We start from the raw sequence: 225,739 nt of genomic DNA, 5'->3' as shown, positions 1-225,739 counted from the left end.
AGACATGATTAAATACATAGCTGCAAAACTACTTGGTTGGCCTTAATAGCCAGCCGAATAATCAGGCTGGACTTGGCTTGGGAGAGATTACACATCACGATTTCCAGGACAGATTACCCATGAATACGGGAGAGATTCCACGTGAGCAACTTTCGAAGATATGCCTGAAACCTGCACCTATATTGACTTTTATGCGGCGGGACAGATTGCACATGGATAACTCATCTTACCCACAGGATTTCAACAGATTTATCAACAACACTTCCTGAAGTCGTTCACTTTTTTTCAGTGGGAAGAACATGTGGCCGACAGGGTGTCAGTGCGAGGTGCTTCCCGTTATCAGAGACATGACCTTGTGCCTCGGTATAAAAAAGCAGGACCTCCCGTAATCGACGTAAAAAGGCCTTCTTAAAGTCACGTAGTCCTTGCTCATCATCAGAGTAACCGGAGGCAAACTGCGCTTTTAAGTATTCCCACGGAATTAGCACTCGCGACTTGCGTGACACTTGGAGCAGAAACATGCGGTACGTCAGCCAACAATATATGTCCATGGCCAAAGGAGATTTCTTTAGAGCAAAATAGACTCTAAGGTCTAATGGAACTGAAGAAGAAGCGATAGCTGAGTAAAAATCTTCAGTAAGGGTAATAGTGTTTTCCCAGAGAGATGTTGTTGCTTCTATGTCTTTCTCCCAGAAGATTAGGCCTGATCGCACAATTTTTATGTCTTCAAATCTAAGCGATTTTTCCACTTCATGATCAATGGAGATTAATGCCCGTGAAAGAGCTAGGCATTGCTTCTTGAGCCTACTCAAATCATGACCGTTATAGTGAAGAGAAAGCTTTTTAGAAAATTCAGCCGCACTTCTTCCAAGGAAAAGCTCAGGGCTTTTTGTTCGAACTGCCTCAGAGGAAATCCAGGCCAATATCACTCGTGGGATTGTTCCAAATGGCAACCCATAGCTCTTATGGCCACGTATAGCTAGCGTCAATTTCCCGTTAGTCCTTTCGTAATAAAGTGACTCTCCTTGGCTTTTATGTGGAAGCGTCACCTGTGCAAGTGCTGGAGCCATGTATCCGATGGAATCAGCCTTGTACGCATCCTCCCGCTCTACCTGAATTGCTTCATCAATTAATGCTGCAATGCGCAGTCGTCTAGTTGGCTTCTTACACATTTGTGGTGGAGTACGATTGATGATGGAAGCTAGTGTCCTACCCCTCTGATGAGTCGTCGATCCCCCCAATTCTGCCAAATTTCAATGTGCCATTGATATTTATGGCAATCGATACATGGCGCCATTATCGATACGTGTTATGTATCCACTTACTGTTTTTGCTGTCGTTAACCGCAGAAATGGGGGGATGGCCTGCATTTCGAACTTGATGGAACATGGCTTTACCTAAACCACGGAGAGCAACTATGGAAAGCTCCACAAGACATGAGAACTCACTAGTTATTCAAATGCTTCAACAGGTAGGCTTCCTGCGGCTTAGCAGTGTTGAACTGCTAGTTGGCTTGAAAAAATCAGCCATTTACAAAAGATGTGCTGAGGGAACATTTCCAAAGCCGATCAAGCTTTCTCCGCGTCTCAACGTATGGAAAGCCGCAGATGTGCTCGCTTGGATCGAAAAGCAATCACAACTATCACGCTAATTTTTGGAGAGGGGCGATTATGCATAGCAATGACTTTGTTCCATTTTTTACGCCTATTGCTTCATTGCAGTCTCTGCAAAGTGAAAATGACCAACTTGATCTGGAATGGGTTCAAAGGCGAGAGCTGTTAATAAATCAAAATGAAATGGCTACTTTGCTTCGTTTGTTGAGAGTTGCAAGGGAGGTGGTCACTAACCCCGGCAACCCTGATTCGCTATGCGGGCTAGCTGAGGAAATTGAGTCCCTCGCGGAATTGGAGTCTGAACTTCTAGATTCGGTGGAGTTTTTCTAATGAACATTCCTCGATGCAACTTAAGGCCACTCAAGAAAATTCCCGAGCATAGGCTGGCAAGCGCGATGGCTCAGAGAGTGATTGTCTTCTCGTTACTTGCCAGCACAATCGGTCTTTCTTCTACCGCAAGTGCTGGGCTACAGGATGCTTTGGATGGAATGTTTGCATCCAATGTAACGGCCCCTTCCAGCTTTACGAACCAATCACGAGGTGGTCTTGTAGGTGGCGGAGCTTCGATCAGGATGCCAATCCGCAATATCAATTTGGTGGCATTTGACCCGCCACGAATCTCTGCTGGTTGTGGTGGCATTGACCTATTTGGTGGCGCCTTCTCGTTCATCAACGCTGATCAACTCGTGGCATTGTTCCGACAAATTGCCGCAAACGCAGTCGGCGTAGCTTTTAAGGCCGCGATCGATGCAATTAACCCGGCACTTGGGAAATTGATGCAAGATTTTCAGAACAAAATTGCTGCATTGAATTCCATGATGAAAAACACGTGCTCGCTGGCCACGACTATCATGGATAAAACCGGTGTGAGCGATGCAATTCGTAGTTTTGCAATGCAGGAAACCACGCCAGAGGTTAATACAGCACAAGGCATCATCAGTGATTTCTTCAAAGGAACAGATAATTTTCTGTCTCAGCCAAATCAGGGGGCAAGGGATGCTGCAAACACAGGGAAAGCCCCAGAGCTTGGCAATCTGACTTGGAAGGCGCTTAAAGCAAGTCGTGCTGGTGAGATGCTGGGTGACCCAACGAGCACTGAATCTAACCCCAATGGTGCAAATGAAATTGTAATGAGCCTAATTGGTTCAGTAGTGGTTGGCCCAGAAAATGATAGTGATCAACAGAATGCGGATGGGAGCATTCAAGTAGATAACGGCCGCTACTGGGCACCGACAATCCACCTTCCGGATCTCCGCGATGGAAATCTGGAGGGGAAGAAACCTGTTTATGTTTTGCGTTGCCAGGATGGTTATGACGAAGGTCAGTGCCGAAAAATTGAACGCCTTACCCTCGAATTCGGTGGGGTTCATGGCTATGTAAATGCTATGTTGTTTGGCTCAGCTAGCGGTGCAAGTACTTCAGTGGATTCTATTGTCGGTAAGCTGGTCTCTTGCACTGGGAATGCCTGCAACTTTACCACTCAGCAAAAAACATTCATCGGTTCTATCAGCGCCCCGGTGCTGGGCATGATGAAAAAAGTGCAGTCGATGCCTGGTGCGTCTGACTATATAGCGCGCAAGATGGCTCCGGTAGTGGTTGATGAGTTGACAATAAAGTTTGCAGAGTCTGCTCTTGTCGCGGCCCAAGCAACCTTCGGGGGAACAAAATTTACTGCTGATAATTTAGTTATCAATGCTCAGAGGGATTTATTAAAGGAGGTCATTCAATTACGAGCATCCGTCTCACAACAGATGTCCGCTATTAATGATGCAATTTCCTACACAAAGGCCATTAATCAGGATAACCCTGCAGTGTTTGTAAAGCCTGAGATGCGCTAAAGGGGATGGTTGATGTTTGATTTCAATATTTATGTACTTGGGGATGTAAGCTCTTTCCAATCGGCGCTCAATGCAGTTGCCATGACCTTTAATCAAAAGGGGTTCCTTAATAGTGCCTTCATGGTTGGCGGTCTTGTCATGCTCATGTCGGCTATCTTGTTCATGATCGGCAAACAAAGCGATGGCTCGGTGCCTGGTGTGATGGGGCCTGTCAGCGGAATGTTTGGCTTGTTTGCTGTCGTATGGACTTCTACAATCCCAACTTCTGTAATCGTAAATGACATCTATACAGGTAATGTTGCGAAGATTGATAATGTGCCGTTGATCGTCTCACTTCCAGCAGGTGCATTTACCACCGCAGGCTACAAAATATTCGATTTGGCCAATACCACGTATCAGAGCGTTAACGGTAGCTACATGGGTGTTAGTCAAAACGGATTCGTAATGCCTCTGAAGTTACTTTTTTCCTTACGTAGGGGCATTGAACGGGCTGACGTAAATATTGCGGCTAGCCTTAAGTCATTTATTCTTGACTGTACAGCTAATTCAAGCTCTTTCTCCATGAAAGATCTTCAGCGGAGTGCCGATGCCATTAACTATGTTTTGACTCATGCTAGAGATAGTGGGTTGACCAACTACTTCAGCAAAGCCTATCCAAATGGTACGCCAGTCTCTTGCAATGAGGCTGCTGCTAGTATTTATCAGGACATTAATGTTAGTTTTCTGTCAGGGACAAACCCTGATTTTACAGAAATGCTTAATACAAGCATGAGGGAGAAAAATCCACTTGGTGCAAAATTTCAACAGAGTGACGTTGAGAACGTTTTGGACACGATGTTGCCGGGAACTTGGAAAGCGGCTATTGATGCGAATGGAGTTGCGCAAGATACGCGAGGCTTCATGCTGAATGCGCTTGCATTCAATACGTTGACTAACACATTCAATTGCATGGGTAGCAATACGGATATTGCGTCTTTCAATGCGTGCAATATTCAACTTACTCAAGCGTTTGAGCAGAGCCGGAATGATGCAGCAGCAGCGGGGAGTTTTTTTACAAAGATGCTGATGCCAGCCATGGTCTTCATGCAGATCATGTTCTTCAGCTTTGCACCCTTGATTGTGATCTACGGGGTCATGAAAGGGGGCGGCGCGCTCGGAATGTATGTCAAATATCTACTGTTCGGTGTATGGACTTCGAGTTGGCTCCCTTTTTCAGCCGTTATCCAGATGTATATCCAGAACGATGTTTCGGACAAGCTTGAGCAAATTCCCGCCAGTATGTTGACGCTGGGAAACTTTGCTCAGATTTACTATGACGTATTGGCATCTCGGCTGTCGGTAGCTTCCGATATGTTGGCCGCCACCCCCTTGGTATCGCTTGCCATGCTTACGGGGTCTGCGATGGCTGTCACCTCCCTGGCTGGTCGTTGGTCTGGACGTGACCATGTGGATGAGAAGCAAACTAGTCCAGACATCATGAGGACCGGACCGATTACCGATATTGGTTCCGCAGCACAGTTAGGCCCGTCAATCACAGGGAATCAATTGCTCGGTATGGTGCAGGCCGGAGCCTCATTGCGGTCCCACAGCACGGCCAGCACGATTGACAACGCCATTACGAGTGCAAGTTCTCAAGTCTCGTCAGCTCGAGCTGAGGTGGCATCTAGTTTTGAAAAGTCACTCAACTGGATGAAAAGCCAAGGGAGCGGCTGGCGTTCTGCAGATTCCAATGCGGCTGGTATTTCCCGGGATTACTCTGAGCGCACGAGCAAGGTCCGTCAGGCGGCCGAGGTTGCGGCAAAGGAAGCCAATTTCTCCGAGAGGGAAATGCACGATTTCAAAATGGCTCTTAATGGTAGTGCGGGCATCAAATCTCCCTTCGGTGGTGTTGAGGCTTCCGTCAGCACTGCAAGAGGTGTCACGACTGACAAAGCAAAGCTGGAGCGTTTTGCGAACAGCCTTTCAACGTTGGTTGGCAGTGATCAGGCATGGGCAAAAACCATTACAACACGCGCGCAGCATGCATTCGAGACGTATACCGGGACAGACAAAAAAACTGCGCAAGGGCTGGCAACGGCTTTACGCCAATCAACCGCCCGGATGCAATCCTCGGAACAGCGTCTGCAGGAAACTGTCGGGCTGTCTCAATCGGCAAATACCAGCTTCACCACACGAGATGATCAAATGGGTGCGCAGCTTCTTACTAATCCGGCAGCAAGGTTTGAGCTTGAGAGGAGGCACCAGGAGTTGGAACAGGCCAATAACCAGAATTACCTCGCGCGCTTGGGAACTGAGCGCACACGCCTCGCCCGAGCGGGTGACATCCGAAACGGTGAGGATGTTGCCAGGTTCAATGCGCTTGAGGGCATGGGGGAGTGGCAAACCACTGCTTCTGTGCTCTCCATGCTGTCAGGTATTAACGGGCCGTCTAAGTTTGACGCCGAGGCCAACCGGGGAGTGGCTCCAGCAGCAAACACGGTGGCTACGGACCCATCTCAGTCGCCCTTAACGTTGCGAGATCCACATGTGATCGCTGAGAAACCTGTCGCCCCGCCTGCTCCTGGCGCTGGCCATCATATGCCACCTTCGCATGGCAGTAAGAAAGCTATCCCTGCTGTTGGGGGGCAGAATGTGCCATCAACGACTGGTGATCAGCAACGTCAGGATGCTCATGTACCAAACAAGGGGAGCCTTGAGGCACGCTCGCGTCAGCTTTCCAATAAGGTGATGCCTGGCTTCGATGGGGAGATGGCCGCGGTCCAAGGCCAACTGTCAAATGCCGATGAGAAGATCAGGGCTGCACAAGAGCGAGTCCAAGACCATGATGCGATTCTCAAGCCGGAGCAGATACGAGACAGCATTAGTCTCAAGCCGTTTACTAATGCTGTAGCTGGGCTGGGAATGAAATGGCAACAATTCGAACAGGAGCACCCAATAATTGCCGGGGGAATCGAGACGGCATTGACAGTGATTCCCGCTGTCCGTGCCGGTGGTGCGCTGCTAAAACTGGGGCGAGCAGGCAGCGCCGCATGGGCCAGTGTCGAAGCATCTAAGGAGGGGGTACGAATGGCTGGTAAAGAGGTGGTTCGGCTAAGTGGTGCAATTCGAACAGAGGGATCTGCGTTGACCGGCATGCGCCAGGCTGTCGACCCTCGTCGTGTCGCGGAGCTTGGGTTCCGAAGCGAGGGTGAGTTCCTGAAGGCATATGAATCGGCCCAAAGTACCTTGATGGCTGCAGAGAAAGGGGTTTTAACTAAAGCGCAGGCATTTGCGAAGGAGTACGGAGCGAAACTTGGTAATGACAATTTACCTCCTGACGCAAGCCTGCAATTCATCGCCGGGAAAACGTCGCGCCAAGCAGTCGGAGTCGCAAGGTCGAGTGCTCCAGGAGCGGTGCTGCAATTGGCGCAGTATGAATCGCAACTACGGCGCCAAGATAGACAGGTAGCACAAAATACAGTGCAGCTGCATCGGTCTTTGTCTACAGCGGACCACTAACGTAGACGGATCAGGCGACGCGCGTAACTCCACACCGCGCGTCGCCGCCTACATTTGATGTTAGACCGTCACCAAGAACCAGGGGCCTTGCAGGCCTCTGGTTTATGCACATCAGTTTTCTGTGAGCTTACCTGTGGCGGTTTTGCATATATCTGCTAGAGTTTCTGCAAAATCTATTAGTTGCTCTTGAATACGCTTGCCTCGCCTTTCTTCTTCTGCAAAAGGCTTGCCAAGCATTAGGCTAACCATTTCCTTGATCCGTTCTTCCCGTTGCGGATCGCCACCTTTAAAACCTGAATGAATATGGAAGACGTGACGTTGCGATAAGGCATCTGCCAAGTCCCGATCAAGAGTTTGACCTGATAGAACATAGCCGGGTGCTTCACTGAATTGACGGCTGATGTCACAGATCTGTAGCATGTCAATATCGCCAAGACCTTTAAGTAAGCCATTACGGCTGAACGTATTCAGATCTGCTAGCGTGGTTGCGAGACGACCACTCCCAATTGGTTTAATCTCAGCATCGCGACATTGAGCTATAATATGTCGTTCGATTCTGGCTGATAGTACGAAGTGGACGTACCAATCATCAAAATAACGTAAAGGCAACTGCTCAGGAAGCGCTCTCCATGCAACGCTCATCGGAATTTTTACGCCTAGCGGCGCACTTAAATCTACTTCCCAGTTTGATTTATCGATATCTTTTACAAGTTGAGTTAAGTATTGTTCATCTTCAGCAATATTTTTTAATTTATTAAATAAATCTTTGGATGTTTCGAATCCTAGCATGGCCACCCGCAAACACGTTCCGTGCAACAAGTGCTGTAAATCAATCAGTGTGTCATTAACTTCTCTTTCAGATTTTGGAATTCGGCGGCCAAGATGCTCATAAACGGCCATTGGCGAAATAGCTAGATGGCTTTCCCTATCGCTCCAGTTCTGTACAAAACGGCAAAATACTGTATAAGCTAGGGCATGTGTAGCCCTCTTTGCATTGGATGCCCGATGCTTGAATGCCTGAATTAGGCTATTATCAAGAACAAGATAAATGGTGCCATCCATTTCGTATGTCGCAGCGTAACGCCTGGCAAACCACAGTGTAAAATTAAAAAATGTGTCGATTTCTTTTAAGTCAGATTTCTGTAAAATTGGGGTAAGTTCTTTAGCTAATTCCCTGTGGCGACTAGTCATTCTCATCATTAATCCGTCTGTTAACATTGACGCCATATGGAATGGTGGGGCCGTATGTTCCGCTCCGTGCGTTTACTGTTGCTCGCATTGTTTGCTTAGGTATTTTATAAGAGCCATTCAATTCAATACCATTGGCAGCAGCTTGCAAACGAATAAAGCCTCTGAGCATGTTTTCTCTGAATCCATACCATCCTTTTCTTCCAATTAAAGGAATGAGTATGGCACCAAATTTTTCATTTTTTAGGTTCCTAATGCACTGACTATATGTGGTGGCGTTTATGGAACTAGACTTTCTTCGCTTCAAAATTATGGCTTCGTATGACTTTCTCATTTCAGAAAGTGGTCGTAATAAATCATCAGTGTCTGCCGTTGACCAAACCACATCCTCATACTCTTCTGATCGATGAATCACGGCAATTTCATATGGTTTTCGAAGCTCAGCGGTTACACTTCTGACGGCTGAATTCAGTCCTCTGCCATAGTGGTCGAGACTGACCTGATCTACAAGCTCAGCATCCGAAAATACTTCCCAGAGTATCTTCTCAGCAATTAGGTGAATGTAATATGGGTAGCCGGCACATATCATAGCAATTCGCCAGTTTATGTCGTCAGGCATGGTGATATTGAAGTGACTCATTGCATTCTTCACTAATTCATATCTTGCATCCCAAGATAAATTTGCCAATTCAATTGTTTCAAGCTGCCTGTACGCGGATTGATGAGCTCCAAGAAGCTCGTCAATTGATTTGGCAATTCCAGTAAATATAAATCTAATATTTATATCTTGGTCGCCAAGTTGCTTTAGTAAGAACGCAAATTTATTTCTATCGTCTAGATCAGGAATGGCATCAAATTCATCAATAACAATTACGGTTTTTTGGGGCAGGACTTTCGATATTTGATCGAGCAGATCCGCAGCATCTCCCACCCCTTGAATTTGACTGGCAATATCTTTAGAGTTTGTTTCTATGCCGGAGTTAAATTTTACGCCCTTCCATTCAAAGCCAAAATTGGATGTTTTCTTTGTGTTTACAAACCGACTAATTGACATTGCTTTGTTTGCAATGTTGGCAATAATAGATTTAAAGGTTTCATCGCAAGAGCCGCCTACAAATATTGGGGAGGTCTCGCTATTGTGATATTGATAGGCTGCGGTTGCAGCTAAAGAGCTTTTCCCAATTCCCCGGTCTCCATAAATGAAGACATGCCTTCCAGGTTGATATAAAGATCTCTCAATTGTTTCGAGCTCTATTTCGCGTCCATAGAGTTTTTCAATGCTAGATATTGGACGGGCGGGAGATAGTACCCTGGCCAGTTCCTCACCAAATTCCGACTTACTATATCCTTGGATTGCCATTTTTCCTGCCCATGGTGACATGCTGTAGGCATTTTATCATGTCATGCGCCACTCAAACAGTTGACCTATCATCTGACGCCAACTCTTTTTAGATACTGGCTCTCGCAACTAAAATTTGGTGTCGAGCTTTCCTGACACCAAGCAAGTAATGTCACAGACTGCGACTGAGCGTACCACCGCATAGGCAGGGAGCCTGGGCGGCCGTTTGGCTTGCTGCGCAATCAAGTTAGGCATGCGTGCTGTCTTCGCCTTCAATGAGGCGGGTATAGACCTCCGTTGGGAACGTTGTCGTCGCCCTTGCCGTTGGGGGTGACATTGTATGACGGTGACCTATAAGGACGTATTGGATGTTGCGGACCCATGAAACTTCAAGATGAGGTCCAGCGCAAGACTGAAGCCTTCTTCAGCATATTTCTCAATTTCAGCATGCCCATGAAGGTCGATGCTCAGGCGTGAAGAATTGCCATGCACGAGTTCAGATCTTACATCATAGAGCTTATAAAACTCTTTAGCTCTGGCCCCGCCGAGGATCTGCCTAACCAAGCGCTTTCCTGCCTTCGATATGGTCTCTATCTTCGCCCCTTCCAACACATTGGTGAGCCGATCTTTTATCTCAGGTGTGGCTTTAATTTCAGAGACTTTCTCCTTCAAATCATCAAGCGCATCCATAACTTCCTTTTCCACACGTCCTCTATCACTAAGGATTTCAACTGCGGTCATCGCAAGAATCAGTTTAGATTTCGCATGCGGATCAGCCAAAGCTAGTCCCAATACATTCAAAGCCTCTAGAGTGCGAGCAGTTCCGAAATTGAATTCATCTTCGGGAAGAGCGATATCACTGAGTATTTCAAGGTTGAATGGGGCTCCAGCGGGTGTTGCGCCAGGCCAGTGCTGAAATCGTTTTGTTTCATAAACTTGTGGCTTATAGCTGACCGCAACAATATTACGTTCCTCAAAGAGACTGCCAATGGCTTCCGTAGCAAACCTTTGACTGGTATTGAATAACAGCCAGTCCTGGTGGGGGACCCTGAGTTTAAGCAACGTAATTTTAGCCTTCATAAGCATAGCGGCCAGTTGCTTCAGCGCATCTTCCTTGCAGGAGTATCCATCTGATGAAATCAAGAGGATGTCATCCTCCTTTCTCTCGACCTTAATATCTCCGCCATCACTCTGGAACGATGCTATAGAAGGCTTCTTATCAATGTTGCGATCAGTTAGTTTTACCGCAAATGAGTAGGAAAACACTCTCGATTCCTCAGCGTTAATGTAGGCTCAACTTGATTAAACCCGGTGTTTCATAAATAAAATTGAGGCAAAAATAAAAACTACAGAACAATAGCACAGCATTAGCAGAGGCATGCTTGACTAGATTGGGGATTTGAAGATTGCCAAGCCCCGCAGAACCTACCGGTATATTGCACCAGCAGGCCTGATAGTTCTTGTGACCACAAACTAACCGGACATTAGGGCCATGTCCGCAACATGGCGTAAAGCAGCCTTTACGCTTCATGAAGCATGACTGACCGCTTTGGCCGACCAACTGACGATGCTGCACCCTGGCTGACAGCAGTTCGGCCTAAGGGGCCTTCCACGCTATCGGCCCTGAGTGGCCGTTCAGTGTTACATTCCGGCCATTTCCGTTACACCGGAGCCGAAAGGCTGCTTTCATACTTTGGGAACGATCACTTTCTACCCAAAATGGTAGTTCGTTACTTTAAAAAGCTGATGTTCAACGTTCGAATTTACCGGCCTGCGCAGCTTTTCGCGCAGGTCCACTTGAATGATAGGTTAGCACCCTCGGGGGCACCTTAGATCTTCGAACACCAATAGTCATAGGTTCTTTTCGCAACGTCAGGGTCCGACAGTCGGGGCTTTGATTTCAGTGAGAGTACCTTGATGGCCAACTTTTCTAGTTCTTCAGCTGCCTTTGGGTGCCAGCCGTTCTTGACCGCCCACGACCGAAGATTCTCAGGTTTTTCCACGTGACCATTTGCGCGAAGGATTCGTAAAGTTCTGTTGGAATGTTCCTTATCGCGAGGATTCAGCAGGCTGTGCGACAAATTAATGCCATGGGTCAGTGACACGAGAGCTTGTTCAACCACAGGGTCGCCAATTAATTTCTGTGCGGACTGCTTTGGTGCTCCATGAACGGTGGGAGACCACGTTTTTTGCCATCTCTCTAGAGCTTCAGGAATGTACGGAACCGCAACAATTCCGAATAGATTTTTCGTCGAATCTACTTGATCAAGCATCTTCTGGTCGGAATAGATAGATATAAGCACGCTGGGTTTAGTAACCCATCTCAGTGTTCGAATGGTCTCCAAACGCATAGGCATCCCGGATGGCAGGGCGACGATGCCTCCATCGTGGAGTTTCTTCGCATTCCTTTCTCCCAAAGCCGACGTAAGAGTGGTGAATATGACGCTGTCTTTCCCCGGGACAAACAGGATTGCCTCTTGAACCGTTCCTTGGCTTAACTTGCAAATTTCGTCCGCGTAACCAAAGGCTAGAGAAATGGCCTCTTCACTTTGGTCATCGCCCGGAACCAGTACTCTGATGGTGCTCATGTTTCTGTTCTCCCTATGCAATGCAAGGAACTACGGTTGTTTTTCGAGTGCTTACGTCTGACATAACTGGCGCTGCGCGGCTTCATCGCGCAGCGTTCGTGTTGATGATGGATGGGTTAAGGAAGGGCTACTTTCAGGAGAATTCTGGCCAAGTCACCATCCAAGAGAGAGTCGCTTAAAACACGAGGCTCCGATGTGGCGGGGGGCTAGAAAGTTCTCCCAGGGCGAGTGCTTACGGCCCTATCGATGCTCTCCACAAAGTCTCTGATCAGATCGGCTGTGTCCTGAACGAACTTTTTCGTGAAGACCTGGAGTTCGTTTCCATCCTTGTCGAATCCGTTTCGATGAACGCAGTCATGGCGCAACGTCACCGCCTTGAATAGGCTTGCTTTGTCCTTGGTCTCATTCAATATCCGGATGCCAAGAGCGATGTTGTAGAGCACGTCTACTTTAGCAAGGTTGTGGTACAGGATCGAACGCAGGTGCTCTCGGACCTTGCGCTCGACCAGGGTAGGCTCCTTGGATATTTCGACAAGCGTGAATTTCTCCTTCACCAGTTCCTCATCTTGCTCAATCAGACGCTGCATGGCAGCTATATCGTCCATCACCTCATTTATCAGCGTGTCGCCGAGGTATGCTTCCAACGCTGTAACCTGATGAGAGAACACCATTCGATTTAGGAGAAACCCGCCATGGTCCTTGCCATGATCAGCGAGCAGGTCACCGGTATGGCGATACGAGTCCATGAAGATCGTGAATGGGTCATCAGGAACCGAGTAGTCGAGCCATTCGTCGGGCTCAGGCTCTTCGTGCTCCAGACCAAAACTGAAATCATCGACAACCTCATGACCTCCTACATCCGTGTTCTGGCAGTTCTCGATGCCTTCCGGATACTCCCAGAGACCCCATGTCAATATTCCCAACTCGGGGTGATCGACAAAAGCTTCATAGTGAGTCTCCGGCCCCATCTCGCGCTCGTCGCCATCGACCACCTCCCAATCCAGTTCTCCGCTCTCAATTTCGTGGATTTGTCCGGTCTCGCGATGTCGGATGCGAGCTTTGCCTCGGCAATAGATTCCCATATTTTCTGTCCATTCGACCAAACGAGCACTTTAGCACCTGGTCCGAATGACTGCTCGCAGCTCTTGAGCTGACACTCCTGCCAGATGGGGTGAACGGCTGCTACGGCCGACGTCCTGCCGGAATGCTCGCATGACTGGCGGGAGGTCGGCCAAAGCGGTCGTTGGCAAGTCGCGGCGAATCAAGCCGCAATGCGCCACTTACGGTCGGTGGGTGTAAATTAACCCCGAAATCAGACTCCTGGCCTGGCGAACTCACAGTCCCGACTCAAAGCGGTAGTTCAGGCATAATTGAACTAGTTGTACTACGATTCAGATTTAATCAGCATCATTTAGTGAGGCAATCCTCATCGGATATGCTGATGACAGCACAAACTGCTCGAGTGACATTTTCGAGTCACGAAAATCGTCGCCTTGTCGATTCGAACGCCCAAGCGACAATTCCGGAAGGGGAAAAACAAGGTGCTCTCGCGGATGCCAAGAAGCACGGTGATTTGTAGTAATGAGAAGCCCGCATTGACTGGTTTCTGGAATAACTATGATTCGAGGATAGGCACCTTGGTTATCTAAATTACCCAGAAAAAGCCCGATACGAGTGAGCAATTCCATCGATACGACAAATGTTGACGACAGCCTAGGCATCTTTGCGTCACCATATTCAATGTGGCTAATAACCGTGGAGTCTCCCGTTAGATGTGGGCCTTGTAAAGCACAGAATTGGATCGCAACAAACTCCGAATTGGATCGATAAAACCAGTAGTTCTCACCGTTTACATTACGAACGAACGTAGCCCCTGGACGGGTATCTACTGGTTTTCTGCTCATGTACCAAACCGGAAAGCCACCTAAAACGCGTCCCGCAATCTTATGGTTATGGCTAGGATATTCATCCATTTGATGGGCATACAAGTAAAAAGCATAGGCGCTTGCTAAGTTCTTATTAAACCACTCGCTAGGTATGTCTTGCAGCCCTCGTGAAACAGGAAAGTTAGAGATATTCATCTTCCAATCACCCAGCTTCTCTGCCACCCACCCCAGTCCCCAATCTTCAAACTGGAGATTAGTACCGGTTTATCTTTCAATGGATCAGAAATTACAAGCATATCGTCCATCTCGTCATTTTTTTCAGCTCCAATGATCAGCACTACATGTGCTGATCGTGCGTTGTAATGCTGAAAATAAGCTTGGACGGGCTTACCCTCTTTCAGCCAGTCACGTATTCCAGCGAAGCTTAGTACCCCTTTAATTTCAACTGTATTGCTGTAATTGAAGTGTTTCCAATCCGTCTTTATATAGTCGGGAAGTCGAGGTGCATCACAGCTCTTTCCTTTACAACGTTGGTCGCAGTCTCCACATTGAGGAGATTGGCGTTGAACATAATCGCAGAATTTTACCCCATCATTGTTCCACGCTCCCACCATCGCCATGCAAGTGGCCCAGCAAACAGAATCTCCAGGCTGTTGAATGTGTGGTATAGGAAGAGTCTTGCTGTGTAAGCTCTTCAATATAGCCAACGCAGCAGTCATATCGACTTCGTGCATCGTGGGCATCAAAAACTCCTGTGCTGTGTTATACCGTTCTCACCATGAATATATCATAATTATGATCCGCTCATTTTTGCAACAGACTTCTTTTGTCGGGCATTGCTGCGGGAGTGCGAAGGTATGGAGGTATGGTTACGTAGCTCGCGCAGCCTGTTGCCTATGGCTTGGTGAGCACGTCTGTTCCTTAGCTGTTAGCAGCCACTTTAGCACAAGAGCATTACCGTCTGCTTTGGCCGGTGGCTGTGTGAAAACGTCCCCGTGTCTATGACGTTCCTAATGGCATGCCGAGGGATGTGCAATGACACGGTTTGTTCAAGGAGAGGACAGGTCGCAAGCCGCACTTTTACCAGCGCTGCTTGATGACTATGTCTGTGAAGACAACCCGGCGCGCATTGTGGATGCCTTTGTCGAGCAACTTGATCTGCGCGGGCTTGGCTTTGCCGGCGTCGATCCCAAAGCCACCGGGCGGCCGTCTTACCACCCAGCCATCTTGCTCAAGCTGTACATCTACGGTTATCTCAACCGGATTCCATCCAGTCGCCGTCTAGAACGAGAAGCACAGCGCAACATCGAACTGATGTGGCTGCTGGGGCGGCTTGCCCCCGACTTCAAAATGATTGCCGACTTCCGACGAGACAATGGCACCGGTATCCGCAATGTCTGCCGGCAATTCGTTGTCCTGTACCGGGAGCTGAATCTGTTCGTGCACGCTGCCGTCGCCATTGATGGCAGCAAGTTCAAAGCGGTGAATGCCCATGACCGCAACTTCACGCGTGGCAAACTGGAGAAGCGGATGCAGGAAATCGATCACTGCATTGAACGTTATCTCACCGCACTGGAAACCGCAGATCGGCAGCCAGCAGAGATAGAGGAAGCGCGGACCTCGCGAATTCAGCAGAAGATGGCCACCCTGAAAAAGAGCATGGAAAAACTGCAGCAGATCCAGGCTCAGTTAGAACAAGAGCCATCTGCGCAGATCTCCTTGACCGATCCTGACGCCCGCGCCATGGCGACCAGTACGAGCCGTGGGCTGGTGGGATATAACGTGCAGACCGCTGTCGATACCCGGTACCATCTCATCGTTACCCATGAAGTGACCAATAGTGGCAGTGATCGCAGCCAGTTGGCCAAGATGGCCATACAAGCGCAGTCGGCCCTGGATGCCACGGACCTGCAAGTCATTGCAGATCGTGGGTACTTTAAAGGCGAAGAAATTCAAAAGTGTGAAGAGGCCGGCATTACTGCGCTGGTCTCAAAACCGATGACCTCTGGCGCGAAGGCCGATGGGCGCTTCGACAAAGAGGACTTCGTGTTTGATTTGGTAGCTGGTGAGTACGTCTGCCCGGCAGGTAGCCGCTTGAAATGGCGATTTGCCCGGATTGAGTCTGGCCTGCTCATCAATCGTTACTGGAGCTCAGACTGCCCACGTTGCCTGATCAAAGAAAAGTGCACGCCAAGTGATTATCGACGCGTCAGCCGTTGGGAGCACGAAGCCACATTGGAAGCGATGCAAAGGCGACTGGATATCCAGCCTGGTGCGATGAAACGACGGCGGCAGACGGTGGAGCATCCCTTCGGGACATTGAAAGACTGGATGGGAGCGACGCACTTTCTGACACGCACCCTGGAACATGTCAGCACCGAGATGAGCTTGCACGTGCTCGCGTTCAACTTGAAGCGCGTCATGAAGATCATCGGAATTGCAGGGTTAATGGCGGCAGTAACGGCCTGAAGGGGCCTTTTACCCATCTACATAGTCTCGTTTGCACCGGAACCGAACTGGATAACCCGGCAAGAGGCTGTGCCAATCCTATTGGCATCAATCAATGGCTGCATTTCCACACAGCCTCGCCAAACTGCCGCCGGCCAGGCTGACACATCGTCAGTGGTCGGCCAAAGCAGCTATTCACATGCTTAATGAAAAATGATTGCATTAATTTTGAAGCAGCCATAAAAGTGGTAGGTAAATGAGGGTCTATTAAAACACAGTTATCAAGCTGATTAATAATATCTGTTCATATCAAAATTACAGCCCCCTACCTGCCCAAAAGGGGTAGACACAAACAGGTCTAAAACAAATTTAAAAATCAAGTTTTATATACTGGAAAGTAATAACTATTGATTCCCTATTTTTATTGCCATAGCCATTTCAGCATCTGGAATCGACATGAAATAATCTTCATACCCAGAAAAAGCCGAATCCCCCGGAATGGTGCCGTCATTTAAATAAATTGGTGGCTTTTTTAGCATTAGCAAAAATGGATTAAGGCTTTTTTGTCCCATAAGGCTCTGCGCATTACTCTGTAGTGCATTGGCAATGCTTTCAAAATATCCACCAAATTCAGCTGCCATAGTTTTAAGTTTGTTGCAATATCCTGCGTATGCCAAATCAAAATAATTATCACGTACCGACCACCAAAAAGGAAGCAATGAAAATATTTCATTAACGTCGTCATAGTTATTAATTTTGTGCAACTTTGTCACAATGAAATAGTAGAGAAACTCGCGCGGCCATTCACGATTTAGCCTGATGACATCGCTGTATCGCGCATCTTTTTGTAGCTCGAAAACACATTTCTCTACAGATTTATACAAGAAATCGTCAGGCATCATCAGGATAAAGGTCGATATTGCAGAGGCCAGTCTATAGGTAGTAAGTATATCAGGCTCTCCTTTCTGCAAGGCTACAAAATGCGCCAATGAATGATACTCTGGCAATCTCGAGTCATATACGAACCTAGAAAATTCTTCAGCTAGGAATTTTTTTTCGACTACCCAAGTTTCATCGTTTCTACTCAGAGCGGTTCCTTCATATAGCTCTTGCCACACTGCATTAACCTCTAGCATGCTGCCTAAGTAAAGAGGGGATTTGCAAAAGTGACGGCTATTTTCTTTTTTGAAAAAACAAAGGGAGAGATGTTCAATTTTTTCAAAAAATACAGGAACGCTTCTGGTGGCATTTATACCCCATGGTAGTTCTGGGATATTTGATATCTTATCCTTAAATACTTCTAGACTAATGTTTTTCTTAACTTCCCAGATAGCTTTTTTGTCATCACGACTTTTTGCCAGTCTGAATATGTAGTTCAAGACAGACAACTCCGCAGGAGTGCAGTGCATGTCAACCCAGTGTCGAAATTCATGTACAACAGGTCTAATAAAGTCCCTAACGACACTGTTTACATCTTTTTTGCACTTCCATTTTTCCAGTAAAATTACAAGTGACGATTGGTTAATGTTAAGTTGAACTATCTGATTTAAATGCCCATAGTAAGCCACAGAGGATTTAAGGCATGTAAAGTCAGGATTGGAAGGTGAAATATTAGAGGGGATGGGTTCAGACTTAAAAAAAGGCATAGGATAATTCAATTGCTAATTGACCAAGTACGTATTGATTAAAAGCCAGGAGGCTACTTTTTAGGTCACTAAAAAATAGAGTATACGGGAGGTTACAGAGCTAACCGGTCACTCTAATGATTGCTATACAGCAAGGTCGATGGCAGTTCTAGCCGATACGGTCATTTTAGCACAAATGCATGAATGACTGCTTACGTCGAGCGCTGATCTAGATTGACCGCGCAGAAGAACGTCCCTACAGCTGTTACCTGCTGGTGCCTCTGCCAGCTCAACTAGCAGTAATGAGGAGCGGAAGCGGCCATCGTGGCCTTTGCTTGTGACTGTCTGCTTTGGCCGCCGATCTGCAGCCAGCCCATCGAGGCACGGGCCGGTCGTTGAAGCGCAGCGCGAAAATTGAGCGCCATTTTGCGCGATAAATAGTGTCCGTTCATTTTCCAGCATTCGCAACAGAATTTCACCTTCACTGACGAAGGGGCCATGTGCCCCTTCGTCGTTTCCATCAGTGGAAAGCAACCTCCGGCTGTCCCGGAAGCATGTAAAGGTGCTACGGTTTCACACGGCGTAGGCACTTGGCACCGAACAATGCTTCTCCAGCCTGCAGGAATGCCCAAGCCACCAATTCCGAACAGAACCAGGCATCGTCCTCTTGCAAGTCACGATGCAAGCCCAGCCCGAGAATCGCAGTGTAGTCATAGGGCTTGCCGAGTTGCTCGGCTGCAGCTGCAATGATCAGTGCCTGGCCGGCAGGCTCACCAGGGCATGACAGCTGGCGCGGCGGATCGCGCTGCAGACCGGCACGCGGCGCACTCCGTGGCCCATCACCGGTTCAATCACCTGGTTGCCGTCGACCAGTGCGACGTGACTCCAGGCTGACCAGGTGCTGGCGCGGATCGGCCAGGAGGCTGGCCAGTGGGTCGTGGTGAACAGCAGCTGCAGCTTATCCACACCAGGTGCGGAGTGACGCGATTCTGCGGCCAATCGACGTAGCGGTGGCAGTCGCTGCCGACAGGAACCCTTGGGGGGGCCCCAGGATCAGGCGAATGCACTGGTCGAGGTCATCGATGCCGGCGACGATGTCGTCGGTGCCCGACTCAGGCTGCCAGTCTTGATGGGGGGGGCGGTCTGCGCGGTTCATGCCGAGAGGATGCCAAGCGATACGCCGACGTGATATTAAAGGGATTTAAAGCTAGGGTGCTTTGACGAGGCGGTGTCGTGATGCCCCAATTGGAGGCTCTTTCACCTAAACAATAGGAGTTCTCATGGACAACTCGAGCATCATTCGCAGCGCAGAGAACCTACTGTCCCAACCCTACCAAGCAGGAGGGGTCAATGCTACCTATCACGATGGTCTTCTCGAGACCATTACAGCGGCTATCACCGACCAGAGCGCCTCGAGCTTAGAGAGACGGCAGTTGAACGAGATGCGCGACCGTATGCTAACGCACAAGGCCGAGGGGAAGCGCCCCGCTGTGTGGTTTGGTTCTTCGGGGCAGAACCTGTAGAGCGGAGAGGAAAAGTAGATGAGTTCTGTATGTGAAGTAGTGCTGGGAGCTGCCGTGGCCGCCCTAGATATCGTGAAAGCGAACGGAGGTACCGTTGTTGCCATCCTGGCGATGATCGCAACTGGCTGGCAAGCTTGGCTCACAAGACGCCATAACAAGCTATCGGTTAGACCCGCCTTGGCTGGCTGGGAGGAACTCGAGGAAGAAGAATTATGCTATGCCTTTTCCCTGTCAAACAACGGAATTGGCCCGGCATTCATCAAAAGCTTCCTCATTTTCGTTGATGGAAAGCAGGTGGAAGGCACGGGAAGTACTCTTGTCCAAAAGGTAAGCCAATTGCTGTTTCAAGGCATGTCCCCTCGCTTAGGGCCTTGGTCTGTTTTGGTTCCTGGCTACTACATGCGAGCGGATGAGAAGATGCCCATCGTTACTGTGACGTTCCGTACAGAACATAGCTCTGTGTTCCATGAGGTTCTGCGGTCAGCTAGGCAACGAGTGCGGATCATCATCAAGTACGAAAGTATGTATGGCGAAAGTTTTACCTATGATTCAAACGATTTCCTGAACCTCTGATTGATCATTTAACCGGTCCAACATCCCCACCTTCCGGGTTCGAATGGGTATGGCTTTCGTCGATGCACTTGCCGTTGGCCGACACCTGTCCTCTGAACTCGGTATTGCACACCGCACAGCGTGCTGTAGATTTGTGTCTGGTAATCGGTTCGTGGTGCTACGAATCTGCTCTTTAGGTACGCTTCGTCTCCGACTCTCTTGGTAAGAGCATTACCGGTGCGGATTTTTATTTGTGGGCTATTTTGTGGGTTGAAAAAGAAATAAGCCATTGAATCCTTTTAAATTCAATGGCTTATCTAATGTTTTGGCGGAAGCGGTGAGATTCGAACTCACGGTGGGCTCGCACCCACGACGGTTTTCAAGACCGTTGCATTAAACCACTCTGCCACGCTTCCCGAATCGGTAAGAGGGCGCAATTCTAGCGGGTCTTGCCGGGTTTGCCTAGGGTCTGATGACGCTTATTTTGCGGCTGCGTTCGTTCTCAGCCGAATGCTAGGCGCGAAGGCCGCCTCGCCGCAGTGCCTTCACTGCCAGAGGCGGCCGACAAAGCGAAGCGTCGGCTGAGGGCGAACCCGGAGGGTTGAGCGGGGAAAGCCCTTTGCTGCGCTGCCAGGAGGGCTGTGTGGGCTTTTCTCGGTCAGCGCAGCTGCAAAATAAGCGTTAACAGACCCTATAGGGCCGGCGCATTTGACGCCAGCATTTCCGCCGCGTGCTCGCGCGTGGTCTGGGTCAGCTCCACGCCGCCCAGCATGCGGGCGATTTCCAGTACCCGCTGCTCGCTGTTCAGCGGCTCGATGCGGCTCTTGACCCGGCCCTTGTGCTCGCTCTTGCTGACTTGCCAGTGATGGCTGCCGCAGGAGGCCACTTGGGGCAGGTGGGTGATGCACAGCACCTGGTAGCGCTGGCCCAGCTGGCGCAGCATGTGGCCGATGACTTCGGCGACGCGGCCGCCGATGCCGACGTCCACTTCGTCGAAGATCAGCGTGGGCACGCTGGCCACCTGGCTGATCACCACTTGCATGGCCAGGCTGATGCGGGACAGTTCGCCGCCGGAGGCCACTTTGGCCAGCGGGCGCAGGCTGGTGCCGGCGTTGGCGGCCACCAGGTATTCGATGGACTCCAGGCCGTGGGCGCCGGGTTCGGACAGGGCGGCCAGTTCGATGGCGAAGCGCGCGCCGCTCATCGCCAGGTGCTGCATTTCCGCGCCGATGCGGGCGGACAGCTCGCTGGCGGCCTGGCGGCGTTTGCCGGACAGGGCCTCGGCCTGCGCGCGGTAGCGCGCCAGCGCGGAGGCTTCGGCGAGCGCCAGCGCTTCGATGTCGGCGGAGGCTTCCAGCGCTTGCAGCTGTTGCTGCCAGTCGTCCAGTTTTTCCTGCAGGTCTTGCGGCTGCGCCCGGTATTTGCGCGCGGTGCTCATCAGCGCTTCCAGCCGGCCTTCCACTTCGGCCAGCTGGCCGGGGTTTTCGTCGATGTCGCTGGCGTAGTCGCGCAGGCTGTAGACCACTTCGCGCAACTCAGCGTCCACGGAATCGAGCAGCGACAGGGTGTCCGCCAGCCGCGGGTCCAGATTGGCCAGCTTGCTGAGCCGGGTTTGCACCTGGGACAGCATGGTCAGGCAGCTATTGTCCATCTCGGACAGGGTGTCCACCGCCAGCTGGGCGCTTTGCGCCAGTTCGGCGGCGTTGGCCAGCCGGGAGTGGCTCTGGTTCAGCGCGCTCCATTCGTCCGGCTGCAGCTTGAGCTCGCTCAGTTCGTTGATCTGCCAGTTCAGCCGTTCGCGCTCGACTTCGGATTCGCGCGACAGCCGTTCGGCGTCGGCGCGGGCGCGGCGGGCGGTCTGCCAGTCTTGCCAGGCCTTGTTCACGTCGCGGGCCAGCGCGACGGAGCCGGCGTAGGCGTCCAGCAGCTGGCGCTGGGCGTCCGCCTTCATCAGCGATTGGTGGGCGTGCTGGCCGTGGATGTCGACCAGGAATTCGCCCAGCTGCTTGAGCTGGCTGAGGGTGGCGGCCTGGCCGTTGACGAAGCTGCGCGAGCGGCCGGATTTGTCCAGCAGCCGGCGCAGCAGGAGCACGTCGTCGTCGCCGTTGAGGCCGTTTTCGTCCAGCCAGGCGTCGATTTCAGGGCGGCCGCGGGTGTCGAATTCGGCGGTGATCTCGGCGCGCTCCGCGCCTTCGCGCACTTGCGCGCCTTCGGCGCGGTCGCCCAGCAGCAGGCTCAGGGCGTCCAGCAGAATGGATTTGCCGGCGCCGGTTTCGCCGGTGAGCACGGTGAAGCCGGCTTGGAAGTCCAGCGAGATGCTGTCGACGATGACGAAGTCTTTAACGGTCAGCGATAGGAGCATGAGGTGTTCGCGTCAGGTGTCAGAGCAGGCGCTCGCCCCAGTGGAGCTTGTGGCGCAGCATGTCGTAGTAGTTGTAACCCACCGGGTGCAGGATGCGCAGCGGGTTGCGGTAGCGGCGGATCAGCACGCGGTCCATTTCCATCAGGTCGCAATGGGATTGGCCGTCGAAGTGCACGCGCGCGTCCAGGCCGCGGGTGAGCATGAATTCCACTTCGCAGGAGTCGTTGACCGCGATGGGGCGGTTGCTCAGCGATTGCGGGCAGATGGGCACCAGGGCGATGGCCTGCAGCGTGGGGTGCAGGATGGGGCCGCCGGAGGCCAGCGAGTAGGCGGTGGAGCCGGTGGGGGTGGAGACGATCAGGCCGTCCGAACGCTGGCTGTAGACGAACTGGTTATCGATGAAGACTTCGAACTCTATCATCGAGCCCATGGCGCCGCGGCTGAACACCACGTCGTTGAAGGCCAGTGCGTTGGCCACTTCGGCGTCTTCGCGTATCACCGCGGCCTGCAGCAGGATGCGGTCTTCCGGCACGAAGTCGCCGCGCAGGATGGCGTCCACGGAGTCCAGCATCTCGTGCAGCGGGATGTCGGTCATGAAGCCCAGCCGGCCCTGGTTGATGCCGATCAGCGGCACGCGGTAGGGGGCCAGCAGCCGGGCGATGGACAGCATGGTGCCGTCGCCGCCCAGCACGATGACGATGTCGGCCAGCTTGCCCATGTCGTTGCGGTCTATCAGCGCGTGCGGGCCGGCTTCCTGCTGGGTGGCGCTGTCCTTGTCGATCAGCACGGTGGCGCCGGAGGCGGACAGGTGGTCGGCCAGCTGGCGCAGGGATTCAACGATGGCGGGCTTGCTGTGCCGCGCCACCAGGCAGACGTGTTTGAACAGTCGTTCCATGGCGTTGTTTCAGTAAGGGGTGGGCGTATCGTTCAAAAAACTGTCGTCGTTGGGTTTCTTGCCGGTGGCTTCCAGCGCTTTCAGGTAGAAGCGCACCAGGTCCGCCAGAGAGTCTACACCGAGTTTGTTGAACAGGTTGGCCCTATGTACTTCTATGGTGCGCGGGGACAGGTCCAGCACCCGGGCGATTTCCTTGCTGGACATGCCGTCCGCCACCAGTTCCAGCACTTCGCGCTCGCGGCCGCTGATGCGGGCGAGCAGGCCCATCACTTCCTGGGTTTCCTCTTCCTTGCGGTGTTGCAGAATGCTCAGCCGTATGCCTTTGCGCAGGCTTTCTATCAGCCGCGCCTGGTCTATGGGCTTGGTCAGAAAGTCGATGGCGCCGGTCTGGAAGGCGCGGCGGCATTGTTCGATGTCGCCGTGGCCGGTGATGAAGACGATGGGCAGGGTCACGTTTTTGTCGATCAGCTGTTCTTGCAGCGCCAGGCCGGTGATTTGCGGCATGCGGATGTCCAGCACCAGGCAGGCGATGTCGTTGCCGCCGTAGTGGGCGAGAAACTCCATCGCGTTGGGAAAGGTGACGGTGCGCATGCCTTGCGCGGCGATCAGCATGGCCAGCGAGTCCAGCACGGCTGGGTCGTCGTCGACGATGTAGACGGTTGGCGTGGTGTTTTGCATTGTGTTTTTGACTCCTGCCGGTTACCCCGTTGACGGCGGCGCGTCCCGTTGCGGCAGTTCAATGATGAATTCCGCGCCGCCGGTTGATTTATTGCGCGCGCTCAGCTTGCCGCCGAACGCTTCTATGGCGGTCTGGCAGATGGCCAGGCCCAATCCCATGCCGCTGGCCTTGGTGCTGAAGAAGGGCGCGAAGATGCGGTCCAGCAATTCCGGCGCGATGCCGGCGCCGTTGTCGCCTATGCTCAGCCGGATCCAGCGGCCGTTCAGGCTGGTGGCGATGCTGAGCCGCCCCCAGGGGGCGACGGTTTCCATGGCGTCCAGCGCGTTGCGCATCAGGTTCAGCACCACTTGTTCCAGTTGTATGTTGTCAGCGTAGACCAATGGCAGGTCGTGGCAAATATTCTGCTCAATATGAATATCGTGGGTTTTCAGTTCGTATTCCAGCAGGTTGAGCGCATTGCCCACCACCTGGTTCAGGTCTATGGGGTTGAATTGCTGTGTTTTCTTGATCACGAACTCGCGCAGGCGCTGGATGATCTGGCCGGCGCGGCTGGCCTGGGTGACGGAGGAGTCCAGCGCGCGGCGCAGCATGGCCATGTCCGGTTCTTCGTCTTCCAGCAGGCTGAGCCCGGCCTGGCAGTAACTCATGATGGCGGACAGCGGCTGATTGATCTCGTGGGCGATGCCGGAGGCCATCTCGCCCATGGTGTTGATGCGGGCGACGCGGGCCAGCTCCATTTCGTGCTGGCGCAGCCGGGTTTCGCTGGCTTCCAGCGCCGCCAGCATGCGGCGGCGGATGGGGGCGGTGTCGCGGAAGGTCAGCACCGCGCCCATCAGCCGGCCGTCGCGGCCGGGCAGCGGGGACACCGAGCCTTCGATCAGCAGTTTTTCGCCGTCGCTGCGTATCAGGTAGCAGTTTTGCGCCAGCAGCACGGTTTCGCGGCGCTGGATGGCCTTGTGCACCGGGTCTTCCTCCACCTGGCGCGCAAATTCGTAGTTGAGCCTCACCACTTGGTGCAGCTTGCGTTGCGCGGCGTCGAGCGCCTTCAGGCCGAGCAGGGTTTCCGCCGCCGGGTTGAGGTAGCGGATGCTCAGGTCGATGTCGATGCTGATCACCGCGTCGCTGATGCCGCTGAGCGCCACCATCGCGTATTCGCGCTCGCGGTGCAGCCGGTCTTGCGCCTGTTCCTGCGCCTGGCGGTTTTGCGCCAGCAGCGCCAGGATGATCAGCAGCAGGTAGGCCGGCACCATGGAGAAGAGGGCGCTGAGCAAGAGCTCCAGCGGCGCGGTGCGGTCGAAGCTGAGCTGGCGGCGCACCGTCAGCTCGTAGGGCAGATAGGGGGTGTCCAGGCTTTTGCGGATTTCCAGCGCCGGCAGCAGCCATTGCGCCAGCCAGCCGGGCCGGTCCTGCTGTTGGTGGCGGTAGATCAGCGGGTCGTAGCCGCTGGGCGCGCTATCTTTGCGTTGCAGCGCCACGCTGTAGCGCGTCGCCATATTGGGGGTCAGGCTGACCAGTCTGTCCAGGGATAGCACTTGCACCACCATGCCGGCGGTCTGTTCGCTGCGCACCAGCGGCACCGGGGACGGCGCTTCGGTGTTGTAGACGGCGGAGAAGAAGGCCAGGCCCTGTTTGCCGTTGTTGAGGCGCAGCACCGGGGACACCGCCTCGCCCTGGCCCATCGCGCGGTGGACGGTGGGCGCCAGCACGCTGTCGGCCAGCAGGTCCAGGCCCATTTCGCGCCAGTCGTCCGAGGCGAGGCCGGGTTCGGCCATGCTCAGCGGCAGGTAGCGCGGCCGTTTGGCCGCCAGCCTCCAGGCTTGCTGCTGGTCCCAGGCGTTGTCCTGCTGGTGCTGGTAGTCGCGGATGCGGTAGGGCTGGCCTTGCAGCTGGCTGCGCATGCGCTCGAACTCGCGGCGGTAGGCGTGGCTGACCAGCGGCTGGTAGCCGATGAAGTAGAGCTGCGGCTGTTCGCGCGCCAGCGATTCCACCAAGAGGCGGATGCGCGCCTCGCGCAGGCTGTTTTCCTGATCGACGATGTCGACCACGCTTTGTTGCAGCATCTCGCTTTCCTGCAGCCGGGTTTGCAGGCTGGAGAGAATCAGGCCGTGCACCTGCTGGTGCTCCTGATGCTGCTGGTTGAGGTCCAGCGCCACCGATTGGCCCAGCAAGAGGGCGAAGGTGAGCAGCCACAACACGGCGCAGGCCAGGCGTCCGCGCGGGGAGGCGGTGCGCAACAGGTCCAGGTGACGGGTGAGGGCGGTGCGGAATGCAGTGATGATGCTGTGCTTGTCTGCCATGGGGAGATTGGGTTCGTCCGGCGCGCAGCCAATCTGGGCATCGCCGCTACTGAGCCGGATTATAGCGGCGATGCCCGGGGCGCGCGAACCAAGCCGGGAGCTGGGCTCGCCCCTGGCAGGGTGTGGCTTATTTCTTCAAGTAAACAGAAAAATATTGCTGAAACTTGGCCAATTTTGGCGCAACCACCATTTGACAATAGGGTTCGTGGCCATGTTGATCAAAGTATTGCTGGTGATAGTCTTCGGCCGGATAAAAGGGCGCGGCGGCCTCCAGCCGGGTGACGATGGGGGCCGGGTAATCGCCGGCCCGCTCCGCCATCATGCGCTCCGCCGCCTGGCGTTGTTCCTCGTCGTGATAGAACAGCACCGACGCGTATTGCGGGCCGACGTCGTTGCCCTGGCGGTTGAGGGTAGTGGGGTCGTGCAGGGCGAAGAAGGCGCGCAGCAGGGTGTCGTAGTCTATCTGGGCGGGATCGTAGCGGATTTGCACGGCTTCCACGTGGCCGCTGCGGCCGGCGCAGACTTCCTTGTAACTGGGGTGGGCGCCGGGGCCGCCGGTATAGCCGGATACGGCGCTGTGGACGCCGGCCAGGCGATTGTAGGCGCTTTCTATGCACCAGAAGCAGCCGCCGGCGAAGGTTGCGGTTTTCATGTCGGACTCCATTGACGGGGTGGGTGTGTATGAGTCGCGCCGGGGCGGGCGATCTGTCCCTCGGCGCCGAAGATTTGCCAGGCCAGGCGCACGGTTTCGGTCTGGATCGCCACGGTGTCTTCTATGGGCACCGCGTAGCCGCCGCCCATGACCACGGCGACGGCGGCCTTGGACTGGCGACAGGCTTCCAGCACCATGCGGTCGCGCGCGGCCAGGCCGTCCCGGCTCAGCGCCAGTTTGCCCAGGCGGTCGCCGGCGTAGGGATCGGCGCCGGCCAGGTAGAAGACCAGATCCGGATCGGCGGCGAACAGGCGCGGCAGGTGTTCGGCCAGGGCGGCGAGATAGGTCTGGTCGCCGGTTCCGTCCGGCAGTTCGATGTCCAGATCGCCGGCTTCGCGGCGGAAGGGGAAATTGCCGGCGCCGTGCATGGAGAAGGTGAAGATGCGCGCGTCGCCGCGGGTGATGGCCGCGGTGCCGTCGCCCTGATGCACGTCCAGATCCAGCACCAGCGCGCGGCGGGCCAGGCCTTCGTCCAGCATCAGCCGCGCGGCCACGGCGATATCGTTGAACACGCAAAACCCGCTGCCCATCGCGCGGCCGGCGTGGTGGGTGCCGCCGGCCAGGTTGACGCCGCAGCCGCGCGTCAGCGCCCAGCGGGCGGCGGCGATGGTGGCGCCCACCGAGCGGCGGCTGCGTTCCAGCAGCTGCGGGCTCCAGGGCAGGCCGATCTCGCGCTGCTCGGCGGCGCTGAGCGCGCCGTTGAACACCTTGTCCAGGTAGGCGTCGTCGTGGGCCAGCGCCAGCTCGTAGCGGCTGGCCGCCGGCGCGGCGTCCATCGCCTCGGCGGCGAAGCCGGCCACGGCCTGCGCCAGCAAGGCGTACTTCTGCGCCGGGAAACGGTGTCCGGGCGGCAGCGGCAGCGGGAACTGATCGGTGCGGAAAATGCGCATCGCGGCGCTCAGAAGGCCTTGACCAGGGCGAAGCGCGGCAGGGTCTGGCCCTCGTGCGCGACGCTTTCCTCGAACATGCCGGCCGGGCGCGCCCACAGGCCGAACTCGCCGTAGAGCGCGCGGTACATCACCAGCAGTTCGCCGGTTTCGGAGTGGGTGGCGGTGCCCAGCACTTCATAGAGCGGGCCTTTGTAATGGCGATAAATGCCGGGAGCGATTTTCATGGGGCCTCCTTGGGTTTACGGCAGATGGGAGAGGGCGTCGGCCATCAGCTGGAACAGGCCGTCGGCGTCCACCTCGGTCAGGTAGAGCGCGTTGGGCGCGCGGCCGGATTCGCCGTGCCAGTCCACCACGGTGGCGCCGGTGGTGTAGTGGCCGGCCAGTTCCACCACCACGTTGACTTCGCGGCCGCGGAACAGCTCGGGGCGCAGCAGATAGGCGATCACGCAGGGGTCGTGCACCGGCGCGCCGTCCTGGCCCAGCTTTTGCACATCGTAGCGCTCCAGCGAAGTCAGCAGCGCGGCCGCCAGCGGGCCGCAGCGATTGGGCAGGCCGCGCAGCCATTCCACGCGCGCCGGCGTGGTCGTGGCCTGGTGGGTGACGTCCAGCGGCAAGATCACGATGGGCGCGCCGCAGCGCAGCACGATGTCGGCCGCGTGCGGGTCGGTGTGGATGTTGAACTCCGCCGCCGGAGTCATATTGCCACCGGCGAAATAGCCGCCGCCCATCAGCACGATGCGGCCGATGCGCGCGGCGATGTCCGGCGCGCGGCGCAAGGCCAGCGCGATATTGCTCAGCGGGCCCACCGGGCACAGGGTGACGCTGCCGGCCGGTTCGCGGCGCAGGGTGTCCACGATGAAGTCCACTGCGTGTTCGGCGCGCACCGGCATGGCGGGCTCGTGCAGCGGCGCGCCGTCCAGGCCGCTGGCGCCGTGCACGTGTTCGGCGCCCTGATAGGGCTGGACCAGCGGCCGGTCGGCGCCGGCGTAGACCGGCACGTCGCCGCGGCCGGCCCATTCGCAGACGATGCGGGCGTTGCGGGTGGTCAGTTCCACGCCCACGTTGCCGGCCACCGTGGTCAGGCCGAGCAGCTCGATGTCGGCGCTCGCGCCCAGCAGGAACAGGATGGCGACCGCGTCGTCGAGGCCAGGGTCCGTGTCGAAGATGACGCGATGCTGTTTCATGTCGGCTCCATTGGGCAATGTCATCAAGGGGGCGAAGGATGCCGCAGCGCTTGGCGGCGCGTCAAGGCGAGCTCCGGCGCGCCCGGCTTATCCGGGGCTCCATTCATAGACCCGGAATTCGCTATCCAGTTTAAATCCGGATTGTTCGTACAGCCGCTGCGCGTTCAGATTGCCGTGCGCGGTTTGCAGCGTGAGGCCGCCGCCCAGCGCGGCGACATGGGCCTGGCAACGCTCCAGCAATACGCGGCCGACGCCGCCGCCGCGGCAGGCCGGTGATACGAACAAGTCGTGCAGCAGCCAGTGCGGGCGCAGGGAGAGCGAGGAGAAGCCGGGATAGAGCAGGGCGAAGCCTTGGACGCCGGCGGCGTCTTCCGCCAGGAAGACCACCGCTTCGCCCGTGCTCAGCCGCTGTTCCAGGAAGGCGGCGCAGGCTTCCGCCGGCTGCGCGACCAGATAGAAATCGAGATAAGCCAGAAACAAGGGCAGCCAGCAGCGGACGGATTCCGCGCCGGCCTGGCGGATGGCGATTTGCATTGAATGCCTTTCCCCGCTTTGCGGTACAATATTCGCCTTTTTTCCGGCGATGTTTGCAATGAAATTGGTTCTTGCCCCGATGGAGGGCCTGGTGGACGAGGCGATGCGCGATGTGCTGACCCGGGTGGGCGGCATTGATCTGTGCGTGACCGAGTTCGTCCGCGTCACCTCGGCGCTCCTGCCCACCCGCACTTTCATGCGGCTGGCCCCGGAGCTGGCGCGCGGCGGCAAGACCCGCGCCGGCGTCACGGTGCGGGTGCAATTGCTGGGTTCAGACCCGGCCTGTCTGGCCGAGAACGCCGCCAAGGCCGCCAGCCTGGGCGCGCCGGGGATAGACCTGAATTTCGGCTGTCCGGCGCCCACTGTCAACCGCCATCGCGGCGGCGCCGTCCTGCTCAACGATCCCGAGCTGTTGTTCCAGATCGTCCAGGCGGTGCGCGCGGCGGTGCCGGCCGAAATACCGGTCACCGCCAAAATGCGGCTGGGCTATGAAGACAAAAGCCGGGCCTTGGAATGCGCGCGGGCGCTGGAAGCCGGCGGCGCGCAGGAACTGGCGGTGCACGGCCGCACCAAGGTGGAGGGCTACCGGCCGCCGGCGCATTGGGACTGGATCGCCCGCATCCGCGAGAGCGTGGCGGTGCCGGTGGTGGCCAACGGCGAGGTGTGGACGCTGGACGATTACCGCGCCATCCGTGAGCAAAGCGGCTGCGACACGGTGATGATAGGCCGCGGCCTGGTGGCCTGCCCGGACCTGGCGCTGCGCATCAAGCGCGGGGACGGCGCCGAAGCCATGCCCTGGAGCGAGATGCAGCCCTGGGTGCTGGACCTGTTTCTGCAGTGCCGCGTCCAGTCCGAGGACGGACGCTACCCGGTGGCGCGCACCAAGCAATGGCTGGGGCAGCTCAAGCGCACCTGGCCCGAGGCCGGCGCCTTGTTCGAGCGCATCCGCAGGCTGACCACGCCGGACGATGTGGAACCTGTACTGCGAGACATGCTTGCTAAGTAAATGTACTCATATCTAAATGCTATGGGAATGTGTAGCATTCAATTGCGCGCTGCACTGGTATAGCAGGGCGCTGTGATTCCGGCGGCTCCCCAGCTCCGGCGATTACACTTCCCCGATACCTTGCAGCCCTCCCTACACGGGAGGGATTTTTTTTATCCGCCGCGATGGACTATCAATGAAAAGCGGCCGGCCTGTTGTTTCCCCCTCTTCCCTGCCGCAGCGGCGCCGCCATCGGCGGTTTCCCATCAAAGATTTCATCGCGGAGGCGGCATGGATACGGCCCCGACGGTTAGCTGGCTGGAAAAGCTGATCCCTCAGGCGTGGCACGACAGTCTGACGCTGTTCGTGGCGCTGACGGCCGCCTGCGCCGCCTTGCTCTATCTGCTGCGGCCGGAAGCCCGCAAGTCGACGCTGCGTTCGCTGCTGGCCGCCGCCGTTGCGCTGGTGGTGATCAATCTGGGCCCGCAGGGCGATCAGGCGGTGGCGGAGTGGATCAAGCAGGTGGCCATCATCGTGCTGGGCCTGGCGCTGATCCGGCTGTGGGCGATGATGTTGATGCGCTTGTTCCTGCCCTTGCTGCGCCTGCATCCGCCGCGCATTCTGGAAGACATCCTGCTGGTGCTGGGCTGCGTGGGCTGGGGCCTGGTGCTCTTGCGCCTGGCCGGCCTGGACCTGAGCCACATCGTCACCACCTCGGCGGTGATCACCGGCGTGCTGGCGTTTTCCATGCAGGACACGCTGGGCAATATCCTGGCCGGTCTGTCGCTGCAACTGGACAATTCGGTGGAGGTGGGGGACTGGATCAAGTCCGGCGAGCTGTCCGGCCGGGTGGTGGAAATCAATTGGCGCGCCACCCTGGTGGAAACCCGCAACTGGGAAACCGTGGTGATTCCCAACAGCCAGCTGATGAAGGGGCAGTTCGCCATCCTGGGCAAGCACCAGGGCGGCCCGCTGCAATGGCGGCGTTGGGTGTGGTTCAACATCAACTGGGACACGCTGCCCAATCAGATCATCACCGTGGTGGAGCGCTCCTTGCGCGAGGCGCAACTGCCCGGCGTGGCCTTGTCGCCGGAGCCCAACTGTATCCTGATGGGCTTCGAGAACGGCTACAGCAAGTACGCGGTGCGTTACTGGCTGACGGATCTCGCCGCCGACGATCTGACCGATTCCGTAGTGCGCACCCATATCGACGCCGCCTTGCGCCGCCATAATCTGAAAATGTCCTCGCCGCACTACAATGTGCTGACCATCAAGGACAATGAAAAGTATATGGAAGCGCGGATGAAGAAGCACCTGGAGGAGAGGGTGCAGGCGCTGCGCAAGGTGGAGCTGCTGACCAGCCTCAACGACGAGGAGATGGTGGTGTTGGCCGATCAGCTCAAGTTCACGCCCTTCGTCACCGGCGACATCATCATGCATCAGGGCGCGGTCGCGCATTGGCTCTACATCATGCTCAGCGGCGAGGTGGAGGTGTGGGTGAACCTGCCGGACGGCAGCCGCAAGCTGGTGGACGTGCTGGAGGGCGGCAACTTCTTCGGCGAAATGGGCTTGATGACCGGCGAGGCGCGCAGCGGCACCGTGATCGCGCGTTCCAATGTGGAGTGCCTGCGGCTGGACAAGGAGTCCTTCCAGTCCATTCTGAGTTCGCGCAAGGAGTTGGCCGAGGCGATCTCGTCGATTCTGGCGGAACGCCTGGCCGAGCGCACCCGCAAGCTGCCGCAGGATTGGCAGGAGGGCCACGGCTCGCCGCAGCGGGCGGAGTTGGTGGACAAGATCCGGCGTTTCTTCGGCCTGGCCAAGCACTGATCCATTACGGCCTTGGGCCAGGTTTTCCTCAAAACCTGTTTACGATCTGCTGCGCGTCGTGGGACGTCACACGGTGAGTACGGCTTCGAAATGCTCATGTAGCACTTGTACACTCCGCTTTCTCAGCCGCAACGCCTTGTCTCGCCTTAGCTCGCGAGATCGTAAACACGTTCTGACTCAATCCAGCGGGTGGAAGTGCTTGAGGATGCTGGAGAAGTCCAGTTTGCCGAAGCCGGCCTGCGCGTGTTCCTCGTACAGATTGCGGGCCAGCGATCCCAGCGGATTGGCCGCGTGGCTGTGCAGCGCGGTTTCCTCGGCCAGGCCCAGGTCTTTCAGCATCAGTTCGGTCATGAAGCCGCCGCTGTAGCCGCGGCTGGCCGGCGCGTTCTCCATCACGCCGGGCCAGGGGTTGTACAGCTCGGTGGCCCAGTTGCGGCCGGAGCTCTGGCTGATGATGTCGGACAGCACCTTGGGGTCCAGCCCGTTCTTCACGCCCAGCGCCAGCGCCTCCGCGGTGCCGGCCATCAGGATGCCCAGCAGCATATTGTTGCAGATCTTGGCGGTCTGGCCGGCGCCGGCGGCGCCGGCGTGGAAAATGTTCTTGCCCATGGCTTGCAGCAGAGGCCGCGCCCGTTCCAGCTCGGCGGCGGCGCCGCCGACGATGAAGGTCAAGGTGCCGGCGGCGGCGCCGGCGGTGCCGCCGGACACCGGCGCGTCCAGCATCTTGAGGCCGGCGGCGTCGGCCGCGGCGGCCACCTTGCGCGCGGTGGCGGCGTCTATGGTGCTGCAATCGATGACCAGGGCGCCGGCCGGCAGTTGCGCGAACAGGCCGGACTCGCCCAGGTACAGGCCTTCCACGTGGCGGCCGGCCGGCAGCATGGAAATCACCGCGTCGGCGCCGCGGACGGCGTCGGCGGCGCTGGCGGCCGCGCGCGCGCCGGCGGCGACCAGCTTGGCCAGCGCGTCGGCGGACAGGTCGAACACGTTCAGCTGATAACCCTGCTTCAGCAGGTTGGCGGCCATGGGGCCGCCCATATTGCCCAGGCCGATGAAGGCGATGGTTTGCATCTTCTCTCTCCTCGATTGTTATTGGAGCGCGGCCAGCGGGTGGTCGGCCTCCGTCCACGGCGAATCGAAATGGCTGTCCACCCAGCCCGGCGGAATATCGCCCAGCTCGCGGCAATGCCATTGCGGCGCGCGATCCTTGTCCACCAGCAGCGCGCGCACGCCTTCGCGGAAGTCCGGCTTGGCGCAGAAGTTGACCGACAGCGCCAGCTCCATGCGCAGGACCTCGGCCAGGGACAGGTGTTTGGCGCGCTGGAAGATTTCCCAGCAGACGGCGGCGGACGTCGGGCAGCCGTGAGCGAAGCTCTTGGCGGCGGCGGCCAGCCACGGGTCTTCAAAGGCGGTGTCGCGCAGCGCGGCGGCCACCGCTTCCAGGCTGCCGCGGTTCATCAACTGATGCACCGCCAGCAGATTGCGGCCGGCGTTGGCCTCCGGCAGCGCCACGTCGCGCTCCATCTCGTTGAGCAGGGCGCTGACCAGGCCGTGGTGGCGTTCCGCCGGCTGCTCCCAGGCCAGATCGCGCAGCGCGGTCAGCAGCGGGGTCTGGCCGTCGGCCGGCAGCACATGGTCGGCCAGATTGCACAGCAAGGCGTCGCCGGCGTTCAGCGGCGCGCCGGTCAGGCCCAGGAACAGGCCGAGCTTGGCCGGCATCCGTTGCAGGAACCAGCTGCCGGCCACGTCCGGGTACAGGCCTATGGTGATTTCCGGCATCGCGATGCGGGTGGCCGGGGTGGCCACGCGGTGGCTGGCGCCGGCCATCAGGCCCAGGCCGCCGCCCATGACGATGCCGCCGCCCCATACGATCAGCGGCTTGCGGTAGCGGTGGATGCGGTAGTCGAGCCGGTATTCCTCGCTGAAGAAGGCGACGGCGTGCGGGTTGGGATAGACCTCGCCGTCTTCCAGCAGCGCGGCGCGCAGCGAGCGCACGTCGCCGCCGGCGCAGAAGGCCTTGTCGCCGGCGCCGCGCAGCAGCACGGCCACCACGGCGTCGTCGTTCTCCCAGGCGCTCAAGCGCGCGTCCAGCAGCCGTATCATGTCCAGCGTCAGCGCGTTCAGCGATTTTTCCGCGTTCAGCGTGGCGATGGCGATGCGCTGGCCGCCGCGGACCGGCAGTTCTTCAAACAGTACCAGGTTGGACATGGCGGATTCGTCCTTGGGTGAGGGTCAGGCGTTCTTCCATTGCGGCGCGCGTTTTTCCAGGAAGGCGCGGGTGCCTTCGCCCTGGTCCTGGGTGTCGAACAGCTTGATGAAGCCTTCGCGCTCGTGGATCAGATTGTGCGCCGGCGGCTGCAGCCGCGCGCGCTGCACCAGCTGCTTGCACACCGCCACCGAGGACGGCGACTGGCGCGCGGCTTGTTCCGCCAGCTTGAGCGCGGCGTCCAGCGCCTGGCCCTTGGCCACCACTTCTTCCACCAGGCCGATGCGCTCGGCGGTGCGCGCGTCGATGCGCTCGCCGCACAGAATCATGCGCTTGGCCCAGCCTTCGCCCACCAGCCAGGGCAGGTTCTGGGTGCCGCCGGCGCAGGGCAGCAGGCCGACGCCGGCTTCCGGCAACGCCATTTGCGCCTGTTCTTCGGCGATGCGGATGTCGCAGGCCAGCGCGCACTCCAGGCCGCCGCCCATCGCATAGCCGTTGACGGCGGCGATGCTGACGCCGCGGAAGGCGGACAGCGCCTCGAAGGCCTCGCCGAACAGCATGGTCATCTCGGTGGCCACCTTTTTGTCGCCGTCGGCGAACAGCTTGAGGTCGGCGCCGGCGGAGAAGAACTTTTCTCCCTGGCCGGTGATCACCAGCGCATAGATGTCGCGGTCGGCGTTCAGGTCCGCCACCAGCCGCTTCAGCGCGCTCAGGCTGTCGCGGTTCCAGGTGTTGGCGGGCGGATTGTCTATGGTGATCACGGCGGTGTGGCCGCGTTTTTCCACGTTCAGGTGGGCGTAGTGGTTCATAGCGTATGCCTTTATGGATTCGGTGTGGATGAGAGAGGCCGGAAAACCCCGATGCAAGCCGGCGCAACGCAGCATCGGGGATATTCCCGGCTTCGCTCAGCGCAGGGTTTCCAGCGCGCCGTCCTGCAACAGCTTGCGCGCCACGATCATCCGCATCACTTCATTGGTGCCTTCCAGAATCTGGTGCACGCGCAGGTCGCGCACATGGCGTTCCAGCGGGAAGTCTTTCAGATAGCCGTAGCCGCCGAACAGTTGCAGCGCGTTGTTGGCCACATTGAAACTCAAATCGGTGGCCAGCCGCTTTGCCATGGCGCAATAAGCGCCTGCGTCCGGGCTGGCCTGGTCCAGTTTCCACGCCGCCAGCCGCACCATCTGCCGCGCGGCCACCAGCTCGGTCAGCATGTCCGCCAGCCGGAACTGCACGCTTTGCAGCTCAGCCAGCGGCTGGCCGAATTGCTGGCGTTCCTGCACATAGCGCTGGGCGGCGGCCAGCGCGGCCTGGGCGGTGCCCACCGCGCAGGTGGCGATATTGATGCGGCCGCCGTCCAGGCCCTTCATCGCGAAGGCGAAGCCCTGGCCTTCCTCGCCCAGCCGGTTGGCGGCCGGGATTTCCACATTGTCGAAGGTGATGGCGCGGGTGGGCTGGCTGTTCCAGCCCATTTTTTTCTCTTTCTTGCCGTATTGCACGCCGGGCGCGTCCGCCGGCACCACGAAGGCGGACACGCCCTTGGGGCCGGGGCCGCCGGTGCGCGCCATTACCACCAGCACCTGGGTGCTGCCGGCGCCGGAGATGAACATCTTGGAGCCGTTGAGCACGTAGTGCTCGCCCTTGCGCTCGGCGCGGGTCTTCAGCGAGGCGGCGTCGGAGCCGGCGCCGGGCTCGGTCAGGCAGTAGCTGCCCAGCAACTCGCCGCTGACCATGCGCGGCACCCAGCGCTCGGCCAGTTCCGGGCTGCCGAAGCTGGCTATCATCCAGGCCACCATATTGTGGATGGTCAGATAGGCGGCGGTGGAGGTGCAGCCGGCGGCCAGCTCTTCGAAGACGATGGCGGAGTCCTGCCGCGACAGGCCCAGGCCGCCGTAGGCTTCCGGCGTGTACAGGCCGAGAAAACCCATCTCGCCGCTGCGGCGGATCACTTCCAGCGGGAAGGTTTCCTCTTCATCCCATTCCGCGGCGCGCGGCGCGAGCTCGCTGGCGGCGAAGTCGCGGGCGCTGTCCTGAAAGGCGATTTGTTCTTCGGTCAGTGCGAAATCCATGGCGGGCTCCCGGTCAGCGCAGCGAAATGGTGGTGTTGACCTTGCCGCCGCTGGCGGCGTCGTCGAACCAGCGGCTGGTGACGGTCTTGGTCTGGGTGTAGAACAGCACCACCTGCTTGCCGTAAGGGCCGAGGTCGCCCAGCTTGGAGCCGCGCGAGCCGGTGAAGCTGAACAGCGGCACCGGCACCGGGATGGGCACGTTGATGCCCACCTGGCCGACGTCGATCTCTTCCTGGAATTTGCGCGCCGCCGCGCCGCTCTGGGTGAACACCGCAGTGCCGTTGCCGTTGGGGTTGGCGTTGACGATGGCGATGGCGTCGTCCAGCGAATCCGCCGCCATCAGACACAGCACCGGGCCGAAGACTTCCTGGTGGTAGACGCTCATTTCCGGTTTGACGCCGGAGAAGATGGTGGGGCCGACGAAGTTGCCGCGCTCGTAGCCGGCCACCTGGATGTCGCGGCCGTCCAGTTCCAGGCGCGCGCCTTCTTCCACGCCGCGGCCGATCAGGCCGGCCACGCGTTCGCGGGCGGCGCAGGAGATCAGCGGGCCCAGGTCCGGGTTGTCCTTGCCGGCGCCCACGCTCAGGCCGCGCGCCTTGGCCACCAGCTCCGGTATCCACTGCTGGGCCTCGCCCACCAGCACCGCCACCGATAGCGCCATGCAGCGCTGGCCGGCGGCGCCGAAAGCGGCTCCGGCCAGTTGGTTCAGCGCCTGTTCCTTATTGGCGTCCGGCAGCACGATGGCGTGATTCTTGGCGCCCATCATGCACTGGGTGCGCTTGCCGTTGAGGCTGGCGCGCTGGTGCACATGGGTGCCCACCTTGGTGGAGCCGACGAAGGACACCGCCTTGATGTCGCGGTGGTCGCACAGCGCGTTGACCACCTGTTCGCCGCCGTGCACCACATTGAGCACGCCGGGCGGGATGCCGGCTTCCAGCGCCAGCTCCACCAGGCGCATGGTCACCATTGGGTCTTGTTCCGACGGTTTGAGCACAAAGGTGTTGCCGGTGGCGATGGCCATCGGAAACATCCACAGCGGAATCATCGCCGGGAAGTTGAACGGGGTGATGCCGGCGCAGACGCCCAGCGGCTGCAGCACGGTGTAAGTGTCGACGCCGCCGGCGACGTTCTCCGCGTATTCGCCCAGTTGCAGATTGCCGATGGCGGACGCGTGCTCCACCACTTCCAGGCCGCGGAAGATGTCGCCCTCGGCGTCGGCCAGGGTCTTGCCTTGCTCGGCGGTCAGCAGCGCCGCCAGTTCCTTCATGTGCTCGCGGATCAACTGCTGGTATTTCAGGAAAATGCGCGCGCGCGCGCCGATGGCGGTTTTCTTCCAGCCGGCGAAGGCGGTCTTGGCGGCGCTGACGGCGGCGTCGACTTCGTCCTGAGTGGCCATCGGCACCCGCGCCAGCACCTCCTGGGTGGCCGGATTGACGATGTCGCGCCATTCGGCGCTGCGGGATTCGACGAATTCGCCGCCTATCAGCAATTTGATGGTGGGGACTGCCTGGGTCATGGTGCTGCCTCCGTCTGATCTTGAGTAAAGCCCGTTGCCGGCGGCGCCGGCTCAGGCGTAGCTGTAAAAACCCTTGCCGCTCTTGCGGCCCAAGTGGCCGGCCTGCACCAGTTGGGCCAGCAGCGGGCAGGCGCGGTATTTGCTGTCGCGGAATTCGGTGTAGAGGATGTCCATGATGGATAAGCAGGTGTCCAGGCCGATCAGGTCCGCCAAGGCCAGCGGGCCGATGGGATGGTTCATGCCCAGCTTCATCACGGTGTCGATGTCCTCGGCGCTGGCCAGGTTTTCGTGCAGCGTGAAGGCGGCCTCGTTGATCATCGGCATCAGCACCCGGTTGGAAACGAAGCCGGCGGCGTCCTTGACCGTGACCGGGGTTTTGCCCAGCGCCTGGCTCAATTCGTAGACCAGCCGGTAGGCGGCGTCGCCGGTTTGCAGCGCGCGGATGATTTCCACCAGCTGCATCACCGGCACCGGGTTCATGAAGTGCATGCCCACCACGCGCTCCGGCTGGCTGACCCAGCTGGCGATGCGGGTCAGCGAAATCGACGAGGTGTTGGACGCCAGCACCGCGTCCGGGCGCACCACGGCGGCCAGTTCGCGGAAGATGCTTTCCTTGACCGCGGCGTTCTCGGTGGCGGCTTCCACCACCAGGTCGCGGTCGGCCAGCTCGGCCAGGCGGGTGGTGGTCTGGATGCGGGCGAGAATGGCGGGGACATCGGTTTCGGCCAACTGGCCTTTCTTCACCAGCCGCGCCAGGCTGGAGGCGACGGCGGCCAAGCCTTTGTCCAGCGCGGTCTGGCTGACGTCGGCCAGGCGCACGTCGTAACCATGGGCGGCGAAGACCTGGGCGATGCCGTTGCCCATGGTGCCGGCGCCCACCACTGCGATTTTGGCTTGCATGTTGTTTCCTCGACTATTTGCTCTATGCTGTATTCAAGATAGCTTGACGTTTACGTTAACGTCAATCAACAATGACGACGGCAAGCACGAATGTTGCGCGAATGGTCCGGCGGGGCCGGGGAGGCGGGAGAGGAAGATGGCGGAGCAGACCTACAGCATTACCGAATTGGCGCAGGAGTTCGACGTGACCACGCGCACCATCCGCTTTTACGAAGACCAGCAATTGCTGGAGCCGCTGCGGGCGGGGCAGCGCCGCATCTACAGCCGGCGCGACCGGGTGCGGCTGATGCTGATTCTGCGCGGCAAGCGCATCGGCCTGTCCCTGCAGGAAATCCGCGAGCTGTTCGCGCTCTACGACGCGGCCAGCGACGACGCGCCGCAGCTGCACGAATTCATCCGCATCCTGCAACGCAAGGAACAGCAGCTGCTGGAGCAGATGGAAGACATCAAGGTGGTATTGAGCGAAATTTCCCAATTGCGGCATCAGTGCGAGAAAACGCTGGACAAGCGCGGCGCGGATGCCCGGCAATCGACTTGAGGAGTGAGCAATGCAACAGCAAGACATCGTGATCGTGGGCATGGCGCGCACCGCCATGGGCGGCTTCCAGGGCGCTTTGGCGGCCAAGACGGCGGCGGAGCTGGGCGCGGCGGCGATCCAGGCCGCGGTGGAGCGCGCCGGCGTGCCGGCGGCGGACATCGACGAAGCCATCGTCGGCTGCGTGCTGCCGGCCGGTCAGGGCCAGGCGCCGGCGCGTCAGGCGGCGCTGGGCGCGGGCCTGCCGCTGGCGGTGAACTGCACCACGGTCAACAAGATGTGCGGCTCCGGCATGAAGGCGGCGATGCTGGCCCATGATCTCTTGCGCGCCGGCAGCGCGCGGGTGATGGTGGCCGGCGGCATGGAGAGCATGAGCAACGCGCCCTATCTGATGACCAAGGCGCGGGCCGGCCTGCGCCTGGGCCATGGCGAAATCAAGGACCATATGTTCCTGGACGGCCTGGAGGACGCTTACGACAAGGGCAAGCTGATGGGGGTGTTCGCCGAATGGTGCGCGGAGAAGTACGGCTTCAGCCGCGAGGCCCAGGACGCTTTCGCCATCGCCTCGCTGAACCGCGCCCAGGCGGCCATCCGCGACGGCCTGTTCCGCGACGAGATCGCGCCGGTGACGGTCAGCGGCCGCGGCGGCGAGCAGGTGGTGGACACCGATGAGCAGCCCTTGAAGGCTAACGTCGACAAGATTCCGACGTTGAAACCGGCGTTCAAGAAGGACGGCACGGTGACGCCGGCCAACGCCAGTTCCATTTCCGACGGCGCCGCCGCGCTGGTGTTGATGACGGCGGAGGAGGCGGCGCGCCGCGGCCTGCGCCCGCTGGCCCGCATCGTCGGCCACGCTACCCACGCTCAGGAACCGGGCTGGTTCACCACCGCGCCGGTGGAGGCGATCCGCAAGCTGCTGGCCCAGGCGGGCTGGAGCGCCGGCGACGTCGATCTCTACGAGATCAACGAAGCCTTCGCCGTGGTGACCATGGCGGCGATGCAGGACTTGGGCCTGCCGCACGACAAGGTCAATGTGCATGGCGGCGCCTGCGCGCTGGGCCACCCCATCGGCGCCTCCGGCGCGCGCATCATCATCACCTTGCTGTCGGCGCTGCGTCAGCGCGGCGGCAAGCGCGGCGTGGCCAGCCTGTGCATAGGCGGCGGTGAGGCGACGGCGATGGCGCTGGAGTTGCTGTAAGCGCTTTTCAGGCGGCGAAGCTTGGTTGGGCCTAGCCCTCGGCCCACCAGCCTGGCCGACCGCCGCGCAGCACGCCGCGCACCGGCTTGCGGCGGGCGATCAGCTCGGCGGAGCAACAGGCGTCCACCAGGGTCAGATCGGCGGCGTCGCCGACTTGCGGCCACACGCGGCGGCCGGCGTCGTCCAGCGGCGTCAGGCCGCGGCTGATGTGGCGCAAGGCGCGGCTCAGCGAGTATTCATCGTTCCAGCCGTGGCGCTCGCCCAGACGGCTGGCGCGCTCGACGATGCTGCCGCTGTTGTAGGGCGTCCAGTGGTCGTTGATATTGTCGTTGCCCAGGCTCAGCGGAATGCCGTGCGCGGCCAGGACGCGCGGCGGCGGCATCGGCACGTCGATGGGCGCCGCCGATACGATGGCGATGCCGCTGGCGGCCAGCGCCGCGCACACCTGGTCCAGCCGGGCCGGTTCCAGTTCCCCCAGACAGTAAGCGTGGCTGACGCTGACCCGGCCGGCCAGGCCGGCCGATTCGCTCAGCCGCGCCAGCCGTTCCAGCGTGTAGGCGCCCAGCTCGCCGCGCTCGTGCAGATGCAGGTCCACCGGCGCGCCGTGCTTAACCGCCAGCTCCAGCGTGGCGTGGAGCGAGCGTTCGATGTCGCCGTCCACGCTGGCCGGGTCCAGCCCGCCCACCACATTGAAACCGGAGGTCAGCGCCTGGTCCATCAGCTTGAGGGTGCCGCCGGACAGCAGACCGTGCTGAGGGAAGGCGACCAGCTCGTAATCCAGCCAATGCTTGCGGCTGTCCAGCGCCAGGCGCACTTGCTCCATGGTGGCGAGACCGGCCACCGGGTCCACATTGCAATGCACGCGGGCGAAGGCGACGCCGTCGGCGGCGATCAGGTCCAGCAGCGTTTCGGCGCGGCGCCGGGTGTCCGGTAGGAAATCCAGCAGGAAACCTTGTTCCTCGCGGATGCGCTCCGCCACGCTGACGAAGGGCGTGGCGGCGGGCCAAGGCCCGCCGTAATGGCCTTTGTCCAGGTGGATGTGCATGTCGGCGAAGGCCGGCAGCGCCAGCCAGCCGCGCGCGTCCCGGCGCGGCCGCCCGTCTTCCGGGACGGCGTCGAAGCGCAGTTCGGCGATGCGGCCGTCGGCGATCAGCAAATGGGCGCGGCGGGTGGCGGTGGCGAGCATCTGGCCGGCGGCGTCGCGTTCGAAGCCGTCTTCCAGCAATAAGGGGCCAAGCCAGTAGGCGGGTAGGGCGGTCATGCGCGGTGTCCTTGCGGCGGGAGTGGCGGCGTCGCGCGGCGCGCGCGCGACAATGGATTTTTTATCGCTAAGCACAGAAGGGATTGCACTTTATTACGTTCGAATAATTGCGTTAGCATGGTTCGACAAACCAACTCTAAGAGAATTCTGCGATGAAGCTTACCTTGATCTCGCTGGCTTTTGTCGCCGCCAGCCTGGCCTTGCCGGCGCAGGCGGCCTCCGCGCCGGTTGACGGCCACGCCTTGCCGCCCGGCATCGCCTGGTTGCAGGGCGATGTGCCGGCGGCCTTCGCCAAGGCCAAATCGGAAAACAAGCCGCTGTTCCTGTACTGGGGCGCGGTATGGTGCCCGCCGTGCAACCAGGTCAAGGCCACCATTTTCAACCGCCAGGACTTCATCGCCCGCACCCGCCAGTTCGTGCCGGTCTACCTGGACGGGGACAGCCCGGACGCGCAAAAACTGGGCAGCGAATTCAAAGTGCGCGGCTACCCGACCATGATTCTGTTCCGGCCGGACGGCGCCGAGATCACTCGCCTGCCGGGTGAGGTGGACCCGGAGCGCTATCTGCGCACGCTGGAACTGGGGCTGGCGGCGGCGCGGCCGGTGAAGGCGCTGCTGCAGGCGGCCTTGGCCGGGGACAAGCTGGCGGACGGCGATTGGCAATTGCTGGCGGATTATTCCTGGGACACCGATCAGGCGCAGATCGTGCCGGAGAAACAGGTGGCGGCGACGCTGGCGGGTTTGGCGGACAAGGCGCCGGTGCAGCCGGCGGCCACCGCGCTGCGGCTGAAGCTGAAAGCGCTGGCCGCGGCTGCCGGCGAGGACGCTCCGGTGGCGGACCGCGCGCAAGGCTTGAGCGTCGCGCGCGCCGCCTTGGCGCAGCCGCGCGCCAACGCCGACATCCTGATCAATAGCGCCGCCGACATCGTCAAGGCGCTGAGCGCGGACGGGGCGGAGCGCCAGGCCTTGGCGGCGCAGTGGAACGCCGCGCTGGAAAAACTGGCCGCGGACGCGGGTTTGTCCACCGCGGACCGCCTGGGCGCCTTGTCGTCGCGGCTGGCGCTGGCGCGTCTGAACCAGCCCAAGGGCGAGCTGCCGCGATCCTTGCGCGAGGAAGTCAAACAGCGGGTGGCGGCCGTAGACAAGGCCACCGCCAATCCTTACGAACGCCAGGCGGTGATCACCGCCGGCGCCGACCTGCTGACGCAAGCCGGCTGGCTGGACGAATCCGACGCGCTGCTGAAGGCGGAACTGAGCCGTTCCCACGCGCCGTACTACCACATGCTGATCCTGGCCTCCAACGCCAAGCAGCGCGGCGACAAGGCCGCGGCGCTGGACTGGTATCGGCAGGCTTACGAAGCGGCCAACGGCCCGGCCACGCGGCTGCAATGGGGCGTCAGCTATCTGAGCGGGGCGATTGAGCTGGCGCCGGCGGACGAGAAGCGGATCGAGAGTACCGCCAGCGCCATTTTCAAGGAGGCGGGCGGCACGCCCAGCGCCTTCTACGAGCGCAACCGGCGCTCGCTGGAAAAAGCGGTGAACCGGCTTAAAGCCTGGGGCCGGCAGCAACAGCAGGCGGCGGCGCTGGCGCGGCTGGCCGGGCAGCTGGACGAGGTGTGCGGCAAGCTGCCGGCCGGCGATCCGCAAAAGCCGGTGTGCGAGGGCCTGGCGCAGTCCGCTCGCTCTTGAGTCAACCGGCGGCGGGCAGCGCCGACAGCATCACCTTGTCGCGGCCGTGATGCTTGGCCTGGTAGAGCATGGCGTCGGCCTCGCAGAACAGGCTTTCCAGCGAGGCGTGGCTGCTGTTCAGACAGGCCACGCCCAGGCTGGCGGTGAAACGCAGCCGCGCGCCGGCGTCCGGCAGCAGAATGCAAAACTCCTCGCCGCCGTGGCGGCCGATCAGATCGGTCTGCCGCGCCTGCCGGCGCAGACAGTCCGCCAGCGCGGTCAGCGCCTGGTCGCCGGCCAGGTGGCCGTGGCGGTCGTTGATGCTTTTGAAATGGTCCAGATCCAGCACGATCAGCGACAAGGCGCGCCGCTCGCGCTGAGCCAGGCGGAAGGCCGTCACAGCCTCCTCGTCGAAGCTGCGCCGGTTCAGCAAGCGGGTCAGGCTGTCGCTGCGCGATTGCTGCAACAACTGATCCATCGCCCGTTCGTACACTAGGTAGAGCTGGCACACCACCACGCCGTAGCCGGACCACTGCGTCATCAGCAGCAAGAGATTCTGTCTTTGGCTGGCCACTTCCATTTCCGGCTGTCCGGAAGACAGGGCCAGCGCCAACTGCGTCAGCTCCAGCAGCAGGGTCAGCACCGCCAGCGCCGAGGCCAGGGATTTGCCGGCGCGCGGGCTGTCTTGTTCCGCCTGCCACAGCCGCCAGGCAATCAGCCCCCACAGCAGGCAGCCGCCCAGCGAGAAGATGGCGTGGCGGGCCAGCGCCGAATGCGCCAGTCCGTCGTGGGCGAACAGCAGCAGCGGAATGAAGATCAAGGCCAGTCCCAAGGGCAGGCTGTATTGGCTGGAATGATTGTAAAAACGCTCGATGCTGATCAGCACCTGCAAGGCGGCCAGCTGGATCAACAGCTTGGCGCCGATGGAGATCAAGGCGGGGTCCAGATCCAGCGGGGCCAGGTAGAGCAGGCCGGCCGCCGCGTCCAGCAGGCCGCCGATGGCGAGCGCCAATACGGCGGGCTGGCGCTGGCTGCGTCGCCAGAACAGGAAGGTGACCAGGGAGATGACCAGGCTGTAGCCGGCGGTGCAAGCCAGCGTTGTCCGTGGGTCGAGGAAAAATGACATCGTGTTCTATGGGCAAGGAGCGTCTGGCAGGGTATCGGCCAGGCAAGCGCACGACAATAGCAGTCTATTGATATTCATACAATTTCACTCTGAAATAAAACGCCGCCCCATGCCATGGGATGCGGCGGGTGCGCTACAATTATCTCTTTTGATTGTTGGTCTGCATCATGGACAAGCCGCGGTATCCGATCAGCGAGCGCGAAGTGGAATTCAGCGCGATGCGCGCGCAAGGCGCGGGCGGGCAAAACGTCAACAAAGTGTCGTCGGCGGTGCACCTGCGCTTCGACGTGCGCGCCTCCTCCTTGCCGGAATGGCTGCGCGAGCGGCTGCTGGCCCAGCCGGACCAACGCTTGAACAAGGACGGGGTGCTGGTGATCAAGGCGCAGCAGCACCGCACTCAGGAATTGAACCGCGCCGACGCGCTGCAGCGCCTGCAGGCCTGGGTCGACGCCGCCAGCCACATCCCCAAGGCGCGCCGCGCCACCAAACCCACTTACGGCTCCAAGCAGCGGCGGCTGGCCGGCAAGACGCGGCGCGGCGAGGTCAAGTCCCTGCGCGGCAAAGTGGATCTATAGCCGGCCCAATTGCTTCGGCGGAATCGCGGGAATGTATTAGTGTTAATGCTGTGGGCATTAATATTGAGGCAAAGGGGCCGCGATGAAAGGCTTGACGATTAGGGCGCAGCTGCAGCTGCTGGCTTTCGGCATAGTGGTGTCCTGCCTGCTGATCGGCGCGGTCGGCTACCAAAGCACGGCGCACCTGGCGCGCAGCATCAATGAATTGTTGGACAGCCAGGGCGCGGTGCGCCGGCAGATGGACGCCGACATGATGCACGACGCGGTGCACGGCGACGTTCTGGCGCTGATGCTGGCGCAGAAGAACGGCGATCGCGCCGCGCTGACGGAAATCCGCAAGGACGTGGACGAGCACCGCAAGCGCTTTCTCGGCGCGATGAAGGAAAACCAGGACAAGATCAACGATCCCGACGCCCGCGCCTTGCTGCAGCAGATCCTGCCGGTGGTGGAGCGCTACACCGCGGCCGCCGCCGCCATCGTCGCGGTCGGCTTCGACCAGCCGGAACAGGCGACGGCCAAGCTGAAGGATTTCCAGCAGGACTTCGCGCTGCTGGAAGACAAGATGGAAAAACTGGCCGACGCCATCGACAACGGTTCGCGGCGGCAGAACGACAGCACGGTGGCGCAGGTGGGCGTGGCCGCCGTGCTCATCATCGTCGCGGCGCTGGCCGCGGCCTTGCTGATGGCCTTGCTGTGCTGGTGGGTGGCGCGTTCGGTGCTGCCGCCGATCGAGCGTTTCAAGGACGCGGCGCAACGCATAGAGCGCAGCGGCGATCTGTCCATCCGCGCGCAGGCGGGGCGGCGCGACGAGCTGGGCGCCGCCATCGGCGAATTCAACACCTTGATGGACACCTTGCAAGGCATTGTCGGCAAGGTGGGCCAGACTTCCGGCGCGCTGGGAGACTCCGTCGACGAGATTTCCCAGCTCACCCAGAGCGTGGAGCAGGCCAGCCGGCTGCAAACCGATTCGGCGCAGTCCATGGCCGGCGCCATCCAGCAATTGGCGGACCACCTGGCCAGCGTGGCCGAGCACGCCGACAGCACTTTGCGGATCGCCGGCGAAGTGGGTCAATGCTCGAGCGAGGGCAGCAAGGCGGTGCAGCAGACCGTGGGCAATATCGGCAACCTGGCCCAGACCATTCATCACAGCGCCAACAGCGTGCAATTGCTGGAGGGCGACATCCGCAAGATAGGCGGCATGGTGGATTCGATCCGCGGCATTGCCGAGCAAACCAATCTCCTGGCCTTGAACGCCGCCATCGAAGCCGCGCGCGCCGGCGAATCCGGCCGCGGTTTCGCCGTGGTGGCCGACGAGGTGCGCGCGCTGGCGGAGCGCACTTCGCAGGCGACGGCGGACATCGTCAACGTCATTTCCCAGCTGCAAGCCACCTCGGAGCAAGTGGTCAGCGGCATGGAAAACGGCGTGGGCCAGGTGGAGCAGGGCGTGGAGCTGGTGAAGCAGCTGGGCGGCATGGTGGACCAGATCGGCCGTCAGGCCGGGGTGGCGGAGGAGCGCATCCGCAACATTTCCCGGCTGCTGGACAATCAAAAAGAGGCCGGCGCGCAAATCCTGGTCAACGTCGACGCGGTGACCCAGCATGCCGGGACCACCAGCCGTTCGGTGGAGCAGGTGCAGGACGAATTGCTGCAGCTGCGCGGCCATTTTGGCGAACTGAGCGAGTCCATCCGCCATATGCGGGTCTGATCCGGTTTGGCCGTCACGGCCGGCGCGGGTAGAATGCACGGTTTTTCGACACGCGAAAGCGATGTGAGGATTCGGCCATGGCCAAGAAACAAAAACAAGACGAGTTGGACGAGGAAACCCGCGCATTGCTGGAATGGTGCGCCGAGGTGGAAACCCATCTGGTGGCGGCCGGCGCCACGGTGGCGGAGGCGCAGGAGCATATCGAGGAACAGGCGGAGTGGTACACCGACCAGTACTACGACGGCCTGAGCCCGGAAGAGGCGGCGCGGGCGGCGCTGAAATGAGTCGACGCATCGCCGTCATCGATTTCGAAACCAACGGCGCGTCCCCGGGACGCGACTGTCGCGCCACCGAAATCGGCGTGGCGCTGCTGGAGGACGGCCGCATCGTCGGCCGTTACCAAAGCCTGATCAACGCCGGGGTGTGGATTCCGCCGATGATTGAGCGGCTGACCGGCATCAGCAACGCGATGCTGCGCGACGCGCCGCCGCCAGCGGTGGCGATGGCCGAAGCGGCGCGCTTCGTCGGCGACACGCCGCTGGCCGCTCACAACGCCAGCTTCGACCGCAAGTTCTGGGACTACGAGCTGGCCCAGCTGGGCCTGTCGCGCAGCCAGGACTTCGCCTGCACCCTGCTGCTGTCGCGCCGGGTGCTGCCGCAGGCGCCGGACCACAAGCTGGGCACTTTGGCGCGCTGGCTGAGCCTGCCGGACACCGGCCGCGCCCACCGCGCGCTGGCCGACGCGGAAATGGCCGCGCATTTGCTATCGCATTTACAGGGCGAACTGAGCAGCCGCTATGGCGCGCATCTGTGTGAGCACGGCCAGCTGTGCGGCATGCAGAAGATCAGCGCGGCCAAGATAGGCCAGTATCTGCAAGCCCAGGCCGGCTGAACCGCGGTCCGCGTCGTGATGAGGCGGCGCAAATCTCAGCCGCCTTCGTCTGGCGTGCCGACGCCAAACTCCGGTCTGGCCGCGAACCAGGCCAGCGCCCGTTCGCGCAAGGCGGAGACGGCCGGCGTCTCCGCGCGCTCCCGCAGGCAGGCCAGCACGATGCGTTGCGCCGGCAGCGGATCGGCGATGGGCCGCAGCGCCAGCGGCCGGCCGTCATAGCTGTGGTCGCCGCTGGGCCGGGTGTAGGCGATGGCCACGCCCAGGCCGTGAGCCACCATGCCGCGTTGCAGCTCAAGGCTGCGGACCGATTCCAGCCGGGCCGGCCGCAGGCCGTGCATGCGCAGCAAGTCCAGAAAATGCGGGCCGCTGTGCGCCTGCTCGGTCAGCAAGAGCGGCCATTCGCATAATTCCCTCAAGTACACTTGCTCGCTTCGCGCCAGCGGATGATCGGCCGCCAGCAGCGCGTGGGGCGCCAGCGTGCGCAGTTCGGTCAGCGCCAGCGCGGGCGGCAGCGCCAGATCGTAGCTGATGGCGACGTCCAGCCCGCCTTGCAGCAATTGCGGGCCGATCAGGTCGAAGCCGCACTCCCGCGGCTCCACGCGCAAGGACGGATGCCGCTCGCGCAGCGCGCGCAGCAAGGGCGGCAGACAGTAGGGCGCCAGATCCTCGAAGCAAGCCAAGGCCAATTCCCCGGCCAAGGCGTCCGCGCCGTCGGCCAGCCCCTCCAACGCCATCGCGGCTTCCACGGTCCGCCGCGCCTGCGCCAGCGCTTGCCGGCCAAACGGCGTCGTCGCCATGCCGGAGCCGCGGGTGCGCACGAACAAGGCCTGTCCCAGGATGCCTTCCAGCTCTCCGACGGCGGCGGATACCGCCGGCTGGGAGACGTTCAGCCGTTCGGCCGCGGCGCTGATGCCGCCGTGACGGGCCACGGCCAGCGCGTAGCGCAATTGACGCAAGGTCAGCTTCATCGCTTTTTCCGAGGAGAATGATCAAAACATATTATTTTATTTTGGCATGGACTTGCGCTGATAGTGAGGGCAGTCGCCCGCAGTGGCGGTGTGTATCCATACAAGAGGAGGAGAAGCCCATGTCAGCCTGTCCCGAAATGTCTATCGCCGACATCGCCGCCTTTCAGCGCGACGGCGCCGTCTGCCTGCGCGGCCTGTTCCGCGATTGGGTGGATGTCATCGCCGCCGGCATCGAGCGTAATCTGCATGCGCCAGGCCCCTATGCCGGCAATGTGGTCGCTGCCGGCGAGCCGGGCTCCTTCTTCGAGGATTATTGCAACTGGCGGCGTATTCCCGAGTTCGAGGCGGTGGTGACGGAGTCGCCGGCCGCGGCGGCCGCGGCTACCCTGATGTGCTCGACCCGCGCGCAATTCTTCCACGAGCATGTGCTGGTCAAGGAGCCCGGCACCCACAAGCCCACGCCCTGGCATCAGGACATCCCGTATTACTTCGTCGACGGCGAACAGACCGCCAGTTTCTGGATTCCGGTGGACCCGGTGCGTGAAGCCACTTTGCGGCTGGTCGCCGGTTCGCATCGCTGGGAGGAATGGGTGCGGCCGGTGCGCTGGAAAGACGATTCCGGCTTCTACGAGGGCGACGCGCGCCGCTACCGCGATGCGCCGGATCCGGACAGCGAGCCGGGCATGCGGGTGCTGGAGTGGGCTTTGGAGCCGGGCGACGCGGTGCTGTTCGATTTCCGCACCGTGCACGGCGCGCGCGGCAATCCCGGCGGCGGACGGCGGCGGGCGCTGTCCTTGCGCTGGCTGGGCGACGACGCGCGTTACGCCGAGCGTCCGGGACGCACCTCGCCGCCGTATCCGGAGCACGGCATGAGGCCGGGTCAGCGCCTGCGCGAGGATTGGTTTCCGGTGCTGTGGCCGGCGGCCTGAGGTCTGTCAGGCGGTCCAGCGCATCAGGAATTCGCCGTCGGCGTATTGGATATCGACAAAGCCTAGGCGCAGGTAGAGCCGTCGCGCCGGATTACGCTCCAGCACGCTGAGTTCCAAGGCGGCTCCGGCGTGTTCGGCCTCGCGTTGCAGACTGCGGATCAGCTTGCCGCCCAGGCCGCGGCCATGGCAGTCCGGCAGCAGTTGCAACTGGATCAACCGCCAAGCGGGGAGCCGGCGCGCGACTTTGAGCAGACCGATGTCCCGTTCGCCTTCGAGGATGATGGAGGCGTGTTCGAAACCATCGTGGACTCGGCTCAGGAGTGCATCTTCATCACAGGGGCGGCCCGCCGTTTGCAGATGGGGGCCCATGCTGGCGCGGCGCAGCGCCAGTAGGAAGGCGAGGTCGCCGCGGACGGCCGGGCGCAAGGCGATGGGTTGGCTCAGCGTTTTTCTCCTGACGTCGAGCTTGGAGACGCGGTGTTTTGCACCATAAGAGAACGGCCCGCCAAGGCGGGCCGTTTGTTCGGATCAGGCGTCCAGTCCTTGCTGGGCCAGCGCCGCGGCGCGCAGAACGGCGCGCGCCTTGTTCTGGGTTTCCTGCCATTCCATGTCCGGCGAGGAGTCGGCGACGATGCCGGCGCCGGCCTGCACATAGAGCATGCGGTTCTTCAATACCGCGGTGCGGATGGCGATGCACAGGTCCATATCGCCGTTGAAGCCCAGATAGCCGACCGCGCCGCCGTAGATGCCGCGCTTGCTGGGTTCGAACTGGTCGATGATCTCCATCGCCCGCACCTTGGGCGCGCCGGACAGGGTGCCGGCCGGAAAAGTGGCCTTGAGCACATCGATGTTCGACACCTCGGGGCCGACCTTGCCTTCCACGCTGGACACGATGTGCATCACATGGGAATAGCGCTCGATCGCCATATTGTCGGTGACGCGCACGCTGCCGGTGGCGGCGACGCGGCCTACGTCGTTGCGGCCCAGATCCATCAGCATCACGTGTTCGGCGATTTCCTTGGGGTCGGCCAGCAATTCGGCCGCCAGCGCCTCGTCCTGCTCGCGGGTCTGGCCGCGCGGGCGGGTGCCGGCGATGGGGCGCACGGTGACAGTGTCCTGTTCGCGGCGCACCAGGATTTCCGGCGAGGCGCCCACCACGTGGAAGTCGTCGAAGTGATAGAGGAACATATAGGGCGACGGGTTCAGGCTGCGCAGCGCGCGGTAGAGGCTGAGCGGGGACTCCGCGAACGGCATCTGCATGCGCTGCGACAGCACCACCTGCATGATGTCGCCGTCGTGGATGTAGCGCTTGCAGGCGGACACCGCGTCCTTGAACGCCTGTTCGCCGTATTCCGACGCCGATTGCGTGCCTTGGGCCGGCAAGGACAAGGGCGCTTCCAGCGGTTCGCGCAGGCGGGCGCGCAGTTGCGCCAGTCGCGCCTCGGCTTTCAGCAAGGCGTTGGGCACTTCCGGATCGGCGTAGACGATCAGATAAAGCTTGCCGGACAGATTGTCCACCACGGCCAATTCCTCGGACACCATCAGCAGCATGTCCGGCGTGCCTATGGTGTCGGGCTTGCTGGTTTCGGACAGCCGCTTTTCGATGTGGCGTATGGTGTCGTAGCCGAAATAGCCGACCAGACCGCCGGCGAAGCGCGGCAGGCCGGGTTGCGGCGGGGTGCGGAAGCGCTGTTGGAAGGCTTCGATGAAGGCCAGCGGATCGCCGCTGTGACGCTCGATCACCTTGTCGCCGTATTCCACCTGCACCTGCTGGCCGTTGACCCGCAAGCGGGTGGTGGACGGCAGGCCGATGAAGGAGTAGCGGCCAAAGCGCTCGCCGCCGACGACGGACTCCAAAAGATAGGAATAGGGCTGGTTGGCCAGCTTCAGGTAGACCGACATCGGAGTGTCGAGATCGGCGAACAATTCCAGGCTGACCGGAATGCGGTTGTAGCCGGCGGCGGCCAGGCGGTTGAATTCTTCATGGGTCATGGCGGGTCCTGCGCTCTTGTGGTCGTGGTGAGGTCGAATGCAGCTTGTCAAACAGGCATTGAGCGGCGCCATCGGCATCCAAGCCGGTATCCTTGCTTCGTCATGAAGTCGTCATCCGTAAAAGAAGTTATCAGCTGATCAGCTATTCTTCATCAAATCGTATAGTTCGGCAATATTGGACACCGTGAGATCGGCGCCCAGCGCGGCGGCGTCGGCATAGCCGTAGCTGACGGCCACGGCGGCGCAGCCGGCATTGCGGGCGGCCAGCACGTCGTTGGCGGAGTCGCCGACCATGGCCATCTGTTCAGGTTGTATGCCCAAAACCTGGCAAACGTGCAGCAAGGGCAGCGCCGACGGTTTCTTTTCCGCCAGGGTGTCGCCGCCGATGACCAGGCTGAAGCAATCGCGCAGCCCCAGTTGTTCCAGCAGCGGCAGCGCCAGCCGTTCGGATTTATTGGTGATCACCGCCAGCGGCAGCTGCAGCGCGCGCAGCAGGCCCAGGCCGTCGGTCACGCCCGGATAGATGGTGGTGTTGTCGCTCAGGTGCTCGCGGTAGTACTGGATGAAGAAGACGTAGCCGCGTTCCCACAGCGCCGGATCGGCCTGGCCGTCGCGCTCATTGGTCAGCGCGCGGTGCACCAGGCTGGCGATGCCGTCGCCGACGTGTTCTTGAATGCGCAGCGCCGGCAGCGGCGGCAGGTCCAGATGTTCGCGCATGGCGTTGGCGGCGGCGGCCAGATCCGGGATGGAATCGACCAGGGTGCCGTCCAGATCGAAGGCGACGGCTTTGATGTGTTTCAGGTTCATAAGCGTTTCAGCGCGGCGGCCTTGGCCGCCGCTTGTGACGTGTCGCGCGCGTCCGCGCGCGACAGATTTCGTAAACAGGCGTCAGCCCAGGTTGCGGATGTCCACCACGGTTTGCAGGCCAAAAGCCGGCGACAGCAGATGGTCGACGATGCGGCGCGCGGCGGCGGCCGGGGTGCTCAGTTCGCCGTCCGCCTTCAGCGCGTCGAAACGGGCTTTCTGCGGGAACTGCTCGGCGTCGCTGCCGCGGATGCTTGCCTGCATGTCGGTGTCCACCACGCCGGGGTAGAGCGCGACGATGTGCGCGGCGTTGTCCTGGCCGGCCTGTTCCGCGGCCACGCTGCGGCTGAAGTGGTCCAGCCCGGCCTTGGTGGTGCAATACACGCTCCAGCCCGGGTAGGGTTTGGCCGCGGCGCCTGAGGAAATGTTCAGGATGCGGCGGCGGGCCTTGAGGCCGGCGCTGGCGCGCAGCAGCGCGTCCGTGGCCAGCATCGGCGCCGCCAGATTGATCGCCAGCGCGCGGACCAGGTCTTCGGCCGGGTAATGGCCGGCCTGGGCGATGGGCGTCACCACGCCAGCGTTGTTGATCAGGTTGAGGCTGGCGCAGTCGGCCGGCTTCAGCTGTTCCAGCGCGGCGGCGATGGCCGGCGCCACCGCGGCGGCGTCGGAGAGGTCGGCGTCTATGGCGCTCAGGCGTTCCGGGTAACGGCGCGTCAGCGCGGCCAGCGCGTCCACGGCGCCGCGCGCCAGGCCGGCGACGCGGTAGCCGTCGGCGAGCAGGGCTTCGGTCAGCGCCAGGCCAAGGCCGCGGGAGGCGCCGGTCACGATGAAGGCGTGCATATTCTGTGCTCCTGGGGTGAGGGCCGGTTTCAGCGGAGTTGGGCCAGCTCGGCGCGCATCTCGTCGATCACGGTCTTGTAATCGGCCTGGCCGTAGATGGCGGAACCGGCGACGAAGGTGTCGGCGCCGGCTTCGGCCACCGCGCGGATATTGTCGGTCTTGATGCCGCCGTCCACTTCCAGCCAGATTTCGCCGCCGTGCCTGGCGGTGTATTCATCGATGCGGCGGCGCGCCTCGCGCACCTTGTCCAGCGCGTGCGGGATGAACTTCTGGCCGCCGAAGCCCGGGTTCACCGACATGATCAGCACTATGTCTATCTTGTCCATCACATGGTCCAGATAGGACAAGGAGGTAGCCGGGTTGAACACCAGGCCGGCCTTGCAGCCGGCGTCCTTGATCAGGCCCAGCGTGCGGTCGACGTGCTCGGAGGCTTCCGGATGGAAGGTGATGATGTCCGCGCCGGCCTTGGCGAAGGCGGCGGCCAGGCTGTCCACCGGTTTCACCATCAGATGCACGTCGATGGGCGTGCCCTCGCAGTGCGGGAGGATGGCTTCGCACACCATAGGCCCTATGGTCAGGTTGGGCACGTAGTGATTGTCCATCACGTCGAAATGGATGATGTCGGCGCCGGCGGAGATCACGTCGCGAACCTCTTGGCCAAGACAGGAAAAATCGGCGGAAAGAATGCTGGGAGCGATACGGAAAGTGCGCATAGGGCGTTGCTTTGGGCAAGGATGAACACGGGATGGCCACATTCTACCGCGCCAAAAGCGTTCCGGCGGGATAAAATGAAGCACAAACAACAAAAGGAGCGCTGAACATGGCGGAAAAAACCTACCGTGTCGAAGTGGAAGCCGAACCGCATTACATCGAAGAACAATCCAATATGGCCAACGACATTTATGTGTTCGGCTATCGCATCCGCATCACCAATACCGGCAGCGAGCCGGCGCAACTGGTCAGCCGCCACTGGATCATCGCCGACGCCAACGAGCAGGTTCAGGAAGTGCGCGGCATGGGGGTGGTGGGCGAGCAGCCGCGCATCGAGCCGGGCCAGTCTTTCGACTATTCCAGCGCCACCCATCTGAAAACGCCTTACGGCTCAATGAAGGGCAGCTATCAGTTTCTGGCCGACGACGGCAAGCGTTTCGAGGCGGAAATCCCCGAGATGAATCTGGTGGCGCCGCGCGTGCTGCATTGAGAACCCGTTCAAAGTCCGCCGAGCCCTGGCGATACGGCGTTGAAACCGGCTTAGGAATGCTCATGCGCCGCTTGGCCATTGCGCATTTTCGGCCGCAACGCCTTGTCTCGCCCCCGCTCGCTGGACTTTGAACAGGCTCTGAGACTTCGCAAAGCCGGCGGCGCTATTTTTCCCTGGGCCAGGTCCACCACACGATGAAGGTGGCCAATCCGCCGGCAATCGCCGCTTCCAGCAATAATATCCACATGTCCGCGCCCCCTGGCGAGCGTTGATGATGTTCGCAAGACAACTCAACTCTCACTTTGGAACAGCTTGACGCAACAGGCAATCCCAAATATGCGTTTTACCCATTCCGGCCCGGCTCCGGACCGCCGCAACGATATCGCCACCCTCAAGACGCTTGTGCCCTATTTATGGGTGTTCAAGTGGCGGGTGCTGCTGGCGCTGTCCTGTATGATTTTGGCCAAGGTGGCCGCGGTCAGCACGCCCTTGTACCTGAAAGACATCGTCGATCAACTCTCGGTGCCGGCCACCCTGTTGGCCTTGCCGGTGCTGGCGCTGGCCGGCTACGGCTGCGCCCGCCTGCTGTCCAGCGTGCTGGGCGAGCTGCGCGACGCGGTGTTCGCGCGGGTGATACAGGGCGCGGTGCGCAGCGTGGCCGGCGGCGTGTTCCAGCATCTACTGCGGCTGTCGCTGCGCTTTCACCTGGAGCGTCAGACCGGGGGCATGAGCCGCGACATCGAGCGCGGCACCAAGGGCATAGGCTTTTTGCTGAACTTCACCGTGTTCAACATCCTGCCCACCTTGCTGGAAATCGGCATGGTCACCGCCATTCTGCTGCACCGCTACGCCTGGCCGTTCGCGCTGGTGACCTTCGGCACCATCGCCGTCTACATCGCCTTCACCCTGGTGGTGACCGAGTGGCGCACCGTCTACCGCCGCAGCATGAACGATCTGGACTCCAAGGCCAACGCCAAGGCGATAGACGCGCTGCTCAATTACGAGACGGTCAAATATTTCAACAACGAAGGCTACGAGGCGGCGCGCTACGACAAGAATCTGGCGGCCTGGGAAGCGTCGGCGATCAAGAACCAGGTGTCGCTGTCCATGCTCAACGCCGGCCAGGGCCTGATCATCGCCAGCGGCGTCACCCTGATCATGGTTTTGTCCGCGCGCGAGGTGGTGGCCGGGCGGATGACGGTGGGCGACGTGGTGCTGGTGGCCACCTTCATCACCCAGTTGTACGCGCCCTTGAACTTCCTCGGCTTCGTCTACCGCGAGATCAAGCATTCGCTGGCCGACATCGAGCGCATGTTCGCGCTGCTGGGCGCCAACGAGGAGGTGGCGGACGCGCCGGGAGCGGCGGTGCTGGCCGCGCCGGCGGCCGCGGTGCGCTTTGAACAGGTGGGCTTCGCTTACGAGAGCAAGCGGCGGATTCTGAACGAGGTCAGCTTCGACATCCCGGCCGGCAAGACGCTGGCGGTGGTCGGCGCCAGCGGCGCGGGAAAATCCACGCTGTCGCGGCTGCTGTTTCGCTATTACGACGTCGGCGAGGGCCGCATCCTGGTCAACGGCCGCGATATCCGCGAACTGAGCCAGGACAGCCTGCGCGCCCATATCGGCATCGTGCCGCAGGACACGGTGCTGTTCAACGACACGGTGTATTACAACATCGCCTACGGCCGGCCCGGCGCCAGCCGCGAGGAAGTGATGGAAGCGGCCAAGTCCGCGCACATCCACGATTTCGTCAGCAGTCTGCCGGACGGTTACGACACGATGGTGGGCGAGCGCGGCCTCAAGCTGTCCGGCGGGGAAAAACAGCGGGTAGCGATTGCGCGCACCATTCTGAAGAATCCGCCCATCCTGATCTTCGACGAGGCCACCAGCGCGCTGGATTCGCGCACCGAGAAGGCGATCCAGCGCGAATTGGCCGAGATCTCAGCCAACCGCACCACGCTGATCATCGCCCACCGGCTGTCCACCATCGTCGACGCCGACCAGATCCTGGTGATGGAGGCCGGGCGCGTGCTGGAGCAGGGCAGCCACCGCGAGCTGTTGGAGCGCGGCGGCCGCTACGCCGAGATGTGGCGTTTGCAGCAGACGGAGCAGCCGGTGGCCGACGACGTCTGAGAACCTGTTCCAAGTCTGCCGAGCTGGAGCGCCGCGGTCTTGAACCGGCTCAGGGCTGGCGTCGGCCGGCGGCCTTGAGTTCGCTCATCGCCGCCAGTACGGCGTCGGCCAGCGTCAGCATGCGCTGGCAGTCCGCGCTTTGAGGGTGGCCGGCGAAGTCCAGCGCGGGGGACAGCGCCTGTAAGGCGCGGCGGGCGCTGGCGGCCACGTCGGCGGCCAGATTGAAATCGCCGGGCGACAGCACCCGGCCGTTGCGGATTTTTTTGTAGTACACGGCCGCCATCTGCGCGTACTGCTCCGAGGTTTGCTGAGCGGCCAGGCTGGGCTGCAAAGCCTCCAGCAAGCTCATGATTTCGCGGCAGGCCTGCTCCGCGGCGTTCCAGCGCTTGTCCTGTTGCTGGCGTTGCTGCGCCTGGGGCTTGGTCGCGCCTTTCTTGCTCGCCATCTTGGGCTCCTGGGAAAAAGTCAGAGCGCCGCATTCTAGCCATCCCGGCCGCGGCGCGCCACCGTCGCGCTAATCGTGCAGGTGGAAACCGAGCAGAGCGTCGTCTTCGCTGGGCAGCGACAGTTCGACGAAGTCGTTCAGGCAGAACAGGGTCAGTTTGCCGCCGTAGACGGCGCCGGTGTCCAGGTTCAACACATTGTCGAAGCGGGTGGCGCTGGTTTGCGGGGTATGGCCCACCAGCAGCAGGTCCACGCCGCGCACAACGCCGCCGCGGCCGTGGCGCGCGCGTTCCCGCGACCACAGCGCGACGTTGCGGCCGCTTTCCGGCAGCGTGCCGTTGGCGAGGCCGGCGGCCAGCGCGTCCCAGTCGTTGCCGGGGCAATCCGCGTGCACCACGCCGATCTTGCCGCCGTCCGCGTCGCTGACTTCTATCGCGTAGGGCAGGCGCTGAAAAGCGGCCAGGCAGGCTTGTCGCTGAGGCGCGGGCAGGGTCAGCAACCAGGAGCCGCCGTTGTTGACGTGTCGGATTTCGGCTTGCTTGTCGCCCAGTATCGAATCGATCGCCAATTGTTCGTGATTGCCGCGCACCGCGTAGAACCACGGTTGCGCCAGCCACTCCAGCACCGCCGCGCTGTCGGCGCCGCGGTCTATCATGTCGCCGACCGACAACAGACGGTCGCACTCGGGATTGAAGGCGGCCATTTTCAGCAAACGCGACAATTGGCGGAAGCAGCCGTGAATGTCGCCGACCGCCCAATCGCGGCCTTGGGTATTGCGTTGCAGCTTCAGAATCATGCTCGAACTCGGGGGTGGGGTGCGGCTATTTTGCGCCATGCCAATGGTTTTGTCATTGTGTTGATAGTTTCACAATTAGAATTGTTTTGATTTGACTATCAAAGGCTTACCGAGTTCGATGTCATCCGGGGCTAGGCGGTTCGCCATTCCTGGCAGAATTGCCGGCGGAAGTCCCGCAGCCACTGCAGCCGTTGCTCCGCCATCTTTCGGCCGGCCTCGGTTTGCATCATGGCCGGCAATTTGGCGAGCTTGACCTCGATGTGGTCCAGCGCCCAGCGGCGGTCGTCCAGCTGGCGGGCCTCGCCCAGCGGATCTTGCGGATGGGCCAGCGCCGAGTCCATGCGCCCGGCGGTGTAGAACAGCCGCGCCAGGCCGACGGCGCCCAGCGCGTCCATGCGGTCGGCGTCCTGCACGATGCGGGCTTCCAGGCTTTGCGGCGGGATGGCCGCGCTGAAACTGTGCGCCTCGATGGCGTGGGCCACGCCGTCCAGCCGTTCCGCCGGAAAATCGCCGGCGGCCAGCAGCGCGCGGGCGCGGGCGGCGGCCTGGCGCGAGGCCAGATGGCGTTCCGGATGGTTTTTCGGCAGGTTGACCAGGTCGTGCAGATAACAGGCGGCCAGCACGGTCAATGCGTCGGCGTCGGGATGGGCGTCCAGCAACTGCCGGGCGCAGGCCCAGACGCGATGGAAATGGTTGAGATCGTGGGCGCCGTCGTCGTCGCCCGGCTGTTGTTGCAGCAGGCCGATCAGGCGGACGCGCCAGTCGTCTAGCGTCGCGTCGGAAAGAATGGAGCTCATGGCGGCGGCAAGGATTGGGGCAGGGGATTACAGCCCCAATCCGCGTCGCCGTCAAGCCGGCGATTTAACAGTTCTCAGCCTGCGTTCAGCTCGCAGTAGCGCGCCGCGATCGCCGAGGCCAGGCGGGCGTTGTTCAGCACCAGCTGGATGTTGGCGGCCAGGCTATTGCCGCCGGTCAGCTCGCAGACGCGAGCCAGCAGGAAGGGCGTGGATTCCTTGCCGGCCACGCCTTGCGCTTCGGCCTCGCCCAGCGCCTGCTCGATGGCGGCGTCGATCTTGTCGCGCGGCATCGCGTATTGCTCCGGAATCGGATTGGCCACCACCACGCCGCCGCGCAGTTGCAGGTTCCACTTGGCCTGCATCGTGGCGGCGATGTCGACGGCCTCGTCCAGACGGTGGTCCAGCTTGAAGGCGCTGTCGCGGGTGAAGAAGGCCGGCAGGTGATCGCAGCGGTGGCCGATGACCGGCACGCCGTGGGTTTCCAGGTATTCCAGCGTCAGGCCCAGGTCCAGGATGGACTTGGCGCCGGCGCAGACCACGGCCACCGGGGTTTGCGCCAGTTCCTGCAGGTCGGCGGACACGTCGAAGCTGCGCTCGGCGCCGCGGTGCACGCCGCCGATGCCGCCGGTGGCGAACACGCGGATGCCCGCCATCGCGGCGATGATCATGGTGGTGGCCACGGTGGTGGCGCCGCTGCGTTTGCCGGCGACGATGAAGGGCAGGTCGCGGCGGCTGACCTTGGCGATGTCGCGGCCGCCCTTGCCCAGGTATTCGATCTCGTCCGCGCTCAGACCGGCCTTCAGACGTCCGTCTATGATGGCGATGGTGGCCGGCACCGCGCCGTGGGCGCGGATTTCCGCTTCCACCTGCAGCGCGGTTTCCACGTTCTGCGGATACGGCATGCCGTGGGAAATGATGGTGGATTCCAACGCCACCACCGGGCGGTTGGCGGCCAGGGCGGCGGCGACTTCGGGATGGATGTCGAGATGGGCGTTGTGCATTGCGTGCTCCTTAGTTGATGACGAGATCAGGCGTTCAGATAGGCTTCCACCGCCGCGCGGGACAGTGAAGGGTTGTTGGTGGCGGCGGAGGACAGCGTCAGCGCGGCGCAGCCGCGAGCAAAGCGCACGCTGTCCGCCAGCGACAGCTCATTGAGCCAACCCCAGGTCAGGCCGGCCATCAGCGCGTCGCCGGAGCCGGTGGTGTTGACGATGGCGCAGTCCGGCGCGTCCAGCCAGCCGTCGCCGGCTTCGCCGCTGTAATAGATGCCGGCGCCGGCCATGCTCAGCACTACGCGGCGCACGCCCTGGCCATGGAACCAGCGCGCCGCTTCCGGCGCGTGCTCCGCTCGTTCCAACGGCAGGCCGGACAAGGCGGCGGCTTCCAGGCGGTTGGGTTTCAGCGTGTGGATGCGCGACAGCCAGGGGCGGACGCGCTCGGCCTTGAACGCGGATACCGGATCGACGAACAGCGGCTTGTCGCCGCTTTCGGCGATCAGCCAGGCCAGCGCGTCGGCGCTCAGATTGGTGTCGGCCACCACCGCGCCGGCGTGGCGCACCAGCTCGCTCTGCGCTTGCAGGCGCTCAGGCGTCAACCGGTTGAGGATGTCCATGTCGTTGATGGCCAGCGCCATGTCGCCGTCGGCCTGCTGGATGGACAGATAGGTGGAGGTGGCGGCGTCCGGCAGCGTCAGACAGCCGCGCACGTCGACGCCGGCGCGCTGGGTGGCTTCCAGCAGCGAGCGGCCGTGGATGTCGTCGCCCACCACCGAGACCAGCCGGCAGTCGGCGCCCAGCCGCGCCAGGTTTTCCGCGACGTTGCGCGCCACGCCGCCGGGCGAGCAGCGCACCTGGCCGGGATTGGAGTCGCCGTGGCGCAGCGCGGCGGCGGCGCTGCCGACGATGTCCATATTGGCGCCGCCGACGGCGGCGACATAGCGCTGTTCGGCCAGGATGTAGCCTTTGCCGCGGATATGCCCCTTTTGCACCAGATTCATGATGTGCCCGGCCACCGCCGAGCGGCTGATGCCCAGTTGATCCGCCAGCTCCTGCTGCGGGATCAGCGGATCCAGGCGCAGCAGAGAGAGGATTTGTTGTTCCCGCTCAGTCATCAAACATTTGTCCGTTTTGCAAACATTTGTTTGATATTACGGCATTGGCATGCAGGAGGTCAAGGGCGGCGCATTTCCCATTGCGACAGCCACAGACGAGCGCCGCAAGACCGCAGCAGGCCGGCGCCGGCTTCGTCGTCGGCGTCTAGATTGCTGATGGCCAGCGCGGGCGCGGCGGTGTCCCGCTGAACGGCGGCCAGCAGCGAGCGGGCGACGCCGCGGCGCCGATGCGGCGGCGCAACCGCCAGTTCCGCGACGTCGCCGGCGGCGGAATAAAGCGCGTAGCCCAGCAAATCGCCGTTCTGTTTCGCCGTCATCAAGAGCAGCGGTGGCCGCGCGCGCTCCAGGCTGTCGCGGCTATTGGGCACGGCGGGCTCGCTGTGTAAGGGCCAACGCGGCCATTGCGAGCGGTCAGCGGCTTCGCAGCGCCAGCCGGGCGCGGCGTCCACGGCCAGCGCGTGTTCAATGCGGTAACAGTCCAGCCGGCGGCGAGGGCGGAAGCCCAGCTTCAGATAGGCGGCCATGGCCGCGGCGTTGTCGCTGATCACCTCCAGCTGTTGACGCTGTATGCCCCGGCTGGCCAGCCGTCGGCTGACCGCGGCGGCCATCGCTTGCAGCAGGCCTTGGCGGCGCGCGTCGGGCGTGACGCCGGTGGCGACGCAATAGCCGATCGGGCCGGCCTCGTCGCAGTGCACGCCGGCCAGCCACAGACCGACGAGCGCGCCGTCGCGCCAGGCGCCGATGCTCAACTCCGGGCGCCAGCCGCGCCGATGCAGCATGGCGGCCAGCTGTTCTTCGTCCATTTGCATGGGCAGCAGGTAGTCGCTGAATGCCAGCCTGAAGGCTTGATGGATGAGGGGGAAATCGATCAGGGACAGGCTGTGCAGGCGCATGGACGGGCTCGGGTCAATAGGGATGGGCTGATTATGCGCGGCGACGGCGCGGCGCGGTCGGCGCTGTCGTGAATTGGATACAAAAGACTAAATTCAGCGATGACAGCCGACGACGATGCGTCTAGACTATAGCCATGCGCATTGTGCGTGTTTCAGAGGGAGGCGAAGTATGGATGGATTGAGTCAGATCAGCGGGCAGGGCGTGTCCAACAGCATCCAGATCTACGCATTGAAAAAAGCCATGTCGGCGCAGTCGCAGTCGGCTTTGAGCTTGGTGCAAGGCGCGTCCGACAATATGGCGCAGGCCCAGGCCAGCAATCCGGCCCATCTGGGGCAGAATATCGATACCCGCGCCTGAGACGGCGGGGTGACTGGAAAAGCGGCCTAGGCCGCTTTTTTTATTGCCGGGTTCAGAACCTGTTCACGATGCGCATATGAGCATTTCGAAGCGGTGCTCACCGCGCCACGTCTCATGACGCGCAGCAGATCGTAAACAGGTTATCAGGCGCTGAGCGCCTGATCCCAGTCTTCCGGAAATTGCCGTTCCAGCCAGTTCGCCAGCCATTCCGCCGCGCTCTCCCAGCGCGTGTCCAGCATCATCATATGGCCAAGATGGGGCAGGATGTCCGCCGCCACGTCCAGACGCCGCGCGGTGGCCACCACATCTTCCGGCCCCACCAGTTGGTCTTCGGCCGCGCCCAGCACCAGCGCCGGCAGCCGCGCCAGCGGCCGGTTGGCCAGCGGGTTGACCAGGGTCATGTCCATTAGCGCTCGCTGGCTTTCCTGCTGGCAACGGCTGATCAGCAGTTCCACCGCCGATTCCGGCGCGTCCGGCGACAGCAGCATGTCCTTCAGTTCGATGAACTCCGGATCGTACAGGCCGTGCTGGTACATATTGAGCTTGAGAAACAGGGCCGGCGCCTGCGTCAGCAAGCGCAGACTGGACGAGGCGAGCCCCCCGGGCGGGACCGAGGCTAGCAAGGCCGCGCCGGGCAGCTTGTGGCGGCTCAGGTATTGCTGCACCACGTAGCCGCCCATGGAGTGGCCCACCATCACCGGCGCGGCCGGCAATTGCTTGAGCGCCGCGTCGAGATTGCGCACATAGTCGTCGACGCCGATCGCGGCCAGGTAGTCCCGGCCCTCGCTGCCGCCGTGTCCCTCCAGGCTCAGCGCCCAGCAATCGTAGCCCTGCCGGGCGAACCAGGGCATGAAGTATTCCCGCCAGCACCAGGCGCCGCAAAAGGCGCCGTGCACGAACAACAACGGCGGCGCGAGACGCGCCGCCGTTGGCGCCGGGGCTTGATGCAGCAGCTCCAGGCGCGGGGACATCACAGCACTTCGGCGGCGTGGTCCGCCAGCCGCGAGCGCTCGCCGCGCTGCAGCGTGATGTGGCCGGAATGGCCCCAGCCCTTGAAGCGGTCCACCACATAGGTCAGGCCGGAGCTGCCCTCGGTCAGGTAGGGGGTGTCGATCTGCGAGATATTGCCCAGGCAGACCACCTTGGTGCCGGGGCCGGCGCGGGTGATCAGGGTCTTCATCTGCTTGGGCGTCAGGTTTTGCGCCTCGTCGATGATCAGGTATTTGTTGAGGAAGGTGCGGCCGCGCATGAAGTTCAGCGATTTGACCTTGATGCGGGAGCGGATCAGGTCGCGGGTGGCGGCGCGGCCCCAGTCGCCGCCGTCGTCGTCGCTCTTGTTGAGCACGTCCAGATTATCCTCCAGCGCGCCCATCCACGGCGCCATCTTTTCCTCTTCGGTGCCGGGCAGGAAGCCGATGTCCTCGCCCACCGGCACAGTGACCCGGGTCATGATGATTTCGGAGTACAGCTTCTGTTCCAGCGTCATCGCCAGGCCGGCGGCCAGCGTCAGCAGCGTCTTGCCGGTGCCGGCTTGGCCCAGCAGGGTGATGAAGTCCACCTCCGGGTCCATCAGCAGATTGAGGGCGAAGTTCTGCTCGCGGTTGCGCGCGGTGATGCCCCAGACATTGTTTTTGTGGTGGCTGTAGTCCTTCAGCGTCTGCAGCACCGCGGTCTTGCCCTCCACCTGGGTCACGCGCGCCTGCAGCGGCTGGGCGCCTTCCTGCCACAGCATCTGGTTGACGTAGAGGTTCTGGCCGTCCGGGCCCTTGACCTGGTAGTAGCTGCGGCCCTGTTCCTGCCAGGACTTCATGTCCTTGCCGTTGCGCTCCCAGAAGCTTTCGTCGATTTCCCGGGTGCCGGTGTAGAGCAGGTCGGTGTCTTCCAGCACCTTGTCGTTGAAATAATCTTCCGCGTCCAGGCCCAGCGCGCGGGCCTTGATGCGCATATTGATGTCTTTGGACACCAGGATCACCGAGCGGCCTTGCTGCAACTCCTTCAAGGCCATCACGATGCCGAGGATCTGGTTGTCGGCCTTGCCCACCGGCAGAGACGGCGGCAGCACGCTGTGTATCGCCTGGGTCTGCAGAATCAGCTTGCCGGCGGCGGCGTCGCGGCTGGCGCTCTTCAGCGGAATGCCGGATTCGATCTTGGCTTCGGCCCCGCTGACGATCTCATCTAGAAAACGGCTGGCCTGGCGCGCGTTGCGCGCCACTTCGGACATCCCCTTCTTGTGGGTGTCCAGTTCTTCCAGCGTGATGATGGGGATGAACACATCGTGTTCTTCGAAGCGATACAAGCAGGTGGGGTCGTGCAGCAGCACGTTGGTGTCGAGAACAAACAGCTTGCTGGCGCTGATTTTTTTGCGGCTGGCCATGATGATCCCCTGGTTTTATCGCGGGGCGGGCCGGGAATCGGCCGACCCCGTCGCGGTTTTTAGAGCGTCTTGACGAAGTCCAGCACCGCCGCGGCGTGGCCTGGCACTTTGACGCCGCGCCATTCGCGCGCGATGTCGCCGTTCCGGCCAATCACGAAGGTGCTGCGTTCAATCCCTCTGACCTGTTTGCCATACATATTCTTCATCTTGATGACGCCAAACAGATTGCAAACAACCTCCTCTGCATCGGACAACAATTCGAATGGCAGCTCCAGCTTGGCTTTGAAGTTCTCGTGAGACTTCAGGCTGTCGCGGGAAATGCCGACAACGGCGGCGCCGGCGGCGGCGAATTCGGCGTGCAGATCGCGGAAATCCATGGTTTCGTTGGTGCAGCCGGGGGTGTTGTCTTTGGGGTAGAAGTAGATCACCAGCGGCTTGGGGCTGCTGGACAGCTGAAACGAGACGCCGGCGGTGCCGGGCAGGGTGAAGTCGGGGCAAGCAATGCCGGACATGCAGTAACTCCTGTGGTGGAACTGGGTTGGTGCGTCCGCCTTGTTTTGAGATTAGCGGATTCCCGCCCGGTTAGACAATGGGAATGGGTAACGAAATTTTCACGGCGCGTGTTCCCGCCGCAGCAGCACCAAGAGCGCGCCGGCGCCGCCCATGGATTCGCCGGCCTCGCAAAAGGCCAGCACATCGGGGTGGTGCTTGAGCCAGGCGCGCACCATGCGCTTGAGCACGGGCTGGCCGTTGGAGCCGAAGCCCTTGCCGTGTATCACCCGCACGCAGGGGCCGTGGCGCCGCGCCTGGTGCAGGAACAGCGCCAAGGCGTCTTGGGCCTGGTAGCGGTCGCAACCGTGCAGGTCGAGCTGGCGGCAGACCGGCCAGAAGCCTGCGCGCAGCTTTTTCAGCGTGGCGGAGGGCATGCCGGGCCGGGCGAAATGGGCGTCGATCTCGGCCGGCTCGAACCAGCCCACCATCTGCCGCAGCAAGGCCTGTTGCACCGCTTCCGACGTCTGGCCGTGCTGATGGCGGCGGCGCGGATGCGGGCTGGGCTTGGGGCGAGGGCTGGCGTGGCGGTTGTCCGGCTTCAGCGGCTTGACGTCGCGGAACAGCTGGCGGAAATCCGGTTCCGGTGCGGCCGGCGGCGCGGCGGAAACGGAAACGCCAGCCGGCGCGCGGGAGTCGCGCACCTGCTGGCGCAGGCCTTGCAAGGCTTTCTTGAAGGCTTTCAAGCGTTTACTTCAGGCTGTCCAGGTAACGTTCCGCGTCCAGGGCGGCCTGGCAGCCGGAGGCCGCGCTGGTCACCGCCTGGCGGTAGATGTGGTCCTGCACGTCGCCGGCGGCGAACACGCCCGCCGCGCTGGTGGCGGTGGCGTTGCCCTCGCGGCCGCTCTTGGTGATCAGGTAGCCGGTGCCGTCCATTTCCAGCTGGCCTTTGAAGGTCTCGGTGTTCGGCTGGTGGCCGATGGCGACGAAGAGGCCCATCACCTTGATTTCTTCGGTGGAGGCGTCCTGCATGGACTTCAGGCGCAGGCCGGTGACGCCGGAAGCGTCGCCCAGCACTTCGTCCAGGGTGGCGTTCAGCTTCAGGCTGATCTTGCCTTCCTTGACGCGGTCCATCAGCTTGTCGATCAGAATCTTCTCGGCGCGGAAGGTTTCACGGCGGTGGATCAGGGTCACGTGCTTGGCGATGTTGGCCAGGTACAGCGCTTCTTCCACCGCGGTGTTGCCGCCGCCGATCACCGCCACGTCCTGGTTGCGGTAGAAGAAGCCGTCGCAGGTGGCGCAGGCGGACACGCCCTTGCCCTTGAACGCTTCTTCGGAGGCCAGGCCCAGGTATTTGGCCGAGGCGCCGGTGGCGATGATCAGCGCGTCGCAGGTGTATTCGCCGGCGTCGCCCACCAGGCGGATCGGTTTTTCATGCAGATGGGTGGTGTGGATGTGGTCGAACAGGATTTCGGTGCCGAAGCGCTCGGCGTGCTGTTGAAAGCGCTGCATCAGTTCCGGGCCCATCACGCCGGCGGCGTCCGCGGGCCAGTTGTCCACGTCGGTGGTGGTCATCAACTGGCCGCCTTGCGCCAGGCCGGTGACCAGCACCGGCTTCAGGTTGGCGCGCGCCGCGTAAACGGCGGCGGTGTAGCCGGCGGGGCCGGAGCCAAGAATCAGCAGGGGGCTGTGGCGAGTCGTGGTCATGATGTTTTCCTGTGTGAGAAGCGGGTAATGAAACCGATTGCGTCAAACCGGGGCGGCCGGTTGGGCGCCGAGGTCGAGTCGTTCAGTTCTGAAGTATGGTGTCTGTCCGTCGGAATCCAAGAGCAAGAGCGGACTATTCAACCAGCGGGCCCGCGCGCGGGCGCCAGCGTTTCGGCTGACAATATACAAGAGCGGCGGGGCAAGGTTAAGCGTTGGCTTGATTGGAATATTCAACATTGCTGATTGAATTCCTTTATCGCCGTTCCCGGCCGTCCTATCGGCCGGGCTTGGTTCTGGCTGAAATCATTTGCGCATTCACGCGTCGATTCAAAAGCTTGCCGTTTTTCGGGGCGCCGTCATGCCGGAATCCGCGGCGGGGCCAGGCCCGCTTGGCCCGCCGCGGCCGCGCGGCGGCTACTTGCCAGCACCGGCCGCGTGCTATACTGTCCGTTTTCGCGTTGGGTGCGTGGTGTAACTCCGCGCAGCGCCACTTCTGAGGTGAGGCAATGTCCTTCGTGTCTGCCGATCCGTGGCGTCGTACCGTCCCAGATGACTAAACCTGTCACACACTTAAGGATTTAACATGCAAGTACAGCTGGAAACATTGAGCAATCTTGAGCGCCGCATGAATATCGCCCTGCCGATGGCGGCCATCGACACGCAAGTGGCCGAGCGCCTGAAGCGCGTGGCCCGCAACGCCAAGATTCAAGGTTTCCGCCCGGGCAAGGCTCCGCTGAAGATCGTGGAAATGAACTACGGCGCCCAGGTGCGTGAAGAAGTGATGGGTGAACAGGTTCAACAGGGTTTCTACTCCGCCGTGAGCGAGCAGAAGCTGCGCGTTGCCGGCTACCCGCGCTTCGAGCCGGTAGCCGCCGGCGACGACAAGGAAAACTTCAAGTTCGCCGCCACTTTCGAGGTTTACCCGGAAGTGAAGGTTGGCGAGCTGGCCGGCAAGGAAGTGGAAAAGCCGCTGACCCCGGTGACCGACGCCGAAATCGAGAAAACCATCGATATCCTGCGCAAGCAGCGCACCCGCTACAACCGCGTTGAGCGCGAAGCCGCCACCGGCGACCGCGTGATCATCGACTTCAAAGGCGCCATCGACGGCGTGCTCTTCGAAGGCGGTTCTTCCGAGAACTTCCCCTTCGTGCTGGGCCAAGGCCAGATGCTGGCCGAGTTTGAAGCGGGCGTCGCCGGCATGAAGGAAGGCGACATCAAGAGCGTGGAAGTGAGCTTCCCCGAGGATTACCACGGCAAGGACGTGGCCGGCAAAACCGCCGTGTTCGAAATCCTGCTGAAGAACGTGGCTGAAGCCGTGCTGCCGGAAGTGAACGAAGAGTTCGCCAAGCTGCTGGGCATCGCCGACGGCGACGTTGAGAAAATGCGCGCTGAAATCCGCAAGAACGTGGAACGCGAAGTGAAGCGCCGTTTGCAGGCCCGCACCAAGGAAAACGTGATGCAGGCGCTGTTGGACGCCACCGAGATCGAACTGCCGAAAGCCCTGGTCAGCCTGGAAATCGGCCGTCTGGTCGAGCAAGCCCGTCGCGACATGCAGCAACGCGGCATGAACGTCAAAGACATGCCGTTCCCGCCGGAACTGTTCGCTCAGCAAGCCGAGCGCCGCGTGGCTCTGGGTCTGATCCTGTCCGAAGTGGTGGAATCCAACAAGCTGGAAGCCAAGCAAGACCAAGTCAAGGCCATGATCACCGAGTTCGCCGACAGCTACGAAGATCCGGCTGAAGTGCTGACCTGGTATTACGCCAGCCCGGACCGCCTGGAAGGTCCGACTTCCATGGTACTGGAAGACAATGTGGTTGAATTTGTGCTGTCCAAGGCCAATGTTGTAGAGAAAGAACTGTCCTTCGACGCCCTGATGGGCAACAACGCCTGATAACAGCTGGAGTGGCCGATGAAATCGATGATGGAACCTCAAGGTCTGGGCCTGGTGCCCATGGTGGTGGAACAGAGCGGCCGCGGCGAGCGCGCGTATGACATCTACTCGCGTCTGCTGAAGGAACGCATCGTGTTCCTGGTGGGCCCTGTCACGGATGAGTCGGCCAACCTGGTTGTGGCGCAGATGTTGTTCCTTGAATCGGAAAATCCGGACAAGGACATCCACTTCTACATCAACTCGCCGGGTGGGTCGATTACCGCGGGCATGTCCATTTACGACACGATGAACTTCATCAAGCCGGATGTTTCCACCTTGTGCATTGGCCAGGCCGCCAGCATGGGCGCCTTCCTGCTCGCCGCCGGCGCGCAGGGCAAGCGCTTCGCGCTGGCCAATAGCCGGGTGATGATTCACCAGCCGCTGCTGTACGGCGGCGGCCTGTCCGGCCAGGTCACCGATATCGAGATCCATGCTCGCGAACTGGTCAAAGTCAAGGCCAAGATGAACGAGCTGCTGGCCAAACATAGCGGCCAGCAACTGGAGCGGGTGATCGCCGACACCGAGCGCGACAACTTCATGTCCGCCGACGAGGCACAGGCCTACGGCTTGATCGACAAAGTGCTGACGTCCCACAAGGACGTGAAAGCTTAAGGAGCGATGGAATCCGCCAATGGCTGATAAGAACAGCAATGAAAAGCTTCTCTACTGCTCTTTCTGCGGCAAGAGCCAGCATGAAGTCCAACGCCTGATCGCCGGGCCGCAGGTCTTCATCTGCAACGAATGCGTCGAGCTGTGCAACGACATCATTCGCGAGGAGCTGGAGAAGGGCGTCGGCGACGCCGCGTCCTCCTCCGAAGACAGTCCGCTGCCTACGCCTCAGGAAATCCGCGCGGATCTCGACCAATACATCATTGGTCAGGATTTCGCCAAGAAGACCCTGTCGGTGGCGGTGTACAACCACTACAAGCGTCTGAGCAGCCCGGCAAGCAAGAGCGAGGTCGAGCTGGCCAAGAGCAATATCCTGCTGATCGGTCCGACCGGTTCCGGCAAGACCTTGCTCGCCCAGTCTCTGGCCCGCCTGCTGGACGTGCCCTTCGTCATCGCCGACGCCACCACGCTGACTGAAGCGGGTTACGTGGGCGAGGATGTCGAGCACATCATCCAGAAGCTGCTGCAAAAATGCGACTACGACGTGGACAAGGCCCAGCGCGGCATCGTCTACATCGACGAGATCGACAAGATCTCGCGAAAGTCGGAAAACCCGTCCATCACCCGCGACGTATCGGGCGAGGGCGTGCAGCAGGCTTTGCTGAAGCTGATCGAGGGCACCGTGGCCTCGATTCCGCCGCAGGGCGGCCGCAAGCATCCGAATCAGGAATTCATCCAGGTGGACACCACCAACATCCTGTTCATTTGCGGCGGCGCTTTCGACGGGCTGGAGAAGATCATTCGCCAGCGCTCGGAAAAGGGCGGCATCGGCTTCGGCGCCGACATCAGCTCCAAGGACGACGGCAAGAGCTTGTCCATGTTGTTCCAGGAAGTGGAGCCGCAGGATCTGATCCGTTTCGGTCTGATTCCCGAGCTGATCGGCCGGTTGCCGGTGGCGGCCACGCTGGAGGAGCTGGACGAAGAGGCGCTGGTCACCATCCTGACCCAGCCGAAGAACGCGCTGATCAAGCAGTATCAGAAGCTGTTCTCGATGGAGTCGGTGGAGCTGGAAGTGCGTCCGTCCGCCTTGCGGGTGATCGCCAAGCAGGCGCTGAGCCGCAAGACCGGCGCGCGTGGTTTGCGCTCCATCCTGGAACGGGCGCTGCTCGACACCATGTACGAGCTGCCGTCCATGGCCGACGTGGAAAAAGTCGTGGTGGATGAAAAGGTTATCGACAAGGGCGACAAACCGCTGTTCATTTATCGCGACAAGGACGACAAGGCGCAATCGGCCTGATTGTCCGCCGCGACTCCGGAGACCGCCCAAACCGGGCGGTTTTTTATTTGTAGAGCCGGAAATCTGATTTAGTATGGGGGTGTTGAATTTTACTGTCCGCCCCCCATCTCCCAAGCATTGTTTCATAAGCAAGGTTAGGTGATATGCCGCAACCCGCAGAACTCAAAGAAGAAGCCACGCTGCCATTGCTGCCGCTGCGCGACGTGGTGGTCTTCCCGCATATGGTGATCCCGTTGTTCGTCGGCCGCGCCAAGTCCATCCGCGCGCTGGAGCTGGCGATGGACGAGGGCAAGCAAATCCTCTTGGTGGCGCAGCGTTCCGCCTCCAAGGACGAACCGTCCGCCGACGACCTGTATCAAGTCGGCACCATCGCTTCGGTATTGCAGATGCTCAAGCTGCCGGACGGCACCGTCAAGGTGCTGGTCGAAGGCCGTCAGCGCGCGATGATCGAATCGGTGGGCGAAGAAAACGAATGCTTCGTCGGAGCCTTCAAGCCGCTGAGCCCGGAGGCCGAGGAATCGACCGAGACCGAGGCGATGCGCCGAGCGCTGCTCGCGCAGTTCGAGCAGTACGTCAAACTGAACAAGAAGATTCCGCCGGAAGTGCTGAACTCGCTGGCCGGCATTGACCGCGCCGGCCGCATGGCCGACACCATCATCGCCCACCTGCCGCTGAAGCTGGAACAGAAGCAGGAAGTGCTGGAGATGTTCGACGTACAGCAGCGTCTCGAGCACCTGATGTCGCAGCTGGAAGGCGAAATCGACATCCTGCAGGTGGAAAAACGCATCCGCGGCCGCGTCAAGCGGCAGATGGAAAAGAGCCAGCGCGAGTACTATCTGAACGAGCAGGTCAAGGCGATTCAGAAAGAGCTGGGCGAGATGGACGAGGTCAGCGACCTCGACGAACTGGAAAACAAGATCAAGGTCGCCGGCATGAGCAAGGAGGGTCGCGAGAAGGCGATGTCCGAGCTCAAGAAGCTGCGCATGATGTCGCCGATGTCGGCGGAAGCCACCGTGGTGCGCAACTACATCGACACCTTGCTCGAACTGCCGTGGAAGAAGAAGACCAAGATCAGCAAGGACGTGGCCAAGGCCGAGGAAGTGCTGGACGAGGATCACTTCGGCCTGGAGAAGGTCAAGGAGCGGATTCTGGAGTACCTGGCGGTGCAACAGCGCGTCGACAAGCTCAAGGCGCCGATTCTGTGCCTGGTGGGGCCGCCGGGCGTGGGCAAGACCTCGCTGGGCCAGTCCCTGGCGCGCGCCACCAACCGCAAGTTCGTGCGCATGGCGCTGGGCGGGGTGCGCGACGAGTCCGAGATCCGCGGCCATCGCCGCACCTATATCGGCTCCATGCCGGGCAAGGTGCTGCAGAACATGAGCAAGGCGGCGGTGAAGAACCCGCTGTTCCTGCTGGACGAAGTGGACAAGATGGGCGCGGATTTCCGCGGCGATCCGTCGTCGGCCTTGCTGGAGGTCTTGGACCCGGAGCAGAACCACTCCTTCATCGATCATTACGCCGAAGTCGAATTCGACTTGTCCGACGTGATGTTCGTGGCCACCGCCAACTCGCTGAACATTCCGCCGGCGCTGCTGGACCGGATGGAAATCATTCGTCTCGCCGGCTACACCGAGGACGAAAAGGTCAATATCGCCACCAAATACCTGCTGCCCAAGCAAATGAAGGCCAACGGCGTGCAGGAGGGCGAGCTGGCGGTGCAGGAGACCGCGCTGCGCGACATCGTGCGCTACTACACCCGTGAAGCCGGCGTGCGCAGCCTGGACCGCGAAATCGCCAAGATCTGCCGCAAGGTGGTGACCAGCGCCTCGCTGAAGGCCGGCAAGGCGAGCAAGGTGACCGTCAGCGGCCGCAACCTGGACAAATTCCTGGGCGTGCGCCGTTTCGATTACGGCATCGCCGAGGACGAGAACCGCATCGGCCAGGTCACCGGCCTGGCCTGGACCGAGGTGGGCGGCGAACTGCTGACCATCGAGGCGGTGTCGCTGCCGGGCAAGGGCAACATCATCCGCACCGGCCAGCTGGGCGAGGTGATGCAGGAGTCCATCACCGCGGCGATGAGCGTGGTGCGCAGCCGCGCGCGTTCGCTGGGCATCAAGCCGGACTTCTACGAGAAGAGCGATATGCACATCCACGTGCCGGAAGGCGCGACGCCCAAAGACGGGCCCAGCGCCGGCATCGCGATGACCACGGCCCTGGTGTCCATCCTGACAGGCATTCCGGTGCGCGCCGACGTGGCGATGACCGGCGAGATCACGCTGCGCGGCGAGGTATTGCCCATCGGCGGCCTGAAAGAGAAGCTGCTGGCGGCACATCGCGGCGGGATCAAGCACGTGTTGATCCCCAAAGGCAACGAAAAAGATTTGGTTGAAATTCCCGCCAATATCAAGCATAAAATCGAAATCCATGCCGTTAAGTGGATAGACGAAGTCTTGGCTTTGGCCTTGGAGCGGCAACCGGAGCCTTTGTCGGAAGAAGAAAAGCCGGCGGAGGAGTTGCGAGGGACGCAGGAGGCAGCGCAAGGCGTGTCCGTGATGAAGCATTAAGAATCATGGCCTTAGCCGAACGCTGAATAACTTGTGTTCAAGCGGCTTTCCAGTGTGTTTGCGAAATGGCAAAATGCCCGTCAAAGCCGCTTGACACAAGGATTTCGCCCTTGCTATAAAGCAAGCGGTTTTTATCCGAATTACGTAGACCGAGAACGACGAAAGGGGACTTACGTGAACAAGTCTGAACTGATTGACGCTATTGCCGCTGAGGCCGATATCTCCAAAGCCGCCGCCGCCAAGGCGCTGGACGGCATGGTGGCCGCTGTAACCGACGCTCTGAAAAAGGGCGACACCGTGACCCTGGTGGGCTTCGGCACCTTCTACGTTGGCGAACGCGCTGAACGCAGCGGCCGCAACCCGAAGACCGGCGCCACCATCAAGATCCCGGCAGCTCGTTCGCCGAAGTTCCGTGCTGGCAAGGCACTGAAAGACGCGCTATAATTAGCGGCCTTGGCAGCCCCTAGCGGCTGGCAAGGTGTTTCGAGGGGCGTTTAGCTCAGTTGGTAGAGCGTCTGCCTTACAAGCAGAATGTCGGCGGTTCGACTCCGTCAACGCCCACCACAGTCCGGAGCGGTAGTTCAGTTGGTTAGAATACCGGCCTGTCACGCCGGGGGTCGCGGGTTCGAGTCCCGTCCGCTCCGCCAGAACTCACAAAAAGGTGAACGAAATACAGCGTTCACCTTTTTTTTTGACAAGGGTGGCTCAAGCCAATCGCCATGTTCGAGTTTGTCCAGAACAATAAAGTCTTCATTCAGGTTGTATTGGGAGCTGTTGCGTTGACCTTCGTGGGCTTCGGCGTGGGCAGCTATGAAGCAGCTTCCGACGACCCTTATCTCGCCAAGGTAGGTTCCGCCAAGATTTACAAGCGCGATCTGGATCGAGCCTTGGAGGGCCAGCCCACCGATCCGGCCAGCCGCCAGGCCGCGCTGGAAAACCTGATCCGCCAGGAACTGCTGCTGTCCGACGCGCATGACCGCGGCGTCACCGTCAGCCCCGAGCAGCTGCGCAAAGTCATCGCCTCCATTCCCGCCTTCCAGGACAACGGCAAGTTCAGCCCGGAGCGCTATCGCGAATTCCTGCAAAACCGCTACCCGTCTCCGGAAGCCTTCGAAACCCAGGTCAAGCGCGACATTGTGCTGCAAAGCCAGCTGACCGGCATCGCCGGCACCGAGTTCGTCGCCGGCACCGTGGTCAACCGTCTGGCCGGCCTGTTGGGCGAGGGCCGCGAAGTGCGCTCTTTGCTGTTGAAGCCGGCGGATTTCGCCGCCGAGGTCAAGACCGACGACGCCGCGCTCAAGGCTTTCTACGACGCCAACCTGAAGCGTTTCCGCGTACCGGAGCGAGTCAAGCTCGACTACGTGCTGCTGTCCCAGGACGCCTTGGCTCAAGGCCTTAAGCCCAGCGACGCCGAGCTGCAGAAATACTACGAAGAACACAAGGCCGAGTTCAGCAACGAACAGCGCCGCGCCTCCCATATCTTGCTGACGGTGGCCAAGGACGCCAAGCCGGAGCAGAAGGCCAAGATCAAGGCCGAAGCCGAGGCCTTGCTGAAGGACGTGCGCGCCAACCCGGCCCGTTTCGCCGAACTGGCCAAGGCCAAGTCGCAAGATCCGGGCTCCGCGGCCAATGGCGGCGATCTGGGTTTCTTCGGTCACGGCATGATGGTCAAGCCTTTCGACGACGCGGTGTTCCGCATGAAGCCGGGCCAGATCAGTGAAGTGATCGAAACCGAGTTCGGTTATCACATCATCAAGCTGGACGAAGTGAAGGCTCAGGACTTCGCCGAAGTGAAAGCGGCTATTGCCGAGAAGCTGCAGCGTCAGCAGGCGGGCAGCCTGTTCCGCAGCCAGGCCGATAAGCTGACCGAACTGGCCTACCAGCAGGGCGATTCGCTGAAGGCGCTGCAAGAGCAGCTGAAGCTGCAGCCGCAGCATTCCGATTGGCTGAGCCGCGGCAAGCCGGCGGCGGACCCGCTGCTCAACAGCCCCAAAGTGCTTGAGGCGGCGTTCAGCGAAGACGTGCTGAAGAAGAAGCACAATAGCGAGCCGGTGGACATCGGCAACAGCCGCCTGTTGGTGGTGCGCGTGGCCGAACATCAGCCGGAGCGTCAGCAGACGATGGACGAGGTGCGCGAGGTGATCAAGGCCGAGCTGGTGGCCAAAGAAGGCGCCAAGCTGGCCGAGAAGAAGGGCCAGGCGCTGTTGGCCGAGCTGAAGGCGGGCAAGGGCGAGGGCAAGGCTTGGAGCGAAGCCAAGACCCTGCTGCGCCGCGATCCGGCCGGTCTGCCCATCGCCGACGCGCGGGCGGTGTTCGCCGCTCAGGCGGGCAAGCTGCCTGCCTTCGCCGGCGCCAAGCGCGACAACGGCGAATACGCGCTCTATCGCATCGACAAGGTGATTCCGGCGCCGGCGGCCAGCGAGGCCGAACGCGGCCAGCTGAGCGCGATCCTGGGCGAGATGAACGCCAACGCCCAGCTGTCCAGCTATCTGGACACCTTGCGTCAGAAGTACAGCGTGACGATGGGCAAGCAGGGTTTGTCCGACGCGCAATAAGTCCGGTTTGAACGATGTCCGATCGCCGCCGTCAGCGTTTGCTGGCGGCGGTTTTTCATATGCCGCGCGCTGATTTTCTTATAAGTTTGAGCGCTAAGCGGACGATTTTTTTTGAGCTGGATGAGATAATTTCAATCTTTTTTAGTCGGAACTATTGACTGGAAACGAAAATAGATGTTCAATCATAAACAAATTTAGTCGCCGATTTGAACACAGCTTGCGGGCGTAAAACAGCTAAAGCGTGGGTAAGCAGCCCCAGGACGTGATCCAGCATCTGCTTACAGTAATCTCGATTCCGTAGTGATTCCGAAGATTCCCATGCAAGGCCCGCCAAGTTCATTGGCGGGCCTTGTGTTTTTGGAGTATTTGGAATGATTCATCTGCAAAATGTTCGTAAGCGTTTCCGTCACCCCGAGGGGGGCTGGTTCGATGCGGTCACGGACACCTCTCTCACGATTCGTCCGGGCGAAGTCTTCGGACTGATCGGCTTTTCCGGCGCCGGCAAATCCACCTTGCTGCGCCTGATCAATCTGCTGGAGCGTCCGGACCACGGCGCCGTCATCGTCGACGGCGAAGACCTGACCAGCCTGTCCGCCAAGGCCTTGCGCCGCGCGCGCCAGAATATCGGCATGGTGTTCCAGCAATTCAATTTGATGGCCAACCGCACTGTGGCCGGCAACGTCGCCTTCCCGCTGGAAGTGGCGGGCTGGGCCAAGGCGGATATCGACAAGCGAGTCCATGAATGCCTGGAAGTGGTGGGCCTCTTGGACCGCGCCAATCACTATCCGGCGCAATTGTCCGGCGGCCAGAAGCAGCGCGTCGGCATCGCCCGCGCGCTGGCGCCCAATCCCAAAGTGATCCTGGCCGACGAGCCCACCTCGGCGCTGGACCCGAAAACCACTCAAGCCGTGCTGGATTGTCTGAAGGACATCAATCAACGCTTTGGCGTCACCATCGTCATCGTCACCCACGAGATGGGCGTGGTGAGGGCGATCTGCCATCGCGCGGCGGCCCTGGACGCCGGCCGGGTGGTGGAAGTGGTGGATGTGTCGAATAACGAGGTGGCGGCGGATTCCGATCTGGCGCGCTCGCTGCTGGAGGCCGCGTAATGGATGCCGCAACCCTGAACGAAGCATTGCAAAACCTGGTGAGCATGGGGCCGGAAATCTGGCAGGCCTTCCAGGAAACGCTGGTGATGCTGGGCATAGGCCTGAGCGCGGCCGTCTTGCTGGGCGGTCCGCTCGGCATCGTGCTCTACCTGACCCAGCCGGGCCAGCAGTTCGCCAACCGCGCGCTGAACGGCGTGCTGGGCTGGGTGGTGAACCTGGTGCGTTCCTTCCCCTTCATCATCCTGATGGTGTCGCTGGTGCCGCTGACGCGAGCGCTGGTGGGCAGCACCATCGGTCCGGTGGCGGCTTCGGTGCCGCTGGCCTTTGCCGCGATTCCGTATTTCGGCCGTCTGGTCGAGCAGACGCTGCGCGAGATTCCGCGCGGCGTGGTGGAGGCGGCCGAGGCGATGGGCGCCAGCCCGCTGCAGATCATCTGCAAGGTCTTGCTCAACGAGGCGCGCTCCGGCCTGATTTCCAGTCTGACCATTCTGACCATCAGCTTCCTGAGCTATACCGCGGTGGCGGGGGTGGTGGGCGGCGGCGGCATCGGCGATTTGGCCATCCGTTACGGCTACTACCGTTATCAGACCGATGTGATGGTGGCCATGGTGCTGATGCTGGTGGCGCTGGTGCAAGTCATCCAGCTGCTGGGCAACCGGCTGGCCGCCAAGCTGGACAAACGTTGACATCCGCCGGCGTCAGGCGCCGGCAGGGCTAAGCTTTTACCTATCAATGGACAAGCAGGAGAAAAAAATGCGTAGATTCGTGATCAAGGCAGTGGCGGCGTCGGTATTGGGTTTGGCGACGGCGGGCGCGGCGCTGGCGGCGGACCCGGCCAAGAAGGACATCGTGATCGGCACCACCGTTGGCGATTTCGGCGACATGGTCAAGCAATCGATCAAGCCCATCCTGGAAAAGCAGGGTTACAAGGTCAAGCTGGTGGAGTTCACCGATTACGTGCGTCCTAACCTGGCCTTGCAGGAAGGCGCGCTGGACGTGAATGTGTTCCAGCACAAGCCCTATCTGGACAACTTCGTCAAAGAGCACAAGCTGAACCTGAAAGAAGCGTTCCAGGTGCCGACCGCGCCGCTGGGCATCTACGCCGGCAAGATCAAGGCGCTGAAAGACGTCAAGGTGGGTTCCACCGTAGCCGCCCCCAACGATCCGTCCAATTTCGCCCGCGCGCTGGTGATGCTGGCCGATCTGGGCTGGGTCAAGCTGAAGCCGGGCATCAACCCGCTGACCGCTTCCGAGCGCGACATCGCCGTCAATGTGAAGAAGATCAAGATCATTCCGCTGGAAGCCGCGCAACTGCCGCGTTCGCGCAGCGATGTGGACTTCTCGGTGATCAACGGCAATTACGCCACCAGCTCCGGCATCAAGCTGACCGAGGCGATCTATCAGGAAAAGAGCTACGCCTACGTCAACTGGGGCGCGGTGCGCACGGCGGACCTGGCCAAGCCCTGGGCCAAGGACGTGGTGGCGGCTTACAACTCGCCGGCGTTCAAGGCTTTCGCCAAGCAGAAGTACGCGGGCTACAAGCTGCCGCAGAACTGGAACTAAGCGAGATCGCTTATTCGCGCGCCGGCAGACGGCCGGCGGCGCAGGATTTCTTGTAACACTCCTGGCTACAAGACTTGATGGGAGGGCTTAGCCCTCCCAATTTTTTTGCGCGCTTAAAACGTGTTTACGATCTCGCAAGCGAAGGTGAGACAAGGCGAAAACAGCTGAGAAAGCGGAGTGTACACACGGTACATGAGCATTTCGAAGGGGCACTCACCGTGTGAGGTCTCACAACGCGCAGCAGATCGTAAACAGGTTTCTCAGGCCCGTTAACAAAACCCCTGATCCTGCGTTGCGCCTCCTTGTCGTACTACTGGTGCTGTCTGCGTCGGCGCGCCTTGGCTCAGGTGCGCTGCGCGGTTTTGTTAGGGCTCTTATTTCAGATAGGAGCGCAAGACGCCCACCACCTGTTCCAGGTCCCGGCTGCGCTGCAGCGGGTCGTCGGCCTCAGGGCCCAGATGTTCGCGCAGATGGCCCTCCATCACTTCCATCATCAGCCCATTGACGGCGCCGCGCACCGCGGCGATCTGTTGCAGCACGGCCGAGCAATCGACTTCCTGTTCCAGCGCGCGTTCCAGCGCTTCCGCCTGGCCCTTGATGCGGCGGACGCGGGTCAATAATTTCTTCTTGTCTTTCACGGTATGCGGCATGCGCGCGGCTTCCTTCTATTGATAATATACTGGGGTATAGTATATTGACGCCAATCCGCCACTGGACGCGTTGATTCCAATCGTCCACGGCGGCCAAACGGAACTCATTGTAAAGAAGGTCAAAGATGCCGCCAATCGCCGAGCTGATCCAACAGGGCAACATCAATCTCTGGCTGTTCATTCCGTCCGCCATCCTGTTGGGCGCGCTGCACGGGCTGGAGCCCGGGCACTCCAAGACCATGATGGCGTCTTTCATCATCGCCATCCGCGGCAGCATAGGCCAGGCGGTGTTGCTGGGCTTGTGCGCGGCCTTGTCGCATTCGCTGATCGTCTGGCTGCTGGCGGCGCTGGCGCTCCAATACGGCAATCAGTTGATCGCCGAACAGGCGGAGCCGTATCTGATGCTGTTTTCCGCCGTAGTGGTTTTGGCGGTGGCGGCCTGGATGTTGTGGCGCACCCGGCGGGACAATCTGGCGGCGCGGGCCATGCGGCGGCCGCCAAACGGCGGCAGCATGATAGACACCGGCCATGGTCTGGTCGAGGCCTTGCTTCTGCGCGAGGACGGTCTGCGCGTGGCCTTGTACCAGTACGGCGCCGGCCTGCGACGGCTGAAACCCGATGGGCGCGGCTTGGCGCTGGCGTGGCAAGGCGAGGAGGAGGCCGGGGAACTGGCTTTTGAAACTGAGGGGGAGTATCTGCTCAGCCCGCGCTTGCCGGCCGGGGCGATGGCGAAGGCCTTGCTCCTAAGCCATGGCGGCCACATTCATCGCTATCCCGTGCGTTTCGCGCCGGCGGCGGCCGGCGTCGAGGGGGCGGGGACGTATCGCCGGGCGGTGAGCGCGGGGCCGGCCAAGCCGGCGCGAAGAGCGACGGCGACGCTGCCCGCCTATCAGGACGCGCATGAACGCGCGCACGCCGAGCACATCCAGCGGCGCTTCGCCGGCAGGAAGGTGGGTAATGCGCAGATCGCCTTGTTCGGCCTGACCGGCGGGCTGATACCGTGTCCGGCCTCGGTGACCATTTTGCTGCTATGCCTGCATCTGAAGCGCTTTTCACTGGGCGCCACCATGGTGGCTTCGTTCAGTCTGGGGCTGGCCTTGGCGCTGGTCAGCGTCGGCGTGCTGGCGGCCTGGGGCGTGCGCCAGGCGGGCGCCCGTTTCGGCGGCCTGGGCGAGTGGGCGCGGCGCGCGCCCTATCTGTCCGCCGGCCTGATGTTCCTGGTGGGCTTGGCGATGGCCGCGCAGGCCGCGCGCGGCCTCGCCGCTTAGCGCTTGTTCAAGGTCTGCCGCGCTTCGTGGGGCGCGGCGAGTACGGCTTCGAAATGCCCATGCAGCGCTTGCACGCTCCGCTTTCTCCGCCGCAAGGCCTTGTCCCGCTCTTGCTCGCGCGACTCTGAACGGTTTCCTAGGACGGCTGCCGCGCGGCGCCGGAGCGGCCCAGGTAACGTCCCAGCCAGCGGTCTTGTTCCCACAGCATGTGCAATATCGATTCGCGAGCGCGGTAGCCGTGGCTTTCCGCCGGCAGGGTCACTAGCCGCGCAACCGCGCCCAGGCCTTGCAGCGCCTGGTATAGACGCTCGCTTTGCAGCGGGAAGGTGCCTGGGTTGTTGTCCATTTCGCCGTGGATCAGCAAGAGCGGGTCCTTGATCTGATTGGCGTAGTTGAACGGCGACATGGCTTGATAAACCTCTTTGGCCTGCCAGAAATTGCGTTCCTCCGATTGGAAGCCGAAGGGCGTCAGCGTGCGGTTGTAGGCGCCGGAGCGGGCGATGCCGGCATGGAACAGCCGGGTGTGCGCCAGCAGATTGGCGCTCATGAAGGCGCCGTAGGAATGGCCGCCGACGGCGATGCGGGCGGGGTCGGCCACGCCCAGGCGCACCACTTCGTCCACCGCGGCCTGGGCGTTCATTTTCAGCTGCGGCAGATAGCTGTCGTTCGGCTCTTTCTCGCCTTCGCCGACGATGGGCATGCCCGGATCGTCCAGCACCGCGTAGCCGCGCGCCAGCATGGCCAGCGGTCCCCAATAGCTGATCCGATTGAAGCGGTAGGGCGATTCCGTCACCTGGCTCGCCGCGGCGGCGGTTTTGAACTCGGTGGGATAGGCCCACATCAGCAGCGGCAGCGGGCCGTCGCGCTTAGCCTCGTAGCCGGGCGGCAAATAGAGGGTGGCGGTCAGCGCCACGCCGTCGGCGCGCCGGTAGCGCAGCAGTGTCTTGGCGACGTCCTTCAATTGCGGCGTCGGGTGCGGCACATGGGTCAGCGCCAGCGGTCCGGACGCTTGCCCCAGCGCCAGACGGTAGAGATTGGGCGGCTGGCTGACGGATTCGCGGCTGAGCAGCAGGTCCCGGCCTGCGTCGTCCAGCAGCGCGGCCGGCCGTTCGAACCCGGGCGCTTGCGATTGCCACAGCCGCGTGGCGCGTTTGTCGTCCAGCGCGTAGCGGTCGACGAAGGGGCGGTCGCCTTCGGGGCCGGCGCCTTCGCCCAGCAGATAGATGGCCTTGCCGTCCGGCGTGGTTTGCAGTACGGATTGTCCGTTGGCGTTGCTGATCATGGCCGCCTCGCCGGGGTCGCTGTAGCGGTCTTCCGATTTGCGGCTGCTCAGCAGTTCCGGCGGGCGGTCCTGGTCGGGGCGCGCGCGCCAGACTTTCAGTTCACGGCTTTTCCACCAGTGTTCGCGCACCAGGGCCAGGTCGCCGCGGCCCCAGCGGACGTCGGCGAAACGGCTGGCCAGCCGCTGCAGCTGCCGCGGCGCTTGCTGGAAGGGCGCGGCTTGCAGATAGAGCGCGTCGCGTTCGGCGGCGTTTTGTCCGGGGTCGCCGCCGTCCAGCGCTTCGACCCAAAACAGGCTGGCCGGCGCGTCGGCGCGCCAGGCGATTTCGCGCGGGCCGGTCTCCACCGCGTCGTTGCCGGAAGGCATGCGTTCCAGCAGCGGCCGCTGGGTCACGGTATGCGCGATGCGGCCTTGCCGGTCCAATACGTCGACGCGCTTGGGGAAGCGGGAGATCGGCACCAGGCCGGAGTAGGGGCGTTGCAGGCGGGTGGCCAGCAGGTATTGGCGATTGGGCGAAGCGCTGACGCCGAGATAGCGGTCGGGCTGGCCGATGGGGCTGAGCTTGCCGTCCAGGCTGAGCAAGGCCAATTGGCTTTGCAGCTGGTAGTCCAGCAGGTCGGCGTCGTAGGGGGTCTTGAGCAGGTCGGGATAGGTCCGGGTCTGGGACAGCGCGCCGCCTTCGCTTTGCTGGATATTGGGGCCGCTCGGAGCCTGGGGCGGCCGCGGCGCCGGGCCTTGCTTCGCCGGCACGCGCTTGATCAGCAGCTGTTCGCCGAACCAGGCGAAGCCGGGGCCGGTGGCGGCGTTGAGGTGGACCTCGCCCAGCCGGCGCGCGCGGGCGTCGGCCACGTCCAACAGCCACAGCTCCACGCCCTTGGCGCCCCATAGGCTGAAAGCCACGCGGCTTTCGTCGGCGGACCTGGCGCTGTCGGCGATGCGGGCCCCGGCGGGCAGGCCGCGCACCGCGCGGCTGTGGCCCTGTTTCACGTCCAGCAGGCTTAGCGCGTTGCCGAAGTCGAAACGGCTGGCGGCGCGCATGGCGGGATTCAGGCGCAAGCCGGCCAGCTTGAGTTCGGGCTGGGCGACGTCGGCGATGCCGGGCAGACCGGGGCGATGGATTTGCAGCAGGGTCCGGCGCTTGGGGCCCAGGCTTTGCAAGGGCGGGCGCGGCGCGTCCACCAGGGCGCGCAATTCGGCGGGCGGGGTCTGATAGCCCTGTTCGGCGGCGCTTGACGGCGCAGCGGCCAGCAGGCCGGCGATCAGCGGCGCGCCGGCCAGCAGCGGAATACGAGGGGGCATGCGGGGCTCCTGTGAGGGATGGCGGGCAAGCGGAAAAACTTGCCCTAGTCTCGCAGGAGCGTCAAGGCGCGCCGCGCGCGGGCGGCGGGAGGCGCGAGCGCCTTAGAGCGGCGCGGAAACGCTAAGTAGTTCTTTTTGTTGCGGATTGGCCGGCGTCACCGGGTAGTCGAAGAACTGCAGCGTCAGGCCGCCGCCGTCCGCGCTGAAGCGGGCCGGGAAGCCCATCGGCAGCGTGGTCTTGTCGTGGACATGACCAAAAGGAATGCCTGTCAGCACCGGAACGCCGGTCAGACGGCGGATTTCCGCCAGCACCGCGTCCAGGGTGTAGCCGGGGTCGTAGAGGTCGACCTGGCGGCTCATATTGAAATCGCCGATGAAAATGGCGCGCTGTTTGGCCAGCACGCCGGCCAGATGCAGCTGCTGCAGCATGCGTTCGATGCGGTAGGGCTGTTCGGCGACGTCCTCCAGGAACAGCAGGCCGCCCTTGATGTCCGGCAGATAGGGCGTGCCGACCAGGCTGCTGAGCACGCTGAGGTTGCCGCCCCAGAACACGCCTTCGCCGCTGGCGTTGTGGCGCTGCGGCGCGTCGACGCGCAGCTGGCGGTTGGCCGTGGTGGTGGTGGTCAGGAATTCATTGAGGGTGAAGGCGCTGGGTTGTTTGGCGCCGAAGTCGCTGACCATGGGGCCGGCGAAGCTGCCCAGCCCGCCCTTGGCCAGCAAGGCCAGCTGAATGGCGGTGAAGTCGCTGTAGCCGATCAGCTGGCTGCCGGATTCGCGCAGCAGCGGGCAGAGCCGGCCGTAGTCGATGTGGGGCAGCAGCCGCGTGGCGCCGTAGCCGCCGCGGCCGGCCACCAGCAGCTGCGGCGCGCTGCGGCGCGAGATCAGCTGATTGAGGTCGGCCAGCCTTTGCGCGTCGCTGCCGGCGAAACGCTGATGGCGGCGGTCCAGCGCCTGGACGTTTTCCAGCTGATAGCCGGCCAGGCGCAGCCGCTCCACGGCTTGCTGCTTTTGGCGCGCGTCCGGCAAGGGGCCGGAGCAGGCGGTGAAATAGAGGCTGCTGCCGACGGCTGCCGGCGCGGGAAGGGATTGGTCAACCATGGTGCGACATCCTTGCAAGAGGCCAAGGCCGGCGCTGAGCGCGCCCATCTGGAGTAGTTGGCGACGAGAGTATTGAATGCGGGCAGTCATTGAATCCGGGGCCGAAGGGCCGGTGCAAACGGGGTTCGACAGCGCGAGGCTGCGTGAGTTGCGTCAGTATACGGCAAACGCCGCGACGGCGCAGAGCGCCGCCGCCGGCGTCGCCGCGCTCAAGCCAGCAGATTGGCCAGGCTGGAGGTGGATTGCTGCATGGCCGACAGCTCGCTGTTGAGCGCGGTGTATTCGTTCAGCAGCGAGCTTTTCTCGTTGGCCAACTGGTTGTTGAGCTGAGCCTGCAGATTGGTTTCGTCGTTGATCTTGACGTTGATGTCGCCCTGATCGGCGGTGATCATGCCGTTGGGGCCCAGCAGATTGTTGATGGCGGTGTTGAAGGCGTTGGCGTAGCCGTTGTTCTGGGCGTTGCCGAACAGATTGGCCACCGCGCCGGGATCGGCGTTCAGCGCGGTGGTGAAGGCGCTGGAATCCAGTTTCAGCGTGCCGTCCGCCTGCTGGGTGATGCCGACCTGGGCCAGATAGGCGTAAGAGGAGGAGGCGTTGACGCCCGGCACCGGCGTGCTGAGCAGGCCGGACAGCTGCTCTTGCAGGCCGATGACGTCGCTATTGTTCTTCATGCTGCCGTTGAGGGCGGCGTTGCTGGCGCTGATCACCTGGTTGTAGGCGCTGACGAAGGTTTGCAGCGTGGAGGTGACGTTGGCGGTGTTCTGGCTCATGTTCAGCGTCACCTGGCCCAGCTTGTTGAGGTTGACGGTGGCGCCGTTGATCACATTGCTCAGGGTGTTGCTGCTGCTGGACACATTGACGCCGTTGACGGTGAGCAAGGCGTCCTGGGCCGCCGCGGATTCGCCGGCGGCCGCGCTGCTCTGGCTCAGGCCGGCCAGGGTGTTGCCGGACGCGGCGCCGCTGTCGCTGCCGCCGGCGGCGATGCTGAAGGCGTTGGCGGGGCCGGATTGCGCGGAGGCCAGCACCAGCGAGAACTTGCTGTTGTACTCCACCACCGAGGCGTTGACGCCGATGCCGGCGCTATTGATGCTGTCGGCGATGGAGGACAGCGAGACGGCGGAGCCGTTCTGGCCCAGTTGCACGGTGCTGGTGGTCCCGTTGACGGTGAAGCTCAGCGCGCCGGGCGCGCCGGCCAGCGCGGCGTTCTGGTCGGTGATGGCTTGCCCGCCCGAGGTTTGGTCGAACACCAGTTGTCTCGGCTGAGCCAACTGGGTGACGTTGAGCGCGTAGTTGCCGGCCACGCCGCCGCTGGTGGCGCTGGCGCTGGCGATGGTGTTGTCGGTGGAGGCGATCTGGAATTGCTGCAGAAAGCTGCCGGAGGCCATGGCGGTGGAGGCGGTCTGCAGGCTGGACAGCGCGGAGCTGATCTGGCCGATGGAGCTGAGCTGGGACTGATAATTGCTGACCCGGCTCTGGCTTTGGGTCAGCGGTTGCGAGTCCACTGCGATCAGCTGGCTGACAATGCTTTGCACGTCCAGCGGCCCTACGCTGGTGGTGATGGATGCCATGACGACGCCTCCCTGGCGCGCCGCTGCCGCTGGCGCGCTTGTCTTGCGAGAAAATCAAGCGTTGTGGTCGTTGCGTGTTCCATCACGGGGCCGCCGGCTGCCAGCCGGCGGGGGAATACTGTCATGTTATCGGCCGTTTGGCCGTCAACTTTAATCCCCGGCCCGACACTCGCAATAACGCGGGCCGGGCTGGGCGGTTGACGGCCCTGCGGCGGTTCAAGAGTGGTTTTTGAGCTCGGCGGCGGGGTCCGCGGCGGCGTCTTCCTGCGCGACGGTCTTGGGCGGCAGGAAGAAGGACAGCGGCGCGCTGAGGAAGCGCTTGAGCAGCATCGGCACCAGCGGCCACAGCAGGCTGCCGGACAGCTTGCGCGAGCGCAAGGCCACCCACAAAGCCAGCGAGAAGCTGACCGCCAGATTGGTCAGGCCGATCAGCGCCACGCCGGCGCAGCCGAGCAGCACGGTGGCCAGGGGCAGCTGGAAGTCCTGCGCCACGGTGGCGAAGGCCAGATTGGCGGCGGAGAAGGTGATGTGGCGGATATCGATGGGCAGGCCGAGGATGAAGCCTATGGTGCCGGTCAGGCCCAGGAACATGCCGAAGTAGAAGTTGCCGGCCAGCGCCCCCAGATTGTGTTCGATATAGTTGCCCAGTCTCCAGGCGCGGTTTTCGCCCAATAGCCGCTTCAGCCCGGCGTGGGAGGCGATGCGCTCAGGGATGCGGCGGTAGATCGCCTTGTTGTCGTAATAACCGGCGATCAGGCCGGACAGGAACAGAAACACCCCGGCGATGGCGGCGTGAGGCAGCGCCAGGCTGTGGATGGGGTCGATGTCGTGCAGCAGACTTTGCGCCTTGGCCACGTCCACCACCGGCGCGCCGAAGGCGGCCTGCCAGGCGAAGGCGATCAGGCCGGCGGTGGGGATGGCCAGCAGCACATTGCCGAGGATGGCGACGAACTGGGTGCGCATCACTTTGACCACCAGGTCGGCCAGGTCCTCCAGCTGTTTCTTTTGTCCGTTGTTTTCGTGCAGCACCGCGGCGATGCGCGCGGCGGTCATCGCCGGCTGCTTGGTGGCGATGGTCAGGTGCAGGATTTGCACGATGATGAAGCCGATCGCGTAGTTGAGGCCGAAGGCGATGCCTTCCCACAGCGGCGGCAGGTGGCCGCGGCTGAGCATCAGCTTGATCAGCGCCATGAAGCCGACGATGAGGCCGGCGCCCATCGCCGCCTTGGCCATGGCGGACCACTCCTTGCGGCTTTCCGCGATGTAGTGCTCGCCGTGGCGGCCGGCGTGCTCGGTGACTTGCAGCGCCAGCAGCTCCACATTGGATTTGAACAGATCGCGCAGGCTGTATTTGCGGTTTTCCGCGCGCGCGAAGGTGACGATGAGCTGGAACAAGTGCGGTTCCGCGGCCGGGTCGTGTTCCGGGTCCAGGATGGCCAGCAAGGCGCGGATGCGGGCGATGCTCTGCGCCAGCCGCAGACCGTGGTAGGTGAGGTTGACCGAGATGCCGAAGCGGCGCGCGTTCTTGCGCACCTTGTTGAGTATGCTTTCGCACTGGTCCAGCAGCACCAGCACGTGCTTGTCGTCCTCGGCGCGCGGCAGGCCCTCGATCAGATCGCGGCGGTAGCCGTCGACGTAGCGCTGCACTTCGGCGTTCAGATTGAGAAACGGCGATTCGAAGCGTTCGATGTCCGGATTGATGCGCACCAGCTCCGGCTCCAGGCCGATGGCGGTGATCTGGGCCGACAGCACTTGCACCGATTCCAGCAACTGCAGCCGAGTCTGCTGCCAGCCGTCGGCGTTGTCGTTCTCCTGCCAGGCCATCGCCCGCCACAACGCGTGCCAGGTGGCGTCGGGGATGGCCGCCAGCCAGATGTAGTCCTGCTTCCAGCTGAACAGCCGGCTGAAGCGGTCCTGCAGCGAATCCGCCTTATAAGGCATGGGCAGAATGCGTTCGCCGACGCGTCGCAGCAAGGTGGAGCCGAAGCCTTCGTTGGCCAGGATGCCGCATTCGGTGTACAGCGGAATCTGCCGGGTTTCGGTCAGCAATTGCAGCAGCGCCTTGCGCAGGGCCTCGCGGTATTCGGCATGGTGTTCCAGCAGATAGGACAGCGCCTGCAGATTGACGACGGCTTGTTGCGGCTTGCCGGCGTCGTCGGGGCGCAGGCACTGCAGCAGCGCGGACAGGGCGTCGAGCTGGGCCGGCGCTTGGCTGATCTGGCGCAAGGCCTGCTCCAGGCTGGGGGACTGATTGTTTTCGCTCATCTAGGGTGCTGGTTAGGGGGCTAGTGGGTGATGGGGGCGCGATTCCGGCCCATGACCTTAATGGTAGGCGCAAGCGGGCTGATTTTCCGACGCGGCGCGGATGGCCGGCGGCGCGTGGAATCGGCATCGGGGTTTAGAGATGGGGACGATTGATTCAGTTTCCAGCTTTGCTTGCAAAATCGCGCAATTGACACCTTACTGACCAGTAAGTAGAGTGCTTCGCATGACTCAAGGCCCAGATCCCAAGACCGACACCCGCAAGCGCATCCTGGACATCGCCGAGCAATTGCTGCTCAGCCGGGGCTTCAACGCTTTCAGCTACCAGCACATCAGCTCGGAGCTGGGCGTGCGCAACGCCGCCATTCATTATCACTTCCCCAAGAAAAGCGATCTGGGCGTGGCCTTGATCCAGCGTTACCGCCGGCGTTTCCAGCGCTTCATCGATCAGCAGGCGGCGCTGGATCCCCAGGCGCAGCTGGAGGCGTATTTCGGTCTGAGCGACAGCTATTACCGGCAGCACCGGCAGATCTGTCCCAGCGGCATTCTCAGTACCGAATTCCTGACGCTGCCGGAGGAAATGCAGCGGGAAGCGGCGGCCTTCATCGACGAGATGCGGCTGTGGGCGGTGGACATCACTAGGCGCGGCGCGGCCAGCGGCCAGATGCGTTACGCCGGCACGCCGGAGGCCATCGGCATGATGCTGTTCTCCGCCTTGCAAGGGGCGCTGCAGCTGGCGCGCATAGATCAGCATGCGCTGGAGACCATCAAGCAGCAAGTGCGCGCGGTGCTGGGCCTGGGCGGGCATTGAGTGCCGGAATCACGACAACAACAGAGGGGCGCTACATGGAGTACAAGAAAAACAGCATGAGCCGCATTGCCGACAAAGTGGGCAAGCTGCCGGCGGGAATGCGCAGCACGGTATTGAGCATGATGTTCGGCAAGATCGTGCCGTTTCTGTCCACCGCGGGCCTGCGTTTCGAGGAGGTGGGCCATCAGCGTTTGACGGTGTCCATCCGCAACCGCAAGAAGGTGCAGAACCACATCCGCGGCGTGCACGCCGCGGCGATGGCCCTGCTGGCGGAGACCTCGACCGGCTTCGTCGTCGGCATGAATATGCCGGACGACAAGCTGATGCTGCTCAAATCGATGAAGGTCAACTACGTGCGCCGCTCGCAAGGCGATATGCGCGCGGTGGCCAGCCTGAACGCGGAGCAGATCCAGCTGATGCACGACACGGAAAAGGGCGAGGTGCTGGTGCCGGTGCTGGTCACCGACGAATCCGGCGAATCGCCGATCGAATGCGAAATGCTGTGGGCGTGGATTCCCAAGAAACGTCCGGAACAAGGAGCGGCGGCATGATCAATCTGGAAACGATACGGATCGAGCTGAACGAACACGTGGCCTTGATCCGCCTCAATCGCGCGGACAAGGCCAATGCGCTGAACCAGCGGATGTGGCAGGACTTGCGGGCCGCCTTCGAGTGGCTGGACGACACCCCGGCCGCGCGCGTGGGCGTGCTGGCCGGCGAGGGCCGTCATTTCTGTTCCGGCATCGACCTGGGCATGCTGATGGGCGTCCAGGCGGAGATCGCCGACGATTGCGAGGCGCGCAAGCGCGAGAAATTGCGTCGTCTGATCCTGGATCTGCAGGGCTGCGTCAACAGCCTGGAGCGTTGCCGCAAGCCGGTGATCGCCGCGGTGCACGGCGCCTGCGTCGGCGGCGGCCTCGACATCGCCCTGGCGGCGGATTTCCGCTTTGCGGCCGCGGACGCGGTGTTTTCGGTGCGTGAGATCGACGTCGGCATGGTGGCGGACGTGGGCTCGCTGCAACGGCTGCCGCGGGTGGTGGGCGAAGGCCTGGCGCGCGAGCTGGCCTTGACCGGCCGCGACGCGACGGCGGAAGAAGCGTTGGCCATCCGCCTGGTCAACCGCGTGCTGCCGGATGCGGACGCGGTGCTGGCGGCGGCGCTGGAATCGGCGCGGCTGATCGCCGGCAAGTCGCCGCTGGCGATGCGCGGCTGCAAGGAGGTGCTCAATTACAGCCGAGACCACTCGGTGGCGGATGGCCTTGAATATGTGGCGAACTGGAACGCGGCGATGCTGATCTCCGAAGACATCCAGAAGGCCGGCATGGCCATCCTGACCGGGCACGCGGCGCAGTTCCGCGACTGAGCGAGGCTTGTCTCGCGGGTTTCCAATGGCGCCTTAGGGTGCCATTGTTCGTTCTTGGCCCCGTTCACCCGCCGCCGCGCTTCGTGAGCGGCGGGGCGAAAAAAAGAGGCGCGGAGCGCCTCTTCGGTTCAAGCGGTAGGACTGGGCTTACTGGGCGGCGCTGGCGGCCGGCGCGGCGGCGGCTTCGCCGCCGACGGTGGACACCACTTCCCACTTGCCGCCCTTGACCTGGTACACGGTCACCGCGCCGTTCTTGATGTCGCCCTTGTCGTCAAAGGCGATCTTGCCGGTCACGCCGGTGTAGCCGGTCTTGCCCACTTCGGCCAGATAGGTTTTGGGGTCGGTGGATTTGGCGCGTTTCATCGCGTCCACCAGCACCATCACCGCGTCGTACTCATACGGCGCGTAGATCTGCACCTCGGTGTTGAACTGCTTCTTGAACTTGTCGTTGAACGCCGCGAAGCCCGGCATCTTGTCGCGCGGCACGCCGCAGCTGGACGCGTACTGGCCGTCGGAAGCCTCGCCGGCCAGCTTGATGAATTCCGGCGTCTGCCAGCCGTCGCCGCCCATCAGCTTGGCCTTGAGGCCCAGGCGCTGCATCTGCTTGGCCAGCGGGCCGGCTTGCGCGTCCATGCCGCCGTAGAAGATCAGGTCCGGCTTGCTGGCCTTGATCGAGGTCAGAATGGCGTTGAAGTCGGTGGCGGTGTTGGTGGTGAACTCGCGTTTCACCACTTCGGCGCCCTTGCCCTTGACCGCGGCCTCGAACTGATCGGCCAGGCCCTGGCCGTAGGCGGTGCGGTCGTCGATGATGGCGATCTTCTTGGCTTTCAGACCGGTGGCGGCGAATTCGCCCAGCGCGCGGCCTTGCTGCACGTCGTTGGCGATCACGCGGAAAGTGGTCTTGAAGCCTTGCTTGGTGTAGTCCGGGTTGGTGGCGGACGGAGAGATCTGCGGAATGCCGGCGTCGGAGTAAATCTTGGACGCGGGGATGGTGGTGCCGGAGTTCAGGTGGCCCACCACGCCGGCCACGCCGGCGTCAACCAGGCGCTGCGCCACTTGGGTGCCGATCTTCGGGTCGCCCTGGTCGTCTTCCGACACCAGTTCGAATTTGAGCTTCTTGCCGCCGATCTCCACGCCGGCGGCGTTCAGGTCGGCGATGGCCAGCTTGGCGCCGTATTCATTGTCCTTGCCCAGATGGGAAATCGGACCGGACATCGGCGATACCTGGCCGATCTTGACGACGGCGCCGTCGCCTGCGGCTTGAGCCGGGGCCGAAGCCGCCTGATTGGCGGCCGGTTGCTCTTGCTTGCCGCAGGCGGCCAGGGTCATGGCGGCAGCGGCAATGACGCTGAGGCGGACATATTTGTTCATGTGATGTATCCCCTGATTCTCTATTCTGTAGACTCTAGTCATCTCTTTGTGGCCAACGGTATTTGGTGAAAATGACCATTGGTTGCGTTTGATTATGGGTAGCTGTTTGCGCGAGTGTCAATGTCAAAACCGGGGAGGGGTGCAACTATTTGTAAACTTCTTGGGTAATGGTGTGTCTAAAGCGCAAACGCCACCTGGAATAACTGACAGGTGGCGTTTCTTGTTTTTCAAGTTTTTGAATTTAAACGACTTGTTCGGATTTTTGCCGGCAGTCCGGTTTCAGGTTTTGGCGCCCAAGGCCTTGGCCCGTTCCTGGCGCAGCGGGGCGTTTTCCTCCGGGGCCTCGCACCATCCCGCCAGATTCTGTTTGATCATAGTCGAGATTGCGTGAATCCATTGCGGGTTTTCATTCAAACACGAAATGTATCGATATTCGCCGCCGCCATGGCTGAGAAAGGTCTCCTTGCCTTCCATCGCGATTTCTTCCAGCGTTTCCAGGCAATCGGCGATAAAGCCGGGACAGAGAATATCCAGCTTGCCGGTCTTGTCTTTGCCCAACTGAGCCAATACTTCGCTGGTATAAGGCTGCAGCCATTCCGCGCGGCCGAAACGGCTTTGGAAACAGACTTGGTACTCCTGTTGCGTCAAGCCCAGCGCTTCCGCCAATAAGCGTCCGGTTTTCTGGCATTCGCAGTGATAGGGGTCGCCCTTGTCGCGGGTGAAGCGAGGCACGCCGTGGAAGCTCATCACCAATTTGTCGCCGCGGCCGTGCTCGCGCCAATGCGCGCGCACTTGTTCCGCCAGCGCGCGGATATAGCCGGGGTCGTCGTGGAAATGGCGAACGGTGCGCAGCTCCGGCATATTGCGCAGCTTCATCAGCGCGCGGAAGACCTGGTCCAAGGCGGTGGCGCTGGAGGAGGCCGCGTATTGCGGATACAAGGGCAGCACCAGCAACCGTTCCACGCCTTGTTCGCGCATGCGGGCGATCACATTTTCCACCGAAGGCTCGCCGTAGCGCATGGCGAAGTCCACCACCAGATTGCGCAAGCCCATCTCGCCCAGCTGGCCCTTGATCAGCGCCGCCTGTTTGCGGGTGTGGGTGTAGAGCGGCGAACCGTCCTTTTCCCAGATCGCCGCGTATTTCTTGGCGGATTGGGCCGGGCGGGTGTTCAGGATCACGCCGTTGAGGATCAGCCACCAGAGCGCGCGCGGGATTTCGATCACGCGGCGGTCGGACAGGAATTCTTTCAGGTAGGGGCGCAGCGCCTTGGCGGTGGGCGCTTGCGGCGTGCCCAGATTCATCAGCAGCACGCCGGTCTTGGGCGCGTAGTCGTGACGAAACGGGGGTTCGGGCTTGAAATCCGCCATGCGGGACCTCTTGGTTGAGGCCGGGCGGCATGGCGCCCGGCCGGGTTTGGTGGCTTGTCTTAGTCTTCGCGGGACGGCGCCAGCACTGCGCGGTTGCCGTTGCTTTCCATCGCCGAAACCAGGCCGGCGGACTCCATTTGCTCGATCAGCCGCGCGGCGCGGTTGTAGCCTATGCGCAGATGACGCTGCACCGAGGAGATGGACGCCTTGCGCGTCTTGAGCACGATGGCGACGGCTTCATCGTAAAGCGGGTCGGCTTCGCCGTCGGATTCGCCGTCGAGGCCGGAGGACGCGCCGTCGTCGCCCTCGCTTTGGCCGGTGAGAATGCCTTCCACGTAATCCGGTCCGCCGGTGCTTTTCAGGAACTCCACCACATGGTGGACTTCCTCGTCGGCGACGAAGGCGCCGTGCACCCGCACCGGGTAGCCGGTGCCCGGCGGCAGATAGAGCATGTCGCCCTGGCCCAGCAGGGTTTCCGCGCCCATCTGGTCCAGAATGGTGCGGCTGTCTATCTTGCTGGACACCTGGAAGGCGATCCGCGTCGGGATATTGGCCTTGATCAGGCCGGTGATCACGTCCACCGACGGCCGCTGGGTGGCCAGGATCAGATGGATGCCGGCGGCGCGCGCCTTCTGCGCCAGCCGCGCGATCAATTCCTCGATCTTCTTGCCGGCCACCATCATCAGGTCGGCCAGCTCGTCGATCACCACCACGATCAGCGGCAGGGTGTCCAGCGGTTCAGGCGTTTCCGGCGACAGGCTGAAGGGGTTGGGGATCTTCTCGCCGGCCTTGTCCGCGTCCTTGATCTTCTGATTGAAGCCGGCCAGATTGCGCACGCCCAGCTTGGACATCAGCTTGTAGCGGCGCTCCATTTCCGCCACGCACCAGTTCAGCGCGTTGGCGGCCTGTTTCATATCGGTGACCACCGGGGCCAGCAGATGCGGAATGCCTTCGTAGATCGACAATTCCAGCATCTTGGGGTCGACCATGATCAGCCGCACTTCCTTGGGCGTGGACTTGTAGAGCAGGGACAAGATCATCGCGTTGATGGCCACGGATTTGCCGGAGCCGGTGGTGCCGGCCACCAGCACGTGCGGCATCTTGGCGAGGTCGGCGGACACGGGCTGGCCGGCGATGTCCTTGCCCAGCGCCATGGTCAGCCGGGAGGCCATGTTCTGGTAGCCGTCGGAGCCGACGATTTCCGACAGACGCACGATCTGGCGTTTAGGATTGGGCAGCTCCAGGCCCATATAGGTTTTGCCGGGAATGGTCTCCACCACGCGGATGGACACCAGGGACAGCGCGCGCGCCAGGTCCTTCATCAGGTTGACCACCTGAGCGCCCTTGACGCCCACCGCGGGCTCCACCTCGTAGCGGGTGATCACCGGGCCGGGATAGGCGGCCACCACTTTGACGTCGACGCCGAAGTCGGCCAGCTTGCGTTCGATCAGCCGCGAGGTGTATTCCACCGTGTCCTGCGATACCGGCTCCTGCTGCTCCTTGGGCGCTTCCAGCAGCGTCAGGCCGGGCAGCGCGCTGTCCTTGGGATCGGCGAACAAGGAGTGCTGCACCGGCTTTTGCGCCTTGGTGGACAGCGGCACGTCCAGCACCGGCGGTTCGATGCGCAGAGGGATTTTCTCTTCGTTCTTCTTTTTCTCGGTGGTGATCTTGGCTTCGCGCTTCTGCGCGGTTTCCTTGCCGATTTCCCTGTCCTTGCGCGCCTGCCAGCTGTGCCACAGCTTCAGGGCGCCGTCTTCCAGCGCGCCGCCCAGGCGTTCCATGATGTCCAGCCAGGACAGGCCGGTGAACAGGGAGAAGCCGATGGCGGCCAGCACGCTGAGCAAGAGATAGGCGCCGGACAGGCCCAGGCCGTGGGCGATGCCTAGGCCGATGAAATGCCCCAGCATGCCGCCGGCGGACAGCGGCAGGTTCAGCGCTTTTTCGGCCAGGATGATGGCTTCAATGCTGGCGCTGGAAAACAGCAGCAGCAGAAAGCCGCCGATGGCGGCGACGGTGATGGGATTGAGCTTGAAGCCCAGGGTTTCCATCCGCTGATAGCCCCAGGCGATGGCCACCAGGCAGAACACCACCAGCCACCAGGCGGACAGGCCGAACACATAGAGCAGCATATCGGACAGCCAGGCGCCGAAAGCGCCGCCGTAGTTGCGCACCGTGGGGTCGGAAGAGCTGTGGGACCAGGAGGGGTCGAGCGGGGAGTAGCTGGCCAGCACCAGCACCAGATAGACGGCCAGCACGGCCATCAGCAGCCACCACGCCTCGCGCAGCAGCGAGGCCAGCTGCGGCGGCAGCGGCGTCTGGCTGTTTTTGACTACGGCTTTGCGCTTGAAAAGTCGCATTTTTCTCTTGTTCGGCTATGACTGTCGCTGATTATAGCCTGACACGCCCGGTTTAAGCGTGTCGGAATGTATTCAGTTCCGCTGACAAGACTTGATGGCGTTCCCTATTGAAACGCTTAGCGGGGATACAGCGCGCCGAGTACGCGTCCGCCGGCGGCGCCGGTCACTTCCGGCAGGTTGCCGGCCAGGCGGCGCAAGAAGCGCCAGCCCAGCCAGGCGAAGGCGGCGGCTTCCACTTGGTGCTCGGGCAGGCCCAGCGCGGCGGTGCCGGCGATGGCTTGCTCCGGCAGCAGCGCGGCCAGCCGGCGCATCAGCGCGCCGTTGCGCGCGCCGCCGCCGCAGACGAAGACCGTCTGATTGCCGGGGCAGTGCAGGGCGATGGCTTGGGCGATGCCGCGCGCGCTCAGTTCCAGCAGCGTGGCTTGCACGTCCGCGGCGGGCACATGGCGGCCCAGCAGCTTTTGCTCCAGCCAGGGCAGGTCGAACAGATCGCGTCCGGTGCTCTTGGGTGGCGGCAGACGGAAGAAGGGTTCGTCCAGCAAGGCCTGCAGCAGCGAGTTCTCCACCGCGCCCTGGGCCGCCCACTGGCCGTCGGCGTCGTAGGGCCGGCCCTGATGACGCAGGCACCAGGCGTCCATCAGCATATTGCCGGGGCCGCAGTCGAAGCCGACCACCGCCTGGCCCGGATGCAGCCGGGTCAGATTGCTGATGCCGCCGATGTTCAGGATCACGCGGTTTTGTTCCGGCGCGCCGAACACCGCCTGGTGGAAGGCCGGCACCAAGGGCGCGCCTTGGCCGCCGGCGGCCAGGTCGCGGCTGCGGAAGTCGGCGATCACGTCGATGCCGCTCAGTTCGGCGAGGCGGGCCATATTGCCGATTTGCCAGGTGTAGCCGGCGTCCGGCGCGTGACGTATGGTCTGGCCGTGGCTGGCGACGGCGGCGATGTCGGCCGGCTTCAGTCCCTCGGCCGCCAGCAGGCCGTTGACGGCCTGAGCGTAGAGTTCGGCCAGTTCATTGGCCAGCCGGGCGGCGCGGTCCAGTTCGTTGTCGCCGATCGCCTGCAGCGCCAGCGCCTGTTCGCGCAGCCGCGGCGGGTAGGCGACGAAGTGGTCGGCTTCCACGCTGGGCGCGCCCTGTTCGTCGAAGCGCACCAGCACGGCGTCGACGCCGTCCAGGCTGGTGCCGGACATCAGTCCGATCAAGCGTTCATTCATCAGTCTAGCAATGCGATATTGGTGGGCAGTTCGCGCAGCAGTTTCAGGTGCGCGGTCAGCGATTGGTTGCCGGATTTGAACTCGGCCAGCTGGGTGGCGCTCAGGCCCGGGGTCGGCAGCGCGTTGGTGGCCGGGTCCACCGCCTGGCCGTTGATCCGCACTTCAAAGTGCAGATGCGGGCCGGTGGAGCGGCCGGTGCTGCCGACATAGCCTATCACCTCGCCGGCCTTGACGCTCTTGCCGGAGCGGGCGCCTTGGGCGAAGCGGCTCATGTGCGCGTACAGCGTGGTCATTTTCTGATTGTGGCGGATTTCCACCATATTGCCATAGCCGTTTTGACGCTCCACCTTGACCATGGTGCCGTCTGCCGGGGCGATGATGGGGGTGCCGGTGACGGCGGCGTAATCCACGCCGGAATGCAGGCGCAGCGAGCGCAGGATCGGGTGTTTGCGGAAGCCGAAGCCGGAGCTGATGCGGGCGTTGGCCACCGGCTGGTGGCTGAAGCCCTGTTTGATCGGCTTGCCTTGCGCGTCGTAATAGGCGCCGGATTCGCTGTCGTGGGCGAAGTAGAACGCCTGGTGCAGCTTGCCGGAGCGCTGGATTTCCACCGCCAGCAGGTTGCCGGCGGCGATGGGCGCGCCGTTGTAGAGCAGGGTTTCGTACACCAGATTGATGCGGTCGCCCTTGCCCAGGGAATTGATGTTGAACTGATCGGCGAAGATTTCCGTCAGCTGGGCGCGGATGTCGCGCGGCACCTGGGCCTTGGCCAGCGCGGCGCCGACCGAGCGGGTGATCAGCAGCGAGCGCACCGTCTGCACCGCCTCGGTGGCGATCGGGTCGGCGCTGGCCTGCCATTCGCCTTTGACCTTTTCGATGGCCACCAGCACCTGTTCGCCGTTCTCGTCGTCATTGAGGAAGCGCAGGCCGAAGAGTTCGCCCAGATCGTTGGTTTGCACCGACAGCGTGGCGCCGGTCTTCAACTTGAGCAGGTCCTTGGACAAGGGGCTGGAGTGCAGGAAGCGGTTGGCTTCGCTGTCGCGGATGCCCAGCCGGTTCAACACGCGGGCGATGGTGTCGCCTCGCTGTATCGCCTCGTCCCGCCAATAACGGGTGCCGCTCTCGCTGAAGCTGAAGGCGGGCAGGCTGAGTTGTTCGGTCACTTCTTTTTGCTGGATGTCCGCGGCGGCGGGTTGGGCGCCGTTCTGAGCCACGGCGAAAGCGGTGGCCATGCCGAACAAGGGCAGGGAGGCGGCCGCGCCGATCAAGCTCAGATGGTGGTTCATCAGCTTGTGGAAGCATTTTTGCGGGATATGTAGCAGTTTGCGATAATCCATCGTTCACTATAAAAGGCTGGCCATGAGCCAACCTTATGTAAATTCCGTATTTGCCAATCACAGGCCTTGCGGCCGCGTCTCAACATTTGGGGAGCTTGCGCGGCATAAGTTCCTGTGCAAACTGTAAATTATAGCCGCGATTCTGGATGCTATCCGCCTGATTTCGCCGGGCGCCCATGCCAGGGCGTTTTTGCAAGGCTTTGATATTACTTCGATCTTGTCATCCATGTGTAGCGATAAATGAAATTGACATTGTTGTTGCCCGGTCTGCTCTGGCTGGACGGCCACGACGGCGCCGATGTGTGCAAGGGCCTGGATTTGCCCGCCTTGCAGCGTCTGCTGGGCCAGGGCGAACGCGCCGCCAGGCCGGCGGCGCTGAGCGAACTGTTGACCGCGCCGTGGCGCGGCTCCGCGGCGGGTCTGGCGCGGCTGCGGGCGCGCGGCGCCGGCCTGCCGGCGGAGCGGGGGGACTGGCTGCTGGCCGATCCGGTGCATGTGCGCGTGGACCGCGACCGCGCCTTGCTGGCCGATATCGGCGTGATGAGCTTGAGCCAGGCCGAGGCTGAAATCCTGGCCGACGCGGCGAACCGTCATTTCGCCGACGACGGCTGGCGCATCCACCCGCTGGAGCCGGGCCGCTGGCTGCTGCAGCTGGACGCGCCGGCCGCCGCGAGCTTCAGTCCGCTGCCGGACGTGGTGGGCGAGGACATCAACGCGCATTTGCCGCAGGGCGAGCGCGGCCTGGACTGGAGCCGGCTGCTGAATGAATTGCAGATGCTGTTGTACGCCCATCCATTGAACGACGAGCGCGAGGCGCGCGGCGAACTCGGCGTCAACAGCCTGTGGCTGTGGGGCGGCGGCGCGGAGCCGGGCTGGCGCGCGCCGGCCGAGCAGGTGTTCGCCGACGAGGACTGGCTGGGCTGGATCGCCGCCGAGGCCGGCGAGCCCTGCTTGCCGGCGCCTTACGATTTTTCCGGCTTCGTCGATCAGGCCGGCGGCCGCGACAGCCTGCTGGTGCTGGACGGGCTGCAGGCGGCGGCGCAGTACCGCGACGCCTGGGGCTGGCGCGAGGCGCTGCAGCGCCTGGAGCGCGACTGGTTCGCGCCCTTGCTGCAGGCGCTGCGCCAGGGTCGGATCGACAGCCTGGTCTTGCGCGCGCACGGCCCCGAGGGGCTGGAGCTGAGGGCGCGCCGCAACGACCTGTGGAAATTCTGGAAGCGGCCGCTGCCGCTGTCCGCCTTGTATTGAGAAAATATGTCCCAAATCGTTTCCCGAACCATTCCCGCCGACACGCATGAGCAATTGCTGCGCCAGGGCCTGAGCCCACTGATGGCGCGGCTGTACGCCGCGCGCGGCATCTGCGACTGCGCCGAGCTGGATTACGGCCTCAAGGCCTTGCTGCCCTATCAGAGCCTGAAAAACATCTTGCCGATGGCGCGCCGCCTGGCCGACGCCATCGCCGGCCGGCAACGGCTGCTGGTGGTGGCCGATTACGACGCCGACGGCGCCACCGCCTGCGCGGTGGCGGTCAAGGGCCTGTCCATGCTGGGCGCGCGCGTCGACTTCATCGTGCCCAACCGCTTCGAATACGGCTACGGCCTGACGCCGGAGATCGTTGAGCTGGCCGCGCGCCAAAGCCCGGACATCATCGTCACCGTGGACAACGGCATCGCCAGCGTGGACGGCGTGCTCGCCGCCAAGGCGCGAGGCATCGAGGTGCTGGTCACCGATCACCACCTGCCGGGCGACACCTTGCCGGAGGCGCTGATCGTCAATCCCAATCAGCCGGGCTGCGAATTCCCGTCCAAGAACCTGGCCGGCGTCGGCGTGATGTTCTACGTGCTGATGGCCTTGCGCGCCGAAATGCGCCAGCGCGGCGTCTTCGACGAGCGCGGTCAGCCCAATCTGGGCGAACTGCTGGATTACGTGGCGCTGGGCACGGTGGCCGACGTGGTGCGGCTGGACCAGAACAACCGCACCCTGGTGGAAAACGGCCTCAAGCGCATGCGCGCCGGCCGCATGGCGCCGGGCATCGCCGCCTTGTTCCGCGTCGCCGGCCGCGCCCATTACAAGGCCAACACCTTCGATTTGGGGTTCACGCTGGGCCCGCGCTTGAACGCCGCCGGCCGTTTGGACGACATGAGCCTGGGCATCGCCTGCCTGCTGTCCGGCAACGAGGAGCAGGCGCAGCGGTTGGCGCAGCAGCTGGATCAGCTCAACCGCGAGCGGCGCAGCATAGAACACGGCATGCAGGACGAGGCGCTGGCGGCGCTGTCCGGCATCGACGCCGACAACCGCTATACGCTGACCCTGTTCCGCGACGACTGGCATCAGGGCGTGGTGGGCATCGTCGCCTCCCGGCTCAAGGAACGCTTCCACCGGCCGGCCATCGTGTTCGCGCCCGGCGACAACGGCGAGATCAAGGGCTCGGGCCGCTCGATTCCCGGCTTCCATCTGCGCGACGCGCTGGACCTGGTGTTCAAGCGCCATCCCGGCCTGATCCTCAAGTTCGGCGGCCATGCGATGGCGGCCGGCCTTAGCCTGCGTCAATCGCGCTTTGACGAATTCCAGCGCGCCTTCGAGGCGGTGGCGCGCGAACTGCTGGAAGAGCGTCACCTGACCCGCACCATAGAAACCGACGGCAGCCTGGCGCCGCGCGAATTGAACCTGGCGTTCGCCGAGCAATTGGCGGCCGAAGTGTGGGGCCAGGGCTTCCCGGTGCCGTATTTCCACGACCGCTTCGCGGTGATGAGCCAGCGCGTGGTCGGCGACAAGCACCTGAAGCTGCGGCTGGCGCGCGACGGCGAGGAGTTCGACGCCATGCTGTTCAATCAGGTGGAGTGGCTGCCGGACAATGTCGACGCGGTCTACCAGTTGATCGCCAACGAGTGGCAGGGCCGCAAGGAACTGCAAGTGTATTTGCAGCACTGGGCGGCGACGGATCTGGAGCGGAAGATCCCTGGTGTTTAACGATCTTGCGCTCTGGAAGTTGGCGTGGCTGCTGGCCCTGCTTGCTTGGCCGCTGGTGCTGGGCATCCTGCTCTTGCTGATGGCCTGGGGCTTGCTGAGCCGGGGGCGGTTCGGCGCGGCGCTCAAATGGGGAGGCGGCGTCCTTGCCGTGGTTTTCAGCGTTTGCGTGTGGCTCGCCCCGGCCGAAGCCGTCTGGCGTGAGCCTTTGCAACTATTCGGTGTGTTTCTCGCGCTGGCCTTGTTGTTCTGGAGCGCCGCTTTAATTCATTTATGGAGAGCCCGGCAATGAGCATGCCGTTGGTCGCGATACTGGCTGCGCTGGTCGCGGGTTTGGGAGGCTGGGCCGCAGCCGGAATCATGGGCGCGCGCCGGCGCGAGTCGGAGTTGCAGGATTGGACGCAGCGCCTGGCCACGCAGACGGCGCAGTTGGAAAGCGCCAGGGAGTTGTTGCAGGAGGCGCGGCATAAGGAAGGCAAACTGGCGGAGGCCCAGCAGCAGGCCGCGGCCTATTGGTCGGCGATGCAGGAGCACTCCAAGCAACTGGAGGATATGCGTCAGCAGCGCGGCAAGCAGGCGGAGCGCTTGGAGCAACTGAGCGCTGAGCTGACCCGGCTCACCGCGCGCGAGCAGGAGCTGGCGACCTTGCTGGAGCAGGAGCGTGGCCAGAACGCCGAAAAGCTGGCCTTGTTGACCGAGGCGCGCGAAAGCATGGCGGGGCAGTTCAAGGCCTTGGCCGGCGACATCCTGGAAGAGAAGGCCAAGCGCTTCACCGAGCAGAACCAGCAGAACCTCGGCCATCTGCTCGGGCCTTTGCAGCAGCGGCTGCAGGATTTCGGCAAGCTGGTGCAGGACAGTTATGAAAAAGACAGCCAGGGGCGCTTGTCGCTGGAGGCGGAGCTCAAGCGCCTGCAAGAACTCAACAGCCGGCTGGGCGACGACGCCATCGCGCTGACCAGGGCCTTGACCGGCGCCAGCAGCAAGGCGCAGGGCTCCTGGGGCGAGATGGTGCTGGAGCGGGTGCTGGAAACCTCCGGCCTGCACAAGGACCGCGAATACCGGGTGCAAGTGTCCGACGTGGTGGCAGGCGAGGACGGCAACCGCCGCTACCAGCCCGACGTGGTGATAGACCTGCCGGAAGGCAAGCAGCTGGTGGTGGATTCCAAGGTGTCCTTGAACGCCTATGTGCGCTACACCGCCGCCGAGGACGAGGCCGAGCGCGCGGCGGAAATGAAGGCGCATGTCGCGGCCATCCGCAACCACATCCGCACCTTGTCGGAGAAGCGCTACCAGGACCTGTACCGCTTGAACACCCTGGACTTCGTGTTCATGTTCATCCCGGTGGAGCCGGCCTATCTGCTGGCGGTGCAGCAGGACATGAGCTTGTTCAACGAGGCCTTCGAGCGCCGCATCATGATCGTCGGCCCCAGCACCCTGCTGGCGACGCTGCGCACCGTGGCCAGCATCTGGCGCTACGAATACCAGAACCAGAACGCCCAGGAGATCGCGCGCCAGGGCGGGGCGATGTACGACAAATTCGTCGGCTTCGCCGCCAATCTGGAAAAGCTGGGCAAGCAGCTGGACGTGGCGCGGGACAGCTTCGGCGACGCGATGAAGCAGCTGTCCAGCGGCCGCGGCAACCTGGTCGCCAGCGCCGAGCGCCTGCGCAAGCTGGGGGTGCGCAATAACAAGCAATTACAGCAGCATCTTAAACTGGGCGCGGCGGAAGACGAGGGCGCGGAAGGGGCGGAAGAGCCCGGTCCGGACTGACGGAAGTCCGTTGGAGATGACCGTTTCGTGATAGAATACGAGCTGTCATTACCTATGCTGGCCGCCCTGCGGCGGGCGCGTGAATGCACCCGCAATCGCAGCGCGGCCTGTTCATCCTTACGAATCAAGAAACTATGACCGATAACCAGTTCGCCAAGGAAACCATCCCCATCAGCCTCGAAGAGGAGATGCGCCGCTCTTATCTGGATTACGCGATGAGCGTGATCGTGGGCCGCGCCTTGCCTGATGTGCGCGATGGCCTGAAGCCGGTGCACCGTCGGGTGCTGTACGCCATGCACGAGCTGTCCAACGACTGGAACCGCGCGTACAAGAAATCGGCGCGTATCGTTGGCGACGTGATCGGTAAATACCACCCGCACGGCGATAGCGCGGTATACGACACCATCGTGCGTCTGGCGCAGGATTTTTCGCTGCGCTACCCCTTGGTGGATGGTCAGGGCAACTTCGGTTCGGTGGACGGCGACAACGCCGCCGCGATGCGGTACACCGAGATCCGCATGGCGCGCATCGCCCACGAGCTGCTGGCCGACATCGAGAAGGAAACCGTGGACTTCGGTCCCAACTACGACGGTTCCGAGCACGAGCCGCTGATTCTGCCGGCCAAGATCCCCAATCTGCTGATCAACGGTTCCTCCGGCATCGCCGTGGGCATGGCCACCAATATTCCGCCTCACAATCTGAACGAGGTGGTGGACGCCTGCCTGGCCTTGCTGGCCAACAGCGAGCTGACCATTGACGAGCTGATCGACATCATTCCGGCGCCGGACTTCCCCACCGCGGGCATCATCTACGGCACCGCCGGCGTCAAGGAAGGCTACCGCACCGGCCGCGGCCGCGTGATCATGCGCGCGCGCGTCCATTTCGAAGACATCGGCAAGGGCGACCGCCAGGCCATCATCGTCGACGAGATCCCGTACCAGGTGAACAAGGCGCGGCTGCTGGAACGCATCGGCGAGCTGGTGCGCGACAAGCAGATTGAAGGCATTTCCGACCTGCGCGACGAATCCGACAAGTCCGGCATGCGCGTGGTGATCGAGCTCAAGCGCGGCGAAATGCCGGAAGTGGTGCTCAACCACCTGTACAAGCTGACCCAGCTGCAAGACAGCTTCGGCATCAATATGGTGGCGCTGGTGGACGGCCAGCCGCGCTTGCTGAACCTGAAGCAGATTCTGGTGGAGTTCCTGCGTCACCGCCGCGAAGTGGTGACCCGCCGCACCATCTTCGAACTGCGCAAGGCGCGCGAACGCGGCCACATCCTGGAAGGCCTGGCCGTCGCGCTGTCCAACGTCGACGAAATCATCGCGCTGATCAAGGCGTCTGAAACCCCGCCGCAAGCCAAGATCGCGCTGATGGAGCGCGAATGGCGTTCGCCGTTGGTGGAGGAAATGCTGTCCCGCGTGGATCAGGACAAGGCGCGCCCGGACGGGCTGGCGGAAGAGTTCGGCCTCAAGGCCAGCGGCTACCGCCTGTCCGACGCCCAGGCCCAGGCCATCCTGGAGATGCGCCTGCAACGCCTGACCGGTCTGGAACAGGACAAGATCGTCGCCGAATACCGCGACATCATGGCGGTGATCCTGGACCTCCTGGACATCCTGGCCAAGCCGGAGCGCATCAACCAGATCATCAGCGAAGAACTGACCGCCATCCGCGCCCAGTTCGGCGACGCGCGCCGTTCCGAGATCGAGCCTTTCGGCGGCGACATCAATATCGAGGACCTGATCACCCCGCAGGACATGGTGGTGACCATTTCCCATACCGGCTACATCAAGGCCCAGCCGATCGACGACTACAGCGCCCAACGGCGCGGCGGCCGCGGCAAGCAGGCGGCGGCCACCAAGGACGACGATTTCATCGACACCTTGTTCGTGGCCAATACCCACGACTTCGTGCTGTGCTTCTCCAGCCGCGGCCGTTGCTACTGGCGCAAGGTTTACGATCTGCCGCAGGGCGGCCGTCAGAGCCGCGGCAAACCCATGGTCAACGTGCTGCCGCTGGAAGAGGGCGAGAAGATCAACGCGCTGCTGCCGGTCAAGGAATTCCGCGACGACCAGTACGTGTTCATGGCCACCGCCGACGGCACCGTGAAGAAGACGCCGCTGCGCGCCTTCTCCAAGCCGCGCGCGGCCGGCATCATCGCCATCAATCTGGACGAGGGCAATTATCTGATCGGCGTGGCGCTGACCTGCGGCAAGAGTGTGGCCGGCCAGGGCGACGAGGATGACGAGGTCATCGTAGAAGAAGACATCGCGGTTGAAGGCGAGCTGATCGAGGACGGCCTGCCGGTCGAGGGCGATCAGGTGATGCTGTTCTCCGACGCCGGCAAATCGGTGCGCTTCAGCGAAAGCCAGGTGCGGCCGATGGGACGCACTTCCAGAGGCGTGCGCGGCATGAAGCTGGGCGAAGGCCAGAAGCTGATCTCCCTGCTGGTGACCAACTCCGAAGACCAGATGGTGCTGACCGCCAGCAACGGCGGCTACGGCAAACGCACCCGTACCGGCGACTTCCGCCTGACCAGCCGCGGCACCCAGGGCGTGATCGCCATGGACCTGACCGACAAGACCGGCTTCAAGCTGGTGGCCGCCAGCCTGGTGGAGGAAACCGACGACGTGATGCTGATCACCACCGGCGGCGTGCTGATCCGCACCAAGGTGGCCGAAGTGCGCGAAACCGGGCGTTCCGCCCAGGGCGTGCGCCTGATCAATCTGGACGAAGGCGAGCAGCTGATCGGCCTGGAGAAAGTGGCCGAGGGCGATAGCGACGACGAGGCGGACGCGCTGGAAGGCGAAGACGGCGTCGAAGCCGCCGACGAGGGCGGCGAGGCATGATTCCGACGCCGGCCAATCCCGAAGTGCTGGAGGCGATGAGCCAGCTTTTTGTCTCCTTTCCGCACTGTCGCGCCCTGGGTTTCCAGTACATCGGCACCGAGGGGCGCCGGCCCACTCTGAAAGTGGACTGGCGCGAGGACTTGGTCGGCAATCCGGTCACCGGCATCCTGCACGGCGGGGTGATCACCTCGCTGGTGGACACCTGCAGCGCGGTGGCGGTGACGGCGCATCTGCCGGAGATGGAAACCATCGCCACGCTGGATCTGCGCATCGATTACCTGAAGGCGGCCACGCCGGGCAAGCCCATCTTCTGCCGGGCGGAATGTTATCGCCTGGCCAGCCAGATCGCCTTTACCCGCGCCGTGTGCTACCACGAATCGCCCAGCGATCCGATCGCCCACGGCGTGGCCACCTTCATGCGCGAATCCAGCCGTACGCCGATGTTGCCGGAGGCCGCCGCATGAGCCGCTTCATGGAACGTTTCAACACGCTGCGCGATCAAAAAGCCTATGCGCTCATCGTGGAAGAACTGCCCTACATCAAGCTGATGGGGGTGGAGCTGGGCGAGGACGAGGCCGGCGAGCTGTTGTTTCAGCTGCCCTTTTCCGAGCGCAACGTCGGCAACACCGCCTTGCCGGCGCTGCACGGCGGGCTGATCGGCGGCTTTCTGGAAAGCTCGGCGATGCTGCACCTGATGTGGAACCGCGAATCGCTGGAAACGCCGAAAATCGTCGATTTCTCGCTGGACTATCTGCGTCCGGGCCGGCCGCAAACCCTGTACGCCAAGTGCGAGATCACCAAGCAGGGCAAGCGGGTGGCCAATGTGCTGATCGAAGCCTGGCAAGAAGACCGGCGAAAGCCGGTTGCCGTGGCGAGAGCCCACTTCCTGCTCAGTCAGTAAGCTATAACAAAGGCCCGGCGCTTAGCGATCGGGCCTTGTCGCATACCAAGGCCCGAAAGTTCGCCGGTGCGGGCGCCAAGGGCCGTCAACGCAAATAGAGGATGAACATGGCCAAAGTGTACAACTTCTCCGCCGGCCCCGCCGTGCTGCCGCACCAGGTGCTGGCCGAAGCGCAAAGCGAAATGCTGGACTGGCACGGCTCCGGCATGTGCGTGATGGAAATGAGCCATCGCGGCAAGGAGTTCATGGAGATCATCCATGATGCCGAGCACGATCTGCGCGAGCTGATGGGCATTCCCGCCAACTACAAAGTGCTGTTCCTGCAAGGCGGCGCCTCGCTGCAGTTTTCCCAGGTGCCGCTGAACCTGCTGGGCGAGCGCGACAGCGTGGACATCGTCAACACCGGCCACTGGTCCAAGCTGGCGATCAAGGAAACGCGCCGCTACGCCAAGGTGAACGTGGCGGCCAGCAGCGAAGACCGCAATTTCGCCTACGTGCCGGACGAAGCCGGCTGGCAGCGCGATCCCAAGGCGGCCTATCTGCATTACACCTCCAACGAGACCATAGGCGGCCTGCAATTCCCCTTCGTGCCGCAAAGCCTGCCGGACGTGCCGCTGGTCTGCGACATGTCCTCGGACTTCCTGTCGCGGGAAGTGGACGTCAGCCAGTTCGGCCTGATCTACGCCGGCGCGCAGAAAAACATCGGCCCGTCCGGCCTGGTGGTGCTGATCGTGCGCGAAGATCTGCTGGGCAAGGCGCGGGCCGATTTGCCCACCATGCTCAACTACCAGGTGCACGCCGACGCCGATTCCATGTACAACACGCCGCCCACCTTCCCGATCTACATCTCCGGCCTGGTGTTCAAATGGCTGAAGGAGCAGGGCGGCGTCAAATCCATCGCCACCCGCAACGAGGAAAAGGCCGGCTTGCTCAATCATGTGATCGAGTCCAGCGGCGGCTTCTACCACACTCATATCGACGCGCCGTTCCGCTCGCGGATGAACGTGGTGTTCCGCTTGAAGGAAGAAGCGCTGGAGGAGACCTTTTTGCTGGAAGCGCGCAAGAACGGCCTGATCCAGCTGAAAGGACACCGCGCGGTGGGCGGCATCCGCGCCTCCATCTACAACGCGATGCCGATCGAGGGCGTCAAATCGCTGGCCAACTTCATGCAAGACTTCGCCCGCATGCACGGCTGAGCCGTCGCGCACGCCTTCCAGCCCGCCGTTAGGCGGGCTTTTTCATGGCGGAGGCGAACGAAGCCGCCGCGCCGCGGTCTATCCCCGGTCGCCGCCGAATGGCCGGCGGCCGGCAGCCAAGAACAGGAGTGAAATGATGAAATCCGCCGTATTCGCCGTACTGGCCCTGAGCAGCGCGGCCGCGCTGGCCAAACCGCTGACCTTGCCGGAGATCCCGGCCGGACAGCGCCAGATCGTCAACTACGTCTGCGCCGACGGCGCCAAGCTGACGGTCAAGTATTACAACGTCAAGAACGGCCAGAGCTTCGCCGTATTGCCGATCAAGGGCAAGACCATGCTGCTGAGCAATGTGCTGTCCGGTTCCGGCGCCAAATACGCGGCCGAGCAATACAGCTGGTGGACCAAGGGGCCGGAAGGCTCGTTGCGCGACGAAATCGCCGACAAGGCCTTGCTGGACGACTGCAAGGAAAGCCGGCGCTAAGAGCCGGGCCTCAGACGCGCGGCAGATCGTAAACAGGTTCTAAGGCGCCGCGTCGGCGTCGGACGCCGCCGCCCGCGCGGCGTCCAGTTCCGGGCGCAGCAGAAACTCGCGCAGCGGCATCGGCCGCGCAAACAGATAGCCTTGCAGCCAGCCCACGTCCAGGCGGGTCAGGTAGGCGCGCTGGGCCTCGGTTTCCACCCCTTCCGCCACGATTTCCAGTTTCAATTTGTGCGCCAGTTCCGCCACGCTGTCGACAATGTGGCTGGACGGCGCGTCCGCGCCTATGCTGGCGGTAAAGCTCTTGTCTATCTTGATGCCGTCCAGCGGCAGCTGTTGCAGATAGACCAGGCTGGAATGGCCGGTGCCGAAATCGTCTATCGCGATCTTCACCCCCAGCTCGCGCAGCCGCGCCAGCCGCGCGCAGGCCTCCGGCGTGGGCTCCACCATCTCTCTTTCCGTCAGCTCCAGCACCAGATTCAGCCCCCCGGGCGGGAAGTGGGCGAGAAATTGCCGGCAGTCCCCCAGCAAGACGTCGTCGCGCAGATGAGCGGCGGTGATGTTGATGCCCAGGTGAAATTGAGGTGGCAGCCGGCTCCGTCCCAGGGTCCGCGCCAGTTGGCGCATCATCTGCCGCGTCATCGGCACGATCATGCCGCAATCCTCGGCGCGCGGAATGAACAGGTCCGGCCGGATCAGGCCGTCGCGCGGATGGCGCCAGCGCATCAGCGCCTCCGCGCCTTGCCAGCCCAGCCCGTCCGGGCGCACCACCGGTTGCAAAAAGGGCTCGAACTCGCCGTTGTCCAGCGCGCGCTGCAATTCCACGGTGGGCGAGGCCGGCCGGTTCAGCTGCCAGCGCAGCGCGGCGGCCAGCACCAGGCCCAGGGCCGCCATGCTGAGAAACACCAGCTCGTAGCTGTTGGCCATCTGGCGGTACAGGTCGCGGTGGTTGAAGCCGCTGATCACGGCATAGGGGTGGCGGGGGGAGGCGCGTTCTATGGTGAGCAGATCGAAGGACGGGCTGGGGTTGAGGTGTACCGCGTGGTCCGGCCCTATCCAGTGCGGACCTACGCGCATATAGACCGGACTGTAGTCGCTGGCCATGTCCAGGCTGAACTGCAGATGCAGGCCGTCGATGGCGATGTAGATGGCCGTCGGACCCGCTTGCTTGCGGTAGATGATCAAGGGCCGATCCGGCGTCAGCTCGTTGCCGGACATCAGGCGCAGTTCGGTGGCCGACCGCGGCGTGTCCGGCGGCGAAATCTGCCGGTGGTAGACGCCGAACAGCGAGGAGCAATAAAGAATGCCGCCGCGTTCCAGGGTGACGCTGCGGATGAAGGGCACGATGGTGACTTGTTTGCGCAGCGCCTGTTCAATCCGCGAACACGGCTGGCCGGTCAGCGGAGCGACGGTGACGGTGGCCTGTTCCGCGTAGTCCAGCATCAGATCCAGCATGTTTTCCGCCTGGCTCGTCTGCAGGGTGGCCTGCTGCCGCAGCCGGTTGCTTTCCTGCCAGTAAACGATGGGGGTGATCACGGCCAGCGGCAGGAGCGCGGCGACGCCGATCAACAGCCAGCGGCTGATGCGGGCGGGCAGGGTGAGGCGGCGGGACATCATGGCGCGGATGCGGAAGTCGGCATGGTTCATGATATACGAGGGCCGCCGCCGTTGCCGGGCCGGCTAGCGCTCCGCCGCTTCCGGCTGCGACAGGTAGACCAGGCTCAGCAGGATGAAGCCGATGAAGGCGTAGGCCTTCATCTGGCCGTTCCACTGGCTGGCCCACATCGCGAAGTATTCTCCGCCTATCACCGCGAAACCGGTGTACCAGACCAGCAGCGCCGGAACGCAGCCCAGCGTGAACAGCGTCTTGCCGCGCAGATAGGCGTCCTCGCGTCCGCATAGCGCGCCGCGCAGCATGGCGCCGCCGCCCCAGGCGCAGATCAGGCCGAACAGCAGCTCGCCGGCGATGATGGCCAGATAGGCGGCCTGCTGCAAGCCGGGATCGGTGATGGCCCGGCTTTTCAGCGCGTGGCCGTTAAACCAGGGTTCCATGCCGTCCATGGCCAGCACATGGCGGACGAACTGCCAATTGCTGTCGTAGTCCAGCATATTGCCGCTGGCCGCCAGCAGGCCGAACAGGGCGATGGAGAGCGCGAGCAGGCTTTTCAGGCCTTGCTGGGCGCGGCGCAAAGAGGGCAGATGCATGGGATTTCCTTATCGTGAGGGATGGGGCGATTGTGCCAGCGCGGCAAGATGCTGGGAATGGCCGGCGCCGGCGTAAAAAAACCCCGCGCAAGCGGGGTTGGGACGGTTTTGGAGCACTGGCTTAGAACCAGCGGCCGTAGCGTTTGATGTAAAGGGTTTTGACGATCTGGGTCAGCGTCATATAGCCCAGCATGGTCGCCAGCAGCCACCAGAAGTAGCTGGGGTCCAGCTTGACGAAGCCGATGCTGTCCGCCAGCGGCGAGAACGGCAGGTAGCAGCCGATGGCGATGGCCACCGAGGTGGACAGCAGGACCGGCAGCGAGGCGGTGCTTTGCAGGAAGGGGATCTTGCGCGTGCGCAGCATGTGCACCACCAGGGTCTGCGACACCAGGCCTTCGATGAACCAGCCGGAGTGCATGATGCTGGCGCCGCCGTCGCTGACGCCATGAGCCAGGCCGGCGTAGTAGGCCGCGCCGGCGCCGAACACCGTCCACATCAGCGTGTAGGTGGTGATGTCGAACACCGAGGAGGTGGGGCCCAGCCACAGCATGAAGCGCTTGATGTTGTTGGCTTCCCACTTGCGCGGCTTCTTCAGGAACTCCGGATCCATCTTGTCCCAGGGCAATACCATCTGCGATACGTCGTAGACCAGGTTCTGGATCAAGAGGTGCATCGCCAGCATCGGCTCCCAAGGCAGCCAGGCCGAGGCCACCAGCACCGAGAACACATTGCCGAAATTGGAGCTGGCGGTCATGTTCAGGTACTTGAGGATGTTGCCGAAGGTTTCCCGGCCCTTGATCACGCCTTCTTCCAGCACCATCAGACTCTTTTCCAGCAGGATGATGTCGGCGGTTTCCTTGGCGATGTCCGCGCCGCTGTCCACCGAGATGCCGACGTCGGCGTCGCGCAGCGCCGGCGCGTCGTTGATGCCGTCGCCCAGGAAACCCACGGTGTGGCCGTTGGCCTGCAGGGCCTTGACCACGCGGGACTTCTGCAGCGGAGTCAGCTTGGCGAAGATGGTGGTGTGCTTGACCGCGCTGCACAGCGCCACGTCGTCCATCGCCTCGATGTCCTTGCCGATCAAGGGCACGCCGGGGCTGAGGCCGACGTCGCGGCACACTTTGGCGGTGATGATGGGATTGTCGCCGGTCAGCACCTTGACCGCCACGCCGTATTCCTTCAGCGCGCGGATGGCCGGCGCCGCGGAGTCCTTGGGCGGATCCAGGAAGGTCAGGAAGCCGCGTACCACCAGCTGGGCCTCGTCATTGGTCTTGTAGTTGCGCTTGGCTTCTTCGGCGGGGATGTCGCGGGTGGCGACCAGCAGCACGCGGTAGCCTTCGGCGTTGTAGTCCTGGCTGCGCTTGAGCAGGGCGGCGCGCTCCTCGGCGGTCAGCGGCTTGATCTGCGAACCGTCCTGAACATGGCTGGAGACGGCCAGCATTTCCTCCACCGCGCCTTTGGAGATCATCAACTGGCGGCCGCGCTGGTTTTCCACGATCACGGACAGGCGGCGGCGCACGAAATCGAACGGCATTTCATCCACCTTGTTGTAGCCGTCCGGCTTGACCCGGCTGCCCAGTTCGTCCGCGTGCTCCACCACGGCAATATCCATCAGGTTCTTCATGCCGCTCTGGTGGAAGCTGTTCAGCCAAGCCAGTTGCAGCACGCCTTCGTCTTTGAGCCCATGGATATTGTAATGGTGTTCCAGGATGATCTTGTCCTGGGTCAGGGTGCCGGTCTTGTCGGTGCACAGCACGTCCATCGCGCCGAAGTTCTGCACCGAGTTCAGCCGCTTGACCACCACCTTGCGCCGCGCCATCGCCACCGCGCCCTTGGCCAGGTTGGCGGACACGATCATCGGCAGCATTTCCGGGGTCAGGCCCACGGCCACCGCCAGTGCGAAGGTGAGGGCGGACATCCAGTCGCCCTTGGTCAGGCCGTTGATCATGAACACCACCGGCACCATCACCAGCATGAAGCGGATCAGCAGCCAGGATACGCTGTTGACGCCGCGGTCAAAGCTGGTTTCCACGCGCTTGTGGCTGACCACGCTGCGCGCCAGCGAACCGAAATAGGTGTCGGTGCCGGTGGCCACCACGATGGCGGACGCCTTGCCGCTGACCACATTGGTGCCCATGAAGCAGACATTGGGCAGGTCCAGCAGATCGGCGTCGCCCTTGGCCTGGCCGTTGGCGGATTTCTCGGCCACCGCGCCCAGGGTGTCGTACTTCTCCACCGGCAGCGCTTCGCCGGTCAACACCGCCTGGCTGATGAACAGATCGCGGGATTCGATCAGCTTGATGTCGGCCGGAATCATGTCGCCGGCCTGCAGGTGGACGATGTCGCCCACCACCAGCTCGCTCATTGCGATTTCCTGGCGGATCGGGCTGCTGCCGTTGGCCGGGCGCCGCTGCGCGGTGGCGGTGTTGCGCACCAGCGATTTCAGCTTTTCCGCCGCCTTGGCGGAGCGGAATTCCTGCCAGAAACGCAGCAGGCCGCTGATGCCGACCATGGTCAGCAGAATGATGATGCCGGTCCATTCCTCGTCGCCGGGGCTGGCGAAGTAGACATCGGTGAAATAGCTGATGGCGGCCAGCACCATCAGCACCACGACAAAGGGGTTCTTGAACGCTTGCGCCAGCTGGATCAGCGGGTGCGGAGCCTTGTCGTGGGCCACCTCGTTGGGTCCGAACTGGGCGTAGCGCTGATGCGCCTCCGCCATGGTCAGACCGTCCTGGTGGCCGCGCACGCGTTGCAAGGTTTCTTCCACGGAGCTTTCGGCTTCCTGTACCGCGCGGATAACCGGTTTTTCCTGTTTTGCGCCTGGGGTGGCGACATAGCCTTTCAGCTTGTGTCGGCTGCTAGTGTGTTTCGTCATTGTTTCGTCTCCTGCGCGCCTGTTTCGCGCAGAGCGGTCGGGCCTGTTCAGGCCGGCCTGGTGTCTGGCGGACGCAGCACGGCGGGTGTTGCGGATGTTCCGGGTTGTTGTTTTGCGCCCGCCTGCGTTGTTGTCGGTGTGTGCAGGGCGGGCGGTAGCGGGTAACTGTCGTCGGTCATGGTGTTTCCTTCATGTGGGCTTGAAGCCCGCGCCGCCGCGGCTGGGCGGCGCGGGAGGGTGAATCAGGATTGGGCCAGCGGACGGACTCCGGCGGACCACTCGGGCCGGACCTGGCCGGGCAGGATGTCCAGCCGGACCCGGGCCAGCGGCAGGTTGCCGAGCCGCTGCATGACGGCTTCCAGGAAATGCATGGAGGCGTCGCCGCGGGAACGGAACTCGGTGGCCAGCATCCAGTTGGCCGGCGCGCCGGAGGCGTGGCATTCGCCGGCCAGCAGGGTTTCGTTCCAGCTGGACACTTTCAGCCCGTGGCCTTGGGCGGCGGCGCGGATTTCCCGGCGCGCGGCCTTGACCGCTTGCGTGGGGCAGATGACCGACAGTTGATAGCGCTGCGGCCGGATGTTGTGGCGGATGATGTCGTTCATGGCGATCTCCTTGCGATCCGGCTTCCGTCGCGTGAGGACGTGCCGGCCCCTGCCTGGCGGCATGCGATGACAGGGTTGTTTTTGACGGTGGCGAGGCGCGCGGGCCTATCCCGCCGCCGTCAGGCGGAGGAGATCAGGCGGTGCGGGCGGCCTCGGGTCTGCAAGATCGGGGTTCCGGTTCTTCAGACATGGCTGGCCTTTCTTGGCGGTGGGGTTGAACTCAATGGACGCTCAGGCGCTGGCCGCCCAGCGACGGGGCGTGGCCCGCGTCTCCGGCTTGCGGCGTCCCCAGCGGACGCGGTGAATCTCCGGCATCTTGCTCAGGCGCAGCGCCATTTCATTGAAGGCGCGACGCAGGGCGACCGGGCAATCCAGGCGCACGCTCAGGCAGGCTTGTCCGGAGGCGGCGGCCGGGGTGATGGCGACGTGGGTCGCCGCCAGGCCCAGGGTGTGCATTTCCCAGAATAGTTGTTTGCGCAGCGCGGTAATGACCGGGATGTCGCAAATCACATTCAGGTGGCAGCTGGTTTCGTCTTGGCGTTTGCTTGGATTGCGCGCGAGATAATTGAATAACCAAGCCAGTTTATTGTGGCGCATATTTCACTCCCTCATTTTCATTTTGAAAATGCGACGGACAGCATTATTCCCTTTCTGTGTTTTATAGACGCAGAAATAAAAATAATTTAATGGTCGATTGCGATGGTCGGCGGCGGCTAATTGGCCGGTCCCGTTGTCGCAATAAGGGAGGGGCTCAGATCAGCAATTCGCCAAGGGCCGGCGCGGTCGCGGTTCAGGGTCTTCTATCAACATCGGAACCTCCTGCTGGCTGGCAGCGTTTGCGTTTATAGGATCGCGCGGACATGGCCGCGCGCGGGAAGTCGGGGTGGGTTCAGTGCGCCAAATGGGCCCGTTGGGCCAGCAAAAAGGCGCGGTTGGGCACGCGCGGGCGCTGCGCGTGGCGCGCCCAGTGAACCCGGTTGACCTGGGGCAGCTGGCAAAAATGCGCGGCTAGCTGGTTCAGGCAACGGCTGGCCACGTCCGGACAGGCGAAGAGCACGCTCAGACAGGCCAGGTCGTTGTCGCCGGCGGTCAGGGCGATGCGTTCCACCTCCAGGCCGCGGGCGTGCAATTGCTTGGCCGCTTGCACGCGCAGCATGGTCAGGTCCGCATGGACGCAAAAAATGTTCAACTGGTAAACGGCGGCCGGGGCGGTGGTTTTGCCTGGGCGCAGCAGGGCTGCCAGTTTAGTGATCAAGCGCATGATGATTCCTCCCATTGGCGATGCAAGGAGGACGCGACGAAATCCGAAGGCAAACGCCGTCAAAGGGAATCCGTGCGCAATCAGGCGGCAAGCCGCCTGCGCGGCGCGAATCTGGGGATGTCTGAAAAGCTTGGCCGTTCGGCCTGGGGTCCGGCTCGCACTGGGCCGCGCGCTAGGCGGGTCGCTGATGTGCGTTGTTGCCGAATTTTAGACACCACACCCTGTCATTGCAGGATGTGGCAGAGAAAAGGTTCTGCTAAATCCTGCAAGACGGCGTTGCGATACAAGATCGACTACTTCCGTCGTTGTCCACGATGAACCTTTGCAGTATTTGAGATGCCCGGATTATAGGGGGCTTTACGAGGATAGGCAATCCTGAATCAAACTTTTTTACATTTTTGTGTGCGGCGCAACACTAAATAAGCCATGGGCATGGGGTGGAATGAAAAACGGCGTCGCAATGCCTGAAGCCAGGTCTTCAATGCGGCGGATATTCGCCGTTTATTAATATAAGAAACGGTTCAAAGTCTCGCGAGCCAGAGCAAGACAAGGCGAAAACGAGCGTAAGAGCGGAGTTGCTCGTGGCGCATGAGCATGTTGAGCTCGCATTCACCCTGCAAGGCTTCACGAAGCGCGGCAGACTTGGAGCCGGTTTCAGCAGGAATCAATCGTCGCCGTAAGCGTAAGGCCCGCCTTTTTCCAGCGCGGCCCGATAGGCCGGCCGCGCATGGACGCGGCGCAGGAAGTCCAGCGCATGCGGATGTTCCCGATTCAGATAGCCGCGCGCGCGCGCGGCTTCCAGCGGAAAACTCATCTGGATGTCGGCGGCGCTGAAGACGGGGCCGGCGAACCAGCCGTGGCGGGCCAGGCAGCGGTCGGCATGGCTGAGCAGCGCGTCCAGCTGTGGTTGCAGATAGGCGCGACGGACGCCGGCGGCCAGTTTGCGCGCCAGCGGCCGCAGCAGCCAAGGGACCGGCGGCCGGTCCAGCCGCGAGAACACCAGGCTCATCACCAAGGGCGGCATCAGCGAGCCTTCGGCGTGGTGCAGCCAGAACAGGTAATCGCTGTGCTCCGGCGTGCCGGCGGCGGGCTTGAGCCGGCCTGAGCCGTAGGTGTCCACCAGGTAGTCGACGATGGCGCCGGATTCGGCCAGGGTCAGCTCGCCGTCGCTGATCACCGGGGACTTGCCCAGAGGGTGCACCGCCTTGAGTTCCGGCGGGGCGAGCAGGGTGAGCGGATCGCGCTGGTAGTGCTGAATGCGGTAGTGCAGGTTCAGCTCCTCCAGCAGCCAGAGCACGCGTTGCGAGCGGGAATTGTTCAAGTGGTGGACGGTGATCATGGGCGGGTTCTTCCATTGCGCCGGAGCGCGCTAGATGGGGAGCCGGCTGCCGGCCTTGACTTCGCGCAGCGCCAGGCTGGAGTGGATGGAGTGCAGGCCCGGGGTGCGGCGCAGCACGGTTTCGATGAAGTCGCTGTACGCGTCCAGATTGGGCGCGACCACTTGCAGCAGATAGTCGGCGTCGCCGGTGATCTTGTGGCAGGACAGCACCTCCGGGCGCTCCCGCATCTGGTCTTCAAAACGATTGGGCGCCTCGTCGGCGTGCTGGCCGAAGCTGAGCCGGACAAAGGCCAGCACATCATAGCCCAGCTTGCGGCGGTCCAGATTGGCCTGGTAGTCCTTGATGTAGCCGGCTTCCTCCAGCCGCTTCAGCCGCCGCCAGCAGGGGGTGACGCTGAGGGACAGCCGTTCGGCCAACTTGGGATTGGACATCGCTCCGTCCTGCTGCAGCAAGCGCAACAGAGTCAGATCCGTATCATCCAGCGGAGTTTTGAGTCTATTCATGCTCAATAATCGCTTTCAATATTACTTTCTTGCTCCAGATTAGCGCCGAAGGCGGGGCAAAAGCAAAACTATTCCAGCGGCCGCGGCGCATACTGGGGCCTTGCCTTATTCAAGCGAGACACGAGGAGGGACGGGGATGTTGACGATTTACAGCGACGCGCACCATCTGCACCATGGTTGCGAGTTGAAAGACGGGGTCTTGATGCCCTGTTTCGAGCAGCCGGGGCGTGCCGACACCATCTTGGCGCGAGTGAGGGCGACGGGGCTGGGCCCGGTGGCCGCGCCGAGCGAATACGACAGCGAACGCTACGCCCGCGTGCACAGCCGGCGCTATGTTCGTTTTCTGGAACGGGCCTGGGACGAATGGACCGCCGCCGGCCGCAGCCACGACGCCTTGCCGCTGATCTGGCCGGTGCGCGATCTGCGCGGCGACATCGAACCCGAATTCATCGACGGCAAGCTGGGTTTTTACGCGATGGACGCCGGGGTGGCGATCACCGCCGGCACCTGGAGGGCGGCGCGCGCCAGCGCCGACGTGGCCTTGACCGGCATGGACGCCTTGCTGGCGGGAGAGAAGAGCGCCTTCGCGCTGTGCCGGCCGCCCGGCCACCACGCGGCCGCCGAGTATATGGGCGGCTACTGCTATCTGAACAACGCGGCGATCGCGGCGCAGTCCTGCCTGGACGGCGGCGCGGCCAGGGTGGCCTTGCTGGACGTGGACTACCATCACGGCAACGGCGGGCAGAGCATTTTTTACGAGCGCGACGATGTAATGTTTCTGTCCTTGCACGGCGATCCCAAATCCTCCTACCCATATTTTTCCGGCCATCGCGACGAGCGGGGGCGGGGCGCCGGCCTGGGCTTCAATCACAATTACCCGCTGCCGCACGGCACCGGCTGGCCGGCCTACGGCGCAGCCTTGCGCCACGCTTGCGGGCAAATAGCCGCTTATGCGCCGGACGCGCTGGTGGTGTCGCTGGGCGTGGACACCTTCAAGGATGATCCGATCAGCCAGTTCCGCCTGGAGAGCGAAGACTTCCTGCGCCTGGGCGCATGCATCGCCGAGCTGGGCTTGCCGACGCTGTTCGTGATGGAGGGCGGTTATATGGTGGACGATATCGGCGTCAACGCGGTGAATGTGTTGACGGGCTTCCAGGCGGGCGGCGTAGGCGTTTGACCTGGGTCAGCCCGGCGGCGAATAAATCGCCGGGCCGCCGGCCGGCAAGCCGAACTTGTGAAAAAAATGTAAAAAGCATAGAGTGGCGGGTGTAAAATTGCTTACACCCGACAACTTCAGAGTTATTTCTCATGAAAAGCGGCCATCCCGACTCCGCAGATCGAAGTCCCAGCGCGTTTTATCAGCATTTTTCGCCCAACCTGCCCCTGGCGGGCAAACGCCATGTCAAATGGCGGCTCAGCGCCCGACAGGAGGAAGTCTTGCTGCATGCGGCGTTGATCGCCTGTATCGCGCTGGTGGGGCTGTTCGCCTATCTACGCCACTAAGCGCCCGTTCCAAGGAATCCATTCAAAGTCCGCCGCGCTTCGTGAGGCGTGGCGCGGCGAGCGCCGGCGTTCGGCATGCTCGCGCGCCCCTCGTACATTCCGCTTTCTCAGCCGCAACGCCTTGTCTAGCTTTAGCTAGCGAAATCGTAAACACGTTCCAAGGCCCGCCGGCACAGCCTTATCCTGCGTTGCGCAGCGCGAGGCGGGGCGGATTTTGAACGGCTTCTAAGCCGGCTGCGCCTGTTCCGCGAGATCGATTTCGCGTCGCAGCTGTTTCAGCGTCGGCGTCACGATGGCGATGAAGCTGGCCTCGCGCAGCCGGCGCTGCGCCGAATGCGACAGCAGAAAGCCGGCCGCGCCGGCGTGCAGCTGAGCCGACATCGCCGCGCGCAGACACAATTCGCCCACCGCGGCGCGCAAGCGCAGCACGCTCAAGGGTTGAACCTGGCCCGCCTCGGCCTGAGGCGCCAGCGTTTTCGCCTCGCGCCACAAATCGGCCAGTTCGGCCGCCAGATCCTGATACGAGTGGTCCAGCCAGCGATTCTGCTCGCCGTCGCGCAGATTGGCTTCCTGGATGTCGTCCAGGCAGCCTTGCACAATGCCCAGGCCCGCCGCCGCCTGCGCCAGCACGAAGCCGGGGCGGACGCGCCGTATGAAGGCGGCGAAGTCGGCCGGTTCCGCCGCCACCCGCTCGGCGGGCACCAACACCTTGTCCAGCCTCACGCTCAACGTGCGGGTGCCGGCCATGCCGGCGGTGGGCGGCCCGTCGCAGAGCCGTACCCCCGGCGCGTCGCAATCGGCGACGAAGACCAGCTTGCCGCCGTCCGAGGCGGCCGCCGCCGCGGCGAACACATGGCCGCCGCCGATATTGGACACCCAGGGCAGATCGCCGGATATCCGATACCCGCTGGGGCAAGGTTCTGCATGCAGCCGCAGCGGCTCAAGGCCGGCCAGGTGCTTGATGGCGTTGGACAGGCCGGGGCCGCCCAGGCGCCGGCCCGCGGCCAGTTCCGTCATCAGCGATCTCAGCTCCGCCCGCGGCGCCGCGTGGCGCAGCAGCCATACGCTGGCGCTCTGGCACCAGGCCAGAAAGGCGGTGCTGCCGCAAACCGCGCCGACTTCGGCGATGGCCGCCATCGCCGCGACCAGGCCCGGCCCGTCGCCGGCTTCCGTCGGCAACAAGGCCGCGTAGGCGCCGTCTTCGCCCAGGCCGCGCAATATCTCCTCCGGATAATATCCTTGCTGATCGATGGCGGCGGCCAGCGGCGACAGTTGCAGGCGGACGCGTTGGTCTACGCGGCGGAGCAGGGCGAGGGATTCGGCTTGGTGCATGGCGCGGGGAGGGGCGTGGTTGATTTCAGCGGCATTCTGGGCGGGATAGACGGCGCTGTCTATGTGTACAGCATGACATCTGTCCCTGCCGATTGAGCGCGCGGCGGAACTTGTCCACGCCATCGCGGCTCTATCTTTTTTATTATTGACACCGTTCCCGCCGCGCTTTGGCGCGGGCAGTTCATAAGCGCGGAACGGGGAAAGGTTCCGATGAGCGCATCCCCCATTCTCTCCCTTGGCCTGCTGCTGGCCGCGCTAGGCCTGGCAGGCCCCAGTCTGGCGCTGGACCTGGACCTCAAGCCGACGCCGCCCGAAACGGCGAGCCCCGCGGCCAAGCCGCCGCCGGGCTGGAGCCTGGGCTACGACAGCAAACGCTTCAGCTATCCGCCGTCCGAGCGCACCCGCCTGCTGGCGGACCAGGCGCTGCGCAGCAAGCAAGAGCCCAAGACGCCGGTGGACTGCCAAAGCCATCCCGGCTATGCCTATTGCCAGCCCAAGGGCGCCGAGCGCGCCTACGCCTCCGCGCCGCCCCAGCCCATGGGCAGCGCCAAGCTTTGCGATCAGGACCCCTATTCGCCGCAATGCGCGGACAGCGCCTTGCAGCTGCATACCCGCAACAGCAATTGCGCGCCGGACGACAGAAACTGCCAGGGGCTGGGTCTCAGCCTCAAGTGGGGCGACTGAGCCGAGGCCTGGGACTGGACGGGACGCGGCAAGCCGGTAAACTGCCGGGCATTGAACCCACTCAGCGGCCGGCATGCGCATCCTCCACACCTCGGACTGGCACTTGGGCCAGCATTTCATCGGCAAAACCCGCCTGGCGGAGCACCAGGCCTTCATCCACTGGCTGCTGGAGCAGGCCGACGTCCACCGGGCCGACGTCGTGCTGGTGGCCGGCGACATTTTCGACACCGGCGCGCCGCCCAGCTACGCGCGCGAACTCTACAACGGCCTGATCGCCTCCGCTCATCGCGCCGGCGTGCAACTGGTGCTGCTGGGCGGCAATCACGACTCCGTGGCCACACTGGCGGAAAGCCGCGCGCTGTTGTCCTATCTGTCAGCCAGCGTGGTGCCGGCCCTGAGCGAGGACCCGGCCGATCAGGTCCTGATGCTCAAGCGCCGCGACGGCGAGCCGGGCGCGCTGCTGTGCGCTTTGCCCTATATCCGCCCGCGCGACGTGCTGCGCAGCCAGGCCGGCCAGAGCGCCGAGCAAAAGCAGCAATCCTTGCAGGACGCCATACGCGAACGCTACCGGCAGGTGTACGAGCAAGCGCTCCGCCGCCGCGAACAATTGGGCCTGCCCCTGCCCATCGTCGCCAGCGGCCACCTGACCACGGTGGGCGCCAGCGCCAGCGAATCCGTGCGCGAAATCTACGTCGGCGCGCTGGAAGCCTTTCCCAGCAACGCCTTCCCGCCGGCCGACTACATCGCCCTGGGCCACATCCACCGGCCGCAGAAAGTGGGCGGCCACGAGCACATCCGTTACAGCGGCTCGCCCATCCCGCTGAGCTTCGACGAAGCCGGCCAGGGCAAGGAAGTGTTGCTGGCGGAGCTGGACGAGCAGGGCCTAGGCTCCGTCCGGCCGCTGGCGGTGCCTTGCTTCCAGCCCTTGCGTTCGGTGCGCGGCAGCCTGGCGCAGTTGCCGGCGCTGTTGGCGCAGGCGGCGGAGGCCGGCAGCGCGGAACGGCCGGTCTGGCTGGAGATCGTGGTCAGCGCCGACGACTACCTGAGCGATCTGTCCGCCCGCGCGCAGGCGCTGTGCGCCGATCTGCCGCTGGAGCTCTTGCGCGTGCGGCGCGACCGCGGGCAGGCCGCCTCAGGGCTGGCCTCGACCGCCGGCGAAACCCTGGACGAACTGACGCCGCTGGACGTGTTCGAGCGCCGGCTGGCGCTGGAAACCCTTGATCCGCCGCTGCAGGAGCAACTGCGGCTGCGCTATCGCGAAACCCTGGCCGCCTTGCGGGAGGAACAGGCATGAAGATACTGAGCCTGCGCCTGAAAAACCTCAACTCGCTGCAAGGCGAATGGAAGCTGGATTTCAGCGCCGAGCCCTTCGCCGGCAGCGGCTTGTTCGCCATCACCGGCCCCACCGGCGCCGGCAAATCCACCTTGCTGGACGCCATCTGCCTGGCGCTCTACCACAAGACGCCAAGGCTGGACGCGGTGACCCAGGGCAGCAACGACATCATGAGCCGGCACACCGCGGACTGCCTGGCGGAAGTGGAGTTCGAAGTCAAAGGCCGGCGTTACCGCGCCTTCTGGAGCCAGCGCCGCGCCCGCGACAAGCCGGACGGCGCGCTGCAAGCGCCCAAGGTGGAGCTGGCCGACGCCGACGGCGAGATCCTCAGCAGCCAGGTGGCGGACAAGCTCAAGCGCGTCGAAGCCATCACCGGCCTGGATTACGAACGCTTCACCAAGTCCATGCTGCTGGCGCAAGGCGGTTTCGCCGCCTTCCTCAACGCCGACGCCAACGCGCGCGCGGAACTGCTGGAAGAACTGACCGGCAGCGAAATCTACGGCCTGATCTCGCAACAGGTGTTCGAGCGCGCCCGCGACGCGCGCCAGACCCTGGAGCAATGGCAGGCGCGCGCCGACGGCGTGGAGCTGCTGGAACCGGAGCGGCGCGCGGACATGGAGGCCAGGCTGGCCGCGCTGGGCGCGGCCTCGCGCCAGGCGCAGGCGGACTGGGAGCTGGCGCGCAAGCAATGGCAGTGGCGCGAAGCCCTTGAACAGGCGTGGCGTCAGAGCGCGGACGCCGACGAGGCGTGGCGGCGGGCCAGCGAGCAGGAGGCGCGGGCGGAGCCGGAACTGGCGTGTTTGCGCCGCGACGAGCCGGCGCGGCGCATCCTGCCGCAATGGCGGGAAACGGAGCAGGCGCGGGCGGAGCTGCTGCGTCTGAGCGCGGAAAGCCAGGCGCTTGGCCATGCGCAAGCGGCGCGGAACGCGGACTGGCAGGCCGGCCATTGGCGGGCCTTGAGCCAGGCCCGCCGGCTGGAGCGGACCCAAGGAGCGCGTCTGGACGCGCTCAAGGCCGCGGCGGAGGAACAAGAGGCCGCCGCCCGGCGGCTGAGCCATCGCGCGCGCCTGGGCGAGTTGCTGGAACGTTGGCGCGCCGGTTTCGATCAACAGCAGCGCTTGCGGCAACAGCGCGACGGCTGCGCCGCGCGCGTCGCGGAGCTGGACGCCCGGACGCTGAACCAGCGCCAGGGCCTGGCGGCCTTGAACGCGGAGACCGAGGCGGCGGAAGGGCGCGGCCTGGAGACCGCCGCCGCGCTGCGGCGGGCGGAAGAGGGCGGCCGGGCGGCGCTGGACGGCCGCAGCCTGGCCGAATGGCGCGAGCAATGGCAGCGCGCGCTGCGCCAAAACACGGCCTTGCGCGGCCTGGCGACGCTGGCCGCCGAGCTGAAGCCGCTGGAAGAGCGGCTGGCCGGCCGGCGCGAGGAAAGAGCAGCGCAGGAGGCCGAGCGAGCGCGCCGCGATGCCGACTTGCAGCGGCTGCGCGCCGATTACCGGCTGGCGCAGGAACAAACGGCGGACAAGCGGCGGCTGCTGGAGCAGGAGCGGCGCATTCTCAGCCTGGAACAGCACCGCGCCGCCTTGCGGCCGGGCGAACCCTGCCCCTTATGCGGCGCTTGCGAGCACCCGGCGGTGGCCGCCTATCAGGCGCTGGACATCGGCGCCGCAGAAGCGGCCCTGAACGCCAAGGAGGCCGCGCTGGAGACGCTGCGAGAACAAGGCCAGCAGGCGGCGGCGCAGCTGGCGCGAGACGAAGCGCAGCTGCGCCAGCTGGACGCGGCGACGGAACAGGAACAAGCGCGCCGCGAAACCCTGGCCGCGCAATGGCTGAGCGAGGGCGCGCCCTGGGGGCTGGCGGACGGGGACTGGCGCGGACCGCGGCTGGAACAGGCCTGCCGGGACGCGGAAGGGCTGCAGCTGCGGCAGGAAAGCGCGCTGCGCGCCGCCGAACAGGCGGAAGCGGCGCTGGAACGGGCGCGCGCGGACGCGCGGCGGCAAAGCGAGGCCGTTCAGGCGCTGGGCCAGAAACGGGCCTTGCAAGAACACGGCCTGCGTAGCCTGGAACAGAGCCTGCAAACGCTGCGGGACGAGCTCGCGCAGCGCGAGGCCGAGCTGCGGGAACTGGCCGGCGGCCGCGACGCCGACATCGCCGCCGCGGGCTTCGACGCCCCGGAAGCGGGGCAGGAGGCCGGCTGGCTGGAACAGCGCGCCGCCGATTGGCGGGACTGGAAAGATTTGGAACAGGCTCGCCGGCAAGCGGAAACCGACGCGGAGGCCCAGGCCGCCGCGCACCGGCTCGCCGGAGAACGCGTCGCGGATTGGGACGCGCGCTGGCGGGCGTTGCGGCTGCCGGACGGGGCGCCGCCGCAGGAGGACGGCGACGCCGAGGCCGCCTGGCTGGCCGCGGTCGCGGATTGCGAGGAATCCGCGCGGACCCTGGCCCAGATCCAGGGCGCGCTGGAACGGGCGGACAGCGACGCCGCGCGCCAGCGGCGGCGCGCCGAGGACGCGGAACAGGCTTGGGCCCAAGCCCTGGCCGCCAGCCCGTTTGCGGACGCCGCCGCCTTTCTGGCGGCGGCCTTGCCGGAGGCCGAGCGCGAGCGCTTGAGCGCGCTCGGCCGGCAACTGGAGCGGGAAAGGCTGAGCGCTGCGGCGCTGCGGCAACAGGCCGCGGAACGGCTGGCGGCGCTGGAGCGGGACAACGCCTCGCCGCAGCCGGAACCGGAATTGCGCCAGCGCATGGAAGCGCTGGACGCCGAGCGGCAAAGCCTGGCCGGCGAGGACGGCGCCTTGCGCGCCTTGCTCGACAACGACGCCGCGCGCCGCGACGGCCAGCGCGAGCTGTTCGCCCGCATCGACGGGCTGCGCGAGGAGGCCGACGTTTGGCAGCGCTTAAACGGCCTGATCGGCTCCGCCGGCGGCGACAAATACCGCCGCTTCGCCCAGGGTCTGACGCTAGAGCATCTGGTGGCGCTGGCCAACCGCCACCTGAGCCGGCTGCACGGCCGCTATTGGCTGCGCCGCCGCGCCGACGGCGAGCTGGAGCTGGAAATCGTCGACAGCTGGCAGGCCGACGCCGCGCGCGACACCCGCACCCTGTCCGGCGGCGAAAGCTTCCTGGTCAGCCTGGCGCTGGCGCTGGCCTTGTCCGACCTGGCCAGTCACAAAACCTCGATCGATTCGCTGTTCCTGGACGAGGGCTTCGGCACTCTGGACGGCGACACGCTGGAACTGGCGCTGGACGCCCTGGACGCGCTCAACGCCGGCGGCAAGACCATAGGCGTGATCAGCCATGTGGAGGCCTTGAAGGAGCGCATCCCGGTGCAGATCCGGGTGGGCCGGGCCGGCGCCGCCGGTTGCTCCGCGCTGACGGTGAGCGGCTAAGAAGCTGTTCACGATCGGCTGCGCGTCGTTGAGAGGCGGCCGGGTGAGCGCCGCTTCGAAATGCTGATGCGCCGCGTGTGCATTCGGCTTTCTCAGCGGTTTTCGCCTCGCTCTGGCTTGGAGACCATGAACAGGCCCGCCTCAGCCGGCGGCGAAGTCGGCGAGTGCGGCGCCGTCCATCCGGTAGCGCACCCATTCCGCCTGCGGCTTGGCGCCGATGGACAGGTAAAAGTCTATGGCCGGCTGGTTCCAGTCCAGCACGCTCCATTCGAAGCGGCCGCAGCCGTGTTCCACCGCCAGCTGGGCCAGGCGGCGCAGCATCAGCTTGCCGGCGCCGCCGCCGCGTTGCCGCGGCGAAATATACAGGTCTTCCAGATACAGGCCCTGCTTGGCTTGCCAGGTGGAATAGCTGAAGAAGTAGACGGCGTAGCCGGCCGGTTCGCCGTCCACCTCGCAAATCAGCGCCCGCGCCGGGCTGTCCGCGCCAAACAGGCTGGAGACGATGCTGTCCTCGGTGGCGGCCACTTGATCGCCGGCGCGTTCGTAGACGGCCAGCTCCTTGATGAGGCGCAGGATCAGCGCGGCGTCTTGGGCTTGGGCGGGGCGGATATGGATGGACATGGACGGAACCTGAATAGTGGTGAATGGATTAAGCGCTATACTACGGCCAAGACAAACTGCATGCGCTGCATTGTTTTCAAGTCATGATGAACATCCTGCATTCCGACCTGCGCCGCTTGGACCTGAATCTACTGCTGGTCTTCGACGCCTTGCTGCGCCAGCGCTCGGTCAGCGCCGCCGCCGACGAACTGGCGATGAGCCCGTCGGCGTTCAGCCACGCGCTAGCGCGGCTGCGCGCCGCCCTGGGCGACGATCTCTTTGTGCGCATCGGCAATGCGATGCAGCCCACCGCCTACGCGGAAAGACTGGCCGGCGCGGTGAGCGCCGCGCTGGAAACGCTGTCGCAAGGGCTGGCCGAGGCCGGCGGTTTCCAGCCGGAGCGCAGCGAACGGGCTTTTGTGATCGCGGTGACCGACTACACCGCCTTCGCGGTGATGCCGCGCCTGCTGGCGGGCTTGCAGCGGGCGGCGCCGCGGCTGCGCTTCAAGCTGGTGCATTCCCGCGGCCGCGAGTCCGCCGAGGATCTGGCCGCCGGCCGCATTGACTTCGCGCTGGGTTATGTCGAGGAGATTGCGGAGCCGGCGGCCGGGATTGAAAGCTTCGACTGGCTGGAAGACCGCTACGTGGCCATCGTCAGCCGCGCCCATCCGCGCATCCGGGACGGCCTCAGCCTGGATCAATACCTGGCGGCGCGCCACGTGGTGGTGACGCCCTGGGGAGAAAGCCGCGGCGGCATCGATCGCGCGCTGGAGCGCCGGGGCCTGCGCCGCGACGTGGCGCTGCAACTGCCGTCGGTGCTGGCCGCGCCCTTCATCATTGCGGAGTCCGAATGGATCATGACGCTGCCGCGGCTGGCGGCGCAGGCCTTGAGCCAGGCCGCGCCCATCGCTGTCCACGCCGCGCCGTTCGATATCCCGTCCTACACCCTCAAGGTGTACAGCCACGCCCGCCACGGCCGCAGCGCCGCCCATGATTGGCTGCGCGCGCAATTGCGCGCCTGCGCGCCGTCGCTTCAGGCTTAGAAGGTGTTCACGCTCTTGCGAGCGAGAGCGAGACAAGGCGTTGCGGCTGAAGAAGCGGAGTGTTTCAGCGGCGGACGAGCATGCTGACACTGTGCTCGCCGTGTAAGGCTCCACGACGCGCAGCAGATCGTAAACAGGCTCTTAGCGCCGGCTCAGCCCAGTCGTCGCGTCCAATGCCCCTGGATGCGCAGGGCCTGGAAATAGCGCTCCGGCGCGGCGAAACCGGCGTTTTGCAGCAAGGCTCGCTGTTCGGCCTCGGTCAAGGGGTGGAAATCGCGCTCCAGCTTGAGCCGCATCTGGGCGGCGTCCTCCGCGCTCATGCCCAGGCTTTGAGAAGCGTGGCCGCCGGCGGCGGCCAGCGCGGCGGATGGGGCCGCGGCAAGGTCGGCCAGCAGCAGCGGGGCCTCCGGCCGCAGTCTGGAGCGGGCGGCGCTCAGCAGCGCCAGCTTGGCCGGAGAAGGCAGGAAATGCAGCACCAGCAGGCAGAGCGCCGCGTCGAACTCCGTTTCCGGCAAGGCGTCCAGCGCGCAGGGGCGGAAATCCACGCGGCCGGCGACATCCGCTTGCTCCAGGCGCCGCCGCGCAATGGCCAGCATGTCGGCGGACGGGTCTTGCGCGCAAAAGCGCCAGCCGGGATGCCGCCGCGCCAGCGCGAGGGTGTCGCTGCCGGTGCCGGCGCCGACGACCAGCACGCGCGCATCGGCGGGCAACAGGCCGGCGAGCAAGGCCTCGCTCAATTGGTGCAGCAGGGCGTAGCCCGGAATCAGCCTGGCGATGCGCTCGTCGTAGCCGTCGGACCCGCCGCCTTGAAATCTGTCCATACCTTTTCCCCTTAAAAACGAGGCGCCCTGGGCGCAATGACAGGCGTGGCGGCGGCTGGGCCTGAAATGCGCTTATCATGGTGGCTTCAAGCATGCGCGGTCAAGCCGGGCCGTTGTTCGGGGCGGCCGCGCCAGGAGAAGCCGATGCAAGCAGAATGGAGCGGTCTGGACCGCTATTACACCGCGGCGCTGCGGGTGGAGGACGGCGTCTTGAACGGCGCGCTGGCGGCCAACGCCGCCGCCGGCCTGCCGGCGCAGGACGTGTCGCCGCTGCAAGGGCGTTTTCTGCATATTCTGGCGCGTTTGATGCAGGCGCGGCGGGTACTGGAGATCGGCACCCTGGGCGGCTACAGCACCATCTGGCTGGCGCGGGCGCTGCCGGCAGACGGCCGGGTGGTGACCTTGGAAGCCAATCCGGCGCACGCGGACACGGCGCGGGCCAATCTGGCCGCCGCCGGCGTGGCGGACAAGGTGGAACTGCGGGAAGGCCCGGCGCTGGACAGCCTGCCGCTGCTGGCCGGGGGCGAGCCCTTCGATCTGATCTTCATCGACGCAGACAAACCCAACAACCCGGCTTATCTGGAATGGGCGCTGAAGCTGGCGCGCCCCGGCGCCGCCATCGTCGGCGACAATGTGGCGCGCGGCGGGGCGGTGGCCAATGTGGTCAGCCAAGACCCCGGCGTGCGCGGCGTGCGCCGCTTCATAGAAGACATGGGCGCCGAGCCGCGGCTGACCGCCACCGCGCTGCAAACCGTGGGTGTCAAGGGTTGGGACGGGTTTTCCATCGCCATCGTCAATGAAACGGCCTGAGAATCTGTTTACGATCTGCTGCGCGTCGTGAGACGTGACACGGTGAGTGCCGCTTCGAAATGCTGATGTACCGTGACACTCCGCTTTCTCAGCGGTTTTCGCCTTGTCTCGCCTGAGCTCGCAAGATCATAAACTCGTTCCGAGCGCCGGCTCGCGGGAAGGCAAACCGGCGCCCGCGCTCAAGAGCAGGCGGAGTCCAGCGCCGGATTCGCGTCCGTTTCCTCCGTCTGCGTCTGAGCGACGCCACGCAGGAACAGCGCCACCACCAGCGCGCTGAGCACGGTCAGGGCGGACAACAGCGTCAGCAGCCGTTGGAAGGCGGCGGCGTAAGCCTGGGACAGCGCCTCCGGCGCGAGGCCGGGCAAGAACTCGCCGACGGCGGCCAGCTTGCCCAGCGCCCCCTGGCTGGCGGCCGCGGCCAGCGCCTGGGGCGCCGCCGCGGACAAGGGGGCGAGGCGTTGTTGCAGCAGGGCCGCCAGCAGCGCGCCCACCAAGGCCAGCGCAATGCCTTCGCCCGCCACCCGCGTGGTGCTGAATATGCCGGCGGCCATGCCGGCGCGCTCCTTGGGCACCACGCTGACCGCCAGACCGTCCATCAGGCCCCAGGGCAGGCTGATGCCCACGCCTATCAGCAGCAAGGGCCACAGGGTCTGTTGCAGCGCGGACAGTTGCGGGTAGCGGCTAAGCCACCACAGCCCCAGCGCGCACAGCAGCAGGCCGCCGGCGGACAGAACCGCGGCGGACAGCCAGCGCGTCAGCCAGGCAGCGCACAGCGGCAGCGCCAGCATGGGCGCGGACAAGGCCAGCATCACCCGGCCGGCCTCCGCCTCGCTGACGCCTTCCGCCCCCACCAGGCGCAGCGGCAGCAGCACCAGCAAGACCACGAAGGCGTAAGCCGGCGCGGCGGCCAGACATTGCACGCCGACAAAGCGCGGATAGCGGAACAGGCTCAGGTCCAGCATGGGACGCGCCGCGCGGCGCTCCAGCGCCACAAACAGCCAGAACGCCGCCGCGGCCCCCAAGAGCAGGGCAATCACCCGCGGGCTGCTCCAGCCCAGCTCCGGCGCCGCCAGCGCGCCGTAAGTCAGCAGGCTCAGCGCCAGCGTGAAGCTGAGCGCGCCCGGCCAATCCAGGCCGGCGGCCTGAGGGTCGCGCGATTCGCGCATGCAATAGACGGCCAGGCCCAAGGCGAGCAGGCCCACCAAGCCGGCCAGCGCGAAGATGGAACGCCAACCCAGCGCCTGAATCAGATAGCCGCACAGCAAGGGGCCAAAAGCCAGGCCGATGCCGAAGGTGGTGCCTATTAGGCTGAAGGCCCGCGTGCGCGCCGCGCCGGCGAAGCTTTGCGCCAGCGCCGCCAGGCCGCTGGCGAAGGACAGCGCCGCGCCCAGGCCCTGGGCCGCGCGCAGCAAGTCCAGCCACAGCAGGCTGCCGACCAGGAACAAGCCCAGCGAGGACAGGGAGAACAGGCCAATGCCGAGCAGAAACACCCGTTTGCGGCCGTATTGATCGGCCAGCGCGCCGGCCGCCATCAGGCAGCCGCCGAAAGTGAGCATGAAAGCGTTGGTGACCCAGGTCAGGGCCAGCGCGTCGCCGCCCAGCTCGCGGCCTATCGCGGTCAAGGCCAGCGCCGGGCCGGTGAAGCTGAGCGGCGTGGTCAGCGCGGCCAGGCAGACCGCGGCCAGGGTCAGTAAAGGAGCGCGTTGGGAGGGCGCCGGTTTGGAGGGATGCATGATTTCGCCTTTCAAAGAGTGGGACAAGCGCCCGCGCGGCGCGGCGGGCGGATGCGGATGGTCATTGGGCGAACACATGATAATTTGACGGCAATTGACGAAAAACAGGCGCCGTGTCCAAATTAAGCGGACAAAAAATCCTCAATAAGGACGTAGGCATGGATAGTTTGAGCAGTTTGGCCGCTTTTGTACGCGCCGCGGAGGCGCAAAGCTTTGTCGGCGCCGGCCGCGCGCTGGGCGTGTCCTCATCCGCCGTGGGCAAGAGCGTGGCGCGGCTGGAAGAAAAACTGGGCGTGCGGCTGTTCCAGCGCAGCACCCGTCATGTGCGGCTGACGGCGGAGGGCGAATTGTTCTACGAACGCTGCCGCCGCATCCTGGACGATATCGACGACGCCGAGGCCGAACTGGCGCAGAGCCGCGCCGCGCCGCGCGGCAAGCTGCGGGTCAGCCTGCCGGTGGTGGGTTATCGCATGCTGCTGCCCATCCTGCCGGACTTCATGCAGCGTTACCCGGAAGTGGAGCTGGACCTGGATTTCTCCGACCGCATGGTGGACGTGATAGAAGAGGGCCTGGACGCGGTGGTGCGCAGCGGGCCATTGGCGGATTCCCGGCTGATGGCGCGGCCCTTGGGGCCCTTCCGTCTGCTGGTGGTGGGCTCGCCGGGCTATCTGCGCGAGCGCGGCGCGCCGCAAAGCCCGGAGGACCTGGCCCATCACGCCTGCCTGCGCTATCGCTTCCCCAGCACCGGCAAGCTGCAGACCTGGGCGCTGGACGGCGCGCCGGCCGGCCAGGACTGGCCGCCGAGCAGCGCCTTGAGCTGCAACAATATCGAGGCGCTGATCTGCGCCGCCAGCCAGAATCAGGGCCTGGCGTACTTGCCGGACTTCATCGTGCGCGACGCGCTGGCCGCCGGCCGGCTGCAAATCGTGCTGGAGCCCTATCTGGGCCAGACCGGCATGTTCCATGTGCTGTGGCCGTCCAGCCGCCAGTTGTCGCCCAAGCTGCGCGTCTTCGTGGACTTCCTATGCCAGCGCATGTTCGCGCCGGCGGGCGGGGCTGCGTGAGGGCCGCCTACGCGCCGCGCTGACGGCGGAAAGCCCACCAGGCGGCCAAGAGACTGAAACCGGCCACCAGCAGCACCAGCACCCAAAAGCCGTGCGGATGATTGGCCAGCGGCACGCCGCCCACGTTCATGCCGAAGAAACCGGCGACGATATTGATGGGCAGCGCCAGCACCGTCACCAGGGTGAGTGTGAACAGGGTGCGGTTGCTCTGCTCGTTCAGGCGCGCCGCCAGTTCTTCCTGCAAAAGCTTGATCCGTTCCACCAAGGCGGCCAGATCGTTCAGCGTCAGCGCAAATTCCTCGGAAGACTGACGCAGCGCCTGCGCGTCGGCCGCGTCCAGCCAGGCCGGCGGCCGGTTCAGCAGGCGGAACAGCGCGCTGGGCTCGGGCGCCAGCAGGCGCTGCAAGCGCACCAGGGAACGCCGCATCGCCGCCAGCTGCGCGCGCTGATCGTCCAGCCTTTGCGCCAGCAGCCTGTCTTCCAGCACATCCACCTGCGCGCCGCTGGCGCGCACAATGCCGGCCAGCGCGTCCGCCTGGTTCTGCAGCAAATGCACCAGCAAGGCCGCCGGCGAGCGGAAGGCCGCGCCGGCGCGCACCGCCGCGCGCAGCCGGTCCACCGAGTGCAGCGGCTTGACGCGCGCGGTGATCAGCACCCGCGGCTGAGCATGCGCCCACAGGGTGGCGATGTCCGACGAGGCCAGGCCAAAGCTGAAAGCCACGTCGTTGATTACCGCCAGCAAGGCCTGATCCAGCAATTCGATGCGGGTGGAGTTGGAGCCGCCGCGCAAGGCTTCGAAAAAGTCCTCCTGCAAGGGCAAAGCCGCGCGCAGCCAGCGTTCGCTGGCGGCATTGGCCAGATTGAAATGCAGCCATAGAAAGGCGTCGCCGTCCGGCGGCGCGCGCAGCCAGGCTTGCGCCTGAGCGGAATCGATCTCTTCGCCGGCGCAATCCGGATGAAAGCGAAAGCCGCAGATCAGCCCGGCCTGGTCCGAGCCGTATTGCTGCTGGGTAATGACATGGTTCATGGCGCGCGGCCGACATGGTGGAATACAGCTCAGCTTAGGCGCGGCGGATGACGAAATGGTGACGATGAGATGAAGGGGAGGGGGCTGAAATTTTGGGGGGCGCTTTGAGTGCAGCGTTTAGTAGTTGAAGTACATCACGCCGAATGCGCCGGGGTCGCCTGGCTTGCGCTTGGTCCGTTTGGGAAGGTCGATGTTGTCGGGGTCCGGCAGTTCCAAGGCTTTAAAGACTTGCGTGGCGGCGCGGACGTAGATCATGAATTTTTTTCCATACACAAATGCGTATGTACCCAACATTGCATACATAGTTAGAACAACATATAAGTAGTTGCTGTCGTTAAGTGTGGAGAGAATATGTTTTTGGTTGATTAAATCTACCATTGAAAAAATGAGCGGAACAAGCACTCCAACCAAAAAGGTTATGGATATGAATGCCAACTTTGAAACAGCATGGATATGTGCCTTTCTTCCTCTGGAGCAATGAGGGTAAAGCGCAATAACTCTATCCTTCGGCCGCGCTATCGCGATGATTTCAAAAAAACCGTCTCGTTGCGTCCCAATCAGTTCGACCTCATCGCCATCTTGAAACGGGCTAAACCAGACCCAGCCTTTTGCCAACTGGCCATCGACTTTCATTTCAACGTAGTCAGCCTCTTCGCGTAAATTTGCTGCATCTCTAGCCGTGCTTGCAGCCATGCCAGCTGCGCCAGCCAGGGCTCCTGCTATGGCGGCTAAGCCCATGATGCTGCGATCATGGTCGGTAAAAAAGAAATTGGCCAGTTCTCTGGTTTTTGTGTAGTGCGATATTTTTCCACTGATTTTGCTTAGCTCCATCGTTGATGGGGTGGGCGCTAAGCTGCTAGGTGGTGATATCGCCATGTCGGGAAGCTCAATAGTTGAAATACATCACGCCAAATGCACCTGGATCGCCAGGCCTGCGTTTTGTGCGTTTGGGTAGGTCGATATTGTCGGGGTCTGGCAACCCTAATGCTTTAAAGACCTGTGTAGCCGCGTGCACATACATCATAAATTTTCTTCCAGTGACGAGCGAGTAGGTTCCAAATAGTAAGTACGCAAATATGGATGCGTAAAAATATTCTACGCCTAAAAAGCCAAGTATTTTTTCTTTCCCCCGGATAACTTCAAATATAGTCAGCAATGCTGGAGTAAATATGGCCACCAAAAATGTTGTTGCTATGAGCCACCATTTTATGATGGTAGTGATGTGGGCATTTTTGCCTCGGGAACAGTGAGGATATAGGGCGATGGTGCGATCTTGAGGTCTCGCAATGGCAATGATTTCAAAGTAATCCCCTTGAAATGTGCCGATTAGTTCTACTTCATCTCCATTTTTAAATGGGCTAAACCATACCCAGCCTTTGGCGGGCAGTCCATTAATTTCCATCTCAATATAGTCGGCTTGCTCGCGTAAGTTGCTTGCATCCCTAGCGGTGTTAGCTGCCATGCCGGCAGCGCCCGCCAGAGCCCCTGCAATAGCTGACAGGCCCATGATATTGCGGTCGCGGTCAGTAAAAAAGAAGTTGGCCATTTCTCGTGTTTTTTTGTAACGGGAAATTTTGCCGTTAATTTTGCTTAGCTGCATGGTTGGCGTAAGAGCAACTAAGTCGTTTATTACAGACATGGCTATGCTTGGGCCAGGGTCAGTAGTTGAAATACATCACACCGAACACCCCTGGGTCGCCTGGTTTGCGTTTTGTAAATTTAGGTAGATTGACTTCATCGGGATTTTGCAAATCTAATGTTATGAAAACTTGAGTTGCCGCATGAACGAACATCATAAACTTCTTTCCGTTTACAAATGAAAAGGCCCCAGAGAGTATGTACATGCCTGCACAAATATAAAGATAGTTGATGTCCAAGAAAAAATACGACTCCTTTTCGCCTGAAATTAAATAAAATAGCATAATTAACAAGGGAAAGATAAGAAACATATAAATGGTCATGGAGCCAAGCCACCATTTTATAATATTCTTGATGTGAGCTTTTTTGCCGCGAGAGCAATGAGGGTAGAGAGAAATGACCCTGTCTTTTGGCCGGGCGATAGCGATGATTTCAAAATGGTCATCTTGCTGAGTTCCAATAAGCTCAACTTCATCGCCTGCTTGAAAGGGACTAAACCATACCCAGCCTTTCGCTAGTTGGCCATCGACCTTCATCTCCACATAGTCGGCCTCTTCGCGTAGGTTTGCCGCATCTCTTGCCGTGCTTGCGGCCATGCCGGCTGCACCTGCCAGTGCACCGGCTATGGCGGCTAAGCCCATGATGCTGCGATCATGGTCGGTAAAAAAGAAATTGGCAAGTTCTCTGGTTTTTTTGTAGTGCGATATTTTTCCGCTGATTTTGCTTAGTGTGATGCTGGGTGTGATAGGAGCTAAGCTGCTTGAGCGAGATATGACCATGGTAGAGTAGGGCCTAGTAATTGAAGTACATCACACCGAATGCTCCGGGGTCACCTGGCTTGCGTTTAGTTCTCTTGGGCAGGTCAATGTTGTCGGGGTCCGACAGTCCCATGGTTTTAAAGACATGTGTTGCTGCGTGAACATACATCATGAATCTTTTTCCCATTGATAGCGAATATGCCCCTAGAATTCCGTATATTGCAAGGGCTGCATATATGTATCCAGCCTCCATAAACAAGTAGGGGGCTTTGCTGCCGCTAATGAAGTCAAAAATTATTGCAACGAGTGGAATTAATAATCCCACTGAGAAAGAGGATGAGATTAGCCACCATTTGATAACCGTACGTATATGAGCTTTTTTTCCTCTGGAGCAATGTGGATATAACGCAATAACATGGTCTTTAGCTCGTGCAATTGCAATTATCTCGAAGTGGCTTTCTTTTTTTATTCCAATTAACTCTACTCGATCTCCATCTTTAAACGGGCTAAACCATACCCAGCCTTTGGCGGGTAGCCCATTAATTTTCATCTCAATATAGTCGGCTTGCTCGCGTAAGTTGCTTGCATCCCTAGCGGTGCTAGCGGCCATGCCGGCAGCGCCAGCCAGGGCTCCTGCAATAGCTGACAGGCCCATGATGTTGCGGTCGCGGTCAGTAAAAAAGAAGTTGGCCATTTCTCTCGATTTTTTGTAATAAGAGATAGTTCCAGATATTTTTTCAAGCTTGAGGGGGGCTGTTATTGTTTCCAAATTATCTGTGTGCATAGCATTAACCCTAGGGTTGCTCGGAGTTTTTGGGCTTCTCAAATATTTTCTTTAGTGACTGGCTTAGCTCCAGTGCTGTAGTTGGAGCTTTGGAGTTTTTGTGGTCTTTGCCAAATGGGGTTTGGCTGATCCAAATTTGCAAGTCATCATCTTCTAGCACCCAAATAAGGCCTTGTATTGCAAAAATTGTTAAAGAAATCCAGCTGCCGGCAGTCATGAATATTATTCTGGTAGCTAATACGGCTGTTGCCCGAGCCCCTAATGCCGCAGCAGTGTCAGCTATAACTACATTGCTACTAACTCGCATAATGAGTGGGGCTGCATATGTGAAGGTCGATAAACCCGAAACTCCAAGAGCCACCGCTCCCGCAGCAAATTTGATACGGTAGAGGTTTAGTATGAGTGTTTGACCTTTTTCTCGGGCGGCATCGATGGCCAAGTTGTCTTGGTATACGCCAATGGCATTTGATGCGGCCATCAACAAACCGCCCACCAATTTCAGACGCTGTATGCTGCGGGCTTGCTCCCCAGCCTGCATAACCTGACTCAAAGGCAGGCTTATTACATCAATGGCTTGTGCGGTCAGCGCCATTGCGGAGGCAGCCAGGCTGGCGTAGACCGCGCTGTCCTTCTCATTTTGCAGCAGCAAACGTCCCAAGTAGACACTTTCTATCATCATTACCAGCAGTGTCAGGCGGGCGTCCTTGACTACGGAGAGATGACCTTCAGGTTTCTCTACGCGCAATTTGTCATAGGCTTGTTGTAGCTTTGCCCCTTGCCCTTTACGGTATTCGGCCTCATAGATGATTGCTTGTTTCAAGCGCCAGCGCTTTGCTTTTTTTGCATTCATGTCACCGCTGCGGCGGTGTTGCTCTGCTTTGCGCTTGATTGAATCTGCAAACTCTGCAGCTACCAAGGCCTTGATGTCGGCGGTGCTAACCAGCGCGCGGCAAGCCAGCACCATTTGCAGCAATTTTTCGCCTAGGCGGATTTCCAACTTGTCCAACTTCAGGGCGGCACCGGCGCGGCCGGCGGCCGGAGCGAAGGCCTTGATGATGGCGTTGCCGGCGGTAACGATCACATGGTCTATCTGCCCGGTGCGCGCGGTTTTGAGGCTGACGCCGAAGACGGTGTCGCCCTGCGGGCTGGCTGCGGCGATGTTGGCTTTGTACAAGGCGGCGTTTTCTTTGTACATGTCCAGCAGCTTCTGGAAATAGTTCTTGGTGGTTTCTATGGTGCGCACCGCCGCGTCGCTATACGGCGTGTTCTGGTTCTGCTTGGCGTCCTTCAATGCGACTTTGAGTTCGGTTTCTATTTTCTTCTGATTGAGCGCCAGCGCGCGGTAAAGCACATTGTTGCGCGCTATCGCCACGTCCTTGGCCCAGGCGTCTAGCTTGGCCTGGCCGCTGACGGTGACGTTGATGCCGCTGATGGCGTGGCCGATGACGGCTTCGAACTCGATGCCGTCCTTGGGATCGGCGTCGTGGTAGTCCTCCAAGGTGTCCAGGAACAAAGGCGCTTGCAGCCAGCGCAGCAGGGCGCCCACGGTTTTGTTCTGGCGCGCGCCGATGGCGGCGTCCAGCTCGTTTTGGAATTTCTGGAAGTTGGACAGGCGGTCCGGGTCGATTTTCTTGCGGTATTTGGGCCAACTGCGGTCGCCGGCCTGTTCGATGTTGTTGTCGTAGTTTTCGCCGCGTTTGGCGCGGAAGGCGGCCACCTTGGCCTTGAGCGCGGCGATCTGCTGGCCGCGTTGCGGTTCCGGGACGCGGCGCAGGTCGATGGCGTCCAGCTCATTGGGCGCGATAGAGGCCGGGATTTGCCAGCCGGCCCATTGGTCCAGCAGGTCGCACACTTCCAGGCGCTGGCGTTTCAGCACCGGGTCTTGCAGCTTGGCGATGGCGGCGCGGCGTTGGGCCATGACGGCCGGGTTGTACCAGGTGGCGGTATCGCGCCGCATCATGTCGTCCTGGAACTTCTCCTGTCCTTCCTGGGCCTGGGCGCTCAGCGATTTCCGGATGTTTTCCAATGCCTGGATCGCGTGCAATTGGAAGCTGCGCTCCTCGGCGAACAGCAGCGCCAGGCCGGCGCTGTCGTTGACGTATCCGTTAAGCTCCTGGGCGGTGCCGATGGCGTCCCACAGCGCCAGGATGTGCGGGGTGTTGTTGCCGCCGCTTTTCTTGGCGCGCGCCTGCATGAATTGCAGGCTTTCCTCGGCCTTGCCGCGGCGCGCGTGGATGGGGTAGCGCGCGTAGTTTTTGTCCACCCGGGCCTTATCGTAGCTGCCGTCCTCCTTGCTGAAGGCGTCGGTCTTGGGGTCGTAGGCCAGCTGGGCGGGCTGGTAGCCGGGATGGTATTCCATCACCGCTTCGATCGCGGCCTTGCTGGCGGTGGTGCCGTGGGCGTTGGAGCTGCCGGCGGCCATGGCCTTGGGGTCTATGGCCTGCATGCGGGCGGCGCGCAGCTTGGCGTCCTGAGCATAGCGCCGCAGTGTCAGGTCGCCCCATTTGTATTCGCTGAAGGCGATCCAGGCCGGGCCGCATTTTTCCGGCTGTTCGATGATCAGGTGGTGCAACCGGCTATTGCTGTGGCCGGCGGTGTTGCAAACCACGCTTTTCCCAGCCGCTTGCGCGGCCTTGGGCGAGGGCTGTTTCAGCAGGACGCCGTCTTCGGTGACGCTATAGCACTCCCATAGATTGGAGCCGCGTGCGTGCTTGGCATAAAACAGGTAGACGAAGCCGGCGCGCAGGGTGCGCAGCGCGTAATGGAAGTCCGCGTCCAGCGCGATGTCTTTGACTTTATCGGCACAGGCCCAGGCGGGCAGGGCGGCTTTCACCGTTTTGGGCACCGGCGCGTAGCGTACCGGCATGATGGGCAGGCCGCTGGCCTGACAGGCTTTACACAGTTGGCTCATGATTTGCTGTGGTCCGGGTGTATGAGGTGCGTCATGTCGGCTGCGCTCAGGCGCTGGCGGCGATGGCCGCCCAGTCCGCTTCGCTGAGCGAATCCGTCAGCCCGCTGTAAAAGTCGTCGGCCTCGCGCCCCGCCAGCAGCGCTTGCACGCGGGGGTGCAGATAGAAACGGGGGTGTACGGTGACGGCGTGCAGGGCGAAGCGGGACAAGTCTTCCTCGTCGTCAAAGCCCAGCGCGCCGGCATGGCGCAAGGCGGCGAAGGCGTGCAGGCGCGCGGTTTCCAGCGTGCCCGCGTCGCATTCCGGCGCGTGCTCGCGCCACGCCAGCAGCGCGCGGTTGAGCGGGCCGATGCGGGCGATGTCTTCCCACAAGCCGGGCTCCCAGCGCGAGAGCGGCCGCGCCGCGCCTGTCGCGGGCGGCGCCGGCTCCAGACAGGTGAGTTCGCCGGCCGGGTCCAATAGCCACCAGCGGCTGACCGAGCCCAACAGGCCGCGCTGCTGCGCGGTGTTCAACAGCGGCCACAGCGCCCAGCTCACCGCCGGGTCGTGCAGGCGCAGCAGATGGGTCTCGCCATTGGGACTGCGGCGTATCATCTGGCGGCCAATATGGGCGGCGGCCAGTTTGGCGGAGCCGGTGATTTCCAGCCAGCCGGCCACGCGCCGGCCTTGCCCCAGCGCTAGCGCGTCCGGCTCGGCTTCCGCCAGCGCCTGAGCGATGCTGTCGGCCAGCGCTGGCGCGCCGGCGTTCAGCGGCAGCCAGGCCGGCTGGCGCGCCGGGTCCAGTTGCGGATGTTTCAGCGGCAGCAGCAGGCCTTGCTGCCGGGCTTGTTCGTTCAGTTCGGCTTCGGCGCCCGCCAGCGGGCGGCTGGGCGCGTCCAGGGCCAGCAGCAGTTGCGCGCCGGCCTGTTGGCGGGCTTGCAGCTGTTGCAGAATGGCGGCGTGTTTAGCGGATGCTTGCATGGCTCAGCCCAGGCGCACGGTGGCGGATTGGGTTGCGGCGGCGCTGTTCAGCGCTTGCTCGCAGCCTTTGTTGAATTTGGGCAAAGGCGCGTTCAGGCTGGTGGGGCCGTTGAGGTTATGGCTGGCGCCTTTCACCGTCACGGTGCCGGGGCAGTGCACTTCGATGTCGCCGCCCTTGAGCCGGATGTAGCCGCCGCCGGCGGTGACCAGGATTTCCTCCTTGGCGGTGATGACGATGCGCTCCTTACAGGAGGTGATGGTGACGTCCTTGTCCGCGGTCACTTCGATAGTGTCGCTCTGCGCCTGCATCTGAATTTTGCCCTTGGCGGCGATCAGCTTCAGCGCGATCTTGTCTTGCAGGCCGGTGACGAACAGGCTGATCTTGTCGCCGACGTTGTGAATCCAGCGTCGGCCCGAGGTTTGGTTGGTGTCGCGCTGCGCCACCAGGTCCAGATTGGTTTCCGCGGCCAGAGTCTGGCTTTGCTGGCTCAGGCTGGCGATGCCGGCCGGCGCGGACAGGATGAGCAAGGGCTGGCGGCCGGAGATGTCCTGGCCGGTTTTGCCTTCTTTGTCGGTATTGGTTTCCGCCTCCCAGGCTTTCAGCGCCGCTTGCTGGTGCTGCAGGTGGCCGATCAACTGCTTGCCTTCCCGCTTATTGTCGTCGCCTATGCCTTCCGGCCCGGTTTCCATGGTGTCCGCTTGCTGGCCGCTGGCGGTGTCGCCCAGGCTTTGGCTTAGGGCCAAGGCCGCGTCCAGCTGGCTTTGCGCCTGTTCGCGCGCCAGTTGTTTGCCGGACGCGCCGTTCTGCGCTTCGGTGCTCAGCAGCAGGCCGTGGCCGGCGCGGATGGCGCCGTGGCTGTCGGTGCGCAGTTCGAAGCCGTCGCCGCGCGGCTCGGCCTTGCCGTTGCTGCGCGGCTGGGTGAGGAAGCCTTGGTTGAGCTGGGTTTTGCCCGGTTCGCTCGACAGTTTGGCGCGCACTTCGCCCGGGGTGTCGTCGAACAGCAGTTCGTTGTACTGGCCGCCCTGGTGTTCCTTGGATTTGATGCCGGACAGGGTTTTGTTGGCCGGCAAGGCGCCCGCGCCGCTGAAATCCGGCGGGGGGTGGCTGCCGTTGTAGAGCACGCCGGTGATCACCGGGCGGTCGATATCGCCTTCGATGAAGTCGACCAGCACTTCCTGGCCGATGCGCGGGATGAATTGGTGGCCCCAGCCGGCGCCGGCGCTGGGCATCACCACCCGCAGCCAGCAGGAGGATTTGTCGTCGAGGTTAGCGCCTATGCTCGGGTGTTCTTCCGGCCGCTGCCAGTGGAATTGCACCTTGATGCGGCCGTGCTGGTCGGTGTGGACTTCTTCGCCCTGGGGGCCGACCACGGTGGCGGTCTGTACGCCGCGAGACTTGGGTTTGGCCCGTTCGGTATGAGCGTAGGCCGGGGTCAGCGGCACGCCGCGGCGTTGGGCGTCGAAGTCGGCGCGGAAGGGTTGCGCGTCCTCCGCTTTTGCCAGCGCTTTGAGGTCGGCCGGCAGGTTGTTGCGCGCGCTTAAAGCTTGGCGGGTGACGACGAATTCGCGCTGTTCGCTGCTGTCGCCCTCGTGGGCCGGGTGGTCGTCCAGGCGAAACCACTGGCCGGCGGCCAGGCCGCGCACCGAACCGCCACCGCTGAATTGTTTGGCCTGGAGATCATGCGCTTGCTGGCGCAGCTGGGCGTAGTGGCTGAGCTGGTCGGCGTCGCCGGCGTAGTACAGCGATTGCGGGTCGTAGTCGTGCAAGGAGGATTGCAGCGCCTTGCCGTTCTGCCCCTGATCGATGCGGCTGTCGTCGCCGCTGTGCTGGGTCTGCACCGGCTGGTAGTCGAAGCTGGCCAGCGCCACCGCGCCGGGAACGATCTGGCGCTGGGCGTTCCACTCGGTCAGGCCGTCTTCGGCCTCGGTGGCGTCGCTGCGGTGGAAACGCACCCGCTCGACGCCGGCCGGCGGCAGGCTGTAGGGGTCGTCGAAGGCGACCAAGCGCACTTGTGGCGTGTCGCCGTCCAAATGGTCGAAACGCCAGGCATAGCCCTCTTCATGCAGCAGGCGCACGATGAAGTCGTAATCGGATTCGCGGTATTGCAGACAGTAGCTGCGCGGCGACGCCGGGCCGGTCTTGAAGTCCACGCAACAGCTTCCAGGCGGAGCTGGGCCTGGTGAGCGCCAAGCTGGACCAACTGAATGCCGTGGTGGGCCTGTACAAGGCGCTGGGTGGCGGCTGGGAAGCCCCGGCCAAGTCCTGATCCGCAACGTGCAAAGACAAACCCCGCCTTGGCGGGGTTTTTTCATGCTTGGCCTGGGCGCGGGCCGGCGGTCTTGAGTGAATTAAAAACAACATTGGCATATCTGTCAGTGGTGATGTCCGGACCCGCTGCTTACCATGCGCTGCGTTTCGACGTCCCACCCCGCGCGAGGAGCCATGGGCACCATCACTCACTCAGACACCCTATATCCGCACTTGTTGACCATGGCCGGGCGCGAGCGCCTGGTGGATGAAGCCTATCAAGTGCACGACGCCGTTTTCAGCGGCATGGACCGGGCGGCCTTCCGCAAGATGGTGTTGCCGGAGTCCGAGCACAGCAGCATCCTGCTGCATCGCGGCGAACACGGTCAGGCGGTGGGCTATTGCGCCGTCCACCTGTTCCAGCGCCGCGCGGCGGGGCGCGAAGTCAAGGTTTTGCGCGGGCAGGCCGGGCTGCTCAAAGACTACCGCGGCCGCAACAGCAATATGCCTTTCCTGGCCGGCTGCATGTTGCGCTACTGGCTGCGCAGCCCGTGGCGGCCCATGTATTTCCTGGGCGCGATGATCCATCCGTCCAGCTTCATCCAGATGCACAAGTACGCCGCCGGCATGTGGCCCAGCCCGGAGCGGGGCATGGAGCAGCCGCTGGCGCGGCTGGCGGCGGAGTTGTGCGGCAGTTTCGGCATGGCGGTGCCCGCGGCGGAGCGCCCCTTTGTGGTGAAGCTGGGCATTTTGACCCGGGACAGCCAGACCGACCGGCAATTCTGGCTGCAGCACCCGCGCCCGGCGGCGCGCTATTTTGTCGAGCACAACCCGGACTACCATGAGGGCCACGGCTTGCTGGCCATGGCCGAGCTGTCGCCGACGGCCATTCTGAACGGCGTGTGGCGTTATCTGCGAGACAGGCGCGCGGCCGCGGAGCGGTCGAGGTTCTAGGCCGGCTTGCTTTTGCCACCGCCGGCATTGAGCGCGACGGCGGCCAGAATCAGCGCCTTGAACGCCTCCGCGTCCACGTCCTCGCCCTCGCGGATATCGATCGCCCGCCTGGCCTTGCCGTCCAGGCTGGCGTTGAACAGTTGGGCCGGGTCCGGCAGCGCCGGGCCTTTGATGAAGGTCAGTTTGACGACGGAAGTGTAAGACTCGCCGGTGCAGAGGATGCCCCGCAAGGACCAGACCGGGGTGCCCATCCATTTCCATTCTTCGATCACGTCCGGGGCGGCTTCCCGGATCAGCCGCCGCATCCGCGCCAAGGCCGCGCCGCGCCAGTCGCCGAGTTCGGCGATTCTGCGGTCTATCAGGACGGAGGCCGGCGCGCGCTCGGCCGCGGAAGAGGGCTTCATGCCGGGCTCAGATCCGGACGCCGACAATCACGTGGGAGGCTTTGAAGAAGGCGACGATGGCTTTGCCGACGGCCAGGCCAAGGTCGTCCGCGCTCTCCTGGGTGACGATGGCCACCAGGGCGTCGCCGCCGTTGAGACGGATTTCGACCTCGGCGTTGACCGCGCCCGGACGCAGCGCGGACACCCGGCCTTCCAGGCGGTTGCGGGTGGAGAGCTTGATGCCGGCTTCGGGATTGGCCAGGATCACCCAGGGGGCCTTGATGATGGCCAGCGCGTCGCAGCCCACGGTCAGGCCCAGGTTGGCGGTGCTGCGCTGGGTGATGACGGCGGTGATCACCTCGCCGCCCGGCAGGGTGAGGTCGATCTCGTCGTTGACCGCTCCAGGATGGATGGCGGTGACTTTGCCGGCGAACTGATTACGGGCGCTGGTGAGCATCGGATGTCCTTGATGTCGGATGGGTGGGGGCGTCATTGGCGATGTGCGGACAGTATATGCGGAAGCGGGCGGCGCGTTGGCAGCTATTTCGGCCTAAGGTTCGTCCAAGGTCTCGCCTGGGGCCGCGAGACCGAGAACAGCCGCGGCTCGGCGTCTATCGCCGGCCAGCGGCGTCCGCGAGCGCGAACTCAAGCGCGGCTTCGACATGAATCCGGGTGGTGTCGAACACCGGCACCGGCACGTCGGCCGGACTCAACAGCAGTGGCAGTTCGGTGCAGCCGAAGACGATGCCTTCGGCTCCGCGTGCTATCAACTGTTGGATCGCCTCCAGATAAGCGCTCTTGGTGGCCGGTGACGCCAGGCCGCGGCCCAGTTCGTCGCGCAGCGTGCGCTGAATGAAATCGCGGGTGTGCTGCGCCTCCGGGATCAAGGTCTCGATGCCGTGTTGCCGCATCTTGTCCCGGAAAAACGGCAGCTCCATGGTGAATTGAGTGCCGAGTAGTCCCACGGTCCGCAGCCGCTGCTTGGCGACTTCCCGCGCCGTGGCGGCGGCGATATGGAGGATGGGGAGGCCCGCGGCCGTTTCCAGGCGCTCGGCCACGACATGCGCGGTATTGGCGCACAGCACGATGGCCTCGGCCCCGGCGGCTTTTAAATGCAGGCAGCCTTTGAGCAGCAGCGCATAGGTGTGCTCCCAGTCGTCCCAGCCGCGCTGCTGGATATCGTTGAAATTCAGCGAGTAGACGACGCACTCGGCAAAATTGAGGCCGCCCAGGGCCGTGTTGACGCCTTCGTTCAGATAGCGATAGTAATCCAGCGTCGATACCCAACTGATGCCGCCCAGCAGGCCGAGGGTTCTCATGGCGTTCCTTAAGCTGTTTATAAAAGATACGGAGCGAGGGAGGGATCAAGTTACTGCGGCGAGCGCGCGGGCCTCGGGTTTTTCCAGCCAGTCCAGCAGCAAGGGCCACACCTCCTTGCTGGCGGAGGAGGAGTGCATCACCCTGGCATGGTTGTAGCCCGCGCTGAACCCGGCCGCGACCGAGCAGAATAGCGCCTGGTTCTCTTGCCCTTTAAAGGCCGCCAGAAACTGCCGGCAGGCGGAGGGCGGGGCAATGAGAGAGTCGTTTTCGGCAAAGACCGCGAGGATGGGCGCTGAGATTTGCGGTAAACGCCGCAGATAATCAAAGCCGTCTGCGCCATTGAAGCGTTTGTGGATGTTCCAGTCAAACCATTGACGCATCATGTGCCAGGACTCGTCCTGAACGCCGATTCCCAGCCTTTTCCCGGGCAGCCTGCCCGCCAGGCGGCAGGCTTCCCTCATGCCGATAAGGCGCAGCCGTCGCCAGGGCGTCTGGGCGGCATAGCCCGCTTGGCAGGCGAAGAGCGCTATTTTCCCGATGGCTTGGTTGAAATGAGGATGGCGCAACAAGCACATCGCCAGCGCCAGCCCCCCTCCGCTGTGGGTCACGCAGTGGAGGCGGGTGATCCCTTCCTCTTCCAGCAGGTAGCGCAGCGCCGCGGCCACGTCAAACAGCGCGACGGTCTCAAAATTGAAAGGAGGCGGGTCCCGCTGGCTGTCTCCGTGGCCGCGCCATTCAAGAATCCAGCAAGTGAATCCCCGCTCCGCCAGATGTCTCGCCAGGCCCAGACAGATGCGCCTATCCGAAAAAGTGCCGTGCGTCATGAACAGATGACGCGGCTGGGAGGCGGGGCTGGAGATCTTCCACAGCGCCAGGGAGACCTGATCTTGGCTGAGCAGCCGGATGAGCACCTCGTTTGTCATCGCTGGATGTCCCGGTTCCGACGAGCCGCCGCGGCAGGCGCTCGCGGCGTGATCTTTTCAAAGGAAATGGCGCTCGGCGCTTCCTCCCCTTGCCGCAAGCCCGTTCCGAGGGTGCGGCAAAAGGGCGGAAGCCGGCGCGCCCGGCCTTAATCGACGATGAACAGCTTGGCGCCGGTTTCGGTATGGGACAGATGCGGTTCCGCGTCGTCGGCCACCTGGTAACTGAGGCCGGGCGTCAAGGTGAAGCTGCGGCCGTCCGCCAGCGTGGTGTGCAGCACCCCTTCCAGACACAGCAGAATGTGGCCTTTGACGCACCAGTGATCCGCGCGGTAGCCCGGCGTGTATTCCACCATGCGGACGCGGATGTCCCCGAAGCGCTGGGTGCGCCAATAGGCGCAGCCGGTTTCGCCGGCATGCTGGGTGGGCTCCAGCGCGGACCAATCGCTGATACCGAATGGAAGATCGGATATTTTCATGGCGGCTCCTCTTGGGTAGGGGGTCTAAGCGCCTGGCCATTGTCGCCGATGTCCCCGGGCCGCGATAGCGGTCTTAGAGCCTGTTTAAAGTTTTGCGTGCGCCAGCGCCTCCAGCCGATCCAGCAGCGCGCCGGTTTCTTCGCGCAGGCCGGCCGCCACCGCTTGCTCGATTTCCGTACACAGCTCCGCCACCGGCGCCAAGCCGGCCATGGCGAAAGCCCCCTTGGTGGCGTGCAACTGCTGCGTCAGCGGGGCGGTGTCCATCTGTTCCAAAGCTTGCCTCATCAGCCGCAGGGAATGATCCAGCGCGTCCAGCAGTTCGGCGCGCCGGGCGGCGGACAAGGGCGCGGGCGGTCTGGCGGCCGGGCGGTCTTCGGCGGGGCGCAAGGCCAGGCGTTTGCGGATCACGCGGTCCAGCTCTTCCAGGGTAAAGGGCTTGAGCATGAGCTCGTCGATGCCGGCCTGAGCGCAGAGCGGCTGTTCCGTGCTGCCGGCCTGCGCGGTGATGGCGACGATGGGGGCGGCGAAGCCACTGTCGCGTAGCGCCCGGGCCAGGCTGTAACCGCTGATGTCAGGCATGCTCAGATCGGTCAGCACCAGGGCGTAGGCCTGACGGGCGGCCAGCGCCAGCGCGGTGGCGCCGTTGGCGGCGGTGTCCGCCTGATGGCCCAGCTCGCGGAGCTGGTCCTGGATGAGCGCCCGGATCGCCGGGTGGTCGTCCACCACCAGGATGCGGGCCGCCGGCGCGGCCGGGCCGGTCGCGACGGCGGGCGGCTCGGCAGCCGGCGCGGCGGCGCAGGGCGGCAAGGGCAGGGTCACGACAAAGGTGCTGCCCACCCCGGGAGTGGAGGTGAATTCAATCGTGCCCGTCAGCAATTCCGCCAGTTTCTTGCAGAGCGACAGGCCCAGGCCGGTGCCGCCGAAGCGGCGGGTGATGGAGGCGTCCGCCTGGGAAAACTCGGTGAACACCTGGTCGTGGTACTCGGCGGGGATGCCCACGCCGCTGTCCGTCACGCCGATGCGCACCGGCGAATCCGCGCGGTCGTCATCCTGCGGATAGACCTCCAGCAATACCTCGCCGCTGAGCGTGAACTTGATCGCGTTGCCCAGCAGATTCAGCATGATCTGCCGGACGCGGCCGGGATCGCCCAGATAAGCCGGCGCCAATTGCGCGTCTATCATGCAGGAGAATTCCAGGCCCTTGGCGCGGGCCAGCGGCTCCATGCTGGCCGCCGCTTCGCGGCCGAGCGCGGCCAGATCGAAGGGAATCCGCTCCACGCTCATCAGCCCGGACTCCACCTTGGACAAGTCCAGAATGTCGTTGATGATGGCCAGCAAGGCCTGGGATGAATGATTGGCTACCGCCAGGCGCTGTTGTTGCGGCGCGGCCAGTTGGGCGCGGCCGAGCAAATCCAGGCTGCTGACGATGGCGTGCAGCGGGGTGCGGATTTCATGGCTGACCATGGCCACAAAGGAAGATTTCGCCTGGCTGGCCGCCTCCGCCGTTTGGCGCGCGCTTTCCAGCTGGCGCTCCAGCGCCTTGCGCGGGGTAATGTCCACCACATTGCACAGCAGAACCCGGATGCCCTGGTAATGCGTGGCCATGGTGGTGCTGTGCAGCTCCATGGCGCTGCCGTCCGCCAGCTCAAACTGGATGTCCCGGTGGCAAGGCGTGGTGCCGAGCGGGGACGCGGTCTGGTGGGTGTCCAGCAACTGCAGGTGCAGGGAGGAGCGGGCAATTGAACCCATCCGCGTCCATTGCCGCATCACCTCGTTTTCCAGCAGCACCGTGCCGTCCGCGATGGACAGCAGCGTCAGGCCCGAGGGTGCGGTGTCCACCATGATGCGGTTCAGGTTCTCGCTTTCAAAAATGCGTTGGGCGTTGGAAAAAGCCGGTTTGAAGATCTTGCGATCCAGCAACAGAATGAAGGTCCATAAGCAAGTCAAGGCAACCAGCAGCGTGCTGAGATCAATGATCAGCGGCAGCCTCAAATCATTCAGCAGGCTATACCATGGGAAGACTTGAATATGAACCCAGCCCGGGGTGGGCAGACGGGCGCGGAGGATGAACAGGCCGTCGCGATACTGGATATCGGATACCGCGTCGTTGATTACGGGCAGGTCCATGGCGCGGAGCCTTGCGATCAGCTTCACGCCTTGCTGCGCTTGCCAGCCAAAGCTGATGTGAAGCGGCCCCATAGGACTGGCGAGCAAGGTGGTTTCATCGCTGATGTCCGGCCGCCAGGTATTCAGCAAGTTATCGATGCGGATATCCCTGACGAACACGGCGACAGGCGCGCCGTCCACCACGGCGGCCTGCGCCAGACGGATGGCGGGCCGGCGGGTCAGCGGCGCGGCGACGGCGGCCAGCCAAGCCGGCTGACGGCCGGCTTGGCCGTTGGCGGCCGTTGGATTGGGCATATTGGTGAAAGTCCTTTGCCAGAGCGTTTCTTTGCTGCCTAGCTGGGCGGGCGCCGCAGAGGAGAAGCTGGGGGAGATAATCGCCAGAAACCGCTGGTCCGGACTATACAAAGAAACGGTTACCGATTTTCTCAACTCGCAATCGCCGCCGCACATCGCGCTGGCGGCATGTTCCGCCAGCGCCAGATAAGGTTCGAAACGGGGGGCCGGGTAGGGGGCGGAGAGCTTGCCCAAGGCCAGCATCGGAGGGTGAGCCCGGGAGGCTTGCAGCCAGGCTTCCCCATTCTGCGCGGTGAATTGGCGCTGCAGCGCCGGGCTGGCTTTGGGCAGCGCCTTCCATGCCGTCTCGGCCTGGCTGACCTGGTGGTGGAGATCGATCGCATGCCCTCTGAGCAGTACCTTCAGCGTCGTATTTTCCGCATCGAACATCCGGTGCCGGTCCGCCAGCATTTCCTTGCCGGCCAGCCAGAGCGTCAGCAAAGTCAAAGCCAGCAGCGCCAGAGAAATGGCGACGCCCCCGCCAAACAAAGTAATGCGCTGGATGCGCCGCAGGCGGCTGAGCGGCTGGCTTTGAGGGGAGGGCTGGCTTGAGTTGCGCATACGGTTTTCGGCGTGGGGCTTGGCTGGGCGGTTGACCATTTTCAGGATATTTGCTTAGCTATAAAAATAGAATGTCTTGAAAACAATTGTTTAAATTTCATGTGAACGACATGGCGACAGCGGAAATAAAAGTCTTCTTAGTGGATGATCATCCCTCGGTGCTCAGCGGCTTGGAGCACGCCTTGCAAGGGCAGCGCTCCATCCGCGTGGCGGGCAAGGCCAATAGCGCCACCGCTCTGTGGGACATGCTGGCCAGCCAGCCTTGCGACGTGCTGGTGTCCGATTACTCCATGCCCGGCTGTGAATCCGGCGACGGCGCGGCCATGTTCGAGCGCTTGCGCCGGCTGTACCCGGAACTGGGCATCGTGGTGCTCACCATGATGGACAACGCCCTGGTGGTGCGCTCGCTGCGCGGCCTGGGCATTCACTGCATCCTGAGCAAATCCGACGCCATCGAGCACCTATTGCCGGCGGTGTACGGCGCCATGGCCAAAACGGCCTACTTCTCCCCGGCGGTGGAGCGTTTGCTGGAGGCCGACCACCTGGCCCAGCCCGCCGACAAGCGCGCCTTGACCGCGCGCGAAGCCGAAGTGGTGCGGCTTTTCGTCGCCGGCCTGACGGTGAACGACATCGCGGCCAAACTCAAGCGCAGCAAGCAAACCATCAGTACCCAGAAAGCCAGCGCCATGCGCAAACTGGGCGCGGAGCGCGACGCGGACCTGCTGCTGCTGTTCAAGCCCTGATACCTTTCTTTTCTCCCGGCGGCCCTTTCTTGGTGCCGCTTCCCCGCCGCGGGTTCCCGCGCATCCTGCGTGTCTGCTAAGGCATAGGCCGGCCAGTATAGTCGTTTTAAGGTGTGATCCCCGCCGCGCGGCGCGCATTTCGTACTGGTCAAATATCCCCCCGCACCGAGCATGGCTAAGCTGCCGGATTGGATTTCGCCTGGGCCTGAAAGACGGCAGACAGGCGAGCATGGCGTTTATATTGAACTGGGTGCTCTGTTGATGGCGGGTGGCGTTTCAAAGTCTGGTGTGCGCATGGGCGCGTTTAAAAGAATCCTGGCCTTGTTGGCCGCCGTTTTGCTGGCGCTGAGCTTATGGGAGCTGGCGCAACGATACTTCATCCTCAGCCCCTCGTATCAAACCGGCAAAACCCCGCAAGATTACGGGGTGACTTACCAGGAAACCTGGTTGCCGGTTGCCAAGACGGAAGGCGGCGGCCTGGTGCATGCATGGTGGTTGCCGGCCGAATCGCCCGCCGCGCCGGCGGTGCTGTTCTTGCACGGCAACGACAGCACGCTGCACACCGATGTCGATTTAATCCTCAGCCTGCGTCGGCTGGGCTTGGCGGTGATGGCGATCGACTACCGCGGCTACGGCGACGGCGCCTGGTATCTGCCCTCGCAGCGTTCGGTCTACACCGATGCCAGGGTGGCCTGGCAGGCCTTCAAGAAGCTGGCGCCGGAGGCGTCCAAGCACCTGGTGTACGGCCACTCGCTGGGCGGGGCCATCGCCATGGATATGGCGGCGGTGTCGCTGGGCGTGGACGGGGTGATTATCGACGGCGGCTTCTTGTCCGTCGCGGACATCGCCAAATCCTATACCGCCTCATGGCTGCCGTTTGACGCGCTGATCCGCCATAACTTCTCCTCCTATTCCAAACTGCCGGCCATTGCCGCGCCGAAACTATTCATCCATTGCTCCGGCGACGAGGTGGTGCCGATGGAGTTGGGCGAACGCCTATATCAGCTCAGTCCTCAGCCTAAAGCCAAGTTATTTATGAAGGGGGGAGATCATGATGCTTGTTATCGGCGTGATAGTGCGGAGTGGTCAATGTTGGTTAAATATATAGCAGGTTTTTGATTTTTAATTTAATTTCTATAAAAATTGTTAATAATAAAGTTGATGTTTTCTTTTAGGGTTGGTGTGTGAATTTTTGTCAAAATTTAAATAATTGATTGATGTGTTTTCGTACTGGTCAGATGGCTTAATAGTTTTCGTGGACTTATTATTGTTTTCCTTTTGACGATGTTGTGGAATTTTTATGAAGATGAATTATTTTCTGTGCGCGGGTTTTATTTCTGCCTCTGGTTTGGCCGTAGCTCAGGGTGGGCTGGCTGGATCTGCGCAATTCGAAGTAAAAGGTCGTATTGTGCCATCTGCATGCGTTGTTAATGTAAATAGCTCAAGTGGTAAGACGTTTGATTATCCTGATATTTTGGCAAAAGATCTGAAAAAGGATGAGCATCATCGCGTGGCACGAAATACAGTGAAGCCTATTGAAATTGTATGTGAAGCCCCTACTGCAGTTTCTTGGAGGTTTGTAGATAATAGAGCTGAATCAGTATCTGTTTCTGGGGCTGAAAACTTCGGGCTTGGTTCAAGTAATGGTCAATTTATTGGTTACCATAAGCTCAATATTTCTAACACGAAAGGTATTTTGAAGAATGACAAGGGTGATGTCGCAAGCTTCGTGACTGCGGAGAGCGCGGATAATAAGTCATGGGTCCAAGCCGCGTCTAAGATTGTGAAGTCAGATGCATATTACACTGTGTATGATGACGTTAAGAAGGCGCCAATTCCTTTTGTGAGCTATGTGGTGAGTTATGGTAATGAGGTAAATATCTCCCCCACATCCAAGTTGGATGTTAAGGATGTGGTTGAGTTTGATGGACTGGTGACGATGGATGTGCACTACATATGATTTTGTAATGATTGAGTAATTTTGGACTGCTCTTAGTGTATGCTGAGGGCAGTTTTCGTTGTTTGTGTTAATTGGTTTGGGGTGTAAAGATGTTGTTGTTAAACCGCTTTTTTATGTTCATTGGAGTGTGGGCTATTTCTTTTTCATTGTCTACGATGGTGATTGCCGCAGGTTTTTTTCCGGAGACATCTGTGGTGCTATTAAGAGAGAGTGAAGGAGGGGGGGCAATGTTGTTGAAAAATACAGAGCAAAAGCCATTGTTATTGTATTCGGTAATTGAAAATTTACCCGAAGATAAGGGCAATATCGTGATGCTGACACCTCCGGTAGCACGTGTCGAAGCGGGTGAACAGCAGCAAGTACGTTTCATGTTGCAACATAAGCAGCCATTACTGACGCAGCGATTGAAGCGAGTGATCTTTGAGGGCATTCCAGAGCAGTTGCAAGAGGGAGATGCAACGGTGGGTATTGCTGTGCGGCAAAATTTACCCTTGGTGATTCATCCCAAAGGCTTGTCGGAAAACCGCGAGCCATGGAAATTATTAAAGTGGTCCTTGAGTGACGGCCAGCTGACCTTGGCTAACGACAGCCCTTATGTGGTGCGGATGGCGCAAGTGGTGAACCTCCAGCCGCAGGGTACTGTGGTGCAGCTGGGGCGCAGCTATGTGCTGCCGGGGCAGACGTTATCGTTCCCGGTTACGGATAGCAAGGCCGAGGTGGTAAGGCTGTACCCGGCGACCATGTATGGCTTCAGCGTGGACAGCTACGACGCGCCTTTGACGGCCAAGGCCGGCTAATTGGCGGTTTGGCAAGAGCTCCCGGCCTATTGCGGGCGTGGGGAGGCGTGGACGGGCACTCAGCTGCCGACGAGGCCTTGGAAACGCCGGCCGCTGGCGGCGGCCTTGCTGCTGGCCTTGGGCGCGACGCCGTCGCTGGCATTGGGCGCCGAAGCGGCCGAAGAGGCGATGTTCGACGCCGATGTTTTGCGCGCGCGCGGTCTGGACCCGGCCTTGGCCGAGTACTTTCGCGGCAAGCCGCGCTTTGCCGAGGGGCGTCAGCCAGTGAGTTTGTCGCTCAATGGCGAGGCGTTGGGCGAGGTGGAGGCGGAGTTCGATGCGCAAGGCCAGTTGTGCTTCAGCCCGGCTTTGTTGGAACAGGCGCGCTTGCAAGGGCCACCGCCGGATGAGGCGGAGGGCGTCTCCGTGGCGCCGGCCTGCTACGACTTTGTCGGCGCTTGGCCGCAAACCCAGGTGCAACTAAACCCCAATCTGAACCGAGTGGCGCTGTTGGTGCCCACCGCGGCCATCCTGCCGCAGCCGCAAGAAGAGATTCAGCTGGAAAGCGGCGGCGTCGGCGGCATGCTGAACTACGACCTCAGCGCGAGCAGCTATCAGGGCTTGGGCAGCGGCAGCCGCAGCTTGTCGCTGGACACCGAGGCCGGCGTCAATATTGGCGACTGGATTGTGCGCAGCCGCCAGTTCTACTACTCCAATAACGGTCAAGGGCAGTTCAGCGATCTGGGCGCTTACGCCCAACGCTCCTTCGTCTCCCAGCGCGCGCGTCTGCAACTGGGTGTGATCAATGTCGACAGCCCGCTATTTGCCGCCGGCCAGTTGCTGGGCGCGCAGTGGACGCCGGAGAGCGGCCTGGAGCAGGGCGGCCCCGGCGCGCGGGTGGAGGGCATCGCCAATAGCGTGGCGCGGGTGGAGGTGCGGCAGGCGGGGGTGTTGATCCATATTGCGCAAGTGCCGGCCGGGCCCTTCTCTTTTGACCATATCCGCCTCAACAACCGCCATGTCGATCTGGAAGTGACGGTGGCGGAGAGCGACGGCGGTGAGCGGCGCTTCACGGTGCCGGCGGCAAGCCTGGGCTTGGATGCGGCTGCGCCGCTGGGTTATTCGCTGGCCATGGGCCGTTTGCGTGATGTTGCCGACGATGGTCTGGAGCCTTTGCTGCTGACCGGTTCCGGCAGTTGGGCGCTGGGACAACGGGCGCAAGGGACGCTGGGCGCGCTCGGCACGCCGCAATACCAGGCCCTGGGCCTGGGGGCGGATATCGGCCTGGGCGCCGACACGACCTTGAGCGCGCGCGGCGTGGCTTCCCTGGCGCGGGAAGAGGGCGTGTTTGGCCATCAATCCAACTGGGCGATGAGCACGCGGATGAGCGAGGCGATGAGCGCCTCCTTATCGGCCTCGTTTCAATCCGAGGGCTACCGCGATCTGGGCGAGGCGACGACGGCTTACGGTCGAGAGCAAGCCGGCCAAGCGCGCAAGCGCCGCACCCGCGCCCAGTATTCCGCCTCCCTGGGCTGGAGCCATCAGCGCGCCGGCAGCTTCCGGCTGTCCTATTCCACCAGCCGCAGCTTTGACGGGCATGTCAGCAGCCGCTGGCTGGGCAGCTGGGGCCGCTCCTTCAAGCGGATGTCGCTGAATCTGAACGTGGAGAACGGCCGCAACTCCTTTGACGGCCGCCGTTATCAAGCCTGGTATCTGAACTTCAGCCTGCCGCTGGAAAAACGCCGCATCAACAGCACGGTGCGCAGCAGCGGCGGCGACACCAGCTTGAATACCTCGGTCAGCGAAACCGTCAACGAGTATTGGGGTTATCAGTTGAGCGCGGAACAGAGCCGCCGCGGCACTGGGGTGAGCGCCAATGTCAACGTGCAGCCGCGTTACGCCAGCGCCCGGCTGGGCATGGGGCAGAACTACGCCGGCCGCCATTTTTCCGCCGGGCTGAGCGGCGGCCTGGCCTTCCACCGCGACGGCGTCACCGCCTCCCCGGCGCAGATCCAGGACAGCTTTGGCGTGTTGTCCACCGGCAAGGTGTCCGGGGTTCGGGTCAACACGCCGGGCGGCGCGGTATGGACCGATGCCGGCGGCCGTGCGGTGATCCCCAGCTTGACGGCTTATGACGTCAGCCGGCTGGAAGTGGATGTGAAAAGCCTGCCGCGCACGGTGGAACTCAAAAACGGCTACAAGGAGCTGAAGGTCAGCCGCGGCGCGGTGCGTCATGTGGAGTTCGACGTGTTCCAGACCCGCCGCGTGTTGTTGGAGGTCAAGGATAGCTTGGGCCAGCCGCTGAGCGCCGGCGGATCGGTGCTGACGGCGGACAACCGTTTCGTCACCACCGTGGTGGAGGGCGGCAAGGTGTTTCTGGACAATGCCGAGCCCGGGCAAGTTCTGACCGTGACCACGCCCAACGGCAACCGCTGCCAGCTGGATTTCGCGCTGCCGGAGACGGTGGACGAGCAGGTGTTTTACGAGCAGTTGAACGCGGTATGCCGGGCGGAAGCGTGAGCGAGGAGCAAGGAATGAAGTCGATGATTAAGCGGGCAACGGCCGGTCTGGTCGGCCTGCTCTTGTGCCAGGCCGTGTTGGCCGACAACTGCGTGATGCGCTTGAGCGGCGAGCAGTTGGATTACGGCGTGTTGAACAAAGGCCAGTTCAAGAGGGCCAAGTCCGGGGTGTTGGCTTTGGGCAAGCGGCGGATGACGCTGAGCGTTCAATGCGAGCAGCCAAGCGCCATCCGGCTGCGGCTGGAGGCGGAGCCGGCCGCCAAGGGCATGGCCTTGTGGAACGGCAAGGGCCACTACCGGATGAGCATGGGCGCGGCGCAATTGGACGGCCAGCCGGTGCTGCTGGCCGCCGTGCGTACCGGACAGGCGGCGCTGGAGCAGGCTGCGGCGGAGGTGGCGGTGGACGCCGAACATAAAATATGGGCGGTGGCGGACGGCAAGCCGGCGCGCGGCAAGCTGTTTACCGCGCAAATCTGGGTGGACGCCCAGGTGACGGCCGATACGCTGCGCGCGCGGGATGTGGAGCATTTGAGCAGCGGCGGGCGCCTGTTGCTGGAGAGGGACGACCGTTAAAGAGCGGTTAATAAAAATCAGCGTTACGGCTGAGGCAAGACCCGCCGACGCAGCCTCAGGGGTTTGTTAGCCGCTCCTGGCGTCGTTCCTGTTTGGGCGGGCCTGAACCGATTAAGCGCTTGGGCTGAGCCTGACTTTTTCTCCGCCCACTGATGTCTCAAGCCTGTAGGGCCGCCAACAGATTCCCAATCCCGCCTTGCGTCTGCCGGGCCTTGCTGGCGAGAAGAGAACGCTGTCAAAAACGGTATCGATATGAAATATCCTTTGCTGCCTTAATTTAGTACCCGTCCTATTAAAATCCGGAAAAATTAAGCGTAGCGTTGCGCCTAGCATTATTCCTGGCCGTGAGGCATGTCAGTTGTGATTTCGGCTTGTCTCGCTCTTGCTGGCCAGGTCATGAGTACGCTCTTAGGCAAAGGTATAGAAATCATGCTGAAGTCATTTCAGGTCGCAGTCGACGACTCTTTACTCAACGCGTTTTCCCATGAGAACCAGCACATTCAGCTAAGCATCGGCATTGGCCATCATAAAGTCAGCGACATCACCTTAAGCCAGGGCGATATTGAAGGCATTGTCACCCATAGCGCGGCTTTTTCGGTGGAGGGGATCAAGGCGGACAATGGAATGACCACCATTGTCTTGCGGCTTGCTTCTGGTTTGTGCGAGCAGGATGTTCTGAGATCCATGCACGCCCCATGGCGCGCTTACGCCTTGCCGACAGAAGCGCGTAAGTCCCCTCAGCACACCGTGCTATCCGGAGCCTCCGGAGATCATTGGTAGGTTTGCGTCCGCGGGCTCAAGATCAGCCGATGAAATCGGCCTTGAGCAAGCCGGCGCCGGCAGGCTGTTCACGGCCTGGTTCCAGGGGCGCAGGCGTATCCGCAATGGGCTCTCTCAGAACCTGTTTACGCTCTGCCGCGCGTCGTGAGACGTCACACGGTGAGTACCGCTTCGAAATGCTCATGTACCACGAGTACATTCCGCTTTTTCGCTCATTTTCGCCTTGTCTCGCTCTTGCTCGCGAGACTTTGAACAGGCTCTTATTAGGGCACAACATGAATATCTTGCTATTGTCGGCCTTTCCCGCCGAATCCGCCCGGCTGTCGCAACAGCTGTCCGCCGCGTGGGAGCCTGAGCCCATGCTCGGCGCTTTGTCCTGTCGCAGCCTTCAATACAATCTCCACCAGCTCTATCTGGCCGAAACCGGGGTGGGCACGGAAGACGCCGCCTTGACCACTCAAGCTGTGCTGCTGCAACGGGATATCGATCTGGTCTTGTTGCTGGGGACTTCAGGCGCAGTGGGAGATCATTGGGAGATAGGCGATGTCGTCGCCGGCAGCAAAGTCGTGCAGATGGATCTTTACGGCATCGACAAGATCCTGAAAGGCACGCTGTTTGAATCCTGCCTGTTTAACAGCAATACCCATGCTCCGCTGGAGACGGAATGGGATGTGGACCGCTATTGGCTGGAGAAGCTGACAGCGCTGCCTGGGGTGAAGCCGGGGCTGATCTTCAGCAGCAACCAGTTCCCAGTCCCTTCCTCCCTATTTCCCTTGATGTTGGAGTTGGGAGGCGGCGTGATTGAGATGGAAGCCTCCGGCGTGATGCGCGCCGCCAGCCGGCTGGGCTCCACGCCGGTGCTGGTGCTGCGGGCGGTCAGCAATATCATTGACAGCCGATGGCACGATACGGGTACGCCCGAGCATGGCATTGAGTTGCGCGCGGAGCGGCTGTCCGCCGCCGTGTTGAAGCTGCTGTCCGCCATTTGAAGCCTGCCAAGAGGCTGTTCAAAGTCCCGCTTTGGCTTGCCGGGCTTTGAACCGCTTCTTCATTTCCCCCGTTTGATCTCCCGCCTGGCCGGGCGGCCGTCTCCGGCTTGACGCTCCGCCCCCGTCTCAGTACTCTTTGCCTCGCGCTGCGCCAAATAACGCCGCGCCGGGCAGGCAAGCCTATCAATCTCCGTGATCGCAGTCATGTTGCGTCCACCCGGGCGCCGCACGTCTGTTGCCACGCATCTGCATCTGGGCAGGGCGTGGCAGGGAGCCTCTCGGGGCTGCCGGTCGACATCACGGAGAACCGGTCTTGCCACCTTGTCACGCTCCTGCTCGTATCCGAGCAGGCTTCCAAAGCTGACTTGGAGACTGCAATGACTCCTTCTGATTTTTCCCCCGCTTTTGCCAAACCACCCCCGGCCGCTTGCCAAGAACGCCAGTACTTGCTGTCCCAAACCGCGTTTGCTTGCGCGCAGGCCTTGAATTGCTTCACTGTATTGCGTTCCGCGCTCATGGCGATTCAAGCCAAGCGCAGCGGCAGCGAACCGTCCCATCTGCAATTGTTGGCGCGCCTCTCGCTTGAGGTGCTGGACGATTGCGCCGCCCGCCTGCAAACCCTTTACATCGAAACTGATGAGGCGCTCAAGACCGCGCCGCCCGCGCCGGCCCATTCGGAGGCCGCCGCCGCGCCGTGCTTGAAGCCGGACGCCGCCCGGTAAACAAGGGCGGCCCGCGCCTGCGCGCGGATTTCACATTTTCACGAGGAGTTCACTTTAGCCATCGCATGTAGTCGGGAGATCGTCATGTCGCAACATCATGAGTTTGGGGCGCGCCGCAGCCGGGCGTCGGTGGAGAAACCGCAGGGGAGAGATGCCCGCCGCGTCAACGCCGGGGAGGGCACGGCATGAAAGCGACCGTGATGCAGTTGCATCGGGATTTGCAATTGGGCAGAACCAGCAGCGTGGCGCTGACGGAGCAGGCGCTGACCGTCATCGCCGGCCATAGGGCGGCAGGAGGCGCGGCGTTTACCCATGTGGACGCCCAAGCCGCGCTGGCCGCCGCCCGGCAGATCGACGCCGTCGGTCTCTATCCCACGCCGCTGGCGGGTCTTCCCCTGTCGGTCAAAGACCTGTTCGACGTCCAGGGCCAGATCACCACCGCCGGCTCCGTGGTGCGGAAGCAAAATCCGCCGGTGCAGCAGGATGCAACCGTGGTGGCGAAGCTGCGCGCGGCCGGCGCGGTGCTGCTGGGGCGCACCAATATGAGCGAGTTCGCTTGCTCCAGCCTGGGCTTGAATCCGCATTACGGCACCCCGCGCAATCCCGGCGATCCGGAACGCGTGGCGGGCGGGTCCAGTTCCGGCGCGGCTGTCAGCGTGGCCCTGGACATGAGCGTTGCCGCGCTGGGCTCGGACACCGGCGGCTCGGCGCGCATTCCCGCCGCCTTTTGCGGCCTGGTCGGCTTCAAGCCCACGGCGAAGCGGGTGCCGATGCAGGGCTGCCTGCCCTTGTCGCCGTCGCTGGATTCCATCGGAACGCTGGGGCACTCGGTTTCTTGCTGCGCCATCCTGGACGCGGTGCTCAGCAGCGGCTGGACGCCCTCTCATGCGCGCGGTCAGCCCCCCGACGTGAAAAAACGCCGGCTTTACGTGACCGAAGACTATCTTGCAGACCATCTGGACCCCGCCGTGGCCCAGGCTTTTGACGAGGCCCTGGCGCGTTTGTCCCAGGCCGGCGCCCGCATCATACGTTTCGATTTCCCCGAGCTTGGCTGGATTGCGGACATGGACGCCCAGGGCGGACTGGCGGCGGCCGAGGCCTGGCACGAGCATGGCGAGCGGCTGGAGAGCGAGGACGGCGCTTACTACGACCCGCGCGTGGTCCGACATCTGCGGCAGGGGGCTGGTCAGAGCGCAGTCAGGTATCTGGAGCTGCTGGAGCGTCGCCGCACGCTGCAAGCCGTCGCCGCGCATCGCCTGTCCATGGCCGACGCCTGGCTGATGCCCACGGTGGCGATTCTGCCGCCCAGGCTGGCGGAGCTGGACGACGACGAGGACTACGGCCGTTTGAACCGGCTGGCTCAGCGCAACAGCGCTGTGGCCAATCTGCTGGACGGCTGCGCGCTCAGCCTGCCGCTGACGGCTCAGATCGGTTTGAGCGTGTGCGGGCTGCATGGCCGCGATACCCATACCCTGAAAATCGCCGCCGGCATTGAGCGCGTGTTGGAGTGTTGAACCGGGCCGGTTCAAGGTCTGGCGCGCGAGAGGGAGACAAGGCGAAAACGGCTGAAGAAGCGGAGTGCGCAAGTGGGGCATGAGCGTTCTGAAGCCGGCACTCATCATGCGATGTGGCAGACGTTGAACAGGTTCATTAAGAGCCGCGAACAAAACCTCGCAGAGAACCTGAGCCAAGGCGCGCCGACGCAGGCAGTACAAGTCGTACGGCAAGGAGGCGCAACGCAGGATCAGGGGTTTTGTTAGCGGGTCTAAGGAGAACGATGATGAAAGGCCAATTACCCATGATGGAGCAACTGAAGCTGTTGAACCAGGATTTGCTCGACGCCCAGCCGGATCAGCACGCGCTGTTTCATCTTGGCCGGCAGATGGCTTTGCAGTGCGCGGAGATGGACGCCTGCCTGTTGCAGGGCTTGATGGAGATCCGCTCAGCCCATGTCGGTTTGCAAGCCATTCTGACCGTGCTGCAACGTCGCGACGAACCCTTGCTGTTCAGCAGCGAGGAGGCGGCGGCCTTGCTGGAGCCGGTGCAGCAGCGGCTGAGCCAGGGCTTGAACGTTCTTAACCGCCTGGTTTGAGCCCCGCCGCGGCGATGCGCGCGCAACCGCGCGTCAGGGCCGGCTTTTCGTACTGGTCAGATATTTTTTGACGGCGCGCTTGCGCATACTTGCCTCATCTTGTGCGGCGCCCTGCCGCATAGGGTCTCACGCCGATCCCCCGGTGTTGAGCTGCCTAGTGTCTATTGCAAACCCATTATGTTTGCCTCCCTCTCCCTGCGTGGAGAGGGATATTTTTTTAACCGGAATCCCGCTCCGGCCTGTCGGCACGAGCTGATCGCGCCGTTTGCGAGCCATCTGCTAGGAGAAAGCATGAACTTCAATATGAATGTCGCCCAGTTCCAGCACAAATTGGCCGAAATGGAGGAGGAAAACCTCATGTTGCGTTTGCAGCTGGATGTTTACCGCGATGAGTTGTTCAAAAAGTACGAATCGTTTCTCGATGAGAAGTTGACGTCGGAAATGGACAAAAAACTGAGCCTGGACGTACGCAAGGCGGAGGCGGACATGCGCCAGAAAATGCAGGAAGAAATCAAGCTGTTGAGGGAAGAGTTGCAGCGCCTGCGCTCGCTGGGCAAGACCGAGCCCAAGCTGAACAAGGTGGAAAAGACGGCCGAGGTGCCGACTTTGCTGGCCACGGCCTGAATCTGACTGGGGCGGCCGGCCGGCGGCGGATTCCATATGAGCGGAGTTTTCATGAGAGCATTTTTGCTGTTGTGCTGGTTTTTATTGGCCTTGGGCGCGGCGCAAGCGCAGCCGACGGTGGGCAAGGATTACCTGGTGCTGCCCAAGCCGCATCCGGTGTCCAGCGGCGACAAGATCGAGGTGGCGGAGTTTTTCTCCTATCCCTGTCACTATTGTTACGCTCAGGACGCCGCGATCACGGCCTGGTTGAAGGCTCAGCCCAAGGATGTAAACGTGGTGCGCAAGCATGTGGTGTGGGGCCGGCCGATGGAAGGCTTCGCCCGGGTGTTCGCCACCCTGAACGCCGCGGGTTTGGCAGATCGTTTGCATGTGGCCGCCTTCCGCGCGGTGCAGCACGACAAGATCAATCTGGGCAAGGAGGCGGAGTTTGAGAAATGGCTGCGCCGCCAGCCGGGCGTGGACGCCGCCAAGACCATGGCGGTATACCATTCCTTCGCGGTCAAAGCCCAGGTGGAAGCCGCCGCCAAGTTCACCAAGGATTACCGGATTAGCAGCACGCCCATGCTGGTGGTGGACGGCAAATACGTGCTCGCCGCGGCCCAGCCGGTGCAGACGCGGAAAGTGCTGGACGCGCTGCTGGCCAAGGTGAGGGCGCAAAGAAACGGCCAGGTCTGAATGTTTCGACAAGCGGTTCAATGCCGCATCGCCATGCGCGGCGGGCATTGAGCCGCTTCTTGAGAGCACGCAGCCGCCTTATCGGGCGGCCGCATCGTTTTTGCCCGCAGGTCCAAACGGGGTATGATGGCAGACCGTATCGTTTATAGCGTTTGCACACTCCGCCGCCCATGTCCCAGCATACTTTCTCCCCGGATGGGAACGCCCATCTCAGCCCCAAGGCCTGGTATCAGGCCGCCAGCGAAAAACCCGGCTTCATTCACGACGCGGCCCAGGCGGCGGCGATCGAGGAGCTGGACCTGCTGTGGCATCAGCTGGTGGAGTTCAAGAACAAGCGCAACCGTTTCCTCGGGCGCAGTCTGCGCAGCCCGGACGTGCCCAAAGGCCTGTATTTCTGGGGCGGGGTGGGGCGCGGCAAGAGCTTTCTGATGGACGCCTTCTACGCCTGCGTGCCTTACCGCCGCAAGCGCCGTATTCATTTCCACAATTTCATGGCCGAGGTGCACCGCGAGTTGCGCGCGCTGGCCGGCAGCAAGGACCCCTTGCTGGCCTATGCCGACAAGATCGCGCGCGACACCCGTCTGCTGTGCTTCGATGAATTCCACGTCAGCGACATCGCCGACGCGATGATGTTGGGCCGGCTGCTGTCGGCGCTTTTCGAGCGCGGCGTGGTGCTGGTCACCACCTCCAACTACGCGCCGGACGGCCTCTATCCCAACGGCCTGCAAAGGCAGAACTTCCTGCCCACCATTGAACTGATCAAGCGCGAGCTGAAAGTGCTGAACGTGGACGGCGGCAACGATTACCGGCTGCGCGAGCTGACGCGCGAACCGCTGTTCATGGTGCCGGCGGACGCGGCCAGCGAGGAGAAGATGGAGCAGCTGTTCCAGCGCCTGAGCCACGGCGTGGAGCAGAAAAAACGCACCATCGAGGTGCTGGGCCGCGAGATTCCGGTCAAGCGCCTGGCCGCCGGGGCGATCTGGTTCGATTTCCTGGCCTTGTGCGACGGCCCGCGCGCGCAGACCGATTATCTGGAAATCGCCACCGAATACCATACCGTCTTCGTCAGCGGCATCCCCAAGATCACCGCGCGCGAGGCGTCCATCGCCCGCCGCTTCACCTGGCTGGTGGACGTGTTCTACGACAACCGCGTCAAGCTGGTGGCCTCCGCCGCCGCCGAGCCGGAACAGCTGTACACCGAGGGGCTGCAGGCCGGCGAATTCTTCCGCACCGCCAGCCGGCTGACCGAGATGCAATCGCGCAGCTATCTGGAGCTGCCGCACCAGTCCGTCGGCCAGACCCACGACCAGCCGCCGGTCGGCGTGGTGCTGTAAACGGCCGCGGACATGGACGCCGCCGGCCTGCTGCAAGCAGTGCGCGCCTGCCGGCTGTGCGCGGACAGCCTGCCGCACGGCCCGCGCCCGGTGCTGCAATGGCATCCGGACGCGCGCATCCTGATCGCCGGCCAGGCGCCGGGGCGGCGCGTGCACGCGTCCGGCCTGCCTTTCGACGACCCCAGCGGCGAGCGGCTGCGCGATTGGCTGGGCGTGGACAAGACGGTGTTTTACGATGAAACCCGCATCGCCATCCTGCCGATGGCTTTCTGTTATCCCGGCACCGGCAAGTCCGGCGATCTGCCGCCGCCGCCGCAATGCGCGGCCGCCTGGCGCCGGCCCTTGCTGGCCGGCCTGCCGCATCTGCAATTGACGATTTTGCTGGGGCAGTACGCGCAGCGCTATCACCTGCCGGGCCGCTATCCGCGGCTGACCGAGGCGGTGGAGCGCTGGCGCGAACATTGGCCGGCCTTGCTGCCGCTGCCGCACCCCAGCCCGCGCAATCAGCTGTGGTTCCGCCGTCATCCCTGGTTCGAGGCCGAGCTGCTGCCGGCTTTGCGGCAGCGGGTGGCCGAGGTGCTGGAGCGCGGCTGAGAAGCTGTTTACGATCTGCCGCGCGTCGGCGGGATGGATAGAAATGGGCGTTGAAACCGAGCTCAAAATGCTCATGTACCACCTGTACATTCCGCTTTTTCGCTCGTTTTCGCCTTGTCTCGCTCTTGCTCGCGAGATCGTAAACACGTTCTAAGCACTATTCACCATCGATGTTTCTCCAAGGAGGCCGCAATGTGGCGACGCTGGATCTGGAACGGCAAGCAATGGTTGTTTGACTGGGGCGTGCGCCAGCAGCGGCGCTGGGCCGGCTTGAGGCCGCGGCGGCTGCGGCTGGAGCAGGGCGAGTTGAGCTGGCTGGAGCGTCCGGCGCCGGCCGGCGCGCCTACGGTGCTGATGTTGCACGGTTTCGGCGCGGAGAAAGACCATTGGGCGATGCTGGCGCGCTGCCTGCCCAAGACCTTCCGTTTGATCCTGCCGGATTTGCCCGGCCACGGCGACAGCATGTCCGGCCTGGACATCAGCTACCGGGTGGAGGCGCAGGCGGACCGGCTGCGCGTTTTCCTGGAGGCCTGGGGCGTGGAGAGCGTCCATCTGATCGGCAATTCCATGGGCGGCGCCATCGCCGCCAACTTCGCCGCGCGCTATCCGCAGTCGGTGGCCAGCCTGACCCTGCTCAACGCCGCCGGCGCCGGTGTCAGCGCCAGTGAAATGGCCGAGTCGTGGCAGCGCAGCGGGGACAACCCGATGCTGGAGATGACGAGCGCGGACGGGGTGAGGGCGATGCTGGACTGGGCGATGTACCGGCCGCCGCCGGTGCCCGGTTTCGCCATTGAGGTGGCGGCGGCGCGCAAGGCGGAACGCGCCGAGGTGGAGCGCAGGATTTTCGACGATTTGTTCGACAGCGTGGATCAGCGGCCGGTGCTGGCGAGCATCCAGGCGCCGACCTTGATTGTCTGGGGCCGCGAAGACCGCATCCTGCACGTGGAGGACGCGGACTGCTTCGCCGCCGCCATCGCCGGCAGCGAAAAGCAGGTGCTGGAGCAGGTGGGCCATCTGCCGATGATGGAACAGCCGCGCCGGGTGGCCGCCCTGTGGCTGGAGTTCGCGCGGCGGCGGGCCGGCGTCTGAGAGCCTGCTTACGATCTGCTGCGCGTCGGCGATACGGCGTTGAAAGCAGCTTCAAAATGCTCATGTACCGTGTGTACACTCCGCTTTTTCAGCCGCAACGTCTTGTCTCGCCTTAGCTCGCGAGATCGTAAACACGCTCTGATATCCGGTTTACAAGCGCCGCGCGCGGCGCGCTGTTCCCATTCCGACGCCGGCAGGCCTCAGACCGCCGGCCTGGCTTGCGTCTGAGCCGTCGCGACGGCGTCTCCGCGCAGCAAGGCCAGGCCGCAGGCGATCACCACCACCTGGGTGCCGATCAGGCTGGCGAAACCCATGGCGAAGCCGCCGCCGCTGTCCCCGCTCAGGCTGATCAGCCAGCCCATCAACACCGGCATGAGGCCGGCCGTCAGCCCGCCTACGCCATTGGTGATGCCGAAGGCGCAGGCCACGTGCTCGGCCCGCGAGTAGTACTGGACGGTGCTGGGAATCGCCGGGCTTTGCAGTCCCCAGCACAGCCCGGCGGCGGTCAGGCAATAGGCGGCGGTGTAGCGGTCCGCGCTGTTGATGGCCAGCAGCACCGCCAGCGCCACGCCCATACTGGCGAAGATGAAGATCAAAGGCACGCGGCGGCGCGGGGTCAGATCCAGCAGCAGGCCGCCCAGCAGCACGCCCAGCACCACCGCGTATTGCGGCAGCGAGGCCAGCCAGCCCATTTCACGCAGGGAGAAGCCCCGGGCCTGCTGCAAATAGGCCGGCAGCCAGTTGCTGCTGCCCCATAGATAGGCGAGAAAAGCGGCGGTGAGCAGGGTCATGGTCAGGATGTGGCGGGTGTGGAAGGCCCCCCGGAACAGATCGGCCACGGTGGCGAGCGCGGCGCGCGGGGACTCCGGCCGCGGCAAGGCGGCGTAAGAGAGGGGCATGCGCACGAAGGCCAGCACCAGCGGCACGCCCAGCAGCACATTGAGCAGACCCAGCAGGTGGAAGGACGATTCCCAGTCCAGCAGCGCCACGGTGTAGCCGATCAGCGGATAGCCGACGGCCAGCCCGAGGCCGGTGCCCATATTGAACAGGGCGTTGGGCTTGCCGCTTTCCCCGCTGTCGAAGTGGGCCTTGATATAGGAGGAGCCCAGCGCGAACAGCGGCCCTTCGGCGAAGCCGAGCAGCGCGCGCGACGTCAGCAACATGCCGTAGCTGTTGAACCAGGGCGAAACAAAGGTGATCAGCCCCCAAAGGCACAGCCCGTAGATCAGGCTGCGGCGCACGCCGAACAAAGCGGCGCAAAATGGGGTGAACAGGATGGCGGACAGGCCGTAACCGGCCATGAAGGCGGTGGCCAGCAGCCCTTGCGCGCCGCGATCGTGCACGGTGATGCCCAGGTGGCGCAGAAAGTCGTTCTGGGTGATCAGCACCGCGATATTGATCCGGTCGACGTAGGAAATGGCGACCACCAGGAATAGCGTGGCCACGCCCAGCCAGCGTTGATTGCGTGTGTTCATTGCTCTTTCTCCTATTGCGTGGGGCGGTCTTGTCGCCGCTCGAGGCGCGCCGGCGGCGGGCGCAAAGGCTCCCCGCCGGCCCGCTTGGGGCCGGTTGTGATGAAGGGGGAGACCGTCGCGCCCATTGCGGGCGCGCGTTTAGAGATCCAGGACCAGCTGCCGGCTCTTGCAGCCGGAGACGCAGATCATCATGGTTTTTCCGGCCCGGCGCTCGGCCGGGCTCAGCACCGAGTCGCGGTGCTCCGGCTCGCCGTCCAGCACCCGGGTTTCGCAAGCGCCGCAAATGCCTTCCCGGCAGCTGCAGTCCACCTTGACGCCGTGGGCCAGCAAGGCGTCGAGCAGGGATTGGCCGGCGGCCACATTGAGCTTGCGCCCGCTTTGGGCCAGCACCACTTGGTAGGGCGCGCGTTCGGCGGCGTCGGCCTGCGCGGCGGGCTTGGCGGCGAAGCGTTCGATATGGACATGGGGCAGGGCCAGGTCCGCGCATATTTGCTCAAAGCTGTCCAGCATGGGGCCGGGGCCGCAGCAATAGAAATGGCTGTCGGCGGGGAAGCGCTCCAGAAAGCCGGCGAGCTTGGGCGGGCAGCCGGCTTCGGCGTCGATATGCCAGTCTATCGGCTGGCCGCCGCGGGCGATGTCGTCGGCCAGGGCCGCCTGTTCGCGGGTACGGGCGCAGTAGAGCAGGCTGACCGGCCGGCCCAGTTCGCGCATCCGCGCGTACATGCTGTAGATGGGGGTGATGCCGATGCCGCCGGCGATCAGCACGGTTTGGCCGGCGCTTTCTTCCAGCCGGAAATGATTGCGGGGCGCGGAAGCCGGCAGTTCCGCGCCGACGCGCAGCTGCTGATGGATGTAGAGAGAGCCGCCGCGGCTGGCGCGGTCCAGCTGGACGGCCACCACGTAGGCGCGCGGCGCGCAGCGCGGCGTGACCAGCGAGTAGCTGCGCGCCATGCCGTTGGGCAGGTGCAGATCGATGTGGGCGCCGGCCTCGGCTTGCGGCAGCGGGCCGCCGTCCGGCCGGGCCAGCTCCAGGCTGAGCACGCCGTCGGCTTCGCGACGCATCGCCTCCAGGCGCAGGGTGAGCAGGGTTTGAGTCATGGCGGGATCTCGTTGCGGGCGCGGAGCGGCATGGCCGCTCCGACGCGGGGTTCAGCCTTGAGCGGCGGCCATCTGTTCGGCGGCGAGGCGGCGCAGATAGCGGCGCTGACGCACGATGCCCATATCGTGCTGGTACAGGAACTCCCGGTCCCAGGCGTCCAGCTCCATGTTTTCCAAGGCTACACGGTCTTGTTCCAGCACCTGCCAGTGGCGCGCCTCCAGCCGGTTTTTATACAGAAAGCGCCAGGTGTCGCGCTGCCAGCCGCTGACCTTGCGGCAGCGCCAGAACACCACGGCGCACAGTTCGCGGCTGATCGGGGTGTACATGCCGATGATGGTGAAGTTGCCGCCGGGGCCGCCGGTCTTGGGATAGGGGATTTCCAGCCGGTGCCACATCGCCGTGCCGTCGTCTATGAGTTCGGTCCAGTCGAAGTTGACGTTTTTTTGGCCGGTTTTTTCAAAGACGAAGCCTTGCTCCAGGTCCCGGATGGCGAATTCGGCCTGGCTGGCGCCCTCGGACATGGTGTGGGATTGCTTGTGCAGGAAGGCACCGTGCATCGGGTCCATCACATTGTCGGCCACGTAGCGGTAGTCGTTGCCCCATTCCACATAGCAGGGAAAGTGGCTCCATTCGTCGGAGTTCAGATACTCCGGCAGCCGCAGCGGAGGCGGCGCGGCCACCTCTTGGCTGGCGTTGTAGATGAAGATCATGCCGGCCTGCTCCTCCACGTGAAAAGCGCGAGCGGCCTTGGTGCCTTCCAGCTTGCAGCCGGGGCTGCCCGGCACCCGGGTGACGGTGCCGCGGCAGTCCACCTCCACGCCGTGATAGGCGCAGCCCAGGCGGTCTCCCAGCACAAAGCCCATGGACAGCGGCGCGCCGCGGTGCGGGCAGTGGTCTTCCAGGCAGTGGACCTTGCCGTTGGCCGGCTCGCGCCACAGCGCCAGCTTGTATCCGAGGCGGCGCAGGCTGACGGCGCGGTCGCCGACGAAGCGGGAGGGACAGACCATGTGCCAGCGGTCTTTGAGGCCCTTGGCCAGATAGGCGTCGATTTGTTCCATGCTGAAATCGCTCATGATGTTCTCCTCGATGGGTTTATTGAGCCAGGCGCGCCATTTCGGCGCGGAACAGCGCTTCGTTCCAGCTGCCGCCGTTGGGCGCGGACGGGCCGTGCTGGTTCAGGTGGGCAAGCAGGGCGTTCAGATCGTGGATTTCCTGCGCGTAAGCGCGCTCCAGGGCGTCGCCCAGCAGATCTTCGTAAGGCGTGGGGGCGGTTTGCTGCGCCTGGCGGGGCTCCAGGTAGCGGGACGGGATGACTCGGCTCATGGGGTTCTCCTTGGGACGGGGTGCGGTTTAGCGGTCGGTTTCGCCGGTTTTGTCGGTGAGAAAGCCCTGGCGCGGCGTCTCTGCGTGTTTGGGGCGGCGGGTGTGGCCGTCCAGGCCGCCGGTCACCGCCCATTCCGCGAAGCGTTCCGGCCCGGGCTCGAAATCGCGCGGCTGCCAGGCTTCGGTCAGTTCGTCTTCGTCGCTGTAGTACTCGACCAGGCCGCCGGCCGGGTTTTCGAAATACCAGAAGTAGGCCGAGGAGATGGGGTGGCGGCCCGGGCCCAGTTCGGTTTTCCAGCCGAGCCGGTCCATGGCCAGGCCGCCGCCTATCACTTCGTGTATGTCGCGCACGGCGAAGGCCACGTGGTTGAGGCCTTTCTTGCCGCTGGGCAATTGCAGCAGGAATAGGTCATGGTGGCCGCCGCGCGGTGCGCAGCGCAGGAAGCTGCCGCGTTGCGGGTATTGGTCGGACAGGGCGAAGCCCAACCGGTCGCAGTAAAAGCGCACCATGGCTTCGCGCTGGTCGACGAAGAGCACCACATGACCCACTTCTATCGGTTGGGCGCGTTCGTAAACCGGGGCGCGCTGATCCACGCGCGGCCGTTCGCTCCAGCTGTTGAAGCGGGCGCAGTCCAGTTGCAGCGGGCGCTTGCGGCTGACTTGCAGCGCGATGCTCAGGCCGCAAGGGTCCTGGCAGCGCAGCCGCTCCGCTTCGCGCCGGAAGCCGGGCAGATTGCGCAACTGCGCGGCGTATTGATCCAGATCGCCGGCGCTTTCCACGCCCCAGACCACTTCCACCAAGGTGGGCCCTTCCTCCAGGCCGGCGGGCAGTCCGGGCAGGTCCGGGTGGGAGACGCGCACCACGCAGTCGTTGAGGCTGCGGAATTCCAGTTGCTGATCGCTTTCCCGCTCCAGGCGCAGTCCCCAATCCAGGAAAAAGCGTTTGCAGGCGGCCAGATCGGCCGCGCGATAGTTCACTTCGTCTATGCCAAGCACCGCCATGGCGGATCCTCCTCTTGTTGTGAAGCCGGTGGAATGCGGTTTAGAGCCGCTGGCAAAACCGCGTAGAGAGCCTGAGCCCAGCTAGGGGTTTTGTGAGCGGACTCTTAGTTGGTCCAGGGCAGCGGTTCCGGATTCAGCCCCCAGTACACGCCTTTCTGCTCCATGTATTGCAAGATGCCGTGCCGGCCTTTTTCGCGGCCCAGCCCGCTGTCGCGCCAGCCGCCGAAAGGGGTGGCCGCCGAGAACTGCTTGTAGGTGTTGATCCATACGGTGCCGGCCTGCAGCGCGCGCGCCAGGCGCCAGGCGCGCTGCGCGTCGCGGGTCCAGACGCCGGCCGCCAGCGCGTAGACGCTGTCGTTGGCCTGGGCGATCAGATCGGCCTCGTCGTCGAAGGGCAGCGCCGCCAGCACCGGGCCGAAGACTTCGTCCCGGCATAGCCGCGCCTGGTTGTCCAGGCCGTCGACGATGGTGGGCGGGTAGTAATGGCCGCGATCAAACAGGGCGCCGCGCGGACGCTCGCCGCCGCAGAGCAGGCGGCCGCCGTCCTCCAGCGCGCGCGCCACATGGGCTTCCACCTGTTCGCGGTGGGCGGCGCTGATCAGCGGTCCCATCTGGGTGAGGGGGTCGGCCGGGTCGCCCAGACGCAAGCGCCGGGCGCCGGCCGACAGCCGGGCGATGAAGTCGGCGTACAGCGGGCGGGCGATGAAGAGCCGGGAGCCGGCGACGCAGGATTCGCCGGAGGAGCTGAAGATGCCGTAGAGCACGCCGGCCACGGCGTGGTCGAGGTCGGCGTCGGCAAACACGATGGTCGGAGACTTGCCGCCCAGCTCCAGCGAGACCGGCATCAGTTTTTGCGCCGCCAGCGCGGCGATGTGGCGGCCGGTGGCGGTGCCGCCGGTAAAGGCCACGCGCCGCACCAGCGGATGACGCACGATGGCGTCGCCGATCAGCGAGCCCTTGCCGGGCAGCACGCTGAGCAGGCCCTTGGGCAGGCCGGCCTGTTCGCAGATCCTGGCCAGCTCCAGCGCCAGCAGCGGCGTGGCCTCGGCCGGTTTCAGCACCACGGCGTTGCCGGCGGCCAGGGCCGGAGCCAGTTTTTGCGCCTCGCTGGCGATGGGGGAGTTCCAGGGGGTGATGGCGGCCACCACGCCCATGGGCTCGTGCAGGCTCAGGCTCAGATAATCGCCGCGCGAGGGGGTGACGCTGTCTTCCAGCGTTTCGCAGGCGGCGGCGAAGAATTGAAAGGTGTCGGCGGCGCTGGCCACCAAGGCGCGGGTTTCCCGGATCGGCTTGCCGTTGTCCAGCCTTTGCAACTGGGCCAGTTCTTCGGCGCGCGCGCGGATGCCTTCGGCCACGCGGTAGAGCACCCGCGCGCGTTGGTGCGGCTTCCACTGCGGCCAGCCGCTGGCGTCGAAGGCGCGTTGCGCGCCCTGGACGGCTTCTTCCACATCGTCCAGGCTGGCGGCGTGCAGACAGGCCACGGCTTCGTCGGTGGCGGGGTAGCGGCTGTGATAGAGATCGCCGCGGCCTGGCCGCCACGCGCCGGCAATGCAAATGGGCAGGGGGGAGGAGAGTGTGCTCATGATGGCTCCTAGATGGCGATGGCCCGGACATGGTTGAGCAAGGCTCGGACCACGCTGTAAACCGTGAGGGCGGAGGTTTTCGGATTGCCGGGCAGCGCTTGGCCTTGCAGGCTGAGACTGAGCTCGCCGAAGCCGCCGCGGGCGTCTATGCAATGCTGGTTGCCGTGGGCGGCCGGGTCGGCGTAGAGCCGGACCTGCACCCGGTCCAGGCCCAGGCTGGCCAGCGCCACGGTGGCGGCGACGTTGGCGTTCTTGGGAAAACGCCGCGCCGCTTCCCGCGCGCTGCCGGAGAAGATCAATTGCGCCTGGCTCAAGGCCGCCAGATCCCAATCCCGTTCCGCCGGTGTGCCGCGCCAGGCCAGCGGCGGCTTGCGGCCGGTGTAGCTCACCTGTTCCAGCCCCCCCAGACGAGCGGCTGCCAGCGCGTCGATGGCGCCGACGGCGCCGGAGAGCAGGCGCGCTTGCGCGCCGCCGCGCCGGGCCGCCTGTTCCAGCCGTTCCGCCAAGCCGTCTTCGGTCAGCGCGCCGGCGGAGACGATCAGGCAGTCGATGCCGCGCTCCAGCGCCGGCAGCACGTGTTGGGCGACGGCGGCGTGGCCGGCGCATTCCACCAGCAGATCCGGCGCGGGCGCGTCCGGGTCCAGCGCGCGCCGCGGCCTCGCCTGCGGGGCGAGGCGGGCCAGGGTGTCGCGGACGCGGGCATCGTCCGGCGCGGGCACCAGCACCTGGCCGACGCGCAGGGCCGGCTCCGCCGCGATCCCTTCCAGCACGCCGGCGCCGACGGCGCCGCAGCCCACCAGGGCGATGTCCAGCACGGGTTTGGGAGGAGAGAGGTCCATGGGCTCAGTCCTGTTGCTTGGTGGGCGGGCCGGCGAAGACGCTTTTGAAGCGGCCTATCGCCAGCATGTCGATTTCCAGCAGGAAGGGGCCGCTGTGTTCCAGCGCCGCGGTCAGCGCCTGATCCAGCTCCTCCAGCCGGCTGACCTTGCGGTGCGGCAGCCGCAGCGAGGCGCACAGCTGGGCGTAGTCCGGGGTGTGCAGGTCCACATAGCAGCGGCGGCCGCCGTAGTGGGCGTCCTGGATGTTCTTGATCACGCCGTAGCCCTGGTCGTTCATCAGAATCATCACCAGGTCCGCCTGCTCCTGAACCGCGGTGGCCAGCTCGCCCAGATTGAGGATGAAGCCGCCGTCGCCGGCCAGGCCCAGGGTTTTGCGGCCGCTGCCGTAGGCGGCCGCGCCGATGGCGGCGCCTATGCTCATCGCCAGCCCCTGGCCGATGCCGCCGCCCAGCGCGTGGACGCCGGCGGTGGCGGAGAACAGCCGCAGCTGGCGGTTGCCCCAGGTGCTGTTGGAGACGGTGACGTCGCGCACCCAGTTGAAGTCGCGGCCGATGCGGGCTTGCAAGGTTTCCACCAGGCGGCGATAGGGCCCCAGCCCGTCCAGCAGCGCGTCCACGGCGGCCTGGCGCGCGCGCCACAGATCGGCGGGCAGGGCCGGGTCCACGCGCAGCCGGCCTTCCAGCCGCCGCGCCAGCCCGTCCAGCGCCAACGCGGCGTCGCCGCAGACGAAGACGTCGTCGACGTAGCCGCGGCCTTCCGCCGCGGGGTCCGCGTCGATGCGGTACAAGGGGCGCGGCAGCTTGAGCTGGTATTTCAGGGTTTCATTGCCGCGCAGGCGGGAGCCGACCACCAGCATGGCGTCGCAGCTTTGATAGAGGGCTTCCACCGGCGGGTGCAGGTTGTAAGCGCCCAGGCTGCGTTCATCGTCTTCCGGCACGATGCCGCGCCCCTGGGTGCTGCTGACCACGCCAAAACCCAGGCGCAGCAAGCGTTGAGCCGCGTCGGCCGCGCCGCGCGCGCCGCCGCCCAGCCACAGCAGCGGCCGGCGCGCCGCGGCCAGCCGGTCCGCCAGCGCGTCGAGCGCGGCCTCGGACGGGACGGCGATCAAGGGCGGCAGCGGCGCGAGATCGGCCGGCAGCGGGATGCGCTCGGCCTGGATGTCGATGGGGATTTCTATGCTGACCGGTCCGCAGGGCGCGCTCAGCGCGGCGCGCGCCGCCTGTTTGAACACGCCGACCGCGGTTTGCGCGTTGCGCACGCGGAAGGCGGCCTTGGACACGGCGCGCAGCATGCCGAGCTGCTCGGGCGCTTCATGGATGTAGGCCAGCTCCTGGTCCAGATAGGGCGTTTCGATCTGGCCAGTGATGTGCAGCAGCGGCGTGCCGGCGGTCAGCGCCTCCACCATGCCGCCGGCGGCGTTGCCGGCGGCGGTGCCGGTGCTGGTCAGACAGACGCCCAGCCGCCCGGTGGTGCGGGCGCAGGCGTCGGCCATATTGGCGGCGCCGGCCTCTCCGCGCGCCGGCACGAAACGGATGCGGCCGCGTTGGTTCAGCGCGTCGAGTATGGGCATATTGTGGATGGAGATCACCCCGAAGGCGGCTTTGACGCCGCAGTTTTCGAGGAAGATCGCCAGCGCTTCGCCGACGGTGACAGTGTGTTTATCGGGCATGACGCGACAGGCCTCCAGAGATGTCGAGATGGCTTCCCGTGGTGTAGGAAGAGAGCGGGGATGCGAGGAAGAACACGGCTTGGGCGGCCTCTTGCGGCAGGCCCAGCCGGCCGAGCGGAATTTGTTTGCGCGCGGCGAGCGCGGCGCTCCATTGGTCCCAGTCTTGTGTTGGGTCCTCGCGCTCGGCGAAGCGCCGCCGCCATTGTCCGGAGTCGACCAGGCCGATCAGGATGCCGTTGACGCGCACGCCGCGCGGGGCGAACTCGGTGGCCAGCGAGCGAACCAGATTGAGTACGCCGGCGCGGGCGGCGGAGGTGGCGACCATATGCGGTTCCGGCTGCAGGGCCAGCAGCGAGTTGACGCAGACGATGGCGGCCGGCGCGCGGCGCTCCAGCTGGGGCAGGAAGCCGCGGGTGGGATGGATGACCGACAGGAATTTCAGCCGCAGCTCGTCCAGCCAGTCTTCATCGCTGGTGTCGGCGAAGGTGGACACGCGGCCCTGGCCGGCGTTGTTGACCAGGATGGACGCCGGGCCCAGCTCGGCCTCCGTTTCCGCGGCGAAGGCGTTCACCGCTTCGCGGTCGAGCACGTCGCAGGCGCGGGCCAGCAGCCGGGCGGCGGGGAAGCGTTGCCGCAGCAGCGCTTCGGCCTGAGCCAGCCGGGCGGGATCGCGGCCGCAAAAAGCCACCGCGGCGCCGGCGGCGAGAAATTGTTCGACGCAGGCGAGGCCGATGCCGGAGGAGCCGCCGGTGACGACGGCGACGGACTGATCAAGATCGCAAAAGCTCATCGGAGGCTCCGTTCACAGGTGGATGACTTTGCCCATGCCGCCGCCGGCGTGGCCCAGCGCGCGAGACAGTTCGGCGGCGGCGGCGCGGATGTGGCCGGCCAGCGCATCGGCTTGGCCGGGCTCCAGCCTGGGCATGGGGAGGGTGGCGCCGATGGCGGCGATGATGGCGCCGCCGTGGTTGCGCACCGGAGCCGCCACGGTGGAGATATTGGTTTCGAAGAAGCCTTCGCCCACCAGGCAGGTGCGCTCCCGGTCTTGCTGCAGCAGGTGGAACAGCTCCAGCGTGTTGCGCGGGGTCTGGCTGGAATGGATGTCCAGATGCTCTTCCGGATACAGCTCGCGCAGTTTCTCCAGCGGCAGCTCCGACAGCAGGATGCGGCCGAACACGGTGGCGTGAGCGGGCAGCCGGGCGCCGATATTGATGTTGGAGGCGATCCAGGACGGCGGGTTGACCTTGGCGACGTAGACGATGGAGCGTCCGTCGCGCACCACCAGGCTGCAGGCGTGGCCGATCCGGTCGCGCAGCCGGCCCAGCACCGGCAGGCCCAGTTCGGTCAGTTCCAGCGAGGACAGGTATTCGAAACCCAGGCGCAGCACGGCGATGCCCAGCCGATAGTCGCGGCCGCCTTCCGCGCGTTCGATGAAGCCCAGCTGTTCCAGCGTGGCCAGCATGCGGAACACGGTGGAGCGCGGCAGCGCCAGCCGGCGCGCCAGCTCCGGCGCGCTCAGCGTGGGCTCGCCGCGGCTGAATTCGCCCAGCAGGCGCAGGCCGCGCTCCAGGGCCGGCACGGTATAGCGGGCGGCCGCGTCGTTGAGGTTCTGCTCATCCATGATGGGCTTCCTTGGTGTGGGGGTGGGACGGGGCGAGAGCGGCGCTGAGCAAGTCGGCGAGCGCCGCCGGCGCCTCCACGTGACAGGCGTGGCCGCAGCCGGGAATCAGATGGAAGGGCGCGTTGAAGGCGGCGGCCACGGCCTGGCAATCCGCCGGCGGCGTGGCCAGATCGCGCTCGCCGCAGAACACCGTCACCGGCAGCGGCGACGGCGCGTAGCGGGCGATGTCGTCGCCAGTCAGCAGTTCGACGGCCTGGCTATAGCCGTCCTCCTTGAGTTGGGCCATATTCCAGCGTACCCAGGCGCGCGCGGCGGCGTCGGCGGAGGCGGAGAGCAGCCTGGCCGGCGCCTGGTCCGCTACTTGGGCCAGGCCCTGGGCGTGCAGCGCGCGCAGCCGTTCGCCGCGGATGCGCGCGCCGTCGGCGCGCCGATCGGCCGCGCCGTAGCCTTGGGCCGGCGAGACCAGCAGCAGCCGTTCCAGCCGCTGCGGATGCCGGCGCGCATGGGCGGCGGCCATCAGTCCGCCCAGGGAATGGCCGACCAGCGCGCAGCGGGTGACGCCGGCGGCTTTGAGAAAGCCTTCCAGCGCCTGCGCGTAGTCGTCGGCCTTGGGGCGGGCCTGCGGCAAGGGGCTGGTGTCGCCGTAGCCGGGGGCGTCCCAGGCCAGCACGCGAGCGTACGGCGCCAGCGCGGCGGCCACCTCCATCCAGCTGGCCGAAGTGGAGCCTATGCCGTGCAGCAGCACGACGGTGGCGTCGCCGCCGCCGCATTCGCGGTAGGCGACGACGCGGTCGTTCACCTGGAGCCGGCGTTCCGGAAAACATTGGCGCAAGCGTCGGCGCAGTTTGAGGAGCAGGGTTTCATCGGCGTTAGCGGGCAGGTCCAGTGCGCTCATGGCGGTTTTCCTTCAGTGCATGACGAAACCGCCGTTGACCGCCAGCAATTGGCCGGTGACGAAGCGGGACAGGTCGGATAGACAGAACAGCACGGCGCCGCAGACGTCGTCCGGGGTTTGCGGCCGTTCCAGCGCGCGTTGCGCCACATAGTGGCGGTGGCGCTCGGCCGCCACCTGCTCGGTGGCCTCGCCCAGGGTCAGCCCGGGCGCGACGGCGTTGACGGTGATGCCGGCCGGCCCCAGTTCGCGGGCCAGGCTGCGGCTCATGGCGATGACCGCGCCCTTGCTGGCGGCGTAGGCCAGCAGCCGCGGCGCGCCCCACAAGGCGGTGTCGGAAGCGAGGTTGACCACCGCGCCGCGCCCGGACGCGCCCAGCGCCTGGGAACAGGCCATGGTCATCAGCCAGACGCCGCGCACGTTCACCGCCATCACCCGGTCCCAGCACTCAATATCCAGCTCGGCGGCGGAGACGCCGCCGGAATCGGTGACCGCGCCGTTGTTGACCAGGCCGTCCAAGCCGCCCAGGCGCTGGACGGCGTCCTCGGCGCAGCGGCGGATGGCGTCCGGGTCGGCCAGATCCAGCGGCAGCGCCCAGGCTTGATGCCCGGCCGCGCGCAGTCGTTCTGCCTGGGCCTGCGCCTGTTCATGGCGCAGGTCCGCTATCGCCACCGCGGCGCCTTCGCGCGCCGCGCTTTCGGCGAAGGCGAGCCCCAGGCCGCGCGCGCCGCCGGTAATCAGAATGCGTCTGTCCTTGAGGTTGTCCGGCATGAAATCTCCTTGAAAGGGTTAGCGTGGGCGCGAGGCCGTTTGCGGATTAGAAATGCCATTCCAGATTCAGGCTGGGCGTATTGGTGTCGATGCCGGGACCGCCGCTGTTGCCGTAGGTGTTGCGGCGCAGCTCGTAACCCAGGCCCAGCCAGAGCGCGTTCTTGGCCTTGAAGGCCAGCAGGCCGATATCGGCCATCAGCGAGGGGCGGATCAGGTATTCGGCGGCGGTGTCCCGGTTCTGGTAATCCTTGCCTTTTTTGGCGTTGTAAAAGGCGTAGCCCTGGAATTTCAGCGGCAGCCCGGCCCACTGGAAGGGCAGGCCCCAGGCCAGTTCCAGGCGCGGAAAGGGATCGAAGGCGACGCTATTGCTGTTGCCCGCCTGGCGGCAGGGGTTCAGGCCGCATTCGCCCCATTCCCGCGCGTAGAGCAGGGCCAGATTGAGGTAGCCGGGCACGTCGAACTGCGCGGTGGGGCCGATGACCAGCATGCGTTTGGCCGGGGAAAAGGCGGAGTTCTTGGTTTCCACGTCGAAGCCGGCTTGCAGCGAGAAGTCGCGGATCGGGCCGAAGTCGGCGGTGCTGCCGCTGAGCTTTTTCCATTGCAGCTGATGGCGGTAGGCGAGATAGAACTCGGTGGCGCCGTTGTCCGCGCCGGAGCTGGACGGGTCGGCGCCGTTGGAGCGCAGGTAATCCAGCACGAAGAAATTGCTGCCTAAGCGATAGGCGGAACTGTGGTTGAGGGTGAGGATTTGTTTGCGGATGTCCCGGTTGTTGCCGGGCTCCTGATAGGCGTTGCCGAAGCGGTAGCCGATGAAGGTGTCGGACCAGTCCGCGGCGTAGGCGGGCGCGGACAGGGCCAGGCAGAGCGCGGCCAGCGTCCGGGGGCGTCGGATGCGGGACGGTCGAGTACAGGGCAAGCGGATAGGGGGCATTGCTGTTTCTCCTCATAAACCTGGTCGTCATTGAATGCGCCGGTTTTTATTTTTGTTCCACCTATAAAACAAGGATTTATTTGTGGAACATGATCGACTTTATGAGGTGAAAACCGAGCAAAATATTAGGGTTTTCCCTAATGTTTGGCCTGGGTTCGGCTTGCCTAGGCTATAGAAGATTTCATTAATGAAATCATGTTTCATAGACGGAACAAATGGGGCGCCCAGCGCCGCGCCCTGCGTTCCGGTTTCGACATTCCAGCCTGCGAGCAGGCTGCCCGCCGTTGAAAGACCTCCATGAACAATGATCGTTTGAATGAATTGGTGCGGGAGGCTCTGCCTTCCTTGGCCAGGCCGGCCGGCAAGAGCTTTGCCGAGTGGATGGCGTCGCGTTGCGTGTTGCGCTCCACCCGCCGTTACGACTGGGACGCCTTGAAGTTTCAGGCGGATTTCAAGCCGGAGTACGGACGCGCGCAGATGCGCTATGTCGGCACCGGCGCCACTGGGGTGGCCGCCGACGGCAATACCGTGCCGGCGGTGCACTTCACTTTTTCCACGATGAAGATTCCGCCCGGCCATATCGGCCCCCTGCATCTGCACACCGATGCGGAGGAGATCTTCTTTGTGTTGCAAGGCACGGTGAAGCTGTTTTGCGAATCTTTGGAAGGGGAGCGTTGGGAGGCGGTTGTCGGCCCGCGGGATCTGATCTCGATTCCGCCGGGGATCTACCGCGGCGAAGAGAATGTGGGCGATGACGACGCCTTGCTCTGTGTGATGGTGGGGTCGCCGCGGCCGATGACGCCGACTTACCGGCCGGACGACCCCTTATCCAGGATCAAGCGCTGATGGCCTGTCGCTGACACGTTGCGCTCAAAACAAAAGCCGCCCGGCGCATGGCGCCGGGCGGCTTTGGGCACTGCGAAGCAAGAGGGCGCTTAGGCGCGCTTCTTGAATTCGTTGGTGCGGGTATCGATTTCGATCTTTTCGCCGGTGTTGACGAAGGCCGGAACCTGAACTTCGAAGGTGGTGCCCACCAGGCGAGCCGGCTTCAGCACTTTGCCGGAGGTGTCGCCGCGCACGGCCGGTTCGGTGTATTCCACTTCGCGAACCACGGTGGTCGGCAGTTCAACCGAGATGGCCTTGCCGTCGTAGAAGGTCACTTGGCACACTTCTTCCATGCCGTCGACGATGAAGTTCAGCGTGTCGCCCAGGTTGTCGGCTTCCACTTCGTACTGATTGAATTCGGTGTCCATGAACACGTACATCGGATCGGCGAAGTAGGAGTAGGTGCAGTCCTTGCGGTCCAGCACGATGACGTCGAACTTGTCGTCGGCGCGGTATACGGCTTCGCTGCCGGCGCCGGTCAACAGGTTCTTCATCTTCATTTTCACAACGGAGGCGTTGCGGCCGGATTTGCTGAATTCAGCCTTCTGCACGACCATCGGGTCGCTGCCTACCATGAATACGTTGCCGGCGCGGAGTTCTTGTGCGGTTTTCATTACTAAAAGTCCCAAACTCTTGATTGAAGTCGGAAAAAAAGGTTTCCGAAAAACGGCGTATTCTAGCCGATTTCCCGGACAAAGTGCAGCAGTCTGTCGCCCAGATCGCCGTCCGCCAGCAATTTTTCCGGCCAGGCGGCGGCATGCTCGCGCCAGGCGGGCAGCCAGGCGGCCAGTTCCGTCCACGCGGCGGCCATGTCGGCGCCGTGGTTCCAGGCATGGCTGGCGGCGCTCAGCGCCTGCGCCGCGCCGGCGGGCAGCGCCGCGCCGTACTGTGACAAAAAGGCATCAAGCTTGGCCAGATGGGCGGCGTCGTCCTGCGGGTAGATGTGCCACAGGAACGGCCGGCCGGCCCATTGCGCGCGCACGAAGCTGTCTTCGCCGCGCACCAGATTGAGGTCGCAGGACCACAGCAGCAGGTCGTAGCTGTCCTGGTCGGTCATCGGCAGCACCTTGACCGTCAGCTGGCCCTGGCGCGCCAGCATGCCGGCGCGCAAGGGGTAGCCGAAGACGCGGGCGGCGTCCGGCAGCGCCTTGCCTTCCGGCAGCAGGCAGGTGACCGGACGCTCGCCCAGCGCCCAGGCGGCCAGCAGGCTGGTGACCGCCGGGTTTTCATAGGCGAACAGGCTGACCCGCCACTCGTCCGCGGCCGGCTCGGGCAGTTCCAGCAACTGCCAGTAGGCGCGGCGCGCCAGCGCGTCGTCCTGCCATTGGCGGCGGACGTCGAGCAGGCCCTGTTCGCAGATCAGGCCGCCGGTGTCGGCCTCGAAGCCGGGGAAGAAGAAATGCTTGGTCAGCGGCAGCCGCGGATGCGGCGAGGGCTGGCGGTGGCAGCCGCGGGTCCAGTCTTCCGCCGACAGGTATTCCAGATTGATCCACACCGGCTTGACCGCCTTGGCGGCCATCGCCTGTTCAAAGTGCTCCGGCAGCCGGCAGCCGAAGGCCTCGATCACCACCTCGGCGGGCACGGTGTCCGCGGGCGGGCCGTCCGCCGGCCAGTGGCGGACGTCGATGTCGGCCAGACGCTGGGCCGGCAGGGCCGGGTCCAGATCGGGCGCGATGCGGGCGAAGCTGGCCAGGTCGTCCACCCACAGCCGCACTTCCAGGCCGAAGTCGTGGGCCAGCCGGCGCGCCAGCCGCCAGGCGACGCCGATGTCGCCGTAGTTGTCGACCACGGCGCAGAAGATATCCCAGTGTTTGCGTTCCATTGGCGGTGCCGCGCGTGAAAATGGCGGCAGCTTAGCACGCCGCCGCGGGTTCATGAAAAACCCCGCGCGGAGCGCGGGGTGGCATAAAGATTAAGACGCCGCGGACAAAGGCCTGAGTTCGTAGCGTGGGCAAGTCCTTTGGGCTTGTCCACGCTACAACTAGATCAAAACGCGGTGATTGCTTTTAGAACTGGTTTACGATCTCGCGAGCTAAGGCGAGACAAGGCGAAAACGGCTGAGAAAGCGGAATGTACGCGTGGTACATGAGCATTTCGAAGCTGTACTCACCGTGTGACGTCTCACGACGCGCAGCAGATCGTAAACAGGTGCTTAGAAAATGGACATCCACAGGCCGGCCGTGGTCGCGGTCATGAAACCCGCCATCACCGCGGCGGCCAGCGCGCGCATGCCGATCTGGGCCAGTTCCTTCTGCCGCGACGGCGCCAGCGCGCCGATGCCGGCGACGCAGATGCCCACCGAGCTGAAGTTGGAGAAGCTGGACAGCGCGAAGGTGGAAATCAGGATGGCTTGCGGCGACAGGGTGCCGGCGGCTTTCATCTTGGCCAGGTCCAGATAGGAGATGAACTCGTTGACCACGATCTTCTGGCCCAGCAGGCTGCCCACTTCCAGGGTTTCGTGCCAACTCACGCCCATCATGAAGGCGAATACGCGGAAGGCCTGGCCAAACAGGTATTGCAGCGTCAGGCCGTCGAACACGCCGTTGGTGGAGGCCTTGATCATTTCGTTGACGCCCAGCGCGGCGCCGATGCCGTCCTTCACCACGAAGTTGGCCAGCGCGATCATGGACACGATGGCCAGGATGATGGTGGCCACCGCGGCGGCCATCTTCATGCCGGACATCGCGCCGTTGACGATGGCGTTGATGAAGCTGCCCTGATCGTCGTCCTGGCTGTAGTCCAGCTTGTCGCTGGAGGCGTGGTCGCGGTCGGTTTCTGGGTAGATGATCTTGGCGAACACCGCGGCGGCCGGCGCGTTCATGAAGGAGGCCATCAGCAGATAGGTGGCGAACTTGGCTTGCTCCGCCGGATTGCTGCCGCCGAGGAAGGCGACGTAGGCGGCCAGCACGCCGCCGGCCAGCGTGGACATGCCGGCGATCATCACGCAAGCCAGCTCGGAGCGGCTCATGTGCTGGATGTAGGGGCGGATCAGCAGCGGGGCCTCGGTCTGGCCGAGGAAGATGTTGCCCGCTACGGTCAGGCTTTCCGGGCCGGACAGCTTCATGCTGCGCTTCATCACCCAGGCCATGCCGGCCACCACGCGTTGCAGGATGCCCAGATGGTAGAGCAGGGCGCTGAAGGCGGAGAAGAAGATGATGACCGGCAACACCATGAAGGCGAACAAAAAGCCCATGCTGCCGCTGGGTTTGGCCAGGTCGCCGAACACGAAGCTGGCGCCTTCGCCGGAGAAGGTCAGCACTTTGGCGAAGCCGGAGCCGAAGGCTTCGAACACCGCGCGCGCGGCGGGCACGTAGTTGATGACCAGGAACAGCGAACTTTGCATGATCAGACCGATCAGCACGATGCGCCAATTGATGGCTTTGCGATTGGTGGACAGCGCATAGGCGGTGCCCAGCAGGAACAACATGCCGACGAGAGCTTGTAAGGTATTCACGAACAACCCTGAGATGATGGTGCGGAAGTTGACAAGCCGGCGCGCGGCGCCGGACAAGGCGGATCCAACGATTATTAGATGATGATTAGCTAATATTGCTCAAGGGGCGCGATTTTACAGCAAAAATCGGATAACGAAAGCGATTGCGACGCTTTGTCCTTGATTTTATTCGATTTGGGTGAAGATTGGTCCGGCGGCGGGACATGCGGGCGCGCCGAGTCGGAGCAAAAAAATCCCGGCGCGGGGGTGCGCCGGGAGGGGTTTGGGCGAGCGCGGGGCCTCAGTCGCGCCGCGGCGTCTCGTCCTTGGCGTCCTTGGGCTTGTCGTCGTCCATCAGGATGCGGTGGGCCGGGCCTTCCATATCGTCGAACTGGCCGTTGCGGGTGGCCCACCAGAAAATGCCGCCGATGACGAAGGCCAGCACCAGGCTGAGCGGGATGAGCAGATACAGGCTTTCCATCAGGGTCTCCGTTTGACCAGTCGGAGGGCGTTGCCGACTACGATGAGGGAGCTGGACGCCATGCCCAGGCTGGCGATCCACGGCGTGACATGGCCGGCGATGGCCAAGGGCAGCGCCACGATATTGTAAGCGGCGGCCCACCACAGGTTTTGACGAATCACAGACAAGGTCTTGCGCGACAGCTCGAAAGCGCTGGCGATCAGCCCCAGCCGGTCGCCTATCAGCACCATGTCGCCGCTGGCGCGCGCCACGTCGGTGCCGCCGCCCATGGCGATGGACACGTCGGCCTTGGCCAGCACCGGCGCGTCGTTGATGCCGTCGCCTACCATCAGCACGCGCTTGCCGGTGGCTTGCAGCCGGCCGACATAGGCCAGCTTGTCCTCCGGCGCGGCGCGGGCGATGTGGGCGTCCATGTCCAGCTGGCGCGCCAGGCTGGCCACCGCGCCGGCGCCGTCGCCGCTGAGCAGGTGTACGCGCAGGCCGCGCTGTTTCAGCTGGCGCAATAGCGGCGCCGCGTCGGCGCGCACCGCGTCGCCGATGGCGAACAGCGCCACCAGTTCGGTTTCGTCCGCCAGCGCGATCAGGGTCTTGTCGCCGTGCCAGTCGGCGGCCGGCAGCGGGCAGTCGCCCAGCTGGGCGGCGATGAATTCCGGCGAGCCTATGCGCCAGGCGCGGCCATCCAGCTGGCCGGTCACGCCCTGGCCGGGATGGTTGCGCAGCGCGTCCGCCGCCTGGTACGGGCCGTCGCCGGCGGCGGCCAGCAGCGCGCGCGCCACTGGGTGTTCCGAACCCTGTTCCAGCGCCGCCGCCGTGGCCAGCGCCGCCGCCGCGTCGCGGCCGGGCGCGGTCCAGCTGTCCAGCAGCCGCATATCGCCATGGGTCAGGGTGCCGGTTTTGTCGAACACCACATCGCTGATCTTGGGCAGGGTTTCCAACGCGTGGCCGCGGGTGGTCAGCACGCCCAGCGCCGCCAGGTGGCCGGAGGCGGCGGTCAGCGCCGCCGGGGTGGCCAGCGACAGCGCGCAGGGACAGGAAATCACCAGCACCGCCACCATGATCCACAGCGCGCGGTCCGGCTCGATATAGTGCCAGCCGATGTAAGTGCCGGCGGCGGCCAGCAGCAGCAGCGCGACGAACCAACTGGCGAAGCGGTCGGCGATCACCGCCAGCCGCGGCTTCTCCGCCAGCGCCTGGTCCAGCAGCCGTACGATGCCGGCCAGCCGGGTGTCCTGACCGGTCTGATCCACTCTCACCACCAGCGGGCTGGCGGCGTTGACGCTGCCGGCGATCACCGCGGAGCCGGCCTCCTTGCTCACCGGCCGGCTCTCGCCGGTCAGCAACGCCTCGTTGCTGGCGCTGTGGCCGTCCAGCACCACGCCGTCGGCGGGAATGGTCTCGCCGGGCTTGATCAGGATCACGTCGCCGGGACGCAGCTGCGTCACCGTGGTTTCCTCGCTTTGACGGCTGGCGGGCCAGCCACTGAGGCGGTGGGCGAAGGCGGGGATCAGCTTGACTAGGCTTTCGGTGGCTTCGCCGGCCTTGCGCCGGGCGATGCCTTCCAGATAACGGCCGCCCAGCAGCAGGAACACGAACATCGACACCGAGTCGAAATAGATGCCGTGTTCCACCTTGTTGATCAAGGCCCAGAAGCTGGACAGGAAGGCGGTGAGAATGCCTATGGTCACCGGGGTGTCCATGCCCACGCGCCGGGTCTTGAGGTCGCGCCAGGTGGCGCGGTAGAAGGGCACGGCGGAGTAGAGCACCACCGGCAGCGTTAGGATGAAGCTGGACCAGTGCAGCAGCCACAGGAAGTCCGGCGAAATTTCGCCGTCCGGCGCCAGATAGATGGGCACCGCGTACATCATCACCTGCATCATGGACAGGCCGGCCGCCCACAGGCGGTTGATCGCCTGCTTGCGCTCTTTCTGGTTCAGCGCTTCCTGGCGTTCGGCGTCGTAGGGGTGGGCGCGGTAGCCGATGGCGCTGACCGCCTCCAGGATGGCGGACAGCTGAACCCGGCTATTGTCCCAGCGCACGCGGGCGCGGTGATTGCTGTAATTGATGTCGACGCTGACGATGCCGGGCAGCTGGCGGATGTGCTGCTCGTTGAGCCAGACGCAAGCGGCGCAGGTGATGCCTTCCAGCATCAAGGAGGCCTCGCGCAGGTTTTCGGCCTCGAAGCGCACGAAGCTGCGCTGCAACTCGTCGGAATCGTAGAGTTTGATCTGCTCCAGCAGCTCGAGCGGCACCGGCTCGGCCTGGCGCGCGCCCTCTGTGCGGTGCTGATAGTAATCGGACAGGCCGGACTGGATGATGGTGACGGCTACCGCCTGGCAGCCGGCGCAACAGGTGGGCTGGTCGACTTCGCGGTATTTGACCGGGAACCGGACGTCGGGCGGCACCGGCAGGCCGCAGTGGAAGCAGTTTTCACTCATGATGGCCGATTGTAATCAATCCGGCCGCGTTTGGCTTGCGCTAGCGTGTTGGAATCAGCCGCGGCAGCCCCCATTTCCTGGGGGCGTCCGGCCCGGGCTTGGAGTCGTTTAAGCCGCGTGCAATTGAGCTTCCACACCGCGCAAACTGAGCTGCTTGAGGATGCGGTTCAGGATCACGCCGTACATGGGCAGGAAGAACAGCAGGCAGATCAGCAGCTTGAAGCTGTAGTCCACCAGCGCGATCTCCACCCAGTTGGCGGCCATGAAGGGATCGCTGCTCTTGTAGAAGGCGATGAAGAAGAAGGCCAGCGTGTCGCTGATATTGCCGAACAACATGGCCGAGGCGGGGGCGATCCACCAGGTTTTCAGCTGGCGCAGGCGGTTGAACACCTGCACGTCCAGCACCTGGCCCAGCGCGTAGGCGGCGAAGCTGGCGACGGCGATGCGGGCGACGAATACATTGAAGCTGGCCAGGGCCGACGCGCCTTGCCAGGCGCCCTGGTAGAACAGGGTGGAGATCAGGTAGGAGATCGCCAGGGCCGGCAGCATCGCCGCGAAAATGATGCGGCGGGCCAGCGGCGCGCCGAATACGCGCACGGTCAGATCGGTGGCCAGGAAAATAAAGGGAAAGGTGAACGCGCCCCAGGTGGTGTGGAAGCCGAACACGGTGATGGGCAATTGCACCAGGTAGTTGCTGGACGCGATGATGGCGATGTGGAACAAGGACAGCCACAGCAGCGCGGACAGCCGCTGTTGGCGGGTAAAGCTAAACATGATGTCGGCCTTTTTATTGGATTGGGGTGAGGGAACCCAATGCAGATTCGGTTGGCCCGGTCCGGCGAGGCCGGAACAGGGCAAGGGCGGAGATGATACGCGCCTGCGTCCGCCTTGGCAAAGGTATTTGACATTGCTAATCAGTCGCTTGAGAGCGAAAGGAGGGGGTATGTTGGCAGTTGTGCAGTCGGCTCCGGGCGGAGTCGACACCTTGCGTTTGAACGAGATCGCGCCGCCGGTTCGCGGCGCCGGGCAATTGCTGTTGCGGGTGATGGCGGCGGGCGTCAACCGCGCGGACCTGGCGCAACGCGCCGGGCAGTATCCGCCGCCGCCGGGCGCCAGCCCGATTCTGGGGCTGGAAGTGGCGGGCGTGGTGGTGGAGGCGGACGCGGATTCGCGTTTCCAGCCCGGCGATGCGGTGTTCGGCCTGATCGGCGGCGGAGCTTACGCCGAATACGCGCTGCTGGACGAGGCCTTGGCCATCGCCAAGCCGGACTGGCTGTCCTGGGTGGAGGCGGCCAGCCTGCCCGAGGCCTGGATGACGGCCTGGTTCAATCTGGTGGAAAAGGCCGGCTTGCAGGCCGGCGAGACTGTGCTGGTGCACGCCGGCGCCAGCGGCGTCGGCGCGGCGGCGATCCAGCTGGCGGGCCTGTTGGGCGCGCAGGCTTTCGCCAGCGCGGGCAGCGAGGAGAAGACCGGGTTCTGCCGCGAGCTGGGCGCGGCGCGGGTGTTCAACTACCGGCAAATGCCGGCCTTCGGCCCCATGGTCAAGGACTGGGGCGGCGTCGACGTGGTGCTGGACCCGGTGGGCGCCAGCTATCTGAACGACAATCTGTCGGCTTTGAAGCCGGATGGGCGGCTGGTCAATATCGGCCTGCTCGGCGGCGCCAAGGCGGAGTTGAATCTGGGCGCGCTGCTGATGAAGCGCATCGCCTTGATCGGCTCCACGCTGCGGCCGCAGCCGCTGGAGGTGAAGGCGCGCTTGGCGCGGGCTTTGGAAACCCGGATCTTGCCGGCGCTGGAGCAGGGCAGGCTGCGCCTGACGCTGGATTCCAGCTACCCCTTGGCCCAGGTGGCCGACGCGCATGCGTATGTCGAGGCCAATCGCAATCTGGGCAAGGTGGTGTTGACGCTGTTTCCGGTGCTGGCGGGGTGACAGGGCCGGGCGCGCCCCGATCAACCCCGGCCGCCTGGGCCGCCGGGGTTGGTGCGCGGAGGGGGCTGAGCAAGCAATGAGCAAGCGGCCTGCCTTGGCGGCAAGTCTTTTGCCTATGGCGCTGAGCGGGGAAAGAACCGTTTGGACGATGTGTCGTCGGCCGCTTGCTTGGTGTTCTCCGGGTTCGCCTTGAGCGCTTTGTAGTTGGAGTGTGCCCAGACCGTGTATAAATTGGCCAGAAAATCGCCATACATCTGTTCCAGTTCAGCCTGGGTGATTTCAGCCTGGCCTTGTTTGCCGAACAGCACGACTTCTGCTCCCGATTCGGGGCGCGGCTTCAAGTCCGTCACATCCGCCATAAAGGTGTTCATGGAGATGCGGCCGACAATGGGCGCTCGTTGACCGTTGATCAAAACATGGGCGCGATTGCTATAGCGACGAGGGTAGGCGTCGGAGTAGCCAACGGGAATATTGGCTAAGAGAGAGTCCCTATTTAATACATGCGTGCCATCGTAGCCTACCGGAGTATTGGCAGGATAAGGGTTCACCGAGCTCACTCTGGTTTTGAAGGCGGATAAGACCCGTCTGAAGCGCTTATCCTCTCCCATGTCGCCATAGAGCGCGCGCCCTGGACGCACCATGTCCAAATGGGAGGCCGGCACCTCCATGGTGGCGAAACTATTGGCCGTATGCAGCGTAATCTGTTTGCGATCCAGCCCGGCGGCAGCGATAAGCCATGTGGAGTCTTGTTTGAACTTGCTCAGCGAGGCCAGTACGGCTTGTCGCTCTCCCACTGGATAATGCGTTGTTATGCCGACAATCTGAAAATTGGGATTTTGGGCGATATGAATGGCGTTTTGTCGATTTTGATCGGTTGAAAGATCCATTCCATTGCGACTCATGCCGGAAGAGTTCAAGCCCAGATGAATGGGCAGCTTGATGCCGTTTTCCATCGCTATGCGGGCGGCCTGTTCCGCTTGCTCCGCATTCCCTAGCAACTCCTCCGTCTTGTAGGGGAGCGCGCCTTTGATTTCACCCGGTGTCGCGGAACGAATGCGCATCAGCCGCCCGTTAAATCCGTTTTCACGCACGACGCGCAGTTCTTCATTGCTGGCAACGCCTACGCAAGGAATTTTCTGCGCCAAAATGGTGGGCATCAATAAGGCAAGGCCATGGCCATAGGCATCGGCCTTCATGACGGCGCACAGTTGGGTTTGTTTGCCCAAGCCTTGCCGGATAAGGGATAGGTTGTGCGCAAAAGCCTGGTCGTCGATTTCCAGCCAGGCATTGCTTTGGCGGATGTCCGCCGAGGAAGCGGGCGCGCTGCTCAAGGGCGGGGCCGCTGCGCCTAGAATGGGCGCGGCTAATAGCAAGGGCGCAAGGTGATGGGGTTTGACGAGGGCGGGCATGATGTTCTCCTTTATCCAAGAGAGACAACAAGTTTTTAACGGCACTGAAGCGGGCGGATTTCCCTTATGGTCATCGTTGAGAGAAACGATGCTGAGCCTAGCATGATAATGATTGCTCTCTAAGCGAGCGTGTTCTCGTCATGTTTTGCCGCAGGGTCAAACAGGGGAGGCGTTCCGGCTGATGTCGGAGAGGGGGGAGGGTGTCGAGGGGGGCGCTCGCCAAGGTTTGGGGCGCTCAGGCCTAGTGGGGTCAAGCCGATTCGGCCCCGGAAACACGGTGAAAGACACGGACAAGCCCTATGGTTTTGGTCCGTGTTCTTTGTATGTGCTTCCGGGGTGGGTGCGCTTAGAACCTGTTCATGGTTCGGCTGGGCTTCGTGAGGCGCGGCACGGTAAGTGCGGCTTCAGAATGTATACTCCGCTTCTTCAGCCGCAATACCTTGTCTCGCTCTTGCTCGCGAGAATTTGAACAGATTCTTAATCGTGCATCCGGTTCAGCTGGCGCGCGATGATGTCATGGTTCAGCCACAGCACCGGGCCGGCGGGCGCGGCGGCTTCGTGGAACATCAGCGGACCGGTGGCGTCGATCACCAGGCTGCTCAGATGGTCGGTGATCAAGGCCTTCTTATCCTGATGCAGGTCCACGATGGCGTCGGACGTGCCTATCATCACCTCGGCCAGTTCCGGGCTGTTCGGCATTGGCCAGGCTTCGAAATTGCGGAAGCCGCGCATCACCTCGCCGCTATTGAGCGCGTCTATCTTCCCCAGCACCTCTTCCAGCGTATGGCCGTCTTGCAGCAGGGCGGCGCAGGCCTGCCATTGCGCGTCGGCCCAGGCGCCGCCGTCCTCGCGCTTCAGCGCGCGCAGCAGCGCCAGCAGCGGCAGTTCCACGCCGACGAAGATGTCCGAGGAGTTGGTGCGGATTTCCGGGCAGTTGAACACCGTGGCCTTGACGCCTTGCTCCCAGGCGGCGCGGGCGACGTTTTCCAGCCGCATCTTGGCGTAGCCCTGGGTGTAGTTGGTATAGGTCTGCCACTGGTAGTCGCCGTCGATCAGGATCTCGGTGCCGTGGTAGCCGTAGGCGGTGTAGCGTACCTGGCCGCCGGCGGCTTCCAGCCGGCCGCGCAGCGCGGCGCTGCCGTCTATCAGGTGCTGGAAGGTGTTGGCGGTGACTTCGTCGAAGTTCTGCAGGATCAGCTTGCCCAGATCGCTGTCCAACAGCGCCTGGGTGGACAGGAAGCGCTCGCCGCGGCCCTTGTAGACGCGGTTGGCGATGGCCAGGAAGACCTTGGCCTTGGGAATGCCGCCGGCCATGGTGTGGGCGAAGAACACATTGCGGCCGTCGGCTATCATGCCGTCCAGCTGCGCCATCGCCTGGGCGACGCCGTCCTTGAAGCGCTGCACGCCGATTTGGCGGCATTGCTCGATGTGTTCCCAGTCCAGCTTGTCGTCCTGCCAGCTTTTCAGCGTCAGGGAGGCCAGCAGTTCGGTCGGCGTCGGCGAGCCGTCCTGGTCGAAGCCGGCCATCAGCGGCACATTGATCACGCGGCCGCCGAGATTGGCTTCGGCCGCGGCCAGTTCTTCCTGGTTCAGCGGGCGCAGCTGGTTGTTTTCGTCGCGGCGGCCCACGGTCATGCCGATGATGTCCATGCCGGCCTTGCGCGCTTCATTGATCAGGCCGTTGGCGTAGCCGCGGCCGAAGAGTTCGCCGAACAGGACGAAGACGTCGCCGGGGCGGAACAGGGTGCTTTGCGGAAGCTGTCTCAGGGCGCTGGTTTGAGCCATGTCTTTATCTTTCTCGATGCGGACCGGCGCGGCGCGTGATGGCGGGGCCGGTCACTTGGATGGGTTTGGAGTGATTGCTCGGATCGGGGGCATTCTACCCGCGATCCGGTTTGAGGTGTTCAGTCGGACGCCAGCGGCGACAGCGCTTCTATCAAGGCCACTTCCTGCGCGTAGCTGAGCGCCTTCATCTTGGTCAGGAGTTTTTCGCCGTCCACTTTCCATTGCTGGTCCAGCTCTTCCTCGATGATGCGCGCCTCCACCGCCAGCCACACGCCGCGGCAGGAGGCCGCGTCGTCGAAGCGCACGCCTTTTAGTACCTGGGCGATCAGGTGCAGTTCCGGATCGCTGAACTGGCGCGACAGCAGCGCCTGTTCGCGGCGCACGATCTCGGCGTAGCGGTCGCAGATCTGCTGTACCCGCGGGGCGTCGCCGTAATGGGCTGGCTCGTCGGCCGGCGCGCTTAGCGCGCCGTGCTGGAACCAGGCTTCCAGCGCCGGCTTCAGTTGCGGCAGGTCTTCATGCCAGACCCGGGTCAGTTCTTCGCGGAAGCGGGCGTCGTCGGTGAAGGACAGTTCGTCGAAGGGCATGGCCGGCACCACGCCTTCGTCCAGCGCGCGCTTGCCCACCCAGATCCGGCCTTCCTCGTCGCGGCTGACCGCGGCGCGCCAGACCGCTTGCTCTTCGGTGGCCAGGTTGTCGACGTGGATTTCGATATAGGGCGGGGCGATGTCCTGATCTTCTTCCTCGGTGACAAAGCGCAGCGTGATGTCGAACAGGCTGTGTTTGGCGATGTCCAGCAGTTGCAGGCCGTCCTTGTGGCCAGCCAGCAGGTAGCGGTCGCCATCGTCGTAAACGGCCACGTCGTCTATGCCGGCGGCCGGCTTGATCAGTTGGGCGGACAGGGCGTCGGCCAGTTGGTTGGCATCGTTGTGCTGAACGGCGTAGCCGGTGCGGTAGGCTTCGTGTTCATGCCATAAGGCGTTCCAGTCGTACATGGAGCGTTTCCTCGTCGAAGTCGGTTTGCCGCGCAGTGTACGCAAAAGCCCAGCGCTTGTCGCCCGCTGGAATTTTTGGTATGGACAGTTTTTTGTGCTATTATCCAGCGATTTTTCTGTATCCATCCTCCTTCCTAAAATGACCCGACAAATTCGCAATATCGCCATCATCGCCCACGTCGACCATGGCAAGACCACGCTTGTAGACCAATTGCTGCGCCAATCCGGCACCTTCCGCGAGAACCAGCAAGTGGACGAGCGTGTAATGGACAGCAACGATCTTGAAAAAGAACGCGGCATTACCATTCTGGCCAAGAACACCGCCATCGAATACGAAGGCGTGCACATCAATATCGTCGACACTCCGGGACACGCCGACTTCGGCGGCGAAGTTGAGCGCGTGTTGGGCATGGTGGACGGCGTGCTGCTGCTGGTGGACGCCGTAGAAGGCCCGATGCCGCAAACCCGTTTCGTTACCAAGAAAGCGCTGGCGCTGGGTCTGCGCCCGATCGTGGTGATCAACAAGGTGGACCGTCCGGGCGCGCGTCCGGACTGGGTGGTGGATCAGACTTTCGACCTGTTCGACAAGCTGGGCGCGACTGACGAACAGCTGGACTTCCCGATCATCTACGCTTCCGGCCTGAACGGTTTCGCCAAGCTGGAGCTGGAGGAAGAGTCCGACAATATGCGCCCGCTGTTCGACACCGTGCTCAAGCACGTGCCGACCCCGCCGGGCAGCGCCGACGCGCCGCTGCAGCTGCAGATTTCCGCTCTGGATTACTCCACCTACACCGGCCGCCTGGGCGTGGGCCGCGTGCTGAACGGCCGCATCAAGCCGGGTCAGCAAGTGGTGGTGATGAACCATGACGATCAAGTGGCCACCGGTCGCATCAACCAGGTGCTGGGTTACCAGGGTCTGGACCGCGTGCCGGTTGAAGAAGCCGAGGCGGGCGACATCATCATCATCTCCGGCCTGGAAGACATCGGCATCGGCGTGACCATCTGCGACAAGGAGCAGCCGGTAGGCCTGCCCATGCTGTCCGTGGACGAGCCGACGCTGACCATGGACTTCATGGTGAACTCCTCGCCGCTGGCCGGCACCGAAGGCAAGTTCGTGACCTCGCGTCAAATCCGCGACCGTCTGACCAAGGAACTGCTGACCAATGTGGCGCTGCGCGTGGAAGACACGGGCGACTCCGACGTATTCCGCGTGTCCGGTCGCGGTGAATTGCACCTGACCATTCTGCTGGAAAACATGCGTCGCGAAGGCTTTGAAATGGCCGTGGCCAAGCCGCGCGTGGTGTTCAAGGAAATCGACGGCCAGAAGAGCGAGCCGTACGAGAACCTGACCATCGACCTGGAAGACGATCACCAGGGCGGCGTGATGGAAGAGATCGGTCGTCGCCGCGGCGAACTGACCAATATGGAATCCGACGGCAATGGCCGCACCCGCCTGGAATACCATATTCCGGCGCGTGGCCTGATTGGCTTCCAGTCCGACTTCATGACCATGACCCGCGGCACCGGCCTGATGAGCCATGTGTTCGACGACTACGCGCCGGTCAAGCCGGACATGCCGGGCCGTCACAACGGCGTGCTGATCTCGCAAGAGAATGGCGAGGCCGTGGCTTACGCGCTGTGGAAGCTGGAAGACCGCGGCCGCATGTTCGTGGCTCCGGGCGAGAAGCTGTACGAAGGCATGATCATCGGCATTCACAGCCGCGACAACGACCTGGTGGTGAACCCGGTCAAGGGCAAGCAGCTGACCAACGTGCGCGCCTCCGGCACCGACGAAGCCGTGCGTCTGACCACGCCGATCAAGCTGACGCTGGAATCCGCCGTTGAATTCATCGACGACGACGAGCTGGTGGAGATCACGCCGAAGTCCATCCGCATCCGCAAGCGTTACCTGAACGAATCGGATCGTCGCAAGATGGCCAAGGCCAACGCCGCGTCCTGATCGACGCCGGTCTGGCAAAAACCGCCGTACCCTTGATGGGGCGGCGGTTTTTTTATGTCTTGGAGTGTGTGCTCGCCGTGCGGTGCTTCATGAGGCGCGGCGGGCATTGAGCGGGTTCTTAGAGCCTGTTCAAAGTCTCGCGAGCAAGAGCGAGACAAGGCGAAAACGAGCGAAAAAGCGAAATGTACACGTGGTACATGAGCACTGAGTTCGGTTTCAACGCCGTATCGCCGAAGCGCAGCGGACTTTGAGTAAGCTCTTAGTCGCTTAAGGTGTTCAGCCGTCGCCGGCAGGCGTCCGCCTCGGCCAGTATGCGTTCGAACAGCTCGGCCACGCTGGGCGCGTCGTCGATCAGGCCCTGAGCCTGGCCGATCAGCTGCACGCCCTTGTCGAGGTCGCCGTCCTCTATCGCCAGGCGGATGGACTCGGTGGCGGCGCCGAATTGCGCCAGCTGGCGCAGCGCTTGCGGCTGGCTCAGCAGGCCGCCCAGCACCACTTTGGCGATGGGCATGTCCAGCTTGCGCGCGGCGGCGCTGGCGCGCCAGGCGGCGGCGAGTAAGCTTAGCGGCTTGCGCGTGGCCTGGCGGGCGGCCGGGGTGTCCATCACCCGGCACCACAGGCCGTCGAAATTCTTGGAATACAAGGTGTCGGCCACGCCGCGCTGACGGATCATCTCCTTGGTGCGCTGGTGCACCGGGCTTTCCCGGCTCATCGCCAGTCGCGTGCCCATGGCCACGGCGTCGGCGCCCAGCGCCAGCGCGGCGATCAGGCCCCGGCCGTCGGCAAAGCCGCCGGCGGCGATGAGGGGCAGCTCGCTGGCCTTGCGGATGGCCGGAATCAGCGTCAGCGAGGTGACGGCGCCGCCGTGGGCGGCGGCCTCGTGGCCGGTGACCAGCAGGGCGTCGGCGCCGGACGTCTGCGCCGAGCGCGCGTGCTTCTCCGTCACCACGGTGGCGATGACCTTGCCGCCGTAGGCGTGGGCGCGCTCAATCAGCCAATCCCCCTTGCCCAGGGAAAAATTGATTACCGGCACGCGTTCTTCCAGCGCGACCATGGCGTTTTCCTTGGCGCCCGGCATCATCAGCGTGCAGCCGACGCCGAAGGGGGTGTCGCTCAGCTCGCGCACGCGGCGGATGGCTTGTCGCGTCAGCTCTGGCGTCAGCGGGCCGGTGGCGAGTATGCCCAGGCCGCCGGCGTTGCCGACGGCGGCCACCAGTTCCGGGGTGGCGATATAGCTCATGCCGGGGCAGATCAGCGGGCGCTGGATGCCGAGCAGGCGGGTGATGGCGGTTTGCATGGGGCGGGGCTCGCTTTACAATGTCTGTCGGTCTGGGGTTGGCGGGCGCAGCGGGTTTGACCCGGCGCTGTCATTGTTGTCGGCTTTGCCGGAAAATTCAAACGATTGTTTAAATATGTTGCTGATCGTGTTGCTGGGCTGGCTCTATGTGGTGCTGATGCTGGCGGTGGCGCAGCACAGCGTGCTGGCTTCGCTGTCCACCGTGTTCTTTCTGGGCGTGCTGCCCACCTTCTTTGTGGCGCGGATGACGCGGCGCAAGCTGCGCCGTCAGCGGGAAAAAGCCCGCGAGGCGCGCGAGGAGGCTTGAGCGCTCCGCCGTCCGGTGTTAGAATCCCGCGTCCCTTGCCATCCTGGCGGGGGAAAATCATCTATTACGCACATCCGCGCCAAAGGGTGCCTCGTTTCGAGGTTGTCTGCGCGGATGGAGGCTTAACCCTTTAAGGAGTTTTTGCATGTCCACCAACGTTACCATGCGTCAAATGCTTGAGGCCGGCGTTCACTTCGGCCACCAAACCCGCTTCTGGAACCCGAAGATGGCCAAGTACATCTTCGGCAGCCGCAACAAGATTCACATCATCAACCTGGAAAAGACTCTGCCGCTGTTCGTAGAAGCCCAGGACTATGTGCGTCGTCTGGCCGCCAACAAAGGTTCCATCATGTTCGTGGGCACCAAGCGTCAGGCTCGTGAGATCGTACGTGAAGAAGCTGCCCGTTGCGGCATGCCGTTTGTTGACCACCGCTGGCTGGGCGGCATGCTGACCAACTACAAGACCGTGAAGCAGTCGATCAAGCGTCTTGAAGAGAAGCGCGCCATTCTGGAATCCGCTGGCGATACCGGTTACAACAAGAAAGAACTGCTGGACCTGCAACGCGAAGTCGACAAGCTGGAGCGTTCGCTGGGCGGCATCAAGGATATGAAGGGCCTGCCGGACGCCATCTTCGTTATCGACACTGGTTACCAGAAGGGCACCATCGTCGAAGCCAAGAAACTGGGTATCCCGGTTATCGGCGTTGTTGACACCAACAACACCCCGGACGGCATCGATTACGTGATCCCGGGCAACGACGACTCCAGCCGCGCCATCCGCCTGTACGCTCGCGGCATGGCCGACGCGGTGCTGGAAGGCCGCGCCCAGTCTCTGCACGAGATCGTGGCTGCTGAATCGGCTCAAGCCGAGTAAGCAGACGAAAAGGGGCGTAAGCCCCTTTTTTTAGACCCACGTAATCAAAATCATTCAGGAGTACGAAGTATGGCGGACATTACCGCAAAAATGGTTTCGGATCTGCGCGCGGCCACCGGCCTCGGCATGATGGAATGCAAAAAAGCCCTGGTGGAAGCCGAAGGCGACGCCGCCAAGGCTGAAGAAATTCTGCGCATCAAGTCCGGCAACAAGGCTTCCAAAATGGCTGGCCGCGTGGCTGCCGAAGGCATCATCGGTTCCTTCGTTGAAGGCGGCGTTGGCGCCCTGGTGGAAGTCAACTGTGAAACCGACTTCGTTGCCAAGGACCCGACCTTCCTGGCCCTGGCTGCCGCCGCCGCCAAGGCTGTGGTTGTAGCCAACCCGGCCGACGTGGAAGCGCTGTCCGCCGTGGAAATCGACGGCCAGTCCGTTGAAGACATCCGCAAGGCCGCCATCGCCAAGCTGGGCGAGAACATGACCATCCGTCGTTTCGTTCGCTACCAGACCGAAGGCGCGATCGCCACCTACCTGCACGGCGCCAAGATCGGCGTGATCGTCGACTTCGCCGGCGAAGAGCAAGTGGGCAAGGACGTGGCCATGCACATCGCCGCTTCCAAGCCGATCTGCGTGTCCAAGGATCAGGTTTCCGCCGACATCCTGGAACAAGAGCGCAAGATCTACACCGCTCAGGCCGCCGAATCCGGCAAGCCGGCCGACATCGTCGCCAAGATGGTTGAAGGCCGCGTCAACAAGTTCCTGGCCGAAGTGACCCTGATGGGCCAGCCCTTCGTCAAGAACCCGGACCAGACCGTGGAAAAACTGTTGGCCGAGAAGAAAGCCTCGGTCAAGGCGTTCGCCATGTTCGTAGTGGGCGAAGGCATTGAGAAGAAAGTAGTAGACTACGCCGCTGAAGTGGCTGCAGCCGCCAAGCTGTAAGCGCCCAGTCGCGAGACGTATTGACGGCACCCTGCCTGCAGGGTGCCGTTTTGCAAACTGAAAACCGAATATCCAGCCAAACCGAGGTTACCATGAGCCAAGTTCCTGCCTATAAACGCATCCTGCTGAAACTTTCAGGCGAGGCCCTGATGGGCGATGACAGCTATGGCATCAACCGTGCCACGATCGAGCAGATCGTCGGTCAGATCAAGGAAGTCGTGGAGCTTGGCGTGGAAGTGGGCGTGGTGATCGGCGGCGGCAACATCTTCCGCGGCGTCGCGCCGGCGGCCGCGGGCATGGATCGCGCCACCGCGGACTATATGGGCATGATGGCCACGGTGATGAACGCGCTGGCGTTGAAGGACGCGATGACCAAGGCTGGGTTGATCGCGCGCGTGCAGTCGGCGCTGACCATGCAGCAGATCGCCGAGCCCTATGTGCGCGGCAAGGCGATGCAATACCTGGAAGAGGGCAAGGTGGTGATCTTCGCCGCCGGCACCGGCAACCCCTTCTTCACCACGGACACCGCCGCGGCGCTGCGCGGCATGGAAATGAACGTGGACATCATGCTGAAAGCCACCAAGGTGGACGGCGTGTACACCGACGATCCGAAAAAGAACCCGGACGCGATACGTTACCAGACCCTGACCTTCGACGAGGCGATCTCGCGCAACCTGAAAGTGATGGACGCCACCGCCTTCGCGCTGTGCCGCGACCAGAACCTGAACATCAAGGTGTTCAGCATCTTCAAGAGCGGCGCGCTGACCCGGGTCGTGCTTGGCGAAGACGAAGGCACGCTGGTACACTGCTGAGTTTGAAAATTGCTGAAGGCGAAAGCGGCAATGGCCGTTTTCGCCTTGTCTTTTTAAGTTTCGATTTGGAGTGGACATGATTAACGACATCAAGAAATCGGCCGAGCAGAAAATGCAGAAGTCGCTGGACGCGTTCAAGACCGACCTGAGCAAGGTGCGCACCGGTCGCGCCCATACCGGCATTCTTGATCATGTCATGGTGGATTACTATGGCAGCGACGTGCCCATCAGCCAGGTGGCCAACGTGACCCTGGTGGACGCGCGCACTATCGGCGTGCAACCCTGGGAAAAGCCGATGCTGGCCAAGATCGAAAAAGCGATCCGCGACTCCGACCTGGGCCTGAACCCGGCCTCCATGGGCGAGATCATCCGCGTGCCGATGCCGATGCTGACCGAAGAGCGCCGCAAGGATCTCATCAAGGTGGTGCGCGGCGAGGCCGAGGGCGCGCGCGTGGCCGTGCGCAATATCCGCCGCGACGCCAACAACGAATTCAAGAACCTGCTTAAAGACAAGGCCATTACCGAGGACGACGAGCGTCGCGGCCAGGATGAGATCCAGAAGCTGACCGACAAGTACACCGTCGAAATCGACAAGGCCCTGGCCGCCAAGGAAGCCGACCTGATGGCCGTCTAAGGAGCGCCGTACCTTGTTTGCAAGCTCTACCAAGGATGTGCCGGAGGTGCGTTCCGTGCCTCGGCATATCGCCATCATCATGGATGGCAACGGCCGCTGGGCCAAAAAGCGTTTTCTGCCGCGGGTGGCCGGCCACAAGCGGGGCCTGGACACCGTGCGCGAGATCGTCGGAGCCTGCAAGGAACTGGGCGTCGAATGCCTGACCCTGTTCGCCTTCTCCACCGAGAACTGGCGGCGTCCGCAGGAGGAAGTGTCCTTTCTGATGGACCTGTTCATCCGCGCGCTGGAGCACGAGGTCAGCAAGCTGCACAGCAATAATATCCGCTTGCGGGTATTGGGTTCGCGCGAGCGTTTCAGCGCGGACTTGCAGGAGCGCATCCTGCGCGCCGAGGAAAAGACCGCCGGCAACGACGGTCTGGCCTTGAACATCGCCGCCGACTACGGCGGCCGCTGGGACATCCTCAACGCGGTCAACGGCCTGATCGCCGAGGGCGCCACCCATATCGAGGAGGAGGCGCTGAGCCAGCGCCTGTCGATGCCGTGGGCGCCGGAGCCGGATTTGTTCATCCGCACCGGCGGCGAACAGCGCATCAGCAACTTCCTGCTGTGGCAGCTGGCTTATTCCGAGCTCTACTTCACCGAGACGCTGTGGCCGGACTTCGACCGCGCGGCGCTGGAAACCGCCATTGATTCATACCAATGCCGCGAGCGCCGCTTCGGACGCACCAGCGAGCAACTGCCCGAGCATCTGCGTCGGGACGGGCGTTAAGCCATGCTGCTGACACGCGTTCTGACGGCTCTGGTCTTGCTGCCCCTGATGCTGGCGGCGCTGTTTCTGTTCCCGGCCGAGGCCTGGGCGGGCTTCTCCTGGCTGATCGTCGTTTTGGCCATGTGGGAGTTCAGCCGCATGGCCGGCATGACCGGCGCCGGCAAATGGCTGTATCTGGCGGCGAGCAGCGGCCTGGCCGCGGCCGCCTGGTTCGGCCATTACCGGCTGGGCCCGCTTGAGCACGTTCTGACGCTGGGTTTCTGGCTGTTGCTGGTGCCGTGCTGGCTGGCCAAGCGCTGGCGCATCCCCCCGGGCCCGTTGGCCTGGTTGCTGGGTTGGCTGCTGATGCTGCCGGCCTGGTTCGCCTTCCTGGAGTGGCGGCCGCAGCCTGGCGCGGCGGACGCCTTCGCCCTGCTGGCGGTGATGGGCCTGGTGTGGGTGGCGGACATCGCCGCCTACTTTTCCGGCAAGGCTTTCGGCCGGCGCAAGCTGGCGCCGTCCATCAGCCCGGGCAAGAGCTGGGAGGGCGTCTACGGCGGCGTGATCTGCGTGGCGCTGTACGTGGCGCTGGTGGACCATCTGGGCTGGATAGACACCGGCTTGCCGGTGTGGGCGCTGCTGTTGCTGGCCTTGCCGCTGACCGCGGTCAGCGTGATGGGCGATCTGCTGGAATCCTGGTTCAAGCGCGCGTCGGGCATCAAGGACAGCAGCCGCTTGCTGCCCGGCCACGGCGGCGTGTACGACCGCATCGACAGTCTTATCGCCGTCCTCGCCGTCAGCAACGCGCTGCGCGTTCTGGGCGGCATGTAACCGCAGGAAACTCAAATGACGAAACCGCAAGGGATTGTCGTTCTCGGCGCCACCGGCAGCGTGGGCGTCAATACGCTGGACGTGGTGGCGCGCCACCCCGAGCGTTACCGGGTGGTGGCGCTGACCGGCAACCGCCAGGTGGATCGCCTGTTCCAACAGGCTTTGCAATTCCGGCCTGCCTACGTGGTGACCGGCGACGCCGCGTCCGCCGACGCTCTGCGCGGCCGGCTGGCCGAGGCGGGGGTGAACGCCGAGGTGCTGCACGGCCCGGCCGCGCTGGTCCAGGTGGCGGCCTTGCCGGAGGCCGAGGTGGTGATGGCCGCCATCGTTGGCGCCGCCGGTCTGCCGTCCGCCATGGCGGCGGCGCGCGCCGGCAAGCGCATCTTGCTGGCCAACAAGGAATCCCTTGTGGTGGCCGGCCGTCTGTTCATGGACGCGGCGCGCCGCCACGGCGCGACCCTACTGCCGGTGGACAGCGAGCACAGCGCCATCTTTCAATCGCTGCCCCACGACTACGCCGGCAATCTGGACGCCGCCGGCATCCGCAAAATCATTCTCACCGCTTCCGGCGGCCCCTTCCGCCAGTCTTCGGCCGAGGACTTGCTGCGCGTGACTCCGGACGACGCCTGCCGCCACCCCAATTGGGTGATGGGGCGCAAGATTTCCGTCGATTCCGCCTCGCTGATGAACAAGGGCCTGGAGGTGATCGAGGCGCACTGGCTGTTCTCCGCGCCGCCGGAGCGCATCGACGTGGTGGTGCATCCGCAAAGCGTGATTCATTCCATGGTGCAGTATCGCGATGGCTCGGTGATGGCCCAGCTGGGTTCGCCGGACATGCGCACGCCCATCGCCTGCGCGCTGGCCTGGCCGGAGCGCATCGAGGCGGGCGTGGGTTCGCTGGACTTTTTCTCGCTGTCCAACCTCACTTTCGAAGCGCCGGACCTGGAGCGCTTCCCCTGTCTGAAGCTGGCTTTCGACGTGCTGCGCCTGGGCGGCGACGCGCCGGCGGTGCTGAACGCGGCCAACGAGGTGGCGGTGGACGCCTTCCTGCATGGGCGGCTGCGTTTCGTCGACATCCCCGCCGTGGTGTCCGCCGCGCTGGACGGCGTCAGCCTGGCCGGCAGCGGCTCGGTCGAGGCCTTGCTGGCCAAGGATGAGGAAGCGCGCGCCTTCGCACTGCAGCGGGTGGCCGCATGCTGACCCTGCTCGCCTTCCTGGTGGCCATCGGCGTGCTGGTGACCTTCCACGAACTGGGCCACTACTGGGTGGCCCGCTGGTGCGGCGTTAAGGTGCTGCGGTTTTCCATCGGCTTCGGCAAGCCGCTGTGGACTTACTGGCGCAAGGGCACCGAGTGGGTGATCTGTCCGATTCCGCTGGGCGGCTATGTGCGCATGCTGGACGAGCGCGAAGGCCCGGTGACGGAAGAACTGCGCCCGCAGGCCTTCAATAATCAGCATGTGTTGAAGCGCATCGCCATCGTCGCCGCCGGCCCGCTGGCCAATCTCTTGCTGGCGGTGCTGCTGTACTGGGTGGTGATGGGCCAGGGCGTGACCCAGGTCAAGCCTCTGGTTGGCACGGTGGTGGCGCAGACGCCGGCCGCGGCGGCCGGCTTCGCGCCCGGCGACCGCATCCTGAGCGTGGCCGGCCAGCCGGTGGCCAACTGGCAGCAGATCCGTCTCGCCCTGGTGGAGGCGGCGATGTCGCCGGACGCCACCGTGGTGCAGGTGGAAACCGCGGCCGGCGCCAAGGCCGATCGCCGCATCGACCCCGCCCGCTTCGGCGACAAGGCGGTGACCGCGATGCAACAGGGCAACACCGGCCTGACGCCGGGGCGTTTCCTGCCGGTGATAGGCGCGCTGGAGGAGGGCGGCGCCGCGCAAAGCGCCGGCCTCAAGCCGGGCGACAAGCTGCTGGCGCTCAACGGCCAGGCGCTGAACAGCTGGGAAGGCTGGGTGGCGCAGGTGCGCAACAGCCCGGGGCGCGATCTGGACGTGAAAGTCCAGCGCGGCGCGGAGACGCTGAACATCAAAGTGCGGCCGCAGGCGCACCAGCAGGACGGCGAAGTGGTGGGGCGCATCGGCGCCGCGCCGCAGCCGGACGCCGGCTGGGGTCGTCAGTTGCTGTACACCGAACACTATTCCGCGGCGCAGGCGGGTTTGGCCGCCTTGGCCAAGACCTGGGACACCAGCTGGATGAGCGTCAAGTTCATGGGACGCATGTTGATGGGCCAGGCCTCGCTGGATAATCTGTCCGGCCCGCTGACCATCGCCAACGTCGCCGGCCAGACCGCGCGAGAGGGCCTGACGCCTTATCTGGAGTTCCTGGCGCTGATCAGCATCAGCATAGGCGTGCTGAATCTGCTGCCGATTCCAGTTCTGGATGGCGGGCACTTAATGTATTATGTCGCGGAGTTGATCAGAGGCCGCCCCGTCAGTGAGCGGGCGCAATTGTTCGGACAAAAAATTGGCTTCATCTTGCTGGCGTCTTTGATGGCGTTCGCTTTGCTGAATGATTTCAGCCGCCTATTTGGGGGTTAAAACCGATCTATGAAATTGAAATTGCTTGCAGCAGCCGTACTGGGCCTGACTTCGGCCTCCATGGCCTGGGCTGCTGATCCTTTTGTCATCAAAGACATTCGCGTTGAAGGCTTGCAGCGCACCGAGCCCGGCACCGTATTCAACTATCTGCCGGTCAAGGTGGGCGACACCTTCAATGACCAGAAGGCCAACGAGGCGATCAAGGCCCTGTTCGCCACCGGCTTCTTCAACGATGTGCGCATCGAATCGCGCGACAGCGTGGTGATCGTGGCCGTGGCCGAGCGCCCGGTGGTCAGCCAGCTCAACATCAACGGCGCCAAGGAGTTCAGCAAGGACCAGCTGAAAAAGGCCTTGAAGGACAACGGCTTCGCCGAGTCGCTGATCTTCGATCAGGCGCTGCTGGACGGCGCGGTGCAGGAACTCAAGCGCCAGTATTACAGCCGCGGCAAGTACTCGGTGGAAGTGACCCCGTCGGTGACCAAGCTGGAACGCAACCGCGTGGCGGTGACGCTGGACATCAACGAGGGCGTGACCGCGCGCATCAAGGAAATCCGCATCGTCGGCGCCAGCGCCTTCAAGCAGTCCGACCTGGTGGACCAGTTCAGCCTGACCACCGGCGGCTGGCTGTCCTGGGTGACCAAGGACGACCAGTACTCCAAGCAGAAACTGACCGGCGATCTGGAAAAGCTCAAGGCCTTCTATCAGAATCAGGGCTATCTGGAATTCAACATCGACTCCACCCAGGTGTCGATCAGCGCCGACAAGCAGGACATGTTCCTGACGGTGAATATTCACGAAGGCAAGAAGTTCACCATCTCCGACATCAAGCTGGCCGGCGACCTCAAAGTGCCGGAAGCCGATCTGCGCAAGCTGATCCAGGCCAAGGCCGGGGACACTTTCAACAATGAAAGAATCACCGAGTCGGTGAAGTCGCTGAGCGACCGCCTGGGCCAGGCCGGCTACGCCTTCGCCAACGTCAACGTGCTGCCCGACATCGACCACGACAAACAGACCGTGGCCTTCACCTTCTTCGTGGATCCGGGCCGCAAGACCTATGTGCGCCGCGTCAACATCGCCGGCAACACCAAGACCCGCGATGAAGTGATCCGCCGCGAACTGCGCCAGCTGGAAGGCGCGCCTTACGGCGCCGACAAGATCAAGCGCAGCAAGGAGCGCGTGGAGCTGCTGGGTTATTTCGAGGACGTCAACATCGAAACCCCGGCGGTGCCGGACGCCGCCGACCAGGTGGATATGAACATCAGCCTGAAGGAACGCTCCACGGGCAGCGTGTCCGCCGGCATCGGCTTCGTGCAGGGCGAGGGCGTGCAATTGTCCGCCAACCTGTCGCAGAGCAATATTTTCGGCTCCGGCAAGTATATGTCGCTGGGCCTGTCCACCGGCAAGGTGAACAAGAACCTGTCGCTGTCCTTCACCGATCCGTACTTCACGCCGGACGGCGTCAGCCTGGGCTACGACCTGTACAACCGCGTCTACAACCCGGACGCCACCAATATTTCCGCGTACAAGACCAGCACCATCGGCGGCGCGGTGCGCTTCGGGGTGCCGGTGACCGAGTACGACCGCATCAACTTCAGCATCGGCGCGGAAAACACCAAGATCAGCACCTACGACAACAGTCCGCAGCGTTACAAGGACTTCGTCAACCAGTACGGCGCCAGCAACAACACGCTGCTGGGCACCATCAGCTGGGGCCGCGACACCCGCGACAGCGCGCTGTGGCCGACGCGCGGCGCGGTGATCAAGGTGGGCGCGGACGCCGGCCTGCCGGGCGGCGATCTGCAGTACTACCGCCTGACCCATCAGCAGACCTGGTTCTTCCCGCTGACCAAGACCTTCACGCTGATGCTGAACGGCGAGCTGGGCTATGCCGACGGCTACGGCAAGACTTCGCGTCTGCCGTTCTTCCAGAACTTCTACATGGGCGGTCTGGGCTCGGTGCGCGGTTACGACACCAGCAGTATCGGCCCGCGCGACACCAATGGCGACTACCTGGGCGGTACCCGCAAGGCGGTGGCCAACGCTGAAGTGCTGTTCCCCTTCCCGGGAATGAAGGACAATAAGTCGGTGCGCACCAGCCTGTTCTTCGACGCCGGCACCTTGTGGGATCCGTCGGTGGCCGGCAGTTCCGCCGGCGACGGCATGCGCTACTCCGCAGGCGTGGCGTTGACCTGGCTGTCTCCGATCGGACCGATGAAATTCAGTATCGCCAATCCGCTGAAGAAGAAGGACAACGACAAAGTCCAGCGCTTCCAATTCCAGCTGGGTACCGTGTTCTAAAATTGACGGGGTTGTTATATGAAAGCATTGCAATGGGCGGCCGTGCTCTTATCCATGGCCGCCATGTCGGCCCAGGCGGCCGATCTCAAAATGGGCTATGTCAACACCGAGCGCATCTATCGCGAAGCGGCGCCGGCGATCGCCATCCAGAAACGTCTGGACAAGGAGTTCTCCGAGCGGCGCAACGAGCTGAAGAAGATGGAGGCGCGAGCCAAGGAGCTGGAGTCCCAACTGGCCAAGAGCAGCTTGAATTCCGACGACCGCAAGCGCTACGAGCGTGAATACGCGGCCTTGGACCGGGATTACCGGGCCAAGGGCCGCGAGCTGTCCGAGGACTTCAATCAGCGCCGCAACGAGGAGTTCGCTTCGGTGCAGGAGCGGGCCAATCGCGCGCTCAAGCAGCTTGCCGAGCGCGAGCAGTACGACCTGATCCTGCAAGACGTGGTGTATGTGAACCCCAAGTACGACCTGACGCCCAAGGTTCTGAAAGAACTGGACCGCTGAAGGCAGGGCGGGGCGGCGCAAGGGCCGTTCCGAATGCGCGCGGCCATGGCCGCGCGCCAACTCACATTACGGGAGCAAGCCGACCCCAGGTCGGCTTTCGTTTTTGATGGCTTATACCCTCTCATTCATTACCGGGCAGCTGGGCGGCGAACTGGCCGGCCCGGACCTGACGGTGGGCCGCCTGGCGCCGCTGGAAGCGGCCGCGGCCGGCGACATCGCCTTTCTGGCCAATCCCAAGTATCGCAAGCAGCTGGACGACAGCGCCGCCAGCGCGGTGATCGTCGCGCCCAAGATGGCGGAAGAGCTGGCGCAGACCGAGGTCTGGAAGCAGCGCTCCTGGATCGTCGCCGCGGACCCTTATCTCTACTTCGCGCGGCTGGCCGCGCTATTCCACCCGCAGCCGCTGGCCCGCGCCGGCGTGCATCCCAGCGCGGTGCTGGGCGAGGGCGCGCGGGTGGCGGCCAGCGCGGAGGTGCGCGAGCACGTCAGCATCGGCCGCAACGCGGTCATCGGCGAGCGCTGCCGGCTGATGCCGGGCGTGGTGGTGGGCGACGACTGCGTGCTGGGCGACGATGTGGTGCTCTATCCCAACGTCACGCTTTATCACGGCTGCGTGCTGGGCCACCGCGTGGGCGTGCACTCCGGCAGCGTGATCGGCGCCGACGGCTTCGGTCTGGCCTGGGATAAGGATCACTGGTTCAAAATTCCGCAAACCGGCCGCGTCATCATTGAGGATGACGTGGAAATCGGCGCCAACACCACGGTGGACCGCGGCGCGATGGCGGACACCGTGATCCGCAAGGGCGCCAAGGTGGATAATCTGGTGCAGATCGCCCATAACGTGCAGATCGGCGAGCATTCCGCCATCGCCGGCTGCGTCGGCATCGCCGGCAGCGCCAAGATCGGCGCTTATTGCACCGTGGGCGGCGCGGCGATGTTCGTCGGCCACATCGAGATTACGGACAAAACTCATATCGGCGGCGGCACCCTGGTGTCGAAGTCGATCAAGACGCCGGGCACCTACGCCTCGTCTTACCCCTTGCAACCTATGAAAGAGTGGCTGGCCAACGCCGTGCACGTCCGTCATCTGGACGATATGGCCAAGCGGCTCAAGCAGCTCGAGCGCGAGCTCAAAGAAATGAAGAATCAGGAGGAATCCCCCAATGTCTGAACACGCCGTCACCATCGATGTCCGCGAGATCATGCGCTATCTGCCGCATCGCTATCCTTTCCTGCTGGTGGACCGTGTCACCGAGTTCGAGGAAAACAAGCGCATCAAGGCGCTGAAGAACGTCACCATCAACGAGCCGTTCTTCGTCGGCCACTTCGAGCAATACCCGGTGATGCCGGGCGTGCTGATCATCGAGGCGATGGCCCAGGCCGCCGGCATCCTGGCCATCCGCAGCCAGGGCGAGCGCGCCGAGAACGAGCTGTATTTCTTCGTCGGCATCGACAACGCCCGCTTCAAGCGCCAAGTGGTGCCGGGCGACCAGCTGACCTTCGAAGTGGAGCTGATCACCAGCAAGCGCGGCATCGGCAAGTATTCCGCCCGCGCGCTGGTGGACGGCCAACTGGCTTGCGAAGCCGAAATCATGTGCGCCAAGCGCGAGGTGTGATCATGGCCATCCATCCAACCGCCATCGTCGACCCCAAGGCTCAGATCGCCGACGACGTGGAAATCGGCCCTTACACCATCATCGGCCCCAACGTCAGCATCGGCAGCAGCAGCTGGGTGGGCCCTCACGTGGTGATCGAGGGCCACACCGCCATCGGCAAGAACAACCGCATCTTCCAGTTCTGTTCGCTGGGCGCCCAGCCGCAGGACAAGAAGTACGCCGGCGAGCCGACCCATCTGGAAATCGGCGACAACAACACCATTCGCGAATTCTGCACCTTCAACACCGGCACCGCCCAGGACGCGGGCGTGACCCGCGTCGGCAACGACAACTGGGTGATGGCCTATGTGCACGTCGCGCATGACTGCCAGGTGGGCAATAACGTGATCCTGGCCAACAACGCCACGCTGGCCGGCCATGTGCAGCTGGGCGACTGGGTGATTCTGGGCGGCTTCACCAGCGTGCACCAGTTCGCCATCATAGGCGAGCACGCGATGACCGCCTTCGCCAGCGCCGTGGCCCAGGACGTGCCGCCGTTCGTGATGGCGCACGGCAACCGCGCGGTGCCCTCCGGCATCAATGCCGAAGGCATGAAGCGCCGCGGCTTCAGCGCCGAGCAGATCCGCCGCGTGCGGGGCGCCTACAAGACGCTGTACCGTCAGGGTCTGTCCTTCGAGGACGCCAAGGCCGCCATCCTGGAGGAAGCCGCCGCCGGCCACGATGAACTGGCTCCGTTCACCCGCTTCTTTGGCCAGTCCGCCAGAGGCATCATTCGCTGAGATCCATGCCCGACACTTTGTTTAAAAGCAAGCGGGCACTGAAGGTCGCCATGGTGGCTGGGGAAGCCTCTGGCGACCTTCTTGCCGCCCACCTGATGGACGCGCTGCTGGCGCGCTATCCCGACATCGAGTTCGCCGGCATCGGCGGCCCGCGGATGGAGGCCAGAGGCTTTGTCAGCCACGCGCCGCAAAGCCGGCTGGCGGTGATGGGTTACGCCGAGGTGCTCAAGCGCCTGCCGGAACTGCTGCGCATCCGTCGCACCCTGCGTGACCGCCTGATCGCGGAAAAGCCGGACGTTTTCATCGGCATCGACGCGCCGGACTTCAATCTGGACCTGGAGGCCGCGCTCAAGCGCGCCGGCATTCCCACCGTTCACTACGTCAGCCCCTCGGTCTGGGCCTGGCGGCCGGAGCGGGTGCAGAAGATAGGCCGCAGCGTCAGCCATATGCTGTGCTTGTTCCCGATGGAGCCGCCCTTATACCGTCAGGCCGGGGTGCCGGTCACCTATGTCGGCCATCCGCTGGCCAGCGAGATTCCGCTGCGCCCGGACCAGGGCGCGATGCGCGAGCAGCTGGGGCTGCCGCAGCGCGCGCCGGTGTTCACCCTGATGCCGGGCAGCCGCATCGGCGAACTGGAGCACATGGCGCCGCTGTACATCGAAACCGCCAAGCTGCTGCTGAAAAGCTATCCGGACGCCCAGTTCCTGGTGCCGCTGGCCACCCGCCCCACCATGGAGCTGTTCGACCGCATGCTGAGCCGCTGCAAGGGCTGGGATCTGCCCTTGCGCAAGCTGTTCGGCCACGCGCAGATGGCGATGATCGCCAGCGACGCGGTGCTGGTCACCAGCGGCACCGCCACGCTGGAAGTGGCGTTGACCAAGAAGCCGATGGTGATCAGCTACAAGCTGTCCCCGCTGACCTACCGCCTGGTCAAACGCAAGATCCGTCTGCCCTACGTCGGGCTGCCCAATATCCTGTGCGGCCGCTTCGTGGTGCCGGAACTGCTGCAGAAACAGGCCACGCCGGCCAAGCTGGCGGCGGAGATGCAAAGGCTGTACGAAGATCAGGACGCGCGCCGCGAGATGGTGCAGACCTTCACCGAGCTGCATCAGTCGCTGCGCCAGGACACCGCCGCGCTGGCCGCGGACGCGGTGTTGCAAGTGGCGGGGCGGCAATGAGCGGGCTGGATCTGGAGCGGATCGCCGGCGTCGACGAAGCCGGCCGCGGTCCGCTGGCCGGCGCGGTGTTCGCCGCCGCGGTGATTCTGGACCCGGCCAAGCCCATCGCCGGCCTGGCCGATTCCAAGGTGCTGAGCGAGGCCCGCCGCGATGAACTGGCGCCGCTGATCAAGCGCGACGCGCTGGCCTGGTGCATCGCCAGCGCCAGCGTCGAGGAAATCGACACGCTCAACATCCTGCACGCCACCATGCTGGCGATGACGCGGGCGGTGCAAGGCCTGCAGCCGCAGGCGACGCGCGCGCTGATCGACGGCAACCGCGTGCCCAAGGGCCTGCCGGTGCCGGGAGAAGCCATCGTCAAGGGCGACGCCAAGGTGGCGGCCATCTCCGCCGCCTCCATCCTGGCCAAGACCGCGCGCGACGCCGAACTGGTGGCGCTGGACGCCCTGCATCCGCAATACGGCTTCGCCCGCCACAAAGGCTACCCCACCGCCGAACACCTGGCCGCGCTGGAGCAGCACGGCGCCTTGCCGGCGCATCGCAAGAGCTTCGGCCCGGTCAAGGCCTGGCTGTTGCGTCAGCAGGGACAGCTGTTTTGAGCGGCGCGGCCGCCAAATCCTGTTTCCCGCCGGTGGCGCGGTCGGACGCCCGCGTCTTGGTGCTGGGCTCCTTGCCCGGCGACGCCTCCTTGCAGGCCGGCCAGTACTACGCCCATCCCCGCAATCAATTCTGGCCGCTGCTGCAGGCGATCACCGGCCGGCCGCTGGTCGAGCTGGCCTACGCCGAACGCCTGGACGCGCTGCAACAGGCCGGCGTGGCCTTGTGGGACGTGATCGCCAGCGCGCGGCGGCGCGGGAGCCTGGACGCCGACATCCGCGATCAGCAGGCCAACGATCTGCGCGAATTGGCGCAAAGCCTGCCGCGGCTGCGCGCGGTCGCCTTCAACGGCGCCACCGCCGCGCGCGCGGCCGGACAGCTGGACGGCCTGGGGCTGGACATCCTGGCCTTGCCTTCTTCCAGCCCGGCGCATACCCTGGCCTTTGACAGAAAACTTGAAGTTTGGCGGCAACTGGGACGATATTTGTAGTTGACGGCGGGACAATGCGTCGGCCGTCGCGATGAAACCACCTGGGGGAGCGAATATGGGCCATTACTGCATATGGTTTGTCACGCCGGACGACAGCGTGATGCGCCGGGCCGAAGTGGTGATCAACGGCGTGATCCATTGCCATCAGGTGCTGGAGGAGATCGAGGCGCAGCTGGCGGTGGACTGCGGCCTGACCCAGGTGATGATCGTGGACTGGAAACGTTTTGAGACGCCGGAACAGGCCGGTAAGCTCGCTCACGCGGCCTAAGAGCCCGTTTACGATCTGCTGCGCTTTGGCGATACGGCGTTGAAAACAACTTCGAAATGCTCACGTACTGTATGTACGCTCCGCTTTCTCAGCTGTTTTCGCCTTGTCTCGCTCTAGCTCGCAGGATCGTAAACATGCTCTAGGCGGCTAGCTCTTTGGTAGGAGTCAAGCCCGCAGGCGGCCATGCTATCATGGCCGCCTGAATCTTTATGGGGGCGTCGGCGCTATGCATGTATTGGGTTTCGCCGGCTATTCCGGCAGCGGCAAGACCACCTTGCTGGAAAAACTGATTCCCCGTCTGACCGCCCGCGGCCTGCGCGTCGCCGTGGTCAAACATACCCACCACGACGTGGACTGGGACACGCCGGGCAAGGACAGCTGGCGGCATCGCCAGGCCGGCGCCGCGCAAGTGCTGTTGGCCTCGGCCCGCCGCCGCATGCTGGTGGAGGAGTTGGCGGACAGCAACGATCTGCCGCTGGCCGCCCACCTGGCCATGCTGAGCCCTTGCGATCTGGTATTGGCCGAAGGCTTCAAACATGAAGCCATTCCCAAGATAGAAGTGGTCAACAGCGCGCTGGCCGCGCCGGCGCTGCATCCGCACGATGGACAGGTGCTGGCCGTGGTCGGCGATCTGCCGCAAACGCTGGACCTTCCCTGGTTTCACCGCGACGACGTCGACGCCGTCGCCGCCTTCCTGATTTCACGATTGGATCTGCCCCATGCTGAGCTTTGAACAAGCCCGTGACTGGCTGCTGGAGCGCGCCCAGCCGCTGAGCGCCACCGAACAAGTCGAATTGCTGGCCGCCGCCGGCCGCGTGCTGGCCGAGCCTGTGCTGGCCACGCTGGACGTGCCGCCGCACGACAATAGCGCGATGGACGGCTACGCCTTGCGCGCCGACGAACAAGCGGCGGCGATGCCGGTGTCGCAGCGGGTGCCGGCCGGCAGCGTGCCGCAGGCATTGATTGCCGGCAGCGTGGCGCGCATCTTCACCGGCGCGCCCATTCCGCCCGGCGCGGACGCCGTCATCATGCAGGAACAGGCGGAAACCGCCGCCGACGGCACGGTGAGCTTCAGCCAGCCGGCCAGCGCCGGCCAGAACATCCGCCGTCGCGGCGAGGACATCCGCGCCGGCCAGGAAATCCTGCCGGCCGGCAAAGTGCTGAACCCGGCCGACATCGGCCTGGCCGCGTCCATCGGCGTGGAAACGCTGACGGTGCGCCGCCCGCTGCGGGTGGCGGTGTTCTTCACCGGCGACGAACTGGTGGAGCCGGGCCGGCCGCTGGCCGCCGGCCAGATCTACAACTCCAACCGCTACTGGCTGACGCCGGCGCTGATGCGCCTGGGCTGCGAGGTGATCGATCTGGGCATCGTCCGCGATTCCCTGGGCGCCACCCGAGAGGCGCTGCGCGACGCCGCCGACGCCGCCGACGTGATCATGACCTGCGGCGGGGTGTCGGTGGGCGAGGAAGACCACGTCAAGGCCGCGGTGGAGGCCGAGGGCTCGCTGGACCTGTGGAAACTGGCGATCAAGCCGGGCAAGCCGCTGGCTTACGGCAAGGTGGGGCAGGCGGACTTCATCGGCCTGCCGGGCAATCCGGTGTCCGGCTTCGTCACCTTCCAGGTGCTGGCGCGCGCCTTTCTGGAACGGCGCGCCGGCCTGCCGGTCTCGGCGCTGGCGCCGGAAGGCCCGTATCCGGCGGCCTTCGACTGGACCCGGCCGGACGCGCGCCGCAGCGAGTTCATCCGCGTGCGGCGCGTGTGCGTCGACGGCCGCTGGCAGCTGGAACTGTACCCGCAGCAAGGCTCCGGCGTGCTGATGTCCTGCGCCTGGGCCGACGGCCTGGTGCGGCTGGAGCCGGGCCAGGCGGTGGCGCGCGGCGACATGCTGGCCTATCTGCCGCTGGTGCAGTAAGCCGTGCCCACCATCCGCTTCGTCGATGACAAGGGCGCGCTGCTCGGCGAGCAGCAGGCCATGCCCGGAGACAATCTGCTGGACCTGGCGCGGCTGGCGGACGTGCCCCTGCATTGGCGTTGCGGCCAGGGCACTTGCGGCACCTGCAAGGTGAGGCTGGCGACGCCGGAGGCGGAGCAGCGGCCTAGCCGCAAGGAACGCAATGTGCTGCTGCGCGCCGGCGCCATAGACGCCGCTCAGGCCGCCAGCGAATGCTGGACCGAGGCGCGGCCTTGGCGGCTGGCCTGCCACCTGCATCTGAGCGAGGACGATTGGGAAGTGGAGTGTCCGGCGTTTTGAGCGCCAACAAAAAGGGCCCGTAGGGGCCCTTGTTTATGGCATTGGGCGCTCAAGCGCTCCTGCGGTACAGCGCGATCGACCCCGCCAAGGCCAGCAAGGCGCCGCCGCTGATCCGGTTCAGCCACTTCACGCCGTTTTCCCGCCACAGTTGCAGAGACTTCGCGCCCAGCAGCGCGTAGCCGCTCATCGCCAGCACGTCTATCGCCACGATCACGGCGGCCAAGGCCAGGTACTGGGGCAACTGGGCTTCGGCCGGCGAGACGAACTGAGGCAATAGCGCGGACATGAAGAAATAATACTTGGGGTTGCCCATGGCCACGGAAAAGCTCTTGGCGACGGCGGCCCAGCGCGAAGGCTGGCGCGCGGCGTCTCGGATCAAGGCCGGCCCGCCTTTGGCGCGTAGCATCTGCAGGCCGACATAGGCGAGAAAGGCCACGCCCAGCCATTTGACGATCTGAAATAGCGTTTCGGACGCCGCCAGCAGCGCGCCGAAACCCAGACCCACCAACAGCACCAGCAGCAAGTCTGCCAAGACCGCGCCCAGCATGCCGTACAGCGCGTAGCGCAGGCCGAAGCGGGAACCGTTGCTCAGCGCGAGCAAGACCGTGGGTCCCGGGGTGAGAATGCCGACGGACATGATGAAGGCGAAGGCGAGCAGGGTGGCGAAAGTCATGAACAAGTCTCCGTCCGGTATCGATCTCTTAATCCGCGGTCTGCCGCTCGCCGCGCGCTTCGGCCTCGCCGGCCTTGGGTTCCGGACATTCCGGGCGCAGCCAGTGGCGCAGCATGGTCAGGGCCACCGCCAGCAGGGTGGGGCCGATGAACAGGCCTATCACCCCCCAGGCGATCAGGCCGCCGATCACGCCCAGGAAGATCAGCGACAGCGGCATCTGCGCGCCCTGGCTGATCAGCAAGGGCTTCAGGATGTTGTCTATGGTGTTGATCAGCAAGAAGCCCCAGACCAGCAGAAAGATGCCCAGGCCGGTGTTGCCGATGTAAAACACCCAGGCGGCGGCCGGCAGCCAGACGATCAGCGTCGGCATCTGCGCCACCGCGACGATGAAGCAGAGGAAGCCCAGCACCAGCGCGCCGGGCACGCCGGCGATCAAGAGGCCGATCACGCACAGAATGGTCTGCGCCAGCGCGGTGCCCACCACCCCGGTGGTGACGCTGCGTATGGTGCGGGCGATCACGTCCGGCAGTTCGCCGGCCGGCGCGCCGCCCAGCTTGATCACGATCAGCTCCACCATGTCCCACAGCCGGTCGCCGTTGATCAACAGCAGGCCGGACACGATGATGGCCAGCACGATCTCCAGCAGGCTCAGGCTGAGATTGGCGCCGCCGGACAACAGCCACAGCGCGCCCTGGTTCACCGCCGGGCGGATCTTTTCGAAGAAGCCGGGCAGGTCGGCCTGCACGCTGCCCCACAGCTTTTGCAGGCTTTCGCCCACCACCGGGATATTGGCCAGCCAGGCTGGCGCGTTGGGCAGGGTCAGCTGGGTCAGATCATGGGTGAGGCCGGACAGATGGGGCAGGGTGTCCGCCAGCGTCAGCGCCATCAGGCCGATGGGAATGGCCAGCGCCAGCGCCAGCGCCAACACGATGAGCAGGGCGGCCAGCTTGTGGCGCTCCCCCAGTTTTTGCCGCAGCCGGCAATGCAGCGGCCAGGCGGAAATGGCGATGATGGAGGCCCAGGTCAGGGCGCCGAGAAAGGGTTGGATCACGCGCAGGCAAGACATCACCAGCAGGGCGATGATGGCGATCTGGAACACGGCCAGAATGCTGACATTGGAGAACGCTTTATTGATGGCCATGGGGCTCTCGGAAAATGAAAACGGGCCGATCGGAAGATCGGCCCGCTGATTCTGCAATGCAATGGGCGTGAATGCAATTGGCGCTTGCGGCTATTGCGGATTCGCCGCCGCCAAGGTCTTGGCGAAGGCTTCCGCCGGGGTGAAGCCGATCACGCGGTCCGCCTCCTGGCCCAGCTTGTCGAACAGGATGATGCCCGGCGGGCCGAACAGGCCGAAGCGTTTGAGCAGCGCCTGGTGCTCGGCGTTGTTGGCGGTCACGTCGGCCTTGGCCAGCACATAGCCCTGCATCTGGCGGCCGACCGCGGCGTCCGGGAAGGTTTCCGCCTCCATCTCCTTGCAGGACACGCACCAGTCGGCGTAGAAGTCCAGCAGCAGCGGCTTGCCTTCCGTCTTGGCCCTGGCCAGCAGCGCGTCCAGCTGAGCGCTGTTCGCCACCGGCTGGAACACGGCGGCGGCCTTGGCTTCCGCCTGGCCCTGGCCCAGCCAGCGCAAGGGGTAGCGCGGGTTGTCGGCGCCGGCCAGCAGGCCGGCCAATTGGGCCGCGCCTATCAGCAGCAGCGCCACGCCGGCGGCCTTGCCCAGCCGCCGCGGCGCGCCGGCGTTGCCGGGCAGCGCTTCCAGCGCGCCCAGGGACACCGCGCTGCCTATCAGCAGCAAGGCCCACAGCAGCATCACCAGCGCGCCCGGCAGGAAGGGCGTGGCCAGCCAGATGGCCAGGCCCAGCATCACCACGCCGAAGCAGGCCTTGACGGTTTTCATCCAGCCGCCGGCGCGCGGCAGCACCTGGCCGCCGAAGGTGCCGATCAGGATCAGCGGCAGGCCCAGGCCCAGCGCCATCGCGTACAGCGCGGCCCCGCCCAGCGCGGCGTCGCCGGTGCTGCCGATATAGCCCAGCGCCAGCGCCAGCGGCGGCGCGACGCAGGGGCCGATGATCAGCGCGGACAGCGCGCCCATGATGAACACGGTGGCGAACTTGCCGCCGGACATGCGGTTGGAGGTGTCGGCCAGCCGCGACTGCAGCGCAGACGGCAGCTGGATGGTGAACAGATCGAACATGGACAGCGCGAACACCACCATCAGCGCGCTGGCGCTCAGCACCACCGCCGGCTGTTGCAGCCACACGGTCAGCAGCGCGCCGGTGAGGCCGGCGACCACGCCGACCAGGGTATAGGTCAGCGCCAGGCCCTGCACATAGGTGAAGGACAACAGGAAACCGCGGCGGCGGGTCAGCGTTGCGCCCTGGCCGGCAATCAATGAGGAAACGATGGGCAGCAGCGGATACATGCAGGCGGTGAAGGCCATGCCTATGCCCGCCAGCAGAAAGGTGCCCAATGTGGTCAGCCAACCCTGGGCTGCCAGCTCATTGTTGCCGGCCGAGGACTTTCCCTGCGGGGAGGCCTCCGACAGCCATTCGCCCAGCTTGCCGCCGGCGGCCGGCGTGCCGCCCACCTTGAGCTTGTGGGTGTAGGGCGGGTAGCACACGCCGGCGTCGGCGCAGCCTTGCAGTTTGACCTGCAGTTCGAATTCGGCCGGCGCGTTGGGCTGCAGGGGCACGGTCACCACGTTCTTGCCGATGAACACGGTCTGCTTGCCGAAGTACTGGTCGTTCTTTTCCTTGCCGGCGGGGAATTGCGGCGCGCCCACCAGATTGGCCGGCTGGCTGCTGATCTGGGTGCGGTCGCGGTACAGGTAGTAGCCGGGGGCCACGTCCAGCGTCAGCTGAAGCTGGTCGCCGGCGCGCTCAACCTTGGCGGCGAAGGCTTGTTCGGCCGGCAGCAAGTCGTCCTGGTTGACGGCGTGCGCGGGCAGGCTCAAGCCCAGGCAGGCCAGCGTGACCGCGAGCAAGCCCACGATCCGGGATGAGAGTAGCGATAAGTTGATTGGCACGGGATGACTCTATGGTTTATGGTCGTTAGCGTTTGAATGACCGGCGCGCGCAGGCATTGGTTCCATGGCGGCCGGGCGGGGGGCGGAAGGCGGCGGACTTGGTCGCGGCCGCATCTTGCTATGCGAAAACAATATGCATTAAATTCAAATAACGGGCAAACGGTAAGATAGAATATTTATATAAAAACTAGGGCGCAACACCAGACATCATGCGAGAAACGATTCACTTTGCTCATGCCAACAGTTTCCCGGCCTCGGTTTACCGCAAATTCCTGGACGCGCTGGGCGAGCGCTGCCAGGTGGGCTTCCTCGACGCCATCGGCCACGATCCGGCCTATCCGGTCACCGACTGCTGGCCGCATCTGGTGGAGGAAACCATCGCCCACATCGAAAGCCACTATCAGGGCCCTATCGTCGGCGTCGGCCATTCTCTGGGCGGCTTCCTGATGTTCTACGCCGCCTTGCGCCGGCCGGAGCTGTTCAAGCGCATCGTGATCCTGGATTCGCCGCTGATGGGGCCGTTCCGCTCGCGCGGCATCTGGCTGGCCAAGAAGCTGGGCTTCATCGATCGCATCACCCCGGGCGGCAACACCCTGAAGCGGCGCGACAACTGGGCGTCGGTGGCCATGGTTCACGACTACTTCGCCCGCAAGTCCATGTTCGCCCGCTTCGATCCGGACTGCCTGGCCGACTACGCCGAGCACGGCACGGTGGACGACGGCCAGGGCGGACGCAAGCTTAAATTCCGTCCGCGGATCGAACATGACATCTATTGTTCGCTGCCGCATGATTTTCCGCGTTATCGCGGCCAATTGAAAGTGCCGGCGGCTTTTATCGCCGGCGTCGGCTCCGACGTGTTGAAGCCGGCGGACCTGCGCTTCATGCGCAAGCACTTCAATATCCAGGTGCAGATGCAGCAGGGCAGCCATCTGTTTCCGCTGGAACGGCCGGTGGAAACGGCGCGGCGCATCCTGGATCTGCTGGAGGCCTGAGCCGGGATCCGGCGGCGCAAAAAACGGAAGCCCGGGGGCTTCCGTTTTGACTGCGGCTTGCGTTTGAGCGGCGAAGCGCCGCCGCTTCCAGGCGGGCTAGATGGGGCGGATCTCTTGCGGGTAGAGCAGGGCGATATGGGCTCTGCCTTCGGAGCGGTCGGTCAAGAACAGCTGGGCCAACAACAGATGCTGTTCCGGCAGGGAGTTCAGGTCGGTCTTGATCTTGTCGAACAGTTCGGCCTTGTAAGTGGCTTGGTCGCGGCCACCGGCTTTGCTGGAATAGGTTTTCAGCGCCCAAGCATGGCCGACATGGGCCAGCTCGGGGTTGCTCAGTCCCAGTTTGTTATAAATGACGCCTTTGGCGTCCGAGCCGTCCTCGTCGGAGTAAGCGAGCAGGGAGAAGCTAGGGCCGCTGAGATTCAGGGCGGAATTCAGCTTGTCGGCCACGTTTTCGATATAGGGCTCAAAGTAGCAGGTGTATAGCCAGGCAGGCAGCGGGATGGGCGGCTTGATGACGGGCAGTTTGATGTGGGTGGTGGGATAGAACAGGGTGATGGTGGCCTTGCCGCCCTTGCTGTCCGACAGCAAGAGCTTGGCGCCGAAAGCCTCGGCTGGCGACAAGCTGTTCAGTTTGTTGCGAATCTTGTCGAATAGTTCTGCGTTGTAGGCGGCCTGATCGTCGCCTTTGGGCTTGGCCTCGATATAGAGTTTCTGCCAGCCGGCATTGTTCTTCTGGATATTGCCCTGGTTGGCCGGCGCATAAAACACCACGCCCTTGGCCGGATTTTCTTTCTCGTCGGCCACGGCGGCGATAATGTGATGATTGGCCCGCGACAGTTCATCGGTGCGCTGCCTGATCTTCTCCAGCAGCTCATCAATATCATTCTTAAACTCGGCAATATAATCCCAATAGTTCGACATTGAATGACTCCATTGCGGTTGAATGGCGCGGCGGTGTCGCGCTCTGAATGGATTGTATGTCGGTGGCAAATGTGCGCGGCTGACAAAAGCTGAACGCCGCTTCAGCGACGGCGGGCGGCATGGGCGCTTGGCGTGGGTTCTCAGGGGGCAAAGCAAAACGCCCGACGGAGCCGGGCGTTGAAGTTGGACGACAAGTTTTACTTACAGCATCGCCAGCCGCTGGCGCACGCTGCGCTCGATGCCGGCGGCGTCCAGGCCGCAATCGGCCAGCATGCCGGCCGGGTCGCCGTGCTCCACGTAATCATCCGGCAGGCCCAGTTGCAATACCGGCTTGAGGATGCCCATCGCCTGCATCGCCTCCAAACAGGCCGAGCCGGCGCCGCCCATCACCACGTTTTCCTCCACGGTGATGATCAGATCGTGGCTCTCCGCCAGCCGGCATACCAGTTCCGCGTCCAGCGGCTTGACGAAGCGCATATCGGCCACGGTGGCGTTCAGCGCCTCGGCGGCGGCCAGGGCCGGCGTCACCATGCTGCCGAAGGCGAGGAAGGCCACTTTTTCGCCCTGGCGGCGCAGCCGGCCCTTGCCCAGCGGCAGCGCCGTCATCTCGGCCTGGATCTCGGCGCCGGGGCCGATGCCGCGCGGATAGCGCACCGCGGCCGGGCTGTTCATCTGGAAGCCGGTGTACAGCATCTGCCGGCATTCGTTCTCGTCCGAGGGCGCCATCACCGTCAGATTGGGAATGCAGCGCAGGAAGGACAGATCGAAGGCGCCCGCGTGGGTGGGGCCGTCCGCGCCCACCAGGCCGGCGCGGTCGATGGCGAACAGCACCGGCAGATTCTGCAGCGCCACGTCGTGGATCAGCTGGTCGTAAGCGCGCTGCAGGAAGGTGGAGTAGATCGCCACCACCGGCTTGACGCCGTCGCAGGCCAGGCCGGCGGCGAAGGTGACCGCGTGCTGTTCGGCGATGGCCACGTCGTAATAGCGGTCCGCGTGCTCCTGCTCGAAGCGCACCAGGCCGGAGCCCTCGCGCATCGCCGGGGTGATGCCCACCAGGCGCGGGTCGCGCTTGGCCATGTCGCAGATCCAGTCGCCGAACACCTGGGTGTATTGCGGCTTGCCGCCGGCCTTGCCGCTGGCCAGGCCGTTGCTGGGGTCGAACTTGGTGACGCCGTGGTATTTGACCGGGTCGCTCTCCGCCAGCTTGTAGCCGTGGCCCTTCTTGGTGACGATGTGCAGGAACTGCGGGCCCTTGAGGCTGCGGATATTGCTCAGGGTGTCCACCAGCACGTCCACGTCGTGACCGTCGATCGGGCCGATGTAGTTGAAACCGAATTCCTCGAACAGGGTGCCGGGGGTGAAGAAGCCCTTGACGTGCTCCTCCACCTTGCTGGCGATCTCCTTCAGCGGCGGGGCGATGCCCAGCACCTTGCTGGAGCCTTCGCGCATCGCCGCGTAGAAGCGGCCGGACATCAGCTTGGCCAGGTAGTTGTTCAGCGCGCCGACATTGGGCGAAATCGACATCTCGTTGTCGTTGAGCACCACCAGCAGATCGGTGTCCATCGCGCCGGCGTTGTTGAGGGCCTCGAAGGCCTGGCCGGCGGTCATGGAGCCGTCGCCGATGATGGCCACGCACTTGCGCTCAATGCCCTGGGTCTTGGCGGCCACCGCCATGCCCAGCGCCGCGCCGATGGAGGTGGAGGAATGGCCGACGCCGAAGGTGTCGTACGGCGATTCGTCGCGCTTGGGAAAGCCGGCCAGGCCGCCTTTCTGGCGCATGCTGCCCATGCGCTCGCGGCGGCCGGTCAGAATCTTGTGCGGGTAGGTTTGATGGCCCACGTCCCACACCAGGCGGTCGTCCGGGGTGTTGAACACATAGTGCAGGGCGATGGTCAGCTCGATGCTGCCCAGGTTGGAGGCGAAGTGGCCGCCGGTCTTGCTGACGCTTTCCACCAGGAAGTCGCGCAGTTCCGTGGCCAGCGGCGCAAGCTGCTGGCGCGACAGCTTGCGCAGGTCGGCGGGGCTTTGAATGGTCTCGAGCAAGGGATACATAGTTTTCTGCTTCTCAGAACGAGCGCGCGACGATGTAGTCGGCCAGTTCCTTCAATCGTTGGGCGGAATCGCCAAATCCTTCCAGCGCGGCAAACGCCTCGTCGCGCAAGTCGCGGGCAAACTGCTTGGCTTCGGACAGCCCCATCAGGCTGACGTAGGTGGGCTTGTCGTGGGCGGCGTCCTTGCCGGCGGTCTTGCCCAGGGTGGCGGTGTCCGCTTCGCAGTCCAGCACGTCGTCCACCACCTGGAAGGCCAGGCCCATGCGCTTGGCGAACACGTCCAGGCGGGCGGTCTCGTCTTCGCTCAGCGGCCGGCCGGCCATGGCGCCCAGCAGCACCGACGCGCGGATCAGCGCGCCGGTTTTCAGCAAATGCATATACTCCAGCTCAGGCTGATTCAGCGCCTTGCCCACGCTGGCCAGATCGATGGCCTGGCCGCCGGCCATGCCGGCGTGGCCGGCGGCGCGCGCCAGCGTATGCGTCATCGCCAGCTGGGCGGAGGCCTCCACGCCGGCCATGGGCGCGGAGAGCACGTCGAAAGCCAGGGTTTGCAGCGCGTCGCCCACCAGGAGCGCGGTGGCCTCGTCGTAAGCCACGTGGCAAGTGGGCTTGCCGCGGCGCAGCACGTCGTCGTCCATACAGGGCATGTCGTCGTGCACCAGGGAATAGACGTGGACCATCTCCAGCGCGGAGCCGATGCGGGCCAGATTGTCGGCCGAGGCGCCCACCAGTTCGCCGGCGGCGAACACCAGCAGCGGGCGCACCCGCTTGCCGCCGCCCAGGCAGACGTAGCGCATCGCTTCGTGCAATTTTTGCGGCGTGTGCTGGGGGGAGGGCAGCAGGCGCTCCAGCGCGCCTTCCACTTGCTGCTGGATCTCGGTCATCCAGGCCATGAACGGTTTATTGTCCATTGGACAATTCCAGCGGTTTGAGTTCGTTGTTTTCCAGGATTTTCAGCTGCTGTTCCGCGTCGGCCAGTTTGGTCTGGCAGAACTTGATCAATTCTATGCCCTGCTTGTAGGAGCCGAGCGCCGTTTCCAGCGGCATGTCGCCGCTTTCCATCGCCTGGATGATGTCTTCCAGTTGGGCCAGTGCGGTTTCGAAACTGGCCGGCGCTTTGCTGGCTTTAGCCATGGCGTTTTCCTTATTGTGCTTTGTGGTGGCCGGGCCGTGCGTGTTCTATCGGTGTCGCGAGGGCGCGGGCGGCTCTTTAAGGCCGTCATTCTAGTCCAATTTCCCGGTGCGGCGACAGAGGCGATTGAGCGCTTTTGGCAAGCGCGAATGCCGTGGAGATGCCGGCGGCGCGGAAAGTGAACGCGCCTAGCGGACAATTCCCCGCCGCCCGCATTTGCGGTAGGGTGTCGCCAATTGAAAACGACAGGGGCCAGCATGCATTCGCAACCATCCATTCTGATCACCGGCTGCTCCAGCGGCATCGGCTACCACACCGCCGTCATCCTGGCCCAGCGCGGCTGGCGCGTGATCGCCAGCTGCCGCGCCGCCGCCGACGTGGAGCGCCTGCGCAGCGAGGGCATGACTTGCATCCGGCTGGACGTGGACGACGCCGATTCCATCCGCGACGGCCTGGCCCAGGCGGTGGAGCTGGCCGGCGGCCGCCTGGACGCCTTGTTCAACAACGCGGGCTTCGGCCAGCCGGGCGCGGTGGAGGACATCAGCCGCGCGGCGATGCGCGAGCAGTTCGAAACCAATCTGTTCGGCCCCTGGGAGCTGAGCAACGCCGCGCTCAAAGTGATGCGCGCCCAGGGCCATGGCCGCATCGTGTTCAACAGCTCCATTCTGGGCTTCGCCGCCATGCGCTGGCGCGGCGCTTACAACGCCAGCAAGTTCGCGATGGAAGGCCTGTGCGACACCCTGCGCCACGAGCTGCACGGCACCGACATCCATGTGTCCCTGGTGGAGCCGGGGCCGATAGAAAGCCGTTTCCGCCCCAATGCGCTGGCGCGTTTCCTGAAGAACGTGGACATCGACGCCAGTTTTCACCGCGAGGCCTATCAGCAGCAGCTGGCGCGGCTGAAGAAAGAGGGCCACGCCGCGCCGTTCACCCTGCCGGCCAGCGCGGTGGCGGAGGCGGTGCACCGCGCCATCACCGCGGCCAAGCCGGCGGCGCGCTACCGGGTGACTTTCCCCACCAAATTGTATTGGTGGCTGCGTCGCCTGCTGCCAACCCGTTGTTTTGACTGGGCATTGCGCGCGGCCACCTGAGACGGCGCCAAGTCCTTGGCTTAGCATGAGTTTTTCTATGCATAGACATGTATTTTCTTTGATGCCATTTTGATAGTTTCTTGTTGATCTAGCCTGCGGATTCGCTTTACAGTCACGGCACTTGCTCATGGCATTTCCTCATGCCGGAGCAGGCATAACAATAGAGACGCCGGGTTTCCCGGCTCCGTGACACAAAGGAGTAAGCGAGATGAATCGCTGGAAATGGCTGCCCCTGCTGCTGGCGGGGGCGGGCCTGCTCGCGTCCGCGCAAGCGGCCGATATGAGCAAGACGCTAAAGGTGTCCTTCCTGGCGCCCGAGACCGGATTCGACCCGGCCAAGATGAGCGATATTTATTCGCTGGGCGTGATCGAGAACATTTTCGACAACCTGCTCAGGTACGACTACCTGGCGCGGCCGCTCAAGCTCAAGCCGGGCACCGCCGTGGCCCTGCCGGAGATATCGGCGGACGGCCAGGTGTTCACCTTCAAGGTCCGGCCCGGCATTTATTTTGCCGACGACCCGGCCTTCAAGGGCAAGAAGCGCGAGCTGACCGCGGCGGACTACGCCTACAGCATCAAGCGCTTCGCCGACCCCAAGGTCAGCTCGCCCAACGCCACTTCCTATACCGACTACGTGCTGGGATTGGCGGAGGCGGGCAGCGCCGCCAGCAAGAAAGGGCGCTTCGACTACGACAAGCCTATCGAAGGCATCAAGGCGCTGGACCGCTACACCCTGCAGCTGACGCTGAAAAAGCCCAATTACAACTTCCTCTACACCGTGGCCGCCAAATTCAGCGGCGCGGTGGCGCGCGAGGTGATTGAAACCTACGACAGCAACACCAACGCCCACCCTGTGGGCACCGGGCCGTTTGTGCTGAAGGAATGGAAGCCGGGCAACCGCATCATCCTGGAAGCCAATCCCGGCTACCGCAAGGAAGTGTTCGCCGACGAACCGGCCGCCGACGCGCCGCCGCAGGACCGCGAAATCGCCGAGCAACTGCGCGGCAAGACCCTGCCTGTCATCGGCCGCGTGGACATCAAGGTGATAGAAGAAGAACAGCCGCGCTGGCTGTCCTTCCTCAACAAGCAGATCGACTACATCGGCGTGCCCAAGTCCGCCATCCCGTCCACCGTGCACAGCAGCGAGGCCAACCCCTTCCAGGCCAGCCTCAACCCGACGCTGGCGCAGCGCGGCATCCGCCTGCACCACAATCTGGGCATGGACCTGACTTACGCCTTCTTCAATATGCGTGACCCGGTGGTGGGCGGCTACAGCAAGCAAAAGATCGCCTTGCGCCGCGCCATCGCCATGGCCTACCCCAGCAAGGAAGTGATCAAGCTCTTGTACAGCGGCCAGGCCATCCAGCTGCAAAACCTGGTGCCCTTGAACATGGTGGGCAACGATCCGCGTTTTCACGGCGCGGCGGACTTCGATCCGGCGCTGGCCAACGCGCTGCTGGACCAGGCCGGCTACAAGATCGGTCCCGACGGCTACCGCCGCCAGCCCAACGGCCAGCCGCTGCTGATCACCCAGGCCACCCAGGGCAGCGCTTTCGACAAGCAGTTCAACCAGATCTGGCAGAAGGCCTTTGACAGCATCAAGCTGCGCGTCACCTTCAAAGTGGCCAAATGGAATGAAAACCTCAAGGCCGCCTACGCCGGCAAGGTGCAGATGTGGTCCTTGGGCGGTTCCGCCGCCATTCCGGACGGCGACGATTTCGTCACCGGCCTGTGGACCAAGCAGATCGGCATCGGCAACCTGCCCTTCTTCAGCCGGCCGGAGTTCGACAAGGCTTATGAGGCGTCGCAAGTGCTGCCCAACGGGCCGGAGCGCGACGCGCTGTTCGACCGCATGAACCGGGTGGTGGCCGCTTACCAGCCCTATGTGTTGGGCGTGACCCGCTTCGAAAACGTCGTCAGCCACGACTATCTCAAGGGTTACAAGCCGCATCCGCTGGCCACGATTGGGGTGTCCTGGCGTTATGTCGACATCGACCTGAGCAAGCGCCGCTAAGCGCCTTGATCCGGGGCGCAGCCGCGCCGCTATATTCTGGAGAAGCAGATGTTCAATTTCATCATCCGCCGAATCTGGCAGATGGTGCCGACGATGTTCGGCGTCATGCTGCTGGTGTTCGTGCTGTTCAACTGGGTGGGCGGAGACCCCACCTACATCCTGGCCGGCAAACGCCTGACGCCGGAAATCATGGCCAATATCCGCGCCCAGCTGGGCCTGGACCTGAGCCTGCCGCAGCAGTTCTGGCTCTTCGTCAAGCAAGTGGCCACCTTCGACTTCGGCACCTCCTGGTCCACCCAGCAGTCCGTCACCGCCACGCTGGCTTCGCGCATCGGCCCCTCGCTGACGCTGACCGGCACCTTGCTGGTGTTCGAACTGCTGACCGCGCTGCCCATCGCCATCGTCGTGGCTTACTACCGCGGCACGCTGACCGACCGCATGGTGACGCTGATCTGCACCGTGGCCATGTCCGTCAGCTCGCTGGCCTACATCATCGTCGGCCAATACCTGCTGGCCTTCAAACTGGACTGGTTCCCGGTGATGGGCTGGGACGACGACAGCCTGCTGCGCAGCTTGCTGATCTATGTGCCGCTGCCGCTGATCCTGGGCATGCTGGTGTCGCTGGCGCCCAATGTGCGCTTCTACCGCAGCTTCGTGGTGGAAGAACTGGGCCACGACTACGTGCGCACCGCGCGCGCCAAGGGTTTGTCGGAAAAAACCGTGCTGTTCAAGCACGTGCTGCGCAACGCGCTGATCCCGGTGGTCACCGCGGTGATGATGTCCTTGCCCTTCCTGGTGCTGGGCTCGATGCTGCTGGAGCGCTTTTTCGGCATTCCCGGCATGGGCAATGAACTGCTGATGGCGGTGGACAAGAGCGATTTCCCGGTGATCAAGGCCATTACCGTGACCATCGCCGCCGCCGCCATGGTGTTCAACCTGCTGGCCGACATCATCTACAAGTGGATCGATCCACGCGTGCAACTCAAGTGAGCGCGGAGCACAAGACATGACAACATTGCAAAACACCGCCGGCGCGCCGCCGGCCGCCCCCTCGCGCAGCCTGTGGGCGCTGGGCTGGCAACGCTTGAAGCGCGACCGCATCGGCTTCGTCTCCCTGTGGGTGGTGGCCGCCTTCATGCTGCTGGCCGCCGCCGGCTGGCTCAATCTGGCCGGCCGCGGCTGGAACGACGAAATCGCCGCCTCCTACGCGCCGCCCACTTTATTGCTGGAGAAATACCGCCAGCAGGAAACGCCGGCCGCGGCCGGCGGCCACTCCACCGCCATCGTGCCCACCGAACGCTTGAAACCGTCGGAAGATCCCATTCACGACTGGCTGGAAGCCGCGCGCCCGCACGCCGCCCAGTACGCGGTGCCGGAAGTGAAGAAAGTGGCGTCGCTGACCTTTGGCGCGGACCAGCGCGGCCGCGACATCCTGGACAAGGTGATCAAGGGCACCGCCACTTCGCTGCTGGTGGGCTTCTTCGGCGCGCTGCTGTCCATCCTGATCGGCACCTCGCTGGGCGCGATGGCCGGCTATTTCGGCCGCAAGGTGGACGACTTCCTGATGTGGTTCTACAGCGTGTTCACCTCGGTGCCGGACATGCTGCTGCTGCTCGCCTTCGCCGCCGTGGCCGGGCGCGGCATCGCCACCGTCATTCTGGTGCTGTCGCTGACCAGCTGGACCGGCACCTTCCGCCTGGTGCGCGCCGAGTTCATCAAGAACCGCTCGCGCGAGTACGTGCAGGCGGCGGACGCGATCGGCGCCAGCCATAGCCGCCGCATGTTCATCCACATCCTGCCCAATGTCTCCCATCTGCTGCTGGTGCAGTTCTCCCTCTTGATGGTGGGCCTGATCAAGTACGAAGTGATCCTGTCCTTCCTGGGCTTCGGCGTGGACGTGCGCCAAGTGAGCTGGGGCTCCATGCTGGCGGAAGTGCCGGAAGAGCTGTTGCAAGGCTATTGGTGGCAGCTGGCCATGGTGGTGGTGTTCATGTCCACCCTGGTGACCGCCTTCAGCATGTTGACCGATGCGCTGCGCGACGCGCTGGACCCGCGCGCGGCGGCGAAGTGAGCGGGGAGAACAGACTATGACTCAGAACCAGACCCTGCTGTCGGTGCGCAACCTCAAAGTGGCGTTCCGTCAGGAGAACGGCGGCGATTTCCAGGCGCTCAAGGGCGTCAGCTTCGACATCCCGGCCAAGCGCAGCGTAGCCTTGGTGGGCGAATCCGGCTCCGGCAAATCAGTGACCTCCATGGCCATCATGCGCCTGCTGTCGCCGCAGCACGCCAGCATCCACCCGGACAGCCAGATCCTGCTGCAAGGGCGGGATCTGCTCAAGGCCGGCGGCGCCGAGATGCGCGCGCTGCGCGGCAAAGACATCGCGATGATCTTCCAGGAGCCGATGAGCTCGCTGAACCCGGTGTTCAGC

At 63.3% G+C, this 225,739-nt stretch carries 206 protein-coding genes and 3 tRNA genes; 98 read left to right on the top strand and 111 right to left on the bottom strand.

The annotated features are described in order from the left end of the window. Nucleotides 1-275: 275 nt before the first annotated feature. Complete coding sequence (locus tag DB032_RS09515; protein WP_107799265.1) at nt 276-1,172, bottom strand: replication protein RepA; 897 nt, start codon at nt 1,170-1,172, stop codon at nt 276-278. A 245-nt stretch (nt 1,173-1,417) separates the two neighbouring features. On the opposite strand from DB032_RS09515, the gene DB032_RS09510 reads away from it, so the two are divergent. The 4 genes from DB032_RS09510 to DB032_RS09500 are packed head-to-tail and all read left to right on the top strand — an operon-like array spanning nt 1,418 to nt 6,949. After that, a complete protein-coding gene (locus DB032_RS09510; protein ID WP_199225863.1) occupies nt 1,418-1,651 on the top strand; it encodes an AlpA family transcriptional regulator in 234 nt (77 codons plus the stop codon). 19 nt (nt 1,652-1,670) lie between these two features. After that, entirely contained in the window at nt 1,671-1,943 is a 273-nt protein-coding gene (locus tag DB032_RS23660) for a hypothetical protein (RefSeq protein WP_146176631.1), read from the top strand. After that, a complete protein-coding gene (locus DB032_RS09505; RefSeq protein WP_199225862.1) occupies nt 1,943-3,451 on the top strand; it encodes a conjugal transfer protein TraH in 1,509 nt (502 codons plus the stop codon). Before DB032_RS23660 ends, DB032_RS09505 begins: the two co-directional genes overlap by 1 nt. Nucleotides 3,452-3,463: 12 nt before the next feature. Beyond that, the gene (locus tag DB032_RS09500) at nt 3,464-6,949 is read left to right on the top strand and encodes a conjugal transfer protein TraG N-terminal domain-containing protein (RefSeq protein ID WP_107799262.1); all 3,486 of its coding nucleotides are present in this window, start codon (nt 3,464-3,466) and stop codon (nt 6,947-6,949) included. 111 nt (nt 6,950-7,060) lie between these two features. Here DB032_RS09500 and DB032_RS23655 read toward each other — a convergent pair whose 3' ends face one another. From DB032_RS23655 to DB032_RS09475, 7 genes are all read right to left on the bottom strand, one after another. After that, nucleotides 7,061-8,140: a hypothetical protein gene (locus DB032_RS23655; RefSeq protein ID WP_146176630.1), complete on the bottom strand. Its 1,080-nt coding sequence runs from the start codon at nt 8,138-8,140 to the stop codon at nt 7,061-7,063. Next, on the bottom strand, nt 8,133-9,497 hold the full coding sequence (locus DB032_RS09490; RefSeq protein ID WP_107799260.1) for an ATP-binding protein: 1,365 nt from the start codon (nt 9,495-9,497) through the stop codon (nt 8,133-8,135). Before DB032_RS09490 ends, DB032_RS23655 begins: the two co-directional genes overlap by 8 nt. Before the next feature lie 330 nt (nt 9,498-9,827). After that, entirely contained in the window at nt 9,828-10,742 is a 915-nt protein-coding gene (locus tag DB032_RS09485; protein ID WP_107799259.1) for a HEPN domain-containing protein, read from the bottom strand. Between the two features lie 563 nt (nt 10,743-11,305). Next, entirely contained in the window at nt 11,306-12,064 is a 759-nt protein-coding gene (locus tag DB032_RS23650; RefSeq protein WP_146176629.1) for a hypothetical protein, read from the bottom strand. Nucleotides 12,065-12,270: 206 nt separating this feature from the next. Then, entirely contained in the window at nt 12,271-13,146 is an 876-nt protein-coding gene (locus DB032_RS09480; protein WP_107799258.1) for a hypothetical protein, read from the bottom strand. Between the two features lie 315 nt (nt 13,147-13,461). Continuing rightward, on the bottom strand, nt 13,462-14,145 hold the full coding sequence (locus tag DB032_RS23645) for a hypothetical protein (RefSeq protein ID WP_146176628.1): 684 nt from the start codon (nt 14,143-14,145) through the stop codon (nt 13,462-13,464). Further along, a complete protein-coding gene (locus DB032_RS09475; RefSeq protein WP_107799257.1) occupies nt 14,142-14,693 on the bottom strand; it encodes a papain-like cysteine protease family protein in 552 nt (183 codons plus the stop codon). The genes DB032_RS23645 and DB032_RS09475 overlap by 4 nt, the downstream gene beginning before the upstream one ends. Before the next feature lie 292 nt (nt 14,694-14,985). Here DB032_RS09475 and DB032_RS09470 point away from each other — a divergent pair, with 292 nt between their 5' ends. Beyond that, nucleotides 14,986-16,419, top strand: coding sequence for an IS1182 family transposase (locus DB032_RS09470; RefSeq protein WP_107799256.1), 1,434 nt, complete (start codon nt 14,986-14,988; stop codon nt 16,417-16,419). Between the two features lie 383 nt (nt 16,420-16,802). On the opposite strand, the gene DB032_RS23640 is transcribed toward DB032_RS09470, so the two are convergent. Continuing rightward, nucleotides 16,803-17,777, bottom strand: a complete 975-nt coding sequence (locus DB032_RS23640; protein ID WP_146176627.1) for a hypothetical protein — start codon at nt 17,775-17,777, stop codon at nt 16,803-16,805. A gap of 996 nt (nt 17,778-18,773) precedes the next feature. Beyond that, on the bottom strand, nt 18,774-18,989 hold the full coding sequence (locus tag DB032_RS24395) for a hypothetical protein (RefSeq protein ID WP_199225861.1): 216 nt from the start codon (nt 18,987-18,989) through the stop codon (nt 18,774-18,776). Between the two features lie 575 nt (nt 18,990-19,564). On the opposite strand from DB032_RS24395, the gene DB032_RS09450 reads away from it, so the two are divergent. Further along, nucleotides 19,565-20,119, top strand: a complete 555-nt coding sequence (locus DB032_RS09450; protein WP_107799253.1) for a hypothetical protein — start codon at nt 19,565-19,567, stop codon at nt 20,117-20,119. A gap of 305 nt (nt 20,120-20,424) precedes the next feature. Here DB032_RS09450 and DB032_RS09445 read toward each other — a convergent pair. The 10 genes from DB032_RS09445 to DB032_RS09400 all read right to left on the bottom strand — a co-directional run bounded on the left by DB032_RS09445 (nt 20,425) and on the right by DB032_RS09400 (nt 29,651). Beyond that, nucleotides 20,425-20,514 (bottom strand) — tRNA-Ser (locus DB032_RS09445). A 275-nt stretch (nt 20,515-20,789) separates the two neighbouring features. Further along, nucleotides 20,790-22,460, bottom strand: coding sequence for a DNA repair protein RecN (gene recN / locus DB032_RS09440; protein WP_107799252.1), 1,671 nt, complete (start codon nt 22,458-22,460; stop codon nt 20,790-20,792). Between the two features lie 19 nt (nt 22,461-22,479). Beyond that, the gene (locus tag DB032_RS09435; RefSeq protein WP_107799251.1) at nt 22,480-23,355 is read right to left on the bottom strand and encodes an NAD kinase; all 876 of its coding nucleotides are present in this window, start codon (nt 23,353-23,355) and stop codon (nt 22,480-22,482) included. A gap of 9 nt (nt 23,356-23,364) precedes the next feature. Next, complete coding sequence (locus tag DB032_RS09430; protein ID WP_019103053.1) at nt 23,365-24,033, bottom strand: response regulator transcription factor; 669 nt, start codon at nt 24,031-24,033, stop codon at nt 23,365-23,367. A 21-nt stretch (nt 24,034-24,054) separates the two neighbouring features. Beyond that, nucleotides 24,055-26,331: an ATP-binding protein gene (locus DB032_RS09425; protein WP_107799250.1), complete on the bottom strand. Its 2,277-nt coding sequence runs from the start codon at nt 26,329-26,331 to the stop codon at nt 24,055-24,057. Nucleotides 26,332-26,458: 127 nt separating this feature from the next. Next, the gene (gene msrA, locus DB032_RS09420; protein ID WP_107799249.1) at nt 26,459-26,983 is read right to left on the bottom strand and encodes a peptide-methionine (S)-S-oxide reductase MsrA; all 525 of its coding nucleotides are present in this window, start codon (nt 26,981-26,983) and stop codon (nt 26,459-26,461) included. Continuing rightward, a complete protein-coding gene (locus DB032_RS09415) occupies nt 26,980-27,933 on the bottom strand; it encodes a histone deacetylase (RefSeq protein ID WP_107799248.1) in 954 nt (317 codons plus the stop codon). Before DB032_RS09415 ends, msrA begins: the two co-directional genes overlap by 4 nt. Nucleotides 27,934-27,941: 8 nt before the next feature. After that, a complete protein-coding gene (locus tag DB032_RS09410) occupies nt 27,942-28,157 on the bottom strand; it encodes a DUF1653 domain-containing protein (RefSeq protein WP_043593565.1) in 216 nt (71 codons plus the stop codon). A gap of 15 nt (nt 28,158-28,172) precedes the next feature. Next, nucleotides 28,173-29,117 carry a nucleoside hydrolase gene (locus DB032_RS09405; RefSeq protein ID WP_107799247.1) on the bottom strand — a complete coding sequence of 315 codons (945 nt, stop codon included), beginning with the start codon at nt 29,115-29,117 and terminating at the stop codon, nt 28,173-28,175. Between the two features lie 87 nt (nt 29,118-29,204). Continuing rightward, the gene (locus DB032_RS09400) at nt 29,205-29,651 is read right to left on the bottom strand and encodes a GNAT family N-acetyltransferase (protein WP_107799246.1); all 447 of its coding nucleotides are present in this window, start codon (nt 29,649-29,651) and stop codon (nt 29,205-29,207) included. Between the two features lie 58 nt (nt 29,652-29,709). On the opposite strand from DB032_RS09400, the gene DB032_RS09395 reads away from it, so the two are divergent. Both DB032_RS09395 and DB032_RS09390 read left to right on the top strand, forming a co-directional pair. After that, nucleotides 29,710-30,657, top strand: coding sequence for a tRNA-dihydrouridine synthase (locus tag DB032_RS09395; protein WP_107799245.1), 948 nt, complete (start codon nt 29,710-29,712; stop codon nt 30,655-30,657). Between the two features lie 270 nt (nt 30,658-30,927). Then, entirely contained in the window at nt 30,928-32,463 is a 1,536-nt protein-coding gene (locus tag DB032_RS09390; protein ID WP_107799244.1) for a mechanosensitive ion channel family protein, read from the top strand. A gap of 177 nt (nt 32,464-32,640) precedes the next feature. Here DB032_RS09390 and mmsB read toward each other — a convergent pair whose 3' ends face one another. The 6 genes from mmsB to DB032_RS09360 form a co-directional block, all read right to left on the bottom strand. After that, nucleotides 32,641-33,531: a 3-hydroxyisobutyrate dehydrogenase gene (gene mmsB / locus DB032_RS09385; protein ID WP_107799243.1), complete on the bottom strand. Its 891-nt coding sequence runs from the start codon at nt 33,529-33,531 to the stop codon at nt 32,641-32,643. Nucleotides 33,532-33,549: 18 nt separating this feature from the next. Then, nucleotides 33,550-34,668 carry an enoyl-CoA hydratase/isomerase family protein gene (locus DB032_RS09380; protein ID WP_107799242.1) on the bottom strand — a complete coding sequence of 373 codons (1,119 nt, stop codon included), beginning with the start codon at nt 34,666-34,668 and terminating at the stop codon, nt 33,550-33,552. A gap of 24 nt (nt 34,669-34,692) precedes the next feature. Further along, on the bottom strand, nt 34,693-35,475 hold the full coding sequence (locus tag DB032_RS09375) for an enoyl-CoA hydratase (RefSeq protein ID WP_107799241.1): 783 nt from the start codon (nt 35,473-35,475) through the stop codon (nt 34,693-34,695). A 96-nt stretch (nt 35,476-35,571) separates the two neighbouring features. Then, nucleotides 35,572-36,732, bottom strand: a complete 1,161-nt coding sequence (locus DB032_RS09370; RefSeq protein ID WP_107799240.1) for an acyl-CoA dehydrogenase family protein — start codon at nt 36,730-36,732, stop codon at nt 35,572-35,574. A 13-nt stretch (nt 36,733-36,745) separates the two neighbouring features. Further along, nucleotides 36,746-38,248: a CoA-acylating methylmalonate-semialdehyde dehydrogenase gene (locus DB032_RS09365; RefSeq protein ID WP_107799239.1), complete on the bottom strand. Its 1,503-nt coding sequence runs from the start codon at nt 38,246-38,248 to the stop codon at nt 36,746-36,748. A 51-nt stretch (nt 38,249-38,299) separates the two neighbouring features. Continuing rightward, nucleotides 38,300-39,148 carry a 3-hydroxybutyryl-CoA dehydrogenase gene (locus DB032_RS09360; protein ID WP_107799238.1) on the bottom strand — a complete coding sequence of 283 codons (849 nt, stop codon included), beginning with the start codon at nt 39,146-39,148 and terminating at the stop codon, nt 38,300-38,302. Nucleotides 39,149-39,284: 136 nt separating this feature from the next. Between DB032_RS09360 and DB032_RS09355 the strand changes: the two genes are divergently transcribed. Together DB032_RS09355 and DB032_RS09350 are read left to right on the top strand one after the other, a co-directional pair. After that, nucleotides 39,285-39,686 carry a MerR family DNA-binding transcriptional regulator gene (locus DB032_RS09355; RefSeq protein WP_019101375.1) on the top strand — a complete coding sequence of 134 codons (402 nt, stop codon included), beginning with the start codon at nt 39,285-39,287 and terminating at the stop codon, nt 39,684-39,686. Nucleotides 39,687-39,696: 10 nt separating this feature from the next. After that, nucleotides 39,697-40,881: an acetyl-CoA C-acyltransferase gene (locus DB032_RS09350; protein WP_107799237.1), complete on the top strand. Its 1,185-nt coding sequence runs from the start codon at nt 39,697-39,699 to the stop codon at nt 40,879-40,881. A gap of 31 nt (nt 40,882-40,912) precedes the next feature. Here DB032_RS09350 and DB032_RS09345 read toward each other — a convergent pair whose 3' ends face one another. Beyond that, nucleotides 40,913-42,142, bottom strand: a complete 1,230-nt coding sequence (locus DB032_RS09345; protein ID WP_107799236.1) for an amidohydrolase family protein — start codon at nt 42,140-42,142, stop codon at nt 40,913-40,915. 152 nt (nt 42,143-42,294) lie between these two features. Between DB032_RS09345 and DB032_RS09340 the strand changes: the two genes are divergently transcribed. Further along, nucleotides 42,295-43,830 (top strand): thioredoxin family protein, encoded by a 1,536-nt coding sequence (locus DB032_RS09340; RefSeq protein WP_107799235.1) that lies wholly within the window; start codon nt 42,295-42,297, stop codon nt 43,828-43,830. A 1-nt stretch (nt 43,831) separates the two neighbouring features. Here the strand turns inward: DB032_RS09340 and DB032_RS09335 are convergent, their stop codons facing one another. After that, nucleotides 43,832-44,935, bottom strand: coding sequence for a diguanylate cyclase (locus DB032_RS09335; RefSeq protein ID WP_107799234.1), 1,104 nt, complete (start codon nt 44,933-44,935; stop codon nt 43,832-43,834). A 167-nt stretch (nt 44,936-45,102) separates the two neighbouring features. On the opposite strand from DB032_RS09335, the gene arfB reads away from it, so the two are divergent. The 4 genes from arfB (at nt 45,103) to DB032_RS09315 (ending at nt 48,107) form a co-directional block, all read left to right on the top strand. Beyond that, the gene (arfB, locus tag DB032_RS09330) at nt 45,103-45,510 is read left to right on the top strand and encodes an alternative ribosome rescue aminoacyl-tRNA hydrolase ArfB (RefSeq protein WP_081544746.1); all 408 of its coding nucleotides are present in this window, start codon (nt 45,103-45,105) and stop codon (nt 45,508-45,510) included. Between the two features lie 82 nt (nt 45,511-45,592). Then, complete coding sequence (locus DB032_RS09325; RefSeq protein WP_107799233.1) at nt 45,593-47,215, top strand: methyl-accepting chemotaxis protein; 1,623 nt, start codon at nt 45,593-45,595, stop codon at nt 47,213-47,215. A 77-nt stretch (nt 47,216-47,292) separates the two neighbouring features. After that, nucleotides 47,293-47,499 (top strand): hypothetical protein, encoded by a 207-nt coding sequence (locus DB032_RS09320; RefSeq protein ID WP_019101381.1) that lies wholly within the window; start codon nt 47,293-47,295, stop codon nt 47,497-47,499. Further along, complete coding sequence (locus tag DB032_RS09315; RefSeq protein ID WP_107799232.1) at nt 47,496-48,107, top strand: PolC-type DNA polymerase III; 612 nt, start codon at nt 47,496-47,498, stop codon at nt 48,105-48,107. Before DB032_RS09320 ends, DB032_RS09315 begins: the two co-directional genes overlap by 4 nt. A gap of 35 nt (nt 48,108-48,142) precedes the next feature. Here the strand turns inward: DB032_RS09315 and DB032_RS09310 are convergent, their stop codons facing one another. Then, nucleotides 48,143-49,075, bottom strand: a complete 933-nt coding sequence (locus tag DB032_RS09310) for a LysR family transcriptional regulator (protein WP_107799231.1) — start codon at nt 49,073-49,075, stop codon at nt 48,143-48,145. Nucleotides 49,076-49,194: 119 nt separating this feature from the next. On the opposite strand from DB032_RS09310, the gene DB032_RS09305 reads away from it, so the two are divergent. Next, nucleotides 49,195-50,004 carry a phytanoyl-CoA dioxygenase family protein gene (locus tag DB032_RS09305; RefSeq protein WP_107799230.1) on the top strand — a complete coding sequence of 270 codons (810 nt, stop codon included), beginning with the start codon at nt 49,195-49,197 and terminating at the stop codon, nt 50,002-50,004. 6 nt (nt 50,005-50,010) lie between these two features. On the opposite strand, the gene DB032_RS09300 is transcribed toward DB032_RS09305, so the two are convergent. From DB032_RS09300 to rpe, 5 genes are all read right to left on the bottom strand, one after another. After that, entirely contained in the window at nt 50,011-50,430 is a 420-nt protein-coding gene (locus DB032_RS09300) for an N-acetyltransferase (RefSeq protein ID WP_107799229.1), read from the bottom strand. A gap of 102 nt (nt 50,431-50,532) precedes the next feature. Continuing rightward, nucleotides 50,533-51,996 carry an anthranilate synthase component I gene (gene trpE / locus DB032_RS09295; protein ID WP_107799228.1) on the bottom strand — a complete coding sequence of 488 codons (1,464 nt, stop codon included), beginning with the start codon at nt 51,994-51,996 and terminating at the stop codon, nt 50,533-50,535. A gap of 138 nt (nt 51,997-52,134) precedes the next feature. Beyond that, nucleotides 52,135-52,803: a phosphoglycolate phosphatase gene (locus tag DB032_RS09290; protein WP_107799227.1), complete on the bottom strand. Its 669-nt coding sequence runs from the start codon at nt 52,801-52,803 to the stop codon at nt 52,135-52,137. Nucleotides 52,804-52,884: 81 nt separating this feature from the next. Next, nucleotides 52,885-53,640 carry an SDR family oxidoreductase gene (locus DB032_RS09285; protein WP_107799226.1) on the bottom strand — a complete coding sequence of 252 codons (756 nt, stop codon included), beginning with the start codon at nt 53,638-53,640 and terminating at the stop codon, nt 52,885-52,887. A 29-nt stretch (nt 53,641-53,669) separates the two neighbouring features. After that, nucleotides 53,670-54,353, bottom strand: coding sequence for a ribulose-phosphate 3-epimerase (gene rpe / locus DB032_RS09280; protein WP_107799225.1), 684 nt, complete (start codon nt 54,351-54,353; stop codon nt 53,670-53,672). A gap of 107 nt (nt 54,354-54,460) precedes the next feature. On the opposite strand from rpe, the gene apaG reads away from it, so the two are divergent. Together apaG and DB032_RS09270 are read left to right on the top strand one after the other, a co-directional pair. After that, a complete protein-coding gene (apaG, locus tag DB032_RS09275; RefSeq protein WP_019101389.1) occupies nt 54,461-54,841 on the top strand; it encodes a Co2+/Mg2+ efflux protein ApaG in 381 nt (126 codons plus the stop codon). A 336-nt stretch (nt 54,842-55,177) separates the two neighbouring features. Further along, complete coding sequence (locus tag DB032_RS09270) at nt 55,178-56,971, top strand: ABC transporter ATP-binding protein/permease (protein WP_107799224.1); 1,794 nt, start codon at nt 55,178-55,180, stop codon at nt 56,969-56,971. 49 nt (nt 56,972-57,020) lie between these two features. Here DB032_RS09270 and DB032_RS09265 read toward each other — a convergent pair whose 3' ends face one another. The 6 genes from DB032_RS09265 to DB032_RS09240 form a co-directional block, all read right to left on the bottom strand. Next, nucleotides 57,021-57,416 carry a hypothetical protein gene (locus tag DB032_RS09265; protein WP_107799223.1) on the bottom strand — a complete coding sequence of 132 codons (396 nt, stop codon included), beginning with the start codon at nt 57,414-57,416 and terminating at the stop codon, nt 57,021-57,023. Between the two features lie 69 nt (nt 57,417-57,485). Further along, nucleotides 57,486-58,211, bottom strand: a complete 726-nt coding sequence (locus tag DB032_RS09260; RefSeq protein ID WP_158274272.1) for a metallophosphoesterase — start codon at nt 58,209-58,211, stop codon at nt 57,486-57,488. A 131-nt stretch (nt 58,212-58,342) separates the two neighbouring features. Further along, on the bottom strand, nt 58,343-59,008 hold the full coding sequence (locus tag DB032_RS09255) for an HD domain-containing protein (protein WP_107799221.1): 666 nt from the start codon (nt 59,006-59,008) through the stop codon (nt 58,343-58,345). 74 nt (nt 59,009-59,082) lie between these two features. Beyond that, the gene (locus tag DB032_RS09250) at nt 59,083-60,009 is read right to left on the bottom strand and encodes a pseudouridine-5'-phosphate glycosidase (RefSeq protein ID WP_107799220.1); all 927 of its coding nucleotides are present in this window, start codon (nt 60,007-60,009) and stop codon (nt 59,083-59,085) included. Nucleotides 60,010-60,035: 26 nt separating this feature from the next. Beyond that, a complete protein-coding gene (locus tag DB032_RS09245; protein ID WP_107799219.1) occupies nt 60,036-61,118 on the bottom strand; it encodes a PfkB family carbohydrate kinase in 1,083 nt (360 codons plus the stop codon). A 59-nt stretch (nt 61,119-61,177) separates the two neighbouring features. After that, entirely contained in the window at nt 61,178-62,011 is an 834-nt protein-coding gene (locus DB032_RS09240; protein ID WP_107799218.1) for a GNAT family N-acetyltransferase, read from the bottom strand. Between the two features lie 169 nt (nt 62,012-62,180). Between DB032_RS09240 and DB032_RS09235 the strand changes: the two genes are divergently transcribed. Continuing rightward, nucleotides 62,181-62,369, top strand: a complete 189-nt coding sequence (locus tag DB032_RS09235; RefSeq protein ID WP_048411033.1) for a putative motility protein — start codon at nt 62,181-62,183, stop codon at nt 62,367-62,369. A gap of 143 nt (nt 62,370-62,512) precedes the next feature. On the opposite strand, the gene DB032_RS09230 is transcribed toward DB032_RS09235, so the two are convergent. From DB032_RS09230 to trxB, 5 genes are all read right to left on the bottom strand, one after another. After that, nucleotides 62,513-63,340 (bottom strand): alpha/beta hydrolase, encoded by an 828-nt coding sequence (locus tag DB032_RS09230; RefSeq protein WP_233246671.1) that lies wholly within the window; start codon nt 63,338-63,340, stop codon nt 62,513-62,515. Continuing rightward, complete coding sequence (locus DB032_RS09225; RefSeq protein WP_107799216.1) at nt 63,340-64,743, bottom strand: PhoH family protein; 1,404 nt, start codon at nt 64,741-64,743, stop codon at nt 63,340-63,342. The genes DB032_RS09230 and DB032_RS09225 overlap by 1 nt, the downstream gene beginning before the upstream one ends. Nucleotides 64,744-64,802: 59 nt before the next feature. Further along, the gene (locus DB032_RS09220) at nt 64,803-65,255 is read right to left on the bottom strand and encodes a peroxiredoxin (protein ID WP_048414751.1); all 453 of its coding nucleotides are present in this window, start codon (nt 65,253-65,255) and stop codon (nt 64,803-64,805) included. 99 nt (nt 65,256-65,354) lie between these two features. Next, complete coding sequence (locus DB032_RS09215; protein WP_107799215.1) at nt 65,355-65,978, bottom strand: Smr/MutS family protein; 624 nt, start codon at nt 65,976-65,978, stop codon at nt 65,355-65,357. Between the two features lie 4 nt (nt 65,979-65,982). After that, the gene (trxB, locus tag DB032_RS09210; RefSeq protein ID WP_107799214.1) at nt 65,983-66,939 is read right to left on the bottom strand and encodes a thioredoxin-disulfide reductase; all 957 of its coding nucleotides are present in this window, start codon (nt 66,937-66,939) and stop codon (nt 65,983-65,985) included. A 583-nt stretch (nt 66,940-67,522) separates the two neighbouring features. Between trxB and tig the strand changes: the two genes are divergently transcribed. The 11 genes from tig to DB032_RS09155 all read left to right on the top strand — a co-directional run bounded on the left by tig (nt 67,523) and on the right by DB032_RS09155 (nt 78,563). Next, entirely contained in the window at nt 67,523-68,830 is a 1,308-nt protein-coding gene (tig, locus tag DB032_RS09205) for a trigger factor (protein WP_107799213.1), read from the top strand. An 18-nt stretch (nt 68,831-68,848) separates the two neighbouring features. Further along, nucleotides 68,849-69,481, top strand: a complete 633-nt coding sequence (gene clpP / locus DB032_RS09200) for an ATP-dependent Clp endopeptidase proteolytic subunit ClpP (RefSeq protein WP_107799212.1) — start codon at nt 68,849-68,851, stop codon at nt 69,479-69,481. Nucleotides 69,482-69,500: 19 nt separating this feature from the next. Beyond that, nucleotides 69,501-70,775, top strand: coding sequence for an ATP-dependent Clp protease ATP-binding subunit ClpX (gene clpX, locus DB032_RS09195; RefSeq protein WP_107799211.1), 1,275 nt, complete (start codon nt 69,501-69,503; stop codon nt 70,773-70,775). 143 nt (nt 70,776-70,918) lie between these two features. After that, nucleotides 70,919-73,336, top strand: coding sequence for an endopeptidase La (gene lon, locus DB032_RS09190; RefSeq protein ID WP_107799210.1), 2,418 nt, complete (start codon nt 70,919-70,921; stop codon nt 73,334-73,336). Nucleotides 73,337-73,510: 174 nt separating this feature from the next. After that, nucleotides 73,511-73,780 (top strand): HU family DNA-binding protein, encoded by a 270-nt coding sequence (locus DB032_RS09185; protein ID WP_019101406.1) that lies wholly within the window; start codon nt 73,511-73,513, stop codon nt 73,778-73,780. Between the two features lie 44 nt (nt 73,781-73,824). Continuing rightward, nucleotides 73,825-73,900 (top strand) — tRNA-Val (locus DB032_RS09180). A 6-nt stretch (nt 73,901-73,906) separates the two neighbouring features. Continuing rightward, nucleotides 73,907-73,983 (top strand) — tRNA-Asp (locus DB032_RS09175). 72 nt (nt 73,984-74,055) lie between these two features. Continuing rightward, complete coding sequence (locus tag DB032_RS09170) at nt 74,056-75,891, top strand: SurA N-terminal domain-containing protein (protein WP_107799209.1); 1,836 nt, start codon at nt 74,056-74,058, stop codon at nt 75,889-75,891. 371 nt (nt 75,892-76,262) lie between these two features. Beyond that, a complete protein-coding gene (locus DB032_RS09165; RefSeq protein ID WP_107799208.1) occupies nt 76,263-77,000 on the top strand; it encodes a methionine ABC transporter ATP-binding protein in 738 nt (245 codons plus the stop codon). Beyond that, on the top strand, nt 77,000-77,686 hold the full coding sequence (locus DB032_RS09160) for a methionine ABC transporter permease (RefSeq protein WP_107799207.1): 687 nt from the start codon (nt 77,000-77,002) through the stop codon (nt 77,684-77,686). The genes DB032_RS09165 and DB032_RS09160 overlap by 1 nt, the downstream gene beginning before the upstream one ends. A gap of 67 nt (nt 77,687-77,753) precedes the next feature. After that, nucleotides 77,754-78,563 carry a MetQ/NlpA family ABC transporter substrate-binding protein gene (locus tag DB032_RS09155; RefSeq protein WP_107799206.1) on the top strand — a complete coding sequence of 270 codons (810 nt, stop codon included), beginning with the start codon at nt 77,754-77,756 and terminating at the stop codon, nt 78,561-78,563. Nucleotides 78,564-78,937: 374 nt separating this feature from the next. On the opposite strand, the gene DB032_RS09150 is transcribed toward DB032_RS09155, so the two are convergent. Beyond that, nucleotides 78,938-79,213 (bottom strand): metal/formaldehyde-sensitive transcriptional repressor, encoded by a 276-nt coding sequence (locus DB032_RS09150; RefSeq protein WP_107799205.1) that lies wholly within the window; start codon nt 79,211-79,213, stop codon nt 78,938-78,940. Nucleotides 79,214-79,338: 125 nt separating this feature from the next. On the opposite strand from DB032_RS09150, the gene DB032_RS09145 reads away from it, so the two are divergent. After that, a complete protein-coding gene (locus DB032_RS09145; RefSeq protein ID WP_107799204.1) occupies nt 79,339-80,481 on the top strand; it encodes a sulfite exporter TauE/SafE family protein in 1,143 nt (380 codons plus the stop codon). 136 nt (nt 80,482-80,617) lie between these two features. On the opposite strand, the gene DB032_RS09140 is transcribed toward DB032_RS09145, so the two are convergent. From DB032_RS09140 to DB032_RS09125, 4 genes are all read right to left on the bottom strand, one after another. Continuing rightward, nucleotides 80,618-83,062 carry an alpha/beta fold hydrolase gene (locus tag DB032_RS09140; protein WP_107799203.1) on the bottom strand — a complete coding sequence of 815 codons (2,445 nt, stop codon included), beginning with the start codon at nt 83,060-83,062 and terminating at the stop codon, nt 80,618-80,620. A gap of 102 nt (nt 83,063-83,164) precedes the next feature. After that, nucleotides 83,165-84,160 (bottom strand): LD-carboxypeptidase, encoded by a 996-nt coding sequence (locus DB032_RS09135; RefSeq protein ID WP_233246670.1) that lies wholly within the window; start codon nt 84,158-84,160, stop codon nt 83,165-83,167. A 209-nt stretch (nt 84,161-84,369) separates the two neighbouring features. Next, the gene (fliD, locus tag DB032_RS09130) at nt 84,370-85,728 is read right to left on the bottom strand and encodes a flagellar filament capping protein FliD (protein ID WP_107799201.1); all 1,359 of its coding nucleotides are present in this window, start codon (nt 85,726-85,728) and stop codon (nt 84,370-84,372) included. 216 nt (nt 85,729-85,944) lie between these two features. Beyond that, complete coding sequence (locus DB032_RS09125) at nt 85,945-87,993, bottom strand: site-specific recombinase (protein ID WP_107799200.1); 2,049 nt, start codon at nt 87,991-87,993, stop codon at nt 85,945-85,947. 223 nt (nt 87,994-88,216) lie between these two features. Here DB032_RS09125 and DB032_RS09120 point away from each other — a divergent pair, with 223 nt between their 5' ends. The 3 genes from DB032_RS09120 to DB032_RS09110 are packed head-to-tail and all read left to right on the top strand — an operon-like array spanning nt 88,217 to nt 90,164. Beyond that, nucleotides 88,217-88,801: a TetR/AcrR family transcriptional regulator gene (locus DB032_RS09120; RefSeq protein WP_107799199.1), complete on the top strand. Its 585-nt coding sequence runs from the start codon at nt 88,217-88,219 to the stop codon at nt 88,799-88,801. Nucleotides 88,802-88,857: 56 nt separating this feature from the next. After that, on the top strand, nt 88,858-89,352 hold the full coding sequence (locus tag DB032_RS09115; RefSeq protein ID WP_227108215.1) for a DUF4442 domain-containing protein: 495 nt from the start codon (nt 88,858-88,860) through the stop codon (nt 89,350-89,352). Next, a complete protein-coding gene (locus tag DB032_RS09110) occupies nt 89,349-90,164 on the top strand; it encodes a crotonase/enoyl-CoA hydratase family protein (RefSeq protein WP_199225860.1) in 816 nt (271 codons plus the stop codon). Before DB032_RS09115 ends, DB032_RS09110 begins: the two co-directional genes overlap by 4 nt. 147 nt (nt 90,165-90,311) lie before the next feature. Here the strand turns inward: DB032_RS09110 and DB032_RS09105 are convergent, their stop codons facing one another. The 5 genes from DB032_RS09105 to DB032_RS09085 form a co-directional block, all read right to left on the bottom strand. Continuing rightward, nucleotides 90,312-91,535, bottom strand: coding sequence for a branched-chain amino acid ABC transporter substrate-binding protein (locus DB032_RS09105; RefSeq protein ID WP_019101420.1), 1,224 nt, complete (start codon nt 91,533-91,535; stop codon nt 90,312-90,314). Nucleotides 91,536-91,814: 279 nt separating this feature from the next. After that, complete coding sequence (gene hemH, locus DB032_RS09100) at nt 91,815-92,903, bottom strand: ferrochelatase (protein ID WP_107799198.1); 1,089 nt, start codon at nt 92,901-92,903, stop codon at nt 91,815-91,817. A 59-nt stretch (nt 92,904-92,962) separates the two neighbouring features. Next, a complete protein-coding gene (locus tag DB032_RS09095; RefSeq protein ID WP_107799197.1) occupies nt 92,963-95,260 on the bottom strand; it encodes a DNA translocase FtsK in 2,298 nt (765 codons plus the stop codon). Nucleotides 95,261-95,376: 116 nt separating this feature from the next. Next, nucleotides 95,377-96,474, bottom strand: a complete 1,098-nt coding sequence (locus tag DB032_RS09090) for an anhydro-N-acetylmuramic acid kinase (protein ID WP_107799196.1) — start codon at nt 96,472-96,474, stop codon at nt 95,377-95,379. Continuing rightward, complete coding sequence (locus DB032_RS09085) at nt 96,474-97,808, bottom strand: peptidoglycan DD-metalloendopeptidase family protein (protein ID WP_107799195.1); 1,335 nt, start codon at nt 97,806-97,808, stop codon at nt 96,474-96,476. Before DB032_RS09085 ends, DB032_RS09090 begins: the two co-directional genes overlap by 1 nt. Before the next feature lie 240 nt (nt 97,809-98,048). Between DB032_RS09085 and DB032_RS09080 the strand changes: the two genes are divergently transcribed. From DB032_RS09080 to DB032_RS09040, 9 genes are all read left to right on the top strand, one after another. After that, nucleotides 98,049-99,056: a hypothetical protein gene (locus DB032_RS09080; protein WP_107799194.1), complete on the top strand. Its 1,008-nt coding sequence runs from the start codon at nt 98,049-98,051 to the stop codon at nt 99,054-99,056. Nucleotides 99,057-99,062: 6 nt separating this feature from the next. Then, nucleotides 99,063-100,778 carry a single-stranded-DNA-specific exonuclease RecJ gene (recJ, locus tag DB032_RS09075; RefSeq protein ID WP_107799193.1) on the top strand — a complete coding sequence of 572 codons (1,716 nt, stop codon included), beginning with the start codon at nt 99,063-99,065 and terminating at the stop codon, nt 100,776-100,778. Nucleotides 100,779-100,797: 19 nt separating this feature from the next. Next, complete coding sequence (locus DB032_RS09070) at nt 100,798-101,067, top strand: hypothetical protein (protein WP_199225859.1); 270 nt, start codon at nt 100,798-100,800, stop codon at nt 101,065-101,067. Further along, nucleotides 101,064-102,545 (top strand): DNA recombination protein RmuC, encoded by a 1,482-nt coding sequence (gene rmuC / locus DB032_RS09065; RefSeq protein ID WP_233246669.1) that lies wholly within the window; start codon nt 101,064-101,066, stop codon nt 102,543-102,545. The genes DB032_RS09070 and rmuC overlap by 4 nt, the downstream gene beginning before the upstream one ends. A 134-nt stretch (nt 102,546-102,679) precedes the next feature. Next, nucleotides 102,680-105,391 (top strand): DNA gyrase subunit A, encoded by a 2,712-nt coding sequence (gyrA, locus tag DB032_RS09060; protein ID WP_107799190.1) that lies wholly within the window; start codon nt 102,680-102,682, stop codon nt 105,389-105,391. Then, nucleotides 105,388-105,855, top strand: a complete 468-nt coding sequence (locus DB032_RS09055) for a PaaI family thioesterase (protein WP_107799189.1) — start codon at nt 105,388-105,390, stop codon at nt 105,853-105,855. The genes gyrA and DB032_RS09055 overlap by 4 nt, the downstream gene beginning before the upstream one ends. Further along, entirely contained in the window at nt 105,852-106,292 is a 441-nt protein-coding gene (locus DB032_RS09050; protein WP_107799188.1) for a PaaI family thioesterase, read from the top strand. The genes DB032_RS09055 and DB032_RS09050 overlap by 4 nt, the downstream gene beginning before the upstream one ends. Nucleotides 106,293-106,399: 107 nt before the next feature. Then, complete coding sequence (gene serC / locus DB032_RS09045) at nt 106,400-107,488, top strand: 3-phosphoserine/phosphohydroxythreonine transaminase (RefSeq protein ID WP_107801767.1); 1,089 nt, start codon at nt 106,400-106,402, stop codon at nt 107,486-107,488. A gap of 136 nt (nt 107,489-107,624) precedes the next feature. Next, nucleotides 107,625-107,969, top strand: a complete 345-nt coding sequence (locus DB032_RS09040) for an MliC family protein (protein ID WP_199225858.1) — start codon at nt 107,625-107,627, stop codon at nt 107,967-107,969. Between the two features lie 39 nt (nt 107,970-108,008). Here the strand turns inward: DB032_RS09040 and DB032_RS09035 are convergent, their stop codons facing one another. From DB032_RS09035 to DB032_RS09000, 8 genes are all read right to left on the bottom strand, one after another. Beyond that, complete coding sequence (locus DB032_RS09035; protein ID WP_107799186.1) at nt 108,009-109,613, bottom strand: EAL domain-containing protein; 1,605 nt, start codon at nt 109,611-109,613, stop codon at nt 108,009-108,011. A gap of 33 nt (nt 109,614-109,646) precedes the next feature. Next, entirely contained in the window at nt 109,647-110,171 is a 525-nt protein-coding gene (locus tag DB032_RS09030; protein WP_107799185.1) for a DUF2165 family protein, read from the bottom strand. Between the two features lie 121 nt (nt 110,172-110,292). Next, the gene (gene mgtA / locus DB032_RS09025; protein ID WP_107799184.1) at nt 110,293-113,049 is read right to left on the bottom strand and encodes a magnesium-translocating P-type ATPase; all 2,757 of its coding nucleotides are present in this window, start codon (nt 113,047-113,049) and stop codon (nt 110,293-110,295) included. A gap of 242 nt (nt 113,050-113,291) precedes the next feature. Continuing rightward, nucleotides 113,292-113,651, bottom strand: coding sequence for a hypothetical protein (locus tag DB032_RS09020; protein ID WP_107799183.1), 360 nt, complete (start codon nt 113,649-113,651; stop codon nt 113,292-113,294). A gap of 231 nt (nt 113,652-113,882) precedes the next feature. Continuing rightward, nucleotides 113,883-114,248, bottom strand: a complete 366-nt coding sequence (locus DB032_RS09015) for a hypothetical protein (RefSeq protein ID WP_107799182.1) — start codon at nt 114,246-114,248, stop codon at nt 113,883-113,885. Nucleotides 114,249-114,540: 292 nt separating this feature from the next. Continuing rightward, complete coding sequence (locus tag DB032_RS09010; RefSeq protein WP_048414716.1) at nt 114,541-114,912, bottom strand: hypothetical protein; 372 nt, start codon at nt 114,910-114,912, stop codon at nt 114,541-114,543. A 664-nt stretch (nt 114,913-115,576) separates the two neighbouring features. Next, nucleotides 115,577-116,251 carry a glutathione S-transferase family protein gene (locus DB032_RS09005; protein ID WP_107799181.1) on the bottom strand — a complete coding sequence of 225 codons (675 nt, stop codon included), beginning with the start codon at nt 116,249-116,251 and terminating at the stop codon, nt 115,577-115,579. 30 nt (nt 116,252-116,281) lie between these two features. After that, a complete protein-coding gene (locus tag DB032_RS09000; RefSeq protein WP_233246668.1) occupies nt 116,282-116,755 on the bottom strand; it encodes an Lrp/AsnC family transcriptional regulator in 474 nt (157 codons plus the stop codon). Nucleotides 116,756-116,891: 136 nt separating this feature from the next. Between DB032_RS09000 and DB032_RS08995 the strand changes: the two genes are divergently transcribed. Further along, nucleotides 116,892-117,932 (top strand): histone deacetylase family protein, encoded by a 1,041-nt coding sequence (locus DB032_RS08995; RefSeq protein WP_107799179.1) that lies wholly within the window; start codon nt 116,892-116,894, stop codon nt 117,930-117,932. A gap of 131 nt (nt 117,933-118,063) precedes the next feature. Continuing rightward, nucleotides 118,064-118,258, top strand: a complete 195-nt coding sequence (locus DB032_RS08990) for a hypothetical protein (RefSeq protein WP_107799178.1) — start codon at nt 118,064-118,066, stop codon at nt 118,256-118,258. Between the two features lie 225 nt (nt 118,259-118,483). Here the strand turns inward: DB032_RS08990 and DB032_RS08985 are convergent, their stop codons facing one another. Then, a complete protein-coding gene (locus tag DB032_RS08985; RefSeq protein WP_158274271.1) occupies nt 118,484-119,590 on the bottom strand; it encodes an acyl-CoA dehydrogenase family protein in 1,107 nt (368 codons plus the stop codon). A 210-nt stretch (nt 119,591-119,800) separates the two neighbouring features. Here DB032_RS08985 and DB032_RS08980 point away from each other — a divergent pair, with 210 nt between their 5' ends. The 3 genes from DB032_RS08980 to sbcC all read left to right on the top strand — a co-directional run bounded on the left by DB032_RS08980 (nt 119,801) and on the right by sbcC (nt 124,990). Next, on the top strand, nt 119,801-120,274 hold the full coding sequence (locus DB032_RS08980; RefSeq protein ID WP_107799176.1) for a hypothetical protein: 474 nt from the start codon (nt 119,801-119,803) through the stop codon (nt 120,272-120,274). 73 nt (nt 120,275-120,347) lie between these two features. Then, entirely contained in the window at nt 120,348-121,568 is a 1,221-nt protein-coding gene (gene sbcD, locus DB032_RS08975; protein WP_107799175.1) for an exonuclease subunit SbcD, read from the top strand. After that, nucleotides 121,565-124,990 carry an exonuclease subunit SbcC gene (gene sbcC, locus DB032_RS08970; protein WP_107799174.1) on the top strand — a complete coding sequence of 1,142 codons (3,426 nt, stop codon included), beginning with the start codon at nt 121,565-121,567 and terminating at the stop codon, nt 124,988-124,990. Before sbcD ends, sbcC begins: the two co-directional genes overlap by 4 nt. 141 nt (nt 124,991-125,131) lie before the next feature. On the opposite strand, the gene DB032_RS08965 is transcribed toward sbcC, so the two are convergent. Continuing rightward, complete coding sequence (locus tag DB032_RS08965; protein ID WP_107799173.1) at nt 125,132-125,611, bottom strand: GNAT family N-acetyltransferase; 480 nt, start codon at nt 125,609-125,611, stop codon at nt 125,132-125,134. An 86-nt stretch (nt 125,612-125,697) separates the two neighbouring features. On the opposite strand from DB032_RS08965, the gene DB032_RS08960 reads away from it, so the two are divergent. Further along, the gene (locus tag DB032_RS08960; protein ID WP_107799172.1) at nt 125,698-126,633 is read left to right on the top strand and encodes a LysR family transcriptional regulator; all 936 of its coding nucleotides are present in this window, start codon (nt 125,698-125,700) and stop codon (nt 126,631-126,633) included. Between the two features lie 152 nt (nt 126,634-126,785). Here DB032_RS08960 and DB032_RS08955 read toward each other — a convergent pair whose 3' ends face one another. Continuing rightward, a complete protein-coding gene (locus DB032_RS08955; RefSeq protein ID WP_107799171.1) occupies nt 126,786-127,454 on the bottom strand; it encodes a bifunctional 2-polyprenyl-6-hydroxyphenol methylase/3-demethylubiquinol 3-O-methyltransferase UbiG in 669 nt (222 codons plus the stop codon). A 144-nt stretch (nt 127,455-127,598) separates the two neighbouring features. Here DB032_RS08955 and DB032_RS08950 point away from each other — a divergent pair, with 144 nt between their 5' ends. After that, a complete protein-coding gene (locus tag DB032_RS08950) occupies nt 127,599-128,264 on the top strand; it encodes an O-methyltransferase (RefSeq protein WP_107799170.1) in 666 nt (221 codons plus the stop codon). Nucleotides 128,265-128,443: 179 nt separating this feature from the next. Here the strand turns inward: DB032_RS08950 and DB032_RS08945 are convergent, their stop codons facing one another. Further along, nucleotides 128,444-129,997: an MFS transporter gene (locus tag DB032_RS08945; protein WP_107801765.1), complete on the bottom strand. Its 1,554-nt coding sequence runs from the start codon at nt 129,995-129,997 to the stop codon at nt 128,444-128,446. A gap of 158 nt (nt 129,998-130,155) precedes the next feature. Here DB032_RS08945 and DB032_RS08940 point away from each other — a divergent pair, with 158 nt between their 5' ends. Continuing rightward, nucleotides 130,156-131,061, top strand: a complete 906-nt coding sequence (locus DB032_RS08940; protein WP_107799169.1) for a LysR family transcriptional regulator — start codon at nt 130,156-130,158, stop codon at nt 131,059-131,061. Between the two features lie 7 nt (nt 131,062-131,068). Here the strand turns inward: DB032_RS08940 and DB032_RS08935 are convergent, their stop codons facing one another. From DB032_RS08935 to DB032_RS08910, 8 genes are all read right to left on the bottom strand, one after another. Continuing rightward, complete coding sequence (locus DB032_RS08935) at nt 131,069-132,088, bottom strand: transporter (protein ID WP_107799168.1); 1,020 nt, start codon at nt 132,086-132,088, stop codon at nt 131,069-131,071. Between the two features lie 117 nt (nt 132,089-132,205). Beyond that, nucleotides 132,206-132,964, bottom strand: coding sequence for a putative type VI secretion system effector (locus DB032_RS23635; protein ID WP_146176626.1), 759 nt, complete (start codon nt 132,962-132,964; stop codon nt 132,206-132,208). 10 nt (nt 132,965-132,974) lie between these two features. Continuing rightward, nucleotides 132,975-133,727 (bottom strand): putative type VI secretion system effector, encoded by a 753-nt coding sequence (locus tag DB032_RS23630; RefSeq protein ID WP_146176625.1) that lies wholly within the window; start codon nt 133,725-133,727, stop codon nt 132,975-132,977. 19 nt (nt 133,728-133,746) lie between these two features. Then, nucleotides 133,747-134,505 carry a putative type VI secretion system effector gene (locus DB032_RS08925; RefSeq protein WP_146176624.1) on the bottom strand — a complete coding sequence of 253 codons (759 nt, stop codon included), beginning with the start codon at nt 134,503-134,505 and terminating at the stop codon, nt 133,747-133,749. A 13-nt stretch (nt 134,506-134,518) separates the two neighbouring features. After that, a complete protein-coding gene (locus DB032_RS23625; protein WP_146176623.1) occupies nt 134,519-135,268 on the bottom strand; it encodes a putative type VI secretion system effector in 750 nt (249 codons plus the stop codon). 10 nt (nt 135,269-135,278) lie between these two features. Further along, the gene (locus tag DB032_RS08920; RefSeq protein ID WP_107799165.1) at nt 135,279-138,179 is read right to left on the bottom strand and encodes a T6SS effector BTH_I2691 family protein; all 2,901 of its coding nucleotides are present in this window, start codon (nt 138,177-138,179) and stop codon (nt 135,279-135,281) included. 46 nt (nt 138,180-138,225) lie between these two features. Further along, nucleotides 138,226-139,137: a DUF4123 domain-containing protein gene (locus DB032_RS08915; RefSeq protein WP_107799164.1), complete on the bottom strand. Its 912-nt coding sequence runs from the start codon at nt 139,135-139,137 to the stop codon at nt 138,226-138,228. 3 nt (nt 139,138-139,140) lie between these two features. After that, nucleotides 139,141-141,288, bottom strand: coding sequence for a type VI secretion system Vgr family protein (locus tag DB032_RS08910; RefSeq protein WP_107799163.1), 2,148 nt, complete (start codon nt 141,286-141,288; stop codon nt 139,141-139,143). Nucleotides 141,289-141,580: 292 nt separating this feature from the next. Here DB032_RS08910 and DB032_RS08905 point away from each other — a divergent pair, with 292 nt between their 5' ends. Continuing rightward, nucleotides 141,581-142,339: a hypothetical protein gene (locus DB032_RS08905; protein WP_107799162.1), complete on the top strand. Its 759-nt coding sequence runs from the start codon at nt 141,581-141,583 to the stop codon at nt 142,337-142,339. Here the strand turns inward: DB032_RS08905 and DB032_RS08900 are convergent. The 6 genes from DB032_RS08900 to DB032_RS08875 all read right to left on the bottom strand — a co-directional run bounded on the left by DB032_RS08900 (nt 142,336) and on the right by DB032_RS08875 (nt 148,462). Then, nucleotides 142,336-142,743: a DUF1801 domain-containing protein gene (locus DB032_RS08900; protein ID WP_107799161.1), complete on the bottom strand. Its 408-nt coding sequence runs from the start codon at nt 142,741-142,743 to the stop codon at nt 142,336-142,338. The two genes, DB032_RS08905 and DB032_RS08900, sit on opposite strands and share 4 nt — an antisense overlap. 7 nt (nt 142,744-142,750) lie before the next feature. Further along, entirely contained in the window at nt 142,751-143,179 is a 429-nt protein-coding gene (locus DB032_RS08895; protein WP_107799160.1) for a molybdopterin-binding protein, read from the bottom strand. Between the two features lie 154 nt (nt 143,180-143,333). Continuing rightward, a complete protein-coding gene (locus DB032_RS08890; RefSeq protein ID WP_107799159.1) occupies nt 143,334-144,041 on the bottom strand; it encodes an aspartate/glutamate racemase family protein in 708 nt (235 codons plus the stop codon). Nucleotides 144,042-144,086: 45 nt separating this feature from the next. Continuing rightward, nucleotides 144,087-144,965, bottom strand: a complete 879-nt coding sequence (locus tag DB032_RS08885; RefSeq protein ID WP_107799158.1) for an alpha/beta fold hydrolase — start codon at nt 144,963-144,965, stop codon at nt 144,087-144,089. Between the two features lie 146 nt (nt 144,966-145,111). Further along, nucleotides 145,112-145,441 (bottom strand): DHCW motif cupin fold protein, encoded by a 330-nt coding sequence (locus DB032_RS08880; RefSeq protein ID WP_048411883.1) that lies wholly within the window; start codon nt 145,439-145,441, stop codon nt 145,112-145,114. Between the two features lie 84 nt (nt 145,442-145,525). Continuing rightward, entirely contained in the window at nt 145,526-148,462 is a 2,937-nt protein-coding gene (locus DB032_RS08875; protein WP_158274270.1) for a hybrid sensor histidine kinase/response regulator, read from the bottom strand. 140 nt (nt 148,463-148,602) lie between these two features. On the opposite strand from DB032_RS08875, the gene DB032_RS08870 reads away from it, so the two are divergent. The 16 genes from DB032_RS08870 (at nt 148,603) to DB032_RS08795 (ending at nt 163,932) form a co-directional block, all read left to right on the top strand. Then, on the top strand, nt 148,603-149,205 hold the full coding sequence (locus tag DB032_RS08870) for a response regulator (protein ID WP_199225856.1): 603 nt from the start codon (nt 148,603-148,605) through the stop codon (nt 149,203-149,205). Nucleotides 149,206-149,376: 171 nt separating this feature from the next. Continuing rightward, nucleotides 149,377-150,324, top strand: coding sequence for an alpha/beta hydrolase (locus DB032_RS08865; RefSeq protein ID WP_107799156.1), 948 nt, complete (start codon nt 149,377-149,379; stop codon nt 150,322-150,324). A gap of 181 nt (nt 150,325-150,505) precedes the next feature. Then, the gene (locus tag DB032_RS08860; RefSeq protein ID WP_107799155.1) at nt 150,506-151,165 is read left to right on the top strand and encodes a DUF1120 domain-containing protein; all 660 of its coding nucleotides are present in this window, start codon (nt 150,506-150,508) and stop codon (nt 151,163-151,165) included. 89 nt (nt 151,166-151,254) lie between these two features. Then, on the top strand, nt 151,255-151,962 hold the full coding sequence (locus DB032_RS08855; RefSeq protein ID WP_107799154.1) for a fimbria/pilus chaperone family protein: 708 nt from the start codon (nt 151,255-151,257) through the stop codon (nt 151,960-151,962). After that, nucleotides 151,963-154,461, top strand: coding sequence for a fimbria/pilus outer membrane usher protein (locus tag DB032_RS08850; RefSeq protein WP_146176621.1), 2,499 nt, complete (start codon nt 151,963-151,965; stop codon nt 154,459-154,461). It abuts the gene before it with no gap. 14 nt (nt 154,462-154,475) lie between these two features. After that, nucleotides 154,476-155,033 (top strand): hypothetical protein, encoded by a 558-nt coding sequence (locus DB032_RS08845; RefSeq protein ID WP_146176620.1) that lies wholly within the window; start codon nt 154,476-154,478, stop codon nt 155,031-155,033. A gap of 396 nt (nt 155,034-155,429) precedes the next feature. Further along, entirely contained in the window at nt 155,430-155,813 is a 384-nt protein-coding gene (locus DB032_RS08840; protein ID WP_146176619.1) for a hypothetical protein, read from the top strand. 182 nt (nt 155,814-155,995) lie between these two features. Next, nucleotides 155,996-156,802, top strand: coding sequence for a hypothetical protein (locus DB032_RS08835; RefSeq protein ID WP_158274269.1), 807 nt, complete (start codon nt 155,996-155,998; stop codon nt 156,800-156,802). Between the two features lie 263 nt (nt 156,803-157,065). Further along, complete coding sequence (locus tag DB032_RS23620; RefSeq protein WP_146176617.1) at nt 157,066-157,524, top strand: hypothetical protein; 459 nt, start codon at nt 157,066-157,068, stop codon at nt 157,522-157,524. A 185-nt stretch (nt 157,525-157,709) separates the two neighbouring features. Continuing rightward, entirely contained in the window at nt 157,710-159,038 is a 1,329-nt protein-coding gene (locus DB032_RS08825) for an amidase (RefSeq protein ID WP_107799148.1), read from the top strand. Between the two features lie 266 nt (nt 159,039-159,304). Beyond that, entirely contained in the window at nt 159,305-159,616 is a 312-nt protein-coding gene (locus tag DB032_RS08820; protein ID WP_146176616.1) for a hypothetical protein, read from the top strand. Nucleotides 159,617-159,907: 291 nt separating this feature from the next. Then, nucleotides 159,908-160,240: a hypothetical protein gene (locus DB032_RS08815; protein WP_107799146.1), complete on the top strand. Its 333-nt coding sequence runs from the start codon at nt 159,908-159,910 to the stop codon at nt 160,238-160,240. A gap of 51 nt (nt 160,241-160,291) precedes the next feature. Next, nucleotides 160,292-160,915: a thiol:disulfide interchange protein DsbA/DsbL gene (locus DB032_RS08810; protein ID WP_158274268.1), complete on the top strand. Its 624-nt coding sequence runs from the start codon at nt 160,292-160,294 to the stop codon at nt 160,913-160,915. Between the two features lie 170 nt (nt 160,916-161,085). After that, nucleotides 161,086-162,249 carry a cell division protein ZapE gene (zapE, locus tag DB032_RS08805; protein ID WP_107799144.1) on the top strand — a complete coding sequence of 388 codons (1,164 nt, stop codon included), beginning with the start codon at nt 161,086-161,088 and terminating at the stop codon, nt 162,247-162,249. A 12-nt stretch (nt 162,250-162,261) separates the two neighbouring features. Further along, on the top strand, nt 162,262-162,843 hold the full coding sequence (locus DB032_RS08800; RefSeq protein ID WP_107799143.1) for a uracil-DNA glycosylase family protein: 582 nt from the start codon (nt 162,262-162,264) through the stop codon (nt 162,841-162,843). 192 nt (nt 162,844-163,035) lie between these two features. After that, the gene (locus DB032_RS08795; RefSeq protein ID WP_107799142.1) at nt 163,036-163,932 is read left to right on the top strand and encodes an alpha/beta fold hydrolase; all 897 of its coding nucleotides are present in this window, start codon (nt 163,036-163,038) and stop codon (nt 163,930-163,932) included. A gap of 200 nt (nt 163,933-164,132) precedes the next feature. Here the strand turns inward: DB032_RS08795 and DB032_RS08790 are convergent, their stop codons facing one another. The 13 genes from DB032_RS08790 to DB032_RS08730 form a co-directional block, all read right to left on the bottom strand. Further along, nucleotides 164,133-165,407: an MFS transporter gene (locus DB032_RS08790; RefSeq protein ID WP_107799141.1), complete on the bottom strand. Its 1,275-nt coding sequence runs from the start codon at nt 165,405-165,407 to the stop codon at nt 164,133-164,135. A gap of 138 nt (nt 165,408-165,545) precedes the next feature. Continuing rightward, nucleotides 165,546-166,505 (bottom strand): PDR/VanB family oxidoreductase, encoded by a 960-nt coding sequence (locus DB032_RS08785; RefSeq protein WP_107799140.1) that lies wholly within the window; start codon nt 166,503-166,505, stop codon nt 165,546-165,548. Nucleotides 166,506-166,556: 51 nt separating this feature from the next. Then, nucleotides 166,557-167,579 carry an aromatic ring-hydroxylating dioxygenase subunit alpha gene (locus DB032_RS08780; RefSeq protein WP_107799139.1) on the bottom strand — a complete coding sequence of 341 codons (1,023 nt, stop codon included), beginning with the start codon at nt 167,577-167,579 and terminating at the stop codon, nt 166,557-166,559. Between the two features lie 19 nt (nt 167,580-167,598). After that, nucleotides 167,599-167,829, bottom strand: a complete 231-nt coding sequence (locus DB032_RS08775) for a recombinase-like helix-turn-helix domain-containing protein (RefSeq protein ID WP_107799138.1) — start codon at nt 167,827-167,829, stop codon at nt 167,599-167,601. Between the two features lie 27 nt (nt 167,830-167,856). Next, nucleotides 167,857-168,831 (bottom strand): VOC family protein, encoded by a 975-nt coding sequence (locus tag DB032_RS08770; RefSeq protein WP_107799137.1) that lies wholly within the window; start codon nt 168,829-168,831, stop codon nt 167,857-167,859. Between the two features lie 104 nt (nt 168,832-168,935). Then, complete coding sequence (locus DB032_RS08765; protein ID WP_107799136.1) at nt 168,936-170,414, bottom strand: aldehyde dehydrogenase; 1,479 nt, start codon at nt 170,412-170,414, stop codon at nt 168,936-168,938. A gap of 8 nt (nt 170,415-170,422) precedes the next feature. Continuing rightward, entirely contained in the window at nt 170,423-171,253 is an 831-nt protein-coding gene (locus DB032_RS08760; RefSeq protein WP_199225855.1) for an aspartate dehydrogenase, read from the bottom strand. A gap of 4 nt (nt 171,254-171,257) precedes the next feature. After that, nucleotides 171,258-172,922: a thiamine pyrophosphate-binding protein gene (locus tag DB032_RS08755; RefSeq protein WP_107799134.1), complete on the bottom strand. Its 1,665-nt coding sequence runs from the start codon at nt 172,920-172,922 to the stop codon at nt 171,258-171,260. After that, the gene (locus tag DB032_RS08750; protein ID WP_107799133.1) at nt 172,912-173,712 is read right to left on the bottom strand and encodes an SDR family oxidoreductase; all 801 of its coding nucleotides are present in this window, start codon (nt 173,710-173,712) and stop codon (nt 172,912-172,914) included. The genes DB032_RS08755 and DB032_RS08750 overlap by 11 nt, the downstream gene beginning before the upstream one ends. 12 nt (nt 173,713-173,724) lie before the next feature. Then, entirely contained in the window at nt 173,725-174,543 is an 819-nt protein-coding gene (locus tag DB032_RS08745) for an IclR family transcriptional regulator (protein ID WP_107799132.1), read from the bottom strand. After that, nucleotides 174,536-175,438, bottom strand: a complete 903-nt coding sequence (locus tag DB032_RS08740) for an alpha/beta fold hydrolase (RefSeq protein WP_107799131.1) — start codon at nt 175,436-175,438, stop codon at nt 174,536-174,538. Before DB032_RS08740 ends, DB032_RS08745 begins: the two co-directional genes overlap by 8 nt. A 12-nt stretch (nt 175,439-175,450) precedes the next feature. Beyond that, nucleotides 175,451-176,206: an SDR family oxidoreductase gene (locus tag DB032_RS08735; RefSeq protein WP_107799130.1), complete on the bottom strand. Its 756-nt coding sequence runs from the start codon at nt 176,204-176,206 to the stop codon at nt 175,451-175,453. Nucleotides 176,207-176,252: 46 nt separating this feature from the next. Beyond that, nucleotides 176,253-177,137: a hypothetical protein gene (locus DB032_RS08730; RefSeq protein ID WP_199225854.1), complete on the bottom strand. Its 885-nt coding sequence runs from the start codon at nt 177,135-177,137 to the stop codon at nt 176,253-176,255. A 297-nt stretch (nt 177,138-177,434) separates the two neighbouring features. On the opposite strand from DB032_RS08730, the gene DB032_RS08725 reads away from it, so the two are divergent. Further along, nucleotides 177,435-177,983 carry a cupin domain-containing protein gene (locus DB032_RS08725; RefSeq protein WP_107799129.1) on the top strand — a complete coding sequence of 183 codons (549 nt, stop codon included), beginning with the start codon at nt 177,435-177,437 and terminating at the stop codon, nt 177,981-177,983. A gap of 89 nt (nt 177,984-178,072) precedes the next feature. On the opposite strand, the gene efp is transcribed toward DB032_RS08725, so the two are convergent. The 6 genes from efp to DB032_RS08695 form a co-directional block, all read right to left on the bottom strand. After that, complete coding sequence (gene efp, locus DB032_RS08720; protein ID WP_048412240.1) at nt 178,073-178,636, bottom strand: elongation factor P; 564 nt, start codon at nt 178,634-178,636, stop codon at nt 178,073-178,075. Nucleotides 178,637-178,698: 62 nt separating this feature from the next. Next, a complete protein-coding gene (gene earP / locus DB032_RS08715) occupies nt 178,699-179,844 on the bottom strand; it encodes an elongation factor P maturation arginine rhamnosyltransferase EarP (RefSeq protein WP_107799128.1) in 1,146 nt (381 codons plus the stop codon). Nucleotides 179,845-180,174: 330 nt separating this feature from the next. Beyond that, nucleotides 180,175-181,476 carry a NupC/NupG family nucleoside CNT transporter gene (locus DB032_RS08710; protein WP_107801759.1) on the bottom strand — a complete coding sequence of 434 codons (1,302 nt, stop codon included), beginning with the start codon at nt 181,474-181,476 and terminating at the stop codon, nt 180,175-180,177. A gap of 280 nt (nt 181,477-181,756) precedes the next feature. Continuing rightward, nucleotides 181,757-181,936: a cbb3-type cytochrome oxidase assembly protein CcoS gene (gene ccoS / locus DB032_RS08705; protein ID WP_019103031.1), complete on the bottom strand. Its 180-nt coding sequence runs from the start codon at nt 181,934-181,936 to the stop codon at nt 181,757-181,759. Next, nucleotides 181,936-184,371, bottom strand: a complete 2,436-nt coding sequence (locus DB032_RS08700) for a heavy metal translocating P-type ATPase (protein WP_107799127.1) — start codon at nt 184,369-184,371, stop codon at nt 181,936-181,938. The genes ccoS and DB032_RS08700 overlap by 1 nt, the downstream gene beginning before the upstream one ends. 108 nt (nt 184,372-184,479) lie before the next feature. After that, complete coding sequence (locus DB032_RS08695; RefSeq protein ID WP_107799126.1) at nt 184,480-185,145, bottom strand: 7-cyano-7-deazaguanine/7-aminomethyl-7-deazaguanine transporter; 666 nt, start codon at nt 185,143-185,145, stop codon at nt 184,480-184,482. Between the two features lie 169 nt (nt 185,146-185,314). Here DB032_RS08695 and DB032_RS08690 point away from each other — a divergent pair, with 169 nt between their 5' ends. Continuing rightward, nucleotides 185,315-186,301 (top strand): NAD(P)H-quinone oxidoreductase, encoded by a 987-nt coding sequence (locus DB032_RS08690; protein ID WP_107799125.1) that lies wholly within the window; start codon nt 185,315-185,317, stop codon nt 186,299-186,301. Between the two features lie 113 nt (nt 186,302-186,414). Here the strand turns inward: DB032_RS08690 and alr are convergent, their stop codons facing one another. From alr to DB032_RS08675, 3 genes are all read right to left on the bottom strand, one after another. Further along, nucleotides 186,415-187,710, bottom strand: coding sequence for an alanine racemase (gene alr, locus DB032_RS08685; RefSeq protein WP_107799124.1), 1,296 nt, complete (start codon nt 187,708-187,710; stop codon nt 186,415-186,417). Nucleotides 187,711-188,187: 477 nt separating this feature from the next. Then, on the bottom strand, nt 188,188-189,495 hold the full coding sequence (locus DB032_RS08680; RefSeq protein WP_107799123.1) for a hypothetical protein: 1,308 nt from the start codon (nt 189,493-189,495) through the stop codon (nt 188,188-188,190). Between the two features lie 119 nt (nt 189,496-189,614). Next, nucleotides 189,615-190,490 (bottom strand): hypothetical protein, encoded by an 876-nt coding sequence (locus tag DB032_RS08675; RefSeq protein WP_107799122.1) that lies wholly within the window; start codon nt 190,488-190,490, stop codon nt 189,615-189,617. 139 nt (nt 190,491-190,629) lie between these two features. Between DB032_RS08675 and typA the strand changes: the two genes are divergently transcribed. Further along, a complete protein-coding gene (gene typA / locus DB032_RS08670) occupies nt 190,630-192,450 on the top strand; it encodes a translational GTPase TypA (protein ID WP_107799121.1) in 1,821 nt (606 codons plus the stop codon). 259 nt (nt 192,451-192,709) lie between these two features. Here the strand turns inward: typA and DB032_RS08665 are convergent, their stop codons facing one another. Next, entirely contained in the window at nt 192,710-193,747 is a 1,038-nt protein-coding gene (locus DB032_RS08665; RefSeq protein ID WP_107799120.1) for a nitronate monooxygenase family protein, read from the bottom strand. Between the two features lie 115 nt (nt 193,748-193,862). On the opposite strand from DB032_RS08665, the gene DB032_RS08660 reads away from it, so the two are divergent. From DB032_RS08660 to DB032_RS08560, 21 genes are all read left to right on the top strand, one after another. Beyond that, nucleotides 193,863-194,054 (top strand): hypothetical protein, encoded by a 192-nt coding sequence (locus tag DB032_RS08660; RefSeq protein ID WP_107799119.1) that lies wholly within the window; start codon nt 193,863-193,865, stop codon nt 194,052-194,054. A 145-nt stretch (nt 194,055-194,199) separates the two neighbouring features. Beyond that, entirely contained in the window at nt 194,200-194,928 is a 729-nt protein-coding gene (gene rpsB / locus DB032_RS08655; protein WP_107799118.1) for a 30S ribosomal protein S2, read from the top strand. A gap of 69 nt (nt 194,929-194,997) precedes the next feature. Next, entirely contained in the window at nt 194,998-195,864 is an 867-nt protein-coding gene (gene tsf / locus DB032_RS08650) for a translation elongation factor Ts (RefSeq protein WP_107799117.1), read from the top strand. Nucleotides 195,865-195,956: 92 nt separating this feature from the next. Next, nucleotides 195,957-196,676 carry a UMP kinase gene (pyrH, locus tag DB032_RS08645; RefSeq protein WP_048412252.1) on the top strand — a complete coding sequence of 240 codons (720 nt, stop codon included), beginning with the start codon at nt 195,957-195,959 and terminating at the stop codon, nt 196,674-196,676. Between the two features lie 76 nt (nt 196,677-196,752). Then, complete coding sequence (frr, locus tag DB032_RS08640; RefSeq protein WP_107799116.1) at nt 196,753-197,310, top strand: ribosome recycling factor; 558 nt, start codon at nt 196,753-196,755, stop codon at nt 197,308-197,310. Between the two features lie 79 nt (nt 197,311-197,389). Next, on the top strand, nt 197,390-198,079 hold the full coding sequence (gene uppS, locus DB032_RS08635; RefSeq protein ID WP_233246784.1) for a polyprenyl diphosphate synthase: 690 nt from the start codon (nt 197,390-197,392) through the stop codon (nt 198,077-198,079). A 3-nt stretch (nt 198,080-198,082) separates the two neighbouring features. Continuing rightward, nucleotides 198,083-198,889 carry a phosphatidate cytidylyltransferase gene (locus tag DB032_RS08630; RefSeq protein ID WP_107799114.1) on the top strand — a complete coding sequence of 269 codons (807 nt, stop codon included), beginning with the start codon at nt 198,083-198,085 and terminating at the stop codon, nt 198,887-198,889. Between the two features lie 15 nt (nt 198,890-198,904). After that, nucleotides 198,905-200,089 carry a 1-deoxy-D-xylulose-5-phosphate reductoisomerase gene (gene ispC / locus DB032_RS08625; RefSeq protein ID WP_107799113.1) on the top strand — a complete coding sequence of 395 codons (1,185 nt, stop codon included), beginning with the start codon at nt 198,905-198,907 and terminating at the stop codon, nt 200,087-200,089. Next, complete coding sequence (rseP, locus tag DB032_RS08620) at nt 200,083-201,426, top strand: RIP metalloprotease RseP (protein WP_107799112.1); 1,344 nt, start codon at nt 200,083-200,085, stop codon at nt 201,424-201,426. Before ispC ends, rseP begins: the two co-directional genes overlap by 7 nt. A gap of 9 nt (nt 201,427-201,435) precedes the next feature. Then, nucleotides 201,436-203,724 (top strand): outer membrane protein assembly factor BamA, encoded by a 2,289-nt coding sequence (bamA, locus tag DB032_RS08615; RefSeq protein WP_107799111.1) that lies wholly within the window; start codon nt 201,436-201,438, stop codon nt 203,722-203,724. A gap of 18 nt (nt 203,725-203,742) precedes the next feature. Beyond that, nucleotides 203,743-204,228 (top strand): OmpH family outer membrane protein, encoded by a 486-nt coding sequence (locus DB032_RS08610; protein ID WP_107799110.1) that lies wholly within the window; start codon nt 203,743-203,745, stop codon nt 204,226-204,228. Between the two features lie 106 nt (nt 204,229-204,334). Next, a complete protein-coding gene (lpxD, locus tag DB032_RS08605; protein WP_107799109.1) occupies nt 204,335-205,399 on the top strand; it encodes a UDP-3-O-(3-hydroxymyristoyl)glucosamine N-acyltransferase in 1,065 nt (354 codons plus the stop codon). Beyond that, nucleotides 205,392-205,844, top strand: coding sequence for a 3-hydroxyacyl-ACP dehydratase FabZ (gene fabZ / locus DB032_RS08600; protein ID WP_019100286.1), 453 nt, complete (start codon nt 205,392-205,394; stop codon nt 205,842-205,844). Before lpxD ends, fabZ begins: the two co-directional genes overlap by 8 nt. 2 nt (nt 205,845-205,846) lie before the next feature. Further along, nucleotides 205,847-206,623, top strand: a complete 777-nt coding sequence (gene lpxA, locus DB032_RS08595; protein ID WP_107801757.1) for an acyl-ACP--UDP-N-acetylglucosamine O-acyltransferase — start codon at nt 205,847-205,849, stop codon at nt 206,621-206,623. 5 nt (nt 206,624-206,628) lie between these two features. Then, nucleotides 206,629-207,801 carry a lipid-A-disaccharide synthase gene (lpxB, locus tag DB032_RS08590; protein ID WP_107799108.1) on the top strand — a complete coding sequence of 391 codons (1,173 nt, stop codon included), beginning with the start codon at nt 206,629-206,631 and terminating at the stop codon, nt 207,799-207,801. Next, a complete protein-coding gene (gene rnhB / locus DB032_RS08585; protein WP_107799107.1) occupies nt 207,798-208,400 on the top strand; it encodes a ribonuclease HII in 603 nt (200 codons plus the stop codon). The genes lpxB and rnhB overlap by 4 nt, the downstream gene beginning before the upstream one ends. Beyond that, a complete protein-coding gene (locus DB032_RS08580) occupies nt 208,397-208,888 on the top strand; it encodes a DNA-deoxyinosine glycosylase (protein ID WP_107799106.1) in 492 nt (163 codons plus the stop codon). The genes rnhB and DB032_RS08580 overlap by 4 nt, the downstream gene beginning before the upstream one ends. 55 nt (nt 208,889-208,943) lie before the next feature. After that, a complete protein-coding gene (locus DB032_RS08575) occupies nt 208,944-209,156 on the top strand; it encodes a hypothetical protein (RefSeq protein ID WP_048411263.1) in 213 nt (70 codons plus the stop codon). A 226-nt stretch (nt 209,157-209,382) separates the two neighbouring features. Then, entirely contained in the window at nt 209,383-209,889 is a 507-nt protein-coding gene (mobB, locus tag DB032_RS08570; RefSeq protein WP_107799105.1) for a molybdopterin-guanine dinucleotide biosynthesis protein B, read from the top strand. Then, nucleotides 209,876-211,069, top strand: a complete 1,194-nt coding sequence (gene glp / locus DB032_RS08565) for a gephyrin-like molybdotransferase Glp (protein ID WP_233246667.1) — start codon at nt 209,876-209,878, stop codon at nt 211,067-211,069. The genes mobB and glp overlap by 14 nt, the downstream gene beginning before the upstream one ends. Before the next feature lie 3 nt (nt 211,070-211,072). Then, nucleotides 211,073-211,408: a 2Fe-2S iron-sulfur cluster-binding protein gene (locus tag DB032_RS08560; protein ID WP_107799103.1), complete on the top strand. Its 336-nt coding sequence runs from the start codon at nt 211,073-211,075 to the stop codon at nt 211,406-211,408. A gap of 49 nt (nt 211,409-211,457) precedes the next feature. Here DB032_RS08560 and DB032_RS08555 read toward each other — a convergent pair whose 3' ends face one another. The 3 genes from DB032_RS08555 to dsbD all read right to left on the bottom strand — a co-directional run bounded on the left by DB032_RS08555 (nt 211,458) and on the right by dsbD (nt 215,067). Beyond that, nucleotides 211,458-212,081, bottom strand: a complete 624-nt coding sequence (locus DB032_RS08555) for a LysE family translocator (protein ID WP_107799102.1) — start codon at nt 212,079-212,081, stop codon at nt 211,458-211,460. A gap of 28 nt (nt 212,082-212,109) precedes the next feature. Further along, nucleotides 212,110-213,222 carry an AI-2E family transporter gene (locus DB032_RS08550; protein ID WP_107799101.1) on the bottom strand — a complete coding sequence of 371 codons (1,113 nt, stop codon included), beginning with the start codon at nt 213,220-213,222 and terminating at the stop codon, nt 212,110-212,112. Nucleotides 213,223-213,312: 90 nt separating this feature from the next. Continuing rightward, nucleotides 213,313-215,067, bottom strand: coding sequence for a protein-disulfide reductase DsbD (dsbD, locus tag DB032_RS08545; RefSeq protein WP_370445191.1), 1,755 nt, complete (start codon nt 215,065-215,067; stop codon nt 213,313-213,315). A gap of 251 nt (nt 215,068-215,318) precedes the next feature. Here dsbD and DB032_RS08540 point away from each other — a divergent pair, with 251 nt between their 5' ends. Further along, nucleotides 215,319-216,101, top strand: a complete 783-nt coding sequence (locus DB032_RS08540) for an alpha/beta fold hydrolase (protein WP_107799099.1) — start codon at nt 215,319-215,321, stop codon at nt 216,099-216,101. A gap of 96 nt (nt 216,102-216,197) precedes the next feature. Here DB032_RS08540 and DB032_RS08535 read toward each other — a convergent pair whose 3' ends face one another. From DB032_RS08535 to DB032_RS08520, 4 genes are all read right to left on the bottom strand, one after another. Further along, entirely contained in the window at nt 216,198-217,022 is an 825-nt protein-coding gene (locus DB032_RS08535; protein ID WP_107799098.1) for a hypothetical protein, read from the bottom strand. 201 nt (nt 217,023-217,223) lie between these two features. Continuing rightward, complete coding sequence (dxs, locus tag DB032_RS08530; protein WP_107799097.1) at nt 217,224-219,074, bottom strand: 1-deoxy-D-xylulose-5-phosphate synthase; 1,851 nt, start codon at nt 219,072-219,074, stop codon at nt 217,224-217,226. Between the two features lie 13 nt (nt 219,075-219,087). Further along, nucleotides 219,088-219,984, bottom strand: coding sequence for a polyprenyl synthetase family protein (locus DB032_RS08525; protein WP_107799096.1), 897 nt, complete (start codon nt 219,982-219,984; stop codon nt 219,088-219,090). Beyond that, complete coding sequence (locus DB032_RS08520; protein WP_048412271.1) at nt 219,974-220,207, bottom strand: exodeoxyribonuclease VII small subunit; 234 nt, start codon at nt 220,205-220,207, stop codon at nt 219,974-219,976. The genes DB032_RS08525 and DB032_RS08520 overlap by 11 nt, the downstream gene beginning before the upstream one ends. Before the next feature lie 255 nt (nt 220,208-220,462). On the opposite strand from DB032_RS08520, the gene DB032_RS08515 reads away from it, so the two are divergent. From DB032_RS08515 to DB032_RS08495, 5 genes are all read left to right on the top strand, one after another. Beyond that, complete coding sequence (locus tag DB032_RS08515; RefSeq protein ID WP_107799095.1) at nt 220,463-221,296, top strand: SDR family NAD(P)-dependent oxidoreductase; 834 nt, start codon at nt 220,463-220,465, stop codon at nt 221,294-221,296. Nucleotides 221,297-221,504: 208 nt separating this feature from the next. Continuing rightward, nucleotides 221,505-223,310, top strand: a complete 1,806-nt coding sequence (locus tag DB032_RS08510) for an ABC transporter substrate-binding protein (RefSeq protein ID WP_107799094.1) — start codon at nt 221,505-221,507, stop codon at nt 223,308-223,310. A gap of 48 nt (nt 223,311-223,358) precedes the next feature. After that, nucleotides 223,359-224,300: an ABC transporter permease gene (locus DB032_RS08505; RefSeq protein WP_107799093.1), complete on the top strand. Its 942-nt coding sequence runs from the start codon at nt 223,359-223,361 to the stop codon at nt 224,298-224,300. A 16-nt stretch (nt 224,301-224,316) separates the two neighbouring features. After that, nucleotides 224,317-225,381, top strand: coding sequence for an ABC transporter permease (locus DB032_RS08500; RefSeq protein WP_107799092.1), 1,065 nt, complete (start codon nt 224,317-224,319; stop codon nt 225,379-225,381). Nucleotides 225,382-225,397: 16 nt separating this feature from the next. Further along, nucleotides 225,398-225,739 (top strand): ATP-binding cassette domain-containing protein (locus DB032_RS08495; protein ID WP_146176783.1); only part of this gene is annotated, 342 nt, incomplete at its 3' end.

Origin of the sequence: Chromobacterium sp. Panama, from assembly GCF_003052555.1 — a bacterium.
GTDB lineage: Bacteria > Pseudomonadota > Gammaproteobacteria > Burkholderiales > Chromobacteriaceae > Chromobacterium.
Note: the sequence above shows the minus strand (reverse complement) of the source record. Positions and strands in the feature narration are given on the sequence as shown.

Bases quoted from the DNA above. Each gene is read 5' to 3' on its own strand.
- DB032_RS09405 (WP_107799247.1), bottom strand. From the start codon at position 29,117: ATGAAACAGCATCGCGTCATCTTCGACACGGACCCTGGCCTCGACGAC.
- DB032_RS09315 (WP_107799232.1), top strand. From the start codon at position 47,496: ATGAGTCGACGCATCGCCGTCATCGATTTCGAAACCAACGGCGCGTCC.
- DB032_RS08520 (WP_048412271.1), bottom strand. From the start codon at position 220,207: ATGGCTAAAGCCAGCAAAGCGCCGGCCAGTTTCGAAACCGCACTGGCC.
- DB032_RS09515 (WP_107799265.1), bottom strand. From the start codon at position 1,172: ATGTGTAAGAAGCCAACTAGACGACTGCGCATTGCAGCATTAATTGAT.
- clpP (WP_107799212.1), top strand. From the start codon at position 68,849: ATGAAATCGATGATGGAACCTCAAGGTCTGGGCCTGGTGCCCATGGTG.
- DB032_RS08915 (WP_107799164.1), bottom strand. From the start codon at position 139,137: ATGCAAGCATCCGCTAAACACGCCGCCATTCTGCAACAGCTGCAAGCC.
- DB032_RS09135 (WP_233246670.1), bottom strand. From the start codon at position 84,160: ATGGTTGACCAATCCCTTCCCGCGCCGGCAGCCGTCGGCAGCAGCCTC.
- DB032_RS08795 (WP_107799142.1), top strand. From the start codon at position 163,036: ATGTGGCGACGCTGGATCTGGAACGGCAAGCAATGGTTGTTTGACTGG.
- DB032_RS08875 (WP_158274270.1), bottom strand. From the start codon at position 148,462: ATGCGCAACTCAAGCCAGCCCTCCCCTCAAAGCCAGCCGCTCAGCCGC.
- DB032_RS09415 (WP_107799248.1), bottom strand. From the start codon at position 27,933: ATGCGCATTTTCCGCACCGATCAGTTCCCGCTGCCGCTGCCGCCCGGA.
- DB032_RS08965 (WP_107799173.1), bottom strand. From the start codon at position 125,611: ATGTCCATCCATATCCGCCCCGCCCAAGCCCAAGACGCCGCGCTGATC.
- DB032_RS09390 (WP_107799244.1), top strand. From the start codon at position 30,928: ATGGATACGGCCCCGACGGTTAGCTGGCTGGAAAAGCTGATCCCTCAG.
- dxs (WP_107799097.1), bottom strand. From the start codon at position 219,074: ATGTATCCCTTGCTCGAGACCATTCAAAGCCCCGCCGACCTGCGCAAG.
- mmsB (WP_107799243.1), bottom strand. From the start codon at position 33,531: ATGCAAACCATCGCCTTCATCGGCCTGGGCAATATGGGCGGCCCCATG.
- DB032_RS08900 (WP_107799161.1), bottom strand. From the start codon at position 142,743: ATGAAGCCCTCTTCCGCGGCCGAGCGCGCGCCGGCCTCCGTCCTGATA.
- DB032_RS09165 (WP_107799208.1), top strand. From the start codon at position 76,263: ATGATTCATCTGCAAAATGTTCGTAAGCGTTTCCGTCACCCCGAGGGG.
- DB032_RS08845 (WP_146176620.1), top strand. From the start codon at position 154,476: ATGAAGTCGATGATTAAGCGGGCAACGGCCGGTCTGGTCGGCCTGCTC.
- DB032_RS08980 (WP_107799176.1), top strand. From the start codon at position 119,801: ATGAGCGCATCCCCCATTCTCTCCCTTGGCCTGCTGCTGGCCGCGCTA.
- DB032_RS09260 (WP_158274272.1), bottom strand. From the start codon at position 58,211: ATGATTCTGAAGCTGCAACGCAATACCCAAGGCCGCGATTGGGCGGTC.
- DB032_RS09150 (WP_107799205.1), bottom strand. From the start codon at position 79,213: ATGCCGCATACCGTGAAAGACAAGAAGAAATTATTGACCCGCGTCCGC.
- DB032_RS08660 (WP_107799119.1), top strand. From the start codon at position 193,863: ATGTTGCTGATCGTGTTGCTGGGCTGGCTCTATGTGGTGCTGATGCTG.
- DB032_RS09345 (WP_107799236.1), bottom strand. From the start codon at position 42,142: ATGACCGCCCTACCCGCCTACTGGCTTGGCCCCTTATTGCTGGAAGAC.
- sbcD (WP_107799175.1), top strand. From the start codon at position 120,348: ATGCGCATCCTCCACACCTCGGACTGGCACTTGGGCCAGCATTTCATC.
- DB032_RS09475 (WP_107799257.1), bottom strand. From the start codon at position 14,693: ATGCCCACGATGCACGAAGTCGATATGACTGCTGCGTTGGCTATATTG.
- DB032_RS09370 (WP_107799240.1), bottom strand. From the start codon at position 36,732: ATGGATTTCGCACTGACCGAAGAACAAATCGCCTTTCAGGACAGCGCC.
- DB032_RS08760 (WP_199225855.1), bottom strand. From the start codon at position 171,253: ATGGACCTCTCTCCTCCCAAACCCGTGCTGGACATCGCCCTGGTGGGC.
- DB032_RS23650 (WP_146176629.1), bottom strand. From the start codon at position 12,064: ATGAGCACCATCAGAGTACTGGTTCCGGGCGATGACCAAAGTGAAGAG.
- DB032_RS09505 (WP_199225862.1), top strand. From the start codon at position 1,943: ATGAACATTCCTCGATGCAACTTAAGGCCACTCAAGAAAATTCCCGAG.
- DB032_RS08885 (WP_107799158.1), bottom strand. From the start codon at position 144,965: ATGACAAACGAGGTGCTCATCCGGCTGCTCAGCCAAGATCAGGTCTCC.
- glp (WP_233246667.1), top strand. From the start codon at position 209,876: ATGCTGAGCTTTGAACAAGCCCGTGACTGGCTGCTGGAGCGCGCCCAG.
- DB032_RS08990 (WP_107799178.1), top strand. From the start codon at position 118,064: ATGAAAAGCGGCCATCCCGACTCCGCAGATCGAAGTCCCAGCGCGTTT.
- DB032_RS09350 (WP_107799237.1), top strand. From the start codon at position 39,697: ATGCAACAGCAAGACATCGTGATCGTGGGCATGGCGCGCACCGCCATG.
- gyrA (WP_107799190.1), top strand. From the start codon at position 102,680: ATGACCGATAACCAGTTCGCCAAGGAAACCATCCCCATCAGCCTCGAA.
- DB032_RS08810 (WP_158274268.1), top strand. From the start codon at position 160,292: ATGAGAGCATTTTTGCTGTTGTGCTGGTTTTTATTGGCCTTGGGCGCG.
- DB032_RS09355 (WP_019101375.1), top strand. From the start codon at position 39,285: ATGGCGGAGCAGACCTACAGCATTACCGAATTGGCGCAGGAGTTCGAC.
- DB032_RS08770 (WP_107799137.1), bottom strand. From the start codon at position 168,831: ATGGCGGTGCTTGGCATAGACGAAGTGAACTATCGCGCGGCCGATCTG.
- DB032_RS08510 (WP_107799094.1), top strand. From the start codon at position 221,505: ATGAATCGCTGGAAATGGCTGCCCCTGCTGCTGGCGGGGGCGGGCCTG.
- DB032_RS09380 (WP_107799242.1), bottom strand. From the start codon at position 34,668: ATGTCCAACCTGGTACTGTTTGAAGAACTGCCGGTCCGCGGCGGCCAG.
- DB032_RS08765 (WP_107799136.1), bottom strand. From the start codon at position 170,414: ATGAGCACACTCTCCTCCCCCCTGCCCATTTGCATTGCCGGCGCGTGG.
- recJ (WP_107799193.1), top strand. From the start codon at position 99,063: ATGTCCCAAATCGTTTCCCGAACCATTCCCGCCGACACGCATGAGCAA.
- DB032_RS09105 (WP_019101420.1), bottom strand. From the start codon at position 91,535: ATGAACAAATATGTCCGCCTCAGCGTCATTGCCGCTGCCGCCATGACC.
- ccoS (WP_019103031.1), bottom strand. From the start codon at position 181,936: ATGGAAAGCCTGTATCTGCTCATCCCGCTCAGCCTGGTGCTGGCCTTC.
- uppS (WP_233246784.1), top strand. From the start codon at position 197,390: ATGGATGGCAACGGCCGCTGGGCCAAAAAGCGTTTTCTGCCGCGGGTG.
- trpE (WP_107799228.1), bottom strand. From the start codon at position 51,996: ATGACCCATGAAGAATTCAACCGCCTGGCCGCCGCCGGCTACAACCGC.
- DB032_RS08935 (WP_107799168.1), bottom strand. From the start codon at position 132,088: ATGAACCATGTCATTACCCAGCAGCAATACGGCTCGGACCAGGCCGGG.
- DB032_RS09040 (WP_199225858.1), top strand. From the start codon at position 107,625: ATGAAATCCGCCGTATTCGCCGTACTGGCCCTGAGCAGCGCGGCCGCG.
- rseP (WP_107799112.1), top strand. From the start codon at position 200,083: ATGCTGACCCTGCTCGCCTTCCTGGTGGCCATCGGCGTGCTGGTGACC.
- rpsB (WP_107799118.1), top strand. From the start codon at position 194,200: ATGTCCACCAACGTTACCATGCGTCAAATGCTTGAGGCCGGCGTTCAC.
- DB032_RS08745 (WP_107799132.1), bottom strand. From the start codon at position 174,543: ATGGATGAGCAGAACCTCAACGACGCGGCCGCCCGCTATACCGTGCCG.
- DB032_RS09220 (WP_048414751.1), bottom strand. From the start codon at position 65,255: ATGTCCGGCATTGCTTGCCCCGACTTCACCCTGCCCGGCACCGCCGGC.
- DB032_RS08775 (WP_107799138.1), bottom strand. From the start codon at position 167,829: ATGAGCCGAGTCATCCCGTCCCGCTACCTGGAGCCCCGCCAGGCGCAG.
- DB032_RS09095 (WP_107799197.1), bottom strand. From the start codon at position 95,260: ATGCGACTTTTCAAGCGCAAAGCCGTAGTCAAAAACAGCCAGACGCCG.
- DB032_RS09320 (WP_019101381.1), top strand. From the start codon at position 47,293: ATGGCCAAGAAACAAAAACAAGACGAGTTGGACGAGGAAACCCGCGCA.
- DB032_RS08755 (WP_107799134.1), bottom strand. From the start codon at position 172,922: ATGCCCGATAAACACACTGTCACCGTCGGCGAAGCGCTGGCGATCTTC.
- msrA (WP_107799249.1), bottom strand. From the start codon at position 26,983: ATGAAAACCGCAACCTTCGCCGGCGGCTGCTTCTGGTGCATAGAAAGC.
- DB032_RS09270 (WP_107799224.1), top strand. From the start codon at position 55,178: ATGCGTTTTACCCATTCCGGCCCGGCTCCGGACCGCCGCAACGATATC.
- DB032_RS09000 (WP_233246668.1), bottom strand. From the start codon at position 116,755: ATGAATAGACTCAAAACTCCGCTGGATGATACGGATCTGACTCTGTTG.
- DB032_RS08500 (WP_107799092.1), top strand. From the start codon at position 224,317: ATGACAACATTGCAAAACACCGCCGGCGCGCCGCCGGCCGCCCCCTCG.
- DB032_RS09265 (WP_107799223.1), bottom strand. From the start codon at position 57,416: ATGGCGAGCAAGAAAGGCGCGACCAAGCCCCAGGCGCAGCAACGCCAG.
- DB032_RS08840 (WP_146176619.1), top strand. From the start codon at position 155,430: ATGAGTACGCTCTTAGGCAAAGGTATAGAAATCATGCTGAAGTCATTT.
- DB032_RS09435 (WP_107799251.1), bottom strand. From the start codon at position 23,355: ATGGAACGACTGTTCAAACACGTCTGCCTGGTGGCGCGGCACAGCAAG.
- DB032_RS08680 (WP_107799123.1), bottom strand. From the start codon at position 189,495: ATGGCTCAAACCAGCGCCCTGAGACAGCTTCCGCAAAGCACCCTGTTC.
- DB032_RS09240 (WP_107799218.1), bottom strand. From the start codon at position 62,011: ATGCGCCTGCACAGCCTGTCCCTGATCGATTTCCCCCTCATCCATCAA.
- DB032_RS08525 (WP_107799096.1), bottom strand. From the start codon at position 219,984: ATGGACAATAAACCGTTCATGGCCTGGATGACCGAGATCCAGCAGCAA.
- DB032_RS09500 (WP_107799262.1), top strand. From the start codon at position 3,464: ATGTTTGATTTCAATATTTATGTACTTGGGGATGTAAGCTCTTTCCAA.
- ispC (WP_107799113.1), top strand. From the start codon at position 198,905: ATGACGAAACCGCAAGGGATTGTCGTTCTCGGCGCCACCGGCAGCGTG.
- DB032_RS09340 (WP_107799235.1), top strand. From the start codon at position 42,295: ATGAAGCTTACCTTGATCTCGCTGGCTTTTGTCGCCGCCAGCCTGGCC.
- DB032_RS09085 (WP_107799195.1), bottom strand. From the start codon at position 97,808: ATGGATTATCGCAAACTGCTACATATCCCGCAAAAATGCTTCCACAAG.
- DB032_RS09230 (WP_233246671.1), bottom strand. From the start codon at position 63,340: ATGTCCCCGCGCCTGGAGCTGCTGCATCAAGCCCCGGCGCCAACGGCG.
- DB032_RS09235 (WP_048411033.1), top strand. From the start codon at position 62,181: ATGGATGGATTGAGTCAGATCAGCGGGCAGGGCGTGTCCAACAGCATC.
- DB032_RS09430 (WP_019103053.1), bottom strand. From the start codon at position 24,033: ATGCAAAACACCACGCCAACCGTCTACATCGTCGACGACGACCCAGCC.
- DB032_RS08535 (WP_107799098.1), bottom strand. From the start codon at position 217,022: ATGTCGAACTATTGGGATTATATTGCCGAGTTTAAGAATGATATTGAT.
- DB032_RS09510 (WP_199225863.1), top strand. From the start codon at position 1,418: ATGGAAAGCTCCACAAGACATGAGAACTCACTAGTTATTCAAATGCTT.
- sbcC (WP_107799174.1), top strand. From the start codon at position 121,565: ATGAAGATACTGAGCCTGCGCCTGAAAAACCTCAACTCGCTGCAAGGC.
- DB032_RS09005 (WP_107799181.1), bottom strand. From the start codon at position 116,251: ATGATCACCGTCCACCACTTGAACAATTCCCGCTCGCAACGCGTGCTC.
- DB032_RS08780 (WP_107799139.1), bottom strand. From the start codon at position 167,579: ATGAGCGATTTCAGCATGGAACAAATCGACGCCTATCTGGCCAAGGGC.
- DB032_RS08880 (WP_048411883.1), bottom strand. From the start codon at position 145,441: ATGAAAATATCCGATCTTCCATTCGGTATCAGCGATTGGTCCGCGCTG.
- DB032_RS08740 (WP_107799131.1), bottom strand. From the start codon at position 175,438: ATGAGCGCACTGGACCTGCCCGCTAACGCCGATGAAACCCTGCTCCTC.
- DB032_RS09035 (WP_107799186.1), bottom strand. From the start codon at position 109,613: ATGAACCATGCCGACTTCCGCATCCGCGCCATGATGTCCCGCCGCCTC.
- arfB (WP_081544746.1), top strand. From the start codon at position 45,103: ATGGACAAGCCGCGGTATCCGATCAGCGAGCGCGAAGTGGAATTCAGC.
- DB032_RS08920 (WP_107799165.1), bottom strand. From the start codon at position 138,179: ATGAGCCAACTGTGTAAAGCCTGTCAGGCCAGCGGCCTGCCCATCATG.
- DB032_RS09115 (WP_227108215.1), top strand. From the start codon at position 88,858: ATGAGCCGCATTGCCGACAAAGTGGGCAAGCTGCCGGCGGGAATGCGC.
- DB032_RS09335 (WP_107799234.1), bottom strand. From the start codon at position 44,935: ATGTCATTTTTCCTCGACCCACGGACAACGCTGGCTTGCACCGCCGGC.
- DB032_RS09290 (WP_107799227.1), bottom strand. From the start codon at position 52,803: ATGAACCTGAAACACATCAAAGCCGTCGCCTTCGATCTGGACGGCACC.
- DB032_RS08750 (WP_107799133.1), bottom strand. From the start codon at position 173,712: ATGAGCTTTTGCGATCTTGATCAGTCCGTCGCCGTCGTCACCGGCGGC.
- bamA (WP_107799111.1), top strand. From the start codon at position 201,436: ATGAAATTGAAATTGCTTGCAGCAGCCGTACTGGGCCTGACTTCGGCC.
- clpX (WP_107799211.1), top strand. From the start codon at position 69,501: ATGGCTGATAAGAACAGCAATGAAAAGCTTCTCTACTGCTCTTTCTGC.
- DB032_RS09400 (WP_107799246.1), bottom strand. From the start codon at position 29,651: ATGCAAATCGCCATCCGCCAGGCCGGCGCGGAATCCGTCCGCTGCTGG.
- DB032_RS09365 (WP_107799239.1), bottom strand. From the start codon at position 38,248: ATGACCCAGGCAGTCCCCACCATCAAATTGCTGATAGGCGGCGAATTC.
- DB032_RS08665 (WP_107799120.1), bottom strand. From the start codon at position 193,747: ATGCAAACCGCCATCACCCGCCTGCTCGGCATCCAGCGCCCGCTGATC.
- DB032_RS09480 (WP_107799258.1), bottom strand. From the start codon at position 13,146: ATGGGAATCTATTGCCGAGGCAAAGCTCGCATCCGACATCGCGAGACC.
- DB032_RS08555 (WP_107799102.1), bottom strand. From the start codon at position 212,081: ATGACTTTCGCCACCCTGCTCGCCTTCGCCTTCATCATGTCCGTCGGC.
- lpxB (WP_107799108.1), top strand. From the start codon at position 206,629: ATGCCCGACACTTTGTTTAAAAGCAAGCGGGCACTGAAGGTCGCCATG.
- DB032_RS08955 (WP_107799171.1), bottom strand. From the start codon at position 127,454: ATGGACAGATTTCAAGGCGGCGGGTCCGACGGCTACGACGAGCGCATC.
- DB032_RS08940 (WP_107799169.1), top strand. From the start codon at position 130,156: ATGGATAGTTTGAGCAGTTTGGCCGCTTTTGTACGCGCCGCGGAGGCG.
- serC (WP_107801767.1), top strand. From the start codon at position 106,400: ATGGCCAAAGTGTACAACTTCTCCGCCGGCCCCGCCGTGCTGCCGCAC.
- DB032_RS09325 (WP_107799233.1), top strand. From the start codon at position 45,593: ATGAAAGGCTTGACGATTAGGGCGCAGCTGCAGCTGCTGGCTTTCGGC.
- recN (WP_107799252.1), bottom strand. From the start codon at position 22,460: ATGCTCCTATCGCTGACCGTTAAAGACTTCGTCATCGTCGACAGCATC.
- DB032_RS09125 (WP_107799200.1), bottom strand. From the start codon at position 87,993: ATGAGCGAAAACAATCAGTCCCCCAGCCTGGAGCAGGCCTTGCGCCAG.
- DB032_RS08950 (WP_107799170.1), top strand. From the start codon at position 127,599: ATGCAAGCAGAATGGAGCGGTCTGGACCGCTATTACACCGCGGCGCTG.
- fliD (WP_107799201.1), bottom strand. From the start codon at position 85,728: ATGGCATCCATCACCACCAGCGTAGGGCCGCTGGACGTGCAAAGCATT.
- DB032_RS09110 (WP_199225860.1), top strand. From the start codon at position 89,349: ATGATCAATCTGGAAACGATACGGATCGAGCTGAACGAACACGTGGCC.
- DB032_RS08825 (WP_107799148.1), top strand. From the start codon at position 157,710: ATGAAAGCGACCGTGATGCAGTTGCATCGGGATTTGCAATTGGGCAGA.
- DB032_RS09310 (WP_107799231.1), bottom strand. From the start codon at position 49,075: ATGAAGCTGACCTTGCGTCAATTGCGCTACGCGCTGGCCGTGGCCCGT.
- DB032_RS08790 (WP_107799141.1), bottom strand. From the start codon at position 165,407: ATGAACACACGCAATCAACGCTGGCTGGGCGTGGCCACGCTATTCCTG.
- DB032_RS09050 (WP_107799188.1), top strand. From the start codon at position 105,852: ATGAGCCGCTTCATGGAACGTTTCAACACGCTGCGCGATCAAAAAGCC.
- DB032_RS08925 (WP_146176624.1), bottom strand. From the start codon at position 134,505: ATGGTCATATCTCGCTCAAGCAGCTTAGCTCCTATCACACCCAGCATC.
- tsf (WP_107799117.1), top strand. From the start codon at position 194,998: ATGGCGGACATTACCGCAAAAATGGTTTCGGATCTGCGCGCGGCCACC.
- trxB (WP_107799214.1), bottom strand. From the start codon at position 66,939: ATGACCACGACTCGCCACAGCCCCCTGCTGATTCTTGGCTCCGGCCCC.
- apaG (WP_019101389.1), top strand. From the start codon at position 54,461: ATGGCGGAAAAAACCTACCGTGTCGAAGTGGAAGCCGAACCGCATTAC.
- DB032_RS09020 (WP_107799183.1), bottom strand. From the start codon at position 113,651: ATGAACGACATCATCCGCCACAACATCCGGCCGCAGCGCTATCAACTG.
- DB032_RS08515 (WP_107799095.1), top strand. From the start codon at position 220,463: ATGCATTCGCAACCATCCATTCTGATCACCGGCTGCTCCAGCGGCATC.
- DB032_RS09155 (WP_107799206.1), top strand. From the start codon at position 77,754: ATGCGTAGATTCGTGATCAAGGCAGTGGCGGCGTCGGTATTGGGTTTG.
- DB032_RS08865 (WP_107799156.1), top strand. From the start codon at position 149,377: ATGGCTAAGCTGCCGGATTGGATTTCGCCTGGGCCTGAAAGACGGCAG.
- DB032_RS09425 (WP_107799250.1), bottom strand. From the start codon at position 26,331: ATGGCAGACAAGCACAGCATCATCACTGCATTCCGCACCGCCCTCACC.
- alr (WP_107799124.1), bottom strand. From the start codon at position 187,710: ATGCCCGCCCTCGTCAAACCCCATCACCTTGCGCCCTTGCTATTAGCC.
- DB032_RS09450 (WP_107799253.1), top strand. From the start codon at position 19,565: ATGAGTTCTGTATGTGAAGTAGTGCTGGGAGCTGCCGTGGCCGCCCTA.
- DB032_RS09055 (WP_107799189.1), top strand. From the start codon at position 105,388: ATGATTCCGACGCCGGCCAATCCCGAAGTGCTGGAGGCGATGAGCCAG.
- earP (WP_107799128.1), bottom strand. From the start codon at position 179,844: ATGGAACGCAAACACTGGGATATCTTCTGCGCCGTGGTCGACAACTAC.
- DB032_RS09170 (WP_107799209.1), top strand. From the start codon at position 74,056: ATGTTCGAGTTTGTCCAGAACAATAAAGTCTTCATTCAGGTTGTATTG.
- DB032_RS08675 (WP_107799122.1), bottom strand. From the start codon at position 190,490: ATGTACGACTGGAACGCCTTATGGCATGAACACGAAGCCTACCGCACC.
- hemH (WP_107799198.1), bottom strand. From the start codon at position 92,903: ATGGCGGATTTCAAGCCCGAACCCCCGTTTCGTCACGACTACGCGCCC.
- efp (WP_048412240.1), bottom strand. From the start codon at position 178,636: ATGAAAACCGCACAAGAACTCCGCGCCGGCAACGTATTCATGGTAGGC.
- mobB (WP_107799105.1), top strand. From the start codon at position 209,383: ATGCATGTATTGGGTTTCGCCGGCTATTCCGGCAGCGGCAAGACCACC.
- rnhB (WP_107799107.1), top strand. From the start codon at position 207,798: ATGAGCGGGCTGGATCTGGAGCGGATCGCCGGCGTCGACGAAGCCGGC.
- DB032_RS09090 (WP_107799196.1), bottom strand. From the start codon at position 96,474: ATGAATGAACGCTTGATCGGACTGATGTCCGGCACCAGCCTGGACGGC.
- DB032_RS08700 (WP_107799127.1), bottom strand. From the start codon at position 184,371: ATGAGTGAAAACTGCTTCCACTGCGGCCTGCCGGTGCCGCCCGACGTC.
- DB032_RS09305 (WP_107799230.1), top strand. From the start codon at position 49,195: ATGTCAGCCTGTCCCGAAATGTCTATCGCCGACATCGCCGCCTTTCAG.
- DB032_RS08785 (WP_107799140.1), bottom strand. From the start codon at position 166,505: ATGACTCAAACCCTGCTCACCCTGCGCCTGGAGGCGATGCGTCGCGAA.
- DB032_RS23655 (WP_146176630.1), bottom strand. From the start codon at position 8,140: ATGACTAGTCGCCACAGGGAATTAGCTAAAGAACTTACCCCAATTTTA.
- DB032_RS08945 (WP_107801765.1), bottom strand. From the start codon at position 129,997: ATGCATCCCTCCAAACCGGCGCCCTCCCAACGCGCTCCTTTACTGACC.
- DB032_RS08730 (WP_199225854.1), bottom strand. From the start codon at position 177,137: ATGCCCCCTATCCGCTTGCCCTGTACTCGACCGTCCCGCATCCGACGC.
- DB032_RS09160 (WP_107799207.1), top strand. From the start codon at position 77,000: ATGGATGCCGCAACCCTGAACGAAGCATTGCAAAACCTGGTGAGCATG.
- DB032_RS09140 (WP_107799203.1), bottom strand. From the start codon at position 83,062: ATGCCCCCTCGTATTCCGCTGCTGGCCGGCGCGCCGCTGATCGCCGGC.
- DB032_RS23625 (WP_146176623.1), bottom strand. From the start codon at position 135,268: ATGCACACAGATAATTTGGAAACAATAACAGCCCCCCTCAAGCTTGAA.
- DB032_RS09245 (WP_107799219.1), bottom strand. From the start codon at position 61,118: ATGACTGAGCGGGAACAACAAATCCTCTCTCTGCTGCGCCTGGATCCG.
- mgtA (WP_107799184.1), bottom strand. From the start codon at position 113,049: ATGACGAAACACACTAGCAGCCGACACAAGCTGAAAGGCTATGTCGCC.
- DB032_RS08630 (WP_107799114.1), top strand. From the start codon at position 198,083: ATGCTGCTGACACGCGTTCTGACGGCTCTGGTCTTGCTGCCCCTGATG.
- DB032_RS08855 (WP_107799154.1), top strand. From the start codon at position 151,255: ATGTTGTTGTTAAACCGCTTTTTTATGTTCATTGGAGTGTGGGCTATT.
- DB032_RS09360 (WP_107799238.1), bottom strand. From the start codon at position 39,148: ATGCAAGCCAAAATCGCAGTGGTGGGCGCCGGCACCATGGGCAACGGC.
- DB032_RS08815 (WP_107799146.1), top strand. From the start codon at position 159,908: ATGAACTTCAATATGAATGTCGCCCAGTTCCAGCACAAATTGGCCGAA.
- DB032_RS08735 (WP_107799130.1), bottom strand. From the start codon at position 176,206: ATGCCGGACAACCTCAAGGACAGACGCATTCTGATTACCGGCGGCGCG.
- DB032_RS09255 (WP_107799221.1), bottom strand. From the start codon at position 59,008: ATGAGCTCCATTCTTTCCGACGCGACGCTAGACGACTGGCGCGTCCGC.
- tig (WP_107799213.1), top strand. From the start codon at position 67,523: ATGCAAGTACAGCTGGAAACATTGAGCAATCTTGAGCGCCGCATGAAT.
- DB032_RS09015 (WP_107799182.1), bottom strand. From the start codon at position 114,248: ATGCGCCACAATAAACTGGCTTGGTTATTCAATTATCTCGCGCGCAAT.
- lpxA (WP_107801757.1), top strand. From the start codon at position 205,847: ATGGCCATCCATCCAACCGCCATCGTCGACCCCAAGGCTCAGATCGCC.
- lpxD (WP_107799109.1), top strand. From the start codon at position 204,335: ATGGCTTATACCCTCTCATTCATTACCGGGCAGCTGGGCGGCGAACTG.
- DB032_RS09285 (WP_107799226.1), bottom strand. From the start codon at position 53,640: ATGCACGCCTTCATCGTGACCGGCGCCTCCCGCGGCCTTGGCCTGGCG.
- pyrH (WP_048412252.1), top strand. From the start codon at position 195,957: ATGAGCCAAGTTCCTGCCTATAAACGCATCCTGCTGAAACTTTCAGGC.
- DB032_RS09030 (WP_107799185.1), bottom strand. From the start codon at position 110,171: ATGCATCTGCCCTCTTTGCGCCGCGCCCAGCAAGGCCTGAAAAGCCTG.
- DB032_RS09145 (WP_107799204.1), top strand. From the start codon at position 79,339: ATGCCGCCAATCGCCGAGCTGATCCAACAGGGCAACATCAATCTCTGG.
- DB032_RS23635 (WP_146176626.1), bottom strand. From the start codon at position 132,964: ATGGCGATATCACCACCTAGCAGCTTAGCGCCCACCCCATCAACGATG.
- DB032_RS08820 (WP_146176616.1), top strand. From the start codon at position 159,305: ATGAAAGGCCAATTACCCATGATGGAGCAACTGAAGCTGTTGAACCAG.
- typA (WP_107799121.1), top strand. From the start codon at position 190,630: ATGACCCGACAAATTCGCAATATCGCCATCATCGCCCACGTCGACCAT.
- rpe (WP_107799225.1), bottom strand. From the start codon at position 54,353: ATGCGCACTTTCCGTATCGCTCCCAGCATTCTTTCCGCCGATTTTTCC.
- DB032_RS08895 (WP_107799160.1), bottom strand. From the start codon at position 143,179: ATGCTCACCAGCGCCCGTAATCAGTTCGCCGGCAAAGTCACCGCCATC.
- DB032_RS09120 (WP_107799199.1), top strand. From the start codon at position 88,217: ATGACTCAAGGCCCAGATCCCAAGACCGACACCCGCAAGCGCATCCTG.
- DB032_RS09010 (WP_048414716.1), bottom strand. From the start codon at position 114,912: ATGCGCTTGATCACTAAACTGGCAGCCCTGCTGCGCCCAGGCAAAACC.
- DB032_RS08800 (WP_107799143.1), top strand. From the start codon at position 162,262: ATGGACGCCGCCGGCCTGCTGCAAGCAGTGCGCGCCTGCCGGCTGTGC.
- DB032_RS09410 (WP_043593565.1), bottom strand. From the start codon at position 28,157: ATGAAAATCGCTCCCGGCATTTATCGCCATTACAAAGGCCCGCTCTAT.
- DB032_RS09395 (WP_107799245.1), top strand. From the start codon at position 29,710: ATGAAATTGGTTCTTGCCCCGATGGAGGGCCTGGTGGACGAGGCGATG.
- DB032_RS08610 (WP_107799110.1), top strand. From the start codon at position 203,743: ATGAAAGCATTGCAATGGGCGGCCGTGCTCTTATCCATGGCCGCCATG.
- DB032_RS08905 (WP_107799162.1), top strand. From the start codon at position 141,581: ATGGGCACCATCACTCACTCAGACACCCTATATCCGCACTTGTTGACC.
- DB032_RS08860 (WP_107799155.1), top strand. From the start codon at position 150,506: ATGAAGATGAATTATTTTCTGTGCGCGGGTTTTATTTCTGCCTCTGGT.
- lon (WP_107799210.1), top strand. From the start codon at position 70,919: ATGCCGCAACCCGCAGAACTCAAAGAAGAAGCCACGCTGCCATTGCTG.
- DB032_RS08890 (WP_107799159.1), bottom strand. From the start codon at position 144,041: ATGAGAACCCTCGGCCTGCTGGGCGGCATCAGTTGGGTATCGACGCTG.
- zapE (WP_107799144.1), top strand. From the start codon at position 161,086: ATGTCCCAGCATACTTTCTCCCCGGATGGGAACGCCCATCTCAGCCCC.
- DB032_RS08985 (WP_158274271.1), bottom strand. From the start codon at position 119,590: ATGCACCAAGCCGAATCCCTCGCCCTGCTCCGCCGCGTAGACCAACGC.
- DB032_RS09080 (WP_107799194.1), top strand. From the start codon at position 98,049: ATGAAATTGACATTGTTGTTGCCCGGTCTGCTCTGGCTGGACGGCCAC.
- DB032_RS09225 (WP_107799216.1), bottom strand. From the start codon at position 64,743: ATGGCCAGCCGCAAAAAAATCAGCGCCAGCAAGCTGTTTGTTCTCGAC.
- DB032_RS09375 (WP_107799241.1), bottom strand. From the start codon at position 35,475: ATGAACCACTACGCCCACCTGAACGTGGAAAAACGCGGCCACACCGCC.
- DB032_RS08550 (WP_107799101.1), bottom strand. From the start codon at position 213,222: ATGGCCATCAATAAAGCGTTCTCCAATGTCAGCATTCTGGCCGTGTTC.
- DB032_RS23630 (WP_146176625.1), bottom strand. From the start codon at position 133,727: ATGTCTGTAATAAACGACTTAGTTGCTCTTACGCCAACCATGCAGCTA.
- DB032_RS08995 (WP_107799179.1), top strand. From the start codon at position 116,892: ATGTTGACGATTTACAGCGACGCGCACCATCTGCACCATGGTTGCGAG.
- DB032_RS23645 (WP_146176628.1), bottom strand. From the start codon at position 14,145: ATGAATATCTCTAACTTTCCTGTTTCACGAGGGCTGCAAGACATACCT.
- DB032_RS08960 (WP_107799172.1), top strand. From the start codon at position 125,698: ATGAACATCCTGCATTCCGACCTGCGCCGCTTGGACCTGAATCTACTG.
- DB032_RS08725 (WP_107799129.1), top strand. From the start codon at position 177,435: ATGAACAATGATCGTTTGAATGAATTGGTGCGGGAGGCTCTGCCTTCC.
- fabZ (WP_019100286.1), top strand. From the start codon at position 205,392: ATGTCTGAACACGCCGTCACCATCGATGTCCGCGAGATCATGCGCTAT.
- DB032_RS08505 (WP_107799093.1), top strand. From the start codon at position 223,359: ATGTTCAATTTCATCATCCGCCGAATCTGGCAGATGGTGCCGACGATG.
- DB032_RS08575 (WP_048411263.1), top strand. From the start codon at position 208,944: ATGGGCCATTACTGCATATGGTTTGTCACGCCGGACGACAGCGTGATG.
- DB032_RS23660 (WP_146176631.1), top strand. From the start codon at position 1,671: ATGCATAGCAATGACTTTGTTCCATTTTTTACGCCTATTGCTTCATTG.
- DB032_RS08690 (WP_107799125.1), top strand. From the start codon at position 185,315: ATGTTGGCAGTTGTGCAGTCGGCTCCGGGCGGAGTCGACACCTTGCGT.
- DB032_RS08695 (WP_107799126.1), bottom strand. From the start codon at position 185,145: ATGTTTAGCTTTACCCGCCAACAGCGGCTGTCCGCGCTGCTGTGGCTG.
- DB032_RS08835 (WP_158274269.1), top strand. From the start codon at position 155,996: ATGTACCACGAGTACATTCCGCTTTTTCGCTCATTTTCGCCTTGTCTC.
- DB032_RS09250 (WP_107799220.1), bottom strand. From the start codon at position 60,009: ATGCACAACGCCCATCTCGACATCCATCCCGAAGTCGCCGCCGCCCTG.
- rmuC (WP_233246669.1), top strand. From the start codon at position 101,064: ATGAGCATGCCGTTGGTCGCGATACTGGCTGCGCTGGTCGCGGGTTTG.
- DB032_RS09490 (WP_107799260.1), bottom strand. From the start codon at position 9,497: ATGGCAATCCAAGGATATAGTAAGTCGGAATTTGGTGAGGAACTGGCC.
- DB032_RS09470 (WP_107799256.1), top strand. From the start codon at position 14,986: ATGACACGGTTTGTTCAAGGAGAGGACAGGTCGCAAGCCGCACTTTTA.
- DB032_RS08540 (WP_107799099.1), top strand. From the start codon at position 215,319: ATGCGAGAAACGATTCACTTTGCTCATGCCAACAGTTTCCCGGCCTCG.
- frr (WP_107799116.1), top strand. From the start codon at position 196,753: ATGATTAACGACATCAAGAAATCGGCCGAGCAGAAAATGCAGAAGTCG.